The following is a 230,686-nucleotide window of genomic DNA, read 5'->3' on the forward strand; positions in this document are numbered from 1 at the left end:
ACCGAAGTCTACCATACGAACAACTTTACCAGTAACTACTGCTTCTGGTTCAAGTTTTTCCCAAACCTCATCTAATTTTTCTTCTTGAAGTACACGACTAGATAATACTAATCTTTTCTTCTTTTCATCTAAAGACATAATCTTTGCATCAAGAGTTTGTCCTTCAAATTGTTTAAAGTTTTTTACGAAATAAGTTGTGATTTGTGATGCTGGTATAAAACCGTTAATACCCATAACTTTTACTAAAAGTCCACCGGTGTTTGATCCGTAAACAGATGCTTCAACGATTTCTTCGTTTTCAAATTTTTCAACTAGTTTCTTCCAGTTTTTTAATCCAGCAACTCTTGAAGTTGATAAGGCTACATTACCTTCACCATCATCTAGTTTAATAACATAAACATCGATTTCTTGTCCAACTTCGAATGCATCTAAAGGATTTGCAGCTTCTTCTTCTGACATTTCATCCTTTTTGATAATTCCATCAGCACGGTAGTGAATATCTACATATACTTCATCTTCTTTTACTGCAAGTACTTCACCCTTAACTATATCTTTTGGGTAAATCTTTACCATGCTTTCTTCTACTTGTTCCATAAATTCTTGGTTTGTTAAATTGTCCATTAATTGACTTCCTCCTACTTCTAAAATATGATTAAATCATACTTTTTTATATTGTATAATAAAAACTTGCAAATTGCAACATTTTTCAAGCTTTTATATATATATTTTCATAAACTTGGTCTACTATATTTTCATAGCGTTCTTTTCTTGATTGACCTTCAACTTTATTTATATCAACTATGTCAGTATAGATTACTTGCATTTTTTTGAATGGCTTGTAATTTCCTTTTATCCTAATTGGTAATATATTGGCATTACCTCTTACTGCCAACATAGCAATACCATTGTTGAAATTTTCTCTAGATATATCTTCTTTCTTTTTGATTCTTGTGCCTTCTGGAAATATTCCTAAAACTTCTTCATTTTCTAAAACTTCTTCAGCTTTTTTCAAAGCTTCCCTATCAAGTCCGTGCCTGTCAATTGGAAAGGCTCCTATAGACTTATAGAACATAGCCATAAATTTATTTTGGAATAATTCTTTTTTGGCCATAAAATATATTCTCTTATCAAAAGAAGCTATTAGCAATATAGGATCTAACCAGCTCATATGGTTAGCACAAACAATCAATCTTTGATTTCCAATGTCTTTTGGCTTATTTACTTCTTCATATCTGAAAAAGATTTTTAATAGCAATTTTACTATGGGTTTTAATATCTTATATAACATGATTTTGCTCCAGGTATTGCTTCATCAGGTCAATTACCCCATCTTCAGATAAGTCTGTGCTATCTATAAGTATGGCATCATCTGCTTGTTTAAGAGGAGTTATTTCCCTTGTTGAATCAAAGTCATCCCTTCTTTTTATATCTGCCAATACAGCTTCAAAGTCTTGGTTGGTTTCTTTACTATCTTGAAGTCTTCTTCTAGCTCTTTCTTCAGCACTTGCTGTTAAAAAAAATTTGATGCTTGCATCTTTCAAAACATGTGATCCTATGTCCCTACCATCAAGGATAATATTCGATTGTTTTGCAATTTTTCTTTGCATTTCAACTAACTTTTCTCGAACCCTTCTATAAGATGAAACTAAAGAAACATTTTTAGTAACTTGCTCGCTACGTATTTCCTTGCTGATGTCTTTCCCATCTAGATAAAACTTATTATCTTCAATAGAAAGATTGATATCATCTAATTTAGAATTAATCAATTCTTCATCATTTATATCAATATTGTTAGCTAAAAAATAATATGTATAACTTCTATACATAGCTCCTGTGTCTAAGTAATTAAATCCTATCTTCTCAGACAATCTTTTTGCAATTGTTGATTTACCAGCTCCGGCCGGGCCATCTATGGCTATTGATTTATACATAGCTACTCCTATAAATTTTTCAAATAATTAATCTCTTTATCGGTCATATTTCTGTATTTACCTAAGTCTATACCGTCTAGGGAAATATCACCTATCTTAATCCTATTTAAGTCGACTACCTTATAGTTTAGAGAAGCAAACATACGACGTATTTGTCTGTTTTTACCCTCTTTTATTTTTATTTCAATAGTTTTATCTCCAAGTCTGTTTATGATACATGGCTGGGTTATATAGCCCCCTATATCTACACCTTTTTCCAGAACTTCTTTGTGTCTTGGTAAAAATCTTTTATCTATTCTAACTAAATATGTTTTAAATAATTCTGATCTTGGATGAATCACCTTGTTATAGATATTTCCATCATTAGTAATCATGATCAATCCCCTAGAATCCTTATCTAGTCTTCCTATGGAAAAAAGCTTAATGTCTATATCTATTAGGTCAAAAATAATCTTATCATCAAATTTTTTACTATTGGTGCAAGCATATCCCACAGGCTTATTTAATAGGAAATAGTATTTATCGTCTAGAGGTTTTATAATCTGGCCCTTATACTTTACTACATCCTTGTCTAAGTCAACTTTAGCCCCTGGAGTATCAATTATTTCATCATTTATAGTTATAAAACCCTGCTGGACTAGTTCATCAGCCTTTCTCCTAGATGCTACACCAGACTTAGAAATAAACTTATTAATTCTCATCATAGTCATCTTCTAAATCCAAATCTAACTTGTCTAGGTTATCAATGCTTGGTAATTCTGCAAGACTTGACAAGTCAAAGGCCCTTAAAAATTCATTAGTTGTGGCATAAAGGATTGGCTTACCAATGGTATCGGCCTTGCCCACTTCTTTTATGAGGTTTTTAGCCTTTAAGGTATCAATAGAGGAATATGACTTCACCCCTCTTATATTGTCAATCTCAACCCTTGTTACTGGTTGTTTATAGGCTATGATAGCCAAAACTTCCATGGATGAATTGCTAATTTTTTTATTACTTTGCTTGATCAATTTTGCCAAGTATTCCTGGTGTTCTTTCCTTGTCGACATTTGAAAATGATCATCTCTTTCATTGATTACAATACCACGTCTGTAGTGGTCAAACTCATCTTGAAGTTCTTTCAAAATGCTGCGGGTAGTTCTCTTGTCTTGGTCAATGATTTTCATTAGCTCATCAATATGTAAGGGCTCTGACCAAGCAAATAAAATGGCCTCAACTATTGATTTAAGTTCTCTATTTGTCATTGGTCACCTCCTCATCTTTTGGTAAGAATGTTTGTAAGTCATTTAACTCTACAGTAATTTCAAAATTTTCTTTGTCTTGCAATATGTTTAAGTTTCTAATCTTTGATAATTCTAAAATTGATAAAAATATAGTAATGGCTTCCGCCTTTTTCTCAACCTTTTTTAGCATGTGAGTAATATTTATAAATTTCTTGGCTATTAAGTCAAGTTTTATCCTGTTTGAATATTCGTCAACTGAAAATTCTTCCCTATCTAGTATCTTATCAATCTTAAATTCATCTTCAGCTAAAAAGTTATTTACTAGTTCATTAATAGTATTTTCAAGTACTTTTATATCATAAGTGATTTCATTATTTTCAGACTTATAAGCTGATAGGTCTTCTTGAAGTTTATAAAACTTAGTCTTCCCATCCTCCTCTTGTTGTCTGAAAAATCCTATAGTTGATTTAATATTCTTATAGATGATAAGTCTTCTTAAAAATTCTTCTTCAGAAATGATACTATCATCATCTAGCTCTTCTTCAACTTCAACCTTATCCTTGATTAAGGACCTAGTTTTGATATAAAGAAGTTGACTGGCTATCAAGATAAAATCAGCTGTTTCTTCTACAGGTATATCTATATCTTTAATTGATTGAATATAATCATTGGTAATTTCAGATAAATTCACTTCATAAATGTCGTATTTTGAACTTTTAATTAAATCTAATAAAAGATCAAAAGGACCATAAAATTCACCTGTAGATACATTTATCATACTTTCTCCTAAACTAAAATATTAGTAAAAAACTTATAAACAAATAAAATCATTGGACTAAATATTTTATCTATTAAGCCACTAGCAATTAATATAACTAATATGAAAAATGAATATTTCTCATACTTGTAAATAAAGTATTGGAATTTATCTGGTAAGAATGATGCCAATATCTTTGATCCATCTAAAGGTGGTATAGGTATCAGGTTAAATACTGCAAAAACTATACCATAAAAGCTTATGTGGTCTAATAAGACAAAAACTATTTCATTTAATTCTACATTAACCATTATAAACATGCAGATAAAGGCTGTAAGTAAGTTCATAACAATACCTGCTATGGCAACTGTAAATAATCCAAGTCTTTTCTTTTTAAAATTAAATTGATTTATTGGTACGGGTTTTGCCCAACCAAATCTAAAAACTATCATAGATATGGTGCCCAATAAATCAAGATGTTTCAGAGGATTTAAGGTCAATCTACCATTATCCTTTGCGGTAGTATCCCCATTTAAATAGGCCACATATCCATGGGCCCATTCATGGGTTACCAATACAAATATTATAGATACGGCCGTAATTATATATGATAAAATTTGTGTCTTATCCATTATAGGCCATACTTTCTTGCTGCATATAAGATACCAATTATAGTCTTGGCATCCATTATCTCAAAGTTTTCCACCATTTCTAGGGCATCATTTAAAGGCACTAAAACTGGTTCTACATATTCATCGTCATCTTGGTCTAACTTACTTTCTTCTAAGTCAGTAGCTAAAAATACAGAAAAAATTTCATCAGTAAAACCTGGTGAAGAATATGATTCAACAAGTAATTCCAACTTGTTTGGCTTCATACCTATTTCTTCTTGAGCTTCTCTTCTAGCAGCTTCTTGCAAGCTTTCATTTCCATCAACTAGGCCTGCAGGTATTTCATATATTACCTTATCTACTGCTTTTCTATATTGCTTAACCAGATAAATTTCTTGGTTTTCTGTAACAGCAACAAGACTTACACCCCTTTGGTGTTCAACAATTTCTCTTTTGCTATAGGACATGTTAGCTAGCTCAACTGTATCAACCCTAACTTTTATAATCCTACCATCATAGATAGTTTCTGATTTAATTGTTTCTTCATGGTGTATTTTATTTTCACTCATCTTAAACCTCCAGCAATTCTCTAGCATTTGATAAACTTTTTTCTGTTATATCATGACCTGAAATCAATCGTGCTATTTCTTTTATTTTACCATCTTCATCTAAAACATTTACATTGGATACAGTTTTCTCACCAACTACATCCTTACTTATTAGATAGTGGCTATCAGATTTAGCAGCGATTTGTGCTAGGTGTGAAATCACTATTAATTGTATAGATTTAGATATTTTTTTCAACTTATCCCCAACTATGTCGGCTGTTTTCCCGCTGATACCAGTATCAATTTCGTCAAAAATTATAGTTTGTATAGAGTCTGATTCAGACAATACAGCCTTCATAGCTAGCATAAATCTCGAAATTTCACCACCAGATGAAACTTGGCTTAGACTCTTCAAGTCTTGGCCCTTATTTGTAGAAATCATAAAATCTATATCATCTATACCATCTTTATTTATATTGTCTTTTTTATTAAAGGCTATCTTAAACTTGATATGGTCCATATTCATTTCTTGAAGCTCATCAACTATACGTCTTTCTAAATTTGCAGCTATTTCTTTTCTTAGCTTGCTTAGCTGGTCTGCAATTTTTTGATTATCTTTATCAAGAGCATACAATTTTGAGTTTATATCATTTAGGACCTTGTCTATATTACTAATAGTTTGATATCTATCTTTGATATCATCTAAAAACTTGAGTATCTCTTCTTTGTCTCTTCCATATTTCATTTTCAATACTTGGAAGCTTGAGAATAGGTCTTCAATTATTTGTATCCTCTCTTCGTCTATATCTAAAGTATAGGAATAGTCTTCAAGATTTTTTGAAAAATCATTAATCTCTTCCCTTATATTCAAAGCCCAAGAGCTAAGGTCTTTCAAGTCATCATCCATAGCCGCTAGGTCATTCATGGCGCTATAGACATTGAAGGCAAAGTCTTTAAATGATAGAGACCTATTATTGTCATTCAATATAGACAATAAAGAGTTGGTACCTTCAATCAATTCCTTTTGGTTAGATAGCTTTTTATATTCTTTATTTAATTTATCTTCGTCATACTTGTCAAAGTCAAAGGCTTCTATTTCTTCAATTTGATATTTTAATAAGTCTTTTTCTCTTTCAAGTTCTTCTGGACTTATTTTTAAGTCTTCTAATTTTTCTTTTAATTGCTTTTCTTCTTTTAGGTTTGCTTTAATTTTATTTTTTAGACCGATAGTTTCATTGTTAAAATTATCAATCATATTTATGTAGTTAGCCTTATTCAATACGATAAGGCTAGAATGTTGACCATGGATATCAAATATGAGATCCGTTAAGTCAGACATTACTTTTAGACTGCATGCCCTGTTATTAATTTTGTTAATTGTAGAATTATCTGTAAATTCTCTAGTAAGAATGATGTTTTCTTCAGGTTCGAAACCATTTTCTGTTAAAAAGCTTTTGATAGTATCATTGGTCTTAAATACTGCCTCAACAATAGTTTTGTCAGAAAATGAGCCTAGATAGTCCCTAGTAAACCTATCCCCCTTTAACAGAGATAGGGTCTTCAAAAGTAAAGACTTTCCAGACCCTGTTTCACCTGATATTATATTTAATCCTTCAGAAAAATTTAAATTGATTTCTTCAATTATAGCAAAATTTTTCACATACAAATTTAGTAACATTCAGCCACCTTAACTATTCATCATATCCTTTAGTCTTTGTAAGACTAGTTTTGAGTCATAATCTTCCTCAATATCTAAAAGTATAGTATCGTGTCCAGCTATGATACCAGCAATCCCTGGGATTTGTTGGGTAACTATAGCTTGAGCTACAACAGTTGCAGCATAAGAAATTGTATTTACATAAATCTTGTTTCTGTTTACTTTGAAAGCTAAAACAGATGATTTGAATACCTTGATCAATCTTTCATTTAAGGTATCTCTCATTGTATCAATAACTGTATACTTGTATGCGCCTGATGAAGTTTGAACCTTAGTTATCCTTAGTTCTTTTATATCTCTTGAAATAGTAGCTTGTGTAGCTATTATTCCTCTTTCTTTCAATAACTCTGTTAATTCTTCTTGAGTATCGATATCTTGATTTTCAATTAAAGATAAAATTAATCTTTGTCTATCATATTTACGCATTTGTAACCTCTCTTCTTCTAATATTATTCATTAATATTTGAATTAATATTTTCGATTTCTAATTTTGCTTTTTCTATATAATTGTTTAGCTTTTTGTAAATATCAGCGCTTGTTTTGTACAAGCGTATTGATTCATCAAGACTTACATCTTCCTCATTTATTTTTTCGGAGATAGCCTTGTATTCACCTAAAAGCTGTTCGAAATTCTCACTCATCAACTTCTCCTTCAATATATATTTTCAACTTACGCTTAGAATTAGATAAATAATAAGTTTTATTTACCTTTAATTTATCTAGTTCTAGGTAAATTCCCTCATCATCTTGTAGGTAGATTTGATTTTTAGCTATTATGTCGTTGTACGCATCCCCTAAGGCTTTATAGTAATCATTTATAAGATTACTTGAGTTATTTAACTTATCATTGATAGTTAAACTTATTTCTCCCTCTATATTGTTTACCCGATTTTCTAACTTTTCCAACAAAAAATTGGGGTTTTTTAATTCAATTTTATGATGGATATTATCTACAAGATTTCTACTAGTTAAATACTTATTAAAAAGCTGATTTTGAATGTTAGATTTCAAATATTTGATGGTTTCTCTAGCCTGAACCATATTCTTAACTATATATTCTCCGGCCTTGGTAGGAGTTTGAAGGTGGATATCAGCAACCATATCTGCTATAGACAAGTCTATTTCGTGGCCTATTGCAGTCATGATTGGAGTATCTAAAGAAAAAATCTTATCAGCTAGTTCTTCAGCATCAAAGGCTGACAAGTCATTTTTAGAACCTCCACCCCTGGTAACTACTATTAAATCCAAGTCCATATTATCTAATAAGTCTAAAGCCTGAACAATATTTTCAGGTGCCAACTTTCCCTGGACCAAAGCTGGAAGATAGAAAATTTTACCATGGTAATTGTTAGTAGTCAATACCTTGATAAAATCATAATATGCAGCTGATTCTAACCCTGAAACCAAGCCTATTTTCTCTGGGTATAAGGGAATGTTTTTCTTTTTATCCAGATCAAAGTATCCCTTATTTTGAAGTTTTATCTTCAATTTATCTAGTTGTATGGAATCTTTCCCCTTGCCAAGTAGACTACATGACTCAACTCTCAATTGATACTTAGAATCTCTTAAATATAAATTAATAGATCCTTCTGCAACTACCTGGTCACCTTCTTTGAAATTGAAGTCATTGCCAAAGTAGACACAAGATAAGTTTTCATCATCTTCATTTAATTGAAAGTAAGTATAATACTTACTTGATAGATCCTTTATTTCACCAACAATTTTTACTCGTCTCAAAATAGGATCAGTTTTAATCTCTTGACTTAAATATTTACCTAACTGCTTAACAGTAATAAAATTTTTCATTAAATATCCTTGGCTATTGATGATAAAATTCCATTAATCAACTTGTATGAATCTTGGTTTCCATATTTTTTAGCATTTTCCACAGCTTCATTTATAGCTACACTAGTTGGCACAGTCTTAGAAATCACAAACTCATTTACCGCTACTCTAAGAATGGCAGATTCTATAGCTAGCAAAGTATTCATATTTGAATTTGACATATGATCTTCTATTATTTGGTCAATTTCATCAACATTATCAAAAATCGCCAGTAAAGAAGACCTGATAAATTCTGTATTTACCTTGTGATAATCAAGTATATTATCCAAATAATCTTTTTCAATTTTATTTAATTGGCTTTGATAGGCTAACTTAATAACCCATTCTCTTTCCTGTGTACGGTTCATTTTACACTCTTGACATGTATTCGCCAGTTCTTGTATCTATTTTTAATACATCTCCTATTTCAACAAATAATGGAACATTTAGAGTATAACCTGTTTCTACAGTAGCTGGTTTTGTAGCACCTTGGGCTGTGTCACCTTTGAAACCTGGTTCTGTGTCAGTAACTTCCAATTCAACAAAGTTTGGTGCAGCAACTGAGAATGGTTCACCGTCTATATATTCGATTGATGCTATTTCATTTTCTTTAACAAATTTTGATGCTTCTTCAAACATTGATGGGTCCATTGGTAATTGTTCGTAAGTTTCAGGATCCATAAATACGAAGAATTGTCCGTCATTGTATAAATATTGCATTTCTCTTGATTCAACCATTACTTGTCTAAACTTTTCATTTGGGTTTATAGTAACTTCTTTTGAACCACCTGATTTTACATTTTTGATTTTTGTTCTTATGAATGCAGGACCCTTACCTGGCTTAACGTGTTGGAAATCAATCACCTGCCAAATTTGTCCATCATCTTCAAAAGTAACACCTTTTTTTAATTCATTTGCTCCTAACATAGAGACCTCCTTTTATTATCATAAATTTAACTCATAAGTATAGTATACTATAATTTATTTGTAAAATGAATATTTAAATGAAATTTTACATAAGACTTTTTGTTAAAATTTAAGCTATTTTTAGGAATTTAAAATTTAAAAAATTTTGTTTTACAAGAATTGAAGTAAAATTCTTGTATATTTTTTCACTAAAAAAAGACAGGTCTCCCCTGTCTTCTTTATCTAATCAGCAAAACGAGTATGCTTTGTTGTCCATTGTAGCATCTTGATATGTAACCAAAAACCATAAATACCAAGTGTAATCAAAGTTAAAAGCCACCATTTAATATAATTTCCAAATAATCCTGTAGCAGTACCATCAAAACATAGACGTCTACCGTCAATATAGGTATTGTTGACTTCCCATCTTTTGATAATAACTACTGCCCAAGGATACATGATACCAAATGTCAAAACTGTAAGAATAAATCCTACAATAATTCTACCAATGTAGTCAATTATCCCGCCTCTAAATTCTGATCTGCCCATTGGCATGTTGTTTGTTGTATTGTAATGCATAGTGTCTCCTTTGTCACTGATATTGTATTGTATTCGTGACAAAAATTCAATTATGTTTAATTTTATATCCTTTTAAAAAAATCAGTTAAATTAATATTTTATCAGCTAATAATATTCAATATCTTTAATAAATTTTGCTGGAACACCATCTTCAACGGTATTTTTTCTATATTTTTATTAATAAACGCAATAGATGAAATCACATTTCCATCGCCAATCAATAATATATTGAATGGTACAATGAGGATAGGATTAAAACAAAATAAAGCGATAAGCGGTCAATATTATAATTGATCACTTATCGCTATTTAATAATATAGAAATCTTTTTTTATAATTTATAACTATCTAGCTATGCTTAAATCGATAGTCCTATTTTTCGTCTAGTTTTAAGGTCATAGCATTGATGGCAACTATAACTGTTGATAAGGACATCAAAACAGCTCCAACTGCAGGGCTTAATGTAAATCCAATTGGAGAAAGGATACCTGCTGCTAATGGAATTGCAATGAAGTTATAGCCGGCTCCCCAAACTAAGTTTTGTTTCATTTTCTTAGTTGTATTATTTGCCAATTCAATAAATGACTCTATATCACCAGGATCTGACTTCATTAAAACAACGTCTGCTGAATCAAGTGCAACTTGTGTTCCGGCTCCAACAGCGATTCCAACATCTGCTAATGCAAGAGATGGCGCATCGTTTACTCCATCACCAACCATAATAACTGTTTTACCTTGTTTCTTATATTCTTCTACTAGATCATATTTATCTTGTGGAGATTGATTAGATCTATATTCAATTCCTAGATCTTCAGCAGCACCTTGAGCTGCTTTCTCATTATCCCCAGTTGCCATTAAAGGTTTTATTCCATGATCTTTTAATACTTGAATAAGTTCTTTGCTTGTAGGTTTTAATTCATCTCCTAAAGCAACAGTACCAATAGCTTTTTCATTTTCTACCAATATACTTAGTGTTGCTCCTTTTGGAACATCAATGTCTAAGGTTTTACCAAAAGCTTTTTGACTAATTAATTCATACTTATGACCATTAGCTTCACCTTCAACACCAGCACCTGAAATAACATCAATAGAATCAAACTTTACAGGTGATATATCTTGATTTTCTGCATGTCTAATAATTGATTGAGCAATTGGATGACTAGATCCACCTTCAATTCCAGCCATAAGTGCAATAACTTCCTCTTTAGTATAATTGTCACTTAATAATTCAACATTTAATACCTTAAATTCACCAGTCGTTAATGTACCAGTTTTATCTAAAATCATTACATCTGCATTTGTAGCTAATTCTAATGCTTCTCTATCTTTAACTAGTAAACCACGACTAGCTCCTAAACTCGTACTACGAGCAACAACTAAAGGAATCGCTAAACCTAAAGCATGAGGACAAGCAATTACTAATGTAGTAACCATAAACCTTATAGCAGTTTGTAAATCAGCTTTAACTATCCAATATATAAATGCAATGATTGAAACAGTTACAGCTATATAAAATAACCAACTAGCTACTTTGTTAGCAGTGTTTTCAGCTTTAGAAGGTTGATTTTGTGCTTCTCCAATTAATGCTTGAACCTGAGAAATAAATGATTTATCTCCTGTTTCTTTAACTTCTATATATAAGACACCATCACCATTAGTAGAGCCACCAATAACTTCATCACCAACATTTTTTTCAACAGGTTTTGATTCTCCAGTTAATAAAGCTTCATTAACACGAGATTCACCTCTTTTTATAACACTATCTGCTGGTACATTTTCTCCTGCCTGTACACGAACAATATCCCCTACTTTCAATTCAGAAATAGGTCTTGTATCAATCGAGTCATCTTCTAGTACTACATGTGCTTCTTTAGGTAATAATTCAGCAAGGGATTGTTGAGCATCTCCTGCTTCCCCTATTGCTTTCATCTCAATCCAGTGGCCAAGTAGCATAATCAAAATTAATGATGCAAATTCAAAGAAAAAGTCCATTATATGTTCACCTGTCACATATTTAGAAACTACAGCATAAATACTATACAAATATGAAACAGATATACCTAAAGAAACTAGCGCCATCATTCCAGGTGATTTTTGTTTAAATTCATCTACCAGACCTTGATAAAATGGTCTTCCACCATAAATTAATAATATAGTAGACAATATAGCAACGATTATATCTGAATATTGAAAAGTAAATTGAAAGGGTAACTTAAATCCCATCATAGGTGACAAGATCATAATAATTAATCCCAATGGTAATGATTTTAAGAAAAACTCCTTAAAATTTCCATGATGATGGTGGCCATGTCCACCCCCACCTTGATTATCATGCATATCATGTTCACTATGATCATAATTCATGTGTTTACTATGGTCATGATTATTATGATCATGATGATTATGTTTATTTTCCATACTAATCCTCCTTAGATTTTAATAGTATTTATAAGTAGACTTATATTACAGAGTCTGTTCTAAGATTTTAAACTGGATTTTCAACCGTTAACTAGCATGAGCACAGTCATAGTTTCCAGGTCAAATTTTCCTTTACTCATATATTCCTCTATATATTACATTTTCATTATACCCCCTAGGGGTATATATGTCAAAAAAATTTTATCTTTTTATATATTTTGTCTATCCGCTTATCTAAAGTTCTAATTATTTAATTTCAAATATTTTTATTCTTTTATTAGCTCAATTGTTTAAGTAATTACTTAGGCTAAATTTATCCTAAATTATGCTATAATTAATTAAAGAAAGTAAGGTTTATCATGAAGATTGAAGTAAATAATTTAGTATCAATTAGTGAAGCTAATCAAAACTTTTCTAAAGTTGCTAGAAAAGTGGATGAAAATGGATCTGTAATTATTCTAAAAAATAATCGTCCAAAATATCTTTTAGTTGAATTTGATGAAGCAACAGATTACCAAGTAGCTCCTGATGAAGATGTAATAGATATATCTGAAAGAATTATAAAAGAAAATAAAGCTTCCCTTGAGGCTTTTTCTAAATGATTAGATTAAAAAAGCGAAAGACTATGAGATAAACTCATTTATCTTTCGCTTTAATTTTCTAAAAATACTAATGATACTAAATACCAATAAATATTTCTACAATCTTTCTGATTTTTTCTAATACACTTTGTTTTTTAGCCTGCCTCCCACCACCTATACGAGAAACTGGTGGTAGTAAATCGTCTAATTCTTTTCCTACATTTTCTACTTGACCTTTTTGAATAGCATTCTCTATAAACCTATGAGCTCCATCTTTTAGATTTTCTGCTTCTGCTAATGAATTGATTTCTTTTTTCTTCTCTCCTCTAGCAAATTTATAGAATGAATCAACTATTTCATCGTTGTTTTTAAGGTCATTTAAGTTTGTTGTATCTATATATTTTATTACTAAATCTTCCTTATATCTATTTTCTAAACTTGATTTAAGAGCTCTACGAACATCAACTTTAATTGTTTCTTTGTCCTCGTTATCTTTACTCTTTTCTAAGATTAGTTGTAATATATAGTCTAGATTTATTTCGTCAGTTTTTAATAAATCTATCTCAAATTCAATATCTGAAAAGTCTATCTGTATACCATCACAGTTATCTTTCTGATTAATCGACTGTTCTCTTATATCTACATATACACTCTTCATATCTTGCATTTGTCTAGCGGAAATTATATGTTCAAATTCTTGATATTGATCATAGTTTCTTAATATATTATCGTATCTCAAAACTTGACCAAACATTTTTGCAAATTCTTTTTTATCAGCTTCTAAATAAATTTCAGTTGGTTCTGGAAATTTTTCAATAATCTCTTCACAAATTTCAATAAATCCCTTATGATACTTATCTGTTTCTTCATCTATATATCCATCGATATAATCTTCGTAAGCTCTCTCTAGGATTATATTAACATTATTCTCATCACCAAAAGTTCTAATCGCATCTTTTGTCGCTTCTTCTAAATCTCTAAAGCATACTATATTACCAAAAGTTTTAACCTTATTAAGTATACGATTAGTTCTTGAGAATGCTTGTATAAGACCGTGATATCTTAGATTTTTATCTACAAATAAAGTATTTAATGTAGGTGCATCAAATCCAGTTAAGAACATGCCTACAACGATTAATAAATCCACCTCTCTATCTCTAACTCGTCTAGATAAATCTTTATAGTAATTTTGGAATTCATTTCCTTCTATTGAATAATTAGTTTTGAAATAATTATTATAATCTTCAATTGCTTTTTCTAAAAACTCTTTGGCTGTTAAATTTAATGCTGATGGTTCAAAATTTTCGTCCTGAATTTCACCAACAATGTTCTTTTCTTCATTTGCTGCAAAACTATAGATTGTCGCAATCTTTAGTCTCTTTTCTTCAGGTAAAGAACTTTGTTGCCTTTGAAACTCTTCATAATATAATTTAGCTGATTCTATATTTTGAACTGCAAACATTGCATTAAACCCATTCAATCTTCTATCTTTCAAGTCATAATACTCATTACGACGAGTCTTAGCATTAAATACTTTAAGTACATGTCTGGTAATTTCAGTAATTCTTTCTGGATGAATTAAAAGTTTTTTGTCTAATCTTGCTAATTCTTCTTCATCACTTTCTTGCTCAGCATTTTTATATTTAGGAACTATATTATTATAGTCAACTTTAAATTTTAAGACTTTACCATCTCTAATAGCATCAGTAATTACATAGCTATGTAATTCTTGCCCAAATATACCTGCTGTAGTATCGCCTTTGATAGAATTTTCTGCAAATATTGGAGTACCAGTAAATCCAAATTGATAATACTTCTTAAATGATTTTCTTATATTATTTTGTGCTTCCCCAAATTGAGACCTGTGACATTCGTCATATATGAGCACACAATGTTTATCATATATTGGATGTTTTGGATTTCTTTTTACAAATTCATTTAGCTTCTGAATAGTAGTGACTACTATCCTACCATCTTCCTTCTCTATAGCTTTTTTTAGTTCTTTGGTGTCCTTGCTACCATTTACACTATCTTCTTGAAACCTCTTATATTCATTCATTGTTTGATAGTCTAAGTCTTTCCTATCAACTACGAAAAATACTTTGTCTATAAATTGTAATTCTGTTGCAAGTCTTGCAGCTTTAAATGATGTAAGTGTCTTTCCTGTACCTGTAGTATGCCAGATATATCCACCTGCATGAGCTGTCCCCGCTCTTTTAGCTTGGAAACTTGATTTTATCTTCCACAGAATCCTTTCTGTTGCTGCTATTTGATATGGTCGTAAAATAAGTAGTGTATCATTTGTATCAAATACACAATACTTAGTTAGGACTTCTAAAAGAGTGCGCTTTTCGAAAAATGTCTTTGTAAAATCTTCTAAATCTACTATAGTCTTATTGCGAGCATCAGCCCATTCAGAAGTAAATTCATAATGGTTTTTATTTGCTGCAGTTGTATTAGCAAAGTATCTAGTATAAGTACCATTTGAAATTACAAATATTTGAACATACTTATATAATGAATTGTCACTATTAAAACTCTCCCTGCTATATCTATGAATTTGATTAAATGCTTCTTGTAGTTTTACTCCCCTTCTTTTCAACTCAATATGAACTAAAGGAAGTCCATTTACAAGAATGGTAACATCATAACGGTTTTTTCTTTCTCCAACAACTTGGCTTGTAACTTGAAGAGAGTTATTATGCAAATCTTTCTTATCTATAATTTTAATATTCTTTAAGTGTCCATCGTCAAAGGTAAAATCATAAATATGATTTTCTTGAATTTTTCTAGTTTTTTCAATCATTCCATCATTTAGAGCATCAAGATATTCTAATTTAAATCTTTCCCACTCTTTATCTGTGAATGATACCTTGTTTAATACTTCAATCTTCTCTCTAAGATTTTCATACATTTGTTCATTTGACTTAAAAAATATTGTCTTATAGCCTTGAGACACTAAATTCTCAATCAATTGTCTTTCAAGTTCAGCTTCTGATTGATAAGCTGTCTCTCTGACTAATGGATCTTTTTCAAATCTTGATAATATGATACCATCAGTCATTTCTGCAATTGTACTATAAGTAGAGGTTCGTTCTGGCATAAGCTCTCCTTTTATTAATTAAAATCTAAAAGTTTATCACGATAATATTCATATTGCTTTTGTCTAAGTTCTATCTCTTTTGGTAAGCCCTTTTCAATATCGTGAACTAAATCATTAAAATGATCTAGTTTTTCTACTATTTTAGATTGAACTTCTAGGGGTAGGATTGGGATTTTGAAGTTTTCAATCATAGGTTTTCTTATAGATTTAACTGTAGCAGATACTGCATTTCTTTCTATATAATTTTTAAAATTTCTAACCATATAATAATAAAGAAACTTAGTGTTAATTATATTGTCAATTACATGAATTCTATATGCTCTCTGATGCAAAGCGTATTTACCAACTACATAGTGGAAAACTTCTCCTATTCCACCTTCACCAGGAATTATAATAGCTGTTTCATCAAACTGATAAGTATTATTTCTTTTAACAAATTTAGATCTAACATAAAATGGATATTTTCCATCTTTTTCTTGCTCATTTGTATTAGATCTTCCAGTACCAACTTCTGCAATCTCTCCTATTTTCTTCCATTCAAGTTCATATAATTTAACACCAACTATATTTGCTGCTTCTCTTAAAATTATATAGTAAGCATCATCTATTGTCTGTCTGTCTGTCTGTCTGTCTGTCTGTCTGTCTAGTGATTGTGTCGCTATCTAAATCAAATGTCAAAAGTTTTTCGCGATAATATTCATATTGTTTTTGTCTTTGTTCTATTTCTTCTGGTAGAAGACCTTGTGTTTGAGATACTAGATTTTGGAATTTATCTAGTATCTGCACAATTTTATTTTGTACGCTTATTGATGGTAAAGTTAATTTTATTTTATTTAAAATCGATTGTGTAAGACTTGGTCTTGTACTATCTGTACTAAGACTACTAACATCATAATTTTCTATAAAGTAAAATAAATATTTTGGTAATATTTTTTCATCATTTATTTCTGTATAAAATATAGTATCTACATTCCAGAATGGTTCTTCAAGATAAAATATATTCTGTATTGAACCTTTTCTCGGTATTAACACTGTAGGTTTATTATATGAATATTTATCTACATATTCGCCCATTTTCCCGCCACTACCATATACAGGTATAGAACCTTTACCTAAAGTTTTCCAATCTTTTCCATTTCTTATTTTTGCAACTTCTTCAAGTTCAACTATTTTTAGTATCTTATCTTCACCCTCAAAAGTTCCAAGCTTCTCAGACATCATCCTCAAATTTTCTTCACTCAATAACTCGTCCCTGTAGTACTCGTATTGCTTACCTCTTGCCTGTAATTCTGAAACATAATTTGTGAATTTGTCAAGTGTATTTACAATTTTTTCTTGAGTTTTTAGTGATGGGATTGGGATTTTAATATTTTTTATAATTGTTAAATTTAAACTTGTTAAAGCTCCTTGTCCCATACTCTTCAACTCTTCATATTTACTTGCTAAATAATAAAATAAGAATTTATAATTAATTATTGATTCATCTGTTTCTATAGCCGCAACAGATTGATTTGATGATGTTTCAAATTCCACAACAGCACTTCTAGCTACTGTAGCTCCTGTCATAGCCAATACAACACTATTTGGTCTTATTAGTTTAGCTGACGAATTATTTAAACCTTCAAAAGTAATATTTCTTTCTGCGGATGTAATAACATTGAATTTTATTTCACCAGATCTTATCCAAGGCACATCTCCATCATAGTAGGAATCTTCAGACGTTTTCGGAGTTCCACCTGCAAAACAATTCGCAATTTCTACAATTTTCTTCCACTCAACTTTTTCACCATATAATAGCTCATCTACTTTACTCATCGTCTTCCTCCATAAATGAACCTTTCAAAATTCCCTTATCAAAATCAGAAACTATTTTTTGTATTTTATTAAATTTATCATATTCTAATTTTGCTTTTTCATCAGCTGTTTTTTTGCTAATTTTTCCTTTATCTTTTAAGATTTTATATCTCCTAAAATTTAGGAATGCATTAATACTTTCAGCAAAATCTTCCATTGTAAAGGTGTTTTCATCTTCTATTAAATCTTCTACATAATCAAAAAATCCACTTACCGCTCTTTCTAATCTTCTTATTTCTTTTTCATTCAAGTAATTTTTTGCTACTGTTACATCTGATTTTAAGATTCTACCATCTGGGGAATTTTTCCAAGTTGTTAAACCCATATTTGTTTTTTTATGGTCAGCTGAACTTTCTACTATTTCGGCTGCTGTCTTTCCAGTTATTGCATAATGAAATTTATTTTGAACCATAGCATAAAAATCTTTTGTAATTTGAGAGTTTTTGTTATAGTCGATGCTACATTCTGCAAATATATCCGTTATTTGTTGCCAAATCCTTCTTTCGCTAGCTCTTATTGAGCGTACTCTTTCAAGAAGTTCCTTAAAATAATCTTTTCCAAATACATCTTGACCTTGTTTCAATCTTTCATCATCTAAAACAAAGCCCTTTTTTATATACTCTTTTAGAACAGATGTCGCCCACATTCTAAATTTTGTAGCCTTATAAGAATTAACTCTATAACCTACTGAAATTATAGCATCTAAATTATAATATTTAGTATTTGAAATTTGAGTTTTCCCTTTAATTGCACCATGTTCAGTGGTGTGTGCAAAATTTGCACATACCACTTTCTCATCTAATTCACCTTCTAAAAATATATTTTTTAAGTGCTTAGTTATTCCAGATCTATCTATACCAAAAAGCTCAGCCATTCCTTTTTGATTAATCCATATATTCTCATTTTTAACTAAAATATCTACGCTTACTTCTTCGTCTGGTAATCTATAAATTAAGAAGTTTATATTTTGATTATTCATCTTCTAGCTCTTTCACAATTTCATTTATAGAAGCTCTTAGCTCATCTATCTTATTAACTGTTTCTTCTATTTCTTGATTTAATACCTTGATGTCAATTATTTCTCTAGTATCTTCTTTTTCTACATAAGTTGATACTGATAGATTATAATCATTTTCTGCAATTTCATCTTTATCTACATATCTTGAAAAATGTTCTAGTTCTTTTCTATTTCTAAATTCTTCAACAATTTTATTTATATTCTTTTCTTCAAGTATATTATTATTTGTTTCTTTCTTAAATTCTTTACTTGCATCTATAAACAATATTTTGTTTTCCGTCTTATTCTTTGCAAGTACTAATATACATGTTGCTATAGATGTACCAAAGAAAAGATTTTCTGGTAATTGGATTACACAGTCTATAAAGTTGTTATCTACAAGGTATTCTCTTATAGCTTTTTCTGCACCCCTTCTATAAAATATTCCTGGGAAGCATACTATTGCTGCCCTTCCCTTACTTGATAAATAATGTAATGAGTGCATTATAAATGCATAGTCAGCATAAGACTTAGGAGCTAATCTTCCAGCTGGTGCAAATCTTTCATCATTTATTAAAGTTGGATCTCCATCACCAATCCATTTTATTGAATATGGTGGATTGGATACTATTGCATCAAATGGTTTTTCATCTAGAAGTCCTGGATCTAATAAAGTATCCCCCCTAATTATTGAGAACTTATCATAGTTGACATTGTGTAAAAACATGTTCATACGAGCAAGGTTAAAGTTTGTCATATTTATTTCTTGACCAAAAAATCCTTCTTCGATTATGTGTTCATCAAAATGCTTCTTCATCTGAAGCAATAGACTTCCACTTCCGCAAGTAGGGTCATATACCTTGTTTACAGTCTTTTGGCCATCCATAACTATTCTAGCAAGTAGTTTAGAAACAGTTTGAGGGGTGAAAAATTCCCCGCCTGATTTTCCGGCATTACTTGCATAATTTGAAATTAAATATTCATATGCATCACCAAAGGCATCTATATCATTATCTTCAAAATTTGAGAAATTAATACTTGCTATTCCTTTTAAGATATCTGCTAATCTTTTATTTTTTTCTTTAACAGTTCCACCAAGTCTATTACTTGTTGTATCAATATCATCAAATAATCCTTTTATATCATTTTCAGATTGATGACCTATCGCACTTCCTTCAATTTCCTTAAATATGTTTGCTAAATCTGTATTTAAATTTTCGTTTTCATAAGCAGTTTTAACTACATTTTGAAATAGTTGACTTGGAAGTATAAAGAAACCCTTGTCATCTACAGTATTTACTCTAAAATCTTTTTCTGCTAGTTCGTCTGTTATATCGGCATAATTAAAGTCTTCATTACCAACTTCATGCTCTGCCTTATTAAAGAAATCTGTAATGTTTTCTGATATAAATCTATAAAAGAGTATACCTAGTATGTACTGTTTGAAATCCCAGCCATCCACTGCACCTCTTACATCATCTGCAATCGCCCATATCTTTCTGTGAAGTTCAGACCTTTGAGCTCTTTCATTGTTTTTATTTGGTGAATTTGACATTTTAATACCTCATTTTTTTATTTTTAGTCTATATGATATATGTTATCATATTTAACACTTTACAGTTAACAAAAAATATTATCTATTAAATAATTCTTGTAATTAGGCACCAAAAAAGAGAGCCCAAGCTCTCTTTTAATTCTAATTTATTTAATTTTACTATTTGTTCTTAACATCCTTAGCATATCTTTTTGCTACTAAGCTTGTTAAAAATGGTGTCAATAGTGATGTCACAATTACAGAAGCTGTTATTTGTGATGTTGCTATACCAACTAGTGAAGCAAACTTAGCATCTGTAGCTGCTAGGGCTGCAGGTGTAGCAACGGCACTTGCTGCTGTTGAACTTATGGCTGCACCTGCTGTACCAGAACCACCAGTCATTCTTACTAGAGGAACTGTTATTATAGTACCTACTACTGCGGTGATTACACCAAGTAGGATACCTGGGAATCCACCTTCTAAGATTTGTCCTAGACTCATATTTGCACCTAGGGCAAAACCAACTAGCATTGTGATTGCAGCTCCACCACTTGATAATTTTTGTTTAAGTGATGGGAAGAAATTACCAATTATTATACCAACAACTAGTGGTAAAATACTACCTATAATTTCTGCAACTCCTATATTTGCAATTCCTGCAGAGGTTAAAGCTAACATAGTAACTGTTGGTCCTACACTCATTGTTGTAATACCTACAGCTCCTCTATCAACTTCATCACCGTATTCAGTCATTATACCTGCATACATGGCATTGTTGGCCACACTTATAGCACCGATGATTGCTAAAGAACTCAAGCCTAAGAAATCATCATTAAGTTTAAATGCTACCAATAGACCAAATGCTACTGCAAATAATATTTTTACAATAATCATTACCCCACCACGTAGTATTGCTTTTGGTGTGGATTTTAGAGAAATACCAGCACCAGTTACAACTAAGAAGGCACCAACTAGTGGTCCTGTACCTTTAACTAGTGCTGTAGTAAATCCACCAATTTCTATTACTTGTGGTATGAATGTGTTGATTAGTAAACCTATAAACATAGGAATTATAATCACACTTCCGGGGATATTAAATTTTTTCTTTCCTTTACTCATTAAAAAACTCCTAATAAAAAATAGATATGTAATTGTATATGTAAGATTAAATGATATTAACCATCTAAAGTAATACCACCATCGACATCACCAATTTCACCTGTAACGAAACTAGCTGCATCTGAAGCAAAGAATAGAATCATTTGGGCAATTTCTTTTGGTTGAGCAGCTCTTCCTAAAGGAATCATATTTACTACTCTTTGGTGTTTGTCGCTATTTGTTTGTAAGTCATTTGTCATCTTAGTTAGTGTATATGATGGGCATACAGCATTACATGCTATACCATATTTACCACCTTCTTTAGCAACAGCCTTGGTTAAACCATTAACTCCAGCTTTTGATGTTGCATAAGCAGAGGTACCTAAAAGTCCACCACCCACTTTACCTGCTACTGATGATACATTAACTATTCTTCCGCCACCATTTTCTTTGAAATATTTAAATATTTCACTGTTGGCATAGAAAGTACCATTTAAGTTTATCTTAATTGTTCTTTCAAACTCTTCGTCTGAAACTTCTTCGAATGGTAAAGTACTTACAATACCGGCACAGTTTACTAAACCATCGATCTTTCCGCTTGCTTTAATTGCATTTTGAATAGCTTCACGAACTTCTTTACTTGAAGACATATCAGCTTTAAAGAAGAAATTGCCTTCTCCAAGTCCTTCTACTACTTCTCTTGCGGCTTCTTCGTTTATATCTAAGATAGCAACTTTACCGCCACCTTCAATAATTCCATGAACCACTTCTAGTCCAATACCGTTGGCACCGCCAGTTACAATTATTGTTTTGTTTGTAAAATCAAACGCCATAATTATCCTCCTTTTTGTTTACTCTTAAAGTCTACTCCTGTGTCAATTAATTGTCAAATATTAATATGAAAAATGCGAGAAATAAATTTCGCTTAAATTTATAGTGTTTTTTACACTATACTTAACATAAAAATCTTTTCTTTGTATTATAATTTCTCTACATAGGCACAAAAAATAGACTGCCCCTAAGGACAGCCTATAATTTATTCAACTAAGTAATTAGTCTTCTTTTCTTTTTTTGGTAAATACGTAAGCTGCTGATGATAATAAAGTAACTGCTGATGTTAACATTACACCTGCATCACCTGTTTTTGGTGCTGTTTTTCCATCTTTTCCTGGTTTTTCTGTTTCTTTTTCATCAACTTTTTGATCAGATTTTTTGCTTACTACAATCTCAATTGTATTTGAAACTGTTTTACCTTTTTCTGTTTGAGTTACTTTGATTCTGTCATTTGTTTTTAGTGTCTTATCATCTGGAATTTCTACTGTCCAGTTTCCGTCTTTATCAACTTTACCTTCTAGTCTTGTTCCGTCTGGTAATTCTACTACTATGTCAGAATCTGGTTCACCCTTACCTGTTATCTTCTTGTCACCTTCTGTTACTTTGTTTACTTCTGGTGTCTTTGATTTTTCTGGTGTTGGGTTTGTACCTGTATTATCGTCATCACCTGTACCTGGTGCTGGTGTTTGATCGTCATCACCTGTTCCTGGTGCTGGTGTTTGATCATCATCACCTGTTCCTGGTGCTGGTGTTTCTATTTTTTCCCATTGAGCTACAAATGTATGGTCGGCTTCAGCTGTATACTTATCACCTGGTTGATATTCTGAACCCTTCCAGTATAGGAATTTGTAACCTTCTCTTGTTGGAGCTTCTAAAATTGTGATTTCATCACCTTTTTTAGCTTCTACATATTTGTTAGATGTAGAATCATCTGACCATGTACCACCGTTTGGATCAAATGTTAATTTAATTAATTTTGGTTCTGGTGTTTCTGGTTCTTCATCTGTTGATGTTTCTTCTACTAATTTGAAAGCTCCCCAAACTCTATTACTTGAAGCTGTAATTAGATTTTCTTTTGAAACTTCTAATGTAAATTCATTTTTATTTTCAGTTTCTTTTGCTTTATTGTATGTGTTTTCGTTTATTACTGCTTTAGTATTTTCTGGTAAATTAGATAATTTAATTGTATATGTTCCAAGATCTAAATCTTCTGTTAGATATTGTAGATTTTCATTGAAATTACCTTCTACTAATTTACCATCTTTATCTAATACTTCTACTGTAACATCTTTAGTTTTCATGTTTTCTAAGTCTCTTACTTCTAGACCTATTTGATACATTTCAACTTCTGGTTCTTCATCTGCTGGTAATTCTTTTACTGTTAGTGTAGGTCCATGATTTTTACTTGGATCTTCATATATTTCAGTCCTTGTTGCACTAAGATCTAATTTTTTACCTTCAGAGAATTTATCTGGTACAGAAACTATAGATAGTTTATATGTTCCTAAAGGTAATTGTAGATGAGGTATATTACCTTCCGCATCCATTGTGAAGATATATTCTTCACCTGTTTCTGTGTTTACAGCCTTTGATACTGCATTAGGTATTCTAGAGTAATTTCCACTTAAATCCCTATATTGAGTGTTTAATGAAACATCAATTGTTGGAATTTCTTCCTCTATAGCTTTAACTTGTACATATACTGTTCTGTTACCTAAGTTATCTCCATTTGCTTTTACAGGATATGTTAATGTATTTTCTGTTAATTCATTTCCATTTTCATCAACTATCTTAACTATTTCATAACCTGGTGTTGATAGTTCAAATGAATGTGTTCCTTTTGATAACATTGATACTAGTAATTCTTTGCCTGATAGTACTGATGTCATTTCACCTTTGTTTTCATCTTTTACTACTGTACTGAACTCTTTAATTACATCTGTATTTAATGCTCTTGTTGAGAATTTTCCACTAAACTCTTCTTCATGGAATACAAATTTTGCTCTTGCATTTTCTGATGTAATTATAGCTACTATTGTAGTATCTTTATTTATTTCTATTTCATCACCAGATTGATTTGTTACAGTATATTTTCCGCCATTTACATTGTACCCTAATAATACTTTACCTTCTGGTAATTCTAATTCTGGTAATGTTATTTTTGTTCCTTTTACTACTTCTTGTGTTTCTGGTAGTTTAACATCATCATGAGTATTTGCATTTATAGCAAAATCTACTTTTACTTTAGGATTTGTTAATACTGCTTTTATTTTTACAAATCTTGATGATGGAGTTGTATTTCCATCAAAGTCAAACACTAGTTTGTATTCTTCATCAGCATTACCGGTTAATTTAACATCTGCTTTATTTAAGTTTAATATTCTTGAACTTAATGATAATGCATCATTGGAAACTTCTAAAGTTTGACCAGTGATTGTATCTTCTAATTTTAATTTATATGTTCCACTTGGAAGAGCTTCATTAGCTGTTTTCCATTCTGTGTATCCATCTTTACCAGCTTTAGAAGCAAAGCCTGAGTATTCAAAGTTATATTCTGTACCATCTTCTCCTACTAATACTGGTCTAGGTGTTTTTTCTGTATAGTTGTCTTTGTAAATTTTGATAATTGCCTTACCATTTGGTTCGGTAAAGTCTGCATTTACTTTTACAAATCTACTTGATGGGAAGGTGTTTTTATCAAAATTAAATGTTAAGTTTAGTTCTTCATCAACTTTAGCACTTAATTTAGTTTCTTTATCAGGCAACTCATCTATTTTAGAGCTTAGTGAAGGAGCAATATTTGTTACTTCTACAGATTGTCCTTTTTCAGTTTCTCTAAATGCTAATTTATATTTTCCGCTTGGAATAGCTTCTTTATCAGTTTCCCATGTTCTTCTAAATTCACTAGTTCCTGTTGGAGAAATACTCTTGGATTTGAATTCGTATTCTGTTCCATCTTCTCCTACTAATACTGGTACAGGTCTTTTATCTGAAAAACTAAGTTGTTTAATTCCTAAGATTACTTGACCTTTTGTCTTTTCTACTTCAACTGTTTTTGTGAAGTAAAGAGACATGTTTTGATATAATCCTGTTGAATTTACATCAACTAATATCTTACCATCTTCTGTCTTTGTTAAAGCTTTATTATATTCAAATGTTCTATCATTTATTGAATATCCCTTTGGTAGGTTTAATTCTAATTCATATACTCCATGTTCAACATTCATAAAAGATATATTTGTTGAATTTTTTGTATTGTGATTATATTTAACTTCACCATTTTGCTTTAATACATATGCTGATTCACTATTATCATGAGCTTTCATTTCTTTAATAGCGCTATCTTTGTAAAGTTCTGTAATTTCTTTGAATTTACCATCTATTGCTGCATATGGTTCAAATACTAAATTAGTTTTGATTTTTTCTTCAACAACTTCTTCTTTTGTTTCTTTAACTGTTTCTTCTTTAGTTTCTATAGGGATATCGTTGTCTACAGTTACTATAGATGAAGGATTTTTTAATCCAGGTTTAGTAAAATATTTTTCTAAAGAACCAGTAATTTTTATTTTACTTCCTAGTAAATGTGGATTATCAATCAAATTATATGAACTTCTTAATTCAGTATTTTTCAATTGTACTACCATCATTTTGCTAGTATCTGTTTCATCTTTACTATCTGCTATAACTATATTAGACTTTTCATTGCCATTTAATGCAAATCCACCGGTTGCATTTTTGGCAATACCAACTATATAGCCTACTACATTTTTTGTACCGCTATTATTGTTTATAGCTTCTTGTACAGTATAAGGGTCATCTCCAGTTCCTGTACCTGCAAAGCTTGTAGTAATTCCACCTAATAATGGAAAGACTAATGCTAAGGCAAGTATTAGTGACAAAATTCTTCTAGATATATTTTTACTAATCATAAATCCTCCTAAAACATATATCCTTATTAACATTTCCGACCTATTTATATTGTATAATATATCTTCATTAAAAATGTTAAGACCATGTAAAACTTTTATATAAAAAAACTAGGAAGAATTGTTTTAAGATTCATCCTAGTATGTTTGGATACTATTATGTTATTTACTTACCAATATCCATCTTTTGTACTACCTACATATTTGATTATTTTTTTATCTGTGAGAATTTGTTATTAACAAAATTCTGCTAATCTTCCAACTCTGTTCCAGTACTTAAAATATCAACATATTCTTGATAGATAAAAACTCTATTTCTTTCTTGATTATTCGCTAATTTTAGAATTCCTATTCGTTCTAATCTTTGTACAGCTTTAGAAATTGTATTATATGACATAGATAAGTTTTCTGCAGTCTTTGAAATGTCAATAATTGGATGAGAATCTAAATATTGAAATACTTTTTCTACAGTTTCTTGGGTACTTTTTGTGAATTTTTCATTTTCAATAAGTTGAATATTATTTTCTTTTAAACTAATTATTTTATCAGCAGTGTCAATAGCTGATTTTCCACTTTTATAAATGGCCTCAAGGAAAAACTTTATCCATTGTTCATAATTCCCCGTATCTCTTACAGCCGTCATTCTATCATAATATTCAATTCTATTTTGTTTTAAAAAGTATGAAATATATAATGCGGGAGTCTTAATAACTTTCTTTTCCAGCAAATAAAGTATAATTAATAGTCTTCCTATACGTCCATTCCCATCTAAAAAAGGATGTATTGATTCAAATTGATAGTGGATTAATGCAATTCGAATTAAATGGTCTAGACCATTTTCGTCATTTATATATTTCTCCAAATCAGATAAGGCTACTTTCATATCATCAACAGCAGGAGGAATATATCTTGCATTTTTAAGTGTAGATCCATGACCTCCTATCCAATTTTGACTTCGTCTAAATTCTCCAGGATTTTTATCTTTACCACGCACGCCTGATAACAAAATCTCATGTGTTTCTAATAAAAGTTTGCTACAAATAGGTAATGTATTCAATCTTTCAATTGCATAATTCGTTGCTTTTACATAATTCACAACTTCTTCGACATCAGCATTTATATTAGAAGATATTTCCGGATTTAAAATATCGTCTAATGTCGCCTGTGTCCCCTCAATTTGAGAAGACAAAAGTGCTTCCTTTTGAACATATACAGAAATAAATAAATTCATATTTGAAATATTTTTCGCTCTATCATCAAGTATAGCTAATACATTATGAGCCTTTACTAAAATTTCAATAATATCATCGCTAATTTCGATTGGTGGATTAGGCGGCAATTTTGTCGGCATAAATGAAAAATATGATATTTCGCCGGATAATTGTTTTTTTAAATTACCAGCTCTTTCTTTTTGCATATTACTTCCTCCAATATTTTGAAATACTAATAAAATTATATCAGTCTTATTTCATAAAATCAATATTTTCTGAAATAAGATAAGCTTATTTATTTTTTTATTTCATCTAAAACTATCATAAAACAGTCAAAAAAATAGGATTGTTGCAAAATGTTCACAACAATCCCATAGTTATCGCTATTTACTATTTAACATTTATAGTCTTAGTTTCTAAGTATTCTTCTAGACCTTCTATTCCACCTTCTCTACCATAGCCACTCATCTTGTAGCCACCAAATGGTGTGCCTGTTTCACCAGCTCCATCATTTACTGTGATTGTACCAGTACGGATTAGCTTAGCAACTTCAAGTGCTTCTTCTTTCTTTCCAAATACGGCTCCGGATAGACCATAGTCTGTATCATTGGCTACTTCTATAGCTTCTTCTTTGTCTTTTACATAGATTACAGAAAGTACAGGTCCAAATATTTCATCTCTGGCAATGATGGAATCATTCTTCACATTGGTAAATACTATTGGATTTACATAGTAACCTTTTTCTGGAAAGTCGTAATCACCTTCTATTAAAACATCGGCTATATTTCTGCCTTCTTCAATATACTTTGTTACCTTGTCGTATTGTTTTTTAGATGCCAAAGGTCCGGATATACTATTTAAATCGTTTGGATCTCCAACTGTAAAGTCTGGGAATTGTTTTTTAACTTCAGCTTCAAACTCTTCTCTTAAAGATTCTAAAACTATGGCACGTGACCAAGCAGCGCAAGTTTGTCCAGCATTTCTAATCACTATACCAAGCATTTGTTTTACACCAATTTCTAGATATTCTTTATCTAAGAATATAGCTGGAGACTTACCACCTAATTCTAAGGTAGTTCTTTTAACTGTTTCTTGGGCAAGTTTAGCAACCTCACTACCGCCCTTGGTAGAGCCTGTAAAAGAAATTACATCGATATACTTACTTGTAGCTATGGCATTACCAACTTCTCCACCAGCTCCTGTAACAAGGTTTAATACTCCCTTAGGAAGTCCAGCCTTTTCAAAGCCATCTACTACATAATATGCTACTAGAGGTGTTTGTTGACTTGGCTTCAATACAATTGTATTTCCTGCGAGGATAGCAAATACAACTTTTTGAATGATTTGTCCAAGAGGATAGTTCCAAGGTGTTAAGCATCCGATAACTCCTGCAGGCTCCTTAACGATAAGAGCTTCCCCATCTCTTCTTGAAAATTCATAATCTTTAACTATTTCAATATACTTTTCTACACGGTCTATTTGTGATTGTACATGGGTCTTTTTAGAAAATTCAATTGGTGATCCTAGTTCCTTAGTAATCAATTCAGCAATCTCATCTAGATTTTCCTTCAAATAGTCTGCAAATTTTTCCATTATTGCTATTCTTTCATCCAGACTAGTTTTACTAAAGGTCTTGAAGGATTCTCTTGCCGCTAAGGCAGCTTTTTCAACATCTTCTTCATTTCCCCTAGGAACTCTACCTATAATTTCATTTGTTGCTGGATTTTCAACTTCTATAAATTTACCTGAATTAGAATCTACATATTCACCATTTATATATAGCTTTTCAAAGTTCATGTTGGCTCCTTTTTATTTTATGCTCGCTTTCAACTTATAAGTATAGATACCCTGGAAAGCTTAGATCTAAACTTGGGATATGAATTTCTAGATATAAATTTTGACTTAGATATGGATTTCATGTCAGGATAAGAAAGTCGCTAAATAGACATGAATAATTAATTATGGTTTTCATGATAGGATAAGAAAGTATCTAAATAGACATGAATAATTAATTATGGTTTTCATGATAGGATAAGAAAGTATCTAAATAGACATGAAAATTTAGCTCTAGATTTCATGACAGATAAAAATATGGCTAAATAGACATGAAAATTTAGCTCTGGATTTCATGACAGTAGAAGAAAATCGCTAAATAGACATGAATGTTTGACTCTAGATTCATGACAGGAGAAGAAAAGCTCAAAATAGGCATGAAAATTTTGAAGCTTTCCTCCAAAAAATTGATATTAATTCCTGATGTTAATGAATCTTAGTATTGATTCCTCTTATATACTATTTAATGCAAAAAACCAAAGACAAATATTGTAAATGTCTCTAGTTTTATGTTCAACTTTACGGTCAAATTGTTTTGAGTTTATTTATTTACTTATAAATCACCTGCAACTTCAACAAATAGTCTTCTTCAATATCAGAAAAAGCCTTGTCTAATTCATTTACATTATGATGTTTTAAAATAATTTCATGAGCATCACTTGTAAATTTAAATGCTTGTATATATGGAGATGGTCCTTCCAATTCTTCTTTTATATCTACTTTACTTCTTTTATAGTTGTCTAATAAAATATCTTTTTGATTGATAGACCATTGAGCTATACCTGATCCTACTGGAAGTACTAGTTCAATTTCATTATTATCTTCTTCAATTTCTATAGTTACTGCTTCAACTATTTTCTCTCCAGCATATAAGTCTTTTATCTTATACTCTCTTCCATTTATTAGTATTGTATCTGTTTTAGGATATCCTTGACTGTTCAATGGGAATTGCTTATCTGGATTTTTACATGTACAAGCTGTTAGTAGTAAAACTGTTGTAAGTAAAATAATTGAGCTTAAATACTTTTTGTAGTTAATCATAATATACACCTCTCAATAATGATATCTATGTAAACATCTTCAACTTAAATATATTATTATGATATGTTTTTGTCAATATTTAAGCTATTTATTATCAAAACCTCTGATAAGCCATAGCCTCATAAACATGATGAATTTCAACATTTTCAACATTCTCAATATCTGCAATAGTCCTTGCAACTTTTATAATATTATCTATAGATCTTCTCGAATATTCATTAGTCCTTAATTTACTTTCTAAATATTCTTTTATCTTGTCATTTAGATGAATATATTCATTTATATCTTTTGAATTTATATTCCCATTATACTTTTCGTTTGATCCATATCTATTTGTTTGCTTGTCCATACACTTATTTATATTTTCTTTTACTTCTTCTATATCATACTTTTCTTTTTTAGGACTTAGGTATTTAGGTAAGTTTACACTCAATTTGATTTGAAACCTATCAAGGATGGACTGGTCTATCTTGTTATTATGTCTAGTGATTTCCCCTGGACTGCAGGTGCACTTGGTATTTGTACCTAGGTTTCCACATGGACAGGGATTCATAAGTCCTATGATATTGAAGGCTACTGGAGAGTCTATATAGGTCAACCCCTTGGAATTGTTGTCCATTAGAAGCTTGATAGTAGTCAATATATTTTTTGGATATTGGTTTATTTCATCTAAGAGAAGTGAAGAATAATTCATGAGACTTACAAGACCATACTTGTTTTTATTTCCTACAAGTTTGCTAAGGGTCAAATCACTTTTCACCTCGACTAGGCTATGGTAAAGAATGGGAATTTGATCATTAAAATATGAAGAATAAAGATTACTTGCTATCAACTTACCCTTGTAGTCTAAGGACGGCATTAGATTTTTTATAGCCTGCAGGGTCATAGTTTTTCCAGAACCTATTGCTCCTTTTATCAAAATATGGTGTTTACCAGCTATAGCTATTAATAAGGCTCTTACCAGGGCTGCCTGGTCTATTACATCATTGATATCAATCTGACTATCCCTAAATGGATTCCTATCTTCTTCTTTTATATCTACGTCTTCCTGACCCACATTGTCCTTTAATTTATGGATCAACTCCCTTAAGTCTTTTATATAAATGATTTCAATATCTTTATGATATAAATTTACGCCATAGTTGCCATATGGGATATATAGCCTTTTTATCTTATTTTCTAAGGTAAATTTTACTATCCTATATGGATTTTCTAATTCTAAAAATTCTCCATTAAAATTTATCTCACCTAGAAAAACTCCATCATATGTTTTATCAATATAGCCTTGATTTTCAAGAATGCTAAGGGCTATAGCCATATCATATATTTTAGTCTTGTCATTAAATTCATTTATGGAGCTTTGAATTTTAATATTGCCATATGGAAATTTTAAATTAAAAAAATTAAAGGCAGAATTAATCCTATCCCTAGCTTCCTCAGAATATTTTCTGGAAGTTGAAGATATGTTGAAATAATTCATGCCTTTATTTATCTTGCATTTTATCGTGATCAGCTGATCATTTTGGTATTTACTTGTATCTAAAAGTATGGTTTTTATATTGCTTAACATTAATCCTATTCCCCTTTAAAAATGATATTATAATATTTTTCAAATTCGGGGTCTGGATCTATTTCAAATTTAAGATTTTCACCAGTAATAGGATGGTTAAATTCTAAGTGGTATGCCTGCAAGAGCTGGCCACTAATATTAAACTTGGACTTTATTTTATTGTAGTCCTTATCACCAAGTATAGGTCTATTTATACTTGCCAGGTGGACTCTTATCTGATGGGTCCTTCCAGTAAGGAGGTCAATGTCCAGTAAAGAATATTCTTCATTGGATTCTATCACTTTATAGGATGTTAAAGCATATTTCCCATCTTCAGTCACTTCCATGATCTTCCTATTGCTTTTCGACCTGCCAATAGGACTTTCAATAGTTCCTTTATCATGGTCAAAGCTTCCATTTACTATGGCCCTATATTTTTTGATAATTTCCCTAGACTTAAATAGGTCTTTTAACTTTTGCATGGCTTCTTCATTTAAGGCAACTGCTAATAGCCCACTGGTATCCATATCTAGCCTGTGGACAATACCCGGCCTATCTGTACCATTTAAAGCCGGTAAGTTATCAAACTTGTAAAGTAAAAAGTTTACCAGTGTATGAGACCTTATCTTATTTGTTGGATGAGTAATGATACCCTTTGGCTTATTGATAATAGCAATATCAGCATCCTGGTAGATAATTTCAAGTTTTAAGTCTTCTGGCAAAATTTCTTCAAGCTTAAAGGCATCCATATCTATGGTGATGAGATCATCTTCTTTTACTAAGTATGAAGGCTTTACACTTGAGTCATTCACGTTTATAGTCTTCTTTTTTATTTGCTCGCTAATTTTAGATCTAGAAATATCTTCAAAGTAGTCAGCTAAATATGAATCTAATCTTTCATTATCATCGGATGAAACTAAAATTTTATTTATGTTCGCCAATCTATTTTGTCCTTTCCTAGTTTTTCTAATTCCTCATTTGCCTTTGAAAAAATACCTGACTGGTTGAATCCCCTATAGGCTCCTAAAGGCGATGGATGTGAGGTCTCTAAAATTATATTGTTTGCTTCAATAAGTTTTTTCTTATCTTGGGCTTGTCTGCCAAAAAGTAAGAAAACTACATTAGCTTTTTGAGAAATTCTGTTTATGACTATATCTGTAAATTTTCCCCAATAGGTGTTTTTATAGTAATTAGCCTGACCTTGTCTAGAAGTAAGAATAGTATTTAATAAAAACACTCCTTGCTTGGCCCAAGAGCTTAAGTCACCATTTGTATTTGAAATATTTAAATCTCTTTCAATTTCTTTGAATATATTTCTTAATGATGGCGGAAGTTTAACTCCCTCATTCACTGAAAAAGCCAGTCCATTTGCCTGGCCTTCTTGGTAGTAGGGATCTTGCCCCAAAATAACTAGCTTTACATCCTTATAATCAGTTAAGTTAAAGGCTTCAAAAAGCTGGTCCTTGGGAGGATATACTGTGTGATTATCATAGTCCTTGTAAATTTCATTTAAAAATGATTTAAATTCATTTGATTCTAAAATATCAGCTAAAATATCATTCCAACCATTATTAAACATGCTTGTCCTCAAAAAATAGAGTGTAAATAATAATTACAATGGCTGATAAGGTGATATAAATATCTGCAAAATTAAAAACAGGAAAATCATATATCCCACCTAGTGGCGAGAATATAAAGTCTACTACATAGTTAAATCTTATCCTATCAATTAGATTACCTATGGCCCCTGCCATAATTATAACAAGAATGGTTTTATAAAAACTGTCAACTTTGTTACCATTTTTTAACAAGTAGTAAAGCATTCCAAACACAACAATAAACGTAATTATAGTAAAGAATATAGTTGCGTTTTGCATGATACCAAAGGCCGCTCCGGAATTTTCTACATAGGTCAAATGCAGCCAATCTTTTATTATAATAATATCTTCTTTGCCCTTTAAATTTAAAATAGCAAAGTGTTTACTTATTTGGTCTATAGCTAGTAAAACTATAAATAGTATTACATACATATTTTCTCCTATTAAAAAAGGGCTTAAAGCCCTTTAATTAGATTTGATATAAACTTTTGTCTGTTACTGTTTTTGCTAGCTTGTCGTTGATTTCTACTCCTTCAGGAACTAATACATAAATGTCTTTAGTTACGTTTGAAATAGAACCATTTACTGAATATAATCCGCCGCTAACAAAGTAAAATATTTGTGTTTTCTTATCTACTTCAAGCATTTCAAGGTTTAATACAACTGTTTTGCCTTCTAAAATATCATCTAATACAGCTTTACTATCTTCGTATGTTAAAGGTTCTCTTATACTTACTTGCATATCACTCTTTGAACCATAAGATCTTTTCACAGGATTTGATTTTTTGCTTGCTTGTGAACTTGCAGCTGGTGTATAGCTACTTTCATATGATCTTTTTGGTTTTTCCTCCTCTTTTACTTCATTAAAATAAGATTCACTTGTGTCTTCTTCAGATTTTACATCTTCATCATAATCATCATAGTCTTCATAGTATTCATCTTCTTCATAGTATTCGTCTTCGATACCTACAAAGTCTTTTACTTTATCCCAAAAACTCATGTTCCCCTCCTAAGTATTTTTATTATATTATATATTATTTAATTAATAATTACTAATTTTTTAATAATAGTCGCCTTCTTTGTAATCCTGAGGATTTAATATAACCTTTGAAAAAGATTCTAACTTGTTAAATTGTAAGTCTTCATTATTTAATTTTCTAGGAAATATGACATTAAAATTTGAACTTACATATAGGAATTCGTCATCTTCGTCAAAAACTTTTACCGGTGCAAAGTATACCTTCCTATTACTTACATAATATAAGCCAGTATAGTCACCCATATGCACTAAAGCTTTTTTAGGAATTTTATATAATTCCTTGTTGGATGTTTCCATTTGCACATTTACAAATCTTTTATCATATAATTTTTCAATTTCATCTATCAATTTAAATTTAATGATAAAACCATCATCAATATTTGTGATACTTTCAAAACTTCCTTGTACTTCTAGGTCATCAATTTTTAATTTACTATCCTTTAGCTTTGATTTATCAAGTAAATTGATATCCTCCAAATAGGAATATATATAATAATTTTCATTATTTATATATTTTAGTCCCTTTATCTTTTCACTATTATTTACTTCAGAATCTTTTAAAAAGTCCCAATTTATATCATTAATATCCGTAGATAATAGTGACTCATATCCATCGTAGTAGTTTAATAAATATCCTGAACCTACAGTTTTTATCGCCTTATTGTTTAAATAACTTTCTAAATACGCCTTACCCTTATCATATAATTCTTTATCCATATTTGGATTGGAAAAATATGATAATTTTAGCTTATTGTAGTTGTTTTCAAATATATCTTTCTTTAATAAGTTAAAACTAGTCTTATCTAGATTACTTGATGTAAATTCAGTCTTGTCAGCTATTTCTTTAAGCTTTTCAGCTTCAGCATAGGCTTCGGAAAAAGTTGATCCTTGGATGACACTTTGTGACCTATATAGCTTGTTTGCATCTAAAGAAATATCTACATCAGAAAAATTTTCTAAGACATATTCATCAAAGACTAAAACAGAAGCAAGGTCAATATGTCTGGATTTATCTTCTGGATTTCCTATGTTGTATAGGTTATCTTCTTTAATTTTATTATCTAATACATTAATGGCAAGAATAATTATTACTATAAGTGCTATTATCCCTCCAATTAAAAAGTATTTATTATTATTATTTCTTCGCTTTTTCATATTAAAGTTCAAATTCCGATTTTGTCTCTTTAGTCATCAATTCTTTTATCGCCTTGTTGAAGTCCATATTTTCATATAGGATCTTGTAAATAACATTGGTGATTGGCATGTAAATATGTTTTTCTCTCGAAATATTATATAGGGCCTTAGCTGTTGGTATACCTTCAACAACCATTCCTATATCATTTTCTAAAGAGTCTATAGTGTGGCCTTGGCCAATAAGCTCTCCAGCCTTTCTATTTCTAGAATGTTTAGAATTTGCTGTAACCATCAAGTCTCCAAGTCCTGCAAGCCCATAAAGGGTATTTCTTTGCCCGCCCATGGCTACGCAAAATCTTGTCATTTCATGGATACCTCTGGTTAAAATAGCGGCCTTTGAATTGTCTCCGAATTCAACACCATCTAAGATACCTGCTCCGATAGCTAAAACATTTTTAACAGCTCCACCATATTCAGTACCTATTAAATCATCATTGGTATAGATCCTTAGGGTTTCACTATTTAGCAAGTCTTGGATTTCACATGATAAGTTATGGTCTAAACTTGCGCATACTAAGGATGTAGGTACAGATTTTATAACTTCTTCAGCATGGGATGGACCTGACAAACTTACAAATTTTACCTTAGGTAAAAACTCTGCAAATATTTCAGAGATTCTCTTATTTGTAGAAACTTCAATCCCCTTTGATAGGTTTATAATTACTGAATCATCATTAAAGTAGTCATGTTTTTTTTCAAGCATTTTTCTAATAGCTTGAGTTGGAATAGCATTTATAATATATTTATTTTTAAGTAAACTTTCTATGTCAGAACTAGCCTTTATATTTGGATTTAAGACATATTCTGACAAGTACCTGTCATTTCTATGGTCATTGTTGATTGACTCAATAGTCTTTTCATTTCTTACATATAGGTCTATATCATATTTTTTTGAAAGCTCTTGGGATATAGCTGTTCCCCAGCTACCTCCACCTAATACAGTTATTCTCATATTATTCTTCCAATCTGCTTATAGTATTTTCTTCATTATTTATAAGTCTTATTATATTACTTCTGTGGCTATATATAATGATAATTGAATTTATCAAGGTCATTATAAACCAAGCTGTGTTTCCTTGGAAGCCAACATATACTAGTACAGTTAAAGTTATAATAATTGATGTCAGTGACATTATTTTGAATAGTAGATTTATAGCAACTAACTCAGCAATTTGTATCAAGAAAACAATTGGGGAGAAATACAGGTTTACTCCAAAGGATGTTGCCATGCCCTTACCACCTTTAAAACCATGATATATAGGCCATACATGGCCAATTATTACGGCCACACCAGCTATGTATTTGGCGTAGTCTCGTATTGAAACAAAGTAGTTTGTGGCTAGGTAGTTTGCAATAAAGACCGCTAAGTATCCCTTAGCAAAGTCTATAACTAATGAAATTAATGAATATTTTAATCCATAGGCCCTAAAGGTATTTGTTGTACCAGCATTGCCACTTCCCTTTTCCCTAATATCTTCTTTGAAAAAAGTTTTACTTACAAACATGGATCCTGAAATAGATCCTATCAAATATGCTAGTAGAAATATAAGTATACTGTTCAAATTAAACATCGAATCTCCTACTTCTTACTTCAAAGGTCAATGGAACACCCCTGAATGAATAATTTTCTCTTAATTTATTTTCAATAAATCTTAAGTATGAAAAATGCATTAATTCTTCATCATTTACATAGATTATAAACTTAGGTGGTCTTGTTGTAACTTGTGTCATATAGTAAATTTTCAAGACCTTACCTTTTTTACTCTTTGGTGGATTTAACAACATGGCATCTCTTAAAATGGTATTTAAGCTACCTGTTTTTATCCTAAAGCTATAATTTTCATCTACTTGGTCAATTAATTCAAACAACTTATCAATCCTTGCTTCATCCTTTACTGATATAAAGGCTATTGGTGCATAAGATGCGAAAGTTATTTTATTTCTTATTTCATGTTCAAAGTCTCTCATAGTGTTGGTAGACTTTTCAATAAGGTCCCACTTATTTACAACAATAATGGAAGCTTTTCTATTATCATGGGCATAACCGATAATTTTTGTATCTTGTTCAGTTACACCTTCTTCTGCATCTATGAAGAATAAAACCATATCTGCAGAATCTATAGCGTTATATGTCCTGATAGCTGAAAATCTTTCTACCCTTGAATCAACAGACCTTTGTCTTCTAAGTCCAGCTGTATCTATAAAGGTATATTTATTTCTATTTCTTTCAAAATCACTGTCTATAGGATCTCTTGTTGTACCAGGTATATTAGAAACTATAGATCTTTCTTCACCTATTAACATATTTACAAAGGATGATTTACCGACATTTGGCTTACCTATAACAGCAATCTTAAGTCTATCATCATCATCTTTATCCATATCTCTATTTGGGAATTTTTCAACTATAGCGTCTAATAGATCTCCTAGGCCATAGCCTTGTTCAGCAGAAATTATATGCAGTTCTTCAAATCCAAGAGTGTAGAAGTCATAAACTGAAAGAGGTGTTTCTCTTTGTTCAATCTTGTTTACAACTACCATTATTTCTCTTCCAGACTTTCTTAACTTTTCAGCTATAAGCTCATCTAAACTTGTAATTCCTGCTCTACCATCAACTAAAAGGATGATAAGGTCTGAGGAATCGATAGCTAAGTTAGCTTGGTTTTCAATATCTTTATTGAAATCACCACTATCATCTAACTCTAATCCACCTGTATCAACTAGGGTAAAGTGATTATTTTGCCATTCTACTTCGCTATATAGCCTATCCCTTGTTATACCAGGGGTATCTTCTGTAATGGATAATCTCTTACCAACTAATTTATTAAATAAAGTCGACTTCCCAACATTGGGTCTTCCTATTATACTTACTATTGGTTTAGCCATTTTTACTCCTTATATAAAGGGAATCTAGATGTCAATTCCTTTACTTTTTTACTAATATTTTCTTTACTATCTTTATCAAGTAACAAGTCTGCAATTAATTGGGCTACATAAGACATGTCATCTTCTTTTAAGCCCCTACTTGTCATTGCAGGTGTACCTATTCTAATACCTGATGTTACAACAGGTCCTTTTTTATCGTTTGGAATGGTATTTTTATTTACTGTTATATGCACTTCATCTAACATAGCTTCAGCTTCCTTACCTGTGTAGGCTGTGCTAGTTAAGTCAAGCAATAATAAATGGTTGTCTGTACCACCAGATACTAATCTTATACCATTTTTGGTGAATGTCTTTTCCATAGCCTTGGCATTTTTTATAACTTGATTTTGGTAATCTTTGAACTCATCAGACATAGCTTCTTTAAAGGCAACAGCCTTTGCTGCTATGATGTGTTCTAAAGGTCCACCCTGGCTACCTGGAAAGATTGATTTATCAATAGCCTTGGCATACTTTTCTGTAGATAAGATAAAGGCCCCCCTTGGTCCTCTCAAAGTCTTGTGACTAGTAGATGTAACTACATCAGCATATGGTACTGGACTTTGGTGAAGTCCTGCAGCTACCAAACCTGCAATATGAGCCATATCAACCATAAATATAGCTCCAACCTCATCACAGATTTCTCTAAATTTGCTAAAGTCTATTTTCCTTGGATAAGCAGAAGCTCCTGCTAATATCATTTTTGGTTTCTCTTTAATAGCTAATTCTCTTAGCTTATCATAGTCAATAAGCTCTGTTTCTGGATCTAAACTATAGTGGATAAAGTTATATAATTTACCAGAAAATGAAACTGGTGACCCGTGAGTTAGGTGTCCACCTTCACTGAGGGACATACTTAAAACTTTGTCACCCGGTTCTAGTAAGGCCATGTAAGCTGCAAGGTTTGCAGATGAACCACTATGGGCTTGGACATTTGCATGTTCACTACCATAAAGTTTTTTAGCTCTTTCTATGGCTAGACTTTCTATTTCGTCAATATACTCACAACCACCATAGTATCTCCTATTTGGATATCCTTCTGCATACTTGTTGGTTAAGATAGAACCAGCAGCTTCAAGAATTGCAGGAGAAACAAAGTTTTCTGAAGCAATCAGCTCTATATTATTTTCTTGCCTATTTTTTTCTTTTTCAATCATTTGGTATAAATCATTATCAAATTGCTTCAGATATTTCATATTTGCTCCTTATTTTTTAATCTCTAAATTCTAATCCTAATTCTTCTAGTTGAGCTTCTTCCACCTTGGTTGGAGCTTGAGACATCAAGTCTGTAGCTGATTGTGTTTTAGGGAAGGCTATAACATCTTTAATATTTGTCTTATTTAATAGGGTCATTACAAACCTATCAAGACCAAAGGCTAAACCACCATGTGGAGGTGTACCATATTTTAGAGCTTCTACAAAGAATCCAAATTTTCTTTCTATGTCTTCTTCACTTAATTTCAAAGCCTTAAATAGTCTTTGTTGAAGGTCTGAATTGTTGATCCTTATTGATCCTCCACCCATCTCATCACCATTGATAACTATATCGTAAGCTTTTGCCCTTACTTTTTCAGGCTCACTTTCCAATAGCTCAATATCTTCATCTACAGGATGTGTGAATGGATGGTGTTTTGCAACATACCTATCTTCTTCTTCGTTGTATTCAAACATTGGGAATTCATTTATCCACGTGATAGCATATTCGTCATCTTTGAATTCAACATGGTCATTTGCTACCATTACTCTTAAGCTACCCATATAGTCAAGAGCCTTGTCTTCTTTATCGATTATTACTAAGGCAAGGTCATTTTCTTCCAATTTCAATCTTTCAATTAATTTTTCATTGAAATCTGGATTTAAGAATTTATTAATTGAAGATTTTATTTCACCATCTTCATACCTAAACCATAATAGTCCTGAAGCTCCGATTCCCTTAACTTCCTTAGTTAATTTATCAATTTGTTTTCTTGAATATTCACTACTTAAACCATTGAAGTTGATAGCTTTAATCTTTTTACCTTCAGCAACAGCATCATTGAATAGATTAAATTCAATTGCTGCTTCTAAGTCTGAAATATCTTGGATTTCAAATCCATATCTTAAATCAGGTTTGTCAGAACCAAATCTTTCCATAGCTTCCTTGTAGGTTAATCTTGGGAATGGTAATTGAAGGTCAATGTTTTTTACTTTTTTGAATATATATTGGATAAGTTTTTCATTGATTTCTATTACATCTTCTTCGTCTACAAAGGACATTTCTAAGTCAACTTGGGTAAATTCTGGTTGTCTATTTGCTCTTAAATCTTCATCTCTAAAGCATTTAGCAACTTGGTAATACCTATCAAGACCACCAATCATTAACAATTGCTTGTATAATTGTGGTGACTGAGGTAAGGCGTAAAATGATCCAGGGTGTACTCTTGAAGGTACTACGTAGTCCCTAGCTCCTTCAGGTGTTGGCTTCATTAAAAATGGAGTTTCAACTTCAACAAAGTCATTTTCATATAAGAAATCTCTAAAGGCCTTAACAATTTCAGCCCTCATTTTTAAGGTTTCTTGCATAGAATGTTTTCTTAAGTCTAAATACCTATATTTTAATCTTAAATCTTCTGATGCATTGTCCCCATCTTTTATATAAATTGGTGGAGTTTGAGCCTTATCGTAAACTTTTAATTCACTTACTATAACTTCTATGTCACCTGTTGGGATATCTGGATTTTTAGATTCTCTTTCTGAAACTTTACCAGTGATTCCTATAACATATTCTGATTTTAATTCTTTAGACCTTAAATATAAGTCTTCATTGTCATCTTTTTTAAAAACTAATTGGCTAATTCCTGTTTTATCTCTTAAGTCTACAAATAAAAGTGGTCCTAAGTCTCTAGTTTTTTGCACCCAACCTTTTAAGGTTACTTCTTCATTTAAATTGTCCAAATTTAATTGTCCACAATAGTTTGTTCTTTTCATTTTTACTCCTCTAATGGTACATATGGATTGTTTATTTTTTCTTCTTTTACCTGGGAATTGTTACCATGTCCTGGTAAAATAATAGCTTGGTCATCACAATTTTTATAAAATATATTTCTAATAGAATTTATCAAATCTTTAGGATTTGAACCTGGTAAATCAGTCCTACCAACTGAATGTTGAAAAACTAAATCACCAGAAAATACGAGTTCATTTCCAAGTTTATAAATTAGATGGTCATAAGAATGGCCAGGTGTATGGTAGTATTCAAATATTTCAAACTTACCATGATCACCTTTCAGATAAATGTCAGCATCTAAATTTAATTCATCTATATCAGAGTAAAGACCGCTTAAATTAAGCATGGGATTTGTTAAGTAATCTTTACACTTTTCATGAGCCACTATCTTAGCCTTATAATTTTTTCTCCAAAAGTCGGCTGAAATTATATGGTCCCAGTGTCCATGTGTAAGTAATAAGTAATTTACCTTAAGACCTAATTTTTCAATTGTATCAATAAATAATTTACTTTCGCTAGATGCATCTATTATCCAAGCATTTTTACTTTCTTCATCATAGATTAGATATGAATTTGTATTCATTGGATTGTTGCCATCTTTTAACAACTTCAATTTCATTTTAACTCCTAGTATTCTTTCTTTGAGTCTAATTGTATGGTTACAGGCCCATCATTAATCAATGATATTTGCATGTCAGCAGCAAACTTACCAGTTTGTACTTTTGGAAATTCATTTTTTAATCTTTCCACAAATTCTAAGTATAAGTCATTGGCCTTTTCTCCATTTGCTGATTGGGTAAAGGATGGCCTAAAGCCTTTTCTTACATCACCGTATAAGGTAAATTGTGAAACAAGCATTATTTCACCATCTATATCTTTGACAGATAAATTCATCTTATCGTCTTCATCTGAAAAAATACGTAAACCTGTAATTTTTCTGATTAGATAATCAATATCACTTGTGTCATCTTCGTTGGATACACCTAAAAATACAAGTAAGCCTTGGTTAATTTTTGAATATAATTCTCCATCTACAGATAAGTCAACTTTTTTTACTCTTTGTACTAATGCTCTCAAAACTACTCCCTAAATACGTTTAATGTACCGTCTATCTTCTTAACACTTCTAAAAATTGTTTCACTTTCATTGTTAGATTTAACCTTGATACTTAATTGGATAAGTATGGTTCCATCAGCATTGATTTTAGAACGAATGGATGTGATGTTGTATCCATTTTTTGATAGTTCTTTGGTCAAATCAGCTAGGTAACCTGGCCTATCTAAACTGATAATATTTATAACTATTGGGAATTCTGATTCTGTATTTATATTCCACTGAACCTTTATAAATCTATCTTTGTTGGTTAAGTTTCTTACATTTACACAATTTTTCCTATGAACTGTAATTCCTCTACCTGTTGTAATATAACCAATTACCGGATCACCTGGTACAGGTGAACAACATTTAGCAAATTTAATATCAAGATTGGTTAAATCGTCAATTATAATACCTTCACTTAAGTTTGAAGAAGTATTGCTATCAGTCTTATTTATAAGATTTGACTGGTCTTCTTTTTCTCCATATTTTTCATCATATTTTTTCTCTAAGATTCTTGCTATGGTTTCAACATTTGTAGAACCACTACCAATAGCTGCATAGATATTGTCCATTGATGAATTATTGTACTTGTCAAGTAGGTAGTCTAAAAATTCATTTGATAGGATAACCTTTAAGTCATACTCTTTTGCTTTAAGATTATTTTCTAATAATTCTTTACCATTTTCAATATTATTTTCTCTAGATTGCTTCTTAAAATATGCCTTTATCTTGTTTTTAGCATTTGAAGATACTACAAATTCTAACCAGTCTAGGTTTGGTCCGGATGAATTTTTTGAAGTAAGTATATTTACAATATCTCCTGTTTTTAACTTATAGTCTAAAGAAACTATCTTACCATTTACCTTGGCTCCAACAGTTGTATTCCCAACTTCTGAGTGAACCCTGTAGGCAAAGTCTATAGGTGTTGCACCTTTAGCTAGGTCAACCACATCTCCATTTGGTGTAAATACATAAACCTCATCATTAAATAGGTCTCCCTTAAAGGAATCCATAAATTCATAAGCTGAAGTGTCCTTACCCCATTCTATAAGTTGTCTAATCCAATTTAATCTATTGTCAAAGTTTGAAGCTTTCTTTTTACCTTCCTTATATTGCCAGTGGTTGGCAATACCAAACTCAGCGTTTTTGTGCATTTCTTCAGTTCTTATTTGAACTTCAAAAACCTGTCCCTTTTCACCTATAACTGTGGTATGAAGTGATTGGTAAAAGTTTGGCTTTGGCATGGCTATATAGTCCTTAAATCTGCCTGGTATTGGCTTCCAAAGATTGTGAACAATACCTAATACAGCATAACATTCAGATATTTCTTTTACTATAACCCTAACTGCAATCAAGTCAAATATATTATCTATACTTGTATCTTGTTTTTTCATCTTATTCCAAATACTATATATACCTTTTGGTCTACCAGTAATGGTAAAGTCTATATGTATCTTTTTCAATTCGTCAGATAAGATCTGAATAATTTTTTCAATTTGGTGTTCTCTTTCAGATCTCTTTGTATCTATCTGTTGGGCAACACTGTAGTAAGAAACGGGATCTATATATCTTAGACAAAGATCTTCTAATTCCCACTTAACTGAGTTAATACCTAGTCTATGAGCTATAGGTACATATATTTCAAGAGTTTCTTTGGCTGTAGAAATTTGCTTCTCCCTATTTTTGTACTCTAAGGTCCTCATATTGTGTAGGCGGTCAGCAAGTTTGATAATAATAACTCTTATATCATTTGCCATAGCTAAGACCATCTTACGGATACTTTCTATTTGAGCTTCTTCTTTTGACTTATATTGAAGATTTTTAAGCTTGGTAACTCCATCAACTAATTCTGTGATTTCCCTACCAAACTCATTTACCATTTCTTCTTTGCTATAATCAGTATCTTCTAAGACATCGTGCATTAATCCTGCACAAATTGTCTCATCATCCATTTCTAACTGGGCTAAAATCATAGCTACTGCAAGAGGATGGACTATATAAGCTTCACCAGAATTACGCACTTGTCCCTTGTGCTTTTCTTCCGCAAGTTTATAAGCCTTTGTTATTAAAGCCACATCAGCATTTTTATTATATTTTTTTACCGCTTCAATTAATTTGTCTAACATATTACCTCATTGTAACTATATTTAGCTGAATATTGGATTGTCCCATAAATTCATTTATAGTTATTTTATAGACTATGTCTACATTTTTGTTTTTTAATAATAGTAAGTCTTCTTTACTTGTAAAATTATATTTATCTTCGAATTTTTCATATAAGCTTTCTAAATTAAAGGCTATAGCTTCTAAACTATTATTTTTGTCTCTTAGAATTAATTTCAAAACATTTCTATTTTGTCCCAATATTTTAGCATCCATTACTTCTACATTTCTACTTGCAAATATTGGTTCAGCAAAGCCTAGACCAAAAGGTCTTAGCTGGTCTATTTCCTTTATCATATTTCTATTGATCATATTAAAAGTCAATAGATCATCAATATTTACTTCTTTTATGAAGTCTTCTTTCTTTAACTTAGACTTTTCATTTAATAATCTAGAAAACTTATCTAATTTTAACGGATCTATACTTAAACCACATGCCATAGCATGGCCACCAAAGGCTTCAAATATGTCCCTAATTTCATTTAACTCTTCAAACATATTATAGGATGGTATAGACCTTCCTGATCCTTTGATTATATCATCTTTGCTTGATGATGTTAATATTATTGTAGGTCTATTGTATCTATCTTTAATCCTACCTGCTACTAGGCCACAAATGCTCTCATGTATAGATTTTTCATATAATACAATTATATCATTATTATATAATTTTTCATCTTCAATTCTCTTGTTAGCAATATCTATAGCTTCATTTGTTAACTGTTTTCTTTCGTTGTTTAATTCAACTAAAGTTTTAGCATATTCTTTAACATTATTTATATCACTATCTATGAATAATTCTACACCGAGTCTTGCAGTGTAAAGTCTTCCAGAGGAATTTACACTTGGGCCTATCAAAAATCCAACTGTATATACACTTACGTCCTTGTCCCATTGTAATTCTTCTAATAAAGTTTTTACACCTAAATTTTCTCTTTTAGATAGAAGTTCTAGGCCATGTCTTACAAGTATCCTATTTTCGTCTACCAAGGGCATCATATCGCTGATAGTACCTAGGGCAGCAAATTGCGAAAGCTTGTAAATACAATTTCTATCTATGCCCAAACTATGACCATACATTTCAGTAAGTCCTAAAACAAACTTGAAGGCTACACTTGCACCACATATTTCTTTAAATCTAGATTCGTCATCTTGTAAGTGTGGATTTATAATTGCATCAGCTTCCACCAATAAGTCTTTTCCATCTTTTTTTGCAGGCTCATGGTGGTCAGTTACTATAACTGTCATACCAAGCTCTTTGGCAAACTTAACTGCTTCAAAGGCTGCTATACCATTGTCACAAGTAATAATCAATTCATATCCATCTTCTTTAGCTTTTTCAACTATAGAATTATTTAATCCATATCCATCCTCTATCCTGTCAGGAATAGCATAGTCAACATCTTGATAAAAAAGCTTTATAGCCTTGTAAAGAATAACTGTAGCGGCAACTCCGTCCTGGTCATAGTCACCAACAATCAGAATTTTTTTTCTTTGCCTTATGGACTCCATAAATATTTCTATGGCTTTTTTCATATTTTTTAGGTCAAAAGGACTATATAAGTCTTCAAGTGAATTTGAGAATATTGCTTTCTTTTCAGATTCACTTGTTAATTCTCTATTAGCTAAAATCCTCTTTTGTAGGTCCGTAAAATTATTGTCTGTAGCTATTTTTTTGTAAGTTTCATAATTATTTAATATAAACCATTTTTCCATTTATCTTCCTTATAAAAAAAATGAAAAGTAAAAACTTTTCATTTTTTATCCTATCTTATCTAGGGTCTATTAGGATTTCTCTCTTAGCAGTCAATAAGTCTTTACTAATAATACCTAGATCTTCTAATTGACCCATTATTTTTTCAGTTCTATCTTCAGGTAGTCTGAATTTTGAACTGATTGAATCAAAATCTGCTGCGTCTTCGACAACAACATATTCAAATATGTCAACTAATAAAATATCATAGTCTTCTGTAGTAGTATTTTTTGTTTTTAATTCATCTAATTTATTTATAAATCTTTCATCATTACCATAATCCAGATTTCCTACTGGAGTTTTTGCTAAATGTGGATTAGATGATGGATCAGATTCAATATAAGATAAGGCTTGTTTTAATAATTCTATTCTTGAAGAATCAGCTGATTCTATAACAAATGAATCATTTGCCAATTCTACAACTTCACCTTTAATTCCACCTCTTGTAACTACATGGTCACCTAATTTTAGATTTTCTAAAGTTTTTTGGAATTCTTGGCTTTGTTTCTTTTGTGGTCTGATTAACATAAAATAGAAAAATCCACCTACTAATGCAAACATTAATAATGGTGATAACAATTGTGCTGGTGATCCAGCTGCATTGGCTAGTAACATAATTAGTCCTCCTTACTATAACCGTATTTTACATAAAATTCGTGTTTAAATTCTAGGAACCTATCTTCCATGATTGATTCTCTAATTTTTTCCATCAAATGAGTTAAGAAGTATAGGTTGTGATAACTTAACAATCTCATACCTAAGACTTCATTAACATTTATTAAGTGCCTTACATAGGCCCTTGTATAGTTTTTACATGTGTAGCAGTCACATTCGTGGTCAACTGGTGTAAAATCTTCTTTATATTTAGCATTTCTTATATTTAGTTGACCTTCTGATGTCATAGCTGCACCATTTCTAGCTATTCTAGTAGGTAGTACACAGTCAGCCATGTCAATACCGGCTTCTACTGATTCAAATAAGTAGTCAGGTGTACCAACACCCATGTTGTATCTAGGTTTATGCTCTGGTAACTGTGGTGTTGTATGTCTTAACAATTCAATCATTTCTTCTCTTGTTTCACCAACACTTAAACCACCTATGGCATAACCATCAATATCCTTGTCCCTCTTAAGGGTTTCTTGAACTGATTTTGTCCTTAGATCTTTAAATAGTCCTCCTTGGATAATAGCAAATAAGGCTTGGTTTTCATTTGTATGAGCCTTTATACACCTATCCAACCATCTTAAAGTCATTTCTAAAGATTCAGCCACATATTCTTTAGTAGCTTCAGGATAGACACATTCGTCAAAAGCCATCATTATATCAGCACCTAGATTTTGTTGAATTTTCATTGAAATCTCTGGTGATATAAATTGATAAGAACCGTCATAATGTGATTTGAAGGTCACCCCTTCTTCTTCGATTTTATTTATATGTCCTAAAGAAAAGACTTGGAATCCACCACTGTCAGTAAGTATTGGTCTATCCCAATTCATGAACTTGTGTAGGCCACCTGCCTTTGCAACTAGTTCGTCACCAGGTCTTAAAAATAAGTGGTAGGTGTTTCCTAAAATAATTTCAGCACCTAATTCTTTAAGTTCTTCTACTGTCATTGTTTTTACAGTAGCCCTTGTACCAACAGGCATAAATATAGGTGTATTGATTTCACCATGTGGAGTTGTAATTTTACCAACTCTTGCATTGGACTTATTATCTTTTTTTATTAATTCAAATTCTAAAGCTCCCATATTACTCCTAATTTATAAACATCGCATCACCAAAACTAAAGAACCTATAATGGTTTTCTTTGGCAACTTCATATGCATTTAGTATTTTTTCTCTATCATATAAGGCACTTATTAGCATGATCAAGGTTGATTTTGGTAGGTGGAAATTGGTTATTAAAGAATCAACTACTTCAAACTTAAAACCTGGATATATGAATATTTCAGTAAAACCAGAATCTGCTTCTAGGTGTCCTAGTTTTTTAGCTATACTTTCTAAGGTTCTTATAGAAGTTGTACCTACTGCTATAACCTTATGACCTGATCTTTTAGCTTGATTTATAATATCTGCGTTTTCTTTATTTAAGATATAGTATTCACTATGCATTTTGTGGTCTTCAATCTTATCATCGCTAACCGGTTTGAAAGTACCTAAGCCAACATGCAAGGTAACATGGGCTACTTTCACACCTTTTTCTTTGATCTTTTCTAACAACTCTTCAGTAAAATGTAGACCTGCTGTTGGAGCAGCTACTGAACCATCATATTTAGCATAAACTGTTTGATATTTGGAACTATCTTCTAGCCTTTCTGTAATATATGGAGGAAGAGGCATTTTCCCTACTTCTTCTAAGATTTCATTGAAGATTCCCTCATACTCCATGTCAAATATCCTATGGCCTTCTTCAGTTATATCAACAACTGTACCAGATAATTTATCTGAAAAGATAACTTTTGTACCAAGTTTCATTTTCCTACCTGGTTTAACAAGGCATTCCCACTTTTTACCTTCAGTATTATTTAATAAAAATACTTCTAGTTCTTCTTCCCTATCTGGTCTATGGCCAAATAAACGAGCTGGTATAACCTTGGAGTCGTTAACTACTAAAACATCTCCTGGATTTAAATAGTCTATTATATTGTAAAATTTCTTGTGTTCTATGGTATTATCTTTTCTATTTAATACCATTAGCTTGGATTCGGATCTTTTATCTTCAGGATGCTGAGCGATAAAAGATTCATCTAATTCAAAATCAAAATCTTTTGTATTCATTAATTATCCTTTTTATAGTCTAGACCATAATGGTCATAGGCTTTTTTGCTTAAAACTCTTCCTCTCGGAGTCCTATTTAAAAATCCTATTTGTAATAAATAAGGCTCATAAACTTCTTCTATGGTAATTGATTCATTACCAGTGGCGGCTGCTATTGTATCTAATCCTACTGGACCACCGGAAAAGTTTTCTGCAATTATTTGTACTATTTTCTTATCTAATTGGTCTAAACCTTTGTCATCTACATCTAAAAATTCTAAAGCATCTTTAGCTAAGTTTATATCTATATTTCCATCACCTTTGATTTGAGCATAATCCCTTACTCTTTTTAATAGTCTATTTGCTATACGAGGTGTTCCCCTAGACCTTCTTCCTATTTCAAGTGCTGCTTCTGGATCAATTGCTACCTCTAAAATATCTGCTGATCTGGTAACAATGTGGGATAAATCTTCTTCCCCATATAGGTCTAATTCTAACAAGACTCCAAACCTATCCCTTAAAGGTGAAGATAGCATACCTGCTTTTGTAGTTGCACCTATCAGAGTGAAGCGTTCTAAATCAATCCTCAAACTTTGTGCTGCAGGTCCCTTTCCTACAATAATATCTAGAGCAAAGTCTTCCATTGCAGAATATAAAACTTCTTCAACAGACTTATTCAACCTGTGAATTTCATCTATGAATAAAACATCATTAGCCTCTAAATTTGTCAAAATAGATGCTAGGTCTCCAGCTCTAGTAATGGCAGGACCCGATGTAATTTTTATATTTACACCTAATTCATTTGCAATGATATGGGATAAGGTAGTTTTACCTAGGCCCGGAGGTCCCTGTAAAAGCACGTGGTCTAAGGAATCGTTCCTTTGCTTGGCTGCTTTTGTAAAAATTTTCAGTTTTTCTTTTACTTTTTCTTGTCCAATATATTCATTTAACCACCTAGGTCTTAGGCTGTATTCATTTTTTTCTTCTTCAGAAATTATATTGGAACCAACTATCCTATTTTCTGACATTATGATAACCTCTTAAGTGCAGTTTTAACTATAGTTGACAAGTCCATACCTTCTAAATCTATGCCTTTAAGGGCCTGTTCAGCATCTTGTTTGCTATAACCAAGTCCGATAAGTCCCTCAATAGCGACATCATAATCTTCGTTTTTGCCAAATGTACTTTCCCTAGTATCTGCTTCTGGATTCATGGCAAGTACTTTTTCTGCATCAATCTTATCAGTTAATTCTAATATCAGACGAGAAGCAGTTTTTTTACCTACTCCAGGAGCCTTAGTAATGGTATTTATATCATTTGATATAATTGCAACTTGTAATTCATGGACTGACATGGATGACAAGATAGCAAGGGCAGCTTTAGGTCCTATACCTGAAACTGTATTTAAACTTAAAAACATTTCTAAATCATCAATGGATATGAAACCATACAAAGTAACAGAATCTTCTCTCACAATAAATTCTGTATATATTGTATGCATCTCATTTTTGATCAATGTAGAAATGTCTTTTGCTGGCATATAAATCTTATAGCCTATATTATTATTCTCTAAAACTATGTAGTCTTCTTTTAAGTCTTTTACTTGTCCAATAATATATGAAAACATCTTTACTCCATCTTATATAAATCTCTAAACTTACCTGAAAAGCTATGGCAAATAGCTATAGCCAATGCATCAGCTGCGTCATCAGGTTTAGGAATTGTAGTAAGATTTAATAATCTCTTTACGCCTTCTTGAACTTGGTTTTTTGAGGCTCTACCATATCCTGTAATGGCAGTTTTGACTTGTAAAGGTGTATATTCAAAAATATCTAAATTGTTAACTTGAGCCGCTAGGACTTCAACTCCCCTAGCTTGACTAACGTCTATAACTGTCTTGGAGTTTTTCTGATGGAATAGTTTCTCATAGGCTACTTCATCTGGTTTAAACTCTTTAATTATGCCGTTAAGCTCATTAAATATAATTTCAAGTCTTAATGGAGTACTGGTATTTGCATCTGTTTGTATACTTCCATATTCTAATAGATTAATCTTACTTCCTATCTTTTCTATTATACCATATCCTACAATAGCAATTCCAGGGTCTATACCTAAAATTATCATTTATACCTGCTTAGAACTGTATCGTTTAAGGCATACCAGAATTGGTTGAAGTAAGCAATCTTTAATTGTCTATTTATGTAAAATTTCGACTTAGAATATAAGTGTTTTATTTCATTTATAGTTAGGTTATCACCTTCTAATGTTAAAATATCAGTATTTGGATAACCTAGAACAACTTGTTTATCCATATGGAAGTTGACTCTAAAGAATTTATGTTTAATATTTTTATCTAAGAAGTAGTTGCAATGATATTCATTTTCCAACTCAATCTTGTTTTTTCTTAACTCTTCTTCAATTTTTGTTTTGAAAGCTAAGACCTCAGAGTTGTCAGTATCATGGAATAAACATTTCATTTTAGTTAATTTGCTTGGAGTGTATCTTCTCAAAGCTATTCTTTCCAATTGATCTACTAATTGGGTTGAATAATACGCATTTCTATAAGCTTTTATAGTAAATGCCAACTCCATTCTACTTAAATCATCAGCTACTAATTTATTGATAGCATCAACAATAGTCTTCTTATCTTTCCTACCTCTTATAGATCTTCTCAATCCAGTAAGTAAAGCTTTTGTCACAGTGTATTTAGGAACTAAGCTGTCACCCAAATTGTTATTTTCAAGCCAAGATAGTAGCAAGAAAATAGAGTCAGGATCGTCATTATATAAGAATTGATATTCTAAACTTTTTTCAAAGTCGATATTTTTTTCTAATCCTTGCATACCATCTCCTTTCTGAATTTACTTTACAAAGTATACTACAAAATAGTTACAATATCTATACAAAACAAATGTTCTTTATGAGTATATTTTTTCATATTTTTTTTAAAAGCTTATAAATAACACTGTTAAAGTTGATATTTTATTTTCACAAAAAATTAAATTTTTTATTTTGAAAAATCCTATAATTAAAAATTTTTAATAAATAAAAAACTCTACTTTTTTTTCAGTAGAGTTTTCTATTTTTACTATTTTAATGATTTTTTAGTTATCTCTTTTATTGTTTTTACAGATTCATCCATTCTTTCTTGTTCAGTATCTGTTAAAGGTATTTCTAATACTTTTCTTATACCATTTGAGTTGATAATTGCAGGAACTCCGATGTAAATATCGTCATGTCCAAATTCCCCTCTTAGGTAAGCTGAAACTGAATATATAGAGTTTTCATCATTTAGAATAGCTTGAGTTATTTTAGCCATAGCTGCTGCTATTCCGTAGAATGTTGCTCCCTTTCTATCAATTATTTTATAAGCAGCATCTCTTACATTTTCAAAAGTATTTAGTAAGTCATGTTCATTGATATAGTTTAATCTTACATATTCATCTATAGGAACGCCACCAATGTTAGCATGTGACCATAGTGGGAATTCACTATCACCATGTTCACCTAAGATATAAGCTTGAACTGATCTTGGGTCTACATTTGCAACTTCAGCAATTTCTTTTCTGAATCTTGAAGAGTCTAGAGCAGTACCAGTACCGATTACTCTATTTGCATTAAATCCTGAAAACTTCCATGTAGCATAGGTCATAATATCAACTGGATTTGAAGCTATTAAAAATATTCCGTTAAATCCTGTGCTTACAACTCTTTCAACTATATCTTTAATAATTTTTACATTTTTATCTACTAGTTGTAATCTAGTTTCACCTTCTTTTTGAGGTAAACCTGCTGTGATTGCAACAATTGTAGCATCTTTACAATCTTCATAGTTTGCTGCATATATTGACTTTGGTGCAGTAAATGATAAAGCGTCTGATAGGTCCATCGCGTCACCTTCAGCCTTATTAAAGTTTACATCTATGATACCTAATTCTCTACCTATTCCCATTAAGGTTAAGGCAAAAGCATATGATGATCCTACTGCACCATCACCTATTAAAATAATTTTATCTTTCATTGGAGCCCCCTTTTTGTTAATGATTTAACTCAATTATAAATCTTACTAGATACTTTTACTGTGATTAACGTCACTTACCATCATTATTTATTTTTCTATTGGCCCGAATATTGTATTAGCCCAAGAATTTTTTAGAGATTCCATATCAGATGGTTGGAATAGTCCTGCTAAGACATCCCTATATAGTCTTGATAATTCTTTGTTGTTGCTGTATGAAGATCCACCTGAAGCCCTTACCATTTCTTCAACAACCTTATAGGATGTTTCTGTTGCATAGTTTTTTATAGCTGATAGGCTTGGCAACAACCATTTTCCATAATCTACATCATTTGTAAAGTCATCTGCTATCCTATCGATTTGTGGTTGGATAGTATTTAACATTAAGGCAGCCTTAGCAACTCTTTCTCTTATAAGAGGGTCATTGCTATAGGTCGTATTATTGGCAATTGATTTTCTCTTCTTTACAGTTTCAATTCCTACTTCTAGGGCTCTCTTACCAATACCATGGTATGTAGCAGCAAGTAATATTTCAAAATTAGCAAAAATACCTAATAATACTGGGTCACTTACTTCCATAGGATTAATGATTGTTAAGATTTCATCATTACTTGCTTTTAAATCTTTTAATTCTAAATTGTAAGATTGGGTTGCTCTCATACCTAGTGTATCCCAATTTCTATCGATAATAACTGTGTCTTCATTATTATCTACATAGGCAAAAACTGATTTTGGATTTTCTTCATCTGCTGAATCATTTCCATATATGACAAATTTATCGGCTTCGCCTGACATTGATATAAATACTTTAGGACCGTTAAATATATATGAACCATCTTCTTGTTTAGCAGCGTCAGTTATAGATCCAAACAAGACTCTGTCATTTGCTGGTTCTGAAATACCGAATGATAATAGTTTGCCTGCAGCTGCATCTTTTAAGATTTGAACACCCTTATCATTTCCTTTTCTAACCATATAGTTAGCAAGTCCAACTATTATTTGGTGCATGTTGATACCTAAGGCGGTACCTGGTGCATACATAGCCAATCTGGTTTGTTCATGGGCTATTTCTTTAAGTGAAAGTCCTGCTCCACCATATTCTTTTGGAACTTGGGCTGATAAATAACCCGCTTTTTTCAAATCTTCATAATCTTCATATGAAAAAGTATTTTCTTTGTCATATTTTGGTGCACGTTCTCTAAATTTTAATAGTAATTCTTCTTTTAAAAACATTCCTGCCTCCTTTTTTATAATTATAACATTTAAGTTTGAATACTAAAAAATACTTATAAAGATTTTATTTAAATATGATTTGACATTTTATTTTTAAAGTGCTAATATAAGAATGTTGCTAATTACGGCGGTATAGCTCAGCTGGCTAGAGCACACGGTTCATACCCGTGGTGTCGGCAGTTCAAGTCTGTCTACCGCTACCAATATGCGGATGTGGCTCAGTGGTAGAGCATCGCCTTGCCAAGGCGAGGGTCGGGAGTTCGAATCTCCTCATCCGCTCCACAAAGAAGCATCAATGCAGATTGATGCTTTTATTTTATTTATTGGTGTCATTATCTCAGCTGGATTGCTAACTAATTTAATATTACATGTGTCATTAGCTCAGCTGGATTGCAGTAGTTTGTGCCCAAATCATAGATTTGGACAAACCTTGCATTTGACCTACTATAGTTCACTTCGTTCACTAAGTTAGGTCATAAAGAGCGTCACAAAAATGTATTTGTATTTTTAATTAATTTAATATTATATGTGTCATTAGCTCAGCTGGATAGAGCGTCTGGCTACGGACCAGAAGGTCGAGGGTTCGAATCCTTTATGCCACACCATGAAAGATGACTTTGAGTCATCTTTTTTTTATTTTAGATAATCTATGCTTATTTATCCTTTTTACGGGTATTTCTATAACATAATGAATTAAAATTTTTAAGGAGTTTCTTGTGTACATATTATATATTATTTTATTAATTTTGCTTATTCCACAGATTTATTATTGTATTAAGGAAAGACAATACAAGTCATTAAACATGGCTAGTAAGTTTTACAAGCATTCAACAGTTTATAGTGAAAAAAATTATGAAGAAATATATTTAACCAATACAGATGGTTTTGATCTTTTTGTAAGGATATTTACTTGTGATAATCCTAAAGGGGTTGTACAGATAGTGCATGGTGTAGCAGAACATTCGGGAAATTATATGGACTTTGCTAAATTCCTAAACGATAATGGTTATATTGTTATAATGGATGATCACAGAGGTCATGGTAGGTCTCTATCTAACTCCTACCCCAACGGATACATGGCTCGTGGCCAAGAACTGATTGATGATGAAGTGATGGTAGCTAAGTACATGAAAGAAAAATATCCAGACTTAAAATATTACATGATAGGTCACTCCATGGGTTCTATGATAGCAAGATTATTTTTAAGAGAAAATGATAGACTACTGGATAAATTGATTATAATGGGCACTGTACCTGTTAATAAAGCTGCTTGGATAGGTGTATTTTTAGAAAATATTGCTTGCTTTTATTTAGGCGATAAAACTAAGAGTAGGTTAATTAATAAAATTATAGGAGCTGAAGATGATGATTTTATAAGTTACAGCTCAGAAAATATTAATAAGAAAACTAAGGATCCACTTAGAATTTCTAAGTTTAAAATTGCTTATTCAAGATCTTTGATTGAATTAAATAAAATGCTTGGTAAAAAATCTGACTATAAGACTAAAAATCCAGATCTTGTAATATATAACATGGTTGGAGAAGATGATATAATCACCAAGGGTAAAAAAGGTGTAAAATCCAGTTTAGACTTTTTAAGTGATCTTGGATACAAGAATGTATACTCAAAAACTTATCCGAACATGAAGCATGAAATCTTAAATGAAAAGGATAAGGATGTGGTTTATAGAGATATATTGGAGTTTTTTGGATAGACATATTAAAGCTTATTCTATTAATTTTTAATTATTAATATTTATAGCATATACAAGATATTTACTAATGTTTTATAATAAAATTAAAACGTCCTTTAAAGTTATTTCTAACTTTTAAGGACGTTTTTTATTAAATATTACTTAAAAAAGTATTGAATTATTTATTTTATAAAACTATTCTATTACTTTTTTATTTATATAATAAAGCACTATAAATCCTACTACTAATGATCCAAGGTATAAGCTTAAAACCATGTCATCACCAGTTTTTGGCGCCTTTGGTTTTTCTTTATCTTTAGGTAAATAGGTATTTATTAAATTAAAACCATCAACTTTTGTTTCATAACCATCTACTTTATTTTCAGAAATAGTATACTCAATTTCTTTACCTTCAGCATATTTTGCGAAACTAGTAAATTTCCATGACCAGTTTTCTTTTGCTGTTACTTCTTTTGTTTCAACAATTTCACCATTTGCTAGAAGATTTATTGTAATTGAGTTTGGTCTAATTCCATCTTGGTTGTCTTTATCATCCCAAGTTTTAGATCCCTCAATTTCAATAGTTTCTGGTCTATGAGTATTGGTGATGTTGAATCCATCAATTGTTGTTTCATATCCTTCAACTGGTTCTTCTGTAACTGTATACCTGATTTCTTTACCTTGGGCATATTTTGCTAAATTAGTAAATTTCCAAGACCACTTATCTAATTCAGTGACCTTCTTAGTTTCAACAATTTCATCATTTGCTAGAAGATTAATATTGATACTCTTAGGTCTAACTCCATCCTGGTTATCTTTGTCTTCCCAAGTCTTAGAACCGAATACTTCAACAGTTTCTACCTCATGTGTATTTGTGACGTTGAAGCCTTCAACTTTTGTTTCATAGCCTTCTACTGGATCTTCGGTTATTGTATATTCAATTTCTTGACTATTAGCATACTTAGCTAATTCCGTGAACTTCCATGTCCAGTTGTCTTTAGCAGTTACTTCTTTAGTCTCAACTACTTCTCCGTTAGCTAGAAGATTAATCTTGATACTCTCAGGTCTAATACCATCCTGGTTATTGTTGTCATCCCAAGTCTTGGATCCCTCAATTTCAATTGTTTCTGGTATATGAGTATTTGTTATATTAAATCCATCAATTGTTGTTTCATAGCCTTTTACTGGTTCTTCTGAAATTGTGTACTTGATTTCTTCTCCTTTAGCGTATTTTGCTAATCCTGTAAACTTCCATGTCCAGTTATCTTTAACTGATACTTCTTTAGTCTCTACAAGTTCCCCATTTGCTAGAAGATTTATTGTAATTGATTCTGGTCTAATTCCATCCTGGTTATTGTTGTCATTCCAAGTCTTAGAACCTTTAATTTCAATTGTTTCTGGTACGTGTATATTTTTTATATTGAAGCCGTCAATTTCTGTTTCATACTTGTCAACTGGGTCCTCAGTTATTGTATACTTTACTTCTTTTCCTTCTGCATACTTAGGTAATTTGGTGAACTTCCATGCCCATCTGTCTTTAGATGTCACCTCTTTACTTTCAACAAATTCGTCATTTGCATAGAGATTTATCTTAATAGAATTTGGCCTTGTTCCATCTTGATTATTATTATCTTCCCATATCTTGGAACCTTCGATTTCAATCGTTTCTGGCATATGTGTATTTATAATCACAAATCCTTCTGATAGATTCCCAGTTATTTTTATAATGTCATATCCACTTACTTTTTCTTCTTCAATTGTATACAATATTTCTTTTCCATCTTTGTATACATCAAGTTCAGTAAATGAATCTTTCCAATTATTATTCTGTGATAATTCTAAAGTTTTACCTGTATCTTTACCATCAGCAAGCAATTTTATTATTAAAGATTTTGGTCTAATACCGTCTTGATTATTATTATCATCCCAATTTTTTAATACTGTTATTGAAGTCTTTTCTGGAGTGTATTCATTTACTATATCAAAATCTTTATATAATGTTGAATATCCTTTAACCGAATTTTCAGTAATCGTATACTTGATTTCTTCTCCATCAGCATACTTAGCTAATTCAGTAAACTTCCATGTCCAATTGTCCTTAGCTGAAACTTCTTTTGTTTCAATAATTTCTCCATTTGCTAAAAGTTTTATTGTAATTGATTCTGGTCTAATTCCATCTTGGTTATCTTTGTCATCCCAAGTCTTAGATCCCTCAATTTCAATTATTTCTGGTTTATGAGTATTGGTTACATTAAATCCATCAACTGTTGTTTCATAGCCTTCAACCGGTTCTTCTGTAATTGTGTACTTGATTTCTTCACCTTCAGCATATTTAGCTAATCCTGTAAACTTCCATGTCCAGTTATCCTTAGCTGTTACTTCTTTAGTCTCTACAAGTTCCCCATTTATTAGAAGATTTATTGTAATTGATTTTGGTCTAATTCCATCTTGGTTGTCTTTATCATTCCAAGTCTTAGATCCCTCAATTTCAATCGTTTCTGGTTTATGAGTGTTTGTTACATTAAATTTATCAATTTTTGACTCGTATCCATCTACTTTGTTTTCAGCGATTGTATACTCTATTTCTTTACCTTCAGCATATTTAGGTAAATCAACAAACTTCCATGACCAATTATCTTTAATTGATATTTCTCTTTCAACTACTTTCTTACCATTTCCTAATAAAGTGATTGTAATCGATTCTGGTCTAATTCTATCTTGGTCATTATTATCATCCCAAGTTTTAGATCCTTCAATTTCAATCGTTTCTGGTTTGTGTGTATTAGTTAAATTAAATCCATCAACTGTTGTTTCATAACCTTCTACTGGATCTTCTGTAATTGTATATTCAATTACCTGACCACTAGCATACTTAGGTAAAGCAGTAAACTTCCATGTCCACTTATCTTTAGCTGAAATTTCTTTTGTTTCAACTACCTCTCCATTAGCTAGAAGATTAATCTTGATACTCTCTGGTCTCTTTCCATCCTGGTTATCTTTGTCTTCCCAAGTCTTAGATCCCTCAATTTCAATAGTTTCTGTCTTATGAGTATTGGTTACATTAAATCCATCAACTGTTGTTTCATAGCCTTTTACTGGTTCTTCTGAAATTGTGTACTTAATTTCTTCGCCTTTAGCGTATTTAGCTAATCCAGTGAACTTCCATGTCCAGTTATCTTCAGCTGTTACTTCTTTTGTTTCAACAATTTCACCATTGGCTAAAAGATTTACCTTAATTGAATTTGGTCTAATTCCATCTTGGTTGTTTTTATCATCCCAAGTCTTAGAGCCTTCTATTTCAATCAGATCTTCTCTTGTATTAGTAATTGTAATGGTTCCTTCTGAAATTTCAGAATAGGAGTTTACGAAATTATAATTTCCAAACTTAATCCATGTTCCAGCTTCAACTTCTCTATCTTCATAAATTTCCTTCACACTATATTTATACTCTTCAAAAGTCTCTGGATTATGTGATTCTAGATTTTCAAACTTATACGTCCAGTTGTTAGAAGACTCTAAACTTATAGGCTCACCAATCTTTTCATCATTTCTATAAAGTTGTACAGAAATTTTATCTACTGGTGCTTCTAAAATTTCCCCTTTACTATCTTTCCAATCCTTTTTAACTTCCAAATTCATCAATTTTTTGTTAATAACAGTTATTTGATTTTCATCTTTATAATCATTATTTAACAAATCATCAATATCAACTTTGCCTTCAAAAGCTAGATATCCATCAGGTGCAGAAACTTCTTTAATGTAGTACTTACCAGACACTGGTAGTCCCTCAAATTTTATATGACCATTCTCGTCACTTATAGCTGTAGCGACTAGCGTGTCTTTTGTATAGATATCATCAGCTTTTCTATACAACTCGAATTTTGCACCTTTAAGTGCTTTTCCAGTACTATCTTTTTTAAGGATTAAAAGTTCCTTAGTTGTAGTTTCATTATAGAAACTCACTGTTATTGATGTAGTTTGTTCATTTATTTCTATTTTCCTAATTTCATCAGAAACTTTATATTCTAATGGTGAATCAATTTCTTTTAGATAGTATGTTCCATAAGCAATGTCTTTAAGAATTGTGTATCCGTTAGAATTTGTCTTATCAGTTGTATAAAGAGCATTTTTATTGGTTTTAGCATCTTCTTCAGATCCAAATAATGCGAATGTAACTCCTTCTAAAGTAACTCCCTTTTCTTCAGAATACTTATAAATTTTTAATTCTCCAGATTGTTTCTTATTTTCAAGCAGGATTTCTTTTTCTGAATTTTTATTAAATTCAGAACCTTTAATAGTTATTTCTCTAGCTTGATTATAACCTTCTGGAGCTTTGATTTCTTTTAGTGTATAGGTCTTATCAACATCTAACTTATTGTAACCATACACAGTGTATCCATTCTCATCAGTCGATAGTGGTTTTATTACATTATCTCCATCCCAAAGTTCAAACATGGCACCTGTAAGTGACCTATAAACTGTATTGTTTTTAATAAATACACCTTTATCATCGTTTAATTGTTTCTTATAGTCTAAAGCTTCCTCTTCAGTTGAGAAGGCACCTGCAAGTTTTTCAACCTTAATGATTCTTAGTTTTGTTTCTTTATTTACATAATCAAAACTAAGTGTTTTTGCTTCTTTTCCATCTAATACAAATGTTTTTACTGTATTTAAACTAGAATAACCGACTGGTGCTTTAGATTCTACAAGTCTGTAACCACCATATGGCAAGTTTTCAAATCTAGCTACACCATTTTCTCCCGAACTTGATTTAGCAAATTCTGTATATTTTCCTTTATCTTCTTTGTATAAAGTAAATTCTGCACCTTGAAGTTTTTCTCCAAGTTCATCTTGTTTAATAACTTCTACAGAACTTAACTTTCTCGCAGGATAGTTAGATACTACAAGTCCATTTTCTTTGTATGGAACTTCTTTATAACCTTTATCACCGTCAGAAATAAGTCTATAAACTTTACCCTTCTCACCTATCTTAAACAGTATTAAATCTTCATTTTTTACATAGGAATTTGGAGTACTTATCTCTTCTAGTGCATAAATTACATTTCCTGATAATCCAGTAAATTGAATTAATCCTTTTTCATCTGTTATCTTCTTAGATATTAATTTTTTATCTCCACTATTGTATTCATATAGATTGAACTGTACTCCTGACAATGGCTTACCTGATGAAGTATATAAATCTGTATCTTCCTCAATTTTATCGTAATGATACATACCAATCTTATAGAGATTAACTTTATACTTATCATTGACTAAATCAAATGTAAATGTCTTATCCTTGTTTTCATCATCTTCTTCATTTATCTCAAAGAAAATATCTTCAATTGCTTGTAAATTATTTACAGTTCTAATCTCAGAAAGTTTATATGAGCCTTTGTATAAACCAGTAAATTCAATCCTTCCATTTTTGTCAGTGTCTTTGATATAGGTTTTTCCATCAACAAAAGATTTTAATTCAAATCTAACATTGGCTAGAGCTTTTCCATCATGGTCTTTCTTGTTGATTACAACTTTATATTCAGGTTTTCCTGGGTCTGGTTGTCTTTCATTTTTAAATGTGTGTAGTACACTTTCATCTTCTACATAGCTTCCATCTTTGAAGTATTTTTCAAGATTTAACTTATATCCACTAGTAGGATTTACTTCATGTACGGTGAATTCCTTAAAAGGAATATCTCTAAATATTATATTTCCTTCGTGGTCAGAATAGGCGAACTTATCTTTGTGATCTTTCATTTTCAATACAAATTTAGAATTTGCTAATGGTTTCCCATTCTCATCAACTTTTTTGAAATAAATATCTCTGGATGGGGCTACTAATGTATTTATTACAGGATTTGTTTCAATATAACGATCTATTGAATCATCTTTACGTGCAAATGAATTTAAAGCAGCCCTATTTTCCCATTCATCATATTTATCAAGTGGAAATACATCTCTACCTGGTACTTCCATATTTATAATGACTTTAAGATTATATGGGCCTTTTAGTTCAACACCTTCCTTAGTTTTTAACACTATACCAGCTGGGTTTCCTCTCTGAATATTTCCAGCCTTACTTTCTGCCCATTCATCAATTCTTCCATTTGCTATAGTAACTGGGTGACCATTTAGATCATTTATATATGAAACTTCGAATTTATCAGTATAATCCCATACCTTTCCAGTAGAATCTATATATTGGATGCTTTCTATTCCTTTATATACATTGGAAAACTGAGATTTACGAGGATCTCTTAATCCTGCTTGGTTTTCTACAATTGTTATATCATCTTTATATGGGAATATGTCAACTAAAGATACATCTTTCCTAGTTGTATTATTTATCTCATTTATAGATAAGAGATATTGAATCTTGTCGCCTGGTTGAATAAATAGTGATTTAGTCCAATTTTCGCCTAATTTTCTAACATATTTATAAGCATCTGATTTTTGTGGTCTCAACAACTCAAATGAAACTTCTTTATAAGATAGTTCTTTATCATTCTCTAAAGATATTTTCCTTGTATCTCTTCTCTCTAATTCTTTATTAGAAAAGTCATTATATGTTCCATTTATAATCCTAGTATTATTAGGTGCTTCTGGTAAGACTTCAACTTGAATATTTGCTATATCTACATTTCTATCAACAGGCATATTTATATAATTTGTAGTAAATGTAATCTTAGTTCTTCCATCTTCTAGAGCTTCAATCTTATAATGACCTGAAAAATCTTTGAACTCATCAGACATTTCTATACTTAGAATATTTAAATATGCTGGTAAAATATCTACCTGTTTAAAATCTTTAACAGGATATCTAGAAATCAGTTTATTATAATTATTGTTATACAATCTTGAACCAATCTTATAATCAATAACTTGATTGTTTGATGAATTGTATCCAGATTTCTTTTGTTCCTTATACACATTTGAACTGAGTTTCTGAGTCTCAAATCTTACTTTAGCAGAATCTTTTAAGCTAAGTGAATTCTGTTTAGTACCTTTACTTGGGTCATTCTTTTCGTATCTAACAGTATCATAAAACATTTCTGCATAGTTAAAGTCATCATGATAACTACTCATTTTCTCATCGTAATCTTTAGTAGTAGTTCTAATTTGTGTATTGATTGATTCTCCATATGCCAAAGATACATCTTTATAGTTAACTTGAATCAATTTAACTTTGTCAGCCATATCTTTAGGAATTAAGAACTCTTCTCCAGCATTTACTTCTTTTTTAAGGAGTATATCTTTCTCACTATATTCCTTTTTAGATGTAGAAGTATCCTTTATCAAGGAAATAGATGCATCTCTTCCTGGTATGACTGAATAATATTGTTCATACATATTAGGATAAGAATAAAAGTAAATATAGTCATTTATTACGATATTCTCAGCTTTAATTTCGTAATTTTCATCCATAGATCCGTCTGATGATTTAATAAAACTTTTATTCTTATAATCTATATCCCATACTATTATTTCTTTTTCTTTACCAGGATATAGAGGGATAAGTTCTTTGTTAACTCTCTTTTTGAACTCACTCGGATTCTCTATCGGGTCATATTTCAATTTTGTAGAAACATGGGCATGCTTATCGAAATCCTTATCATCAAATTCAGGTTTTAAAATATTTCCTTTAAAATCAGAAGAGTTTGTTATAGACTGATCTGCTTTTGCATTTGGGAAGTCTAAAAGAAGTTCAGGAAACTTCATTGCGCTTCCATGTTTTGTATAATTAAATTGCTTATAATCTATAAAATCTAGATTATCAAGTGTATATTTAATTTTAGTAGGAATTCCTTCATTTTCTTCAATCACTACCCAACCAGGGTTTTTATCCGGATCAAATTTAGCAATTCTAGTTACTTCTTTACCATCTTCTACAGCAGTATATGTCGGCAATTTATCATAGATAGTGTATTGCTCTAATTTTCTATAAACTTTTTCTATATCAAACTTATATTTTATTTCCAAATCTTCTGCAATAGAAGTGCTTAAGCTGATATGGTCCAGGGCTTTTTTATAAAATATTGGTTCTTCATATTTTGCCTTATAATTTGTAGTTTCCGATGTAAGTACTTTTCTATCATCCTTATAAGCAAAACTTATTTTCGCTTTGACATTCCCTTCGAAATCTTGAGGTGTTTCATAAGGAAGGAATTTAAAAATACCAGGAATTTTTATTGAGCTTGCCCTATCTAACTTATCAATTTTTAATTTTATGGTCCCTTCTACAGGGTCAATATTTAAAATTTCAAGACCTTTTACGTTATTTATATTTGGTATATCTATTAAATCCGGATCAAAATGATCAGGAAGTTGAATATCTACAATAATGTCTCTTAAGTCCGAATCCTCATTTTGTCCTGAATTATTTATAGTTATCTGATACTTAGCTTCATTTGAGCTGTAATATCTCAGATTGAAAATTTCATCTTCCTTGTTTAATTTTTCAATTTTAAAATCTACATTTACAGTATCAGTAGCTAAAATTCTTTCATATTCTACTTCAATTACTTTATTTTCATTGAAAGTTAAATTTGTATACTCAGGGTCTATTTTATCAATTTTATTTTTAAATCCACTTATTATAGGTGGCTCTATTTCTCTATTTGAAGTTAGTATATATTCTCTTTCTTTGAAATAGTGTTTATCGCCATCTTCCCCAATATAATACGGCTTTATTGTTATAGTTTGTGGATTAATTAAAAGTCCATCTTTAGAAGTTATATCTGCAATACCATCACCATCTACATCATTATTTTTAATATAAAAAACAACAGGATCATTGACTGGAAAGTTTTTATTAAAATTCGGATCATCATAATTAACCTGTAAATTCTTGCTACTATCAAGAATAATTGAATTGATTAATGATGCCGATATAAATTTATGAGCTAAGGGTTGTAATTTAATATTTTTTTGATCAGAAAAATCTTTTTCCGAACTAATTAAATTAAAAGCCTTATTGTGAATTGCAATAGCTTTATCAGTTTCTGGGAATATGATATTTTTTAATTTACTATCATAAGGATAATCTTTTACAAATGCATTTTGGCCAATTTCTTCTAATGAAGTAAATTTAGATAAATCTATTTCTTCTCTTCTTATACTTTCAAAAGCATATTTCCCAATTTTTCTCAATTTAGGTGCCCTGATATCAAATTTTTCTGTAAACTTGGATTCTATTGAATTATAACTTTCAAATGCTTTTTCACCAATTTCTTCTAATGACTCCAAATCAATTTCTAATGATTCTATAGTATTACCCTTAAATCCACCTAAATACCTAACTTTTGGTAAATCTTTGATGACTAATTTTTCTAACTTATTATGATCAAAACCTTGTAAAGTCTCTAATTCAGGAATATTTTTGATTGTTAAATCTTTTATATTTAATCCATTAAAGGCACTATCTCCAATTGTCATCAATTTAGGTAAATCAGCTAGATTTAAAGAAACTATATCTTTCTTATATCTATCTAAAACTACCCCTGAATCAAAAGCTCTATAATCTATTTTTTCTAGATTTTTTAATCCAGAGATATTTATATTTGTATAAGGAACTTTTATCTCATATGCGCCTTTACTAAAAGATAAAGGTCCTATATATTTTAAATTAGGAAATTTTGTTAAATCTAAATCACTAATTAAATTGTTTCTAAATGCAGATTTCTTTATTGTATGAAGTTTGGATGCATTTATTATAAACATCTCATTTTGATAATTATTTTGAAAAGCTTCTTCACCAATAACTTCTAAGTTTGGTAGATTACTAATAGAAATATTTCTTTCACCTGAATATTTATCATGATAATCAAAAGCACAGTTACCAATTTCTGCTAAACTTTCTAAATTATCAATTTTAATGTTTTTTATATCTGCATAAACGCTATCAAAAGTTTTATGTCTATTAATAACTTTAACAAGAGGTAGATTTTCTAATTCAAGATTATCTAATCTACTATATACGTATATTTCTCCTTCTAATTTAGGTAGATCTCTAAGAATAAATGATTTTAATGGATTAGAAGAGAAAGTTTTACCATCAATTTTCTCTAAATTTGCATAATCACCATTTTCTCCATTAAATATAATTTCTTTAATTTTATTGTCTGAAAAAGCTTCAGATAATATCTCTCTAATAGTTACTTTATTTAATTTGAAATTCTCAATTAGATTATTAGCAAAGGCTGCATTTTTAATTGATTCTATTTTTGTATTTGATAAATCAATAGATAATAATTCATTATTTTCAAAAGCACGTGCTTCGATTATTTTTAAAGATGTAGCTTTAGCAAAGTTTACCGATTTAATATTATTTCCACTAAAACTATTAGCGCTTATTACTTCTAAATCTGTTAATCTAGAAAAATCAACGTAATTTATATCTTTTTTAGTAAAGGCAGAACTTCTTATAGATTTTATATTTTGTCCATTCAAAGGATTTATACCTGGTAAAACAAGGTCTCTATTACCATTATTAATTTTAGCTAAACCTATCTCGCTAAATCCTAACAAAGCATCTCGATCATATTTGAAATCTTCATATCTCCAGCCATTGCCAATCTCTTGTTTCATAATATCAGTTTGTGATCTGGAGAAAGTAAACTCATTAAGCACAGTTTTTCCATTTTCTGTATATGTAAATTTAACAAGCTGTGTGCTAACATTTTTATCTAATGTATTAGGTTCAAAACTTAAACCCTTAAGTACATTACCGTTTTCATCAATTGCCGGAACTACTTCACCATTGATTTTTTTAATATAAACATCACTTAAAATATCGTTGGTTGAAATTTCAGCACCAGCAAAATACAAGGATTGTTTTTTGCTAGAAAATCTAATTTCAGGATCGTAATTTTCTTCAAATAGCAAGTCAATTTGACTTTTAATAAATAAAATTTCGCCATCTTCAAGTGTATAATCTTCTGATGGGAGTAACTTATAGCCTTCTAATATTGGTTCTGCAATTTCGTAAGGACTTGCATCCCTTTCTACTAACTCTGTTCTTGACCCGATATTTGATTTATCTTCATTTTTAATATAATTAATTGTAATCTCAATAGGATTTACTAAATATGAAGACTTATCTTTACTTGTTTGTTTGGTGTTATCAAACTTAACACTTACCTGTTTACTAAGACCTAAGAATAAATCTTCTGAAATATCAAAATCGGGTGTATTTAAGGTAAGTTCTGTTAAAGGATTAGACTGAAATACAGCTTTACCTAGTAAAGGTGCTTGTTCACTAGTAATATTAACTTTTGTTATTTGATTTTCTTCAAAAGCAAAATTATCTATATTCTCTACATTTAAATCTAAATTAGAAATTTTATTTTGTCTAAAAGCATACTCGCCAATACTTTCTAATTTAGAATTTTTGATAGATATAATTTCATTATCTGAAAATGAATATTTTCCTATACTTAAAACACCACTTAAATTTATTTCATCTTTTAAACTTGCATTTTGAAAAGCGTGATCACTAATATATAAATCATTTGTCTTAGAAAAATCAACTGATTTAATCACTTTACTGTTGTAAAATGCACGTTTTTCAATCTTTTTAACTTCAGATGGTATAACTAAATTTATGGCTTCACTAGGTTCTTTCCCTTTTACAAATCCATATAAAATACCATCTACAATATTTAATTCATATTCATTATTAACTATGTTTTCATCAGTTTGAACATTAGAAGCTTCTGATACATTTTTATCCAAAGCTTGTCCATATACAGGATTTAAATGACTAACTATTAAAAGCATAGCTAATATGAAAGAATAAATTTTTTTGCGTCTCCCTAACATGTTTTCCTCCATAAACATATAATAATTCATTTTAATTTAATTATAATAATATCATTAAAGCTTGTAATATACAATAATATAAAAGATTAAAAATAAGACGATAGAAAAAATCTATCGTCTTTTGTTATCTAATTATAAACAGCAATCTTCCCATATGGGCTATCAATTACATTTATCTCTGTTTCAAATATAGCGGATAAGGTCTTAGAATCCATAACTTCGTCTACACTTCCTTCAAGTATTAGCTTACCATTTTTCATAGCAAAAATTCTATCTGAAAATGCAGCAGCAAAGTTTATATCGTGTATGACTAATACTATTGTCCTTCCAAGCTCGTCACAGGCCTTTCTTAAATACTTCATCATGGTAACTGATCTTGCTATATCTAAGTTATTTAGAGGCTCATCTAGGAGTACATATTTAGTATTTTGAGCTAGGACCATAGCAACATAGGCTCTTTGCCTTTCCCCTCCTGACAGTTCATCTAAGTATCTATTTTCAAAGGCTTTCAATTCTAGGAACTTTATATATTTATCAATTATTTCCATATCTCTTTCTGTAAGTCTACCTTTTGAATATGGATACCTACCGAATGAAACTAATTGCTTTACGGTTAACCTAGAAGTAAAATTATTTTCTTGTCTTAGGATGGATAGCATTTTTGCTAACTCTTCACTTGGACATGAATTTAAATCCATTCCTCCTACAGTAATTTTCCCAGTATCCATATCTAAAAGCCTTCCAATCATTAAAAGTGTTGTGGATTTTCCGGCACCATTGGGACCTATTATTGAATTGAAGCCACCTTCCTTTATTTCAAAGTTTAGTGGACCTATAACTGTTTCATCGCTATAGTACTTTGTAACATTTTCTAATTTAATCATCTTTTTCCCTTTCTAAATACTATATAGATGAAATATAGACCGCCAACTAATTCGATTAAAATTGATACGACGCCGTTGGCATTAAATATATGGTTCATTATAAAGTAAGAAGTAGTTAATATGAAAAATGCTAGGAATAAGGCCATCATAAATAAATATTTGTGGTCGTAGGTGTTAGCAAATTCATAAGTTAGACTTACTATTAAAAAACCAAAAAAGTTCATTGGGCCAATTAAAGCTGTAGATACACTCATTAGTATACTTATTCCTATAAGAGAGTATATAACTGTTTTTTTATAATCAATACCTAGATTTGTTGAGGCACTTGATCCTAAACCTATTACATTTAACTTAGAACGTCTTGAAAAAATTATTCCGACTACAAGCACTACAAGTATTGCTGAAATCAAAAAGTATGATGAGTCAGAATTATTTACAGAGGCAAACAACTTAGCTTGTAAAACATCAAATTCTGATGGAGATAGCAATCTTCTCATGAATGCTGATATAGACCTTAGTCCCTGACCCATTATTATACCAACCAATAATAGAAAATCTACTCCCCTATCTTTTTTTAATAGGGTAGAAAATAAAAGTAAGCTTATTAAAATCATGATTCCTATTTGACTAAGATAAAAGGTCATCCCTGACAAGGCTATAAAGCTATTTATTCCTAAAAAATACATAGTAGCAGTATTTATTGTTGAGTATACAGCTTCAAAACCTAATAAAGATGGCGTTATGATCCTATTATTTGTAACAGTTTGGAAAAGTAATGTAGCAAAAGCATGGCAAGTTGCCGCTATTAGCATGGCTATAATGGCATTCTGCCTTCTTTTAATAACTGGTAAAAATGATGGTGAATCTATAGCTACAGGATTATTATAAGTTAGTAGTCCATATATGCTTACTAAAGTAAGGAAAATCAAGATTGATAAGATCATAAAATATTTTTGTTTTTCTTTACTTGTCCTAAATGAAATATCTCTCATTTTTTCCCTCCTTTAGTAAAAATTATAATTAAAAATACTATAGCACCGATAGATCCAAGTATTAGTGAAACTGGAACTTCAAAAGGAGCTATAATAGTTCTCCCTATGAGGTCAGCTATAATTATTACTAACATAGCACTCAAACAAGCATAAGGAAGATTATCTTTTAGATTATCTCCCCTATACATAGAAACAAGATTTGGTACTATAATCCCAAGGAAGGGAACATTTCCTACAACAGAAGCAACTACTCCTGTAGTAATTGATACCATAGCAATAGAAATAAGCAATATCTTTTTATAGTTTAAACCGAGATTCGTTGATACATCTTCTCCAAGACCTATAATGGTTAATCTGTTCGCAAAATAATATATAACAATTGTAACCAATATTATTATATAAAGATATTCGTATCTACCTCTTTGAATTTGAGTAAATGAACCAGCAAACCATATTTCAAGCGACTGGCTCATATTGAATTCAAGAGCTATAAAAGTTGTAAATGCAGATACAACTGCACCCATCATTATACCTAAAATTGGTACAAAGTATGATGATTTCAATTTAATATTTCTTAATAATACGAAAAATATCATTGAACCAAGAAAGGAAAATACTATGGCAGATGTAGTTCTTATAAACAAACTTGCAGAAGGTACAATAATATATGCTAAAATCAAACCTAAACCTGCCCATTGAATTGTTCCTGTGGTTGTAGGTTCAACAAGCTTATTTTGAGTAATAAGTTGTATCACTATACCTGACATGGCCATAGCAACACCTGTCAGCATAAGACTTAAGGTCCTTGGTATCCTAGTTATAAATATCATTCTCCATCCTTCATCATGGTCGCTTATATTGTAGACCCCTGTGAAAATGGATATTGTAGCCGTGAAGATTACTAGGACTATAAGAAATATCAAAGATTTATCGATTTTTTTAGTATATTTAGTATTTTTCATTACTTAGAAAATAAGTCTGCTAGGCCTTCAAAAATTTTAATGAAGGTTTGTGGTGATTCATTAGTAAAGGTATCGGCTGGTGCGTAATAAATATTTGAATCTTTAATAGCTTCAACATTTTTCAAAGCTTGTGAACCTTCTATAACGTCACTTGCCGGAATTGATTCTTCACCAGTGTTTGTAGTAGCAGCATCCCTATCTAAAACAAGTAAATACTTTGGATTTGCTTGAGCTATTGCTTCTACAGATATTTCATCACCCTTGTGGTCACTCGAAGTATTGTCTATTTCTATAGCAGGGGTTAAATCAAGAACTTGGAATAATGGGCCCCATACCCTACCAAAACCAGGAGCTGAATATCCAATTTCTCCACCAGATACTACTACGGAAACAACGCTTCCGCCTTTATATGCTTCTTTTGCCTTTGTAATTGAATTATCAAGGTTTTTCTTTAATTCATCTGCTTCAGCTTTTTTGTCGAAAATAGCCCCAAGACTATCTATTGAATCTTTGAATCCATTTATTAAATTCTCACCTGGTTTTTCTGCGTCTTTACTTACGTCCCAGTTAAGATTAATAATATCTGCCTTAGGCAAAAGTTTTTTAATCTCATCATAATGAGACCCAAATCTTTGACCAACAATTACAAGGTCTGGATTTGCAGCTGCTAGGGCTTCTAAATTTGGCTCCCTATGGTTTCCAATATCAGCGATTGCTTCATCTGTTATGTAACCACTTGTTGAAGGCATAACTGCTTTTGGAGCTGCAACTAATTTGATTCCCCAGTTTTCAAGAGTTTCAAAAGTCCTATTATCAAGCGCTGCGACTTTTTTAGGATTTTTCCTAACTTCTAGCTCACCTGTTAAATCTTTTATTTTTACTGTGTCAGTTGAAGATTCAGCATTTGTTTCATCTTTAGTATTTACTTCTTGACCTTGTTTATTAGAACAAGCTGTAAGCATAAGCGATAGTAATAAAGCTATCACAAGCAATTTTTTTTTCATAAAATTCTCCCTTATAAATCATTTATAATGTTTATATATTAACATATTCGCAATGAATCTTCAATTTGATATCGACTTGGAAAATGGAATAAAAAAGACGACAGAATCAATTTCTATCGTCTACAAATTTTTTTCAATTTTACCATATTATTCTAATATAACTTAGCTCCTGCTGGAATATTACTATCCAACATTAATAAGTTTAATTTTTCTTCACCATCATACTTACATACAGCTGATATAATCATACCTTCTGATTCAATTCCCATCATTTTTCTTGGTGGTAGGTTTGTGATAGCTACTAGAGTCTTACCGATTAATTCTTCAGCAGAATAATAGTCTTTTATCCCTGAAAGAATTGTTCTTTCTTTTTCAGAACCATCATCTAAAGTAAATTTCAATAATTTCTTAGATTTTGGTACTTCTTCACAATTTATAACTTTTACCACTCTTAAATCAGATTTTGAGAATGTTTCAAAGTCAATCATATCTTCAAATAATGGTTCTATTTTAACTTTTGATAAGTCTAGCTTTTCTACTTGTGAACATTCACATTCTTGGCTAGTTTTCTTTAGTGGATCTGCATTTGCAGGTTTATCCTTAGCCATCGGCTTCATTGTTGGGAATAGTAAAACATCCCTAATTGTAGTTTGATTGGTTAAGAACATAACAAGTCTGTCTACACCAATACCTAAACCACCTGTTGGTGGAAGACCAACTTCAATAGAATTTAGGAAGTCTTCGTCTAGTAAGGTTGCTTCCTCATCACCTGAGGCTCTTAATTCTAATTGGTGTTCAAATCTTGATCTTTGGTCTTCAGCATCGTTAAGCTCTGAATAAGCATTAGCTATTTCTTTACCCATTACGAAGGCTTCATACCTATTTGTAAAATCTGGATTTTCTGGATTTCTCTTTGCTAGTGGTGATACTTCAACCGGATGTTGGGTAACAAAGGTTGGTTGTATTATCTTATCTTCACAGAATTCATCAAAGAATGCAAAAATTATATTTCCTAATTTATCACTTTCTTTAACTTCTAATTTATAATCTAAAGCTAATTTTTTAGCTTCTTCAAAATCTGTTACTTCGTTGAAGTCTATACCAACATGTTCCTTAATAGCATCCACCATGGTTATACGTCTCCAAGGTGTTGTAAAATCTATAGTTGTACCTTGATATTCAACAGTGTTTCCACCGTTAACCTTTTGGTTGATTTCTAATACCATGTTTTCTAAAATTTCCATCATATCATTATAGTCAGAGTATGCTTCATATAATTCAATCATGGTGTATTCTGGATTATGAACTGGTGACATACCTTCATTTCTGAACATCCTTCCCATTTCATAAACCTTATCAAAACCACCTACTATAAGTCTTTTTAGGTATAGCTCATTAGCTATTCTTAGATACATATCAATATCTAAGGTATTGTGGTGGGTTGTAAATGGTCTAGCACTTGCTCCACCAGCAATGGTATTTAATATTGGTGTTTCAACTTCTAAGAAGTTTCTATTATCTAAAAATTCTCTGATGGCAGATATAATCTTTGTTCTCTTTTTAAATACTTCTTTTACCTCTGGATTTACGATTAAGTCTAAATATCTTTGTCTATATCTCAAGTCTGTATCTTTTAATCCATGAAATTTTTCTGGTAAAATTTGTAGTGACTTTGTTAGAAGTTGGAATTCTTGTGTAAGAATAGAAACTTCTCCTGTTTGAGTCTTTATAAGCTTACCAGTGAATGAAACTATATCACCTGCATCCAATTGCTTGCTGGCTTCATATACTTCATCACCTAATTCATCTTGTCTATTAAAAATTTGTATTTGACCACTTGAATCTTGTAAAACCATGAAACTAATTTTACCGAAGGTTCTAACATTTAAAATCCTACCTGCTAAAGTAAAAGTTTGACCTTCACTATCTTCAAAGTTATCAACTAAATCTTTAGCTATGGCAGTTATATTTACTTTTTCAATTTCATGTGGATTTTTACCATCAGCCTTCAATTTAGCTAATTTGTCTCTTTTAATTTGAAGCATTTCATTAACATTATTATCTGCCATTGTTACCTTCCTTATCTAATTATTTCGTCTAATTTATATTGTACTACACCAGCTTTAGTTTTTACATCAATTATTTGACCAACCTTAGTATTTAATAATGCTTTTCCTAAAGGAGATTCATTAGATATTTTATTTTTGCTTACGTCAGCTTCTAATGTACCAACAATCATAAATTCTAATTCTTTGCCTCTTTTTAATTCGGTTATTTTTACTTTATCACCAATTTGTACTGTCTTCACAGACTTATTATTTGTAGATTTAATAATTTCTACATTTTTTAATTGCTCTTCAATTTCAGCAATTCTTAGTTCAATTTTAGCTTGCTCATCTTTTGCCTCATCATATTCAGCATTTTCAGATAAGTCACCAAAACCACGCGCAATTTTTATCTTTTCTGAAGCTTCAGCTCTTTTTTCGTGAATTAATGTATCCAATTCTCTTTCAAGCTCTTCTTTTCCTTCTTGAGTTAATAAAACTTTATTCTTTATCATAATTCTCCTCTTTAGATAGTAAAACGGGCATAAAATCAATAGCATCACCAGATACACAATAGTATCTTATACCATTAATCATACCATTAGGCATTTTTAAGGCTTGGTCACCATGGATATGTCCGTATACAACTTTTTTTATATTATATTTTTTAAATATTTCTTCAAATTCATTGGCTTCCATTTTTTTATTAAATGGTGGATAATGCATCATGGCTATTATTTCATTATAGTCAGAATGCTTTGCTAGAGCATCGGTAATAGATAGTTCTAACCTATTTAACTCTCTTAAAAAAATCTTTTCATCAGATTCATCAAATCCTATAGTATCTCGACTTTCCCATCCTCTAGTACCTACAATTAAAGTTTCATTATACCTGAATGAATTATTTTGTAAAAAGTCTATAGTTTTATAGTCTAGAGATTGTAGCTTGCTTAAGCTTTGCCACCAATAGTCATGGTTGCCTTTCAAGATAATTTTTCTTCCATTTAATTGTTCAATTCTATCCAAATCTAATTTTACATCATCAATTTTCATTGCCCAGGATATATCACCAGCAATCAATACAAGATCATCTTCTCTTATAGTAGCTTGCCAATTTTTAAATATTTTTTCTTCATAGTTTTCCCAATTTCCACCAAAGACTGACATATCTTTTTCTTTAGTAATATCAAGGTGTAAATCAGCAATTGCATATATCATGTACTTACCTCAATTGATGAATTATACTAGAAAGACCTAATCAATTTCTCGACTAGGTCCTATTTTTATTTATCAAATTCGTCTTCTAGTATGTTTTTTAATATTTCTGCTTCTTCTTCTGTAAAAGTCACACCCTTACTCATACGAGTGTAATCTTCATTCCATTCTCTTAAATCATATTTAGCATCTCTTTCATTCCAAGATACTAGGTTGAGTTCTTTTCTCCACCCGTTTGACTTAGTAGAAAGAACGCCTAATTTTTCAACTATTTCAAATTTTAATTCTGCCATTATTCCTCCCTTAGTCGTCTTTACTTGCAATAGTATATATTCTTTTGTCTAAATTGTCAAATAAATCGGCATTTAAGCCATTTGTAAAAGAATATCTTTGACTTTAATTTCTAATATATATATCATAAATGTGAGGTAGATATGATTATAAAAAATATAAAATACAACGAAAAGACATCTATGTTTGATGTAACAATAGATGAAGATATATATATAATTTCCTATGAAGTATATGAAGAATTATCCTTAAAAAAAGATATGGAATTAACTATAGACCAGTTTAATAGCTTGATTGGTGAGAATGAATATCAGATTGCTAAGAAGAAAGCTGACAGATATATATCTTATAAGTTGCGTTCTAAAAAAGAGGTATTTGATAGGTTATACAAGGATATAAAAAATACCAAGGCCATAGATAAGGTCATAAATCATTACGAAAAAATCGGACTACTAAATGATGATTATTACGCTAAAGCCTATTTGGATCATTGCTTAAATATTAAAAATTATTCTCTGAAGTTTACTGAATTTAAGATGAAAGAAAAAGGAATTAGTCCTGATTTATATGAAAAATATCTGGATGAATATGATCATGATATTGATTATATAAATGCAAATATCTTGTTTAATAAAAAGTTTAAAAATAAAAATTTAGAAGATTATAAGGACCAACAAAAGATGTATAGGTACTTGGCATCTAAAGCATTTTCTTATGATCTTATAAAGAGGTTGATAAATGAAAGAGAATAAGGCTTATGTATATATAGTTAAGTGTTCTGATGATAGCTACTACACTGGTTACACGGTAGATTTAGATGAAAGATTGAAAATCCATAATCTTGGTAAGGGTGCTAAGTATACAAGAGCAAGGCTTCCAGTTTCTTTTGTCTTCACCCATGAATGCGAAAGCAAAAGCTTAGCTATGTCTTATGAATATAAGATAAAGCGCTTAAATAGAAAAGAAAAAGAAGACTTGATAAAAGGAATAATCTCCTTAGATCAAATCTTCTAATTTTATTTATTAAAAATTTCGTAGAACTTGTCTACATTGTTGCTTATACCATCTGGATTAAAAACCCCAGATCCTGACACATATAAATCTGCACCAGCTTCAATTACTTGATCAACATTATCAATCTTAATACCACCATCAACTTCTAAAATGATATCTCTTCCAGATTCATCTATCATTTTTCTTACTCTTTTAATTTTTTCAAGCTTGGAAGGCATAAATTGTTGGCCACCAAAACCAGGTACAACTGTCATTATTAAAATCAAATCAATATCTTGGATTAAATACTCTAATACACTTTCATGGGTGTGAGTATTTAGAACAATTCCTGCTTTCATACCATTTTTTTTGATTTCACTAACTACCCTATTTGGATGGTCAGTAGTTTCCGGATGGAAGCTAACTATATCTGCACCTGCATCTTTTAAGTTTAAAATTTGATTTTCAGGTTTATTTACCATCAGGTGAATATCAAATATTAAATCTGTATTTTTTCTAATTTGTTTAATTATGTCAGTACCAAATGAGATATTAGGTACATAAGACCCGTCCATAATATCTATATGAAGATATTTAACATGGCTCTTATTTAGTAATTCAATATCGCCTTTTAGATTATAAAAGTTTGCTGCTAAAAGTGATGGTGCTAATTCTCTCATTAGTATCTCCTCTTGTCTTGTATTTCTTTACTTATATAAATATAGTTTTCATATCTATTTCTACTTATTAAATTATCTTCTACAGCTTTTTTTACTGCACATGAAGGTTCATTTATATGGCTGCAATCAGAAAATTTACATGAATTTTTAAATTCATCAAAATCCCTAAAGTATTCTTTTACTTCTTTATAATCTTCAATAAAGGATAAGTCTATAGCTGTAAATCCAGGTGTATCAAATATAAAAGAATTTGAATCTAACTGGAATAATTCTACATGTCTGGTAGTATGCTTACCCCTTAAAGTTTTCTTGCTTATATTGCCGGTTTCAGCATTAAAATCTTCTGAAAACAAGTTTAATAAACTAGATTTACCTACTCCTGACGGTCCAGCAAAGGCTGATATTTTATTTTTTAATAATTCTTCAACCTCTTTTATTCCTTGTCCATCTGAAGCAGATGTGAAGTAAAAGTCATATGGAGTTTTTTCATATATATCTTTGAATTTGTCTATCTTTTCTTGACTTGCTAGTTCAATCTTATTGATTATTATTTTTACGTCTATTGAAAAGTGCTCTAACATAAGTAGATATTTATCAAGAATTGTATAATTTAACTTTGGACTAGCTAAACTAGACACTAGTAATATCTGATCGATATTCGCTATAGAGGGTCTAATTAAAAAGTTTTTTCTATCAAAAACTTCTTCAATATAGGCATTATCATCATCTAAGACTTGTATCTTAACCTTATCTCCAACTAGGGGTTTAATATTTTTATCTCTAAATACTCCCCTAGCCTTACACTTATATTCCTTATCTTCTGCGACTACGAAATATAATTCTTTTTGAGATTTTGTAATTATTCCGATTTTATTCATATGAAATATCTGCCTCTTTATCATTAAATAATACTTTATAGGTTGAATTTTCAACGTCTACAACAGAAACTTTTACATATCCTTTATCATCCGCATCAGATTTCTTCAAGTTTTTATTGTATACAGTTTCTCCAGTAATTTGATTTACAATTTTTACATTGATTGGATCATCGGCATCTTTAGGTAATAAAAGATTAAAAACATATTTCTTTTCTTTGTTTTCTGATTCTTCTTCAGAATTATCTGGTTCTGGTCCCTTGCTTATTTCTAGTACAATCTCAGTACCTTCTGCTACCTTATCTCCTGCTTTAATTGATTGGCTAATGACAACATTTTCTGCTTTGTCACTAAAAACTTTCTTTGAAGGACCAACCTTTAACCCAGCTTTAAATAATTTAGAGTTAGCTTCATGTTCATAATTATCTAATACATCTGGAACTGTTATTAGGTCAGGTTCTTTCGGACCGGATGAAATCACTAAATCTATTTTTGCAGCTAATTCTACTTCATCACCAGCTTTAGGACTTTGTTTTATAACTGTTCCTTTTGGTTCATTGGATTCTTCTTCTAATATATTTGATATTTCAAATCCATTTTTAATAAGTAATGCTTCTGCATTTTCCTTACTTAAACCAATCAATTCAGGCATGGTGATTAATTCTTTACCCTTACTAATAATTAAATCTATTGTACTTCCCCTATCAACCTTCCTTTGAGCTTGGAATGATTGAGAAATAACATTTCCATCGGCTATATTTTTATCGAATATTCTTTCTTTGATATTAACTTCTAAACCTAGCTCTTCTAGTCTAGATATTGCTTCCTGTTCAGGTAAATCTATTACACTTGGCACTGTAACCATTTCATTATCTTGACTACTTGTAATATAGTTGTCTATCAAAGCTTTTATCCCAAATATTGCTGCTATAGATAATAATATAGCTAAAGCAACTATAATAAAGGTTTTCTTAGGATTAAAATTATTTTCTTCAACTACTTCCCTTTTTGATTGATATCTTGCTTGAGGAATATTTTTGTCGAGTTTAAAATCTTGTTTCTTAGTTTTTCTTAATTCTGTTTTATCAGAACTTGAAATCATGCTTTCAGGACTCTTACCATCCTTAATTTGATTTAAATCTATCAATAAATTGCTTGCAGTTTTATATCTTTCATCTGGATTCTTTTCCATTAATTTGTTAATTACAGCAATTAAGTCAGGATTAAAATCAGGATTTATATTTTCTATTGGTTCTGCTTCTTCCTGTATGTGCTTTACAGCAATACTTACTGGACTCTCTCCATCAAAAGGAACCTTTCCTGTTGCTAATTCATATAAGACTACACCTAAAGAATATAGGTCTGATCTAGCATCTATATTTTGACCCTTGGCTTGCTCTGGAGATATATAGTGAACTGTACCTAATATTGAAGATGTATATGTTATTGTAGCTTCATTTGAAACATGGGCTATGCCGAAGTCAGCAACTTTGACCTTATCATCCTTTGTCAACAAAATATTAGCTGGTTTTATATCCCTATGAACTACCCCTTCAATATGGGCTGTCTGTAAAGCCTTTGTAATTTGTAAACCATATTTTAGTACCCTATCGGAATCAAGCGGTGCTTCATTTTTTATAACATCTTTTAAGTTGTTTCCATCTATTTTTTCCATAACTATGTATTCAATTGGCTTACCATCAAGTTCAGTAGTTCCAGCATCATATATGGAAACTATATTGTCATCAGCTAAGGATGCTGATGCTGAAGCTTCTAATCTTAGACTATTAATAAAGTTTTTGTCATCATCTTCTAAATGTGAATATTTTAAGATTTTAATAGCTACATTTCTTGATAAGACAGTATCATATCCATCATAAACTATGGCCATTCCACCTTTACCAATTATTTTATTTATTTTATATCTATTATTTAATATTTTACCAATCATGATTATCCTCAATTAACTTCGCTATTGTTATAGTTATATTATCTTTACCACCAGTTGAATTAGCCATATATTTTAATATATCGCAAGATTCTCTTACATTGTATCCATTTGACAACACATCTTCTATATCTTCATCATCTATCATATCTGTAAGACCATCACTGGCCATTAAAATAAGGTCACCATATTTCAACTTTTGCTTCTTAATATCAATCTTATAGTTTTCTACTGCTCCTAGAGCACTTGTTATCTGATTTCTTGGATAGAAGGCTGCTTCTTCCTCTGTAATAGCTCCAGAATCCAATAGTTCTTGAACAAAAGAATGGTCTCTTGTGATTTGCTCAAGACCATTTTCATTATAGATATATAATCTACTATCACCCACATTTGCATAATATAGGGTATCATCTACAATTAGGCTCAATATCATTGTGGTACCCATACTTGAACGGCTCTTATCTTCTAAAGATTCTTTTATAATTTTATTATGGGCTAATCTTACTGATTCAGCTATTAAATCAAATAAGTCATCAGGATCTGTCTTATGAATATTTTCTACAATATTTTTTGATATAAGATCACAAGCCAGCATAGAAGCAACTTCCCCTGCATTGTGTCCTCCCATACCATCACATATTATGAACAAAGAAAACTTACTCGTCGATTGACTGTAGTAGTTATCTTCATTATTTTTTCTAACTCTTCCCCTATCGGTAATTGTAAAATATTCCATAAAAACTCTCGCATAATTTTTTATATAAAATATTATAGCATAATTATAGTATTTTAGTCATTTTGCATATGTAAAAACCATCACTACTCTTATTAGGTAAAATTTCTTTATAGTCATTTCCATCAATAGGAACAATTTTAATATCTGGATGTTTATTTATAAAATCTTTTATAATATCTTGATTTTCTAATTTTCCAATTGTACAAGTAGAATATATTAAATCTCCACCTTTTTTTACATATGAATAAGCTCTATCCAATATTTCATTTTGAATACTTGCTATGCTCTTTATATCTTCATAGGTCCTGTATAGTTTGATTTCAGGTTTTCTCTTAATAACTCCTAGACCAGAGCAAGGTGCATCTACAAGTACATAATCAAATTTATTTTCAAAATCTTCTACATTCTTACTTGCATCATAATTTTTTAAGTTATAATTTGTTAATTGAAGTCTTTGGAAATTTTCTATAATTTTATCATTCTTACTTGTGGATATATCGTTAGCTAAAACTTCGCCAGTATTTTTCATGATTTGAGCCATATGAGTTGACTTTGAGCCTGGTGCTGCACATAAGTCCAATACTTTTGAATTTTCCTTTGGATTTACTACATTACCCACTAAAATACTTGCTTGATCTTGGATAGTAAAATATCCCTTAGCAAATTCTTCTGTATCAACTATTCCATTTGGATTTTCTACTAGCAAAGCATCTGGACTTAAGCTTGATTCTTTAATCTCAAAATCTAGTTTTTCAAGCCTTGCTTTTAAGTCCTCATTACTTATCAAATAAGTATTTACCCTGATAGTAAAGTCTGCTTGGTCAGAGAACGACGCAACTATATCTTTGTAGTTTGTATAGTTGTCTTTTAAATACTTTATTATGTCCATATTGGTAGAATATTTTATAGACAAGTATTTATCACCTTTTTCATCTATTTCCATAATTTTTTCTTTGTTTCTGTCTAGGTTTCTCAAAACTCCATTTATAAAACCCTTTGATTTAAAACTAAATTTTTTACATAAATTAACTGCTTCATTTATAACTGCATATGACCTACTTTCTAAAAATGTTAATTCGTAGACAGCAATTCTTAAAATATTTAATACATTTTTATCTAATTTATTTAGCTTTATCTTTGAAAGTTTACCTATCATATAATCAATATAGTAAAGATTTTCTACTACACCATAAACAAGTTTTCTAAATAAAGCCCTATCAATTTCAACTACCTTTTCAACTAAGTCATTTATTATTTCTGTTGAATATTGGTCTTGGTTTAATATCTTATCCAAGGCATAAACAGCCTGTCTTCTCGCTTTAATAACAACCTCCAAAATAAAAAAGACAATATCCGCTAAGATATTGTCCATTATTAATTTCTATTATTTCTCATAGACATAAATCTAAGTAGCTGTATTACGGAAACTAAAGTAGAAGCTACATATGTCATTGCTGCTGCACCTAATACTTTTTTAGTTCCTGTTTTTTCTTCACTACTTATTATACTATAATTTTCCAAATGTTTCATGGCCCTATTACTTGCATCAAATTCAACAGGTAGGGTCACAACGTGGAACAGTACTGAAGCTGAGAATAATATAATACCTAGGTCTACAAGTCCTACTATATTTAAGAATAAACCTAACATAATTAAAATAAAGGTAAATCTTGATGTAAAGTTAACTACCGGTACTAAAGCAGATCTAAATCTTAAAAATGCATAAGCTTCATTATCCTGTATAGCATGTCCTACCTCATGGGCAGCTATTGAAACAGCAGATACCGAATCTGATCCATATACATTTTCTGAAAGTCTTATGGTTTTATCTCTTGGATCATAATGGTCTGTTAATTGACCATTTATTGGCTGTATGTCTACATCATAAATACCATTTTGTTCTAAGATTTTTCTTGCTGCTTGCTCTCCAGTTAGTCCAGAGCTTGATCTAACTCGAGAATATTTAGCATAGTTACTAGATACTTTTGCGGATGCTAGCATAGAAACACCCATCATAATCATTAGTAATAAATAATACATATATCCTCCTATTGTAAATGTACACCTATATCTATACTATTGCCCCTTAAGTAGTCTTCAATAGACATCCTTCTTTTACCAGGAAATTGTATTTCTTTTATAGCAATACATTTATCTAAACAATTAACATATATTGCTTGGTCATCACAAGCAAATATTTTTCCTATCTCATCATCAGTATATTTATCAATTATGTTAATCTTATGTATTTTTACTTTTTCATCATTATAAACTACATAAGTTGATGGCCAGGAAGAAAATGCCATTATTTTCGCTTGAATGTCTTCAGCCTTTTCATCAAATTTTATATGTCCCATTTCTTTAGTAATTTTTTTTGAATAAGTTGCTTGACTATGGTCTTGCTTAGTCCTATGAGCATATAAGTCATCATAATTGTTTATAGTATCAACTATTAATTGTCTAGATAAGAAAGATAAGTGATCATGGACTTCATTTATAGAAGTTTCTGGTGTAAGGTCCATATATGCAATATCTAAGACATCTCCTGTGTCCATAGATTTTTCGATAAGCATGGTGGATACACCTGTTTTACTATCTTTATTTAAAATTGCCCACTGCATAGGGGCAGCTCCCCTATATTTAGGTAAAATTGAAGAATGAATGTTTATAATCCTATCTTTGTAAGTTTCTAAAAGCTGGTCACCAATCATTTGGCCATAGGCTACTACAACAATGAAATCTGGATTTATAGAATTAATTAATTCTATAGTATCTTTTGAATTTACATTATCAGGTTCATAGGATTTTATCCCCAATTCTAAGGCTTTTTCTTTTACCTTAGTTGGTAAAAGTTTGTTTCTACCTCTTATCTTATCTTTACCTGTGATTACTAATTCCACTGATATATTTGGGTCTTCATGTAAGGCTTCTAAAGAATTAACAGCAAATTCTGGTGTACCCATAAAAACTATTTTTTTAGTCATCTTGCCTCCTATTCTTCAGCTATTTCGTCGCCTTTGTCTTTAGCTAATCTTTCTCTAATCTCTTCTATATTATCATCTGTCACTTCTTCAATATATTTAGATGTGATTAAAATACCATCTAGATGGTCGTATTCATGTTGGAAGCATTTAGCTAAAAGTCCATCAGCTTCTATAATTTGTTCTTGTCCATTTTCGTCTGTATATTTAGCCTTAATCCATTCTGCTCTCTCAACAGTTCCTTGGAAATTAGGTATAGATAGGCATCCTTCTATGTCAATATCACTACCTTTTCTTTCTAAAATTTCTGGATTGATCACTTTATAGACATGGTCTTCACCAAGGTCTATAACAAATAATCTTCTTAAAACTCCAACTTGAGGACCTGCCAAACCAATACCATTATTCTCACGCATGGTATTTACCATGTCATTTAATAGTTGTTTGATTCTTTCATCAATTTTTTTTACAGGTCTTGCTTTCTTATTTAATATTTCATCTGGAACAAGTCTAACTACTCTTAAACTCATCAATCCTCCTCCAATTTAAAATTAACATATACTTTTTGGTCTCTGAAATTTCTAAGTACATTTGCAAGCTTTATTAAATCATTTTTATTGTAAGATTTTATAATAATATCAAACCTATACCTATTGTTGATTTTTTCAATCAAACTAGGTGTTGGTCCGGTTATTTCAATAATATCTGCAGATTTTTTACGTATAAATTCATTAGTTTTTTGGGCTATCTTCCTACCAAAATTAATGGCATAAAACCTATCTTTTGACGATATATTTATATTTAAAATCTTTACATATGGTGGATAGTGAAATGTTTTTCTTGAGCCAATCTCCTCTTTATAATATTTTTTATAATCATGGTCTGCTGCATTTTTAATAGCATAATGATCTACATTATATGTTTGTATTAAAACATTTCCACCAACATTCCCCCTGCCTGATCTTCCTGCTACTTGGGTAATCAAATTAAAAGTCTTTTCACCAGACCTAAAGTCAGGAATATTTAAACTAACATCAGCAGATATGATACCAACTACAGATACATTTGGGAAATCTAAACCCTTGGCCAACATCTGAGTACCTATGAGTATATCAATTTCATGGTCATTCATTTTCCTGTAAATTTCTTCATAGTCATCCTTCTTTGATGTGGTATCTGCGTCCATTCTTCTGACCCTAGTATGAGGAAACATCTTTTTCGTTTCCATTTCAAGCATTTCTGTTCCTGCTCCAAATTCCTTTATCCAAGTAGAGCCGCAATTAATACATCTTTTTTGCTTTTGTGCAGTCCTACCACAATAGTGGCAAATAAGTCTTTCTTTTGACATATGGTAAGTCATAGCTACATCACAAGCTTCACACTTGTGGACATATCCGCATTTTCTACAAAATACAAAGGAAGAATATCCTCTCTTATTTAAGAACAAAATTATTTGTTCTTTATTTGCTAAAGCTTTTTCAATCTTTTCTTGTAGGTCAAGTGAAAACATACTAAAATTATTCTTCTTTAATTCTTCTCTCATGTCTACAATTTCAATGTTAGGCATAGGAAGATTGTTTACCCTGTTATTGAGTTCCAATAATCTTATTTTTCCTTTTTGCACTTCATAATAAGATTTGATTGAAGGTGTAGCACTAGCTAATAAAAGCTTAGCCTTATGATATTTGACACGCAATTTCGCAATTTCTATAGCAGAGTATTTTGGATTTTTATCTGATTTATATGAATCTTCATGTTCTTCATCAATCACTATTAATCCGATATTTTCAAAGGGAGCAAAAATTGCTGACCTAGCACCGATTACAATTTTTACCTCTTTATTTTTTATCATCCTCCATTGGTCAGCTCTTTCTGAAAGTGTGAGCTTTGAATGAAGGACTGCTATTTGATTTCCAAACCTACCCTGAAACCTTGCAATTGTCTGTGGTGTAAGAGATATCTCAGGAACTAGGATAATAGCTTCTTTGCCATCGTTAATACATTTTTCAACAAGTTGTAAGTATATCTCTGTTTTACCAGACCCGGTAACCCCATGTAAAAGAAAAGTATTATCTTCACTATTTAATATCTCTGTATACACCCTCTCTTGGTCAGGGTTTAATTTTATTTTTTTAAAATCTTCTACCTTATCAAGCACCTTCCTATAAACTTTTTCTTTTTTTATAGTAATAAGGTCTTTTTCTAGTAAGGAATTTAAGCTTGCTGTACTAGTTTTAGTTTTTTCTAATAAAACTTTTTTATCTGATGGTCCTTGGTCTTGCAAATAATCTAATAAAGCTTTTTGTTTATGTGAATTTTTTCTTATTTTGTCCTTATAGTTATTGTCTAGCAAATATACAGTTTCTTTATATTTGATACTTGATTTACCCATTAAGGAAATATATGACTCTAAATAATCTTTTTTACTTAAATCACTTATTTCTGATTTCTTATATTTCCCTGGAAATTCTTTTTCGATATCTTCAAAGCTTTTATAGTCTATTAAAAAATTGTACAAGCCTTCATCTATAGATTTTAATGATTCTCTAGATTTAAAAAACTCTTTAACCTTGTCAGCAGAACCTGGTGGTAATACTGTATTTATAGCTGAAGAGTAATCAGACAAATTATTTTTAATCATATATAAGGCTATATCTAATAACTCTTTAGATATAAGAGGTTTAGAATCCAAAACTTCTGTAATTTTTTTAGCTGGAAAATCTGGTTTTCCCTTAATCTCTTCGACAACTATGCCTATTCTTTTTACATCTGCATTACCAAAAGGTACTATAACCCTAGTACCTAATTCTAACTTTTCATCAGATGCATAGGTAAATAACCTATCTAAAAATGAAGTTTTTGATTTTACTATAAGCTTATAAAACATTTTTCACCATTTCATCTAAAATCTTATTAGCCAATTCATCCTTGGTCATGATATCCAAGCTAGTGTTTTCTTTTGAAGTAATTAAAGTGACAATATTTGTATCATAATTAAATCCAGCACCTTCCTTACTTACATCATTAGCAACTATAAGGTCTAGATTTTTATTTTTTAATTTTCCTTGTGCATTTTCAATTAAATCATCAGTTTCTGCAGCAAAACCAATCAAGTATTGTTTATCTTTCTTTTGACCAAAGTATTTTAATATATCTATACTTTTAGTCAATTCAAAGTTTACATTTTGGTCACTTTTTTTGATTTTACTATTTGAAGTATTAACAAATTCATAATCAACAGGAGCTGCGGCCATTATTAAAGCATCTAAATTATCAAATTCTTTATCAATACTATCTAACATATCTTGGTTAGTTTCTACATGGATATTATTAACCATATAAAGCTCAGGTGTTTTAACTGCTCCTTGTACCAAGCTAACATTTGCTCCTCTATTTCTTGCTGCCTTGGCTAAGGCATAGCCCATTTTACCTGAGGAATTATTGGTCAAAAATCTTACAGGATCTAGTTTAGTTTTTGTAGGTCCTGAAGTAACCAATATATTTTTACCCAGCAAGTCTTTTTCAGTCAATTTATATTCTATATATTCTATAATTTCATTTGGCTCAGCCATTCTTCCCTTACCAACAGTGTTGCAAGCTAGCTGGCCTTCATTGGAATCAATAAAGTCATAGCCAAGACCTTGTAGGAATTCTATGTTTCTTTGAGTAATAGGATTTAACAACATATTAGTATTAGTTGATATAGCAAAAGCCACAGGAGCTTTAGAAGCTAATATAGCTGTTGTTAATAGGTTGTCTGCAATCCCAGCCGCAACCTTAGCAACTGTATTTGCAGTAGCAGGTGCAACTAAAAATAGGTCCACATCATTTGTTATATCAATATGTAAAACCTTGTCTGGATGAACCCACATATCTGTATATACTATATTATCAGACATGGTTTCAAAAGTAATAGGGTTTATAAACTTAGTTGCTGATTCAGTCATTATTACTTCAACATCTGCTCCTAATTTTCTAAGGCTTGAAATAAGTGATAGCACCTTATATATGGCTATACCACTTGAAACACCTATTAATATTTTTTTACCCTTTAACATATTAATCCTCTTTTACTGGTGCACTTTTTGTAGACTTTACTACTTTTCCTTCCATAATTTCGTCTAAAGCCTTAGTTACAGGACTTTTACTTTTTGTTGATACTAAAGTTTTTTCACCATCTATAAGTTGTTTTGCTCTCTTAGCTGTCAACATGGCTATTTCGTATCTTGATGGGCTTATTTTTTCTAATTCTCTAAATGATGGGTTTATCATAATTTACTCCTTCTTTCTCTTTCTTCTTCTATGATTTCTTCTAATCTATCAGTTGCTTTGTCTACATAATCATTGATTAAATAATAATCGTAATATTTGATTTGTTCCAATTCTTTCTCAGCGGTTTCTAATCTGGTTTTGATATTTTCTTCAGATTCTGTTCCCCTATGTCTCAATCTTTTTTCTATGTCAACCTTTTTAGGAGGTAAGACAAAGATTGATAAGGCATCGTCTTCAAAGTTTTCTCTAACTTGAGAACCACCTTGGACATCTATTTCTAATAATACAATCTTACCCTCTTTTATTTTTTCTTCTACAAATTGTTTAGGTGTCCCATAATAATTTCCATGAACATTGGCATATTCAAGTAATTTGTTATTTTTTATCAAGTCTTGGAATTCTTCTTTAGTCTTAAAAAAATAATCTACTGAGTCTTGTTCATTTTCTCTTTTATATCTGGTGGTTACTGAAATAGATAAAACAATATCATCTCTTCTTTTTAAGAGTTCCTTTACTAGCGTTCCCTTGCCTGCAGCTGTAGGTCCAGATAAAACTAATAAAAAGCCATCCATATTTCCTCCTATTCTATATTTTGTACTTGCTCTTTTATCTTTTCTATTATAGTTTTCATTTCAATTGTTGTATTTATAAGCTCAATCTTTTGTGATTTAGAAGCTATAGTATTTGTTTCTCTAAGCATTTCTTGACTAATAAAATCAAGTTTTTTACCAATAGGTCCATCCGCTTCAAGATATTTATTGAATTGGTCTATATGAGAATAAAGCCTTGTAATTTCTTCATTTATATCTTGCTTGTCAGCATAGTAAACAATTTCAGCTGCTACCCTATCCTCATCTACTAACTTTGAATCGATATTTTCACTAATAGACTTATGTAGCTTATCTTTAATTTCTTGCTTTATATCTTTTGCCAAGTCTTTAACCTTATCAAGATTATCTCTAAGGTCATTAAGATTTGAGGTCAAATCCTTATGAAGGTTTTTACCTTCTTCCATTCTCATCTCAACTAGCTCTTCTAATACTTCTCCTAATTGACCTAAAACTATATTTTCTAGAAAATCATCATCTAATTCTTCTGGTTCAAAAACTAGGACATCTTCGTTTCTCAATATATCACTTAGGTTAATCCGCTCTTTAGATATACCTGCCTGGTCAGCTATTACTTTAAGTTTCTCTCCCATATCTTTAGCTAAATCAAGGTTAACTTTTATAGCAGTATTGCCTATAGACTTATTTTTAGACCTGATAAAGATATCTACACGTCCCCTGTTGATATATCTCTTAATTAACTTATTAATCTTATCCTCTAAAAAGTTTAGTTGATAAGGCATCCTAACATTAATATCTAAAAATCTTGAATTGACAGTTTTAACTTCAATATCAAAATTTAATTCTTCATTCAAAAAATGGGTTTTTCCAAACCCTGTCATTGATTTAATCATATTCACCTCTTATTATTATTTTATCACTATATATATTTAATTCAATCAAATGTTACAAAAAAGTAATATATCCTGTGTTATAATATAATAAAGGAGTTAATATGGCTTTAGATGGTATAACAATGAGAGCTCTAACTAAGGAGCTAAATGAAAAATTAATCGGTGGAAGGATTCAAAAAATCTATCAAATCAATCCCCACCTAATATTATTTAATATTTATAACAAAGAAAACTATAAATTGCTGGTATCGACAAATCCTCAAAATGCAAGGATACATTTGACCAAGTCTCAATATGAAACACCAAAACAGGCTACTCAATTTACTATGATTATGAGAAAGCACCTACAAAATGCAAGTATCTTGTCTATAGAGCAAAACGGTTTAGATAGATCAATTATAATCAAAATGAGTGGTAAGAATGAACTTGGTATATTGGAAGAGAAAAAAGTATTTGTAGATATTATGGGAAAACATTCAAACCTTGTTTTAACAGATGAAAATGATAAGGTGCTGGAATCTATTAAAAGAATCTCCCATGAGATGTCTAGCCTTAGAGCAGTTTACCCTGGTACAAAATTTAATTTACTAGAAGATAGTAAATATAATATTTTAGATGGTTTAGTGAATCTAGAAGATTTAGATATAGATAAAAATTTTAATATAAAAAAAATATTCTACATGACCTTTACTGGATTTGGTCCACAGATCGGTCAAGAAATAGCCTTTAGGGCAAATATTGATCCTTCAAGATCATATGCTAGTCTGAGTGATAAGGAAAAAGAAGATTTAAACAATAATTTCTTAAGCATTAGCAAGCAAATAATTGACCAAGATTTTACTTATTACTTGTATGATTATGATAGTAAAGATATTGACTATTACCCTATAAAGTTAGAACACAAGGCTGATAACTATAAAGTACTTGATTCAATCAGTGAAGCAATAGACATTTATAGTTCAATTAAGGTAGATGACAATAGCTTAAACCAGGCCAAGGCAAATCTAATAAATATATTAAACAATCAAGTATCCAAAGATGTGAAAAAATTACACATTTTAGAAGAAGAATATAAGGATTCCCTATCCCATGATGATTATAGGATCAAGGGTGATCTTTTATCAATGGTTGCCCACACTATAAAAAAGGGTCAGGAAAGTATAGTAGCTACAAACTATGAAAATAATGAAGAAGTTGAGATTGACCTAGATATAAGTAAGAGTCCATGGGAAAATATTGAGCATTACTATAAAATTTCTAAAAAACTTTCTAAGAGAAAAAAGATTTTAGAATCCACTATCCCTAACTTAAAAGAAGATATATCATATCTAAAATCCTTGGCTACTCAAGTAAGTCATTCTGACGATGCTGGGGATATAGATGATATAAAGGATGAAATGTCTAGCCAAGGTCTAATAAAATCCAAAAATAAGAAAAAGAAGAAAAAATCATCTTCTAATAAACATCCTTATTTAAGATTTAAAACTGACAACAACAATCTAATATATGTTGGTAAGAATAATAAACAAAACGAAGAAATCACCCTAAGAATCGCAAATCCGGATGATATTTTCTTCCACATAAAAGACTTGCCAGGATCCCATGTAATCTTAAGAAAAGGCCAAGAATTTGAAGACTATGAATTTGAAATAGCAGCTTATTTGGCAGCCTACTATTCTAAAAATTCAAATGATAAATATATAGATGTAGATTATACAGAAAAGAAAAATGTAAACAAGGCCAAGGGAGCTAAACCTGGTATGGTTTACTATACTAATTTCACTACTTTAAGAGTTGATTTAGATAATAAGCCTGAAGGCTACCATAAAATAAATGAAGATTAAAAATCCCGAATCTTGATAGATTCAGGATTTTTTTATATTTTTTTTGATTTAAGACTTGAATATAAAATTGTAATTAGCAATCCAAAGACCGATATCATTATAATACTTCCACCAGGTTTCAATTGTAAGTAATAAGCCATAGTCAATCCTAAAAAGAAATAAATCATTCCAAAGGCAACTGATAAAATAGCAGTTCCTTTATAATTTTTACCTAAAAGCATTGCTGTAGCTACTGGTAAGACCATTAGTGATGATATGATAAGTATACCTACTATCCTTGATGATAAGGCTATAGTCAAAGCTAGTAACAAAGTAAAGAGATAATCATTTTTCTTTATATTAACCGATGCCAATCTAGCAGAACTTTTATCAATTGATATAAACATTAGCCCATAATAAGTGTAAATATAAGCTGCAATCACTAATAGAGATAAAGCAATAATCATAATGATATCTGTTTTAGAAATAGCCACTAATGAACCAAATAAATATGATTCAAAATTTTGTGCACCAAGTATAAAGTCTGATAAAATCGATGCTAGACCTATACCAAAACTCATGATAATTGCTGTTGCCATATCCCCATTTTTAGGAAATTTTGACCTTATAAATTCTATTGAAAAAGCTGATAATATACTTACAATTATAGCTCCTATAATTGGGTTTATTCCTAAGATAACCCCTAAAAATATACCACTAAGACTGGTATGACTTAAGGCATCACCAACTGTAGATGTCCTTCTATTTACAACTACAGTCCCCATCAAGGGTATAACTATTGAAATAAAAAAGCCTACCAAAAAGGCTCTTCTCATAAAATTGTAACTAAACATTTTTTAATAACTCTTTCTCTTTTAACATATACTTCTTATAATTAAACTTGTCTAAATTATCACTTTCATGGGTTACCAAAATAATAGTAAGGTCATGGTGGGTATGTAAGTGACTTATTAAATCGTAAAAATCTTCTTTACTTTCCCTATCTACACCTACTGTAGGCTCATCAAAAATCAAGACTTCTGGATTGTGGACCATAGCTTTTGCTATCATAACTCTTTGTTTTTGTCCACCAGATAAAGTATTGAAGTCTCTATCCGCCAAATCTTCTAATTTAAAAGACTTTATAATATCCATAACTTGTCTCTTATGCCTTGGCTTAGGTAGGTTAAAGAAATTAAATTCTTGGTAAAGATTAAGTAGGATCAATTCCTTTACAGATATTGGAAAGTTGGTTGAATTATCTCTTGATATTTGTGGTACATAACCTATCTTTTTCCAATCTGAAAAATCTTTTATATTTTGTCCAAAAAGTTTAATTTCGCCCTTAAAATTAGTAAGCTCACCTATTAATAATTTTAATAGTGTAGATTTCCCACTACCATTATTTCCCAGCAAAATTACAAAATCATTTTTATTTATAGTTAAATTTATATTGCTAAGAACTAAATCATTCTCATAAGAGAATGATAAGTCCTCGAATTTAATTATTTCCATTATTAATCCTATTCAAATGAAGTCACTAGATTTTCTAGATTCATTTCTAATAACTTTATATAGTCCATACCATTATCAACATCTTTTTGAGTAATTACTTCTAAAGTTGATATTGGTAGTACCTTTCCATTAACTTCTTCAGCTATAGTTTGTGCTATTTTATCACTTTGACCATATTCATAAAATACAATATTGATATTTTTACTTTTCATAATATCAACTATTTCTTTCATACGGGCTGCATTTGGCTCATTTACTGAATTTATACCTTCTATCCCAACTTGTTCTAAATCATACTCTTGTAATAAGTAATTAAAGGCTGCGTGAGGTGCTATAAAGGCCCTACCCTTGTATTTGCTCAATTCTTCATCGTATTTCTTTTCAACTGTTTTAAATTCTTCTAAGGCTTTTTCATAGTTTTCATTATAATAAGCCTCATTTTTCTTATCTATTTCTATTAATTTGTCTTTAATTTTTTCTAACATAAGCTGTGGATTTTTTACTGATAGCCATGTGTGAGGATCTGTATGACCATCGACTTCGATTAAATCAATACCTTCAGACAAATCTAATATTTTTAGGTCTGGTTGACTACTTTTAATTTGGTCAATCCAACCTTCAAAGCCTGCACCATTGATTGCTAGCAAGTCAGACTTAGAAATATTTTCCATATCTTTTATACCAGGTTCAAAAGAATGGGCATCGCCAGTTTGAGTTAAGTTGTTAACTTCTACCTTGTCTCCACCAACTCTTTTTATTAAGTCATAAACTGGGAAAAATGATGCTACAACATTTATTTTTTCATTATCTTTATTATTACTACTTGTACATCCAGTAATTACTAGCACTAAGGCTAATAAAATCATATAAACTTTCTTTTTCATCATATTCCTTTCTGTTTAATGAGAATCATTACCAATTAATTATACAAGATATATGACTTTTGTCAATGGAATATTGAAATCTAAGTCTTATGTAGTATAATGTTAATGAGGTGAAAAGTATGAATATATTAAAAAAACATGGTCTAAAAGAAACTAAAACTAGAATAGAGATATTAGAACTTTTAGAAAAAGAGACTTTATTAAATGCAGAACAAATATTTGAAAGACTACAAGACAGCAAGGTAAAAATTTCTTCAATCTATAGGAATCTTGCAACCTTTACAGATGAAAATATTCTTATTAGAACTGTAGGTTTAGATAATATATCTTACTATCAATTAAACACCGATGACCATGTCCACCAAATTGTATGCGAAGAATGCGGCAAGGTTGATATAGTCGACCATGGGCCTTTAATGGAAATTGAAAGAGATATTGAAGAAAAAACAGGTTTTACTATTACTTCTCATAGTTTTGAATTCTCAGGTTTATGTGAGGAATGCGCAAAACATAATCATAAATAATATTAATATAATAAAGCTCCTATCCATTTGGATAAGAGCTTTTATTTTTATTCTAACCATTTTGGTTTTATTAATGTAAAATCGTCGTAAGAGTCAAATATAAATTCTATTATAGATTCATATACATCTCTATCTTCTTTGTTCTTTAACTCAGACATGTCATCAATTAAATCAATAGTATATTTAGCTGTATAATAAGTAAATAGCTTATAGAACTTTATATTGAACTTATTATCATTTATCTTATTTATAAGAAGTTTAGCTAAATCTTTATTTACATAGGCTATTATATTTAGATCAAGATAATCAATTATCTTATCTGAAAATTTATCTGATTTTTCAAAACTAATATTAAAATTGTCATCAAAATCAGTTGCTATTATAGATGAATCTTTTATAGACCTTGAAGCAATCCTATCTTTTAATAAATGAATATTTTCATTTATATAATCTATGAGTATATAATCTTTAAGTCCTTGTTTCCTTATAAGCCCATGTCTGTAAAGACTATAGTTTTTGTCAATGATATATTCATCCATCCAATTTATATCTGAGTCTTTCTCAATATGGATATCTGATAGACTCTGACAAATATTGTCAGATAATCTTTCAATTTCTTTTCCATTTAAGTTTTTAATTCTTTTGAGAAAATTATTCTGTAACAAAATTGTCATTGTGGTCCTTTAAGGTTTTTCTAATTTGACTTACATCATCCATTGCTAATATTTCTTCTGCAAATTTTTCTGCTTCTGCAAGATTAGAATTATTGATAATAGCCTTTACTTGACCAACCTTTGATCCTACAACTGAAAATTCATCTAAGCCTAGGCCTAGTAAAATATATGTTGCCATTGTATCAGATGACATTGAACCACACATACCTGTCCATTTATCATGTCTATGTGAAGCGTCAATAACTTGTTTTATAGCTCTTAATACTGCAGGATTGAAGTAATCATATAAGTGTGAGATCTTATCGTTTCCTCTATCTACTGCTAGTATATATTGGGTTAAGTCATTTGTACCAATACTGAAGAAATCAGCATATTTAATTAATTCATCTGCAACAAATACTGAAGCTGGTGTTTCAACCATGATACCTACTTCGATATCTTCGTCAAATTCTATACCTTCTTTTCTTAATTCTTCTTTATATTCTTCTAAATGAGCTAATACAGTTTTAATTTCATTAACTGATATGATCATTGGTAAAAGAATTTTAACATTTCCAAAGGCTGAAGCTCTAAGTATAGCTCTTAGTTGTGTTCTTAAAATATCTGTTCTATCAAATTGAACTCTTAAAGCTCTCCATCCTAAGAATGGATTTTCTTCTTTTGGAAACTCGAAGTAGTCTAAGCCCTTATCACCACCTATATCTAATGTTCTAATAATTAATGGTTTTTCACCCAATAATTCAGCAGCTTCTTTGTATACTGCAAATTGTTTTTCTTCTGATGGGAAGTCATTTGAATCCATATATAGGAATTCTGTTCTAAATAGACCTACACCTTCTGCTCCTTCTTCAATAGCATCTTTTAGGTCACTGATACCACCGATATTTGAAACAACTTCTAAAGCTTTTCCATCTTTTGTTTTTGCTTCTTGGAATTTATATTTTTCAGCTAATTCTTTGTCAGCCTTGATAGTTTCAAATTTTTCTTGGTATTCTTTAACTGTATCTTCGTCTGGATCAGTAATGATTACACCTTCTAAAGCATCTAAGATAATAAAGTCTCCACTTTTAACCTTACTTGTTATATCATTCATACCAACTACTGCAGGTATACCTAAAGTTTGGGCTATGATTGATGAATGTGATGTTTTACCACCTAAATTCATAGCCAATCCTAATACATGATCCTTATCCATTGTTGATGTATCTGTCGGTGTAAGTTCTTCAGCAACTATGATGTAATCATCATCTAATGTAGAAAGAGTTTTTGGTTGTACATTTTTTAACTTGTACATAATATTTTCACCGATATCTCTGTAGTCTGCAGCTCTTTCACTTAGGTATTCATCGTCCATCATTTCAAAAACAATAGCCATTTCATTGATAGCACTATCTAAGGCTAATTCAGCATTGTTTAAGTCATTAGAAATCTTTCCTGTAACCATTTCTAATAAGGCAGGGTCTGTAACTAGCTCAATATGAGCATCTCTAACGCCAGCTTCAGCATCACTTGTAACTACCCTATTTTCTAAGTCTAACTTATAAGCTTCTATGGCTTCAGTTACTGATTTGATTTCAGCATCTACTTGATTTGCTTGTATACTTTCTTGGTTAATAATAAGCTCGGTTTTCTCAAATAAATAAACCTTGCCCATTGCAACTCCATCTGAAGCAGCAATTCCTTTAAATCTCATAATACTCTCCTTTAAAAAAAGGGATACATAAGTATCCCTCTTTTGTTTTATTAGTCAGTTAAGTTTTGAATGAATTCAACTACTTTTTCTACATGTTCTTCTTCATTTTCACCAGTAACTTTAACTGTTACTTCTGTGTCTTTTGATATTCCAAGACTCATTACTGAGAAAATACTCTTTGCATTCGCTACTTTACCATCTTTGATTAATTCAACTTCACCAGGTATACCCTTTACGAATTGAACTAATGCTGCTGCTGGTCTTGCATGTAGACCTGTTTCGTTTAATACTGTAACTTTCTTTTCTGCCATATTATCCTCCAATTATTTATTTTTTATTTTTTTTACTGTATCCCTATCAACTATTTGATAGCCTAGGTTTACAGATTTATCAACATTTTCATCGCCGCCAATGATTTTTATTAGAAGTCTTACAGCGATAGCTCCTATATCATAATAAGGTAATCTTACTGTACTTAAGGCTGGCCTATATAAATGAGCTATTTCTGAATCTCCAAATCCTGTTATTGAGAATTTGTCAGGTACAGAAATATTGTTATCATAACAATATTGTAAAGCACCTATTGCTAACCTATCAGTTTCAAACATTATTGCTGAAACTCCATTGCTTTCAAGCTTATTTATATTTTTTTCCATAAATTTATAAGTTTGTTCAACTTCATTTTCATCAACAGTATAAACCCAATTATTGATTGACTTATCATCAACTCTTTCTAAGAATCCTGATTCCTTTTCTTGACTAGCATGGAAGGCTCCTTTAACTTTTACATATGCTAAATTTTTATGATTATTAGTAATTAAATAATCTGTCAATTCATACATAGCCTTTATATAGTCAACAGTAACTGTTTGGAAATCATTGTCACTATAGTAAGAGTCAAGTAAAATATATGGTATATTGTGGTCTCTTATCAGATATAATACTTCATTATTTATTTTTTCTGATATAACTACTATACCTTCAACTTGCTTAGAAGATAAAAATTCAACCGCATTTTTTTGAGTTTCAAAGTTACCGAAAGTTGAATAAAGTAAGATGTCATACTTATATAACTTACTTATTTCATCTATCCCCCTAAGATATTGGGCCATATAGTTATACCCCATATCATCCAAAATAATACCTAAGGTATTAGATTTTTTCATAACTAAGGATCTAGCCAATTCATTAGGTTTATATCCTAATTTTTCGATAGCTCTATTTACCGCTTCTGTTTTTTCAGGTGAAACTTTTCTGGTTCCATTTATAACTCTTGAAACTGTTGAAATAGATACTCCAGCAAGATTTTTTACGTCCTCCATAGTTGGTTTTCTAGACATAAAAACCTCCTTATTAACCTTTTAATTAATTTTAACATAAATAACCTTTTCATACAATAGACTTAATATTCAAATTGTATTACTTGTTAGTTTCGCATTCTGGATTATTACATAAAACAGCATCAGTATTTCTATTTTTTCTGTGCACCATTAGGTCCCCGCATTTTTCGCATATCTCGCCAGTTGGTTTATCCCATGAAGCCCAATCACATTTTGGATAATTTGAACACCCGTAAAATACCTTACCTCTTTTGGATACCTTTTCTATAATATCTCCCCCATCTTTTGGACATTTAATTCCTAATGACTTAACAATGCTTCGAGTATATTTACATTCAGGGAAGTTTGAACATCCAATAAATTTACCATTTCTTCCCGATTTTTCTAATAATTGATTACCACATAAAGGACATTTTTCATTAATAGCTTTATCTTTGATAGCGAATTCATCTTTATTAGCTTTTAAAGCATTATCTAAGTTAGGTTTGAACTTATCATAAAATTGGCTAATTAAAACCTTCCATTCAATCTCATCTTCTTCAATACTGTCAAGCTTATTTTCTAAATCAGCTGTAAACTTTTTATTAATAACTTCTTCAAAATATTCTTGTAAAAGATCATTAACTTTAAAACCAACCTCTGTTGGTAATAAGGATTTTTGTTCAAAGTTTACATAATTTCTAGATAGCAAGGACCTAATAATTGATGAATAGGTAGATGGTCTTCCTATACCATTTTTTTCTAACTCTTTTACTAAAGAAGCTTCTGTATATCTTGCTTTAGGCTTTGTAAAGTGTTGGTTCTTTTCTATCTTTTCATGGCTAAATTTATCACCTATTTCCATATCTGGTAGTTCTATTGTCTGATCATTGATAGACCATACTTTTGTAAATCCATCAAAAACTATTATAGAACCATTAGCCCTAAATATATGGTCGGCATTTTTTATATCATATCTTGTAGATAGGTATTCTGAAGCTTTCATTTGTGATTGAAGGGTTCTTTCCCAAATTAACCTATATAATTTGAATTGATCTTTGGTCAAATATTTTTCTATGCTTTGAGGAGTCCTATTTATAGAAGATACTCTTACAGCTTCGTGAGCATCTTGGCTATTTGATTTTTTCTTACTATAAGACCTTCCTGGTGAAGCATATTTAGCACCAAAGTTTTCCTTTATATAGGCAAGTGATTCACCTATTATTGAGCTTGATAAACGTGTTGAGTCTGTTCTCATATAGGTTATTAAACCTACAGATCCTCCACCAACATTTATACCTTCATATAATTGTTGGGCTACAGACATGGTTTTTGAAGTTGTAAAATATAATCTCTTAGCTGCTTCTTGTTGTAAGGTTGATGTTGTGAAAGGCTGATAAGGATTTCTCTTTCTTTTACTTACATTTTTGTCTATAACTTCATATTCTTTTTCTAATGATTTTATAATTGTATCAGCTTCTTTTTCATTGGATATTTTAACTTCTACTAGTTTATCTTTTGCATATTTTCCATAATAAGCAGCGGAAAAATCTTGTTTATCGACTTTAGCTTCCATGATTATAGACCAGTATTCTTCTGGAATGAAAGCTTTGATCTCATTTTCCCTATCTATAATTAACTTCAAAGCAACTGACTGTACCCTACCAGCAGAAAGACCACTTTTAACTTTTTTCCACAGAATAGGAGATAATTCATATCCTACTATCCTATCTAAAACTCTTCTCGCCTGTTGGGCATCTACTAAATTTAAATCAATTTTTCTAGGATGTTTCATGGCATCTAGGACTGCTTCTTTAGTAATTTCATTGAATACAACCCTATTTTTATCTTCTAAACTTAAATCTAAAAGATATGCCAAATGCCAAGCTATTGCTTCCCCTTCCCTATCCGGGTCAGATGCTAAGAAAACATTATCTGCCTTGCTGGCTTCTTTTTTTATTTCATTTATTATTTTTGCCTTACCTCTTACATTTATATATTGAGGTTCAAAATTGTCTTCTATATCAACACCAAACTTACTCTTAGGCAAATCTCTTAAATGCCCAATTGAAGCCATAACCTTGTAATTTCTACCTAGAAATTTACTTAAGGTTTTAGCCTTAGTTGGTGATTCAACTATTACTAAATTCTTTGCCATAATTACCCCTTTTCATCCATAACTTAAAATTCATAATATCATAAATCTGTTTATTTACAAATATTTAAAAGCTAGATACTAACTTTTATTATCTGGAATAATAATTAGCATCTAGCTTATTTATTAGCTTTTTATTTTCTAAATTAAATAATGATTGGTAAATTTCAGATATATTATAAGGTGTTAAATTTGATATATCATTTACACTCAAGATCTTGTATTCAAGTAAAGCATAAATTTCTTGGTCAATCTTTTTATCTAATTTAATTTGTTTCATTTCTTTTATCTTCCTTATTTCATTAATATAAGGAATTTCATTTACTATGTCTTCAGCATTTTGTATTAACTTCGCCCCATTTTTTATTAATTGGTTGGTTCCTTGTGAATTTAAGGCATTAATATTACCTGGTATGGCATAAACCATTCTATCTTGTTCTATGGCATACTTGGCTGTTATTAGGGACCCAGATTTTTCCTGGGCTTCTACAACTAAGGTTCCAAAGGCTAAAGCTGATATAATTCTATTTCTAAAAACAAAGTTTCTTTTAATAGGATTTGTATCCAAGGGGAATTCTGATATTAAGAGTTCATCATTCATTAGGTCATATAGGTCGTTATTTGACTTAGGATACCTTATTTCTAATGATGAAGCCAAAACCCCTATGGTAGGTATTTTATTGTCTATGGCAGCTAAATGAGCAAACCTATCAATACCCAAGGCCATACCAGAAACTATTTGCACATCATAATCAGAAAGTTCCTTAACTATTTTGTCAACTGCCCATTTACCATATTCTGAAGACTTTCTATTACCAACTATAGCCAAAATATTATCTAATCTTTTAGGAAACTTACCCTTATAATATATGATTGCTGGAGCATCATATATATTTAATAGATTTTGAGGATAGTTTTTATCTACTATAGTTAGGTAATTTATTGATAGACTATAAAGCCTGTCATTTATATAGTCCGCATTGAAAGATTCAAGCATATCCTCTAAGATTTTTCTTTCTCTATCATTAAAGAACAGCAAGGCTTTTATCATATGCTTTTTTATATTTATCAGCTTATAAATATTTCCATCTGATACTAGGTTAATAATCTTCAAATTAGTGATTCTACATATATTTAAAAATAGTATTGCTTCTCTTAAGTTTCTTATCATTTAGACCTCGAAAGCATTTTCTATATGTATAATTTGCCTAGTATCCCAATAACATTCGATTATATCAAACCTTATATTGTAATTATAAAGACGATATTCCGATACTATTTCCTTGGTTAATTTAATTATCTTGTTTTGCTTTTGTAGATTAACTGCTTCTCTTGCTGGTATATCAGGATCAAATCTTCTTGTTTTTACTTCAACAACAACTATTATATTATCAATAGCTGCGACAATATCTATTTCTGCATATGATTTATGATAATTACGTAGTAAAATCTCATATCCCAATGACATAAGATACCTACAAGCTATTTCTTCTCCTAATTTACCCCTTATTAAGTTCTGATTTTTTTTCATAATACTTTTTCATAAAGCTTCTCCTATGGATTTCTGAAATGCCATATTCATCTATGGCTAAATAGTGTTTTTTAGTTCCATAACCTTTATGATTTTCAAAGCCGTATCCAGGATAATCTTTGCTATATTGGATCATAATATCATCCCTATATATTTTAGCTAAAATAGATGCACAAGCTATAGAATAGACCTGGTCATCTCCTGAAATAATAGATATTTGATCAATATCTGTATCTATTGTCTCAGCGTCTATCATGGCTAGGTCAGCTTTTATAGGTCTTCCTTCTTTATCAGATAAATTTTCTAAAGCCTTTTTCATAGCTAAATGAGTTGCTTCTTTAATATTTATTTCATCAATAATAGTGTGATCTACAATACCAAATCCGATTGCTAAAGAGTTTTCCTGAATTAACTTTGCTAACTCCCTCCTTTTTTTATCGGTTAATTTTTTGGAATCTTTGATTCCTTCTATTTTCTCATCACCCATTATTACTGCACAAGCTACAACTGGACCTGCTATAGGCCCCCTACCAACTTCATCTATGCCGCAAACTCTCTCATATTCGCTAGCATATTTTTCTAAAATATCTACTTGGTCTCTTTTAAGTTTTAATATCATAGCAACTCCATTATATACTAATTACAAATTTAAAAACTGTCAGAATTATGACTATTTCTTAATACTTTTATCTATCATCATTTCAATATCGTCAGCACTTTCTAACGTAATCCTACCCAGCCTTAACTTTCTAAAGTCATCGAGGATTATATTAGAAACTTTGAAATAGTCAATTTCTTGTCCTCTAAGCACAGAACCTGTTTTTATAGCTATTTGATCCATTATCTCTAAAGTTTCTTGACTAACATCTACCTTATACCTATTTTCTAAAGCAGCTGGATCAAGATCTTTTAATTTCTTTATAAATTCAAAAGTCAAATCTTCTATTTCTAAAACTTCATCCTTAATAGAACCAGTAAAGGCTAAGTTTCTAGCATTGTCATACAAGTCTAACTTGGGCCATAAAACACCTGGTGTATCCAACAATAGAAGATCACTATCAGTCTTTATCCACTGGTTGCTTTTTGTAACACCTGGTCTATTTCCAACCTTGGCTCCTTTTCTATTGGATAAATTATTTATAAATGTTGATTTACCTACATTAGGAATACCTACAACCATCATTTTAATAGTCTTATTATCAATGTTTTTTTCAGACCTTCTATCAAACAGATCTTTCAATATATTTTTAGCTTCATTATATATTTTTTTTGTAGACCTGTCCTTTGTCGAGTTATATTCAACAACTTTAATACCTTTATCATTAAAATATTGAACCCATTTTTTAGTTTCTAGAGGATTTGCCATGTCGACTTTATTTAGTATAATCAGCCTGGCCTTATTATTTATTACATTATCTATCAAAGGATTTCTCGATGAAAAAGGAATCCTAGCATCGACTATTTCTGCTACAATATCAACTAATTTTAATGACTCTTTAATTTTATCAATAGATTTTTTCATATGGCCAGGATACCAATTTATACGCATATCTACCTCCTATTGAACAAAAAAAGGTCAGACTAAAGTCTGGCCTTTAATTTTAGTAATCTGTTTTTTCTCTTAATTTAGCAGCCTTACCTACTCTACCTCTTAAGTAGAATAATCTAGCTCTTCTTGCTTTACCCCTTCTTATTACTTTAACATCTTCAACTCTTGGAGAATGTAATAAGAATGTTCTTTCAACACCTACACCGTATGATAATCTTCTAACTGTGAATGTTTGTCTTACACCTTCACCTTGGATTTTAATAATTGTACCTTCAAATACTTGGATTCTTTCTCTTGAACCTTCTTTTATTCTGTAATCAACTTTTACTTGATCACCAACTGAAATTGCTGGTAATGAATCTTTCTTTTGTTCATTTTCAATTTGTCTTATGATTTCCATAATTATTCCTTTCTTATACTCTGAATATATTTTTCATATAAATCAGGTCTTTTCTTTTTAGTGTTTTCAATACTACTATTTATTTGCCATTCTTCTATTAATTTGTGGTTGCCAGAAAACAAAACTTCTGGTACCTTATAGCCTAAATATTCTCTAGGTCTTGTAAAATGGTCATGTTGTAAAAGTATGTTATAGTGTGAATCTGTCTTATAGGAATCTTCATTTCCCAAAACATCGTCAACCAATCTAGTCACGGTATCTACTAAAACCATAGCTGGAATTTCTCCTCCAGTAAGCACATAGTCACCGATAGATATTTCTAAGTCTACAAAGTGATTTACTACTCTAGAGTCTATTCCCTCATAGTGGCCACATAGCAAGATCAAATGTTTATTATTAGATAAATCTATAGCCACTTCTTGGTTTAATTGTTTCCCTTGTGGGCTTAAAAATATAACTAATGATTCATCAGTTTTACAGTGGTTTATTGCATCTACAAGAGGTTGCATGGTCATAAGCATGCCTGCAGATCCACCATAAACTTCATCATCAACTCTTTTATGTTTATCCTTTGAAAATTCTCTTATGTCTATAATATTTAATTCTAAAATATTTTTCTCTATAGCTTTTCCTATTACTCCATAAGAATATAAGAAGTCAAAAGACTTTGGAAAAAGAGTTAATATGTCTATTTTCATTACATACCTTCAATAAGTTTAACTTTTATAAACTTGTATTCTAAATTAACTTCTAAAATAAACTCATCAACAGCTGGTATTAGCATTTTGCTTCCATCATTTGCTCTAACTAAGTATACATCATTAGCTAGGTACTCATATATATCTTCTAAGACACCTATTTTTTCGTCTGAAGAATAAATATCTAGACCGATAAGATCTTTAATGTAATATTCATCTTCTTCCAAGTCAGCCAAATCATCTTCTTCTATATAGATATCCATGCCTTTAAATTTAAGAACATCATTTATATTGTTATAATCTTTGAATTTAACTATTGAGTAGCCCTTATGAGATCTTACATTTTCTACTTCAAATTTTTCATCAGATTTTCCGATGTAATAGGTAACTCCTCTATCAAAAGTTTCTTTAGAAAGTGTATCAATCTTAAGTTCACCTTTTATAGCATGGGTATTTATAATTTTACCAACCTTAATTTTGTTCATCTTTAGATTCAATAACTAAGTTTACTTTCTTTTCTTCTTTGATTGCAGCTGCTTTTAATATGGATCTGATTGAATTTGCTATTTTACCTTTTTTACCGATAATTTTACCCATATCATCAGGATGTACAAGTAATTTTAAATCAACTACTCCACCCTCGTTTTCCATCAAAACTTCAAGGTCTTGTGGATGATCCACTAAAGCTTTAGCAATATATTCAACGATTTGATTCATTATATTATTCCGCGTCTTCTGTAACTTCTTCTTCAGCTTCTACTACTTCTTCAGTTTCTTCTGCTTGTTCAGCTTCTGCTGCTGCCTTTGCTTCAGCTTCTGCTTTTGCAGCTTCTTCCTTAGCTTTTGCTTCTGCTTCTTCTCTAGCTTTTCTTCTTTCTTCAGCTTCTTTAGCTTTCTTTTCAGCTTCAGCTTGTTTCTTAGCTTCAACTTGTTTTGCTAAGTCTTCAAAGTCTGTCTTTAATAATCTAGCAACTGTTGTTGATGGTTGTGCACCAACTGATAACCAGTAGTCTACTCTTTCAGAATCAATCTTAAAAACTTTTGGTTCTGAAATTGGGTTGTAGTATCCGATTTCTTCTATAAATTTACCATCTCTTGGTGATCTTTCGTCTGCTACTACTATTCTGTAAAATGGTCTCTTTTTAGCACCAATTCTTTTCATTCTAATTTTAACTGCCATATTTTTCTCCTTTAAAATCCTGGGAATTTAAACATTCCTCTTTTTTTCTTCATATTTTTGTTTAAGCCACCCATTTTTTTCATCATCTTTTTCGTTTCATTAAATTGTTTCAACAATTTATTTACTTCACCTACTCCAGTACCAGATCCATTTGCAATTCTCTTTTTTCTAGAATTGTTTATAATGCCTGGTTTGGCTCTTTCTTCCATGGTCATGGATTTAATAATAGCTTCAATTCGATCAAATGTCTTAGGGTCGAAATTTAATCCGCCTAGCATCTTATTATTAACTCCAGGAATCATTTTTAATAAATCTTCCAAGGGTCCCATGTTTTTCATTTGTTCTAATTGTAATAAAAAATCATTGAAATCAAAGGTTTGCTTTCTTAATTTTTCTTCTAAATTTTTCGCTTGTTCAGCATCAAAAGCTTGCTCTGCTTTTTCGATTAATGATAAGACATCGCCCATACCTAGTATCCTTGATACCAATCTATCTGGATGGAACTCTTCAAGGTCGGTCATCTTTTCACCAACACCTATAAATTTAATAGGCTTGTCAGTAACTGCTTTAATAGATAAGGCAGCACCACCACGGGTATCACCATCTAGCTTAGTCATTAAAATACCAGTGATATCTAATTTTTCATTAAAAGTTTCTGCAACATTAACAGCATCTTGACCAGTCATAGCATCGACTACTAATAATACTTCATCTATAGGTAAAGCTTTTTTAATAGAGTTTAATTCTTCCATTAATTCTTCATCTATGTGAAGTCTACCAGCGGTGTCTATGATAAGGACATCATTGAAATTCCTTTCTGCTTCCTTATAGGCTTTTTTAGCAATTTCAACAGGATCAACCTTGCCCAATGAAAATACAGGTACATCTACTTGTTCACCAACTACCTTTAATTGGTCTATAGCTGCTGGCCTGTAAATATCCGCTGCTGCAAGCAAAGGTTTTTTACCTTTTTTCTTTAGATGTAGGGCTAATTTACCAGTTTGTGTTGTTTTACCAGCACCTTGAAGACCTACCATCATGATAACTGTTGGTGGCTTAGATGATGTCTTTAAGGATTGGTTATCATCACTCATCAGGTTAATAAGCTCTTCATTTACAATTTTTACAACCATTTGTCCAGGAGTAAGGCTGCTCATGACCTCTTGGCCAAGGGCTCTTTCCTTTACCTTTTTAACAAAGCTTTTTACAACCTTAAAGTTAACATCAGCTTCTAGCAAGGCTAGTCTGATTTCTCTCATGGCTTGGTCAATATCTTTTTCAGATAATTTCCCTTTACCTCTAAGGTTTGACATTAGGCTTTGTAATCTGTCCGATAAATTCTCAAACATAATGCACTCCTTATTTTAATTCTTGCTTGATTTGGAATATCAATTCCATATAGTCGCTATATTGGTCACTTCCCAAATCATTTATTAATTTTTCTTCTAACTTATATATATAGTCTTGAAGGCTATTTAGCTTAGCTACTAGGGCTAATTTGTTTTCGTAATCCAATAAAATCTTTTCAGATCTTTTAATTGTTTCAGAAACACTTTGCTTGCTAACACCTTGAAGGTCTGCAATTTCAGTCAAAGACAAGTCTTCGTTATAATATAAGTCGATTGCTTCTGCTTGTTTATCCGTCAGTAATTTTCCATAGTAACTATATAAGATACTAATAATTACATTTTTTTCCATTTCTTCTCCTGTCAAGGTTTTTCATTGACAAGTTATATAATAGCAAATTCACAGTTTTGAGTCAAATTTAAATTTAATCTATTTTCTTTTTTCAAATTCTAAATAGTGAGGACTTCTATGGGATAAAACTTCAGCCCCATCTTTAGTTACTAACACCATATCTTCTATGTTAAATCCACCAAATCCACTGATGTATAAGGGAACTTCAACACATAAAATCATATTTTCTTTTATAGTGTCATGGTTATCCTTATTTATAACTGGATATTCTGCAGTTTGTGGTCCCAAGCTTATACTGTGACCTAAGTGTCCTCTAGTATAATTTGGTATGGACTCTCTTACTTGGTTAAAGCCAAGATTAAATAAATCACTAAATTTCATACCTACTTTAATGCTTTTTATCATATTTTGTTGGGCTTGATATAAGATATCTTTGATTTCCACCAATAATGGGTCTGCATCAGACATTAACCATGATCTCGAAAAGTCAGTAGTGTAAAAGTCAAAATCAGCATTTACTCCACCATCAAATCTGATAGAATCTTTATTTTCTAATATTCTATCTGTAGGTCTACTTAGTCTTGAACTATTTTCTCCAAAACCAATCATGGTCCATCCACTAGGTAAAAATCTTCCATCTTCAAATATGCTTGATTTATAAACATCTAGTAGGTCTTTTTCTTTTACACCTGATTTTACATGCTTACTCATTTCTAACAAGGCCTTATCTTGTACTTCAACCATATTTCTAAACCTTTTTATTTCTTCATCTGTTTTTACTGACCTTGCCTTAATAAATAGATTACTAATATTTATCAAGTTAGCATGAGGAAATCTTTTCTTAATTTCTTCTAAGTAAGTTGCTGTTATAAAATCAAGTTCTATTCCTAAATTATATTTTCCCTTTTCCTCATATTCACTTAAGTGCTCTTGGATAATATCTAAACTAGATTTAAAATCATAAGATGGATCTAGTTTATTTTCTATTTCTTCTTTATTTTTAAGACCAACCCATGTTGTGTAAGAATCTAAGACTATCTCATCATTAAGATTTTCAAATGTAGCATTTTCATAATCCATTGTAGTCAAAATCATTTTATCGCTATGGTCTTTTATAATAAGGCCTGCAAAATTTGGATTTCTAGAAACGGTTAGTTGGTTTGGTGTTAATCCGCTTAAATAGTATATATTTTCAGGCGAATTAACTAAGGCTACATCAATATTATTTTCTTTTAATAATTTTCTTATTTTTACCACTTGTTGTCTCATAAAATTCCTCCTATTATCTTGGTTATGCTAGCTACATATTCTATTTGTGCTCCTGGTCCTAGTGGTAAATTAAAGATATACCACACTATTAATAATACAGTCCAAGATGCTAAAAATGCTAAAGAGTAAGGAAGCATAATAGATATAACTGAGCCTAACTTAACTTTCTTATCATATTTCTGCATAAAGGCAACTACCAGCACGAAGAAAGGCATCAATGGTGCAATAATATTTGTAGATGAATCACCTATCCTGTAGGCTAATTGAGTCATTTCTGGTGAAATACCAAGATTCATAAACATCGGTACAAATATAGGTGCCATCATAGCCCATTTTGCTGAGTCAACTGCTATAAATATATTAATTAAGGCAGTTAAAAGTATATAAGATATAAGTAATGGTAGTCCCACTAAACCAATATTTCTTAATAATTCAGACCCTTTAACTGACATAATTGTGCCTAGGTTTGATGCAGCAAATAAGTAAGTAAATTGAGCTGCAAAAAATATCAATACCATAAAGCTAGATAGACCTGCTATTGATTTATTCATAAGTTCTATCACATCATTATCATTCTTTATTTTACCTGCACCTATACCATAAGCTACACCTGGTATTAAAAATAGTAAGGACATAAATACTATTATAGAATTCATAAAGGTGGATTGTGAGAAGCTTTCACCTGCTTGAGGTCCAAATAAAGAATTTGCTGGAATAATACTTATTAAAATTAACGCTAAATAAATTAGACTAGCGATACCAGCAAATTTCAAGCCTCTTTTATCTTCCTTGCTGATATTTTTTATATCATTTTCATCTTTATCAAAGTTCTTATATTCACCTAGTCTAGGCTCTATAATTTTATCTGTAATATACCAACCTACTATAACAATTAAAAATGTACTTGCTATCATAAAATACCAGTTTGATGTTGCTTGTACTAGATAGTTTGGATTTAATTGTTGGGCAGCTTGAGTTGACATGCCTGCAAACATTGGATCGTTACTTCCTATTAGAAGATTGGCTGACCAACCTCCTGACACACCAGCAAAGGCTGCAGCTAGACCTGCTATTGGATGTCTACCAAAACCCATAAATAATATAGCTCCTAATGGTACAAGTACTACATATCCTGTTGATGAAGCTACATTAGACATTACTCCTAAAAATACAATAATTGGTGTGATCCATTTTTTCGAAGTATTCATTGCGATTTTTTTAATTAAAGTTTCTAATAGGCCAGTACCTTCTGCAACCCCTACACCTAAAATAATTACAAATACAGTTCTTAAAGCAAAAAAGTTTGTAAAGTTAGTAAGTATACTGGACATAAACTCTCTTAAACTATCCTTTGATAGTAAGTTTACAGCAATTACTGTTGTTTCAGTAATTTCATTTGTTTTTGAATCAATAGACTTGTAGGTGGCTGATACACCATATTTTGCTAATACAAAAGATATAATCATCACCCCTATTGATAAATATATAAATAAAGTAGCTGGATTAGGTAATTTATTTCCTATCCTTTCAACAAAGCCTAAAAATCCTTTGTTTTTATCATTATTATTTTTCATAATTCCCTCATTTCTATATATGCTTAATAATATTTGTATACCCAGATAGTTAAATAATAACAATAAAATGACCTGAGATTCAGGTCATTTTATTATTGTGTAATATATTTCTCAATGTATTGGTCATAAGTGATGCTTTCATCTCTATATGAACCATCATCAAATATTTCTATTATTCTATTAGCTAAGGAATTTACAAATTGGTGGTCTTGGGATGTAAATAGCATATTACCTTTGTAAGCAATTAAACCATTATTAACAGCCTCTATAGACTCTAAGTCTAAGTGGTTGGTAGGTTGGTCTAAGATAATGAAGTTTAATGGTTCAACCATCATTTTAGAAAACATCATTCTTACCTTTTCTCCACCAGATAAAACTGAAGAATTTTTATATACTTCATCTCCAGAGAATAACATTTTACCTAAAAATCCTCTTATAAAAGATTCGGATTTTTCTTTAGAATATTGTCTCAACCAGTCTATTAGGTTAAGGTCAACTCCTTCAAAATATTCTGAGTTATCTTTTGGGAAATATTGGTAAGTAATAGTTTGACCCCATGTGAATGATTCATCATTTATATTATTTTCATCAGTAATATAATCAAATAATTTTGATATAGCAATCTCATTACCTATGAAGGCAATCTTGTCACCTTTATTTACTCTTAAATCTAAGTTTTTAATTAGACACTTGTCTTCATCATATAAATTAAAGTTATTGAAGTTTAAAATTTCATTTCCAGCTTCTCTAGATAAGCTAAAGCCAACAAATGGATATCTTCTTGATGAAGGTTTGATATCATCAAGAGTAATCTTATCAAGCAATTTTTTTCTTGAGGTTGCTTGTTTAGATTTTGATTTATTTGCAGAGAATCTTTGAATAAATTCTTTTAATTCTTTAACCTTATCTTCTTTCTTTTTATTTTCATCCTTAGCCATCTTTAAAGCTAATTGGGATGATTCATACCAAAAATCATAGTTACCTGTAAACATTTGAATTTTTCCAAAATCTATATCCACCATCATTGTACATACTTCATTTAAGAAATATCTGTCGTGAGATACAACTATAACTATTCCTTCAAAGTTGATTAAAAATTCTTGTAACCAATATATAGCTTTTAGGTCAATACCATTTGTAGGTTCGTCTAATAGTAAAATATCAGGTTTACCAAATAAGGCTTGGGCTAACAAAACTTTAATCTTATCAGATTCTGTTAAGTCACTCATCAACATATATAATTTACTATTATCAATACCTAAACCTTGTAAGATAGTAGAGGCTTCAGATTCTGCTTCATATCCACCCATTTCAGCAAATTCAATTTCTAATTCTGCTGCCTTTATACCATCCTCATCTGTAAAGTCTTCTTTGGCATAAATAGCATCTTTTTCTTTCATGATTGAATATAGTTTTTCATCTCCAGATAAGACTGTATCTAAAACTGTGTATTCTTCGTAAGCATAGTGATCTTGGCTTAGCTTAGAAAGTCTAGCATTTTTAGTAAATGATACATTACCTTTATTAGCTTCTCTTTCGCCAGATAAAACTTTTAAGAATGTTGACTTTCCAGCACCATTGGCTCCAATTATTCCATAACAATTTCCTTCTGTAAAAATTAAATTTACATCTTCAAATAATTTTTTATCAGGAAATGATATTTCTAAATCTGTAACAGTTATCATATTAACTCCTATTTATTAACCGAATAAGGCATCCACAAACTTATCGGCATCGAATTTTTCTAAATTATCTTTTTGTTCACCTATTCCAATAAATTTAACTGGAACCTTGTGTTCGATTTGTAATGGGAATACTACCCCACCCTTTGCAGTACCATCTAATTTTGTTAAGATGATACCTGTAATATTAGTTACCTTACTAAATTCTTTAGCTTGGTGGACAGCATTTTGTCCTGTAGTAGCATCTAGTACTAGTAAAGCTTCTTTATTTGCATCTGGATATTCTCTGTCGATTATCCTATTAATTTTTTCTAGTTCAGCCATTAAGTTCTTTTTGTTGTGAAGTCTTCCTGCTGTATCGATCAATAATACTTTAGTATTTTTTGCTTTTTGAGCATGGATAGCATCATAAACTATAGATGCTGGATCGGAACCTTCAGCTCCCTTTATTATCTCTGTGTCTGTCCTATCTGCCCATTCTGATAATTGCTCAATAGCCGCAGCCCTAAAAGTATCAGCAGCAGCCATCATAACACTATGGCCTTCTTTTTTAATATTGTGAGCTAATTTACCTATAGTTGTTGTTTTACCAACTCCATTTACACCTATTACTAATACAACAGTTGGCTTATCTTTTTCAATAATTAAATCATTATCTTTATTTTGTACACTTAACTTATCTTTTAATAAGTCTTTCAATTCTTCTTTTATATATTTAGGATCTCTAATGTGTTTTTCTTCAATTATATCTCTTAATTGGTCAATGGTTGATATTGTAGTTTCAACACCTATATCAGCTGAAATAAGTAACTCTTCTAACTCTTCATATAGGTCATCATCAATCTTGGCCTTACCATTAATTAAATTATCAAAAGCAGAGTTAAAAGCATCTCTTGACTTGCTTAGACCTTTTTTTAACCTATCCATAAAAGAAAGTTTTTCTTTTTTTACTTCTTTTTCTTCTTTTATTTCATTAATTTCTTCTTTGACTTCTTCAATCTCGTCTTTAACTTCTTTTTTTATTTCTTTATTTACGTCAGTTATTTCTTCTTTGACTTCATTGAATTTTTCTTTTGCTTGGTCCATCTTTTCATTAAAGATTTCTTTATCTTCTTTCAAGGACTCTTTGCTTTCATTTACTTCATCTTTTGCTTTGTCTAAAAGTTCTTTTCCGTCTTCAACAACTTCATCTTTTATAGCTTTACTTTCTTCTATAACTTCTTCTTTAATATCATTAAATTCACTTTTTTTAGATTCTATTTTTTCTTCAACTTTTTTTTCTTTATCTTTTTTTCTAAACCAATTTTTAAACATTTTCTCTCCTTATAAGTAATTTAAATAATTATATCACAAGTCAGTGTACATGACTTGTGATATTGAATTGAAAGCATCATGAATAATCATCTAAGGCTAAAGTTATTACCTTAGAAATACCTTGTTCTTCCATTGTAACCCCATATAAAATTTCAGCCATTTCCATGGTTGTTTTTCTATGAGTAATAATTATAAATTGTGTCCTGTCAGTTAATGACTTTAGATAGTCAATATAACGTCTGATATTAGCCTCATCTAAGGCTGCATCTATTTCGTCTAACACACAAAATGGAGCAGGATTTATTTCAAAAATTGCAAATAATAAAGCAACAGCTGTCATTGATCTTTCCCCACCAGATAAAAGATCTATTGATTTAAGACTTTTTCCTTCGGGTCTAGCAATTATTTCAACCCCTGCAGTTAAGACATCTTCAGAGTCTAATTTCAAGTCAGCTTCACCACCATCAAATAAAATTTGGAAAATCTCATTGAACTTTTCTCTAATTAGTTTGAATGATTTTTTAAATTCTTCAACCATTTCTTTTTCTATACTTTTGATTAAAGAGCTTATGTCTTCTTTTGAAACTAGTAGGTCATCATATTGCTTAGTCATAAAATCTAAATCTTCAGAAATTAATTCAAATTGGCTAATACTTTCGTAATTGAAATATCCAATTCTTGAAAGTTGCATCTTAATATCGTTAACTTCTTTCTTACTTGTATTTACCTCTAAAAGATTTGCTAGCTTTTCATCCAGGTCATTGTCATCAATACCATAAGTTGATAAATAATCACCCCTTAAACTTTGAATCTTTTCCTTGTTGTTAGTAATCTTAAGTTCAATTTTATATTTTTCTTTTTCAGCTTCTGCTATATCATTTTTGATTTGATCTATCTTAATCCTATCTTCTTCAAAGTTAGACTTTAACAATTCTATGTCTTTCACTAAAGTATTTATAAGTTCATTATTATTTCCTTTAGCATTTAGACTTTCAAGCTTAGTTAAATTATTTTCCTTTTTATTTTCTAAGGATTTAATTTGTTCTTTAGTATAGGCTAGATTTTTTTCATCGGTAATATTTGATGATATGTCATTTTCCATATCAATTTCTAAGTTTTCTAATTCTATAGAATTATGGTTGATATCTCTTTCTATAACATCTAAATCAGCCTTTAGTCTAATCAGGTCTTTATCAAATGATGTAGCGTTGGTATTTAATTCACTTATCTTTTCAGCTAATAAATCTAATTCAGAGTCTTGGTTTTTAATTTCAGCTTCTAAGTCATCTAAACTACTATAGTCAACAGCCTTTAATTGCTCTTTAACTTCTTCTAGAGATAGCAATAGTTCATTTTTTCTTTCACTATTAAATTTTACTTCTATATTTGTTTCATTGATCATAGATTTGACTTCTTGAATCTTATCAAGCAAATCATTTCTCTTATCATTATTTGTAGATAAGTTATCCTTAGCACTTTTTATTTCTTGGTTTAGTTCGTGGTAAGAATCATTTAATTTTTCAAGTTCCTTACCAGTATTTTTAAGTTTTGCACTTAATTTATCTATTTCTTTCTTTCTATTTACTAATGTATTGTTAGATTTTTTAAAGTTTTTCCCACCTACCATTGAACCCCAAGAATTAATAACATCTCCTTCTAGGGTAATGATTCTAAATCCTTTTAAATCCTTGGAAACTTTAACAGCATCATTCATATCTTTAACAAGGATAGTGTTAGCCAAATAATAATCTATAATCTGCTCTATTTTTGAATCATGCTTTACTAAATTATTTAGGTTATCAATAACCAAGTCATGGTTAGCCGGTTTTTTATAGCCTCTAATTTTTGAAATAGGTAAAAAAGTTATCCTTCCTATTCCTTTTCTTTTTAGGAAGTCAATTAAATATTTACCATCATCTTCATTATCAATTACAATATTTTGAAGAGCAGATCCTAGGGCTACATCTAAAGCTTCCTTATATTTATCGTCAATAGATATTAAATCAGCTAAAACTCCGATAATCTTATTACTTATATCTTCATTTTTATCAGCTATTTTTAATAGGTCTTGGACTGATCTATAATACCCATCATAAGATTTATATTGCCTATCTAGAATATTTCTTTCTGATTCAATTTTTAAATATTCTTGTCTTTTGTCTAAGATTAGATTTTCTAAGTTATTTAATTTTACTAACTTATCATTAATACTTGCATCTAAACTTGTATTTAGCTCATCAATATTTTTAACTTGTTTTTCTAAATCATCCCTATCAAATTCTTTTTTAGATAAGGCATTAATTTTATCTTCAATAAGTAAATCTAATTTTGAAATTTCTGATTTATAGTTTTCTAATAATTTACTATTGGAATCATCAAGTTTGACCTTAGTATTTTTATCTACTAGCATCTTAGATAACTGGTCTTTTTTGTCTTTTAATATAGTTGAAGATAAATTAAAGTCTTTATTTTTTTCCTCTAATTCTAAATTAGTAAGCTTTATCTTATCTTCTAAATCACTGATTTCAGCTTGCTTTTTAGTACGATTTTCTAAAAATTCATTAGTATTTTTATTTAGATTTTCTTTTCGTTTTTTATTATTTTCTATTCTTTCTTTTCTTGTTTTTATATCATTTTCAAACCTTGCAAGGTCATTATTGAAAAAACTTATCTTTTCATCAAATAGGGTCAATTCAGAATTATACTTTTGTATATCCTTGTCTCTATTTATTGCTTCTTCTTTTAATAGGTTTAACTTTTCTTCCTGGTCTTTAATCTTTTCTTGAACAGGATCTAATAAGATACTAATTTTATTATATTCTTCTTGGTTTTCTAAAAGATTTGAATCTATATATTCTAGTTTTGATTTATCATTTTCAAGGTCAGTGTCAGATTTAGTGATAGCCTGCTTTAACAAACTCAACTCTAAAGTTTCAAGTTTATTAGTAAGTCTCATCCCTTCTTTAGCATTGGTTGCTTGTTTTTCTAAGATATCAAATTCTTGCTTTTTAATCTTAATTTCAGAATTTAATTTTTTAAGATTTTCTTCATTTCTTTCTAATCTTCTTTCAGCCTGAGATTTCTTATATTTGTTTTTAGCTATACCTGAAGCTTCTTCAAATACTTCTCTTCTTTTTTCAGGTCTGCCACTCAAGATTTCATCTATACGACCTTGTCCGATTAAAGAATATCCATCCTTACCTACACCAGTATCTAGGAATAATTCTCTAATATCCTTTAATTTTACTGGGGACTTGTTTAGTAGGTATTCTGATTCTCCAGTTCTAAAAACCCTTCTAGTAACATTAACTTCATCATAAGCAATAGGTAAACTCTTGTCGGAATTATCTAAAACTAAGGATACGTGAGCCATATTCATAGGTTTTTTAGACTGGCTACCAGCAAAAATAACATCTTGCATACTTGATCCTCTAAGAGATTTAGCTGATTGTTCACCTAAAACCCATTTGATAGCATCTGCAATATTCGATTTTCCTGAACCATTAGGACCTACAACTGCTGATATATCTTTGTCAAAAGTAAGTCTAGTCTTATCAGCAAAACTTTTAAATCCATATAATTCTACGTGTTTAAGCTTCATATTTCACATCCAATTATTATCTTAGATAATACCTAGCTTTCCAAGGGCATCTTTAGCAGCCATTTGTTCAGCTTCTTTTTTATTTTTTCCCATACCCGAACCAATTTTCTTGTTTTCTTGGTAGACTTCCATATAAAACATTTTATCGTGGGCAGGGCCTTCTTCCTTAATTAACTTATAGCTAGAGTTTATATTTTTATATTTGTGTAAATGTTCTTGTAGCATAGACTTATAATCATTTACAAGCTTGGTATAGTTTTTATCACTATTAAGCCTATCTTTTATCAATCCATATATAAAATTATAAACTTTAGAATAACCAGCATCTAAATAAAAAGCTCCACAAAAAGCTTCAAATAAGTCTGCCTTTAATGAATTCTTTTCCCTTCCTCCAGTTTTTTCTTCTCCCTTTCCTAGTAATAGAAACTTAGGCAAGGATAATTTATCTGCCAAGGAAGCGAAAGCTTCTTCACAAACCATATTTGACCTTAATTTGGTTAAATAACCTTCGTCTTTGTGTGGAAATCTCTTAAATAATATTTCACTATATATTATTTCTAAAACAGCATCTCCTAAAAATTCAAGTCTTTCATTACTTTTACCTTTATAAGCTGAATGTTCATTTGTATAGGAAGTATGAATAAAGGCTGAGTCCATAAGTTTTCTGTCTGAAAACTTATGGTTGATATCAGCCTCCAATACTTCCATTTTTTTATATCTATCTTCTATTATATTCATCTTACTTTACTTTTGATTCAACTAAATCTATTACGTCTTTTGTTGATCTTAATTCTTGTAATTCTTCATCTGCAATTTCAATGTTAAACTCATCTTCTAAGGACATAACAAATTCAATCAATCCAATAGAATCAATTTGGTAGTCATTAGTTAAGTCTGCATTGATATCAATTTCGTCTGTCAATAACTCTTCTTTTACCATTTCTATAATTTTATCTTTAATCATTTAATTTCTCCTTAATCTCTTCGATTATATTACTATTAATAAAGTTTTCCGCACTGTATATTGCATGTTCAATTGCCACTCTATCAGAATTCCCATGGGCTTTAAATAAAGCTTTATTAACTCCTAATAGACATGCTGAACCAGCCTTATTATAATCATATTTTTCAGCTAAGCTTTTTAATTGTCCCTTTAGCATAAGACCAGCTATCTTAGATTTTCCAGAAGACATAAGGGCATCTTTAATTTCAGAAAATAGCATTTTAGCTGTTCCTTCTGCAGTTTTTAGCATAACATTTCCTGCAAAACCGTCTGTTACAATTACATCTGCTTTACCAGATAAAAAGTCTCTAGCCTCTATATTTCCTTGGAAGTTAATATTTTTATTGTTTTTTAATAAATCATAAGCTTCTTTTGACCTAGTATCACCCTTAGCTGCTTCTACACCTATATTTAGCAAGTATACCTTAGGATTTTTTATTCCAAAAGTTTTTTCTACTGCTACTGAACCCATAGTTGCAAATTCATCTAACATACTAGCCTTTGTATCAATAACAGCCCCTGAATCAACCAAGGCAGTAAAACCTGACTTTTGATTTGGAATATAAGTCAATAAAGGTGCTCTTTGAACTTTGCCTATCCTTTTTGTTATAAATAATCCTCCAGCGACTAAGGCACCTGTAGAACCTGATGTTAAAAATCCATCACCATTATTGTTTAACTCATTTAAAGCCAAAACAATTGATGAATTTTTCTTTCTCCTAATTGATCCTGCCGGATCATCTTCATTGCTGATATATTCACTTGTATCAATAAACTCAAACCTTGACTTGTCTGCATTTCTTTCTTCTATAACTTTTTCGGCTATATCTTTCGGACCTACTATAACAAAGTTTGATCTACTATTTTCCATTGAATCAATAAGCCCATGAACAACTTCTTGAGGGCCATTGTCATTTCCTAAAATATCAATTATTAGCTTCATAATTTCTCCATTCTTACATATATAACATAATACCATAAATTGAACAATATCTAAATATTTTATGGCTAATTATCAAGCTTAGGTATAAAAAAAGTAGGATAAGCTCATGGCCTACCCTACATATATTTTTTTATTCTTCGTCTTCAACTTCAACTACTTGTCTACCGTTGTAGTAGCCTGATGGGCTAACTCTATGAGGCATTCTTGCTTCGCCTGTTTCTTTATCAACGACAAAATTTGCTTTATTTAATCTGTATGCTGAAGCTCTTCTTGAATTTTTCTTAGCTTTAGATGTTTTTCTCTTTGGTACTGCCATCCTAACACCTCCTAACTCTTAATCTTAATCATTTTTAAATAACAATCGTTATTATATATCTATTTTCGGTCTTTGTCAATTATTTTATAAGTTTTCTACTATATATTGGGTTTCTCTTGCTATCATTAGCTCTTCATTTGTTGGAGTAATAAATACTCTTACCTTACTATCTTTAGCAGAAATTTCTTTTTCTTCCCTAGCGCCATCGTTTAATGCAGGATCTATGCTTATACCTAAGTTTTCGAGTCCTTTTAATATTTCAGCTCTAGCAAAGTCTGAGTTTTCACCGATACCACCAGCAAAGGATATAGCGTCAACTCTTCCTAATAGGGCTGAGTAAGCACCTATATACTTTTTAACCCTATTTATAAACATGTCTAAGGCTATTTGAGCTCTTTCATTTCCTGCTTCTGCAGCTTCTGTAACATCTCTAAAGTCTGAAGAGATTCCTGAAACTCCTAATAATCCTGATTCCTTATTTAATAAGGTATCCATTTGGTCGTAGGATAAGTCGTGTTGTTTACCTATTGTAAACACAACAGCTGGATCTAAATCACCAGATCTTGTACCCATTACTAAACCTTCTAATGGTGTAAGTCCCATTGATGTATCATAGCAATGTCCATTTTTTACAGCACTTATAGATGCTCCATTACCTAAGTGAACAGTTATTACATTTAATTCTTCAGGGTCTTTTTCCATTAATTCTGCTGTTTTTAATGTTACGTACTTGTGGCTTATACCGTGAGCACCATATCTCTTAATCTTATCTTCTGTGTAATATTTGTATGGTATTGCATATAAGGCATTTTCTTGTGGAATATCAGAATGGAAACCTGTATCAACAACAATTACATTAGGTTTTCCTGGTGTCAAAGCTTCAACCCCTTGGATTCCTGCAATAGCTCCTGGATTGTGTAATGGTGCAAATCTCTTTGCGAACTCTAAAGTTTCTAAAACTTCATCATTTACTAATGTTGGTTCAGTAATTGAAGCTCCATGAACTACCCTATGTCCTATAGCTTGGATATCATCTAGGTTGTTAATTATCCCATGTTCCTTATCTAATAAAACTTCAAATAATAATTTTACCGCTTCTGTATGACTTGGTAGGTATCTTTCAATTACATATGGTTCTGAACCAGGTTTTTTATGCTCAATATTTGAACCTTCAATACCTATTCTCTCGATTAATCCCTTACCATAAACTTTTCCTGATACAGAATTAATATATTGATACTTCAATGATGAACTACCACTATTTAACACTAATATATCCATTCTTACTCCTATCTTCATAAATTATTTTTTTTATATTATAATATTATAATCAATATACTAGTTGATTATATCAAAAATGATAGATTTATTAAAGGCTTAGGAGTATAAATGAAAAATATAGGTATTATTGCTGAATACAACCCAATGCATTTGGGGCATATTCACCAAATCAAGGTTATTAAAGAAAAATATCCACAATCGAATATTATAGTATTGATGAGTGGTTCTTTTGTGCAAAGAGGTGAGCCTTCGATTTTGAACAAATTTGATAAGGCTGAAATTGCAATAAAAAACGGTGTAGACTTGGTTTTAGAAATGCCTAATATAGTTTCTTTACAAAGCGCTGACTACTTTGCCTATTATTCAACAATGATTCTTAATAAATTAAATATATTAGATTACTTATCTTTTGGGGTTGAAAGTAAAGATTTTACTAATTTAATAGCAAATTTTGAAGCTATATATTTAAATACTCATATGATAGAAGATAAATTAAAAACTTATCTTGACCAAGGTTTATCCTATAAGCAGTCTTATATAAGGTCTTTGGATGAACTAGCTATTGATAGTTCTTTTATGAAGGAGCCAAACAATACCCTGGCCTTTAATTACTATAAGTCTTTAAGGGAATTAAAAAGCAATATAAATGTACTCCCTATTTTTAGAAATGATAATGGATATAATAATGATGAAATATCAGCTAAAAACTTTCAATCTGCAACTACCATTAGAAAACTTGTGCACGAAAATAAATATATTTCAGCATATGTTCCCTTAGAAAGTAAAATAAAATTAGAAAAGTCCCCTAAGTATCATTTGGATGACTATAGTGATCTATTTTATTATAAGTCCTTCATAATTCAAAAAGACCCAAGTCCTATAGCTGGATACGAACCAGGAATATTAAATTTATTAAATAAAAATTTTGATAAAACTTTAAGTGAGGCTGTAGACCTAAGTCACAATAAGAGGCATTCAAAGGCTAGACTTAGAAGATTTATTTTTAATTACCTACTTGATATTACTAATGAAGATATAAACTCTCTAGATAAAATAAGCTACATTCGTCCTATTGCCTTTAATGACAAGGGGAGACAAGTATTAAAAGAAATAAAAGACAAGTCTGATATTGCAATGCTAAATAATTTTACTGATATTAAAGATAATTGTAATAAAAATTTAGTAGATATTGACATGAAATCATATAAACTACATAATATAAGGTCCAAGCAATTAAACAGCTTAGATTATACCCACATAGCTTATATTAAATAGTTTAAAATTGGAGTAAAGAATGAAATTTAAGAATTTTTTTGATAAGTATAAAAGTGTTATAAGGGCTATCTTTATAATCTTTATAATTTCTATAACAATTTATGTGACAAATAAAGAGATTAAAAATATTAATATGCATGACCTCAAAGTTTTGATGCGTGAAATGAGTCTACAAAGTAAAATATTTTTTGTAGTCTTTGGACTCATTTGTTTTTCTTTTGCAACCATATATGATTTTCTTTTAGTTAAATATTATAAGATGGACATACCTAGCAAAGAAGTCTTTAAGATAGGTTGGATTTCCCAATCTTTCAGTAACTTTATAGGTTTTGCTGGAATGGCTGGTCTTACCCTTAGGGAATTAATGTATGATAAATATAAAATAGACAAGAAGCTAACTAATAGAATATTATTTATAGTATTGTTTTCTGATATGGTAGGGCTCTTTTCTTTAGGCTTGCCTTCAAGTATATCTTTAATAATACAAAAATACTATAGTCTTGTTCCTATACTATTTATAATGTTTCTACTTGTAATAGTATTTATCTTTATAGATATACTACCAATTTCACATTTCATAAAAGATGATGGATCAGTTTTCAAAAGAGAGCAAAGACCTCTTAGATTATACATAACTTTACAATCTACATTTGAATGGTTTTTAGCAGCTTTATTTTTTGCTGTAACTATTAAATATTTCGAACCTAACATATATATTTTACAGGCAGTTACTGTTTATGTTTTAGCTACTATAATAGGATTACTATCAATGATACCTGGTGGTTTAGGAGCCTTTGAGGCATCTGCAATATTCCTATTTTCACTTATAGGATATTCAACCCCAAATATAGTTTTATCCCTATTGATATGCAGGGTCTGCTACACAATTATCCCTTGGATTGTAGGTTTGCTCTTATTAGTTACAAATACTAAAGGCCAAAATAGTGAAGATTCTATTAAAAAAGCTAATTCAATAAGTAAAATCTTGGCCTATGTTTTGCTAGTAGTTGGAGCTTTGATTGTTGCATCTATCCTACTTCCAAGAATATTCTTGAAATATAAGTTTATAAGAAGGTTGTTTCCAACATATTTAATGGTAATCAACAAACAAATTACCCTAATAGCTGGTTTCTCTCTAATGGCTATATCGAATGGTATTAAGAATAGAGTAAAATTGACTCACGCCTTATCAATACTTTTATTAACTACTTTAATAATCCTATATGCATTAAATGGTCAAAGCTACATGGAAATTGCAATATGTGCAATTTTAATCTATGCCCTATTTGTCAATAGACAATATTTTGATGGTTTGGCGGATAGGATCTCTATAAAGAAAATATTAATAGCTAGTGTTTTCTTTATTATATTTTACGCCATTTTAGCTGGAATATATAATTATAAACATAAGATTAATTTCTTAGATGGTGTTGAAAAATATAGCTTACACTACATGACTAGAAGGCCACTAAAGACTATGATGCCGGTACTTATAAGCATATCTATTTATTCCATATTTTTAGGTTTAGATAGACGCTATATGCCATTTAAAAGCATCACAGAGGAAGATATAGAAAAATTTGAAGATTTTCATGAAAAATACCCATATGCACTTACTAGTCATTCCTTCTATATGGGAGATAAAAATGTATTTTACAATAGTAAAAATACAGTATCTATGATATACAGGCCATATAAGGATAAAATCTTTGTTTTCGGTAATCCTACAGGTCAGATAGAAGATTTTGAAGAGGCAATGGATGAAGTGATTGAATTAGCAGCTGCCCATAAAATGGATGTAGCCTTTTACCAAATATCTGGTAAATATTTAGAATACTTTGTAAATGAAGGATTTAACTTACTTAAACTAGGTGAAACTGCTCTAGTTAATCTAAACACTTTCTCTATGGAAGGTAAGAAGTTTAAGATTATGAGAAGAACTTTAAATAGTATGGATGGACTAGGACTTAAATTCAAAGTAAATAACCCTCCATTTTCTGATGAATTTCTAAATAAGTTAAATGATATATCTATAGAATGGCTAGGTAAAAGAAAAGAAATGCAGTTTTCAGTAGGATCCTTTGATAGAAATTACCTACAAGAAGCACCAATATTTACTATAGAAGATGATTATAAAATCTATGCATTTGCAAATATGTTCCCTGTTAAAGGCACCAAAACTTTCTCAATCGACCTTATGCGACATGTAAATGACATGCCTTCTGGTCTTATGGATATGATGTTTTTATCAATTATTAATTGGGGAAAAGCAGAAGGATACGATACTTTCGACCTAGGTGTAGCTCCCCTATCTAATATTGGAAATAAAATGTATTCTTCCACAAAAGAAAAGGCTATTAATTTAGCTTACAAGTATGGAAACAAAATCTACGGTTTCAAGGGTTTAAGGAAATTTAAAAACAAATACAATCCTGAATGGAAATCAGTATTCCTTGCCTATAAGGATGAGTTTAATTTAATAGATACACTTATAAAGCAGATGAATCTAATCAACGGCTATGGCGACAAGCAAGCTAATATATATGATGGCATGGAAGACATGATTGAAGAAAGAATAAGAAACAGAAGTAAAAATTAATATTTAAAATATAAAACCGACCTTATGGTCGGTTTTTACATACTTAATATTTTAATTGTGATCTATTTTCATCAATAACCTTTAATGTGTTCTTTAGGTCATCTGAAGTTTTTGTAAGTAATTGGTCAACATAGGCTAAAGAATTTGTAGCTATTTGTTGAGCTGTAGCTTTTGCTTCTGATACAATTTTTTCTGCTTCAGCATTTGCTTCAACTGTAATGTTATGCTCACTCACTAATTGTTTAATCTTTCTATTAGCTTCATCATAACCCTTTTTGATGTCTTCTTTTGCTTTTTCTTTCATAGCATCTGCTTGTGAATTTGCTTCAGTTAAAATTCTTTCTCTCTCAGAGTTTACCCATTGGGCATCTTTGATTTCTTGTGGAATAGCTTCTTTCATATCACTAATTATGCCATAAACATCTTCAGGATTTACTGAAACTTTTTTTGAAAATGGAACTGAGTTAGCATCATCCATTAACTCTTCTAATTCTTCTAATAATGAAATAATATCCATATTTCCCCCTAATTAAATTTACTTTTAATTTTTTTTGCTACATTCTCTGGTACTAGCTTCGATACATCTCTATTAAATGAAGCTATTTCTTTTACTATACTTGATGATAAATAAGAATATTGTGGCTCTGCAACCATAAATAAGGTTTCTATATTCTTTTTAGAATAAAACTTATTCATTTGAGCTAACTGTAATTCTGTTTCATAATCAGAAACAGCCCTGATACCTCTAATAATCGCATCTACATTATTTTCTTCAACAAAATCAATAAGTAGCCCAGAATATTTAGCTATTTTAATGTTATCATAATCATACAATAACTCTTCTAACATTTCAATTCTTTCATCCATATCAAATAAATAATTTTTCCTTGGATTTATTAGTAAACAAACTATAACTTCTTCATAGATATTAGCAGCTCTTTTGATAATATCTAAGTGACCATTTGTTACTGGGTCAAAACTCCCCGGATATACTACCTTCATACTTCCATCCTATAAAATTTTAAACATTTTTTTCCGTATTTTTTCTCATATACTAAATTTAATTCTTTAATATCTTTTGAGTAATCATAGTCATTATTTGACTCTAATATAAATAAAGCATCTTTAAAATATTTTCTATCAAGCATCAGCTTAAGAGACTCTATGTAATAGTCTGATTCATAAGGTGGATCTATATATACATAATCAATATTTTCTTTGATAGTCAAAATATTTTTCTTATAATCAAAGTCTAATATTTCAGCCTTATCTGCTAATTTAGTATGGTCTAGATTCCATTTTAAGTCTTTTACATTGGAACTGTCCTTCTCTGAGAAGTATACTTTCTTAGCCCCTCTACTTAAAAATTCTATACCTATATTACCAGTAGCCGCAAATAAGTCTAAGCATACAGCATCTTCCTCTATAGGCTGGATAATATTAAATAAGGATTCTTTTATCCTATCTTCTGTAGGCCTAGCCCTAGAATCAATTGGTCCTCTTAATTTATGCCCTTTTCTTAATCCACTAATAACTCTTAAAGCCATATTACCTCAATTCATAATAATATCTTTATATTTATATAGTTCCTCATTTATAATTTTCTCTAAACTACTATTAATTTTCAAGTCTCTATTTATCAGTTTATTTACATCTGACAATAATTGTTCATTATATAAAAATGAATTATCTAGGTCTATAAATCCTGATTGGTTTTTACCATATAGATCACCCCTACCACGCATTTCTAAGTCTTTGTTAGCAATCTTAAATCCATCGTTGTTCTTAGATATAAAATCTAGCTTTTCATCGATTTTAATCTTCTCTGAACTAACAAAGAAACAATAAGATTGTATATCAGACCTACCAACCCTTCCTCTTAGCTGGTGGAGTTGTGATAGACCAAATTGGTTTGCATTGTAAATAATCATTGTATTTGCATTTGGTACATCTATACCTACTTCAACAATGGATGTTGCTATAAGCATATCTATTTTCCCATTAGCAAATCTATTTTGTATGTCTATTTTCTTTTCAGAATCTAGTTCACCATACAAGCATTCTATATTTATTTTTTTATTAAAATATTTGTCTAATTTCTTTTTCATTAGATGAACGGATTCTAAATCATCAGTATCTTCTACCCTTGATACAACAAGGTAAACTTGTCTACCTTCAAGAATTTGCTTATAGGCAAAATCAATAAACTTCTTTTCCTGGTATATAGTCATATAAGCTGATTTTATTTCTAGTCTATTTGATGGCATAGTATCCATATAACTTAAGGATAAGTCATCATATAAGGCTAATGCCAGGGTCCTTGGAATAGGTGTAGCAGAAAGCAAAAGTATTTCTGGACTTTCACCCTTATCTATAATAGCTTTTCTTTGGTTAACACCAAATCTTTGTTGCTCATCAACCACTACTAAGCCAAGATTTTTATAGATAATTTTATCTTGATAAAGCGCATGGGTGCCAAAGATTATATCAATTTCTCCATTTATTAATTTATCATAGATTATTATTTTTTCTTTAGAGCTTGTAGACCCAGTTAAAATAGCTGATTTAATACCTATTTTATTAAATAAGTCTTTATGTTTATCATAGTGCTGTTGAGCTAGTATTTCAGTTGGAGCCATAAATGCTACCTGGTAAGCATTTAAGATAGCTTGGTAGGCAGCAAATATAGCCACAAGGGTTTTACCAGAGCCTACATCACCAATTACTAGCCTATTCATCCTATTTTTACTTTCCATATCATCAAATATATCTTTTATGGCAAACTCTTGTGACTTGGTTAAATCGAAATCTAAGTAATTTTTTAATTTATTTACATTATAAATTTTATAGCTTAGAGACTTTTTATTGAGTTCGTCTCTATACATTTTAGATACTAATTTTTCAACCAATATATTTCTAAAATAATAACTATATATTGAATCATATAAGGATAAATTATCCTTTGGATCATGTAGATTTTTATACATAATATTTATTTCTTGTATCCTATATTTACTTAAAATATCATTATCTAAATATTCTTCTATATTAAAATCACTTGCAAATAAATTATCCTTAAATTTACTTAACTCTTTATTAGATATACCTTTTATAGTTTTATAGATAGGAACTATTGAACCTATATTATCATCATTAAGATCATCTACTAAGGGATTTATTAACGCATTTTTTTCTTGGTCATACTTACCAAAGAATTTGTAAGTTTTATTAACTACAATTTTTCTTAGTGTAAATCTATCATTGTACCAGATTAAATTAATAACTCCTGTCTCATCCTTAGCTTTTGCTCTACTAACAGACTTATTTTTCCCGTAAAAATAAGTTTTACTAATTTCAATTATATTTAATTCAAAGTATTGTTTAATTTCAGGGACAGCATTTATTACATCTACCTTTTTAGACCTATCTTCATAGTTCTTAGGTAAATATTTGTATAAGTCTAACAAAGAAAAAATCCCCATTTTATTGAGGATTTCTTCTTTCTTTTTTCCTATCCCTTTGATATTCAAAAGATTCATATTATTCAATAGATGCTATATAGTAATACAGTGGTTGTCCACCAAAGTTTAATTCTATATCTAAATCAGAGAATTTTTCTTCTAATTTTTCATATAGGTTTTCAGCATCTTCTTCATCTACATCTTCCCCATAATAAAGAGTTATAATTTCAGAATCTTCGTCTATAGACTTATCAATTAAATCTATTAGTGTTTCTTCTAATTTTTCACCTTTAACTATGATATCTCCATCTTTAAGACCTATATAGTCATCTTTCTTGATCTCTAGGTCTCCATTTTTTGTATCTCTTACTGCAAATGTTAATTGCAATGAAGTAAGATCTTCGATAGCATCATTCATAGTTTCAATATTATCTTCTAGTGAACTTTCATTGTTAAAGTTAATCAAGGCAGCAAAAGACTCAGGTATTGATTTTGTTTCTACTACAATTAAATTAGTATCAACTAGGTCAACTGCCTGTTTGGCTGCTAAAATAATATTTTTATTATTTGGGAAAATAAATACATTGTCTGCATTTACTTTATCTACAGCTTCAACTATATCTTCTGTAGAAGGATTCATTGTTTGTCCACCAACTATTATATTATCTACATTTAAACTATTAAAAATTTCATTAAATCCTTCACCAATGGATACTGCGACAAAGCCGTATTCTTTTCTTTCCAAACTTGCATGTTCTTCTTTTTCTTGAGCTTCTTTAAGCTTATTAACTTCAGCATTTTGGAATCTCATATTTTCAATCTTGATATCTGATAATTCTCCACGTTTTCTAGCTAGTGAAAGTATCAAACCTGGATCATCAGTATGGATATGTGTTTTAATTAACTCGTCATCACCCACAGATACGATAGAATCACCATATTTCATAATTTCATTTTTGAAATCTTCATATGATTGACTACCATCATGGTGAATTAGGAACTCTGTACAATAGCCATAAATAATATCTTCTGGTTTAACATCAGAATGGTGGCTTATTGTTTTTGCCAAGTTAATGTTTTCAATATCTTCAGTACTAATATCTGAAACTATTTCTTCACCAATTAAAGCCTTATAAGCACCTTCAAGTAATAATACCAATCCTTGACCACCAGCATCTACTACTCCCGCTTCTTTTAATACAGGCAGCATTTCTGGTGTTTGATCTAAGGCTCTTTGTCCAGCTCTTATAGAATCTGATAAGAATAGAATAATATCATCATATTTGATATATTCTGCCCTAGCAAATTCAGCTATTTTTCTAGACACTGTTAAAATTGTACCTTCTGTAGGCTTTAATACCGCCTTATAAGCTGTTTCTTTTGCAGATTCAAATGCTTCTACTAAATTTATTATCTCTATCTTGTCAACTTGTTGAAAAACTGTAGCCATACCACGACATAATTGAGATAAAATAACTCCTGAATTACCTCTGGCTCCCATCAAAGAACCATTTGATAGAGCCTTAGCAACTGACTCCATAGTATTTTCAGATTCTGCTAATTTATTTATTACTGATTTCATAGTCAAGGACATGTTTGTTCCAGTATCTCCATCTGGAACCGGAAAAACGTTTAAGCCATTAACATATTCCTTGTTTGATTCAAGATTTGTTTGAGCACCACGAATGGCTAATCTTAAATCTTCATAGTTTAAACTATTCATCATACCTCCATTAAATCCTAATTCTTTGAACAATAATGTTCACAGAATTCACCTTTAGCTTTGTATTTTTTTCAACAGTATATTTTACTTTTTCTATAATATTATCTGCTACTACAGATATTCTAACTCCAAATTCTAGCATAACACTAAGGTCAATATCTACTACATTGTTATTTATAGTAACATTTACCCCCTTAGTTTTATTTCCAACTTTTAATAATTCAAATAAACCATCTTTTGTATTTTGAGCTACTAAGCCTACTATACCATAAGATTCCTGTGCAGATTCAGCTGCTAAAGTTGCAATAACTTTTTCATCTAAAACAATTTCACCATATTTATTATTAATTATAGCTGACATCTTCTCCTCCTATTATTCGATTAATAACTAAATTATATCAGTGATAACAATAACTTGCAATAATTTATATAACTATGGTATAATAACTCGAGTAATAGTAAAATCAGTCGAACAGGAGGAAACAATGGCAAAAGAATGCTTTTACCTAGGTAAAAAGAAAAAATCAGGTAACTATGTGTCTTTCTCAAATAAGAAAAATAAAAGAGCTTTTAAGCCAAACTTAAAGAGAGTTAGAGCTGTTGTAGATGGTAAGGTTAAAAAAATCTGGGTATCTACTGAAGCTATCAAGTCAGGCTTAGTTGAAAGACCTATAACAGACACACAAGTTGATGGTGAATAATTTTAATTTGGATGACTATGTCATCCATTTTTATTTTAAATAGATTATAAAGTTAAGGCCCCAGAAATCAAAGTTCTGGGGCTTATTATTTACTAGTAATACTATCATTCAAATACTATATGATTATTTAATTGTGGAAGTTTAGAAAACTCATTATATAGATCATCTATATTTTTATCTTCTATCCATTCTTCCATGACTATTTCATAATTTTCAGTGTTATGAATAGTAAAGAGTGGATTACTACTAATATAATTATAGTAAATTGGGTATAGTTCCAAAGTATCTCTAGATTGTATTAATACAAAATCATTTTCTGGAGATATTGTTGCATCTATGGCGTTTGGTCTTCTTTCCAAAATATCTCTCCATGTAAGTTTTGTAGCTTGGGTCTTAGCAATATCGATGATAGGCTTTATATTTAAATCAAACTTTCTATATATTCTACTTCCACCATTACTACTTATTTCTTGGTCTATACCTGAAATAAATTTCCAACCATTTCTAATTCTTTGAAGGCCAACTCTTGATAAATCAGCTTTTAAATCTATAGCATTTAAATCTTGACTATTAAAAATAAGGTTGGCATTTTCTTTGAATGTTGTTTGATATATTTCAACTCCATTAGGACCAGCAATTTCACTTATTTCTAATGGTGTTTTTTTGGATAGGTCTTGGAAATCAAATATGTTATAACTTTCCGATATATTGCCTTTACTATGGTCAAAATTTGTTACGGCTATATAATCTTTATTAACGTAGTCTATCCTCCTATAAAAATTATCTTGAATAGAATTTGTTTTTTTCATTTCTTCAGTAAATGTTGGTTTAGCAGTTAATTTTTGATGATTAAAAGAACCATCTCTATTATCTAAAATTTCTTGCTCCACAGTCCATAGCTCAGTTGTTTTTGGTAAAACAATATCCCTCACTTTTAAAACACTTGGATATTTATCATCTTTAGTTTTTTTCATATAGTAAGTGTAATAATTATGCTTAGAAAAATTGCTCACTTCAGAATCTCTTTCCCTAAAGGATATAGCCAAAGCAAATTTCCTATCATTTACCCCTTGACCACCTGTTATCATCCCTTTAACATGTTCGTATTTTTCTTGGGCTACACTTTTACTTACTTCACTTTTTTTATCATAAATACTAATATTACCTAAATATATTGTAAGTAATCTAGAATCTGGTAAAAGTATAAATTCTTGAGATATGGCTACATTATTAGAAAACTCATATACCTTTATCATAACATCACTTTGGCCAATCTCTTTTGGTGGATTAGTGATTTTATTTTTCATATATAAGTCATAATTGACTAGTCTTGAATTAATTTTTGGATCTAGTATATATGAGTCCTTAAAATTAACTACCTCTTTAGAAATAAATAATTCTTCTGAATTAATATTTTCTATTGTTTTTTCATCAGCAATATTATATTCGTATACTTTTTCCCATACACCTTGTATGCCTAGGTCAACTTCTGGTCTATTAATAATGTTTAATTTATCATTATTTCTATCATTTTTATTTGAACATGAAACCAATAATAGTAATGAAAATAATAGCATCAATATTTTACTCTTCTTCAACATCTTCATCCTCCGCTAATGGTAGCTCAAAAGAAACTGTTGTTCCCTTGTCTAAAACACTTGATATTTCTAACTTCCCATTATGTTTCACTATTATTTCTTCACAAATAGATAATCCTAAACCTGTCCTAGATTGAGCTGATGATCCTTTATAAAATTTAGTTGTAACTTTTTTAATTTCTTCTTCACTGATACCAATTCCTGAGTCAATAACACTGCAATTAACAATATGTTTTTCCTTGTCAAGTTCAATTGATACTACAATACTTCCACCTGCATCAGTAAATTTTATCGCGTTGTCTATGATGTTAATAAAGACTTGCTTTAATCTGTTTTCATCAGCAATTAAAACGACTTCATTATCAGTGTAATCTAAAATTAAATCTACATCTTTTTGATTACTTCTCGGTCTCATTTGTTTTACTATATTTTTTACAATAGGAATTAAGTCTAATTTCGATTTACTTAAGGTGAATGATGGTGATGTAAACCTAGAAAAGTCTAATAAATCTTCTACCATATCAGATAATCTGTCTGATTCAGATTCTATAATTTTTAGCCCTTCATTTCTAGTTTCATCATCCAAGCTTGAATCTTGTAAAGTCAATGCCCAGCCTTTAATGGAAGTCAAAGGTGTCCTAAGCTCGTGAGAAACCGAGGATATAAAATCATTCTTCATTTCTTCTTTAAGTAAAATATTTTCACTCAATTGGTCCATTACTTCTGCCAATTCACCAATTTCCCCAGCATATGGCATATTTGACTTCTCTTCGTATTGCCCATCTGATAATTTTCTCGCTAAACCAGTTAACATATTTACAGGTTTTAGTAATTTACCACTGAAGTAATATAATAAAGCAAAACCGGACATTAGTGATATGAATCCAAATAATATAAATAGAAGCATCCTTTTTCCGATTTCAAAATTTACTTGATCTAGAGAAGTAATAGTCCTCAATATACCTATCTGACTATTATTTGTTGTAATAGGATAGTTTAGTGACATCTTATTATGAATATTATCTATCACAAATTTGTATGATTCATTATTTGTTAGTAAACTATTTGGATCAATAGCTTTTTCTCCTACCATAGATGAACCTAAGCTATCATAATAAACTAGTCCATTGTTATCTAATAATTGAACTTGACCATCTATGTTATTTAAAAACTCAAATCTTTCATTCAATACTACATCACTTAAAGTGTATGAAGAAATATATGAATCATATAACTCTGTTGAATAAATAGATTGAGAAAGCATATTATTTTTTAAAGTATTGTAGTAATAGTCTCTAACTGAAAAAAAAGAAAATACCACGAATACAGATACAAAAATAAAGAATATTAACATATAATAAAAAACTAAACTAAACTTTAAACTATCTTTTTTCTTATTTATGTAATCTACTAATTTCCCCATCTATAACCTACGCCCCATACTGTATGTAAATATTTTGGTTTGGCAGAATCATCCTCTATTTTAGCTCTAATCCTTCTAATGTTTACGTCAATAATCTTAGTATCGGCCCTACTATCATTTCCCCAGGCTTTTTCAAGTAAATCTTCTCTTGTGAAGGCCTTGCCTTCATTTTCCATAAATATTTTTATCAATAACAATTCTGTAGGTGTTAAGTCTATTACCTTACCATTTTTAGTAAATTGTTTAGAATATGAATCTAATTTGAAAGGTCCGTATTCTAAACTTGAATGATGAGTACTTTCAAAATTATGTGAAAAATCTAATCTTCTAACCAAAGAATTTATTCTTAAAATTAACTCTTGTGGATTAAAAGGTTTATTCATATAATCATCAGCACCTTTTTCTAATCCTAAAATCCTATCTACATCCTGAGATTTTGCTGTTAACATAATTATTCCAATTCCTGGCATCTCATTCCTTAAAATTTCGCATACTTCAAAACCATCTATACCTGGTAGCATGACATCTAAAATAGCTACTTCTGGTTTTTCCTTAAAAGCGATTTCCACTCCTTCTTCACCAGTACCAGCTTCTAAAACTTCATATCCAGCTTTTTCAATATTTATTTTTGTAAATTTTCTTATCGCTAATTCGTCCTCTACCAACAAAATTTTTTTAGCCATTTACTTCTCCTACTAAATTTTCATATAAATTATAAATATATTTTTCATATTTGCTTTTAATTACTTTACCTCTAAGACTAGATACAGATATATTCTTGCTAAATTGAAGCTTATAAGCGATCAATTGTTGGTCCTTATACCTTTTATCCCTATCTTCAATACCATATCTTCTATCGCCCAAGATTGGATGTCCAATATCTGATAAGCTAACTCTAATTTGATGAGTCCTCCCAGTAAGTAATTCAACTTCTACTAAAGAATATTCATCATTATATTTTAATGGTCTTATTATAGTCTTTGATTTCTTACCAGATTTTACAACATGAACTTGGTTGTTATCATCCTTTTCTAATTCATTTTGAATTTCTATCTTTCTATCAATCTTCCCATGTACTATAGCAAGATAAAATTTAGAAATTTTATCTTGTTCTTGATTTAAATTAAGCAGGGTTTCCCTATTTTTCGCTCCAATAACTAGACCTCTAGTGTTTCTATCTAATCTATTGACAATAGCTGGTCTAAAACTAGTTTCAAGTCTTGGAATGTATTCTTCATTTGAGATCATTAAATCTATCATAAAATCTACTAAATTTTTACCATAGTCTGATTTATCTGCAGCATGGACTAGGGTATTTTGATCTTTATCCATAATCATCACATCAGAATTTTCGAAGGCTATGTCTACATCTATTAGAGACTTAAACGGCTTATTATCCACTATCCACTTCTCCAATTCTTCATCATAAATATATAGGTAAAGGATATCCCCTTCTTTTAATTTATAATTAGACTCAACTCTTTTTTTATTTACTTTTATTTTTTTCTTTCTTATCCATTTATATAAAAGCGAATTTGGCGCCTTGTTTAAATATTTGTTAAGAAATTTTATTAATGTTTGTTGTGAATCATTTGATTCTATCGTAATTTTTCTCATTTCTTTTTAATCCTTTTTATGTTATTATTGTAGCATACTTAGGAAATATTGAGTAGATGAAAGGAGATAAGATGAAATATATAAAAGATTTTTTCTATAATTTTAGTGATATACTCTTATCTATTTTGGTCGCTATAGGAGCTGTATATCTAATATACTTTAGCATGAATCAATTAATAAACATTGAGCATAGCAATGAAGTTATAGCTAGCGAAGTTAGTACTAATCAAACTGAAACTATAGCTGAAAGTAAAATTAATGTAAGTATACCTGCTGGTGTCAACCTAGACCAAGCTAGTGAAATATTACTTTCTTATGGTGTTATAAAAGACAAAGAAAAATTTATAGAATCTTTTACTGATAAAGAAGCTGTATTTAATTCTGGAAATTTTGAACTTGAAAAAAATATGGATTTTGAAAAGATTAAAGAAATACTTGTAATACATTAATTTATCTATTATAAAATAATCAATAAAGGAGCATTACGAATTACTATTTCGTACTGCTCCTTTAATTATTTACATATGAAGCTATCAAGGAGTCTCTACATTTTTCGTCAAAGCATCCCATATCTTCTAAAGTGTTTTTTATTTTTGTATTTTTAGTATGTAAAATTACTCTATCTTTATTAGTAAAATAAATTTCGAAAATTTGATCGGATAAATTTTTTGAATGCATATTAATGTAATAAGCATCTATATATTGAGGATCTTCTAACAATATCATCGCCATAACAGAATCATCTTTTAGACAATAGTTGTTAGAACAGTTATTTAATGCTATCCTAGCCTTCCTATTATTTTTACTATTCCTATGTCTATTATAATTTTCCATATCAAGTTTAGCCTTAGAATTATAATAATTATAATTATATAAGGCTTTTTCAAAAGAATCTAAGACCACGAAGGGTCTTAGATTTATTAGTTGAAAAATTTCATTGTTTTTGTGGTTAAATTCTTGTTTATTTATAGATTTGTTTTCTAATAAATCTATATATAAATTTCTAAGTTCTATAAATCGATCTAATTTACCTTTTTCAGATTTGCACACTATAATACCTTAATTTCTACTTCTAGTCCTTCAGGTAATTCTTCTTCGTGTTTATCTAATCCCATTAAGATTTCTATATCGTTATCCTTTGTTAACACATTTAGTTTCTCTGCTAAAGTTCTTAAATCTTCATCTGTAAAATCAATAATTTCGTATATACCATCTAAGTATATTTTTTCAATATCATAGTCTCTTGAAACTATACCTGAAATAAAGCCATATAAAGCGTCTACATTGTCAATGTGGAAGTTTTTAGCATTTATAAGTCTCACAGCATAGTCTAATGTGAATATATGTGAATCATCAGTATCTATAAATACTATATTTCCGTTACCTCTTGCTTTTTCATTGTTAGCATTTTCAATAAGGTGTTTTGTTTTTCCACTTCCTGATTTTCCTAAAATTAAAGTAATCATATAACACATCCTTTTCTATTATATTTATTCATGATCATGGTCGTGATCGTGATCACAATCATCTCCACATTCATGATGGTGGTCATGAGAATCTACAACTTCGTAGTAGGCATCTACAGCGAGTTTAAATTCATCTTCATCTTCGATTAACTCTACTTCAAAAGGATTACTATCCTCAGTATAATTTGCTCTATACAATAATATTTCATCATCGTCATTTTCGACCGGTAGTAAGGCTACATAGTCTTGACCGTCTATTTCATACTCAGCAAGTATTACACATTCAAGCTCACGATCATCTTCCAAAGTCAAAATGATTGTTTGAAAATCTTCATAATCTTCTAAATCTTCAAATTCATCATAATCATCATCTTCGATATCGAATTCATCCATAACATCGTATATCTCTAATCCATCATATGGGTTAGAATAATCGTCATCATAATTTAAATCTTTATCCATAAAACCTCCTACATTCCTTTATTTAAATATACACTTTTTAGGAGACTTTTACAAATTTTTTAATAACGTTTTCAAATATTCAAAGATAAATTCTGTAGAAGATATTGACCATTGTTCATTAGGTGTGTGAGCGCCTGTTATTGTAGGTCCCATAGCTATCATATGAACATCAGGATATTTTTGACTTAATATGCCTGTTTCTAATCCTGCATGTATTACTAAAACTTCCATATCTTCATTTCTTATTGATTTATATGTGCTTACTGCCTTATCTAGTAATTCAGTTTCGAATTCAGGTTTCCACATTGGATATCCTTCAGAAAATCTTATCTTGTATCCATATAATTCTGCTTGTTTTTTAACAGCATCTTTCAAATCTTCTAAATCTTGATCATGTGAACTTCTTATTGAAGTTTCTATATAAAAACTACCTTCTGTTGTTCTTACTTTTGCTAAGTTATTTGAAGATCTAACGATATTTAATTCTTTGTCATAACTATTTACCCCATGTGGGAAAGTTGATAAAGATCTTAATATTAATTTAGCTTGTTCGTCATCAATGTATAAATCATCTTCTTTTTCTACTTCTTCTAAAGTAAACTCTAAATCTAATTCTCTTTTTAGATATAAATCTTTTAATTCTAGGCTAATAGCTTCAAAATGTTCTTTTAAACTCTCTACATCTTCAGCTTCTACCCCAATTATGGCATTGGCCATTGAAGGAATAGCATTATGTTTTGAACCACCTTCAATTTTACTTAACTTTAATGGAAGCTCATTTTGTAGCTTAATTAATAATGAATCTAATAGTTTTATAGCATTTAACCTAGCTTCACCAATTGTAGAACCAGAGTGACCACCTCTTAGGCCAGAAACTTTAATTTGGAAATTATTTAGATTTCTTGTTTCAACAAAGTTTAAATCTAAATCTAGGTATGCATTTATACCACCTGCACAACCTACTATGACAATCCAATCTTCTTCATTATCTAAGTTAATTAAGTTTTTACCTGTTAACCATTGGTCTGATAAAGCTAAAGCACCATCCATACCTGTCTCTTCTGTAGTTGTAAAAATACATTCTAACTTTGGATGTTCTAATTTATTATCTTCTAGTATAGCCATCATCAAGGCTACTCCAGCTCCATCATCGGCACCAAGTGTTGTATCTTTTGCTTTTATAAAATCACCATCTATAACTATATCGATAGGATCGCAAGTGAAATTGTGAAGTGAGTCTTCAGTTTTTTCACAAACCATATCCAAGTGTGCTTGTAAAATAACTGGATCATGACCTTCAAAGGAAGGACTTGCAGGTTTTACTATAAGTACGTTACCTGTATCATCTCTTTTTGTATCTAATCCTAATCTCTTTCCAAAATCATAAATAAACTCAGATATTTTTTCTTCATCATTTGAACATCTTGGTATTTGTGATATTTTTTCAAAATTTTTAAATACTGCATATGCAGTTGATTGCTTTAATTGTTCCATTAGTCAACTCTTTCTACTTTATATTTATCTTTTAATTCATTAGTTTTATTGAAATATTCTTCTTGTTGTTTTGACATTTGTAGGTTTCTTTGGATGTCATCCTTATAGTTTTCATAAGTATTTTCTCTTTCTAGAGATTTGTCTTCCAATTTTATAATATGATAACCAAATTGACTCTTAACAGGATTTGAAATTTCATCGATTGATAATTCTAATAAAGCATTTTCAAATTCTGGCACCATTTGTCCACTGTAGAATTCTCCTAAGGATCCACCTAAACTTCCTGATCCATCCTTTGAAAACTCTTTAGCAAGGTCTTCAAAACTTTCACCATTATCTAATTTTTCTTTAATTTCTTTAGCCTTATCTTCATCATCAACTAGTATATGTGATGCCTTGAACTTATAAACATCCTTTAATGAATCTTTGTTGCTTTCATACATTTCTTTAACTTCATCTTCAGATACAGAAACATTATCCAAAAATTTTCTGATTGCATATTGTTTTAAGAATTGATCTTTTAGTAAGTCTAACTCTTTTATAAAATCTGCATCTTTCTCTAATTCATTTTCTTTGGCATCTAAGTAAAAAAGTTCTTGGTTTAGTAATTCTTCTGCTACTTGTTTAAACCCTTCTTCGTTATGGAAAGTTTGACCTTGTGGTCCCATGCTGTGCACAAAATCATGTACCATATCTTGTGTTATTTCTTTCCCATTCACTCTGTAATAAACTTTATTTGACATATATCCTCCTATTTAAGTAATTTTATACCGTCTTTAGTAATATTAATCTTTCTTTGTTTGTACAATCTTCCTATAGATCTCTTAAATTGAGACTTCGACATATTGAAGACTGATTTTATGAGCTTCGGATCACTCTTATCATTAACCTTTAAGTATCCACCGTTATCTGCTAAAGTCTTATAAATCAAATTAGCATCTTTATTTAGCTCCACATGGGCCCTATTATTGTAAGTAAGGTCAAGTTTACCATCTTCTTTGACTTTTTTAACCCTTAACCTTATACTATCTCCAACTTTAGGTACACCTGCTATTTCATCTTGGTGGAGCATCCCGTTATACTTACCTTCAACTAATATAAAGGCACCATAGGCTGAATCATAGGCATAAATAATGCCGTCTACCCAATCATCTTCTTTTATTTTTCCATCGTTAGCAAAATAATCATCTACCTTCATAGTAGCAGTTAATCTTTCAGATTTATCTATATATACACCAACAAGATGATAATCATATTTTTTTATCTGACCTACTTGTTCTTCAAAAGGTAATAAAAGATCTTTGTCTAATCCCCAATCAAGAAAAGCACCTATTTTCGTTGTATCTACCACTTGTAAAATTGCTAAGTCTCCTACTTCAGCCTTAGGTTTTTTACTAGTAGCTATAGGTCTATTTTGATTGTCTTTATATATAAATACTTCTAGGCTATCGCCCACTTCTTTATTTTTTCTTAAGTACTTTTTAGGTATTAAAACATCATCTTTATCGTCTGAGTCAATGGTTTCTCCTAAAAAAGCACCGATACTAGTAATTCTTTTAATTATTAGCGTTTGCGTTTTCCCTAATTTGTACATTATTTGCCGCCTCTCTTGAGAAACCATATCCGATAACTTCATTTATATTTGTTATATATACGAATGCGTCGTCATCTATACTATTAATATAATTTCTTATTTTAATATACTGTTTTGTATCAACTATAGATACTAGTACATTTTGTTCTTTTTTAGTATATCCACCTCTAGCATCGTAAAAAGTTGTTCCTCTATTAATTTCCTTGTGGATAAAATTATTAATATTTTCAATTTCCTTAGATACAATAACCATTTGAATTTTTGAGTTAAATCCAGCAATGGTATTATCTAGGACCCATGTTGTTATATATAGGGACATAAATGCATAAATACCAGACTGTAAACCAAAAGTAAAACCAGCTAAGGCTATTACAAATGCATCTACTATCAACATCCCTTTGCTAACTGATATTCCCATTTTAGATTCTAATATTTTAGCTAAAACGTCAGTTCCACCTGTTGATGCATTTTGTCTAAATACTATGGCTAGCCCCAGTCCTATTAGAACGGCACCCAAGATTAGATTTGCTAAATTATCACCTAAGATAGGTTCTTTAATTTCAATTAAGGCATCAAATATGGTCATAAAACCTGAATATGACCCCGCCCCTATAATAGTATATAATCCAAATTCTTTACCTATAACCATATATCCGACCAAGAGCAAAATAACATTCAATACACCCATTACCAAACCAATATTTAAATTAGGTATGTAATAATTAATTACTTGGGCAAAACCAGTAACTCCGCCAGCTGCAATTTTTAATGGTATATTAAAAAATATTGTACCTGTCGTCATTATAAATGTACCTACTAAAATATAGAATATGGATTCTATTCTTTTTCTATTTATTATAGATTCTTTCATCTATACCTCCTTATATTTCAGAGATCATTATTAATATTATAGGGTCTCTATTTAATTCCTTTCTTGTATATGATTTTAACCTATCAATTACTTGGCGTTTCATTTCTGCTACATCAGTAATCTTTTTATTGTTAATTTCATTTTTAAGTTTACCTAAAATTTTATAAGCTCCATCCATTAAATCTTGCGAATCTTTAACATAGACAAATCCTCTTGATAAAATTTGTGGATTGCCAACTATTTTTTTAGCTTTACTATCCCAAACCATTGAAGCTGTGATAATACCATCATCTGATAATTTCTGTCTATCCTTAAGAACAATATTACCTACGTCACCTATTCCTAAACCATCAACTAAAACTTTTCCTGCTGGTACCTTACCAACAATCTTTGCAGAATTATTAGTTAATTCTAAGACATCACCTAATTCTAATATAAAACAATCTTTTTCTTTAGCACCCATAGATACACAGAGTTCTTTGTGCATAATTTGGTGTCTAAGTTCACCATGTACCGGTATAAAGTATTTAGGTCTAACTAGAGCAAGCATTAGCTTTAACTCTTCCCTAGATGCGTGTCCTGAAACGTGAACATCTGCTAGGGCTGAGTAAACTGTTTTAACACCTAATTTTGCTAGATTGTTTATAACAGTTGAAACTGACTCTTCATTACCAGGGATTGGAGATGCAGAAATAATTACCGTATCACCTTTTTCTAATTTTAATTGTCTATGGTCTCCCCTAGCCATTCTAGTAAGAGCAGCCATTTGTTCACCCTGACTACCAGTAGTCAACATAACAATTTCATTATCCTTGAACTTATTAATCTTGCTAATATCTTGAATAGTGTCTTTTTTAACTCTTAAATATCCTAGTTCAACAGCTATCCCAATATTTCTTACCATTGACCTACCTGATATAAATATCTTTTTCTTATGATATTCAGCAGCGTCAAATACCTGTTGTACACGGTGCAAGTTTGATGCAAAAGTAGCTACACAAATTCGTCCTTCAGCTTCTGAAAAAACTTTCTTAAAAGTTTCTCTAATCGAGACTTCACTCATTGTATAACCAGATCTCTCAACATTAGTTGAATCACTTAACATAGCTAGTACACCTTGTCTACCAAGTTCACCAAGTCTTTGTAAGTCCATATGAACACCATCTATAGGTGTATAGTCAACCTTAAAGTCACCTGTGAAAAGTATAGTTCCAACTTCTGTATGAAGGGCTATAGCACAAGCTGCAGGAATAGAGTGGTTTACAGAAATAAATTCAACATCAACATCACCTAGCCTAATTGTTTGACCAGGAGATACGTTTTTTAACATGTTTGTTGGTAAACCATGTTCCTCTAATTTTCCTTGGATTAATCCATTTGTAAGTCTTGTACTATAAACTCTAGTATTTATCTTTTTTAATAAGTATGGAACAGCACCTATATGGTCCTCGTGTCCATGAGTTATCAATAATGCTTTTATTCTATCTTTATTTTCCTCTAAATAGGTGAAGTCTTGTATTACTATATCTACACCAGGCATTGAATCATCAGGGAAAGTTGTACCTGCATCTATAATGAATATTTGATTGTTGTATTCAACTGCGGTCATATTTTTCCCAATTTCACCAACACCACCTAAAGGAATAATTTTTATTGTTTGATTTTTTTTCTTTTTATAATATCTTGCCATATTTAACCTTTCAATCTAATTTAATCTTCTAAAAGTTCAGCATATACAGCAAGGATTTCATCTAGCTCTTTATCATCTTCTATAGGATAAAATACAGCTTCATCTCCTTCAGTTTCAATCTCAAAAATATATAATTCTTCTACTTCTTCATCTAGTAAAGCTGCATAATCTTTGTCATCTACTCCAAATGTGTCTAAAAGGAGTAGATTCAATGTTGTATCTCCATCAGTAATTTCAATATATTGATCTAAATTATCCATAATCACCTTGCGTCTAAATAAGATTGTAGTATAAAACAAGCTGCAATCTTATCTATATGCTCCTTTCTATTTTCTCTTCTAACTTTTTGTTTAATTAACACTTCTTCCGCTTCAAGAGTTGTAAGCCTTTCATCTTCATATATTATTTCATTGTCAATCTCTTTTTTCAATAAATCTACAAAACTCATAACTCTTTGAGCCTGTGGACCTTTACTACCATCCATATTGTATGGCATACCCACAATTATCTTATCTATGTTCTCTTCTTCTATTATCTTTTTTAACTTATCTATATCTTCTCTTACACTCGTTCTTTTTATAGTCACTAAACCATTAGCAAAAATCTTCATTGGATCAGAAATTGCTACTCCAATAGTTTTTTTTCCTAAATCTAAACCTAAAAACCTATCCATATTACCCCATAAAAGGGTAGAAAGATTTCTACCCTTGTTTTGTATTATTTAATATTATTTTTAACAAAATAAAACTCTAAGATATCCTCAAGTATATCATTTCTATCAATTTGTTTAATTTTCTTTCTAGCATCCTTATGACTTGTGATATAAGTAGGATCACCTGAAATAATATATCCAATAATTTGGCTTGCAGGATCATAGCCCTTTTCTTCTAGGGCAGTATAAACATCTTGCATTATGTTTATAAGTTTTGCTTCTTCTAAATTTTCCATACTAAACTTCATTGTTTCATCAAAATCTTTTTGCATAATGGTCTCCTATTTTATGAATTTATCTTTTCTTGAATAAAGTCTTCCAATTTTAACAAGGCTTCATCAAGTTTATCAACTTCTTTACCACCTGCTTGGGCAAAGTCTGGTCTTCCACCACCATTTCCACCTGTATATTGAGCAACAAATTTAACTAAATCACCAGCTTTAATATTTTTCTTTACCAAGGCTTTAGATACTGAACATACATATATAATTTTATCATCTACTACAGATGCAAATAAAGAAATATAATCACCGTCCTTAGCTTGAATTTTATCAGCCATATTTTTTAGGGATTGTCCATCAAGATCATTTAACTTAGCAATTATTGTCTTTACACCATCAATATCTTTTGCTTTTTCCACTAATGAATCTATTAATCCATTTTCAACAGATGATTTAAATGATTCAATTGTTTTCTTCAAGTCTTTTTCTTCTTGTAATATAGATGAAATCTTATCTTCTAATGAATCCTTTGGTGTTTTCAACAAGTGACTTATTTTATCTTCTTTTTCAATCATATGATTCATATAATCATAAACTTTAAAAGCTGTTATAGCTTCAATTCTACGAACACCAGCGGCTATACCAGATTCAGATAAAATTTTGAACATCATAATCTCACTAGTGTTATTTACATGAGTACCACCACATAATTCTGTAGAGTATCCTCCCATATCAACAACTCTTACTATGTCTTTATATTTGTCTTCAAATAGTCCAACTGCTCCAATTTCTTGTGACTCTTTTAAGGACATTTCATTAATATTTACCGGTAAATTATCATAAATAGATTTATTTACTAGTCTTTCAATTTCAATTAATTGGTCTTTTGTGATAGCTTCGTAATGGGTAAAGTCAAATCTAAGTCTTTCATCTGTAACTAGGGAACCTGCTTGGTTAATATGATTTCCAAGAACTGTTTTTAGAGCCTTATTTAATAAGTGAGTAGCAGAGTGATTTCTCTTGATATCTTCTCTTCTATCAACATCTATTTTAGCTTCTACTATATCACCCTTATTAAATTCACCATTTTCCACTTCTACAAAATGATAGAAAATATCATCAGCAGTCTTTTTAGTATTATAAACTCTTATAAGTCCATTATCAGATTTTAGATAACCAGTATCACCAATTTGACCACCAGATTCTGCATAAAATGGCGTTTTATCTAAAATTATTACAGCCTTGTCTGATTCAGATAAACTGTTACCGTCAAAGGATTCAATACCTATAATATCTGCCTTTATATCATTTTGATCATAACCTAAGAACTCTGTTTTTGGATAGCCTGATATTTCAAGTTTATCATCTTCCCATCCACCCTTAAATGAGGTGTGTTGTCTAGAACTTTCTTTTTGCTTGTTCATTGCTTCTTCAAAGTCTTTTTTATTTACAGTTAATGATTTTTCTTCCAAAATCTCTAAGGTTAAATCAAGTGGGAATCCATAAGTATCATATAGTTTGAAAGCATCCTCACCGTTTAATTCTTTAACATCTTCATCAAGATCAGAAATCATCTTATTTAAAATATCTAAACCTTGGTCTAATGTTTCTTGGAATTTCTTTTCTTCCCTATTTATTATCTTGAAAATTCTATCTTTGTCGTCTAATAATTCTGGATATTCTGTCTTATAAATTTCCATAACTATTTTAGATAGTTTTTCTAAGAATTGACCTTCAATATTTAATAATTTACCATGTCTGATAGCTCTTCTCATTAGTCTTCTTAGGACATATCCCCTTCCCTCATTTGAAGGTATAACACCATCATATATTAAGAAGGTCATAGCCTTTGTATGGTCCATAACTACTCTGAATGATTCATCATATTTCTCATCTGTTCCATATTTATGGCCTGATAAATCTTCAATAGCTGTCAACAAAGGTCTAAATGAGTCTAGTTCAAAAATATTTGCAGCATCTTCTACAATTAAAGCCAATCTTTCTAAGCCCATACCGGTATCAATATTTTTATGTTCTAATGGTTCATATTCACCATTAGCCTTTTTATTAAATTGTGTAAATACCAAGTTCCAGATTTCCAAGTATCTGTCTTCAGGGTCTGTGTATTCTTCACCTCTATCATACATAATTTCAGAACATGGTCCACATGGACCTTCTTCTAATTCCCAGAAGTTTTCATCTTTACCTAATCTTGAAATTTTAGAAGGATCTAGTCCTATTTCCTTGGCCCAAATGTTGTAGGCTTCATCATCATTTTCATATACTGTAACAGAAAGTTTATCCTTATCTAATTCAATAATTTCTGTTAAAAATCTCCAGGCCCATGTTATAGCTTCTTTTTTAAAATAATCTCCGAATGAAAAATTACCTAGCATTTCAAAGAAGGTAGCATGTCTATGGGTTTTTCCTACATTTTCTATATCAGCTGTACGTATACACTTTTGTGATGATGTTGCCCTATTCTTAGGAAACTTTTTAACTCCTGTAAAATAATCCTTAAGTGGAGCCATACCCGCGTTTATTAATAAAAGACTCTTATCATTATTTGGAATTAATGAATATGATTTAAGTCTTATATGGTCATTTTCATTTTCATAAAAGTCAAGAAAAGCTGTTCTTAACTCATTAAAATTCATTTTTTTCATTTACACCTCAATAATTTATGGTCAAGGTTTTTCTACCTATGTAATATTATATGTTTTAAAATCTAAACAGATCTGTAAACTCCTATTTAGCACAATAACCTATAATTAAATATATCAAATATTGAGCAATATTTAAAGTAAGCTTGATATTTAGAATGAATTAAAGGAGCTACTATTTACTAGCAACTCCTTTAGTCTATTTTACAACTATATTTAGTATTTTGCCTGGTACATATATTAATTTTACAATTTCTTTTCCTTCAATGAAACTATTTACATTTTCATCTTGTTTTGCCAGGTCTATAATTTTATCCTTATCTTCATTTACAGATACTTTCAATTTACCCCTCATTTTTCCATTAACTTGTACAGGTAAATCTATTTCATCAGCAACTAGTTTATTTTCATCATATGAAGGCCATATATTTTGATTTGCTAATTGTTCTGTATTTCCAATCTTTTCCCACATTTCTTCTGTAATGTGAGGTGCAAACGGATTTAATAAGATCAAATAAGTTTCTAGTTCTTTTCTAGTAACTTGATTTTTCTTAACAAAAGCATTTTGTAAAATCATTAATTGTGAAATAGCTGTATTGAATTTCATATTTTCAATATCATCGCTTACTTTTTTAATTGTTTGATTTATTAGAACTTCTAAGTCTTCAGAATAATGGCCACCATCAACTAAAATATCTAAAAGTCTCCATACCCTATCTAAATATTTTCTTATACCATTTACCCCTTCATCTGACCAAGCCACAGACTTGTCAAATTCAGAGATAAACATTTCATAAGTTCTTAAGGTATCAGCACCATAATTTGCAACTATATCATCTGGGTTTACAACATTCCCCCTTGATTTAGACATTTTTTCGTTATTTTCACCCAAAATCATACCATGTGAAGTACGTTTCATATATGGTTCTTTTGTTGATACAACTCCTATATCATACAAGAATTTATGCCAAAATCTTGAATATAGTAAGTGCAAGGTTGTATGTTCATTACCACCATTGTACCAGTCTACTGGTCCAAAGAAGGCTTCTTCTTCCTTGCCTACTAATGCTTCATCATTTTTAGGATCCATGTATCTTAAGTAGTACCATGATGATCCACCCCATTGTGGCATGGTGTCTGTTTCTCTCTCTGCTGGTTTACCACATATTGGACAAGTTGTCTTAACAAATTCTTCTATGTCAGCTAGAGGACTTGACCCATCACCACTTGGTTCATAATTTTCAACTTCTGGTAATTTAACTGGTAGGTCTTTTTCATCAACTGGTGTCCAACCATGGTCTTCACAATAAACCATAGGTATTGGTTCACCCCAATATCTTTGTCTAGAAAACACCCAGTCTCTTAGCTTATAATTTGTTTTTTTAGAAGCTAATCCTTCTTTTTCTAAGATTTGAATAATCTTTTCTTTAGCTTCATCAACCTTTAAACCATTTATTAATTTAGAATTAATAATTTCACCATTTTCAGTGTCAGTATAAGCCTCTTTGCTTACATCTCCACCTTTTACAACTTCTCTAATAGCTAAGTTAAACTTTTTAGCAAATTCATAGTCCCTAGTATCATGAGCTGGAACAGCCATTATAGCACCTGTACCATAGGTTATCATTACGTAATCTGATACCCATATAGGCATTTCTTCTTTAGATACAGGGTTTATAGCCTTAAGCCCTTTCAACTCAATACCAGTTTTATCCTTATTCATTTCAGTTCTCTCGAATTCGGACTTTTTATTTGCTGCATCTTTGTATGCTTTAACTTCTTCTAAGTTTTCAATCGAGTCTGCCAATTCATTTATAATTTCATGTTCTGGAGCTATTACCATATATGTAGCACCATAGATAGTATCTGGTCTAGTTGTATAAACTTTTAATTTGTTTTCTTTATCTTTGATTTGAAAATCTATTTCTGCACCGTGTGATCTTCCAATCCAATTTATTTGCTGTTGCTTTATATGGTCTAAGTAGTTTACAGTATCTAAATCATCAATAAGTCTATCTGCATATTCTGTAATCTTTAGCATCCATTGATTTCTTATCTTATGCTCTACTTCACTACCACATCTTTCACACTTACCACCAACAACTTCTTCATTGGCTAGACCAACCTTACATGATGGGCACCAGTTAATTGGAAATTCTTTTTTGTAAGCTAGCCCTTTTTTGAACATTTGTACAAATATCCATTGGGTCCACTTGTAATAATCTGGATCAGTAGTGTCAATCATCCTGTCCCAGTCAAAAGAAAATCCAATAGATTTTAATTGTCTAGTAAAATTAGCTATATTTTCTTCTGTAACAATCTTTGGATGAATCTTATTTTTAATAGCATAATTTTCAGCTGGCAGACCGAAGGCGTCAAAACCCATTGGATATAAAACAACCTGGTCTTGCATTCTTCTTTTTCTTGAAATTACATCTAAGGCTGTATATGACCTTGGGTGACCCACGTGCAAGCCTGCTCCTGAAGGATATGGGAATTCTACTAAGCCGTAAAATTTATCCTTACTCTTATCCATAACAGTTTTAAATGTTTTTTCCTTATCCCATATTTTTTGCCATTTTTTTTCAATCGCATTAGGATTATATCTTTCTACCATTTCAGTCTCCATTCTTAATTATTATAATAAACATAATACCATAAAATCATCTTTCTTGACGAATATATTATATAAATTAAAGAAACTGCCAGCAGGTAAAACCTATTAGCAGTTTCTTTTATACTTGTAAATTAATTTTCGTCTTGATTTATACTATCTATTAAATCTTCTAAGACTTTGTCTATGTTAATATTGTTTTCATCATAAATATTTTCTATAGAAGTTTTTTCATTTACCTTGTCTTCTATATCGGACTTAGCTTCTTTTGCCTTTTCTTTGGTTGTATTAAATGTTTCTTTACCTTTAGATAGGTAATCATGTACAGTCTTATTTTCTTTCTTCATTTTCCTTCTAGCTAAGAATATCAATACAATAAGTGCCAATAAAAGAATAAATAAAATAATAATAGATGATATCTTATACACTTCAATATTCAAATGAGCATTTATCCAATTATTATTTGTCGTAAATATATTTTCAACTTGTCTTGTCTCTGTAGCAAGTATAGGATATTTATATGAATATTCTATAGTGTTAAAATTAATATTTATCAAGCTAGAATCTTCCGAATAATTTATTAGGTCTTTGAAAAAGCCTAAGCTCTGAGACTCAACATTTGGATTTGTAGTAAATAATTTACTATTTATCTCTAAAAATTCATCTCCAGAATATTCTATTGTCAAATATGATTCATTATTTTTATATTTTATTCCTTTCTCATCTAAAAATGATATTAAAAAATCGTTTACTAATTCTTTATTGTAGTCGTTATCTTTACTTACAGTTAAACTCCTAGAAAGAGAATTCTTACTAATTTTGGTAACAATACTTAACTTATCAAATACTATAGGAAATTCTTCTTCTAACTTTACATATTCCAAATTATCTGAAGAAAGATATTTCTCTTCAATATTTGACTTATTCATATCTTTAATGTGTTTTTCAACACTCAAAGGATCTGCATAGTAGATAAATTCATAATTGGATTTTGAATTATTGTCTCCGGCTATAGTTTGTTCTATTTTAAAAACTTTAACTAATCTTCTTTTATCTAATGTACTATCTATTGATAGACTTACCTTATTTCCGAAAAGTTTTTCTAATACTTTTTCAATTTCTGATAAGTCTTTATTTTCTACATCAAACACTTCTATAGTTATATCATCATTTTTTATAGGTTCAATATTAGTAACTAGATTTTTATCAAATAATTTTTCCTTCCAATCAGACTTTAATTGTTCTAAATTTTTATTTTTAAAGGCAAGTCTGATTCTCATATTGTAATTATCAGACAAATTACTTTTAGAGATAGAAATCATATGTTGATATGGTCCAGTATATTCAATATTATTATAAGCAGCTCTTGTGTATGAATCTTTAACAATTTCCTCATCATTCACTGTTACATTTTTTTCTACACTCTTCCAAATATTAGAAATATCAGCTTCTTTAATAAGTCCTTCATCAACCAATTTTTGTTCTAAATATCCTAGCATGACTTTAATATCACTAGAATCTTCAAATTCTATACCCTTAGAAAATATTGCTTGACCATCAGAATATAAAAAATTTATTTCATCTTCAAAACTTTTACCACTTTTCTCATATAAGTTTTTAACAATAGTTTTATATTCACCTATATCATTAAATTCAAAAGATAAGTCAAAATTTAAAAGGTTTTCTTCTTCTTTTTTTATCTCATAGGTAAAAGGACTTTCAATATAATCGTTTAAAAACTTCTTTATAGAATCATTTCCACCATTTACTCTGTCTAAAGTTTCTTTGTCTAAGCTTATATTAATTATACGTTTACCTTTGAAGTTCCCATCAATATTCAAGTCATCTTTAGCTTGGATTCCACATGCTGTGAGCATAAAGCACGCCATCAAAATAAATAATAACTTAATTTTTTTATTTTTTAACATATTAGCGTCCTAAAATTAAAATCCATTGAATAAATTGTTTCTAAAACTATTATTGTAACTATTAATTTGGCTTGTAACTATAGCTCTAGATATACTTGCCATCAATAATATAAATACGAAAAGCATAATCGTAATAGCAACAGGATAAATCCAAAATGGTGATTTTTCTGATTTTCCAAGATGAACTACTAGTCCCATATATAGCGAGATTATGTAAACAAAAAATTGCAATATATAAAAAATTGGCATTAATTGAGGTATAATAATTCCTAATAATAATCCAGCTATAGCTAATATTGTTACTGGTAATAATGATATAGACACTAAAGATAATGAATCTTTGTATGAGTTGTTAGGTGTTTTTATTAATTTTGAAATAATCATTATTGTTAAAGTTAGTAAACCATAATAAATAAGGTGTATTGAAAATATTGGTAAAATCATTCTTAATGATAATTCTGATCTATCAAATAAATTCAATCCATCCATAAGAGATGTCAAACTATTAAATGATAAGAAAAATATCAACATTGAAACTAGAAGATGACTAGCAAATAAAGTAAGGCTAGTCTTAGCATCCAATCTTTTAGAAAAAGCACTTAATGGTTGTTTAGAGAACCATTTTTTAGTAATCACTAGGATATCAGCAAAAATATTAGAAAATTCTTTCTTATCTTCCTTCCCATTTGATTCATTATTATGTCCATTATCCGCTTCGATATTTAGTTGTTTTCTTTCTTCCCTAATATCTTCTTCTACAGACTTATTATTATCTTCATAATTATTTAATTTATCGCCCATACTTCCTCCATTTTTTTATTTGTTTTATATTAAATACCATATAAAGATTGGCTGTTACTTTCTTACAAAAATATAATATCATAAATAAGTATACAAAACTATTAATTTAGTTAAATAATTATTTCTTTACCTAATATTAGAAATTATTATAGTTAAAACTATTAATATTATCATGTGTACGGGATAAAAAATATAAAAGAAACTCTTTAATCCTCTACCCTTTTTCCCATTATAAAATAATAAAGATACTCCTGCTAAAACTACAAAAATTACATTTGTAATACTGTAAGAATACATAAAGTATCCCCATAAAGCAATAATTCCACTTTGTACATATTGGTTATTTCTAAAAGCAAATAGTAACATTATTAATAAAAGAACTGAAAACCCATAATTTCCAACCCTGTCTATATAATAGCTTAGACCAATTATAACTATGACAGCAAAAATACTCCTTATAGGATTAACTTCATTTTTCTTATTAATCTCGTCTAACATGTATATAACTATTAATGATAATCCAAATTCATAAAAGATATTTAAATCTGTAGGATTAAATATATAAGTTCCCTTATATATTATATTTAAAGATGCAAGTATCCATGCAAAGCTTACTATAAATAAGTCTTTAGTAAATTTTCTTTTTGTTATAAACAGAAAATAACTTACAATAATTAATCCTGTAAATATTAGATTTTCATAGTGGTAGCTAAATATGTTTATAGGTTGATACTCATAAAAGCTTTGATTAAATAGTAAAGAAAATGGAATCTGGGAAATAATAGCTCCCAGATGTATTCTAGAAATATATTTGCTTATATTCCTTGTTTTACCATATGATACCACTAGAAAATATGCAAATATAGGCAAAGAAACTCTCCCCATAGAGCGCATTAAAGACAGGATTTCATTAGAGAGTATTCCATTATTACTAATTTGGAAGCTAGCTGCTAAATGGTCTATAAACATAAAAATAGTAGCTATTAATTTATATGTAAAAGTTGACATAATTCTCCTATATAAAAATAGTTGGGTCTCCCCAACTATTTAACTATAATTTATTATTTGTGATTTTTCATTGATCCTACAGTTCTTGGATAAGGTATAACATCCCTGATATTTTTCATACCAGTCATATACATAACCATTCTTTCAAAACCTAGTCCATAACCACCGTGGGCTACACCACCAAATCTTCTTAGGTTTGTATACCATTGATAATCTTCTTTGTTAATTCCTTTTTCTTCCATTAACATTTCTAAAGTTTCAGGATCATTCTCTCTTTCAGACCCACCAATTAATTCTCCAACTCCTGGAACTAATAAGTCCATAGCTGCAACGGTCTTTTTATCATCATTAAGCTTCATATAGAATGATTTTATATCTTTAGGATAATCAGTAACAAAAACAGGTCCCTTGAATACTTCTTCTGATAAGTATCTTTCATGTTCTGTTTGTAAGTCTACTCCCCATTCTACAGGATATTCAAACTTTTTATCTGACTTTTCTAAAATGTCGATAGCTTCAGTATAAGTAATTCTCTTAAATTCTGATTTTACTAAATTAGTTAATTTATCAATAATACCTTTTTCTACAAATTGGTTAAATAATTTCATTTCTTCTGGTAAAGTTTCTAGAACGTGATTAATTATATATTTAACCATATCTTCAGCTAAATCCATAACTTGTGGTAATTCTGCAAAAGCTATTTCAGGCTCAATCATCCAGAATTCAGCAGCATGTCTCGGAGTATTGGAGTTTTCAGCCCTAAAGGTTGGACCAAAGGTATAAACCTTTGAGTATGTCATAACGAAACTTTCAACTTCAAGTTGACCAGATACTGTCAAGTTAGATTCCGCCCCAAAGAAATCTTTAGTTAGATCTACTTTTCCTTGGTCATCTTTTGGTAAATCATTTAAATCTAAATTAGTTATTCTAAACATTTCACCTGCGCCTTCAGCATCTGAAGCAGTGATTATAGGAGTATGGATGTATACAAAACCTCTTTCATTGAAAAACTTATGTATGGCAAATGCTAACTCACTTCTTACTCTGAACACCGCATTAAATGCGTTTGTCCTTGATCTTAAAGAAGGCATAGTTCTTAAAAATTCAAATGTTTGCCTCTTATTTTGAAGAGGGTAATCACTTGCTGACTCATTTAAAATCTTTACTTCTTTTGCTTGAACTTCAAAATCTTGTTTAGCATTTTCAGGCTCTACTAAAATCCCACTTACCTCAATGGCAGAGTATAAACCTAAGTGAAATATTTCATTAAAATTTTCAATACTAGAATCAACAACTACTTGAACATTATTAAAGAATGTTCCATCATTTATTTCTAAAAATCCAATATTTTTAGATTGTCTAGACTTTTTAATCCATCCATGTATTATTATTTCTTGACCTACAAAATCCTTGTAGCTCTTAAATAAGTCTTTAATTTCCATCTCTTCTCCTTTTTTTTATATCATTTAATCTTGAATTTAACTCTTTTTCAACTCCTGTATCTTTTTTATTATACAAGATTAAGTCTTTTATGTCATCAGGTAAATAAGTTTGGTCAACATATGAATCTTCATAATTGTGAGGATATAGATAACCTATACCATTATCTAATTTATCTGCATCCTTATAATGACTATCCCTTAAATGATTTGGAATAGCATAATTTTTATTTTCGTTGACAAATGACATGGCTTTATTTATAGCCATGTAAGCTGAGTTAGATTTTGGAGCTAGAGCCATATATAAAACAGCATTAGCAAGTATAATCCTAGCTTCGGGCATACCGACTACATTAATTGATTGGAAAGCAGAATTAGCAATATTCATAGCATTTGGATCTGCTAGCCCAATATCTTCAGATGCAAATATTATTATTCTTCTAGCTATAAACTTAATATCCTCACCGGCTGTTAACATTTTTGCTAAATAGTAAATTGAAGCATCAGGATCAGAACCTCTCATAGATTTAATAAAGGCAGATATAGTATCATAGTGCAAGTCACCTGACTTATCATAGATAGCGGCTTTTTTAATAATACTATTTTTAATGTCATCTAAGTCAATGCTTATATTATCATTATCATCACTTGATAATACTGCTATCTCTAAACTATTTAGTAAATTTCTGCCATCTCCATTACTAGTTCTAATTAAATACTCTATTGCATCTTCACTTATACTTACATTTAAATTACCAAAGCCATTTTCTGTATTTTTTAGAGTTTTTTCTATCAAGCTTCTCAATTCCTTATCTGTAAAACTTTTTAATGTTAAAACTTGAGATCTTGAAATTAAAGCCTTATTGACTTCAAAATATGGGTTTTCAGTAGTAGCCCCTATCAAAATAATTAATCCACTTTCTACATGGGGCAATAAAGTATCCTGTTGTGCTTTATTGAACCTATGTATTTCATCTATAAATAATAAGGTTCTAATAGAATACATAGACAGGTTTTCTTCAGCCTTACTTATGACCTCTTTTATATCTTTAACTCCAGAAGAAGTGGCAGATAACTCTACAAAATTCATCTTGCTAGCTTTGGCTATTATATAAGCTAGGGTAGTCTTTCCAGTCCCAGGTGGTCCATAAAAAATCATAGAAGATATTCTATCAGCTTTTATCATCCTATATAAAGGTTTATCTTTCCCAACTAAGTGTTCTTGCCCAATATAATCATCTAAAGAATCAGGTCTAAGTCTAGCCGCTAGAGGTTTGAAGTGATTTAATTGTTTTTCCTTGTTCATTGAGAAAAAATCTAAATTATCCATATTTATCCTTTATAAAAAATAAATGCCTTCGAGAAGGCATTTATCTAGTCTTTTAAGTTTTCTACTTCATCTGCAAATGATTGTACATCTTCGAATTCACGATATACAGAAGCAAATCTAATATAGGCAACTTTGTCTATGCCTTTTAATCTATCCATAACTAATTCACCTATATAAGCTGATGTTACTTCCTTTTGATTTAAATGATTTATTTCTTTTTCAATTTCATCTACAGCATTTTCTAAAGTTTCTAATTTTACTGGTCTTTTTTCAGCTGCTCTTATCAAACTATTTAAGACTTTACTACGTTGAAAAGCTTCTCTAGTATCATCTTTTTTAATAACAACTAAAGTTTGTCCTTCAACCCTTTCATAAGTTGTAAAGCGCTTACCACAAGATAAGCAAGACCTTCTTCGTCTAATTGATTCATTGTTATCAGTTGGTCTAGTGTCTATGACTTTTGAGTCATGAAAATTACAGTAAGGACACTTCATTTTAATAATCCTATCTTAAAAAATCAGGTATTACAAACTCTTGATTGTCGTCTGATTTTGAAGAATTATTTTGAACTTGTTTATTGTTGTTTGATGAAGATACAATACGTCTGTTGTCAAAACCTGTACCAATAACTGTAACTTTAATCTCGTCTTTTAGGCTATCATCTGTACCAGCACCAAATATAATATTAGCATCTTGGTCAATTTGATTTCTAATTAATTCTGAAGCTTCATTTACTTCAAATAATCCTAAGTCTGTACCTGTGATATTAATCAATACAGCCTTAGCACCATCAATTGAAGTTTCTAATAATGGTGATTTAATTGCAGCCTTAGCAGCTTCAACAGCTCTATTTTCACCTGAAGCATATCCTATACCCATGTGAGCAACACCTTGGTCTTTCATAACTGATTCAACGTCAGCAAAGTCAAGGTTAATCATGTTTGGTACAGCAATCAAGTCTGAAATACCTTTAACACCATCTAAAATAACCTTGTCAGCCATTTTAAATGCATCAATCATGGTTGTTCTCTTTTCTGATATTTGTAATAGTCTATCATTAGGAACAACAATTAATGTATCAACGTTATTTTTTAACTTTTCGATACCGATTTCTGCTTGTTTTTGTCTAGTACGTCCTTCAAATAAGAATGGTTTTGTTACAACTGCAACTGTAAGTATTCCTAATTCTTTAGCTACTTGAGCTATGATAGGTGCAGCACCAGTACCTGTACCGCCTCCCATACCTGCTGTAACGAATACCATATCAGCACCTTCAAGCATATTTGATATTTCTGTTTTACTTTCTTCAGCGGCTTTTTCACCGACTTCTGGATTACCACCAGAACCTAATCCTCTTGTGATTTTAGTTCCAATTTGTAAAACTTCATCTGAGTTTATAGCATCTAAAATTTGTTTGTCTGTATTTACAGCTATAAATTCAACACCTGTTAACCCTTCTTCCTTCATTCTGCTGATGGCGTTGTTTCCACCACCACCAACTCCAATTACTTTGATTTTTGCAAGACCCATGTTGTCTACTTCCATATCAAAATTGCTCATATATCCCTCCGATTGTAAATTTAAAATATATCCTTAACTATTTTGTAACACTTTAATATATTATATCAAAGACTTATAATTTTTAAAACTTTTATGTAGTTTTTATTAATGGCGAGCATTAGAGGAATCGAACCCCTGTCTTAGCATTCGGACTGCCCTATTTTTCCATTAAACTAAATGCTCTATATTATTTCTTAACTTTTGTTCTTCTCTTATTTTCATTATTATATCTTGAAACATTTAAAACCACACCAAACATAAAACAAAAAGCTACTAAAGAAGTACCTCCATTTGATACCATAGGTAAGTTAATACCTGTGTTTGGTATAAGTGATAAAGAGACACCTATGTTAATAAAAGATTGGAACATATATATCATTCCAATACCAAATACTAAAAACTTAGCAAATAGATCTTTACTCTTAAGTGCTGTCTTTATTATTAAATAGGTTAGTGTACATACTAAGATAATAAATAATAATGATCCAATAAAACCAAATTCTTCTCCTATAACAGAAAAAATCATATCATTACTTACTTCATCAGATAAATAACCGTATTTGTATATTGATTTTCCATATCCTTGTCCTATTAGGCCTCCTCTACTTACTGCAAATAAGCCATTTAAGACTTGCCAAGTTTGATTTTTATAATCAGCCTCAGGATTTAAAAAACCAGTTATTCTTGCGATTTGATAATCCTTCAAGCCAAAAACCATTAAAATTAATAGAAGCAGTCCTCCTGCTATTAAAATTGGCATAAATTTAGAATCAAATCCTCCAATTAAATATAATAATGATAAGCTTGCAAAAACAACGATTGACGTTGATAAGTCAGTTTGTAAGGCAATAAGTAGGAAAGGTATCATTATTATCAAGACTGGATAGAAAAAGCCTTCCATAAAATTATGCATTTTCTTTCTATTATCAATTAAATACTTAGCTAAAAAAATTACAGATGTAAATTTTGCTAAATCAGAAGGCATAAATGTAATCCCTAAATTTATACTTCTTCTTGCACCTTTTTCAAAATTTCCTATCCCAGGCAAATATACCATCACCAATAGAATGATTCCTAAGATATATAGAATCTTCGCATGATCTTTGTAAAACCTGTAAGATAAATTAGAACTCACAAGCATTATTAGAAAACCTAAAATTAAAAATATAGCTTGTTTTCTTACATAATAAAATGTAGATGTATTATATTTAATAGTTAAATATGAAGATGCACTAAATAACACCAATAAACCTACAAATGATAAGGTTATAATAGATATAAATAGATATATATTAAATTGATTGTTTTTTTCCGGATATTTAAAATACTTATCGATATAAGTTCTAGATATACCTTTTTTTCTTTTATTTCTATTCATAACTTTTTACTAGATTTCTAAAATCGTCTCCCCTTATTTCATAACTCTTGTACATATCCCAAGATGCACATGCAGGCGATAATAGCACAATATCATCTTTTACAGCATTTTTATAGGCTAATTCTACAGCTTCAGTCATATCTTTAACTATATTTATATTTTCAATTCCATATTTAATTGCTGTATCTTGGATTTGCTTTGCTGTTTGACCCATTAAAATAAGTTCTTTTATTTTATCTGGATTATTAAATAAGTCATCAAAACTTACGCCCTTATCATAACCTCCTGCAATAAGAATAATATTCTTATCAAAGGAATCTAGGGCAACCTTAGTAGAATCTACATTTGTTCCTTTAGAGTCATTATAATACTTAACTCCATTTATATCAGATATAAATTCTAACCTGTGTTTGATTGGTTTAAATGTATCCAAAGCATTTCTTATATCTTCTTGACTTATAGCTAATTCTTCTGCTACTAATATAGCAGCCAAAACATTAGATATATTGTGTCTTCCTACAAGCTGCATATTATTTTTATTATATCTTAAAGTTGGACTCACAAGATATTCATTTTCTAAATAAGCATCAGCTTTCCCTTTTACAGAAAAATAATCAATTCGTTTTACTTTCAAGTCTTTTAAGTAATCATCATCCTTATTTACTATGAGAAGGTCTGTGTCTTTCATATTTTTCATAATATTTAACTTACTATTTAAATATTCAGTAAAGTTACCATGCCAATCTAAGTGGTCAGGACTTATATTGGTTATAACAGAAATTTTAGACCTAAAATCTCTAGTGCTAGCTAATTGAAAACTAGACAATTCTAAAACATATATGGTATCGGCATCAGACTTTTCCATCTCTGATAAAAGTCCTACACCTATATTTCCCACTATTTTCACTTTCTTCCCTGCACTTTTTAGTATGTGACCAATCAGTGATGTAACAGTAGTTTTACCGTTTGTTCCTGTAATAGATATGAAATTATCTCCTCCATATATACGGTAAGCGAGTTCTATTTCAGATATTACTTCTATATTATTCTCCAAAGCCAACTCTATAAATTGGTTGTCTAATCTTATACCTGGAGATTTTATAAGTAAGCTTATTTCATCCCAATTTATATCTACATCCTCATGTATTATTTCAAAATTATAATCAGATATTGAAAAAACATCGTTTTTTAGTTCTTCATATGGCCTATCATCATAAATATATACCTTAGCCCCTAAATTTGATAAGGCTTTTATTACAGATTTACCTGTAATTCCTAGGCCAAAAACTATAATTTTTTTATCTTTTACTTGCATAAAAACCTTACCCTATCTAATAATTAAAATTGTAAATAGTGTTAAAATCACACTTGCAGTTGTGAAGGCTGCTACAATTTTTGTTTCCTTGTAACCTCTTAATTCAAAATGGTGATGAATTGGAGCCATTAAGAATACTCTCTTTTGATATTTTTTATAGTATATAGTCTGTATAAGAACTGACACAGCTTCCAATAAATATATGCCTCCTATAAATATCAAATATATAGGTTTATTTATTGAAATTAACATAGCCACAATTGCACCTCCTATAGCCATAGAACCTGTATCGCCCATAAATATTGAAGCAGGATTTGAATTAAATACTAAAAATCCAATTAAAGCTCCAGCGAATATTATGGCACTTGTAGCTACGTCCGCCTTTGTATCTTTTGCTAAATAAGCTATACCTAAAAAAACAGGTATTGAAACTGATGATAATAAACCATCTAAACCATCTGTAAGATTGGTAGCATTTGTGGTTCCAACAACTATAAACATTAAAATAGGTATTATAAATATACCTACATTTAGATCTATATTTAATAAAGGTATATTCACCATTGATATATCAATATCTAATAAGAAATATTGTAAAATTAAAAGTATAAAAGCAACTCCAAATTGTAATACTAGTTTTTGTTTTTCGTTTAAACCTAGATTCTCTCCTTTAGCTATCTTTGCGTAATCGTCTATAAATCCTATTAATCCATATGCTAATGTATAGAGTACTATAAATAGAATATTTACATTAAACTTTATAAATAAAATACATGATAATAAGAAAACTAAGGTAAATGCTGCCCCACCCATTGTTGGTGTTCCCGATTTTTTATAATGGTCTTTGTTTCCTTCTTCCCTGATTGGTTGACCATATTTTTTCTTCTTTAAAAATGGAATTAAAGCTGCTGTTGCTAATATCGTCAATGTTATTGCTAAAATAAAAATTAGAACATTATTCATTTTTTCTCCTTTGCTGTAATTACTAGCTTACTTCCTTTATTAAGTACTTCACCTGAATTAACAGATTGACTTTCAATATACTTGTTTTTATTTTTAAGTTCATATTCTATATTATTATTCTCTAATAAATTTAGAGCTTCATCAATATCCATATTTATTAAATTAGGAACTTGTATATCTCCTTCTGACTTAAGTTCAATAACAGAGTCTTTTTCAATCATATTTCCTTTTGTAGGATATTGATCTGAAACAATATGATAATCACCAACATTGCTATCTGTAAATAAGTCTAATCCCATTTTATCCAATTCTTCTTTAACTTCCGCTATAGTTTTACCAATTAAATCTGGAATTTTTACTATGTCAGATTTGCTGATATCTTTGCTAGAATTAGATTTTATTGCTATGATTTTATCCATGATTTCTTTAGCCATATCTATAGTTAAACTATGGGTATCATTTGTTAAAGGTTCATCTACAATTAATAATAAACTTATTTCAGGATTTTCCGCTGGATAAGTGACATATAAAGAACCTATATTATTATAAAATTGATCGCTTTTATCAAATATAGACTCTTCTTGATATTTTACAGTAGTTCCTGTTTTTGCACCAAATTGTTTTGTATCAGTATTCATTCCAAAGCTATCTGCTGTATATTTTAAATATTCATTCATCTCTTTAGAAGTATTTTCAGAAATAGTTCTATTTTTGTACTCATCTTTATTTTCGTATAAAACTTTTCCTTCTTTATCCAATACAGCTTGCCCAATATGTGGTTGATAGTATTTACCACCATTTACTACTGAATTCAAAGCTGAAATTAATTGTATAGGATTTGTATTAACATAATGTCCATAAGATAAAGTACCAAAATCGACATCACTAATTTCGGCGTTTTTAGGAAAGTTACCTTCTACCTCATTTGGCAAATCTATTCCAGACTTTTCTCCAAATCTAAAACCTTTTGAATATTTTACAAAGTTTTCTTTACCTATATCTTTAGCAACTTGTACAAATACAGGATTTGAAGAGTTTTTAAATGCTTCTCTTAAGTTTTGTGGACCATGAGGATCCCAATATCTCCATGATCTTATCACAACCCCTGGCGCTAATTGATAAAATCCATTATCTTCATAAACCTTGTTAGCTATATCTGAATTAGTTTCTAATGCCAAAGCTGCTGTTATAGTTTTAAAAGTTGACCCTGGCTCATATTGATTTGATACAGCCCTATTGTTCCATTTACTTAATAGATAATCACCTTCACTAACCTTAATGTTTTTTAAAAACATGTTATCTATTTCAGAATCTAATTTTCTAGGATTATTTGCATCAAAACTTGGTAATGATTCTATAGCTAATATTTCTCCATTATTCGGATTAGAAAGTATTGCCGTAATATACATAGGCTTAAATTTGTACATAACTTTAGTAAGTTGGTCATGCACTATTTTTTGATATTCAATATCTATGCTTGTTCTTAAATCATTTGATTCTTCCGCTTCTACATCTTTATCCTTTGTATAAGGGATTTCTGTTCCCCTTAGGGCTTTAAAGAACTCTCTATACCCTTCTTTACCAGATAGTATTTCATCATAATATTTTTCTAAACCGTAATTAGCTTTTCCATCTTGGTCAATAAAACCAAGAGTGTTTGAGAGAACTTCATGATTAGGATAATATCTATCATCTTGTTTAAGATAAATTAAATATGGAAGATCTAATAATTGTAATTGTTCTTTTTGGAATTTATTAAGAGATTTATATATAAAATCTTCCTTATTGTTTTTTATAAAATCATAAATATAAGCCTCATCAACTTCAAGAATACTTGCTATTTTTGAAATTTCTTCATCTTTATAAACTGCTAATGAAGCAGTATTCAAAAGTTTATCCTTTTCTTCTTGACTCAACTTATCAAAGTAGGCCTTATTATTTATAGCATTAGTTGCTTTTTGACTTTCTTCTTCAGAAACCACATTAAGCATATATAAGCTTTCAACCTTTTGACTAAGTGCTAAGGGCTTACCATTTCTGTCAAATATATTTCCTCTATCAGGTTTAATTGCTCTACCTACTAAAGATACATTATTACCTTTTTCTTTATAATTATTTTTATCTAATATTTGTAAAGAAAATAATCTTATTGTATATGTTATAAGTAAAAAAGCTAAAAACAAAAGAACAAGAAATATCTTTTCATTTGTTTTTAGCTTTTTATTTTTTTGTTTATTTTTCATTATTCACCACTACCAAAAATCTTGCCAAGTGTTGACATTACAGATTTATTTTTATTGTTTTCTGCTGTCTTGATTTCATTATTCTTTTCTTTTGCTAATTTAATCTTATCCGAATTTTCTAAGGCTACATAGCTATCTTTATTTGGGTAGTCCATTCCTAATCTGGATTTAGCAACTTTTTCTATCCTTGATGGAGAGTTAGTTGTCATAGCTATACTTTCTACATTATTCAATTCAGTTTTCAAGCCTTCTATTTCTTCTTTCAATATTAAGTTATTTGAAGACATTTTAACCATATTTGAGTATGAGGACGCCAATAAAATAATAGCAAATATTGCACCTAAAATATTTATTTTAATTAAATTAGTTTTTAACTTGTAAGAATTAACTTTTATCTTATTTTTGCTTTTAGATTTTACTCTTCTTTTAGCAGTGGAAGATAAAGCACCTGTAAAGTTATTATTTAATTCAATTTGTCTTATATCTTCCATTTTAACCTCTTAATAAATTATATTTTAAACTCTTTCTGCTACTCTTAATTTTGCAGACCTTGACCTATTGTTCTTTTCTAATTCTTCTTTAGATGCAACAATTGGTTTTCTTGTAATCACTTTTATTTTCTCTGTTTTTTCATGTGCTTGTATAGGAATTTCTGGTGGATATTCGAACGTCTGAGCTAATTCTTTGAAATTAGTTTTAACTATTCGATCTTCTAGTGAATGGAAAGTAATAATTACCAGTCTTCCACCTACTTTTAACCTATCAACTGCTGAATGTATTCCTGTTTCTAATACATCCAACTCCTTATTTACTTCAATTCTAATAGCTTGGAAAGTTTTCTTAGCTGGATGCTTGCTATTCATCCTTACTTTTTTAGGAATAGCAGCCTTAATAATGTCAACAAGTTCAAAGGTTGTTTCAATTTCCTTTTCCTCTCTTGCCTTAACTATAAATTCAGCTATTCTCATTCCCCATTTTTCTTCACCATAGTTCCAAAGAATAGTTTCTAATTCTTCTTGACTATAGGTATTAACAACATCCTTAGCTGTTAATTCTTGGTCACTATCCATTCTCATATCTAGCGGAGCATCTTGATGGTATGAAAATCCTCTATTCCCCTCATCTAATTGGTGAGAAGAAACCCCTATATCCATTAAAACTCCATCTACTTTATCAATATTTAATTCATCTAATATCTTTCCTAAATAGGCATAGTTACATTTAATGAAATATACTTGATCTTTATAATCTTTAAGTCTTTCAGTAGCAGCCATTAATGCATTAGCATCTTGGTCTATAGCAACTAAACGACCATCTTTGCCCACTCTTTTTAAAATTTCTATTGAATGGCCTGCTCCACCTACGGTGCAATCAACATATATTCCATTTTCTTTAATATTTAACGCCTCAATTGTTTCTGCTAACAATACAGGTTCATGTTGAAATTTCATATCAGCCATCTACTTTCTATATTCCTAAATCTTCAAAATCTTCAAATATGTTGTCATAATCCATATCTTCAGACTTCATATATTCTTCATATCTATCTGTATCCCATATTTCAATTCTTGAAGAAACACCAATTATGGTAGCTTCCTTTGAAATATCTGCATATTCTCTTAAATTTTGTGGTATAACAAATCTTCCTTGTTTATCAAATTCCATTTCTCTTGCAGGTGCGTAGAAGATTCTTTCAAATTGTCTTGCTTTTTTAGAAGTCAGTCTTAATTGTTTAGTTTTTTCTTCTAAGCGGTGCCATTCATTTTCATCATAGACAAAAACGCAACCTTCCATTCCCTTGGTCACGTAAAACTTTTCACCAAGCTCTTCTCTAAATTTAGAAGGCATGATTACTCTTCCCTTATTGTCTATTGAATGATTGTATTCACCTATAAACATAATTCCACCACTTTCTTCCACTAACACACCACTGTGTTACCACTTGCTTTTATTCTATACTAATATTTTGAAATTTACAAGCTCAAACTTGAGAATTCTCAATATCTAAACAAAATTTTTATAGGATTTTAAAAACAAAAAAAAGTATTTACATTTTTTATGTAAATACTTTCATAATTTTTAGCTTATTTAGTGCTTTACGCAATATAAGCTGCTATATTTTGTATTATTAATTTTTTGTAATATTCCTCTAAGCTTTTTTCTTTTTTGAATTCATATAAACCAACAAAACTATTCCCAAAAGTATAAATACTATTGATATTAATTGAGCAACTCTTATAGGTCCCCAATATAGTGAATCCGTTCTCAGTCCCTCTACAAAGAATCTTATTATTCCATAGAATATTAGATATAAGGATGTTGTTGTCCCATCTTTAAGCTTTTTATTTCTATATAAATACCATAAGACCATTGATAATATAAAATTAGATAAGGATTCGTAAAAGAATGTTGGATGGTATGACTTACCATCTATGATTACAGCCCACGGTAAGTTTGTTTCATAACCATAAGCCTCATTATTTATAAAGTTTCCCCACCTACCTATCGCTTGAGCTAGTGGTAAAAATATAAAAATAAGATCTGCTAATTTAATAAAATTTAATTTCTTTCTTTTAGAAAATATGTATCCACTGATTACACCTGCTATAATACCACCTTGTATAGCAAGACCACCATCTCTCACATTTATCATTTCTAAAATAGAATCATACCTATCAAATTCAAATATTACATACCATAACCTAGCACCAATTATCGCTGCTGGTATCACCCATAGGGACAGGTCATAAATTAAATCAGGATCTTGTTCTTGTTTTTTTAATTCATTAGCTATCAAAGCAATTGCTAGCACCATACCTGATACTATAAGTAAACCATACCAATATACATCGATACCAAATAAAGAAAATGCAATTCTACTTCCGTTATATTCAAACATTTCGTCTCCTTTTAGCTAAATATGATAAGCCCATTAATATAATTATTATTATAGCAAGTTTTGAAATAAAGGAAAAAGCGATTCTACTTGCCATCTTCATAAAGTAATCTTCTGGTAACATTCTTATCATAATATCTGTTTCGGGATTTAATACCCATAAATCATTATCAAAAAACAATTCGTGAAATTTTATAAAATATTTACTAAAGTCACTAGCTATAAAAATTGCTAAAATTAGCATTGCTCCAATAAGAACAAGAATATAATTTTTGACTAATTTTGTTTTTTCACTAAATATATTTAAGTCTTTTTCAGTTAATGTCTTTGACTTTTCTTTATACAATATTATAATAAAATTCATTAAAATAAAAAGATAAAATACTAGCATACTTGCTTTATTTATTTGTTTATTTAAGTTAAACAATTGATGAACATCTTTCATATGTAAAACTTCTCTATTATTAAAATTATCTTTTATTAAAGTTTCATCACCAGTATCTATATAATCAATCAAAGAATCATAGAGATTAAATATTTGCTTATCATCTAGATTTACTTGCTTGCCTAATTCATTTTTTACTACATAATCTTTATAATATTTTTTATCATTAGAAATTTGTTGTATAGCAGATGTTAAGCAATAAAGAATCACTATAATAGACAAAGCTATACAAATAATATTCAGTTTTTTATTAGTCTTCATCATTTTCCCAATTGTGATATACATTTTGTACATCATCGTTGTCTTCTAAAGTTTCAATTAAATTATCTAAAAGTCTTTTCTTTTCTGGATCATTTACAAGATTTGTCATCTTAGGCAAGTACATGATTTGAGAGTTTTCTATTTCGTAACCTTTACTTTTAATAACTTGCTTGGCTTGATGGAAATCTTCTACACTAGTAAATATTTCAGAAATACCATCCTCTTCCACTACATCATTAGCATTGGCCTCTAAAGCTAACTCCATAAGTTCTTCTTGATTGTGGTTTTCTCCTCCTAGTTGGATTACACCCAGCCTATCAAACATAAAAACAACGGACCCATCGGTACCTAAATTTCCTTCATGCTTGTCAAAAGCATGTCTTATTTCTGGAGCAGTTCTATTTCTATTATCAGTCAATCCTTCAACTATAATAGCTATCCCTTCAGGGCCATAACCTTCATATAAAACATGTTCAAAATTAGCAGAATCAAGATTTTGACTAGCAGCCTTAATTGCTCTCTCTATATTTTTATTTGGCATATTTATCGCTTTTGCATCTTCTATTGCTGATTGTAAGGCAGCATTGTATTCTGGATTCTCCCCACCTTCTTTTACTGCTACAGTAATCTGTCTACCTACTTTAGTAAACATTTTTCCTTTCTTTACATCAGCAACACCTTTTTTATTTTTTATTTTACTCCATTTATTATGTCCAGCCATTACTCTATTATCTCTCCTTTTCTTACTTGTAATAAAATTGTATCTTCAATATCTATTTCCATATTCGCACTAGTCATATCTAGTAAATCGTTCTTAAATTTTTCATATTCCCTTACACTAATATACATAGTATTTTCTACTTTTTCTAGGTAGTCCCTATTTTTAAGGTAAAAATTATTTTCAGATATATAATTATCTATTTTTCCTAAAAAAGTATAGTCAAATATAAATTTTACTTTATAATAATTTTTTAGATCAACTATCTCAGCTAATTGTAATACTTCGGAAACAGCTCCACCATAAGCTCTAATAAGACCTGAAGCACCAAGTTTTTTCCCACCGAAATATCTAGTCACTACTACTGCTATATCAGTGAGGCCTTCTTTTTTTAAGACCTCTAGCATGGGTATACCTGCTGTACCTTGAGGTTCGCCATCATCATTGTATCTTTGAATCATTTGTCTTGGGCCATTTATATAGGCAGTGCAATTATGAGTAGCTTCCCTGTGCATCTTATTTATTTCTTCGATAAAAGCTAGAGATTCCTCTTCATTATTACATCTTTTAATATTAGCTATAAATCTAGATTTTTTAATTTCAATTTCATGAATACTATGACCTAAAATAGTAGTATACTCATCTTTAAGTTTTTCTTTCATCATTTATCCTTAATTATTTCTTTATATAGGCTTAAGTCCCTCTTATTAATATAGATATATGTTTCTATACCATCTTCAAGGTAGATTTGTTTCTCTCTAATTTTATCAGGTATTAGACTTATTAAATCATCATATCTGCTATAGGGAATCAATACTTTATAATAATCATAGTCAGCATATAAAATATTCTTTATTTTATCCAATAAAGATTCAATATCTTTTTCATCTAAGGCCGACATATAGATTTCATTTTCATAGTTATTATAATCAACAAAATCTTTTACTAGGTCCATCTTGTTAAAAACATAAAGTATATTTTTATCTTCTATTTTCATTTCTTTCAAAACATCTTTAGTTGCTTGGATTTGATTTTCATATTGGTCATTAGATGAATCAATAACTAAAATTAGTAAGTCTGAATCCTTTATTTCTTCTAAAGTAGACTTAAAAGATTCTACCAATTTTGTCGGCAAATCACTAATAAATCCAACAGTATCACTTACAATCATCTCTTTATCATTATCTAGTTTTATGGTCCTAGATGCTATATCTAGAGTAGCAAATAGTAAGTCATCAGAATAAACATTTTTTTCATTTTTTTCATTTTTAGCTAATAATTTATTAAGTATAGTAGACTTCCCTGAATTAGAATACCCTATCAAAGATACACTTGCTAGATTTGCATTAGACCTCTTTTTTCTTTTCGTATCTCTTTTTAACTTTTCATTTTTAAGTTTATGTTTGATAGAAGTTATTTCTGCTTGTATAGACCTTCTATCGATTTCAAGTTTTTGCTCTCCAGGTCCCCTAGTTCCTATACCAGCACCTTCTCTAGAAAGATAATTTCTAAATCCTACAAGCTTTGGTAACCTGTATTCTAATTGGGCTAATTTTACTTGCAACTTACCTTCTTTTGTTTTAGCTCTTCTAGCAAATATATCTAGGATTAAACCAGTCCTATCAACTATTTTTCTATCTATAGTATCTTCAAGATTTTTCATTTGACTACCTGATAAATCATGGTTGAAAATCACCGTATCAATATCATGGTTTTCACAAATTGTTTTAATCTCTTCAGCTTTTCCTTTACCAATGAAATATTTTGGATTTATATTATTCGCATTCTGAACTACTGTAAATTCAACTTGAGCATTTGAAGCCTTAATCAGTTCTTTAAGTTCATCTGTTTTATATTCGATTTGTGATTCGCTATATTTATTATCTACATTTAATAATACAATCAAAACTTTTTCTTTAATCATTTTTACCTCTATATTCATTATAACAAATGTCAACTTGCCTGTATAATCCTAAATCCCTAATATTTAATTTGCTATTTATCTATGGTATAATAGCATATATTATAAATATTATAATTGTAAATAAGGAGAAAAAATGACAAAACAATCAGATAATAGGATTTTTGGGTTATTCAAGTTAGTCTTGCAAATAATCTTAATATTCCTACTAGTAGCAAGTATTGTAGCCGTAGTAGTTGGCGCTATGCTTGGGATATCAATGATTAAAGTTGCTGAAAATGCTCCAAAAATAGAACCAAAAAAAATTATGTTGACCTTGGATGAGAATTCCAAAATTTATGATAAAGATGGTAACATGATTGAGTCTATTGCTTATGGTGCAGATGGGCAATATAGAGAACTTATTAAATATGAAGATATACCTCAACATTTAATCGATGCCTTTATATCTATTGAGGATGAAAGATTTTTAGAACACAATGGTATAGATATAAATAGTATAGGTAGATCACTTGTACAAAATATAAGTTCTGGAGGAATTGTTCAAGGTGGTTCAACCATCACCCAACAATTAGTTAAAAATGTTTATTTAACAAATGATGTTAAATGGGAAAGAAAAATAACTGAAATGTATCTAGCTCTTAAAGTAGAATCAGAGCTTACAAAAGAAGAAATCTTAGAAGCTTATATAAACAAAGTATTTTTAGGGCAACATTCATATGGTGTTGAAGCCGCTGCTGAAACTTACTTTTCTAAATCTGTAAAAGATTTAAATCTTGCCCAACAAGCTACTTTAGCTTCGCTTGTACAAGCTCCTGCTAAGTTTGCTTTGTTTTTAGCCTATCCACCTGCAACTGTTCCTGAAAATGCCAATGTTATTGGAGATTACAAGGTTTCAGGATACACATATAAGGCAGTGTCTAATGATAAGGTGCTTGCAAGAAAAGATACTACCCTAGCAAAGATGCTAGAATTAGGTAAAATCAGTCAAGAAGAATATGATGAAGCTAAAGCTTTTGATTTAATTGCAAGTATACAACCAGCAAGTAAACTTACAAAAGACTATTCTTCTCATATAGCAGGCTTGATAAAAAAACAAGCCATTCGCCAAATTATGAAGACACAAGATATGTCATATGAAGATGCAAATAATCTCTTCTATACTGGTGGTCTAAAAATTACTACAACTATAGATTGGAAAGTACAAGAACAACTTGAAGAAACATACAAAAACTTTGCCAATATATTCAAAAATAAAACATCTGGAGGTAGACCCCTACTTAGCAGACTTTCTTATGATTCAAGTGGTGACATAGTTGCTAATGGTCAAAAGATTTTAGTTAAAAAATCAAATATTTTAAATGAAGAAAACCAGGTTATCCTTCCAAAATCAGCATATAGTATAGCTGATAATGGAGACCTAACAATTAATTCACCAAGGGTTCAATTAAGAGGTAGATATATAAGCTTTATACCTTTCTTTGGCGTTAATGACCAAAGAGAATTAGTTAGCTACAGAATTGGGTCTATAGAAATGCCAGAAGATAATGTTGTAAAAAATAACAATGGTGGATTTACAATAAAGAAAGAATATTTCAACCAAGCAGATAATAAGTTCTACGAAGAATATGACAGCGGAATCATTTTAAATCCTGACTTATATACCGTAGAAACAGTGGGTACTGTTCAACCTCAATCATCTACAGTTATATTAGATTCAAAAACAGCTGAAGTTGTTGCTATGGTATCAAGAAGAGGTGATAGTCCTGATGACACTATCGATAGAGCAACTAATTATAATAGAAACCCAGCTTCTTCAATTAAGCCTATAGCTGTTTATGCACCTGCTTTAGAAGAAGGACGTACATTAGCAGATCCTGTCGACGATACCCCTCATTCTATGCTAGGTGGCAGACCATGGCCAAGAAACGTATACAACCATTACAAGGGTATTCAAACTACTAGAAAAGCTCTACTTGAATCTCAAAACGCAAGTACTGTAAAGATATTTGAACAAATGAACATGGATACAGTTAAATCTTATTTAACTAAGTTTGGTATTATTGACCCAGACAATCCAGAAAATGATAACTTCGTAACCAAAGAAGAAAACCCAAATTCAAATGATGAAAACTTAGCAACAGCCTTAGGTGGTTTGACAAAAGGATTGACCACAATGGATATGGCTTCAGCATTCCAAACATTTGCTAATAAAGGAGAAAGAATAGAATCTTCCATTATTTCTAAAATTAGTTCTGATTCTTTAGGTGATATTTATGTAAATGAGCATAAACCAATAAGAGTAATATCTGAAGAAAACAACTTTTTAATTAGTGATGTAATGCACCAAATAGCCAACCAAAATTGGGTTCTAAATGAAATGAATAAAAAAGGTATGTGGACAGCTGGTAAAACTGGTACAAGTGATGATCAAGCAGACTTATGGTTTGTAGGATATAATAACTACTATACAGCTGCAAGTTGGATGGGATTTGACAATCAAAATCTAACACTTAATTCAGATTCATCCGCTGCTGCAAGACTATACTATTCTTACATGGATAAAATAGTAAACGACTTGGAAAATGTTCCATACAAAAAACCTGATACTATAGAAGAAGCTAAGGTATCAGCAGTTGATGGGTTATTACCTAGTGATTTAACAAGTAAAGACCCAAGAGGAAGTCAAGTTATCACAGAATACTTTGCTCCCGGTACTGTTCCTACAGAAAAATCTAAGGCCCATATACTTGTTTCTGTAGACATAAGGAATAATCTATTGGCTCCTGAAGGATTACCAAGTAACTTAGTAGCTCAAAGGGTATTCGTAAAAAGACCTATACCTTATAATCCAGCCAAATTTAATGGTGTTGTTCCTACAGATTGGAAGTATCAAGCTCCAACTAAGGTTTCCGATTTACGTGCAACTTCAACATCTGAAACTGAAACACAAGAAGATGGTACTATAATTAAAACTACAACTAGACCTGATGGTACAGTTATAGAAGAAATAATTAGCCCAGATGGTACAATTACAAGAACTATAACTGATCCTGATGGAAACACAAGTACAAGTATTGAAAGGCCAAATCCAGAAACACCAGAGGATGATGACCAAAGAGAAGATAATCCTGAAATAGATGACGATTCTGATGAGGATGATGATGAACAAAACGCTGCCTAAGGCAGTAGAATATTACAAGAAAAGCCCTTGAAAAAGGGCTTTTCTTATAGGAGGAAATATGAGTAAGCACATTTTAATCGTTGAAGATGAACATGGCATAGCTAATATGGAAAAAATCTACCTAGAAAAAGCTGGATTTAAAACAAGTCTTGCTAATGATGGAAATGAAGCCATAAATTTATTTTATAATAATAATTTCGACCTAGTAGTCCTTGACTTAATGATACCAAAATTATCAGGAGAACAAGTACTTTCTATAATTAGAGAAAACTCAAATATTCCCATAATTATTGTTACCGCTAAGGTAAATGAAAATGACATAATCGAAGGATTTAAATCAGGAGCTGATGACTATCTAAAAAAACCATTCTCGGGAAATGAATTAGTAGAAAGAGTAAAAGCTATATTAAGAAGAGTAAATCCAAATGAAGATTTTATTAAATCCAGAGATGGCAGACTAATTGTAGACCTTTCCAATAGTAGAGTATTAAAAGATGATAAAGAAATATCTTTGACTAAGAATGAACTCTCTATAATTGAAACCTTATATGCTAACCCCCATAAAACATTTACTAGAAATGAGATAATAGAAATATCTTTTGGATTTGATTATGAAGCCTTTGACAGAGCAGTTGATACTCATATTAAAAACATAAGACAAAAGATTGAGGATAATCCAAAAACTCCTAAGTATATAAGAACTACCTATGGTCTTGGATATAAAGCAGGTGAAATAGATGAAACTCAGTTCTAAACTAAATAGAGGTATAATTGTTTTATTAGTACTTCTAATACTTGCATCTCTATTCACTTCCCTATATGTATTAAAAAATTCATTTGGAACTTTTATAAAGATTGAACGTGACAAATCATTTGAGCAAATAAGTTCTGATTTGAAACGTATGGCGCAAAGTGAACCAGGATTAAATCCATTAATTTTAGAAAATTATGCTCAAAACGAAAAATTACTAATTGAATTATATACCAATAACAACCAACTAGTAAGTAGATATGATGGTATAGGAAATTTAGAAAAATATAGTAAAAAAGATTTACTTGAAATTAAAATAGATTTATTAGACCAATTTGGTTCAGCTATTGGATATCTAAAAATTAATTATATAGCTGATATATTCTCTTACGATGAAAGTATATCGAACTTCCAAAAAGAAATTGTAAGAAATCATACCCTGATATTTATTATTTCCTTATTATTAGGATCTATATTTGTTTTATTGTATAGCAAAACAATTACAGATCCAATTACTGATATTAAAAGAAAAACAAGAGAATTAAGAAAGGGAAACTTTAATTTAAAAGAAACAAATTATAATGTATTTGAACTAGATGAACTATCTGCAGATATTAATTTTTTAGCTAAAACATTAAATCAGCAAGAAAAGAGAAGGATAGATTATGCTCATGATATAGCTCATGAATTAAGGACTCCTATCACAAATTTACTTTTACATCTAGAAGGAATAAAAGACCAGGTTATAGAGGCAGATGAACAAACTATCAATACCCTACTTACAGAAACTCAAAGATTAAGTATGATGATTGACAAATTAGAAGACTCTTTCAATCAAAACAATGACTCAGAAGAAATTAAGCTAGAGAATATCGAGTTAGAATCACTTATTGAAGATATAACTAATAGCTTTATACCACTTCTGAAAGAAAAAAATATTAATTTCACTCAAGTACTAACTTCTAAATCTTATATAGAAACTGACCCTACAAAATTAAAGCAAATATTAAGTAATTTAATCTCTAATGCAATTAAGGCAGTTGAATATGGTGGTGATATAACCATCAGTCACGATAAACTTATAAATAGAGATATTATAATGATAAGAGACAATGGTGTAGGAATGGACCAAGAATCACTTAGTCATATATTTGATAGGTTTTATAGGGTTGATAGTGCTAGAAATAGAGAGGTTGGAGGCCATGGCCTTGGACTTGCAATAACAAAATCCTACGCAGATTTATTAGGATATAATATAGGAGTAAATTCTGAACCAGCTAAGGGTAGTGAATTTATTCTAACTATTCCCAATAAAAAGTAAAATCAATTAATACTATTTTAGGAGGGTAATTATGAGCTTATTAATACACATTAGATATATAGGTGAGAAAGATAATGCAAGTAATTTTGCTAAAGAAATGTTAGATAATAATATAGTCAATAAAATTAGAAATCAAAAAGGAAATATACAATATGATTATTATATTCCTTTTGAAGATGATGGATCTATATTATTAATTGATAGGTGGGAAAATCAAGAAGCTTTGGATATCCATCATAAATCATCAATGATGGAAGAAATAATTGGGCTTCGCGAAAAATATGATTTACGAATGGTCGTTGAGAGATTTGAAAGCACAGAGGATAACCCTGATGATATTAAATATATAAGAGAATAAAATAAGATAAAGGTCATATAAACAATTTTACTTTGCTTATATGACCTTTTTTTAATGTCTAATTTCTTTATATGTTTTGCTTAAATAGATTCCCGAGAAAAGACCTTTGAGTATAGATGATATGGTCATAGCCATCCATATCCCCTGGTAAGCAAATATAGGCATCAAAGCTAAGGCCATTGGAATTCTTAAAACATTAAATATCATTGAGATAAAGGCTGGTATCTTTGTTTGTCCCAAGCCATTAAAAACACCACCAGCACCAATTTCTATGGCTGAAAATAATTGTGACATACCTAATATATATAAGTATTTTGCACCATATTCTAATGTTTCCGGATCATCAGGTATAAACACTTTGAATAAAGGATACCTAAAAATTATAAGAACTAAACTACCAAAAGCTCCTATGGCTAAAATAGCTGCCATTGACTTTCTTATAATTTCCTTCAATCTATCATAAAGTTTTGCTCCATAGTTTTGGCCTACAAATGATGTAATTCCACCTTGGAAACCTTCAGCTGTCATCCATGTGATAGATTCCAGCATAGACCCTACTGTAAAAGCAGCAACAGGTCCCGTACCATATGTTGTCATATATCTTGTAAGTTGTAGAGAAATTGCTGCATGTGTAGCACTCATAAGTCCAGCAGGCAAGCCTTTTTTGAATTTTTTAACCATATCTGAAAGACTTGCTATTCCTTTAATAAAGGCATAATACATTTCATTTTTTGCTCTAATTATTGAAAATATAAATAATAATAAAACTATAAATTGCGATAATATTGAAGCCCAGGCTGCTCCTGCAGCACCCATAGCTGGAATAGGTCCAAAGCCAAATATCATTATCGGATCCAATACTATATTAAAAACTAGACCTGTAACATTAGCAAAAAGTGGATATACACTATTTCCCAAAGCATAATAAATATTTGATATCAATGTATTCAATCCGCTTATTATAAATCCATATGAAAATATCTTAAGATATATTACAGCTAATTCCTTAACATGATTTTCTAGTGAATATAAGTTCATAAAGTTTTCAGCAAAAACATTAACGAAACATGTGTATAAACCTAATATTAGCGCCATTAATATAGCTCCATTTTTAATAGAATTATTCATTCTATTAACTTTTTTGGATCCATATTCTTGGGCTACATATACACTTGTTCCTACTCTAGCGATATTCATAAGAGCTGCGGAAAACCAAATAAAAAAATGAGCAGCCCCAGTAGCTGCGACTGCATCAGTACCTAGTCTTCCCAACCAAGCTGTATCCGTCATATTATATGCCATATTTATGAAAGAAGTAAGCATCAGTGGAGCGCTAAGTAAGAGTAAATTTTTTAAGATATTTCCTTCTAGTAAATTTAAACCTGTTAATCTTTTTTTCATTTTTTATTACTTTCTATTGTTCTTTTATATATTAAATTCATACCTTGTAAAGTTATGTCTTCATCAGTACTTGTAATGTATTTAGACTCATCTGCAATTATCTTTGAATAACCACCAGTTGATATAATCGTTGTTTCATTCGCCTTATAATCCAATTCCTTTAGGATACTATCTATTATATTATCTACAAGACCAACATAACCTGTAAACATTCCGGATTTTATTGCATCTACTGTATTTTTACCAACTACATTTTTAGGTTTTTCAAATTCAACTTTTGGTAATTTTGAAGCTTTTTCAAACAATGAATTTGATGCTATTACAACACCTGGTGCTATTACACCACCTAGGTATTCACCTTTTTCACTTACAACATCAAAGGTGATAGCTGTACCCATGTCTATCAAAATTGCTGGTAATTTATATCCATGAGCCATAGCAACGGAATTTGCTATCCTATCAGCTCCTACTTCCTTAGGATTTTCATACTTAATAGGCATACCTGTCTTAGTATTTTCCCCTATTACAATAGCTTCCTTGTTGAAATACTTTTTACACATGTTCTTAAATGTGTTTTCTAAATTTGGTACAACAGAACCTATTACTATATCCTCTATTTGTTCCATATCAATATTTTCATGATCCAGTAGAGATTTTAACTGCAAGCCATACTCATCTAAGGTTTTTGTTTGTCTAGTTTCTAATCTCCATGAATTTATTTTTTTATCATTTTCATAAATACCAAGAACTACATTTGTATTTCCTATGTCTATTAATAAAATCATTTTATCCTCTTTTATCTAATTTAATTAATGCCTTTGAAATAGGACTAGCGATTACAATTGACACTAACATTTCAACAAGCCCATTTGTTAACGCAGTATATCCTATCACTAGAGCTGCTGATTGACCAAGTTTTCCTATAGCTTCTAAATATGCTTGACCATATAATATATATATTAAAGATAATACTCCTATAGTGTTAGTCAAGGATCCTACAGCTGCAGGAATAGCCATTTTTATATAATCATTCATATTTTTTCTTCTTAAATATAAGGCTAAATATCCTGTAACCACACCTATTAAAATCCTAGGTAGGACAGATATTATTGGATTTATAAAAATAAAGCTAGTTATAGTAGGTCTTAAAATTTTATCCAATATCGATGCTACTCCAAATATAGCTCCTAGTATTCCTCCCAATTTAGGCCCTTTTACTATAGCCAATATTATTACAGGTATGTGAACTATGGTTGCCTTTATCAATCCTATAGGTATAAATCCTAATCCCGGAACTACTAGCATTATAATTATTACAGCAGTCATTATTCCTAACAAAGTGATATCTTTAGTATTTTTCATTTATTCCTCCGATCTAGTCCTCTTTGAGGTACCAGTCATATTATTTTTATTTGTTTAATTTATATTTTCTAAATAATCCTTGTACTTCTTCTTTTTGACTAGGATCCAATTTTAGGTATCCTGTCTTTTCTTCAAAACCAGACTTGTAATTTACAACGAGTTCACCGCTTTCTTCAAAAGTCCATTTTTTAACATTTTTCCAATTGATCCATTCTGAATTTGCAACGAAACCATTTTCCGCAAATACATATGGACTTGTACTTTCAATAAATACAGCTGCTAATAAGGATAGCATAACTATACCATTTATTATCAGCCCTTGAGACATAGATACTACAGCAAAACCAAAAACTAAACCTATTAAAATCTTCATAGGCATAGACATAGTTTTTCTCAATTTAATAGCATTTCCTTCAGCATTTTTTGCTGCTTTCTTACTTTTAAAAGTCTTATATAAAAAGTAAAACACCAAGCCTGCATACATAATTATAACCATTATATTTGTGCCGTTATTAGTGGTTTGAGTTTTATTTAAATACATATTAGATCTCCTCTATTTCTGAACTTATATTTTCCTTTACTGAATATTTCTTTGCGATTTCATCATACTCAGCTTTTCTAATAGTTTCTTGCTTTAATAGTAATTGAGCCAACTCTTCTAAGAAATCTTTGTGATTGCTTAAAATTTCCTTAGCCCTATCATATGAATCTTTGATAATTGAAGTTACTTCACTATCTATAAGAACTGCAGTTTGTTCTGAGTAATGATCGCCACTTGAGTACTCATTACCTCCTAAAAACATATTTCCAGATCCATCGTTATATAATATTGGTCCTAATTTATCTGAAAAACCATATGTTTTTACCATAGATCTAGCTATTTGAGTAGCTCTTTCTATATCATTTGATGCACCAGTAGATATATCATCCAAAATAAGCTCTTCTGCAGCCCTACCACCTAATAAAGAAACTATTCTATTTTTCATTTCATTTCTAGTTCTAAAGCTCTTATCTTCTTCAGGTATATAAGCTGTAAAACCACCAGCATTACCTCTAGGTACTATAGTTATAATATGAACTGGATCTAGTTCTGGTAAAAACTCCGCAGTTACAGCATGACCCGCTTCATGGTAGGCTGTTAACTTTCTTTCTCTTTCTATCACTGCTGCAGATTTCTTTTCAGGACCAGCCATTACCTTTATAGCAGCTTCTTCAATTAAATCTGAAGTAATATTTTCTTTTCTATATCTAGCTGCTAATAAAGCAGCTTCATTAGTTAAGTTTTCTAATTCAGCAGGTGAAAATCCAGATGTAGCCTTAGCTATATTAGCTAAATTAACATCACTTGCTAGCTTTTTATTCCTTGTATGAACTTGTAATATTTCTTCTCTTTCTCTAACATCAGGCATACCTATTTGTATAGTTCTATCAAATCTACCCGGCCTCAATAAGGCAGGGTCTAAAATATCAGGTCTATTTGTAGCCGCTATGATGATTATCCCCTCATTTTTTGAAAATCCATCCATTTCAACTAAAAGTTGGTTTAAGGTTTGTTCCCTTTCATCATGTCCACCACCTAGACCAGATCCTCTTTTTCTACCTACAGCATCTATTTCGTCTATAAAAATTATACAAGGTGCATTTTTCTTTGCTTCTGTAAACATATCCCTTACCCTTGAAGCACCTACACCAACATACATTTCTACAAAATCAGATCCTGAAATACTGTAAAATGGAACTTCTGCTTCACCAGCAACAGCCTTTGATAGATAAGTTTTACCTGTACCTGGTTGACCCATTAACAAGACACCTTTAGGAATTCTTGCTCCTTGATCAATATATTTTTTAGGATTTCTGAGGAAATCTACTAACTCGTACATTTCTTCTTTTTCTTCTTTTAAACCTGCTACATCCTTAAATTTAACATGGTTATTTTTATCTAAGTTCAATTTAGCTCTATTTTTAGCAAATTGTGAAGCTTGGTTACCAGCATTAGCAGATTTGGAAATTAGTATATAAAATAAAAATCCAACACCCACTAAAGTGATTAAAGATGGAATTATAGTACTTAAAGCCATACCATTTGATTCGGTTAAACCTGTATATTTTATTTGGCCCTTTTCAACCCTATCTTTTAGATAATTATCATAGAATGTGTCTTGAAACTCTCTTGGAAGATTAGACTTCACAAGGGTATCATTAGATAATTTCAATTTAACTTCTCTTCCCTTACTTGTAATCTCTTTTACTTCACCTTTTTCAATTTTACTTACAAGCTGGTCAACACTTATTTCTGTATAAGGAGAAAAATAATCTCCAAAAAATGAAAAAAGCATAAGCACTATTAATATGGGAAATAGGTATGATCCCATTCTAGGTGTGTTTTTATTCATTGTCTCTCCTTACATTTATATTTATATGATTGTTTTTTCTTTTGTAGATATCTCCTACTTGAACTATTTTATTATTTAATTCAATAACAGGTATAAAATCTCTTTCAAAAGCATCTACTTTTTTATCTATTAAAAAATCTTTTAATTTTCTTTCTTTAGCATTAATATAAAGTTTATCCCCATTTTTTCTTTTTCGTATTTTAACATTGATAAATTCATGATCATTTGATATTTTTTCTATATCAATTAAGTACGAATTAACGAGCAATTGATAATGGTCAAGTAATTCAATATTTATTTCATTAGCTAATTCATTAGCTTTGTCTATTCTTATGACTAGATTCTTAAAGCTTTTATAAAAAACTAGCCCATTAATAACTTTTATAGAGCTTGAATTGGAATCTATAATTTTTAAGATTTCATTATAATGATTTTTAGTAAAATTATAATTGCTTGATAAATCACTAATTTCACTTCTTATAATCTCTATTTTTTCATAATCGCTTATATTTTTTAATTCATTTATACTTAATTCAACCTTTAGCTCATCTTTAGAAACTAGGATTTTATTCTTTAATAAATCTAAGTATCTAGTTAAACTCTGATTTTGACTTTTGGCAAGGTCTGATAAGGATAAAATACTATCATAGATATTGTGATTGTATTCTTCTTTTATTAAAGGTATCAATTGATTACGTATTTTATTTCTTAGATAGATGTTTTCAAAATTAGTTAAATCTTGAACATAGTCAACACTATTTTTCTTAGCATATGATATGATTTCATCCTTACTCGTATTCAACAAAGGTCTAAATAAATTAGATTCAAAAATATCCATAGCTTCTAAACCATCAATACCAGTTCCCCTTATAATGCGCATTAGTATGGTTTCAACTTGGTCATCCAAATTATGGGCCAAGGCTAAGTAAAATTGCTCATCTTTACTATTCAATATTTCATTAAAAAAATTATGCCTTAAGATTCTACCAGCTTCTTCACTAGAAATTTTATTCTCCTTGGCATATCTATCCATATCACCTTCACTATAATGACATAAAATTCCTAATTCTTTAGCCTTATTTATAACAAATATGCTATCTTTGTCAGATTGTCCATTACGAGTTTTATGGTTAAAATGTGCTATCTCTATATTGATTTTATATTCTTGAGAAAGTTTATAAAAACAATCTAACATAACCATGGAATCAACTCCACCTGATACAGCTAATAATACATTTTTTATATTAAATTTTTCTAATAGATTTTTTATTTTTTGTATCATATCTAAATTTAAACTTAATTTTGATTATTTTCTTCTTGATTATTGTCTTCTTCGTGATTGTTGTTTGAATTTTCCGGATTTACATAGATTTTTTCATCTTTTTTTATCATTCCAAGTTCTTCTCTAGCTCTTTCTTCTATATACTCAAGTGAATTAGATTTTTTTATCTCTTCTTTTAATTGTTCAGTTTCAGCTTTAATCTTATTTTGTTCATCAATTAAAACAGCTTGCTCTTTCCTTAAACTACTTATAGTAAATCTTTGTTTAAGCAAAGAAAATACTAAAAACAAGAAGATAACTGTTGTCACAGTTAAAATCATATTTAATCTTTTTTGAGCCCTTTTTTTTCTTCTTATATTGTTTTTGGACCTCTGTACATTTCTTGTATTTCTATTGTTTCTATATTCTGGCATCTTATTCCTCTATAAGTTTAAACATGTTTTCTGCATTAGCCTTGTTTGTATTTTCTATTAACTCTAGTACTTTAACTTTTATTACTTTATCGCCAAAGCTAACTTCTACAATATCTCCAATATTAACTTCAGTCCCAGCTTTTGCTATTTGAGAGTTCACCTTAACCCTTCCTGATTCACAAGCAATTTTAGCGACTGTTCTTCTTTTTATAATCCTTGAATTTTTCAAATATTTATCTATTCTCATCCTTCCTCCATCTAAACATTATACCATAAGATTTTATTTTAAATTTATGAATCTTATTTTGTTTTACCTTGAAATATGTTAGAATAATACTAGAATATAGTTAAAAAATGGAGGCTTTATGAGTTTATTTAGTAAAAAAATAAAAATAGTTTCACCAATGACAGGAGAAGTTAAGGATATTACAGAATTAGAAGATATGACTTTTTCTCAAAAATTATTGGGAGATGGTGTAGGAATAGAACCTACTGATGGTTTAGTTGTTGCCCCTGCAGATGCAAGAGTTGAACAAATTTTCGAAACAAAACATGCTATCACACTTGATATTAAAGGATTAAAATTAATGATTCATATAGGTATGGATACAGTTAACCTAAAAGGTGAAGGTTTTGAATTATTTGCAAGAGAAGGTGACCATCTAAAACAAGGTGATAAAATTGTGAAGGCAGATTTAGACCTTATCAAAGAAAAAGGATATCCAACAGAAACAGCTATTGTTATCTTAGATTCTGATAATCTAAAAGATATAGCTAAAGATTTAGGACAAAAAGAAGCTGGAAAAGATTTAATATTAGAAATCAAAAAATAATAAGATAAAAACAAGTGTTAGAATTTTCTAACACTTGTTTCATTTTAAATTAGTTATTTACAAGTTCAAAAGTATTACCATGTTCCAAATCTCCATACTTATAGCCTCTCATAAACCATTCACTTCTTTGTTTAGACGTCCCATGTTGGAAAGTATCTGGATTGGCTCTCCTGCCTGACATTTCTTGTATCCTATCGTCACCTACTCCTGATGCTGCTGCTAAACCTTCTTCAACATCACCCGGATCTAAGTAACCTTTTGATCCTACATAATGGGCAAATACTCCTGCATAATAGTCAGCCTGTAATTCTAGATTTACCATTTGTCTATTAAACTCTTTGTCGCTCACCCTACCTCTTAAACTATGGACTTTATTTAAAGCTCCAGTTTGCAATTGGACATGGTGGCCAACTTCATGAGCTAAAACATAGGCAAAAGGAAAATCACCTTTAGCACCGAAGGTAGTTCTTAATTGTTTAGCAAATTCAACATCTATATAAATCGATTGGTCTGCACTACAGTAAAAAGGTCCCATTCTATTGGAAGCAAGTCCACATCCTGAATTAACTTGGTTTTGGTATAAAACTAAAGTAGGTTCTACATATTTAGAGCCATGTTCAGCAAAAATTTCACCCCATACATCCTCAGTATCTGCTAAAACTACAGATAAAAACTTTTCTATTTCAGCCTCTTCTTCTGACCTTGGCACATATTCTTCCACATTTTGTGAGCTTCTACCCTGGTCAACTCCAATTCCACTTCCTATAAGTTGGAATGGATTAATATTAAATAATAAAGAAACAGCTAATAAAATTACAATACCTGTCCCTCCTAAACCACCTACAAGACCACCAAGTCCTCCCGGTACTCCTTGGCCACCTGATGATTTTCTTACATTATCGGATTCTCTCCTACCCTTCCATTTCATAAATTTTTCTCCTCATATTTTTTACTTATACTTTTATAATACCCTAAAATTTGTTTTAAGGATTCTTTTTTTTCAATTCCTGCTAACCTATGTTTTAAAGATAGGTCTAACAAGTCATTGAAAATTTCACCTTCTTCAATACCCAAGTCTATTAAATCCTTACCTTTCACATAGTCCTTTTCCATATATGTTTTAAAGATTTCATATCTTTCATAAAGAAATTTTGATGGATCTTCTTTTTCATAAATAGAAAAACTTGCTTTGTTATCAGCTATTGCTAATAGTATCAAATCATTTGGACTTATGGATTCATAAAACATTTTATTTGTACTTTTTATTTTTGATTTATCCTTAGCCATTATGTTAGGTTTCATATGTAATTCTGTCATATTGAGTACATATTTCAAAATCTTTTTATTTGTTGTAAGTCTTTTTATAAAAATTTCCGCAAGCGGCAAACCTGTGATTTCATGCTTATAGGCATGTACTTTTCCTTCTATTATTTCAGTTGAAACTATCTTTCCAAAATCATGACAAAGACTAGCCAATAAAAAAGATAATCCCAGCTCACTCTTTTCTAACATATTTGCAGCTTCATCTAAAACCATCATGGTATGCCTATAAACATCTCCTTCTAAATGATGTTCTCTGCTTTGCTGTACACCTTTAAGTTTTTCAATCTCAGGAAACCAATAATTTAACTGTTCCATCTCTTCTAATCCTTCAAAAAAGATTGATGGTCTTTCTGACATAAGTAACGCTTTTTTTAACTCACTAAAAACTCTCTCTTTGGATAAATTTGATAGGTCTATTTTCTTTGACAAATCAATAGTTTCAATATCTATACCAAAAGAAAACCTAGCAGCAAACATTGCAGCCCTCAAAACCCTTAATGGATCCTCGTCATATTTATTATCATTGACATGTCTTATTATTTTATTTTCAATATCAGAAATTCCATTAAAAGGATCTATAAATTCTCCAGTTAAAATATCTTGCATTATAGCATTTATAGTGAAATCTCTTCTTTCACATGCCTCATATATCCCCATATTAGGATCTATATTTACAGAAAAATCTTGGTGCTTATCTCCAATTTTTTTCTCACTTCTAGGTAGGGCTATATCTATATTGTATCCTAATAATTTATATACCGGAAAAAACCTACCTATCTTGCTATATGGTCCTATTTCTTCCAATATATTTATGAGATCTCTTTCTGTAATATTATGAACTTCAATATCTATATCAAGTTCTTTATCATTTTCATTTTTATACAAAAACTTATCTCTTACAAATCCACCCACAAAGTAAGCTCTTCCAGATTTATTATTAACTTTTTTTGCTAATAGACTCGCCATCTCTAAATCATTCTTTTTCATAAACTTATTATATCAAATTAACAGATATAAGTGTTTTATATTATATAAATATGGTATAATTATTACAAATAAAGAGGTGGATTATGGTTTTATATCACGAATTATTAAATCTATTGAAAAAAGAAGTTACAAAAATGGATGTAGGGGCAAAATTGCCTTCTGAAAGGCAGCTATGTTTAGACCATGACGTTTCAAGAACTACAGTCAGGTCTGCTATAGCAGAGTTAGAAAGATCCGGATATGTTGAAAGATTGCAAGGTAAAGGAACTTTTGTTTCTAGACCTCCTAAGAGACAAAACTTGTCTAATTATTATTCTTTTACAGACCAGACTAGATCTTTAGGCAAAACTCCAAGAACTATCATCTTGGACTTTAATGTGACTAACAAACCAGCTTATATTAATAAGAATCTAGGAATAGCAGATGAGGATAATTTTATCTCCTTTACTAGATTAAGACTAGCTGACGATGAAAAGATGCTTTTAGAAACAACCTATGTACCTTATGAAGGTTTTGAAGAGCTTACAAGAGACCTACTAAACACTTATCCTTTATATAATATTTTTGAAAATTATTATAATCTTAAAGTTTATAAGGTAAGGGAAGATTTTTCTGTAGACAAGGTTAATAAAGACCAAGCTGAAAAGTTAGGTATTAAGCTTGATACCCCAGTTTTGAAAATTAAAAGAACTTCTTACGATAAAAAGTCTAGAATAATTGAATTTACTGTTAGTTATGCAAGAGCTGATATCTTCAATTATGAAACTATATATTATCCAAATTAAGGAAAAGACTCAAAGTAAAACTTTGAGTCTTTTTTATCTATAAAAATATAATTTTTAAGCTTTATAAACAGATTTACCATCTAAATAAGTTTCAACTAAGGATAAATCTTCATTTAATACTATAAAGTCTGCATCTCTTCCATCTTTCAAGATACCGCATCTATCATCTATTCCAACTGAAGCAGCAGCATTTTTACTTGCCATATCTATAGCTTGTTTTTTATCTGCTATATTCCAATCATAGACATTTTTTACACCATCAATTAAATCTAAAATAGAACCAGCTAAAGAGCCATTTTTTAATCTTGCTTGGCCATCTTTTACAATTACATCAAATTCTCCTAGTTTTGACTTGCCTTCACCCATACCTCCTGCCATCATGCAGTCTGTTATAAGTAAAATATTATCATGACCTTTGGTTTTCATAGCTATTCCAGCTGCAGCAGGATGAACATGGTGACCATCACAAATTAATTCAGCATAAGCATCTGAGTACAACGCAGCACCAACCATTCCAGGTTCTCTATGATGTAAACCTCTCATACCATTATATAGGTGTATGAATATATTTGCTCCTGCATTAACTGCATCCATAGCAGTATCAAAGCCTGCATCAGAATGAGCTAGGGCTACATAAACACCCATTTTTTTAGCTTCTTTAATAAATTCTACTGTTCCTTTTCTCTCTGGCGCTATGGCTATTTTTTTTATTAAACCACCTGATAGTTCTTGCCAATGTCTTAATTTTTCAATGCTTGGATCTGACATATAAGCAGGATTTTGAGCCCCTTTATGTTCTTCAGTAAAGAAAGGACCTTCCATAAATATTCCTTGAACCTTTGCCCCTTCAACTTGCTTGTACTCTTCACCTATTACCTTAACAGCATTATTTAGAGTTTCGTATGATGATGTAAGGGTAGTAGGTAAAAATGATGTAACACCCATTTGTAAAACACCCTTAGACATTATATTTAGAGTACCCGGTTCTCCATCAGTAATGTCTACATTGTGATAACCATGCACATGAGTATCTACCAATCCTGGTGCTATATACTTATCTGAATAATCTATATATTCACCATCATATTTTTTTTCTATAGATACAATCTTCCCATCTTCTACAATTAAAAAAGCATTGTTGAATACTTCATTTTCCGCAAATATTTTTTTTGCCTTATAAGCAGTTTTCATATTTAAGCCCCTTTCTTATTACTGTATATAATTATACACCTAATATTAGTAATGTTAAAAATTATTTTTCTAAAAACTTTTTATAGGTCTTATCTATTAATAAAGCACCAAGTGGAGCTGTATATAGAATTGATACAACCGCAACAGATAGGATTAAATCTCCTACATCTAAACCATAGGATAAAGCTACCCCACCTATGGCAGCTTGCACAGTAGCCTTAGGTAAATATGCTAGCATAGAAAAAGTTTTTTCTTTTTTATTTAAATCTGAAGATATCATAGATATTAGTACTCCAATCATTCTAAAAATTAGTCCTATAGTAATAATAACTATAGCCAAGAGCCACATATTCTTAGCATAAGTAATATTTATACTTGCTCCAACAAGTGTAAATAAAGAGATTTCAAATATAGACCAAAAATTATTATATTTTTCACTTATATCGTTTTTTAGACCTATATCCTTCATATTTATAGTCATCCCCATAGCCATAATAGCAATTAATGATGAATATTTGATAGGACTTAAAATTTGCATTTCTAAATAATAAAGAAGCATTGAAATAGCCAAAATAAAAATACTTTTTTCTAAATTCTTTAATTTTATTATCTTTAATATTTTTGATATTGCTATGCCTGTTAAATAACCTATAAAAATACCTAAAATAATTGATACGGGTATATTTACAAAGGATAAATAAGCATTATTAGAAGTGCCTGTAAACAAAGATAAGATTGAAGTAAAAATTACTATAACATATATATCATCAACAGATGAAGCAGCAAGTATCATTTGACCAATAGCTTTATTATTACCATATCCTTTTTCAATAATCTTTATCATCCTAGGTACCACAACTGCTGGTGATACTGCAGCCAAGACTGACCCAAGTAATGCAGCTTCTAATAGGCTTATTTTAAATATCAAATGGGCAAATATTGTTATCCCTAGTATTTCGATGCTAGCAGGTATAAAGGCCAATAAAATAGACCTGATACCAGCCTTCCTTAAGTCATCTAAGTTTAAGGTTAGGCCAGCTCTGGTTAAAACGATTATAAGGGCAATGGTCCTTAATTCTGCTGACATATTTAATACTTTTTCATCAATTAAATTCAAAACATATGGCCCTATTATAATACCTGATAAAATCATGCCTATTAAACTTGGTAACTTAATTTTCTTAAATATAAAATTAGATATTATACCCAAAATAAATATCAAGGCTAAAGATAAATACATAATTTCCTCCATAAAAAAAGCTGAAGATTCTACGGCAACGTAGAAGTCATCAGCACAAGTGCGGTTTAGTATAAACTAGGGAGACATTCATTCCCTTATATAAGTAAATATAACAAAATAATATATTAATATCAATCATTTGTTATATCATGGATTATCATATTTACAATTTCCTCTTTACTTAGTTCTTTTGTAATAATTTTTTCAGAAATAAAGCCTAAAAAATCTCTATCTTGCCACCATCTTTTCATCTCTTCTTTGCCGAATTCTTTGACCTTCCACCTAGTCTCGTGTCTTTTCAAGGTCTCTTCAAAAGGAAGATCAAAATAGTAAGCATATATTTCATCTCCATAAAGATCTCTGGCATATTTTAATAACTTCTCATATTGGTGTTTTTTAAATATTCCATCCATAATTGTAATTGGGTTGTTTTCATGGCCGTAGCTAAGTATATGCATAGCTAAGGCTTGGGTATATTCATCCCCACCTTCTAAAGCGTAAACCATATCTCTTGATACATTATCTTGTGATATCATCAGAGTATTTATTCCAAAATGTCTTTGTAAGGCCCTGGCAACTGTAGACTTGCCAGATCCAGAATTCCCTCTTAATATAATTAATTTATTCATATTACCACCTTACTATACAAAAAAAACCTTAATCTTAAGAATTAAAGTTTTTATTGTTTATACATACTTGTACATAAATACCTACTTATAGCTTTTCTAAAAGATTTACTAAAGCATCTACTGCTTCTTCTGCATCTTCTCCTTCAGCCTTTATAGTTATAAGATCATCTTTTCTACCACTCATAGATAAAATTGACATAATAGATTTACCATTATATTGTTTATCATCTTTCCATACCTCTATATGGGAAGAATACTTAATTGCTTCTTGGATAAAAAGAGAAGCTGGTCTAGCATGCAAACCTATTTCGTTATTTATTCTAACTTGTTTTTCTACCATTGCTCCCTCCTACTAGATACCATATATGTATATGATTATAGCACATTTTTTTTGTATTTACTATAAAATGATAAAGTTTTCATTATTTACTAAATACAAAAAAATACCAGGGACTTATTTTAAAAGTCCTTGGTATTCTTCATGTTTTTCAAAATATTTTACAGTGTAAGGGCACACTGGAACTATTTTAAGATTTTCTTTTTCAGCATAGGCTATAACTTCTTTTGTAAGTTTACCTGCTATCCCCTGTCCTCTTAAGCTACCATCAACAAAAGTAGACACAACTCTTAAGTCACCATCTTCATCTCTTTCGATTTTTATATAAGCTGTTGGATTATCTACATCTCCCATGTAAAATAAATCATCTTTTAACTTAATATCTTCCATTCTTACCTCCTAATTTAAAATTAGTAATAAAACTATACCAGGAACTCCTAGTAAACCTGCAACGATAGCATTTAAAGCATTTATTTCTATATTTAATCCCAAGATTGAACCTAAGGCATTAAAAATAACTAAAAGTACTAAACCAATTGCGCCATTCCATAATAATTTTATTATAACTGACATTGACACTCTTAGTATTTTTAATACTATATATAAAAATAATATGGCTATTATACCTAATACTATTGACATATATCCTCCATTTCATAATTTATGAATAATACCTCTATTAATATAATTTTACCATGATATAATAAAATTGTTAATATTGATAAAAATATTAACAGAAAGGAATTTATATGTGGAATTTTAACTTCGATTGGAATAATGATGAAAACAATGAAGGAAAAGAGGATAATACTTTTAATATAAAAGATATTTTTAATAAGACTGATAAAAATATGAAAAGTAAGTTTAGGCAAAAACAAAGAAAAACAGCCTTAACCATAGCTTTTCTATATGCACTTATAAGCTATTATATTCTATTACCTTCACTTAATATACATTCAAGGGACGCTTGGATTTATGTAGGAACTATACTAGCAATTCTAGTTTTTGTAGGAGGAAAGTCTTTAAGACCTTATAAAGCTATCAGGTATACTTTTGCTTTTATGCTTGTAGCCTTTGGTATCTTAAACTTATTTGGTTCAAAGATAATACAATCTAAAAACTATGCTAAACTTATAAATCCTATTTCTTCTAATTTTAAGGAAGACATAGAAGAACTTCCTATAGATAAAATACCAACCCTAGATAGAGACTCCTCTATTAAGTTAGGAGCTAGAAAAATGGGTGAGCTTTTAGATTTAGTATCTCAATTTGATATAGATGACACAACCTATACTCAAATTAACTATAAGGATGCTCCTTACAGGGTTACTCCTTTGAAATATAATAGTTTTATTAAATACATTACAAATATGAGAGAGGGTCTACCAGGCTACCTAAAAATAGACATAGTTGATGGTGATGCTGATCTTGTTAAATTAGAAAATAAAATAAAATATTCAAAAGAAGACTACTTCTTTAGGGATATCTATAGGTATACTAGATTGAGATATCCATTTGAAATACTTGGACAAGCTTCATTTGAAATTGATGAAGAAGGAACACCATATTGGATAATATCTACTTATAAAACTAAAGTAGGATTTTTCGATGGTTTAGATGTAAATGGAGCAATTTTAGTTAATGCAGTAAATGGTGACCACCAAAAATATAGTTTAGAAGAAATCCCTACTTGGGTTGATAGGGTTCATTCGGCAGAAAATATTATAGACCAATTAGATTGGAACGGTAAATACCAAGGCGGATATTTAAACTCCATCTTCACTCAAAAAAATGTGCTAAGAACAACTGAAGGTTATAACTATTTAGCCTTAGACGATGATGTTTACCTATACACAGGCTACACATCTGTTGCAGCAGACGAATCAAACGTTGGATTTGTTTTAGTAAATATGAGAACTAAGGATGCCAAATTCTATCCTGTATCCTCCGCAAAAGAATATTCTGCAATGGAATCAGCAGAAGGTGCAGTTCAAGAGAAAGAATATAAAGCAACCTTCCCACTATTATTAAATATAGATGGAAAACCAACATATTTCTTATCACTTAAGGATAATGCTGGACTTATTAAACAATATGCCTTTATAGATGCTCAAAACTATCAAAATGTTTCAACTGGCGCATCTGTTACCCAGGCACTTACAAACCATAGACAAGCAAATCCTATGCGTACAGGTGATAATCCAACAGAAAATATTGAATATTTAGACGGTGAAGGCACAATCATAGATATTAGAGAAGCTGTTGTAGACGGCAATACTTATTATTACATTTTAATGGATAATACAAATAAAGTATTAAATGAAGAAAATCCAAATGAGATTTATGTAGCGTCTATTAAAGTTTCAAATAAGCTACCATTCTTGAAAAACGAAAAGATTAAATTTAAATATTATAAGAATGGAAATATAAATGAAATTGTAAGTCTTGAAGATAATGAATAAAACTAATGGTGCAGACAATTGTCTGCACCATTTTTATACTTATTTTTTTGGAACATATACTTTAATTTTATCTGATACAACCTCTACTTCAATTGGTAAATCTGGTCCTTGGTCACCATCAATATCAATATGAACTTGGTCATCATTTAGATTTTTAATAGTCAGTTTTTTTCCTCTCATAAATTCAACTATATCAGAATTTTTAACATCTCCAAAAAAGGCTTCAATTCCAACCCTAGCCTTAGTCCATAAGGACTTATCTTTTAATATAAAAAGATTCATCATGCCATCATCACATGAGGCATCCAAGTTAGAAACTTTTATCGGTCCTAGTTTTTCTGACATAGTTACAACTAAATGATCAACATTACCTTCATATTTTTTCCCGTCTAATTCAACGCTAAGATTATATTGCTTATCATTTCCTATATTTTTAAATATATTACTTACATAGGCAAAAAAGCCAAATTTTTCTTTATCTTCATTACTTACTTCATGTACTGATTCAGAAATATTTCCTATACTTAATAAAAAGGAAAAAGCTTTTCCATTTACCAGACCAATGTCTATCTTTTTAGGATTTTCATAATCTAATTGGTCAATTACCTTATTTTGATTTTGGCTATATCCTAGAGCTTGAGATAAGATATTTCCTGTTCCAGCAGGATATATCAATAAAGCTGGCGGGTTATCAAATTCAATTAAGCCTTGTAATATCTCAGCAATAGTGCCATCACCTCCCACTGAGCAAATAGAAGTAAATCCTTCTTCTACCGCATATTTAACCAAGTCAGTGGCATGCCCTTTTCTTTCAGTATATTTTACATCTACATATTTAAAATATTCAGATAATTTAGTCCTTAAATAATCTTCCTTTTCCTTACTTTCAGATCTACCTGATTCAGGATTAGCAATCACTAAAATACTATCTAATTTATCCATACATACTCCTAGTAATTTTTAAATAAGCCCTTTGTCCTGAATTTTGGAGACTGGGTAAAACTTATTCCTAAATTTCTTAATATTTCTTTATCATTTGCTTCCTGCATAACTGTGGAATGCCCTTCTAATCCCTTTAATTTATCTAGTTGAGTTAAGGCTTGGTGGGATAAAGGATTTGTTGTAGCTGACATAGCAAGAGCTATCATCACCTCATCCAAGTGTAAGATAGACTTATCTTCAGATTGTAGGCTATCTTTCAACTCAAGTATAGGTTCCAAAATATTTGGTGATATAAGTGGTATATCATCATTAATATTGGCATAGATTTTTAGGGCATTTAGTATACATGCAGATGGAGCATTAAGAAGTTTTGTCTGTCTACCTGTAACTATTTGTCCATCTTCTAGTTGCAAAGCAAAGGCTGGTGATTGACTATCTTTAGCCTTTTTTCTTGACCTGCTTACTACCTTACGAATAGAGCTAGAAATTTTTAATTGCTTCATTAAAAGCTCTATTTTATCTAACTCACTCCTACTTGCTTTTCCAGTTTTTATATCGCATAAGCTATCAAAATACCTTCTAATGATTTCTTGTTTTGAAGCCTCTTCTACAGCCTTATTATCTTCAATACAAAATCCTACCATATTTACACCCATGTCTGTAGGTGATTTATATGGTGAATAGCCCATGATTTCTGTTAAAATAGTTTCTAAAATTGGATAAGCTTCAACATCACGATTATAATTTGTTGCCATTTGTCCATAGGCCTCTAAATGATATGGATCAATCATATTTACATCATTTAGATTTGCTGTCGCTGCCTCATAAGCTAGGTTTACCGGGTGTCTAAGATTTAAATTCCAAACTGGGAAGGTTTCAAATTTAGCATAACCTGCCTTTATTCCCCTTTTATTTTCATGGTACATTTGAGATAAGCAAACTAAAAGCTTACCTGATCCTGGTCCAGGACCTGTAACTACAACTAAGGGTTTTTTTGTTTTTACATACTCATTTTTTCCAAAGCCTTCGTCACTAACTATTTTCTCAACATTGTGAGGGTAACCAAAGATTGTATAAGATAAGTAGGTCTTGATTCCCATAGAATTTAGATAATCTTTAAATTTTATGGCATCAGGCTGGTTTTCAAATTGATTTATCATAACTCCAGCTATATCGAATCCTACATGCATAAACGAATCTATAAGTCTAAGAGTCTCCCCATCATAGCCTATACCTAAATCCCCTCTTATTTGATTATTTTCAATATCGTGGGCATTTACAACAATGATGACCTCTGCCTTATCTTTAAGCTTTAGAAGCATCTTTAATTTTGCATCTTCTTCAAAACCAGGCAATACTCTTGCAGCATGACCATCATCAAATAATTTACCACCAAATTCTAGGTACAGTTTATTATCAAACTTATTTATTCTTTCTAAAATATGTTCTGATTGTAATTTTATGTATTTATCATTGTTAAAAGCTTTTGTTTTCATATATTCCCTCTTTTTATATATACCAAATTATACCATATTTACCTGTATTATACAGTCAAAATAATATATAATAATATAAAAGAATAGGAGGAAATATGCACACACCATATGTAAAAGTATTAGTTCCTAAAAAGAAAAGAATAGCGCTTGTAGCTCATGATGACACCAAGACTGAATTATTTGCTTGGATGTATGATAAAATTGATATCTTAAAAAAACATAGCTTATGTGGAACAGGTACTACTTCTACTATTATTAGAGAAAATTTTGACTTGGAAATTAAATCTTATTTCAGTGGTCCCTTAGGCGGAGACCAACAAATTGGAGCTGCTATAGCCAATGGAGAAATTGACATTTTAATATTCTTTTGGGATCCCATGTCGGCCCAACCACATGATCCTGATGTTAAAGCTTTGTTAAGGACAGCAGTCCTTTACGATGTACCAACAGCCCAATCTCCAACCGGTGCTGATTTCATCTTCAACTCTGAACTTTTTGACCAAGAATATTATAAGTATATTCCAAACACAGCAGTAAATGTAGAAGAAAGAGTAGACCAATTATCTTAAAATAGAAGAAAAGATCTTTGCTAATAGATTAATATTAACAAAGATCTTTTTTATTAAAATTCTATTTTTACTATAAATAAGTCACCAATTATATCTATAGTAAATCTACCATTTTGTAGGTCTGTTAGTGATGATGCTATAGATAAACCTAAGCCTGATCCTTCAGTGTTTCTTGACTCGTCTCCTCTTTTAAATCTTTCCATTAGTTCAGATGGAGATATATTTAAGGCATATTTTGATATATTTTTAATAGTTATTGTCTTATCCTTCATATCCATATAAACTCTGGTACCTTCTAAAGCATATTTATATATATTTGAAAAGACATTTTCAAATATTCTATAAGTTTGCTGACCATCTAGAGATACTATTTCTTCTTCATCTGGAATATTCACTATTAATTCTAATTCCTTATCTTCAAATTTATCTATCCACTCTCCCAAGGCTTGATTAAAGATTTCTCTCAAATCTATGTCTGTAAAATGTAAATCTACATTGTTAGAATTTAACTTTGATACTTCAAAAAGCGACTCTATCAAAGCCTTAAGCCTCAATGATTTTTGATGAATAGTTTCAGCATATTTTTTTACATCTTCAATATCTGTATTTTCATCATTTATCAATTGTGAATAGTTAATGATAGATGTCAAAGGAGTCTTTAAATCGTGGCTGACATTTGTTACCAATTCAGTCTTCATTCTTTGTGACTCTATTTGTTTTTCTACAGCTGTTTCTAGAGATTCTCCCGCCTTATTTATATTAGCTGATAATTTTTTTAGAGAATTTTCTTCTGAAACTCTTGATTCATAATTTCCTACTGAATATTCCTCACTTATGCTTTGTATTTCTCTAATATCACCATATATCTTTTTAGCTATCTTGAAAAAAATTAGTAGGGGTATAAGCCCTATTACAAAAACTCTTGGCGAATTAAATAACAAGACGGAAAATATAAACCAAAATCCAAGTATTAAAGCAAAGATTCCAACAAATACTTTTCTATCACTTATATCTACTAGTCTTAAAAAGGACAGTACCATAGTCTTTATCTTTCTAACAATCCAAGATCCTATTTTGTATATAATAGAATTTTGTATTAAAAATGTTTTGTAACCTTTGTAATATATAGATTTAAGTCCTAGTGAGAAATAAGTAATAAGCATTGTCAAAACTGTAAAAGCTACAGTTAAAGTTAAAGTGAAAACTAACTTATTTTCAAATATCCTATATATTATATCCGTGATTTGACTACTATCTACAATATTTTTTAATAGACTAATAGCTACTACTAAAATAATTGGTAATGAAATTATAACTACTTCAATAGGAATTCTTTTCAAACCTTCAAAAACATCATTTTCCTTAAGTTTATGATAGTTCAAGGCCATAATATATATGAAAATAATTAAAGTAAAAGCTAAGGTCCCCCCTAAAATCTTAATTAATATATTCCCAGTATTTATATATTGCTCTTGAGACCTAAATAAAAAACTATTTTCATTAAGATCATAAAAACTTATAAGTTCTAAATTTTTACTTTCATCATTGTCCTTAAAAATATAATTAAAGTCTTTAATTATATTTTCTGCGTATGATTTTATCTTATCATCTTTAAAATCATCTTTGTTAGTTAAAACTGTAGGCTCTTCATCTCCCGATTTTTTTAGTCCTATTATTAAAATCGATTTCTCAGCATAAGCACTAGAGATATCTTCTATACTAGAAAAATCACTTGTTGAATCATATTTTTTTATTGTATTTCTTTCTACATTTACTAATTCTTCATCTTCAGCTTTGTCATAAGTTACCAATTTATTTACACTAGCATTTCTGAATGCTAAATATTCTTTATATTCATCTTCACTCTCAAAACCTAAAATTTCATCCATATTTGTTTTCACAACCAATTCAAAGTTGTGTTTGTCCATATAATCTTTGGTAAATGGTCTATTAGAAATTATTTCATTTTTCCCTTGATACTCAATATCATTCAGTCCAAAAATATCATTTCCATTACGTTCTAATTGGCTTCTCAAATTAGCTAATTGGTTCATAACTTCTGGAGAAGCTCCTATATCAGCTTTGGTATACTGACTTATGTCTACATTCACAATTCCTAGAGAAAATATTAAGATTATTAGCCCTAGGATTGAAAATATAATAGGTCTGCTATAGGCCTTATTTTTATTATTCATCTTACCTCCTACTTGGATCTACAAATTTGTAGCCAATCCCCCATACAACTTGTAAATATTCTGGTTTATTAGGGTCTATTTCAATTTTTTCTCTGATTCTTCTTATATGAACAGTGACAGTCTTAGTATCTAAGGCATACTCTCCCCATACATGTTCATAGATTTCATCACTTGTAAATACCCTATTAGGAGAAGACATCAAAAGTTCCAAAATACCATATTCAATTTGAGTTAAGGCAACAATATCTCCATTTACTTCTATATTCTTTTCATATTCATTTAAAATCAGATTTCCAATTTGAATATTTGAACCATTGCTTACTTGTTTACTTTTATCCTTGTATGAATAAAATCTTCTTAGGTTCGACTTAACTCTAGCAACTAATTCTAAGGGGTTAAATGGCTTGGTTATATAATCATCAGCCCCAATATCAAGTCCCAAAACCTTATCATAATCTTCTCCCTTAGCTGATAAGATTATGATTGGAACATAAGAGATTTCTCTTAGTTTTACTATAGCCTCTTCACCAGTCATATTAGGCATCATTAAGTCCATAATTATCAAGTCAATTTCTTCTTTTTTAAATTTTTCTACAGCCTGCAAGCCATCTTCCGCATACAATACTTGATAATTTGCATTTTTAAGATATATTCCTATTGAATCTCTTATAGCCTTATCATCCTCTGCAACTAGTATTTTATATTCTGACATATCAACCTCCACTATCATATTAACAAGTAACTTTTACTTTTTAACTAACAATTTATTACAAAATTATAAATATTATTATTTCTTATTTAATTATAGGATATATTAATCATTGGTGCTTTAAAATTCAAACAAAAAAACTCTTTCAATCCATAATAGATTAAAAGAGTTTTATACACAATATTTAATTTATTAATTAACGGCTTCCGCCACCAAATCCACCACCGAAGGATCCGCCTCCTCCACCAGTGAAAGTACCTCCTCCACTACCTGAGAAGGATGCCTGTCTGGCAGATGAATATGATCTGTTGGCTGCTCGTGAAAATGCGTTTACCATTCTAAATGTATAGTAAATATCCCAGTTATTGTGGACATATTCAGGATTTACTACTTCAAATTCCTTGTAAACTTTTTCGGCGATTCCTAAATAAGAAGCCCATACTAAATAATCATTCCACAGACGAACTTCCGAAGTTGATCTTTCACTTACTAGTGAGTACTCTTCTAAGTACTTCTTAAATCCATAGATATTATCAGTAAGTCTTTTACCTTCTTCATTTAGTTCATATTTTTCTTTTTTCATCCAAAGAACTTTTTCAGTCTTTAAATCATAATAGTTATTATCAATCAAAAAGTCTTGTGATTTTTGTTCTACCTTATTTAACCACGAAGTAACCTTACTACTATTATTTTTAACATAGTTTGAAAATTCTTTTTCTGTTAGTAAATGATCCTTGCCTGATGCACTTAAAATCATGAAAAATAGTTCATTTTCTATTTCATTTGCAATAGGGCTTAAATCTACAATTTGAAGATTTACTTTTTCTTTTTTGAAAATAAATCCACTTTCATCTTTTTGCTCTTGAATCCTTCCTTCAAAGATCCACTTTAATACAAAGGCAGATAAAAGATCTTGTAATCTACTTTCAGTTAAAAGATAAGTATCTTCAAATGGTTTGTGTGGTATTTCCCTATAATAATTTACATCTTTGCTAGGTTTATATGCTAATTTCTTTATGCCATTACTATTCAATAAAGGACGTAGCATAGCAAAAAAAGTTGCAAATCCTATAAAAGGAATCAAGAAAAAGAAATCTCTTGATGAATCATTTCTTCGATAATAATTGTTATCTTCTATAGTTGAAGATCCATCACCTGATTCTTCATTATATGAAGCCCCATCTAAAGCCTTATCTATAAGTTCTCTACTAGTTATATCTTGCTTGTTTGAAATTTCATACAAGGGACTATCAAAAATTGATAAGACCACCATATAGTTACTGCTGAACATTGACTCAGTAGTCCAACTTTTTAATTCTTGACCTTCAATTTTGGTTTGACCTACATAGCCAAACCCCCATATTTTAACTTGGGGATACTCAAATGTAGTATTCATTTCATCATGGATTGTTAAAGTAGCTTGGTCAATTGGATCCATTCCTTTATTTAGAAATGACCAGTAAAAAGCTTGCTTGCCATCTTCTAAATTAAAAATAAAGTTGGACAAGGTGTATTCTATAGTAAAAGTATGTTGGCCATATTCACCAAAGCCAAAACAAATTTCAAAACCATCACTAGTATAATTTACACCATATTTTCCTGCTTTTTCTTCTCTAGAGGCATCTATATCCCATTCTCCAATATCTTCTAGTTTATTACCAGACTCATCATATACAACATATGAAAGCAGCTCTGATTCACCAAGATTTGCAAAATTAAGATAATGTTCTGTCCCTTCATCTACAGAGAAGGTTCTTGTATCTTTTATAGTTACAGATCCATCCTTATGAATAGTTGCGTCTAAATCAATAGACTGAATAGTCCCAGCCTTTGTAGTATCAACTCCCATCAAAGAAAAGATTAGCACAAAGGCTAGGAATATTTGAGTGAGTCTTTTTTTCATATTATGACCAACTTGGCATATTTGCTTTTTCACTTGATGATTTGAAATATTCTTCCTTAGTAAATCCAAACATGGATGCTATTATATTTGTTGGGAACATTTGTATTTTACTATTTAACTTTGTAACTGTGTCATTGTATACCATTCTTGACATACGTACATTTTCTTCATACTTGTTTACTGAATTCATAGTATTTGTGTAAACTTCAGATGCCTTTAAGTCAGGATAAGCTTCAGCAACTACATTGATTTGTCTCATTACACTATCAAATTTTGCATCATCTTGCTCTACTTCCCTTGCACTTGAGTCTTTATTAATTCCACTTCTACTTGCTGTAATATCTCTTAAGACTTCAGCTTCATGGCTAGAATATTGCTTTGTAGCTTCAATCAGGTTAGATACTGCATCCCATCTTGATTCAATTTGGGCTGATATTTGCCCCATCGCATTTCTTACCATTTCTCTTAATCTTACTAGTCCATTGTAGTTTGATACTACAAATATTGCTAACAATACTACTATTCCTAAAACAATTGCTAAACCCATTATTCCTCCTAAATATTTTTTACCATTGACGCCATTAAAATAGAGCCTGAAACTCCTGCATTTAATGATTCTATCTGTCCTTGCATTGGAATCTTTATTGTTTTATCGGCAAGGTTTTCTATTTCTTTAGAGATCCCCCTACCTTCATTACCTATTACCAGACATAATTTATCAGGATAGGACTCTTTTCTAAAGTCTTTACCATCCATGTCTGCTATATATATTTGGTATTGGTCTAATCCTTTTAAAAAATCATAAGATTTTTCATGTAAATTTAACCTAAATATTGATCCCATACTTGATCTTAAAACTTTTTCATTGTAAAAGTCTACGGAGGAAATAGAAATTATCTTGTTGAAGGCAAAAGCTTCTGCGGACCTGATCAGAGTCCCCATATTACCTGGATCTTGTATCTTATCTAAGACTAGGATTCTATCTGAAATTAAAGTAGTTTCTTTCATCTTCACTATAGCCATGTATCCATCAGGAGTAACCAAAGAAGATATTTTATTGAACAAGTCTTCTTCAATAAAAGTATAGTTAGTAGGATAATTTAAGAAGTCTTTGTCGGACCTTATTAAAACTTCCTCTACTTCTAAGCCAGATAAAAATGCTTCCTCGATAAGTTTTTTACTTTCAATAACAAATGAAGAGTATTCTTTTCTGTACTTTTTTCTTCTAAGTTTATTCACCTTTTTAATTAAATCGTTTGATGGACTTGTTACTATATTTTTCATATTACCTCACAATGAAATTATACCCTATTTAAATACTTTGTAACAAGATTAAATTTCATCAAAAATATATTTTTCTTATAAATTTTCAAGCAGTTTTTTCTTTAATTCAGCTAAAGCTTTTATTTTTTCTAAATCTACACCATAGTAATCAAAATCACCTAAAGAATAATCCACATTTATTGCAGATGACATATCCAAGGATTTTACTCTTGCTGAAGCATGATAGTAAACAACTTCAGTTGAATCTAATAAGTCTATTATATTATCTGGACCTACGCCTGCCCCAACAACTATTTCTATTTTGTCTCCATATAAGGCTTGCATTCTAGCAAGCATATCTTTTGCTTCTATAGCCTTTTCTTTTTGACCAGATGTTAAAATCCTATCTACATGCAGGTCAATCAATTGTTTTATAGTTTCTTCATAATCAAGGCAATTATCTATAGCCCTGTGAAATATTGCTTTTTTACCAGCTTCATGTATTAGGTCTACAAATTCTTTGGTCCTTTCCATGTCTATAGTTAAATCTTCATTTAAAAAACCAAAAACTATCCCATCAATATCTAAATCATTCATTTCCTTAAGATCACTTAGCATAAGCTTGTATTCATCTTCAGAATATATAAAACCACCAGACCTAGGTCTTATCATTACATTTTTCTCTATGTCTTTTAATTTACTTAACTCTTTTATAAGGCCCATAGAAGGTGTCAGACCTCCAAGATGTAAGGCAGAATTAATCTCTATTGAATCAAACTTGTTCTTTTGAGCCTCTACTGCTCCTTGTATATTTTCTACACATAATTCTAATTTCATATCTTCTCCTTATATTATTTAAATTCTTCCTTAATTAGTTTTTGATCTTTATACGTCAATACCACTTCAAAATATTTACCTTTATAGATATCTAAGATATATTCCATACTATCACTTTTTCCCGCCATTGTTTCAAAATTTTTATAGTCTTCAAAAAATAGTTTCCCTTCCCTATTATTTTCTACAAGGTCTCCAGAAAATTTGTTAGCGGTGTAAAGCAGCCCCAGGTCCCTACTATCATTATCCAAATCAATCCAATGGATTATACCATTAAATTCTAAATCACTTACGTCTAAATTAGTTTCTTCTTTAGCTTCTCTTATACAAGAATCATAGACGGATTCACCAGGCTCCACCTTACCACCTGGAAAAGTCAGGCCCTCCCAGCCATATTTCTTTTTCTTGTCTAACACTAAGACTTCATTTTCTTTAATTATTCTTACCATATTCATCAAAATAGTTTTCATTCTTCACACCTTCTATACAATTATATTCTAATATTATTATAGCACTAAAATATATTAATTATTTTCGAGGAGGATTTAATGGAATTAGAAATTTTAGATTACAAATATTATGATGGAAGTATAAGACCCTTGTATATTTTGAGACCAAGTAATTTTGATCCGAATATTAAATATAAAACTATATATTTCTTTGATGGACAGTCGACCTTTGATAAAAGTGAATATACTCTAGAAAATTGGGGTGTTGAAGAAAGTTTTGATAAATTAAATATAGATGACTATATAGCGGTAGGTATATCCCATGCGGGAGAAAATAGGATTTCTGAATACCTGCCTTATGATGCGACTCACAAGGATAAAGTTATAAAATCTAGGCACATAGAATTTGATGATTTTTTTATTAACAATATAATCCCATATATTGAAGATAATTATCCTGTTAAAAAAGATAAATCAGCAAGGTCCCTGATAGGTTCATCTATGGGAGGATTTATGACTGCTTCGTATGCAGCTAAATATAAAGATATTTTTTCTAATTACGGCATATTTTCATTAGCTTCATTTATGGCAAATCCTATAGACTTTATTGAATTCATTGACCAATATGAACTAAATAGAAATTCAAAGTATTTTATTTATGTAGGGGACAAAGAAGGTTACAATGATAAGACTAAAGAGGAAGATAAGGACTTAAGCCAAGCCTACATAAATGAAACAAATAAATTTATGAGCTATTTATTAGCTAAGGGAATAAGTAATTATAAATTAGTTGTCGGAAAAGATGAAAATCATAGTGAAAAAGCATGGAAGAAATATCTAGAAAATTGTTTAGAATTTTTTATAGAAGGATAGCATAAAAACTAGCAGATAGATTAGTCTATCTGCTAGCTTTCTTTTAATTTATATTTCAAATTGGAATTTCATTCCATCATTTGTACTTGTAAACTTATAGTCTTTATTATATTTTTCAAGTATATTTTTAACTATAAATAAACCTAGTCCATTTCCCTTATCATTATCATTTGAATAGAATAAATTAAAGGAATCTTTTATCTCTTCCTTAGTCATTGTTGGGCCAGTATTTTCAACCACTAAATAGTCTCTGTCCCCAATATTTTCACTATAGATTTTAATTAGTCCCTTTTCGAAAGTATATTTAATAGCATTACCATATAAATTAGTTAATACTTTTTTCAATGAGAATGGAGACATGGTGCTTATTTGATCATTTATATTTACTTGTAAATTTATAGCTTTATCTTTCTGTAGAATTTCATATTCTGAAATCACTTCTTCTACACTCGTTTTTATAGGACAATGACTGTCTATTTCTTCAAGCTCATGTAGGCTTGATAAAGAAATAATTTCAATAATCATTTTTGATAGATTGTCCACTATTTGTAAGGACTCATCTAAATATTTATCCCTATCCTTATATTTACCAATATTGTAACGCATATTTTCTAGGATTACATTCAGACTAGACAAAGGTGTTTTTAATTCATGAGATGTAGCCCTTAAAAAATCAACCTTTTTCTTTTCTAAATCTAGCATGGCCTTATTTTTCTCATCTAAGTCATCTATGACACCAAGTAGCCTTTGGTAGAGAACATTTATTTGATTTTTTAAATCTCCAATTTCATCATTGGAATTCACTTTTAATTTAGCTTCCCTATCTATTTTCATCATCCTATTGGTAACATCTTTTATATCTAAGATTGGTGATACAATCATTTTACTATAAATATAAGCAGTAACTATAGAAAAGAAAAAGGAGAAAAATATTGAATATGGTAAAAATTGTAAACTTAAATCTCTAGCATCTTTTTTAATATCTGTTGCGGAAATAAATTGTATATCATATTCTTTCCCATCTTTAGCTACAATTGATCTTTTTTCTATAACTACAGAATGACTATTACTTTCAGGATCTACAACAATATCACCAGGAACAGAAAAATCAAAGGTTTCGACATCTTGTATATAAGCCTTGACCTTGCTATTTTGAGAATATATTTCTAAAGTATCCTTGATTAAATCAATATCTTTATTATTTAAGCTCTTAGATAAATCATCAGCCTTAATAGCTACATTATCCTTTATATCCTTTATATATATTTTAGGAAATACAGTATAAACTATTACGTGTATAAACAAGGTCAGTATACTTAATATTGAAAATGTAAGTATGAATATCTTAGGAAATAATTTTATTTTTTTCATTTCAGCTCCAATTTGTAACCTACATTCCTTATAGTGACTATACAATCTAACTTAAGCTTTTTTCTCAATTCTTTTATATAGACATCTATTACCCTATCATATGGAATATCATCCGAATCTTTCCATACATTATCTAAAATTTGGTCTCTGGTTAAAACTCTATCCTTGTTTTCAAGTAGGAAATGAAGGATTTCAAATTCTTTTGCATTCATATCTACTTCTTTTCCATCTAAAAAGGCCTTGTAACTTTCAAAGTCAACTTCGACGTTTTTATATTGGAATAAGTCTTTATTTTTATAATGTTTCTTTATAAGGGCTTCTATTCTAACCTTAACTAGCCTCAACGAAAAAGGCTTTTCTATATAACCATCTACTAAAGCAGAAAATGCTTGAAGCTTATAATCTTCATCATTATAAGCTGTTAGAAAGAGGACAGGTATGTCACTAGTTTTTCTAATTTCTTTCAACAATTCTATACCTGTCATATGAGGCATTTTAATATCTAGTAAGGCTAAGTCTATTTTTTCTTTTTTAAATATTTCTAGACCTTGCTGTCCATCCTCTGCCTGGTAAATCTGATAACCACAATCGATTAAAAATTCTGCCAGTCCTTCTCTTATATTTTTTTCATCTTCTGCTATTAGTATTCTCATTTATCTCTCCATTATCTTTATAAAACAATTATATAGCTTTATATAGAAGATTAAAACTATTTTATCTCAGTAAGTAATTCTTTTGGACTCTTTTTCATTGTTTTTATTGATGCAAGTATCAAAGATATTGATAAAATAACTAATCCTATTGCAAATACATAAAGCAAGTGTTTACTTAAAACTTCAACATCCAAACTAGTTAGTGTCCTATTGAAACCATCTGCTTCAGCACCACTAGCTAAATTAGTTCCACCACTTTGTCTAGCTATCTCTTTACTTACACTATTTGTAACTTGTGCCAATAGTTTTGCCCCAATATTTTTTGATATATATCCTGCTACAAAATATGATGATATAAAGGCTGGAATAGATATAAACAATAACTCATAGACAAATTGACTAAAGACTTCCATCTTTGTTTTGCCAAGTGATAAGTATATAGCGATTTCTTTCTTTCTAGCATTTATCCATAATAATAGTATTAGGCCTATAATCAATCCAGAAAATACCATTGTTGCTATAAACATCTTGTTGGTTAAACCATATACTCCAGAAATTGTCTTTTGAAGTACAGGATAATTTGATGAAGATTTCACTAGCATATATGAATTCCAATCAATATCAAGTTTTTGTATTTGCTTCATGACTTCATCTATATCCTTATCCCCTTTTATGTAAAAGGTAGAATCAAGATATGTAGCAGTATCTTCTGTATTTCCATATAAGTTAGCCGCAGTTTTTATATCTGAAATTATATTATTTTGATATAATTCTTGACTAACAGTTACCGGTCCAGCATTTTGACCTTCAAATAGGCCCTTTATCTCTACTTCAACAGTTTCATTTGCTTGTTTAACATTGTCAGCATCATAAATATTAGATTTTAATTTAATCTTATCTCCAATTTTTAGGCCGTTTTTTTGCGCTAGATCCTTATGCATTAATATTTTATTTGTATCAGAATCTTTTATATGGTCACCCTCTACTAATTTATATGATTCTGAAACAAAGGTATTTTCTTTACTAGAATCATTTATACCTGTTACCATAACAGCTCTTCCGAAGTTTTTCTTTCTTTCAGGATTCTGATTTCGTGCTGTTTCGGCAGATTCTACCAGGTCATATCCTTGCAAGTCGGCAACACTGCTTATTCTTTTTACATAGCCATCTATAAGGCCAGTTTCTGATATTTTCTTAAGGTCTTCACCCTTTACATTACCAGCTCCTCTTGGAGTACCAGGGTTTGTTCTTCTATTAATTTCCATAATAAAGCTATTTGAAATATTTTTAAATGTTTCATTTTTAGCCTTGTCAGTTGAAGACTTGATAGCTAAACTTACAATACTTAAAGTTGACATTGCAAGTATTATTGTGAATAAAATCAAAGTCTTTAGGGGTTTTCTTACCACATAAGCTAAGGAATTTTTTATCATAATATACCTTTCTATTTATTTACTATACTTTTATTTTTGATTTCTATTACTTGGTCTGCTTGGTCTGCTAAAGTTTTACTGTGGGTAACAACTATTACGCATTTATTTTTTTCTCTAGCAGCTTCTTTAAGTATATGAATAATATCTAAACCAGTATTTTCATCAAGGTTACCTGTTGGCTCATCAGCTAATATAATAGGCGCATCAGAAGCCAAGGCTCGAGCTATGGCTACCCTTTGTTGCTGTCCACCAGATAATTTCATTACATTTCTATTTATTTGTTCTTTAGCTAAACCAACTCTCATTAGGATATCTTCACCAGCATTTTTATCTACTAGTCTGACATTTTCAATTGGTGTTAAATAATCAATTAAATTATAATTTTGAAAGACTAGAGATATATTATGCTTTCTATGGTTACTATAACCTGTATTTTTTATGTTTTGATTTTTAAATAATATTTCTCCCTTTGTCGGACTATCTAGTCCAGCTAGTAGGGATAGTAAGGTTGTTTTACCTGCTCCTGACTGACCAGTTATAGCATAAAATTTCCCCTCTTCAAAAGCATAATTCACTCTATTTAGTACTTTTTCCTTGCTATCAACATAACTATATGATAGATTGTTCATTTTTAATATTTCCATTTTATCTCCTAATCTATTTGTATTAATATTTCTCTCGGTTTTCTTCTCATTAATTTGAATAAGGCTAAAAATACCGCTAAATCTATTACTAGTATCAATATTAGATAAGCGTATATTAGGTTTTCAATATTATAAAAACTGCTTGATTTTGTAAGTAAGCTTGATATATCACCTATATCTTCATTTATATGACTTATCCCTTTTACAAAAGAATTTACCATCAGATTTCCCGATATCCATGAAACAAGTAAACTCGGTAGAGAAATCATAAATCCTTCTAAGGTTACTTGTCCAAGTATTTCTTTTTTACTAATACCAAGAGAAAGATATATTCCTATTTCATTTATTCTTTCTCTTACATAAAACATATATAATAATAGTAAAACTGCTAAGCCTGCAACAACTAAAATTATCATCATAAATTTAATTATCTGACTTGTTGATTCAATAGAATCAGATAGACTTGCAAAGTTTTTATCATCTTGTTCTATGACAAATTCATCTTTTCCTATTAATTTTTCAACTTCTGCCATAGTATCCTTTATTTTCTCTGGATTTTTTACAAAATAATATGCCTTACTTAACATATAGTTATTTTCATTTGAACTTTCCTGACTAGATTTGTAATCAGTATATACTGTATTTTCACTAAAATCAGAAGATAAGCCAGTATTTTCTTCTTGTTTTATACCTTCAAAAATTCCAACAATTGTATATTTTTTACTTATTTTTTGATTGTTAGATTCATTATTGCTTAAATAATCTACATCAATTTGGTCATTAACTTTTAACTTGTTAAGATCGGCTAATTCCTTATGAATTAGAATTTTGCTCTCATCTTTTTCGTTTAAGTGTCGACCATCTACCAACTTAAAATTTTCACTTTCAAATAAAGGATCCTTGCTTGAATCACTTGCAGAGTTTACTGCAATTAAGTTTTTGAATTCTTCAGGTATTTCATCTCTTTGGATAGCCTGTTCTTTTTCAATAACTTTTAGATTTTTTAATTGTCCATTTAGTTGATTGTAAAAACTAAAATCTTTGACATTTTCAATTTCTTTTATCTTATCTAATTGATTTGCCTTAAATTGACTTCTATCTTTTTTACTAATTACAAAATAAGAATTTGAAGACTTGTAAATCTCTTCCTTTATATTCTCATTTGATTTAAATATGCTTATACAGGCATAAAAACTTGATAGTATTAAAGTCATAGCTATAAACAATATAAGAGTTTTATAACTATTCCTACTTATATACCTGTATGATCTTTTTATAATATTCATCATACCTCCCATGCATTTATCAATATATAATATGAATATGAAATGTATATGAAGCAAAATTCACAAAAAAAAATGACCTCCTATAAGTCGAGTTTGAACTTTAGAGGTCGTTTTTTATTTGATTAATATTATTGTTACATTAAAGGAGCTAAAATTCTAAGCATCTTTCCTGCCAGCCTATAAAATATAGATAGGTCTTTATATGATGATAAGGTGATTTCTTGGCATAGTCTCTGTGTATCTATGAAGTCATTTTTAAGCGTCCAAGCAAAGTCTTCATCATATACCAAGATTCCATTTTCATAGTGAAGGTGTAGAGACCTAAAATCTAAATTAACAGTTCCTACAACAGAAGTCTTGTCATCAGAAACAAAAGACTTAGAATGTAAAAATCCTGGGGTGTACTCATATATCTTTACTCCTGACTCTATAAGCCCCTGGTAGTAAGATCTTGACATACAAAATGGAATTTTTTTATCTGGTCTACCAGGCATCATAAGTCTAACATCAACACCTCTTTTACCTGCAAATTTTATTGCATTTATTACCCTATCTGATGGTATCAAATATGGAGTCATTATATAACAATAGTCTTTGGCTTGATTTAATATATCAACATATACATTCTCACCTACTGTTTCGGAATCATTTGGAGAATCATCATAAGGTTGAACGAATGCATTTGAAATAGTATCATGGTTTTCATTTAGATATCTTTCTAAAGTATATTCTTTACCATTGGAAAGCTCCCATAAGTTTAAAAACATTACAGTAAAACTTCTAACAGCATCTCCTTCCACTCTTAAACCATTATCTTTCCAATGTCCAAACCTATCTATTTCATTTATATATTCATCAGCTAAGTTTAAGCCACCTGTATAGGCAATTTTATTGTCTATAGAAATAATCTTCCTATGATCTCTGTTATTATGATATGTTGACAATATTGGAAGCACTGGAGCAAACACCACTACTTCTAGTCCTCTTGATTCTAAATAAGCCTTATAGTCAGAGGGAATATGATAATCATTTGTACCATCATACATAAACCTAACATCTACACCTTCCAAGACTTTTTCTTCTAATAAATCCAAAATTGAATCAAGCATTTTCCCTGGCTTGATAATGAAAAATTCTATGAAGATAAAGTCTTTAGCTTGCTTAATATCTTCCATAAGTGACTTGTAATAGTCCTCACCTTGAGTAAAATAATCTAATTTAGAATTTTTATAAATTGGGTATCCAGCTATATTATTTAAATATCTATCAAGACCATAATCAATATTTTTATGGCTTATTATTTCTTCATGAATCTCTGGGTCTTGCTCTAAATGTTGCATATTTACTGATTTGATTCTTTTTAGTCTTCTGCTTAATTGCTTAGGCCCAGGAATAATTTCAAGTAATAGGTATAGGGCTATACCAAAGAATGGTAGAGCAGCTATAGGTATTATCCAAGCCATCCTATAGTCCATAGGCTTATCTAAATTTAATATATAAATTATCAAGATAAACCTAATTATAGTCCAAAAAGAGTTAACAATATTTATTCTTGCAGTAAATTTATTGTAAACCCAGACAAATAAAAACACTTGTAGAATTATTAATATAGTTACCACAAATATGGGCTTTATCCAATGTTTTTTTCTTTTAAATTTTTCCTTATCTTCAGCAAACTTAGTTTTTAACTTTTCTTTATCCATGATTTACTCCAATATATAAGTTTACTTATTTAGTACTAATAATTATTGTTCTTTAAGAAATTGAGAATTATATAAGTCGTAGTAGTAACCCTTCTTTTCTAATAATTCTTGGTGGTTGCCCTGTTCTACAATTTCTCCCGCTTCTAAAACTAAGATAGTATCAGCATTTTTTATTGTTGAAAGTCTATGAGCTATTACAAATGAGGTTTTTCCTTGCATTAACTTATTCATAGCATCTTGAGTTTGTATTTCAGTCCTAGAGTCAACATTTGATGTAGCCTCATCTAAAATAAGCATTGGCTTATTTAGTAACATGGCTCTAGCAATAGTTATCAACTGTTTTTGACCCTGGGATAGGTTTTCTGCATCTTCTTCTAAAAGTGTATCATAACCATCTTCTTGTAAGTCAATAAAGCTTGAAATATTTGCCATTTCTGCAGCTTTTCTTATTTCTTCATCGCTAGCATCTGGTTTTCCATAGGCAATATTTTCCCTTATGGTACCTGCAAACAGCCAGGTTTCTTGTAGGACCATGGCAAAGGCAGATCTTTGACTTTTTCTTGTTATATCTTTATATGAATGACCATCGATTTTGATGTCACCTTCTTGTGGATCATAAAATCTCATTAGAAGATTTATAAGGGTTGTCTTCCCTGCACCAGTATGTCCTACTATAGCAGTCAATGATCCTGGCTTAGCATGGTAGTTAAAGTCTTTAATTATCATTTTGTCATCATCATAACCAAATGATACATTTTCAAATTTAACATCACCTTCTACATTGCTAAGGTCTACAGCATGGTCAGCATCTTTCTTTTCGTTGTCTTGGTCAAGTAAAACAAATATCCTATTAGCAGCTGAAAATGATGATTGCAATTCAGCAAAGGTCCCAGCTATATTGTTAATTGGGAATGAAAATTGTCTTGCATACAAGATAAAGGATGATAGAAAGGCTAGTGTAAATAAACCATTTAAATATAGCATGGAAGCTATTATTGAAACTATGGCAACTGATGCATTTGTAATAAAAATCATAGTTGGAAAGTTAATGGAAGCTTCATAGTCAGCCTTGTAATAAGCATCTATAGATCCAGAATTTTTCTTGTAAAATTCTTGTGAAAAATAGTCTTCCTTTTCATATGCTTGAATAGTTTTTTGTCCAGATAAAATTTCTTCAACAAAACCATTCATTTCCCCTAATTTTCTAGATCTTGTAGAAAATAGTGGCCTAGTCTTTTTAATCCTATAATTTGTAAATAAAATTGTTATAGGTAATACAAAAATAAATATCAAGGATAAATATGGTGATATGGTCATCATCATTATGAAAGAACCTACTACAGAAATTATAGATGTAATTATAGTGATTACACTATTGGCCAAAGTATTTGAAACCAGGTCCATATCATAGGAAATCCTAGAAACTAAGTCACCTGCCTGGTGGGTGTCTATATAGGCTATTGGCACGTCTACAATCTTGTCAAAAGTTTGCTGGGTCATATTCAATACTACCCTCTCAGAAACTCTTACCATAACTCTTGCTGAAATATAATTAAAAAGAGAAGATAGTAAGTAAGCAGCCAACATTAATATTGCATATTTAGAAGTTACGTGTAAGTCTATAGCTTGTAAATCACTAGATTCTAAACTAGCAATAGCTGCACCAGAAAGTTTAGGTCCAAATAAAACTAAAACACTTGATAAAATAACTAAAGTTAATCCTACAATAAATAATTTCCATTCAGTAAATAGGTATTTAAGTAACCTTAAAGCAATTTTTTTATAGTCTCTTTTATCAACTTTTTGTTTTTCATCTGTTTTATCATGCATAGACTTCCTCCTCTCTTTCACCGATTTGCATATCAGCAATTTCCTTGTAAGGTTCACAATGTTCCATCATGTATTTATGGTCACCCATTTCGAGTATTTTACCATTTTCTAAAAACATGATTTGTTTTGCATCAAGAACTGAGGATATTCTTTGTGCAATGATAATTGATGTTGAATGATCAAATTTTTCATCTATAGCACTTCTTAATCTTGATTCAGTCTTAAAGTCTAGAGCTGAGGATGAATCATCTAATATTAATATTTCTGGATCTCCAGCAAAGGCTCTTGATAAGAGTACTCTTTGTTTTTGTCCACCAGATAGGTTTACACCCTTTGAAGCCAATTCATGTAAAATCTTATCATCTTTATCTTGGATAAATTCATGAGCTTGTGCAGCCAAAGTTGCATTGTATAGGTCTACATCAGGTATTTGTCTACCAAATTCAATATTTTCTTTGATAGTTCCCTTGAAAAGAAAGTCTTTTTGGAATACTGATCCAAATAAAGAGTTTAATTCATCATGCTTTAGATTTTTAATATTGACTCCTCTGATTAAAATTTCTCCTTGATCAACATCATATTGCCTCATTAAAAGTCTAATAACTGTGGATTTACCTGCTCCTGTTGCTCCCATTATCGCAAAAGTTTGACCTGGATATATTTTAAAGGAAACATCTTTTAAGGAATACTCTTCTTGGTCATATGAGAAGCTAACATTCTTAAATTCTATTTCAGGAACATTTATATCTTTGTCTGGTAAAGCAATCGGATTTTCAATTATTTGATTTTCATCAAGTGGCATAAATATGATTTCTTCTATTCTTTTTACCGAAATCATTGACCTTGAATAGATATTAAACATCCAGTTCATCATAAATAGCGAGTCTACAATCTGCATTAAATATGATATGAAGGCAATTATTATACCCACCTTTATTTCTCCAGATTTTACCATGGAGCCACCATAGATAATTACTCCAGCCAAACCAGAATATAGAAACACATTAACTATTGGTGAAGTTAAGGCACTAGTATCAACGGCTTTGATTGTTTGGTCCCTAACTGCCTTGTTTGTTCTAAAAAACTTAGCTTTTTCATCATCAACTTTATTCAGGGCTTTAGATACCTTAATCCCCTTTATTGATTCCCTTATAACCTGAACCATTTCATCATGACGCTTATGTAGTTTTCTCCACATAGGCATGGTTTTATTAAATATAAATCTAATTGTTAAAAATATTGGGAAAATTAAAAATACAATGATTAATGATAGTTTAAGATTTAATAAGACACATAAGATAACACCACCAATAAAAAGCATAATTGATCTAGATCCCATTCTCATGGCTGTTCCCAAGAAATTATGTACTGTATAAGTATCTGATGTAAGTCTTGATTCAATTGATGATATTCCCAATTTATCAATTTGCCTTGATGATAATGATATAGACCTTGAAAATAAGTCTTGTCTTATATCTTGTATAATTTCAGATGATGTCTTTGCAGCCATCCTATTCGCCTTAATAGAATATCGCCATTCTAAGAAAGATACAAATATCATAAGTAGACCTAAGCCTATTATCATGTTTTTTTGGCCAGATGGTACAGCATCATCTATAATATATTTCAATATTGTAGGTATTAAAATTCCCATCAAAGTGGAAAATGCCTTTACAAATAAAGTAAGACCTACTTCTTTCTTTTTGGGGTATACATACTTTTCAAACATGTAAACTCCTTTCTTCTTATAATTAGTTTTCCTTTTTATTATAGCTTTTATGATTATTAAGTATATTTATCAACTTATCATAAGTTTCTTTTTCAACTTTATAGTATTCAAGTTTTATTTTTGTATTCTTATCAGATAAAGAATATTCCATCAATCCATTTGCAAAAGAAATATCTGCAAAATACATCTTATCCTTATCTTTTACTACTCCTTCTAAATAGTATGAATACTTGTCAATAAAACTTCTATCCCTAGTATTTTTATACTTACCCTCTTTTAAGACTTTAACTAGCTCATCTGATTGAGCCTGGGTAAAGAGTTTATTAAATTTATCAGAACTATCTTCCATATTTAAAATTGTAAGCACATTCACGGTATCTAAGTCTTCAAATATTTTTTGACCACTTACAGGTTTTAATAAATAAAAAGTCATAGCCCCTAATAAGGCGATTACAAGCAGTCCAATTATTATCTTCTTTTTCATATTTTCTCCACCTATTTATTTTAATAAAGGAAGCTAAATCTAGCTTCCTATATACCAATTAATAAAATTTTATCATCTTCTTGGATATCAACTCCATGCAATTTTCCAAAAACTTCTTCAAATCCTTCTTTTTCTAATAAAAAATAGTCCTTAACCTCTACAAAAGCTAAAGCATCATCTAAATCATCCTGGTAAACTTCTTCAAATTTCGGAGCATTGCTATGGATATCATTAGTAATGAGTAGGGATTTACTGTATTTGCTTTTATTAGTTGTTAAAATTTCTACTACAGTCATTATTTCTCCAAAATAGATTCTTTTAATATCATTAATTGGTTAAACATTTCATCTGATAAATCATCATATTCCAATATAAAGTCAATATCTTCTATTGCTTTATCATCTTGTCCCATACTTGATAAGATGATAGCTCTATTATATCTTAACTTAATTTCAGAAGGATAGTTTTCTAAAGCTTCATTTGCTATATTTAAGGCTTCAAATTCCTTCTTTAGCATATATTTTACATATACTAAGTCTGTATATAGTGAAGCAAAATCTGCTCCTTTATCTATTGCCTCTTCAAAAAACTTTTCTGCCATATCCATTTGGTTTTGGTTCATATAGGCAATGGCGATATAGTATGGAATATCATACCTAGATGAGTTTTTTCTAGCAGTCATTAATTCAGATAAAGCTCTAGGATAATTCATCTTATTTATATAATAAATTGAATTTTCTACAGCCACATCAGGTGCTATTTTTTGCATCAAGTCTCTTGCTTCATTTTTCAATTCTTCATTATCAGTAAAATTCAAAACTCTTTTTAAGTAAGAATCAGCCTTGATATAGTCACCAGTTGATCTAAATATGTTCGCTAATTCAAAATTAGCTAAAGGATTTTCTTCATTGTAAGCAAGAATTCTCTCTAAAATCCTTACAGCTTCTTCGACAAATACATGTCTTTCTTCATCTTTAATATCTTGTAAGGTCCATAAAACCCTAGCATAGTTATAAGCTGCAAGTTCATTTTTTTCATCTAGTAAAAAAGCCGCCCTTGAAAAAATATTAGCCTTCTCATTTTCTCTTTCACCAATCTTTATAGCCTTTGATAAGGCATATTCTGATGGATTAGCAAATAAATTATTTAGTATAGTCTTATAATCACCAATATATAAAAATTTTGGGTCAACCCCAATATTATATAGTATTCCATTTACTATATATATAAGGTCTATTTCATTATTAAAGCTTTCATTATTTATCCCATCTACCATTTCATCAAGTATTATTGGTAGAGGTATACCTGTTATACCAAGATCTTGGTATTCAGGCTTTTCATTTTTAAGGTCTATATATGAAAGCTTATCTACTTTTCGTCTAAAATATTTATTGATTACATCCATTAATCAAACATCCCTTCAAATTCTCTTTTTCTTCTAGAAGAACTGTACAAAATATTAAACAAATGTCCCTTATACAAATATATAAAGGCGAGCATTAACCCTTGGACCAAGGCTCTTATAACTATATCTATAGATGATAAGGATAATATGCTAAATACTTCAAATGTTCTATTTATAAGTACAAAGACTAGCATTGGTAAAATCCAATATAAAATATTATTTATAATAAATTTTAAAGAATCTACAATAGCATTTATTCCTGATTGTCTTGCTATATAGGTTTGCTCATATATTGTCGATTGAATCACCAGGTTAGCATAAGCAAAAATCACAATTATAATCGGCATCTTAAGTGTAAATGCTAGGTTTGATACTATTATATTTGCAATTGCTAGATAAAAATAAGTATTCATTAGAGGACTTAGGTATTTACTAAATCCTTCCTTTAGATTGTCTGTGGAAAACCTATTATAAAATACTATGTCTTCTAAAATTGTAACCATCAATGATGCAAAGGCTACGCTAACTATATATCTTATAAAGCCTAAGATAAAATCAGATGCTTGATTAGTTGAACTTAACAAGGACATGATAAAGGTCATGGCTATATTAGATAAAAACAATACTAAAGCTAATATTGGGACAAATTTAATATTTTCTAAAGTTTTATTAAAAGCTCTTTTATTTACATTTATAAAATCTTCTAACATAGTTCCTCCTACATCTTATCTGGAGCATGTATACCTAATAGATCTAATAGGTTTTTGATATTTGTCTTAACTGCGTATACTAACAAGGCCCTAGCTTTTTTAACATCTTCTTGTGAATTTAATATGTGTATATTGTTGTAGAAGGAGTTAAAAGCTTGAGCTAGGTCTGTAACATGTCTTGTAATTACTGAAGGTTCCAACTTATCTTTAGCAGATAAAATAACTTCTGGTGTATTATATATTAACTTGATTAAGTCTATCTCTTGCTTTTCTTTTAATAGAGAAAAATCAACCTGGTCATCTATTTCAAGTCCTAGTCTTTCTAATATTTGATTTGCTCTAGCATGAGCATATTGTACATATGGCCCTGTTTCACCTTCAAAGTTTAATACTTGGTCCCAGTCAAATACATAGTCTTTTATTCTAGTATTAAATAACTCTTGGAACTTAACAGCACCAATACCTATTTGCTTAGCTATTTGATCTTTATTTTCAAGGTCAGGATTTCTTTCTTCAATTATATCCTTGGTCTTATCTATAGCCTTATTTAATACATCTTCTAAGAATACAACCTTACCCTTTCTTGTTGACATGGTACCATCTTTAAGTGAAACCATACCAAACTGAACATGGTCTATATCTTTTTCCCATTTATAACCCATTTTTCCTAAGATTTCTTTTAAGGTTCTAAAGTGTAGGTTTTGTTGGGTGGCTACCACATATATATTTTTATAAAAATCGTAATGTTTTTTTCTATATAGGGCTGTAGCGATATCTCTAGTAATATAGGTTGAAGATCCGTCTTTCTTCAAAATAATTGCTGGTGGTTCTTCTTCACCCATTTCAATTACTGTTGCACCTTCTGATTCTACTAGAAGTTTTTTTTCTTCTAATTCTTTAACCACTTCATCCACAAATTGTGAATGGTAGTATTCTCCATAATATGAATCAAAGTCAATTTCTAATAAATCATACACCCTATTAAATTCTTTTAAGCTTATTTCCTTAAACCAGGACCATACTTTTAGTGCCTCTTCATCCTTGTCTTCTAACTTCTTAAACCAAGCTCTAGCTTCGTCCATTAGTTCAGGATTTTTTTCAGCCTCTTCAGTATATTTTACATATAGTTTAAGCAGTTCTTTAATAGGATCTGCATTTATTTCTTCTTCATTTCCCCATTTTTTGTAGGCTGATAAAAGAACTCCAAATTGGGTACCATAGTCTCCTAAATAGTTTATTGCTACAACATCATAAGATAAAAATCTTAATATTCTTTTAAGGGAATCACCAATTACAGTAGACCTTATATGGCCTATATGAAATGGTTTTGCTATATTGGTTGAAGAATAGTCGATTGTAATAGTCTTTCCTTGTCCAAAATCAGAAGACCCATACTTATCTTTTTCTTTAAATACTTCTGTCAAAACTACTTCATTAAATTTATCTTGGTCCAAATAGAAATTAATATAAGGTCCAACTGCCTTTATTTCAGTAAATAAGTCAGATTTTATCTGAATCGCTAAGTCTTGGGCAATCATATTTGGTGCTTTTCTTAATGTTTTAGCTAACTTAAAAGTAGGAAATGCGAAGTCCCCCATTTCTTTATTTGGTGGAGTTTCAATTGTGTTATAAATGTCTTCACTTTCCAAGCCGATATTTAAGTCTACTAGTATATCTTTAATCACATTTTTATAATTCATACTATTTCAGGCTTACTATTGTAACACCTGCTCCTCCTTCATCTGCTTTACCTATTCTAAATTGGTCAACATATCTTGATTTTCTTAAATAATTTGTAAGTCCTTCCCTAAGAGCACCCGTTCCCTTACCATGTATAAGGGCTACATTTTTAAGACCCATCAAGATTGCATCATCAAAATACGATTCAACTTCTATTATGGCTTCATCTACATTTAATCCTCTAAGATCAAGCTCTTGTTTCACCTCTTTAGATGAAGCATTTTTCATAACCTGTCTATAGGATGACTGAGACTTCTCTTTTTGTAAGTCTTGGTTTGTCTTTCTTAGGTCTTTTATATTCACGTTAAATTTTAATATACCCATTTGTACAATTAAATCACCTTTATTGTCTGGTAGGGTCATTACTGTTGCATCATCTCCCATGGAAATCACCCTGACTATTTGTCCAAGTTTAAGGTCTGTGGCTTCTGTTAAATCAGATTCTTCTCGTCTAATTTCCTTTTTTTGTTCATATTTTCTAGATGCAGACTTATACCTATCAGTGATTTCTGCATGGGCCCTATCTAATTCTTTACTTTGCCCTGAAGACACTTGTTTTTTTGCAAGTCTTATCATTTCTTTAGACTCATCCTTAGCATCTTCTAATATTTTATTAGCCTTCTCTTGAGCATCTTCAATTTCTTTTAGTGCTGCTTGTTTCTTAGTTTCATATTCTCTATTGAAGTCATCTTGTAATTTTTCAAACTTAAGTTTTTCACTTCTTGCTTCTCTTAGAGCTAAATCTAGTTCTAATTTATCATCTTCTATTTCAGAAATTATATCTTCAAAGTTCCTATTTTCTTCACTTACGTAAGAGCTTGCATTTGATAAGATTTCATTAGATAATCCTAGTCTTTTGGATATTTCAAAGGCATTTGACTTACCTGGTAAACCTATAATTAACCTATAGGTTGGAGATAGACTTTCTAAATCAAATTCTACATTGGCATTTTGAACACCTTCTGTTGACATGGCATATAATTTTAATTCTGAATAATGTGTAGTAGATACTAACAAGGTATTTCTTTTAACAAGATTATCGATTATTGACATGGCTAAGGCTGCCCCTTCTATAGGGTCAGTACCATTTCCAAGCTCATCAAATAAGACTAAGGAATTTTCATCAGCCTTAGATAAAATATTTACTATATTAGTCATTGATGCTGAAAAAGTAGATAAGTTTTGCTCGATGGATTGGTTATCACCAATATCTGTAAATACCTGATCAAAGACTGGAACTTTTGTAAATGAATCACATGCAACAAATAAACCTGCTTGTGCCATTAAAATAGTTAAACCTAAGGTCTTCAAAGATACTGTTTTACCACCAGTATTTGGTCCAGTAATTACAAGGGCTTTGAAATCCTCACCTAATTTTATATCAATAGGTACTACTTTTCCTTTCAATAAAGGATGTTTTGCTTGCTTTATATCAATTATTTTTTCATCACTAATGATTGGTTGGTTATAAGATTTGTCTAATGCATATTTAGCCTTGGCAAAGGTGAAATCAATATCTACTAGAAGATATTGGTTATTGGCAATATCTTCCCTGTAGAGATTTATAATTTCTGATAATTCTTTTAGAATCCTTCTAATTTCTTCTTGTTCTTCAATCTCTAAGTCTCTAATCTTATTATTGATTTCAACTACAACCATTGGTTCTATATACAAGGTTTGGCCTGATGCTGATGTATCATGGATGATACCGGGAACCTTAGCTTTAGCTCCGGCCTTGACAGGTACCACATACCTACCATCCCTCATAGTCACAAAGCCATCTTGAATATTCATTGTGTCACTTTTAATCAATTGTTGCAGCTTGCTTTTAACTTCATCTTCTTTCTGACTTATAGATTTTCTAATGTTAAGCAATTGTTTAGAGGCGTCATCTGCAATAGTCTCTTCATCAATAATGATTCTTTCAATTTCCTTTTGAATCCTCTTATTAGAATAAAGTTTATCTATTTGATCAACTACTAAGTTGTCACCTTCAAATTCATGCTTATAATCTTTCAAGGATTGAGACACTCTTAAAGAATCAGCTACTTGTAATAATTCATAAATTTCCAAAATAGCCTGTCTTTTTAACCTATTTGCAATACTCTTTAAATCATGAATCCCATACAAGGGTGGAAATGAATATTTTCTAATAAGTTCTACAGCATCTGCGGTTTTTTCTTGCATAAATTTAACTTTATTTATATCGGTCAAAGGAACTATCTTAGTCGCCTTTTCTTTGGCTAAAGTAGATGCACAATATTCTATTAAATTTTCTTGAATTTTATCCCATTCTAAGGTTAAAAGAGTATTTTTTTCCATTAGTTTCCTGTTCTATTTTTTAATAATTCTTCTAGCTTTTTGTTAGCCATTAAAGTTTTCTTTTCTTCTTCTAATAATTTATTTCTTAAATCTGTTGTTTCTTCAATAGACTTGTCAGCTAAGTTTTTTTGCCTATCCAATTCTAATTTATAATTATCTCTTTCAAGGCTTATACGTTCTAAATCTTTTTCTAGATCGAATAATTTTTCTTTCAAGTCCATGATTAGAATATCAGCTTCCTTATGGTCTTCCTTATAGGCGTGGTATTCAGCCTTTAGAGGTTCATAATTTTCCATAGCTTCTGCTGTATCTTCTTTTAATTGTTCTAATTCTTTATCTAGGTCATATAAGTCATCAGCAATATTTAAACAGGCCAAGGCTGAATATACAGCCTTATTTTTATATTTTATAGTATTTTTAGCCTTATCAATCTGCTGGTCAACATAATCGACTATTTTTTTAGCCTCTTCCTTAGACCTAGCTGTTTTCAACACATATGAGTTACCATCTATTTTAAACTCATAGCTGTTTCTATCCATGTTTAGCTCCTCAAATCAATATCATAATAGTCTTTTAACTTCTCAACTATCCTATTGAATGCATCTTTTATTTCTTCATCTTTTAGAGTTTTTCTATTTGATTGGAAACCTATTTTAAATGCTAAAGAAACTTTTCCATCTTCAATTTGGCTTCCTGCATACCTATCAAATAGTTTTACGAATTTTATATTTTCTCCACCGTTTTTCTTAATAGTTTCAATAATATCTTGGGATTCGACCCTGTCATTTATGATAAAAGCAATATCCCTATCTACTAATGGATATTTAGAAATTTCTTTATATTGAATATTATCATTAGCATATTTAAATAAACTATCAACATTTGCTTCTAATAGGTAAACTCTCTTACTGATATCAAAATTATCTAATACCAAAGGGTGTACTTCACCAATTACAGCTAGCTTTTCATCATTCATTAAAACATTAGCTGTTCTTCCAGGGTGGAAGCTTGGATTATTTTCTTCAGTTTGGAATTTATAATCTTCTATACCCAACTTAGCCAATAGTTTTTCAAAGCTATCTTTTAGGTAATAGTAATCGTATTCATCACCTACCAAGGCCATTACTAGTAACTTTTCTTCCTTGCTTTGTGAAGGATTATCTCCTACTTTTACAAAACTATTTCCTAATTCTGATAATCTTAAATCAAACTGCTTGTTATTTAGGTTTCTCCTAATGATATCTAGCATATTTCCAATCAAGGTTGTTCTCATAACTGAGAAGTCTTCCCCTAATGGATTTAATATTTTTAAGCTGTCTCTTAATTTACTATCTTGACTTAGATTCAACTTGTCATATTGCTTTGGAGATATGAAAGAGTAAGACACAACTTCAGAAAATCCTAGTCCATAAACTTCATCTCTTATCTTGTCCATAAAGTTTCTTAAGTCTGATTTTTTACCTTGAGTTAGTGGACCTTCTAGCCCTTTTGGTTTAATATTGTGGAAACCATAAAGCCTACCCACCTCTTCAATAAGGTCTGCTTCTATAGAAATATCTGACCTAAAGTATGGCACCTTAGCTGTAATAACATCTCCATCAACTTGGCATTCAAACTCTAATTCTTCCAAGTATTTTTTACTTTCTTCTACACTTAGGTCTAAGCCTAATAAAGAATTTAACCTAGAATTTCTAACTTTAACAAATTGATCTTTAGCTTCATAAGATCCGTCATCATGGATGCCTTCTACTAGTGAACCTGAGTTTGTTTCTTCAATTAATTTCAAGAATCTTCTTATACCATATTCAGCTAATTTAGAAGAAATTCCTTTTTCATATCTTGATGAAGCTTCTGAACGAAGACCCAGTCTTTTTGACGTTTTTCTTATTGCTTCTGAATCAAAGTTTGCTGACTCAATCAATATATTTTTAGTATTTTCTGTAACCTCAGTTTCAAAACCACCCATAACACCTGCTAGCCCTATAGCCTTGGAATTTCCATCGGCTATAACTATATCTTCAGCTTTTATGGTTCTTTCTTTTTCGTCCAAGGTCTTCAAACTTTCACCTTCATTCCCTTGCCTTACTATTAATTTCTTACCTTCAATAAGGTCAAGGTCATAGGCATGAAGTGGTTGTCCATATTCAAGCATGATAAAGTTTGTAAAGTCTACTATGTTATTTATTGGTCTCATGCCAGCATTTCTTAAGTAGTTTTGGATATATAAAGGTGATTCTTTAATGACTACATCCTTAACTACAGCTGTCATAAATCTCATAGACTTGTCTGTTTTTACTTCAACACCTTCAAAGTATTCTTCATAAGATCCTGTAAGATTTTCTAATTCAAGTTTTGGTTCTTGAGTTTTTGTATCAAATACAGCTGCTACTTCTCTGGCCATACCGATTATAGACAAGCAATCTGGTCTATTTGGTGTAATTTCAAATTCTATAATTTGATCATCAAGGCCTAAGGCTTTTATAGCATCATCTCCTGCCTTCACACTGTTTGGAAGGATGATAATGCCTTCTTCAGATTTCTTTGGAACTGTGTTTTCAGCTACGCCCAATTCCTCATAAGAGCATAGCATCCCCCTAGATACGAAACCTTGGAACTCTGCTTCTTTAATTTCCATTCCACCTGGTAATTTTGCTCCCAATTGTGCTAGGACTACAAAATCACTAACTTTCATATTTTTGGCACCGGTAATCACTGTTTCTTTTCCTTGCCCATTGTCTAAGTCAACTAATTGTAAATTTTTAGAATCTTCGTGTTTTCTAATATCTAATATTTTTGCTACAACTAAGCCTGACATTTGTTCATAGCTTGTAATTGATTCCACATGGGAACCAGAATCTGTAACTTTTTCGGCTATTTCTCTTGTATCATTATCAATATTTACATAGTCTTTTAGCCATTTAACTGGTACTAACATGCTTCCTCCTAAAATTGTTGTAAGAATCTCTTGTCATTATCATAAATTAGTCTTATGTCATCTAGACCATATTTAACCATGGTGATACGGTCTACACCCATACCAAAGGCAAATCCAGTATATTTTTCTGAATCGATGCCACAATTTTCTAAAACTTGAGGATGAACCATGCCACCACCTAGAAGTTCCATAGACCAACCTGTATGGTTGCAAATATCACATCCCTTACCCTTACATGCAAAACATGAAACGTCAACTTCTATTGAAGGTTCTGTAAATGGGAAATAATGAGGTCTATACCTTGTTGAAAATTCTTCACCAAATAGGTTTTTGATAAAGGCATTGATAGTATCAATTAAATTTGCCATAGAAACATTTTCTCCAATTACTAGTCCCTCTATTTGATGGAACATTGGAGAATGAGTTGCATCTACCTCATCAAATCTAAAAGTACGACCAGCTGACACCATCCTTATTGGTGGTTTTTGGTTTTCCATCACCCTTACTTGGACTGGTGAAGTGTGAGTTCTTAAAAGTGTACTTTCATCAAAATAAAAAGTATCGGACATATCTCTTGATGGGTGGTTTTTAGGTGAATTTAACTTATCAAAATTATTTAAAACAGTTTCAATTTCTGGTCCATCAACTATTGAAAAGCCCATGTGTCTAAATAAATCTTCCAATTCATTCATAGTTTGATTTAATGGGTGCCTATGTCCAATATGAACTAAGTCTTTAGAAGCTGTAACATCTAATCTTTCTTCTATTAGTCTATTTTTCAATTCTTCCCATTTGAAATCTTCTTTCTTCTTATCAATGGAAGTTTGAATAATCTCTCTAATTTCATTGGCAATCATACCTACTACAGGTCTCTCCTCTTTTGAAAGGTCTTTCATGCCCTTCAGAATAGCAGTTAGTTCTCCTTTTTTACCTAAAATCTTAACCCTTAATTCTTCTAAATATTTATCATTGTCTGCTTCTTGAATAGCTTCAAGAGCTTTTACTTTTATTTCTTCAAGTCTTTCTTTCATAGTCTCCTCCATATCTATAAATTATATCATAAATGGCTTGATATAACAGTTATCTTTTGTGATTTTTTGATATTGTTGATGATTTTAAATTTATAGTTTATATAAATAAAAAACTCCAAAATAGCTTTCACTAGTTTGGAATTTTATTTATTAATTATATATTTTTCTAAAATCTATAACTTTTGATAGTCTCTCATTTAATATTGTGAGCAAAACTGCATATATAGGAATCGAGACTATTTGTTTAATAAAGGCCTTGCCCATCAAAAATGGCAGTGTATTTGCCCCATAAAGCCAAAACGAAAATATTGGAACCAATATCACTGAAGTAAGCATTTGCCCAATAAATACACCGATTAACACCTTAATGAGTGAGAAGTCTGGATATTTTTCCCCCAATGCCTTAGTTACAATTATTGGTATGGCACCTGTCAAAGCTGATGTCAAGGTAAATAGCGGGTTAAATGGGAAGGAAGAAGGTCTTATTAAAAATCCTAACAAGTCTGCTACTCCACCAACTATAAATCCTGGTAATGGTCCTAGAAGGTATCCAGATAATATTATTGGAAATCCTCCAAAGGATACTGATCCTATCCTCAAAGTATTTATCATCACAGATAAGGCCACAAATATTGACATGTGAGCTATTGACACAGTTGTGAATATTTTCTTATCATCTTTTTTGATATATTTTGCCAAAAGTCCGGCTAAAAATCCTATTACAATTCCTACTAAAATAAATATATATATTCTATCCATTAGAAATTGCGTAAAGGTTTCTAATTCTTCTAAAAAGGCATGCAATTGCGCTTTTTTTAATTTAGGAATAACAGGAATATACTTCTTAGCCATGAGGCCTGCAAAGCTTATAAGCCCACCTGCTATTGCACCTATTGTCTTATTTGAAATAAGCCCTATTAGGATTATTCCTAAATAAGCAATTACTAGGCCTATATAAAAACCCGGAAAAACTTTTGGATTTCCACTTAGCCTTACAGCATTTATAGATATAAGGGCTATTACTAAAATTAATAGCCAACGTCTTAAAGATATTTTTTTCATGTTTCCTCCATCTCGCAGGGAAACGCCTGCGAACGCGGTTATTAATTGCAGATAAAAATCTTTTCGTATAGCCCCGACGTTCCATGGACTATCCCTATAAGCTTTCGCTAACACTAATAACCTACTCAGTTTATATTTTTATATTATACCCATATGGATAAATTAATCAATCTTCAAATTTAAAATCGCAAGATAAGAGGTGGTCATTTAAAACACCTATGGCCTGTAAGAATGAATATATGGTGGTTGATCCAATAAATTTAAAACCTAAGTCTTTCATGTCTTCACATATTTTGTTTGATAAATAATTTTTAGATGGGATTTCTTCCATATGAGACCAAGGACTTAAAACTGGTGTATCTATAACATAGGCCCAGATAAAGTCACTAAAAGGCTGATCCATAGATAAAATAACCCTAGCATTGTTTATAACAGCCTCAATCTTCTTTTGATTCCTAACTATTCCCTCATTTTCCATTAATGAATTTACTTTTTCTTCATCAAAATTAGCTACCTTTTCAATGTCAAACTTATCAAAGGCCTTGTCAAATTCTTCCTCTTTATTTAAAATGGTTGACCAAGATAATCCTGATTGAAATATTTCTAAAGAAAGGGCTCTAAACATTTTTTGATTGTCTTTTTCTACCTTTCCCCAAACATGGTCGTGGTAGGCTTGCATTTTTTCTGAAGAGTCCGCCCAAGGACACCTATTTACTTGACTCATCATATCTCCTTAACTATTATATTCTCTTATAGTATATATAAAGTCTTCTAGGAAATCAAAAAGGTTGACTTCCTAGCCAACCTTTAATTTAATCAATATCGAGTGTCACCACTTGTTTTTTTTCTAATGTTTTTTTAACATCAATGACTCTTTGATTAGATGATCCCCTAAATTTAAGTTTTAAATTTAATAAGTCCTGAATAAAGGGTCCATCTATCAAAACATCACATTCTTTAAGCATATCTAGTCTATCAGGGTCTTTTATCAATTCTTCATATACATAGCCAGAATAAGCCCAAATTTCTTTGTCTGTTTCTTTTTTTACTGCTCTAATAACCTCTGCTAACCAGGTGTTTTGGAAGGGTTCCCCACCTAAAATAGTAAGGCCTTTTACCACAGGATCTTTCATATAGTCAATTACTAATTGAGTTTCTTTTTCAGTCCACTTTTCTCCATAGTTAAAGTCTTGGTATAATTCATTGAAGCAACCCGGACACTTATGGGTACATCCTGTACAAAAGATACTTACCCTAATCCCAAAACCATTGGCTACGTCATACTTCCTTATTTGAGCATAATTACCATAGTCTGTCATATGTGTAAAACTCTTGAAGCTATTTCTTTTGTTCGACCCTCATTCCAAAAGTTTTCACCTAAATAGCCACAAGTTCTCCTAATAACTGTTAACTTAGCCTTGTTTTTATTTCCACAATTTGGGCATTCCCACTCATTATCCTCATTGACTATAATTTCACCGTCAAAGCCACATTCATGGCAATAATCTGACTTGGTATTAAATTCCCCATACATGATGTGGTCATAAATATATCTAATTAATGTTTCTACAGCTTCAATGTTATTGGTCATATTTGGGATTTCAGCGTATGAAATCATTCCGCCTGTAGATAATTCTTGGAATTGTGATTCAAAGTCAAACTTATCAAATACGCTTATATCTTCCCTTACATCTACATGGTAAGAATTTGTATAATATCCCTTATCAGTTACATCTTTAATATCTCCAAATCTTGCCCTATCAATAGAAGCAAAGCGGTGGGTTAAGGATTCTGCAGGTGTACCATATAAGGCGAAACCTAGACCTGTTTCTTTTTTCCAATCATCACAGGCTTGTCTCAATCTTTTTATTAGTTTCAAAGCAAAATCTTTTCCACCTTGAGTATGAGATTGACCAGTTATTAAAACGGATGCTTCATAAAGACCAATATAGCCTAAAGATATGGTTGCATATCCATTTTCTAAGTATGGTCTTATTTTTATTCCTTTATCCAACCTAGTTATGGCCCCATGCTGCCAATGGATAGGTGAAACATCTGAACTGGCATCTTTGAGTAAATCATACCTTAAAAGCAAGGCTTTTTTAGATAAGTCTAGTCTTTTTTCTAGAATCTTGAAAAATTCTTCTTCATCATGATTAGCTAATATGGCAATTTGAGGTAGATTTATACTTACTACTCCCATATTGAATCTTCCATCAAATTTATAGTTACCAAACTTATCCTTCCATGGAGATAAAAATGACCTGCAACCCATTGGTCCAAAGACATTTCCTTCATATAATTCTCTCATTTTTTTAGCTGAAACATAGTCAGGATACATCCTTTTAGCAGTACATTCTGCAGCTAATTTTGTAATGTAATAATATTTAGAATCCGGATGAACATTGTGGTCATCTAAAACATATACTAGCTTTGGAAAGGCCGGTGTTACATATACATCAGCTTCATTTTTTATCCCTTGAATCCTCTGCCTCAATATTTCCTCTTGTATAAGAGCTGCTTCTTTGGCATATTCATATTCTGGTTTGAAATACATAAATAAAGTTACAAAGGGTGCTTGTCCATTTGTAGTCATCAATGTATTTATTTGGTATTGAATGGTTTGTATACCATCTTTGATTTCTTTTCTAGTTCTCTTCCAGGCTACTTGTTCAGCCTTTGCTTGGTCAGGCTCCATTACATATATTTCTACTTGTTCCCTTAGGGCTTGGTCAAGATATTTCTTATAGGACCTCCTTACAAATGGAGCAAGTATCCTATCCACGCCATTTATAGTTTGACCACCATACTGGCCTGATGCCACTTGAGCTATTATCTGGGTAGTTACAGTACAAGCAACTTGAAATGATTTAGGTGAATCTATTTTTTTGCCATTTACAATAGTTCCATTGGTTAACATATCTTCGAGATCAATGAGGCAGCAATTAAACATTGGCTGCATTATGTAGTCCATATCATGGAAATGTATAGCTCCTGTATCGTGAGCTAAGAGTATGTCTGCTGGTATAAGTTTTCTTCTGGCAATATCTTTAGAAACTTCCCCAGCTATAAGATCTCTTTGGGTTGAAACTATTTTGGCATCCTTGTTAGAATTTTCATCCATTACATCTACATTTGTCTTATTAAGTATGCCAAGTATGTCATCGTCTATAGTATTCATTTTTCTTTTGAACTCTTGTACTGACCTATAGGATTCATAAGCCTTAGCTGTTGCTAAATTTCCTTCTTCAATCAAAGAATAATATACATCTTCTTCAATTTGGTGAATAGTTATATCTTTATCAAGTGCTTTGGCCTTATCTTCAATTTTATTGGCTATCCTTAAAGCCTGTCCTTCTTCATAAATACCCGTATAGGAATTCATTGCTTTTTCTATGGCAATTATTATTTTTTCTTTATCAAATGGAAGCTTTCTCCCATCTCTTTTTATAACTAACACTTTATCCTCCTTTCATGGAGATATTATACTATATATTGTGTTTATTTTAAAGCAAAATACTATTAACAGTGTGTACTCATAATTTCTTTTACTTGTTGAAAATACCCTTATTACAAGATAATTCATTTAAACAAAAAAGCTAGCTTCAAAATGAAACTAGCAATTAAATAGATATTTAATTTATTTACTTTTTTGAACTTTTTCTATTATTCGTCCTAAAACAAAAGCTCCTGCAGATATTAATAGTATAGGTAGAATGCTTAGGCTAAATAATTTTTGTTTTAAAAATATGTGAGCTAAAATTATTATAGACATGATACCTGCAACACTCATAAACTTATTAAATCCACTTGCTAAAACTGCATCCTTATAATTAACCAAAATCTTATCAGACATAAACACTACGGTTACAAGGCCGATAATAGCAAAGGTTATAAATAAGGCTGGAGTAAATACCATCCTATAATCTTTGATATGCCCTCCAAACAATAGTAAGTCTAAAAGTAAAAATTCTATAAAGACCAAACCAAAAGAATAAAGGAATACTGATATAGAGTTTAATTCACTTTCCAACTCTTTTGGATCTTTTTTTTCTAGTTTAACGTTTTCTTTTCTCATAAAAACTCCTATAAATAAAAAAAGGTGGATGACCACCTCTTTTCATTCTTATACTAAACCAGCAAAACCATAAAAGGCTAAAGCAATTAAGCCTAAGGCCATCACATGTATTGCTCTTCCTTTGAAGTGGTCTGGCATATTTACAAATCTATACTTATACTTTATAGCTTCCATCATTATTGATAATAAAATCACTCCCAATGAGGTTCCTATAGAATATATAATTGTATCTATTAAGCTTAAGTTATTTTGACTAACTAATAAAGCCACCCCTAAAAATAAGGTATTTACCAGTGTTAATTTACTATAAGCTGGTGAATCGCCATATGTTGAATTAAATAAAACACTGAAAACCTTAACTACTAAGCCAATGATTACTATATAGGCTAGTAATTCAAAATATTGTAAATTAAATTTTTCTAAAAGTGTTTGGCTTAATAATCTTGTTAAAAATGTTGATATTGTAAGCATTAAGCAAGATATAAGTCCTATTTTAAGCATTTTTCCCTTATTATCTGATAAGGCTAAAACATCATCCATTCCAATATATCCAGAAAGAACAACATTAGATACAAATACACCTGCTACTATAATTTGTAATATATTCATTATTGGTCCTCCTTCTTAGCATTGGCAAAATATGATCCTAAGGCTATTAATAAACCTAGCAAAATAAATCCAAATACTGGAGATGAAAAAGTTGGTATTGTGTACTTTTCAGGAATTATTCTAAATCCATAAACTGTACCAATAGCAAATAATTCTCTAATTGTCCCCATCAAAATAGCTACTAAACCATAAGCAAGTCCTGCAAGGATGCTAGTTTTTATACTTTGTCCTAAGGATGCATGTAAGGCAGTATCTTTTAATTTATAAAATATAACTGAATTTACAATTATCAAAGAAGCTGCTAGTTTCATAGTAGATTCTGATATAGGATAGTAAAATTTAATCAACATAGTTGCTGCACTTGCAAAGGCACCTATAATAATTAAAAGGGTTAAATCTTCTAGTTTTCTAGGTATAAAGTTTTTCAAAATGGATGTTAATAGACTTGATAAAATCAAGACAACTAAAACTGCTGCAGACATTATCAAAGCTGATTTTAATGTAGTTGTTGCTGCTAGTATTGAAACAAATCCAAGACCACCTACTAAGACTGGATTGTTTTTGATAATATTGTTATTTTTATTATTCATATTGACCTCCTCTTAGTATTATTGAGCCTTAAACGCTTCTTTTACAGCAGTTAATCCTGCGTGCATTCCATTTGTTGTTATGGTTGATCCTGCTATAGCATCTACTTCATTAGCAACATCTCCAATTTCATTCAAGTTTTTGCCAACAATTTGATTCTTGTATGAATCTTCTTCAATAGCTGCACCAAAACCTGATGTTTCACTATGTTTGTATATTACAAAATCTTTTATCACTCCATCATTGTCTACTAGGATACCGAATTCTATCATTCCACCAAAACCTTCAGAATTTACATCGTAAACTTTACCTAGGTCTCCAGCATCAGAAATTGCAAGTACCTTGTCATTTACATTTTCAGCAATAACTTCTGTAGATTCTACACCTTCAAATAAACTATGGTCATATTGTTTTTTATCAGATTCTAGATCATCAAAGTTTATTGGCTTAAACATATCTTCATTGTTTTTAAGCTTATTAAATCTTGTTAAATCTTCTATAACGTTGTCTAAAGAATCCTTCATAGCTTTTGAAGTAACTGTTGCTCCAGAAATTAGAAGAATATCTTTTTCATGTTTTGGTTCTTTTCTTAATTTTGTAGCCTTTGTGATAAAGTTTTTATCTAAGTTTAATCCTTTGATTAAGTCCTTATAAACTGGATCTTCAATCTTACCACCCTTATCAGGAGCTTCACTATGTTTACCAATTTCTATACCAAAAACTCTATAGTTTTCATCAAGTCTTAGAATATAATCAATATCACCTGCTATACCTGAAGCGGTAGCTTGTACTAAGTAAGAAATTTCATTAGTCTTTTTATTTTTAGCTTCAATGATTCTTCTTATACCATTTTCCCTATAAAAGTCTTTATCTTCAAATTCTTTA

General features: G+C 30.2%; 211 protein-coding genes, 4 tRNA genes, 2 pseudogenes and 1 riboswitch (2 of these 218 cut by a window edge). Of the genes and pseudogenes, 22 read left to right on the plus strand and 195 right to left on the minus strand.

Annotated features, from left to right (window positions below):
- From rpsA to C4Q29_RS00615, 16 genes and pseudogenes are all read right to left on the minus strand, one after another.
- Positions 1–621 (minus strand): annotated as a pseudogene (gene rpsA, locus C4Q29_RS00540) (30S ribosomal protein S1) (its annotated part extends 600 nt beyond the left edge of the window); the annotation flags it as partial.
- Between the two features lie 85 nt (positions 622–706).
- On the minus strand, positions 707–1,288 hold the full coding sequence (locus C4Q29_RS00545; protein ID WP_103980877.1) for a lysophospholipid acyltransferase family protein: 582 nt from the start codon (positions 1,286–1,288) through the stop codon (positions 707–709).
- Complete coding sequence (gene cmk, locus C4Q29_RS00550; RefSeq protein ID WP_103980878.1) at positions 1,278–1,931, minus strand: (d)CMP kinase; 654 nt, start codon at positions 1,929–1,931, stop codon at positions 1,278–1,280. The genes C4Q29_RS00545 and cmk overlap by 11 nt, the downstream gene beginning before the upstream one ends.
- A gap of 8 nt (positions 1,932–1,939) precedes the next feature.
- Entirely contained in the window at positions 1,940–2,635 is a 696-nt protein-coding gene (locus tag C4Q29_RS00555) for a pseudouridine synthase (RefSeq protein ID WP_159459173.1), read from the minus strand.
- Positions 2,622–3,173, minus strand: a complete 552-nt coding sequence (gene scpB / locus C4Q29_RS00560; protein WP_103980880.1) for an SMC-Scp complex subunit ScpB — start codon at positions 3,171–3,173, stop codon at positions 2,622–2,624. The genes C4Q29_RS00555 and scpB overlap by 14 nt, the downstream gene beginning before the upstream one ends.
- Complete coding sequence (locus C4Q29_RS00565; RefSeq protein WP_103980881.1) at positions 3,163–3,930, minus strand: segregation and condensation protein A; 768 nt, start codon at positions 3,928–3,930, stop codon at positions 3,163–3,165. Before C4Q29_RS00565 ends, scpB begins: the two co-directional genes overlap by 11 nt.
- 8 nt (positions 3,931–3,938) lie before the next feature.
- Positions 3,939–4,541: a site-2 protease family protein gene (locus C4Q29_RS00570; RefSeq protein ID WP_103980882.1), complete on the minus strand. Its 603-nt coding sequence runs from the start codon at positions 4,539–4,541 to the stop codon at positions 3,939–3,941.
- Positions 4,541–5,089 carry an NUDIX hydrolase gene (locus C4Q29_RS00575; protein ID WP_103980883.1) on the minus strand — a complete coding sequence of 183 codons (549 nt, stop codon included), beginning with the start codon at positions 5,087–5,089 and terminating at the stop codon, positions 4,541–4,543. Before C4Q29_RS00575 ends, C4Q29_RS00570 begins: the two co-directional genes overlap by 1 nt.
- A 1-nt stretch (position 5,090) precedes the next feature.
- Positions 5,091–6,746, minus strand: coding sequence for a DNA repair protein RecN (gene recN / locus C4Q29_RS00580; protein ID WP_103980884.1), 1,656 nt, complete (start codon positions 6,744–6,746; stop codon positions 5,091–5,093).
- Between the two features lie 9 nt (positions 6,747–6,755).
- Positions 6,756–7,211 carry an arginine repressor gene (locus tag C4Q29_RS00585; RefSeq protein WP_103980885.1) on the minus strand — a complete coding sequence of 152 codons (456 nt, stop codon included), beginning with the start codon at positions 7,209–7,211 and terminating at the stop codon, positions 6,756–6,758.
- A gap of 23 nt (positions 7,212–7,234) precedes the next feature.
- A complete protein-coding gene (gene xseB, locus C4Q29_RS00590) occupies positions 7,235–7,426 on the minus strand; it encodes an exodeoxyribonuclease VII small subunit (RefSeq protein WP_103980886.1) in 192 nt (63 codons plus the stop codon).
- Positions 7,419–8,591, minus strand: coding sequence for an exodeoxyribonuclease VII large subunit (xseA, locus tag C4Q29_RS00595; protein ID WP_103980887.1), 1,173 nt, complete (start codon positions 8,589–8,591; stop codon positions 7,419–7,421). Before xseA ends, xseB begins: the two co-directional genes overlap by 8 nt.
- Entirely contained in the window at positions 8,591–8,977 is a 387-nt protein-coding gene (nusB, locus tag C4Q29_RS00600) for a transcription antitermination factor NusB (RefSeq protein WP_103980888.1), read from the minus strand. Before nusB ends, xseA begins: the two co-directional genes overlap by 1 nt.
- 1 nt (position 8,978) lies before the next feature.
- The gene (efp, locus tag C4Q29_RS00605) at positions 8,979–9,536 is read right to left on the minus strand and encodes an elongation factor P (RefSeq protein ID WP_103980889.1); all 558 of its coding nucleotides are present in this window, start codon (positions 9,534–9,536) and stop codon (positions 8,979–8,981) included.
- Positions 9,537–9,758: 222 nt separating this feature from the next.
- A complete protein-coding gene (locus C4Q29_RS00610) occupies positions 9,759–10,094 on the minus strand; it encodes a DUF6693 family protein (protein WP_200813092.1) in 336 nt (111 codons plus the stop codon).
- 371 nt (positions 10,095–10,465) lie between these two features.
- The gene (locus C4Q29_RS00615) at positions 10,466–12,517 is read right to left on the minus strand and encodes a heavy metal translocating P-type ATPase (protein WP_103980890.1); all 2,052 of its coding nucleotides are present in this window, start codon (positions 12,515–12,517) and stop codon (positions 10,466–10,468) included.
- 353 nt (positions 12,518–12,870) lie between these two features.
- Between C4Q29_RS00615 and C4Q29_RS00620 the strand changes: the two genes are divergently transcribed.
- Complete coding sequence (locus tag C4Q29_RS00620) at positions 12,871–13,113, plus strand: type II toxin-antitoxin system Phd/YefM family antitoxin (RefSeq protein WP_103980891.1); 243 nt, start codon at positions 12,871–12,873, stop codon at positions 13,111–13,113.
- Between the two features lie 76 nt (positions 13,114–13,189).
- On the opposite strand, the gene C4Q29_RS00625 is transcribed toward C4Q29_RS00620, so the two are convergent.
- The 35 genes from C4Q29_RS00625 to C4Q29_RS00795 all read right to left on the minus strand — a co-directional run bounded on the left by C4Q29_RS00625 (position 13,190) and on the right by C4Q29_RS00795 (position 54,833).
- Positions 13,190–16,195, minus strand: coding sequence for a type I restriction endonuclease subunit R (locus tag C4Q29_RS00625; RefSeq protein ID WP_103980892.1), 3,006 nt, complete (start codon positions 16,193–16,195; stop codon positions 13,190–13,192).
- A 14-nt stretch (positions 16,196–16,209) separates the two neighbouring features.
- Positions 16,210–16,857, minus strand: coding sequence for a restriction endonuclease subunit S (locus C4Q29_RS00630; RefSeq protein WP_200813098.1), 648 nt, complete (start codon positions 16,855–16,857; stop codon positions 16,210–16,212).
- The gene (locus C4Q29_RS00635) at positions 16,796–18,010 is read right to left on the minus strand and encodes a restriction endonuclease subunit S (protein WP_103980894.1); all 1,215 of its coding nucleotides are present in this window, start codon (positions 18,008–18,010) and stop codon (positions 16,796–16,798) included. Before C4Q29_RS00635 ends, C4Q29_RS00630 begins: the two co-directional genes overlap by 62 nt.
- Positions 18,003–19,028 (minus strand): virulence RhuM family protein, encoded by a 1,026-nt coding sequence (locus C4Q29_RS00640; protein ID WP_103980895.1) that lies wholly within the window; start codon positions 19,026–19,028, stop codon positions 18,003–18,005. The genes C4Q29_RS00635 and C4Q29_RS00640 overlap by 8 nt, the downstream gene beginning before the upstream one ends.
- Positions 19,021–20,601, minus strand: coding sequence for a type I restriction-modification system subunit M (locus tag C4Q29_RS00645; protein ID WP_103980896.1), 1,581 nt, complete (start codon positions 20,599–20,601; stop codon positions 19,021–19,023). The genes C4Q29_RS00640 and C4Q29_RS00645 overlap by 8 nt, the downstream gene beginning before the upstream one ends.
- A gap of 159 nt (positions 20,602–20,760) precedes the next feature.
- Positions 20,761–21,699, minus strand: coding sequence for a 2-keto-3-deoxygluconate permease (locus C4Q29_RS00650; protein WP_103980897.1), 939 nt, complete (start codon positions 21,697–21,699; stop codon positions 20,761–20,763).
- A gap of 56 nt (positions 21,700–21,755) precedes the next feature.
- Positions 21,756–22,511, minus strand: coding sequence for an SDR family NAD(P)-dependent oxidoreductase (locus C4Q29_RS00655; protein ID WP_103980898.1), 756 nt, complete (start codon positions 22,509–22,511; stop codon positions 21,756–21,758).
- A 219-nt stretch (positions 22,512–22,730) separates the two neighbouring features.
- Positions 22,731–26,441, minus strand: coding sequence for a DUF6359 domain-containing protein (locus C4Q29_RS00660; protein ID WP_159459174.1), 3,711 nt, complete (start codon positions 26,439–26,441; stop codon positions 22,731–22,733).
- Positions 26,442–26,688: 247 nt separating this feature from the next.
- Positions 26,689–27,855 carry a Fic family protein gene (locus C4Q29_RS00665; RefSeq protein WP_103980900.1) on the minus strand — a complete coding sequence of 389 codons (1,167 nt, stop codon included), beginning with the start codon at positions 27,853–27,855 and terminating at the stop codon, positions 26,689–26,691.
- 184 nt (positions 27,856–28,039) lie between these two features.
- Complete coding sequence (locus C4Q29_RS00670; RefSeq protein ID WP_103980901.1) at positions 28,040–29,446, minus strand: aldehyde dehydrogenase family protein; 1,407 nt, start codon at positions 29,444–29,446, stop codon at positions 28,040–28,042.
- Between the two features lie 585 nt (positions 29,447–30,031).
- Positions 30,032–30,523: a hypothetical protein gene (locus tag C4Q29_RS00675; RefSeq protein WP_103980902.1), complete on the minus strand. Its 492-nt coding sequence runs from the start codon at positions 30,521–30,523 to the stop codon at positions 30,032–30,034.
- A gap of 94 nt (positions 30,524–30,617) precedes the next feature.
- Positions 30,618–32,093 carry an ATP-binding protein gene (locus C4Q29_RS00680; protein ID WP_103980903.1) on the minus strand — a complete coding sequence of 492 codons (1,476 nt, stop codon included), beginning with the start codon at positions 32,091–32,093 and terminating at the stop codon, positions 30,618–30,620.
- Between the two features lie 5 nt (positions 32,094–32,098).
- Complete coding sequence (locus C4Q29_RS00685) at positions 32,099–33,013, minus strand: RluA family pseudouridine synthase (RefSeq protein ID WP_159459175.1); 915 nt, start codon at positions 33,011–33,013, stop codon at positions 32,099–32,101.
- Positions 33,001–33,651: a uracil-DNA glycosylase gene (locus tag C4Q29_RS00690; protein WP_103980905.1), complete on the minus strand. Its 651-nt coding sequence runs from the start codon at positions 33,649–33,651 to the stop codon at positions 33,001–33,003. Before C4Q29_RS00690 ends, C4Q29_RS00685 begins: the two co-directional genes overlap by 13 nt.
- Positions 33,644–34,102, minus strand: a complete 459-nt coding sequence (lspA, locus tag C4Q29_RS00695; RefSeq protein ID WP_103980906.1) for a signal peptidase II — start codon at positions 34,100–34,102, stop codon at positions 33,644–33,646. The genes C4Q29_RS00690 and lspA overlap by 8 nt, the downstream gene beginning before the upstream one ends.
- A 37-nt stretch (positions 34,103–34,139) precedes the next feature.
- Entirely contained in the window at positions 34,140–34,670 is a 531-nt protein-coding gene (locus tag C4Q29_RS06410; protein WP_234993999.1) for a cell division protein SepF, read from the minus strand.
- Positions 34,671–34,730: 60 nt separating this feature from the next.
- On the minus strand, positions 34,731–35,864 hold the full coding sequence (locus C4Q29_RS00705) for a biotin/lipoyl attachment domain-containing protein (protein ID WP_103980907.1): 1,134 nt from the start codon (positions 35,862–35,864) through the stop codon (positions 34,731–34,733).
- A 1-nt stretch (position 35,865) separates the two neighbouring features.
- Entirely contained in the window at positions 35,866–36,855 is a 990-nt protein-coding gene (locus C4Q29_RS00710; protein WP_103980908.1) for an NAD(P)H-dependent glycerol-3-phosphate dehydrogenase, read from the minus strand.
- 1 nt (position 36,856) lies between these two features.
- On the minus strand, positions 36,857–37,474 hold the full coding sequence (gene plsY, locus C4Q29_RS00715; protein ID WP_103980909.1) for a glycerol-3-phosphate 1-O-acyltransferase PlsY: 618 nt from the start codon (positions 37,472–37,474) through the stop codon (positions 36,857–36,859).
- Entirely contained in the window at positions 37,467–38,789 is a 1,323-nt protein-coding gene (gene der, locus C4Q29_RS00720) for a ribosome biogenesis GTPase Der (protein WP_103980910.1), read from the minus strand. Before der ends, plsY begins: the two co-directional genes overlap by 8 nt.
- Positions 38,790–38,791: 2 nt before the next feature.
- Positions 38,792–40,021: a serine hydroxymethyltransferase gene (glyA, locus tag C4Q29_RS00725; RefSeq protein WP_103980911.1), complete on the minus strand. Its 1,230-nt coding sequence runs from the start codon at positions 40,019–40,021 to the stop codon at positions 38,792–38,794.
- Between the two features lie 16 nt (positions 40,022–40,037).
- Positions 40,038–41,792, minus strand: coding sequence for an aspartate--tRNA ligase (gene aspS / locus C4Q29_RS00730; protein ID WP_103980912.1), 1,755 nt, complete (start codon positions 41,790–41,792; stop codon positions 40,038–40,040).
- 2 nt (positions 41,793–41,794) lie between these two features.
- Positions 41,795–42,430, minus strand: coding sequence for an MBL fold metallo-hydrolase (locus tag C4Q29_RS00735; RefSeq protein WP_103980913.1), 636 nt, complete (start codon positions 42,428–42,430; stop codon positions 41,795–41,797).
- 8 nt (positions 42,431–42,438) lie between these two features.
- A complete protein-coding gene (dtd, locus tag C4Q29_RS00740; RefSeq protein ID WP_103980914.1) occupies positions 42,439–42,888 on the minus strand; it encodes a D-aminoacyl-tRNA deacylase in 450 nt (149 codons plus the stop codon).
- Positions 42,889–42,890: 2 nt separating this feature from the next.
- Complete coding sequence (locus C4Q29_RS00745; protein ID WP_103980915.1) at positions 42,891–45,035, minus strand: RelA/SpoT family protein; 2,145 nt, start codon at positions 45,033–45,035, stop codon at positions 42,891–42,893.
- A 1-nt stretch (position 45,036) separates the two neighbouring features.
- Positions 45,037–46,788: a single-stranded-DNA-specific exonuclease RecJ gene (gene recJ, locus C4Q29_RS00750; protein ID WP_103980916.1), complete on the minus strand. Its 1,752-nt coding sequence runs from the start codon at positions 46,786–46,788 to the stop codon at positions 45,037–45,039.
- 55 nt (positions 46,789–46,843) lie between these two features.
- On the minus strand, positions 46,844–47,440 hold the full coding sequence (gene yajC / locus C4Q29_RS00755; protein ID WP_103980917.1) for a preprotein translocase subunit YajC: 597 nt from the start codon (positions 47,438–47,440) through the stop codon (positions 46,844–46,846).
- Between the two features lie 2 nt (positions 47,441–47,442).
- Complete coding sequence (tgt, locus tag C4Q29_RS00760; RefSeq protein ID WP_103980918.1) at positions 47,443–48,573, minus strand: tRNA guanosine(34) transglycosylase Tgt; 1,131 nt, start codon at positions 48,571–48,573, stop codon at positions 47,443–47,445.
- Between the two features lie 7 nt (positions 48,574–48,580).
- Positions 48,581–49,603 carry a tRNA preQ1(34) S-adenosylmethionine ribosyltransferase-isomerase QueA gene (gene queA, locus C4Q29_RS00765; RefSeq protein WP_103980919.1) on the minus strand — a complete coding sequence of 341 codons (1,023 nt, stop codon included), beginning with the start codon at positions 49,601–49,603 and terminating at the stop codon, positions 48,581–48,583.
- Positions 49,603–50,610: a Holliday junction branch migration DNA helicase RuvB gene (gene ruvB, locus C4Q29_RS00770; RefSeq protein ID WP_200813094.1), complete on the minus strand. Its 1,008-nt coding sequence runs from the start codon at positions 50,608–50,610 to the stop codon at positions 49,603–49,605. Before ruvB ends, queA begins: the two co-directional genes overlap by 1 nt.
- On the minus strand, positions 50,610–51,209 hold the full coding sequence (gene ruvA, locus C4Q29_RS00775; RefSeq protein ID WP_103980921.1) for a Holliday junction branch migration protein RuvA: 600 nt from the start codon (positions 51,207–51,209) through the stop codon (positions 50,610–50,612). The genes ruvB and ruvA overlap by 1 nt, the downstream gene beginning before the upstream one ends.
- A gap of 2 nt (positions 51,210–51,211) precedes the next feature.
- Positions 51,212–51,706: a crossover junction endodeoxyribonuclease RuvC gene (ruvC, locus tag C4Q29_RS00780; RefSeq protein WP_103980922.1), complete on the minus strand. Its 495-nt coding sequence runs from the start codon at positions 51,704–51,706 to the stop codon at positions 51,212–51,214.
- The gene (locus C4Q29_RS00785; protein ID WP_103980923.1) at positions 51,703–52,425 is read right to left on the minus strand and encodes a hypothetical protein; all 723 of its coding nucleotides are present in this window, start codon (positions 52,423–52,425) and stop codon (positions 51,703–51,705) included. The genes ruvC and C4Q29_RS00785 overlap by 4 nt, the downstream gene beginning before the upstream one ends.
- 245 nt (positions 52,426–52,670) lie before the next feature.
- On the minus strand, positions 52,671–53,603 hold the full coding sequence (locus C4Q29_RS00790; RefSeq protein WP_103980924.1) for an L-lactate dehydrogenase: 933 nt from the start codon (positions 53,601–53,603) through the stop codon (positions 52,671–52,673).
- Between the two features lie 87 nt (positions 53,604–53,690).
- Complete coding sequence (locus tag C4Q29_RS00795) at positions 53,691–54,833, minus strand: acyl-CoA dehydrogenase family protein (protein WP_103980925.1); 1,143 nt, start codon at positions 54,831–54,833, stop codon at positions 53,691–53,693.
- Between the two features lie 126 nt (positions 54,834–54,959).
- Here C4Q29_RS00795 and C4Q29_RS00800 point away from each other — a divergent pair.
- The 4 genes from C4Q29_RS00800 (at position 54,960) to C4Q29_RS00815 (ending at position 56,548) form a co-directional block, all read left to right on the plus strand.
- Positions 54,960–55,036, plus strand: a tRNA-Met gene (locus C4Q29_RS00800).
- Positions 55,037–55,040: 4 nt separating this feature from the next.
- Positions 55,041–55,115, plus strand: a tRNA-Gly gene (locus C4Q29_RS00805).
- A gap of 246 nt (positions 55,116–55,361) precedes the next feature.
- Positions 55,362–55,438: transfer RNA gene (locus C4Q29_RS00810), tRNA-Arg, on the plus strand.
- Between the two features lie 111 nt (positions 55,439–55,549).
- A complete protein-coding gene (locus tag C4Q29_RS00815; protein ID WP_234994000.1) occupies positions 55,550–56,548 on the plus strand; it encodes an alpha/beta fold hydrolase in 999 nt (332 codons plus the stop codon).
- A 174-nt stretch (positions 56,549–56,722) separates the two neighbouring features.
- On the opposite strand, the gene C4Q29_RS00820 is transcribed toward C4Q29_RS00815, so the two are convergent.
- From C4Q29_RS00820 to C4Q29_RS00860, 9 genes are all read right to left on the minus strand, one after another.
- Positions 56,723–68,347 (minus strand): Cna B-type domain-containing protein, encoded by an 11,625-nt coding sequence (locus C4Q29_RS00820; RefSeq protein ID WP_159459176.1) that lies wholly within the window; start codon positions 68,345–68,347, stop codon positions 56,723–56,725.
- Positions 68,348–68,475: 128 nt separating this feature from the next.
- Positions 68,476–69,231, minus strand: a complete 756-nt coding sequence (locus C4Q29_RS00825) for an iron ABC transporter ATP-binding protein (RefSeq protein WP_103980927.1) — start codon at positions 69,229–69,231, stop codon at positions 68,476–68,478.
- Complete coding sequence (locus C4Q29_RS00830; RefSeq protein ID WP_103980928.1) at positions 69,228–70,223, minus strand: iron chelate uptake ABC transporter family permease subunit; 996 nt, start codon at positions 70,221–70,223, stop codon at positions 69,228–69,230. The genes C4Q29_RS00825 and C4Q29_RS00830 overlap by 4 nt, the downstream gene beginning before the upstream one ends.
- Entirely contained in the window at positions 70,220–71,185 is a 966-nt protein-coding gene (locus C4Q29_RS00835; RefSeq protein ID WP_103980929.1) for an ABC transporter permease, read from the minus strand. The genes C4Q29_RS00830 and C4Q29_RS00835 overlap by 4 nt, the downstream gene beginning before the upstream one ends.
- Complete coding sequence (locus C4Q29_RS00840; RefSeq protein ID WP_103980930.1) at positions 71,185–72,189, minus strand: siderophore ABC transporter substrate-binding protein; 1,005 nt, start codon at positions 72,187–72,189, stop codon at positions 71,185–71,187. Before C4Q29_RS00840 ends, C4Q29_RS00835 begins: the two co-directional genes overlap by 1 nt.
- Positions 72,190–72,341: 152 nt before the next feature.
- Positions 72,342–74,258 carry a lysine--tRNA ligase gene (gene lysS / locus C4Q29_RS00845; protein WP_103980931.1) on the minus strand — a complete coding sequence of 639 codons (1,917 nt, stop codon included), beginning with the start codon at positions 74,256–74,258 and terminating at the stop codon, positions 72,342–72,344.
- Positions 74,259–74,269: 11 nt separating this feature from the next.
- Positions 74,270–74,749: a transcription elongation factor GreA gene (gene greA / locus C4Q29_RS00850; protein WP_103980932.1), complete on the minus strand. Its 480-nt coding sequence runs from the start codon at positions 74,747–74,749 to the stop codon at positions 74,270–74,272.
- Positions 74,736–75,452, minus strand: a complete 717-nt coding sequence (locus C4Q29_RS00855) for a metallophosphoesterase (RefSeq protein WP_103980933.1) — start codon at positions 75,450–75,452, stop codon at positions 74,736–74,738. Before C4Q29_RS00855 ends, greA begins: the two co-directional genes overlap by 14 nt.
- A gap of 65 nt (positions 75,453–75,517) precedes the next feature.
- A complete protein-coding gene (locus C4Q29_RS00860; protein WP_103980934.1) occupies positions 75,518–75,742 on the minus strand; it encodes a YdbC family protein in 225 nt (74 codons plus the stop codon).
- 141 nt (positions 75,743–75,883) lie between these two features.
- Between C4Q29_RS00860 and C4Q29_RS00865 the strand changes: the two genes are divergently transcribed.
- Both C4Q29_RS00865 and C4Q29_RS00870 read left to right on the plus strand, forming a co-directional pair.
- Complete coding sequence (locus tag C4Q29_RS00865) at positions 75,884–76,492, plus strand: regulatory protein RecX (protein WP_103980935.1); 609 nt, start codon at positions 75,884–75,886, stop codon at positions 76,490–76,492.
- Complete coding sequence (locus C4Q29_RS00870; RefSeq protein WP_103980936.1) at positions 76,479–76,754, plus strand: GIY-YIG nuclease family protein; 276 nt, start codon at positions 76,479–76,481, stop codon at positions 76,752–76,754. Before C4Q29_RS00865 ends, C4Q29_RS00870 begins: the two co-directional genes overlap by 14 nt.
- A 2-nt stretch (positions 76,755–76,756) precedes the next feature.
- On the opposite strand, the gene rpe is transcribed toward C4Q29_RS00870, so the two are convergent.
- From rpe to C4Q29_RS00935, 13 genes are read right to left on the minus strand one after another with little or no spacing between them, the layout of a single operon-like run.
- A complete protein-coding gene (gene rpe, locus C4Q29_RS00875) occupies positions 76,757–77,413 on the minus strand; it encodes a ribulose-phosphate 3-epimerase (RefSeq protein WP_103980937.1) in 657 nt (218 codons plus the stop codon).
- Positions 77,413–78,291 carry a ribosome small subunit-dependent GTPase A gene (gene rsgA, locus C4Q29_RS00880; protein ID WP_103980938.1) on the minus strand — a complete coding sequence of 293 codons (879 nt, stop codon included), beginning with the start codon at positions 78,289–78,291 and terminating at the stop codon, positions 77,413–77,415. The genes rpe and rsgA overlap by 1 nt, the downstream gene beginning before the upstream one ends.
- Positions 78,284–80,239, minus strand: coding sequence for a Stk1 family PASTA domain-containing Ser/Thr kinase (pknB, locus tag C4Q29_RS00885; protein WP_103980939.1), 1,956 nt, complete (start codon positions 80,237–80,239; stop codon positions 78,284–78,286). The genes rsgA and pknB overlap by 8 nt, the downstream gene beginning before the upstream one ends.
- Entirely contained in the window at positions 80,229–80,972 is a 744-nt protein-coding gene (locus tag C4Q29_RS00890) for a Stp1/IreP family PP2C-type Ser/Thr phosphatase (RefSeq protein ID WP_103980940.1), read from the minus strand. Before C4Q29_RS00890 ends, pknB begins: the two co-directional genes overlap by 11 nt.
- Positions 80,973–81,015: 43 nt before the next feature.
- Positions 81,016–82,308, minus strand: coding sequence for a 16S rRNA (cytosine(967)-C(5))-methyltransferase RsmB (gene rsmB, locus C4Q29_RS00895; RefSeq protein ID WP_159459177.1), 1,293 nt, complete (start codon positions 82,306–82,308; stop codon positions 81,016–81,018).
- Positions 82,309–82,346: 38 nt separating this feature from the next.
- A complete protein-coding gene (locus C4Q29_RS00900; RefSeq protein WP_103980942.1) occupies positions 82,347–83,012 on the minus strand; it encodes a zinc metallopeptidase in 666 nt (221 codons plus the stop codon).
- A gap of 8 nt (positions 83,013–83,020) precedes the next feature.
- Entirely contained in the window at positions 83,021–83,956 is a 936-nt protein-coding gene (fmt, locus tag C4Q29_RS00905) for a methionyl-tRNA formyltransferase (protein WP_103980943.1), read from the minus strand.
- An 8-nt stretch (positions 83,957–83,964) separates the two neighbouring features.
- Positions 83,965–84,483 carry a peptide deformylase gene (def, locus tag C4Q29_RS00910; protein ID WP_103980944.1) on the minus strand — a complete coding sequence of 173 codons (519 nt, stop codon included), beginning with the start codon at positions 84,481–84,483 and terminating at the stop codon, positions 83,965–83,967.
- Entirely contained in the window at positions 84,483–86,840 is a 2,358-nt protein-coding gene (gene priA / locus C4Q29_RS00915) for a primosomal protein N' (protein ID WP_103980945.1), read from the minus strand. Before priA ends, def begins: the two co-directional genes overlap by 1 nt.
- Positions 86,830–88,011 (minus strand): bifunctional phosphopantothenoylcysteine decarboxylase/phosphopantothenate--cysteine ligase CoaBC, encoded by a 1,182-nt coding sequence (gene coaBC, locus C4Q29_RS00920; protein ID WP_103980946.1) that lies wholly within the window; start codon positions 88,009–88,011, stop codon positions 86,830–86,832. The genes priA and coaBC overlap by 11 nt, the downstream gene beginning before the upstream one ends.
- Position 88,012: 1 nt before the next feature.
- A complete protein-coding gene (gene rpoZ, locus C4Q29_RS00925) occupies positions 88,013–88,225 on the minus strand; it encodes a DNA-directed RNA polymerase subunit omega (protein WP_103980947.1) in 213 nt (70 codons plus the stop codon).
- Positions 88,222–88,797, minus strand: a complete 576-nt coding sequence (gene gmk / locus C4Q29_RS00930) for a guanylate kinase (protein ID WP_103980948.1) — start codon at positions 88,795–88,797, stop codon at positions 88,222–88,224. The genes rpoZ and gmk overlap by 4 nt, the downstream gene beginning before the upstream one ends.
- 8 nt (positions 88,798–88,805) lie before the next feature.
- Entirely contained in the window at positions 88,806–89,687 is an 882-nt protein-coding gene (locus tag C4Q29_RS00935; RefSeq protein WP_103980949.1) for a YicC/YloC family endoribonuclease, read from the minus strand.
- A gap of 101 nt (positions 89,688–89,788) precedes the next feature.
- Here C4Q29_RS00935 and C4Q29_RS00940 point away from each other — a divergent pair, with 101 nt between their 5' ends.
- Positions 89,789–91,531: an Rqc2 family fibronectin-binding protein gene (locus tag C4Q29_RS00940; RefSeq protein ID WP_103980950.1), complete on the plus strand. Its 1,743-nt coding sequence runs from the start codon at positions 89,789–89,791 to the stop codon at positions 91,529–91,531.
- Positions 91,532–91,563: 32 nt separating this feature from the next.
- Here the strand turns inward: C4Q29_RS00940 and C4Q29_RS00945 are convergent, their stop codons facing one another.
- From C4Q29_RS00945 to C4Q29_RS00955, 3 genes are read right to left on the minus strand one after another with little or no spacing between them, the layout of a single operon-like run.
- Entirely contained in the window at positions 91,564–92,346 is a 783-nt protein-coding gene (locus C4Q29_RS00945) for a metal ABC transporter permease (RefSeq protein ID WP_306457075.1), read from the minus strand.
- 10 nt (positions 92,347–92,356) lie between these two features.
- A complete protein-coding gene (locus C4Q29_RS00950; protein WP_103980952.1) occupies positions 92,357–93,025 on the minus strand; it encodes a metal ABC transporter ATP-binding protein in 669 nt (222 codons plus the stop codon).
- Positions 93,026–93,033: 8 nt separating this feature from the next.
- Positions 93,034–93,909, minus strand: coding sequence for a metal ABC transporter substrate-binding protein (locus C4Q29_RS00955; protein ID WP_159459178.1), 876 nt, complete (start codon positions 93,907–93,909; stop codon positions 93,034–93,036).
- A 119-nt stretch (positions 93,910–94,028) separates the two neighbouring features.
- Between C4Q29_RS00955 and C4Q29_RS00960 the strand changes: the two genes are divergently transcribed.
- Entirely contained in the window at positions 94,029–94,433 is a 405-nt protein-coding gene (locus C4Q29_RS00960) for a Fur family transcriptional regulator (protein WP_103980954.1), read from the plus strand.
- A 47-nt stretch (positions 94,434–94,480) separates the two neighbouring features.
- Here the strand turns inward: C4Q29_RS00960 and C4Q29_RS00965 are convergent, their stop codons facing one another.
- The 26 genes and pseudogenes from C4Q29_RS00965 to C4Q29_RS01090 form a co-directional block, all read right to left on the minus strand.
- Positions 94,481–95,107, minus strand: coding sequence for a hypothetical protein (locus C4Q29_RS00965; protein ID WP_103980955.1), 627 nt, complete (start codon positions 95,105–95,107; stop codon positions 94,481–94,483).
- Complete coding sequence (ptsP, locus tag C4Q29_RS00970) at positions 95,085–96,800, minus strand: phosphoenolpyruvate--protein phosphotransferase (RefSeq protein WP_103980956.1); 1,716 nt, start codon at positions 96,798–96,800, stop codon at positions 95,085–95,087. Before ptsP ends, C4Q29_RS00965 begins: the two co-directional genes overlap by 23 nt.
- A 50-nt stretch (positions 96,801–96,850) precedes the next feature.
- Positions 96,851–97,111, minus strand: coding sequence for an HPr family phosphocarrier protein (locus C4Q29_RS00975; protein WP_103980957.1), 261 nt, complete (start codon positions 97,109–97,111; stop codon positions 96,851–96,853).
- A gap of 12 nt (positions 97,112–97,123) precedes the next feature.
- On the minus strand, positions 97,124–98,140 hold the full coding sequence (locus tag C4Q29_RS00980) for a LacI family DNA-binding transcriptional regulator (RefSeq protein ID WP_103980958.1): 1,017 nt from the start codon (positions 98,138–98,140) through the stop codon (positions 97,124–97,126).
- 79 nt (positions 98,141–98,219) lie between these two features.
- Entirely contained in the window at positions 98,220–100,277 is a 2,058-nt protein-coding gene (gene topA / locus C4Q29_RS00985) for a type I DNA topoisomerase (RefSeq protein WP_103980959.1), read from the minus strand.
- 88 nt (positions 100,278–100,365) lie between these two features.
- Complete coding sequence (gene dprA / locus C4Q29_RS00990) at positions 100,366–101,445, minus strand: DNA-processing protein DprA (protein WP_103980960.1); 1,080 nt, start codon at positions 101,443–101,445, stop codon at positions 100,366–100,368.
- Complete coding sequence (locus C4Q29_RS00995) at positions 101,446–101,805, minus strand: YraN family protein (protein ID WP_103980961.1); 360 nt, start codon at positions 101,803–101,805, stop codon at positions 101,446–101,448.
- Positions 101,774–102,424: a ribonuclease HII gene (gene rnhB, locus C4Q29_RS01000; protein WP_103980962.1), complete on the minus strand. Its 651-nt coding sequence runs from the start codon at positions 102,422–102,424 to the stop codon at positions 101,774–101,776. Before rnhB ends, C4Q29_RS00995 begins: the two co-directional genes overlap by 32 nt.
- 51 nt (positions 102,425–102,475) lie before the next feature.
- Positions 102,476–103,354 carry a ribosome biogenesis GTPase YlqF gene (gene ylqF, locus C4Q29_RS01005; RefSeq protein ID WP_103980963.1) on the minus strand — a complete coding sequence of 293 codons (879 nt, stop codon included), beginning with the start codon at positions 103,352–103,354 and terminating at the stop codon, positions 102,476–102,478.
- A 52-nt stretch (positions 103,355–103,406) separates the two neighbouring features.
- Complete coding sequence (gene rplS / locus C4Q29_RS01010) at positions 103,407–103,754, minus strand: 50S ribosomal protein L19 (protein ID WP_103980964.1); 348 nt, start codon at positions 103,752–103,754, stop codon at positions 103,407–103,409.
- A 2-nt stretch (positions 103,755–103,756) separates the two neighbouring features.
- A complete protein-coding gene (trmD, locus tag C4Q29_RS01015; protein ID WP_103980965.1) occupies positions 103,757–104,452 on the minus strand; it encodes a tRNA (guanosine(37)-N1)-methyltransferase TrmD in 696 nt (231 codons plus the stop codon).
- Positions 104,452–104,937, minus strand: a complete 486-nt coding sequence (gene rimM, locus C4Q29_RS01020; protein ID WP_103980966.1) for a ribosome maturation factor RimM — start codon at positions 104,935–104,937, stop codon at positions 104,452–104,454. Before rimM ends, trmD begins: the two co-directional genes overlap by 1 nt.
- Positions 104,924–105,169, minus strand: coding sequence for a KH domain-containing protein (locus C4Q29_RS01025; RefSeq protein WP_103980967.1), 246 nt, complete (start codon positions 105,167–105,169; stop codon positions 104,924–104,926). Before C4Q29_RS01025 ends, rimM begins: the two co-directional genes overlap by 14 nt.
- Positions 105,170–105,401: 232 nt before the next feature.
- A pseudogene (gene rpsP / locus C4Q29_RS06415) lies at positions 105,402–105,632 on the minus strand (30S ribosomal protein S16); the annotation flags it as partial.
- Between the two features lie 11 nt (positions 105,633–105,643).
- Positions 105,644–106,984, minus strand: a complete 1,341-nt coding sequence (gene ffh, locus C4Q29_RS01035; RefSeq protein ID WP_103980969.1) for a signal recognition particle protein — start codon at positions 106,982–106,984, stop codon at positions 105,644–105,646.
- A gap of 7 nt (positions 106,985–106,991) precedes the next feature.
- Positions 106,992–107,330, minus strand: a complete 339-nt coding sequence (gene ylxM / locus C4Q29_RS01040) for a YlxM family DNA-binding protein (protein ID WP_103980970.1) — start codon at positions 107,328–107,330, stop codon at positions 106,992–106,994.
- A 78-nt stretch (positions 107,331–107,408) separates the two neighbouring features.
- Positions 107,409–108,599, minus strand: coding sequence for a M24 family metallopeptidase (locus C4Q29_RS01045; RefSeq protein ID WP_103980971.1), 1,191 nt, complete (start codon positions 108,597–108,599; stop codon positions 107,409–107,411).
- On the minus strand, positions 108,596–110,173 hold the full coding sequence (locus C4Q29_RS01050) for an AbgT family transporter (protein WP_103980972.1): 1,578 nt from the start codon (positions 110,171–110,173) through the stop codon (positions 108,596–108,598). The genes C4Q29_RS01045 and C4Q29_RS01050 overlap by 4 nt, the downstream gene beginning before the upstream one ends.
- 92 nt (positions 110,174–110,265) lie before the next feature.
- Positions 110,266–111,858, minus strand: coding sequence for an ABC-F family ATP-binding cassette domain-containing protein (locus tag C4Q29_RS01055; protein WP_103980973.1), 1,593 nt, complete (start codon positions 111,856–111,858; stop codon positions 110,266–110,268).
- Positions 111,859–111,873: 15 nt separating this feature from the next.
- The gene (gene ftsY / locus C4Q29_RS01060; protein ID WP_103980974.1) at positions 111,874–113,169 is read right to left on the minus strand and encodes a signal recognition particle-docking protein FtsY; all 1,296 of its coding nucleotides are present in this window, start codon (positions 113,167–113,169) and stop codon (positions 111,874–111,876) included.
- A gap of 76 nt (positions 113,170–113,245) precedes the next feature.
- A complete protein-coding gene (smc, locus tag C4Q29_RS01065; protein ID WP_103980975.1) occupies positions 113,246–116,770 on the minus strand; it encodes a chromosome segregation protein SMC in 3,525 nt (1,174 codons plus the stop codon).
- Positions 116,771–116,791: 21 nt separating this feature from the next.
- Positions 116,792–117,508 (minus strand): ribonuclease III, encoded by a 717-nt coding sequence (rnc, locus tag C4Q29_RS01070; protein ID WP_103980976.1) that lies wholly within the window; start codon positions 117,506–117,508, stop codon positions 116,792–116,794.
- A gap of 1 nt (position 117,509) precedes the next feature.
- On the minus strand, positions 117,510–117,734 hold the full coding sequence (locus tag C4Q29_RS01075; protein WP_103980977.1) for an acyl carrier protein: 225 nt from the start codon (positions 117,732–117,734) through the stop codon (positions 117,510–117,512).
- Entirely contained in the window at positions 117,727–118,716 is a 990-nt protein-coding gene (plsX, locus tag C4Q29_RS01080) for a phosphate acyltransferase PlsX (protein WP_159459179.1), read from the minus strand. The genes C4Q29_RS01075 and plsX overlap by 8 nt, the downstream gene beginning before the upstream one ends.
- Before the next feature lie 130 nt (positions 118,717–118,846).
- The gene (gene rpmF, locus C4Q29_RS01085; RefSeq protein WP_103980979.1) at positions 118,847–119,032 is read right to left on the minus strand and encodes a 50S ribosomal protein L32; all 186 of its coding nucleotides are present in this window, start codon (positions 119,030–119,032) and stop codon (positions 118,847–118,849) included.
- 84 nt (positions 119,033–119,116) lie between these two features.
- Positions 119,117–120,313 carry an acetate kinase gene (locus C4Q29_RS01090; RefSeq protein ID WP_103980980.1) on the minus strand — a complete coding sequence of 399 codons (1,197 nt, stop codon included), beginning with the start codon at positions 120,311–120,313 and terminating at the stop codon, positions 119,117–119,119.
- A 108-nt stretch (positions 120,314–120,421) separates the two neighbouring features.
- Between C4Q29_RS01090 and C4Q29_RS01095 the strand changes: the two genes are divergently transcribed.
- Both C4Q29_RS01095 and mprF read left to right on the plus strand, forming a co-directional pair.
- The gene (locus C4Q29_RS01095) at positions 120,422–121,588 is read left to right on the plus strand and encodes a nucleotidyltransferase family protein (protein WP_103980981.1); all 1,167 of its coding nucleotides are present in this window, start codon (positions 120,422–120,424) and stop codon (positions 121,586–121,588) included.
- A 19-nt stretch (positions 121,589–121,607) separates the two neighbouring features.
- Positions 121,608–124,187, plus strand: a complete 2,580-nt coding sequence (mprF, locus tag C4Q29_RS01100) for a bifunctional lysylphosphatidylglycerol flippase/synthetase MprF (RefSeq protein WP_103980982.1) — start codon at positions 121,608–121,610, stop codon at positions 124,185–124,187.
- Between the two features lie 43 nt (positions 124,188–124,230).
- Here the strand turns inward: mprF and C4Q29_RS01105 are convergent, their stop codons facing one another.
- From C4Q29_RS01105 to C4Q29_RS01130, 6 genes are read right to left on the minus strand one after another with little or no spacing between them, the layout of a single operon-like run.
- Positions 124,231–124,704, minus strand: a complete 474-nt coding sequence (locus C4Q29_RS01105) for an ATP synthase subunit B family protein (RefSeq protein WP_103980983.1) — start codon at positions 124,702–124,704, stop codon at positions 124,231–124,233.
- A gap of 8 nt (positions 124,705–124,712) precedes the next feature.
- Positions 124,713–125,189, minus strand: a complete 477-nt coding sequence (gene coaD, locus C4Q29_RS01110; protein ID WP_103980984.1) for a pantetheine-phosphate adenylyltransferase — start codon at positions 125,187–125,189, stop codon at positions 124,713–124,715.
- Positions 125,186–125,734: a 16S rRNA (guanine(966)-N(2))-methyltransferase RsmD gene (gene rsmD / locus C4Q29_RS01115; RefSeq protein ID WP_103980985.1), complete on the minus strand. Its 549-nt coding sequence runs from the start codon at positions 125,732–125,734 to the stop codon at positions 125,186–125,188. Before rsmD ends, coaD begins: the two co-directional genes overlap by 4 nt.
- Positions 125,735–125,740: 6 nt before the next feature.
- Positions 125,741–127,726, minus strand: a complete 1,986-nt coding sequence (locus C4Q29_RS01120; RefSeq protein ID WP_159459180.1) for a DEAD/DEAH box helicase — start codon at positions 127,724–127,726, stop codon at positions 125,741–125,743.
- Position 127,727: 1 nt separating this feature from the next.
- Complete coding sequence (locus tag C4Q29_RS01125; protein WP_103980987.1) at positions 127,728–129,371, minus strand: DAK2 domain-containing protein; 1,644 nt, start codon at positions 129,369–129,371, stop codon at positions 127,728–127,730.
- 10 nt (positions 129,372–129,381) lie between these two features.
- The gene (locus C4Q29_RS01130) at positions 129,382–129,732 is read right to left on the minus strand and encodes an Asp23/Gls24 family envelope stress response protein (RefSeq protein WP_103980988.1); all 351 of its coding nucleotides are present in this window, start codon (positions 129,730–129,732) and stop codon (positions 129,382–129,384) included.
- A gap of 124 nt (positions 129,733–129,856) precedes the next feature.
- Between C4Q29_RS01130 and rpmB the strand changes: the two genes are divergently transcribed.
- On the plus strand, positions 129,857–130,072 hold the full coding sequence (rpmB, locus tag C4Q29_RS01135) for a 50S ribosomal protein L28 (RefSeq protein ID WP_103980989.1): 216 nt from the start codon (positions 129,857–129,859) through the stop codon (positions 130,070–130,072).
- Positions 130,073–130,176: 104 nt separating this feature from the next.
- Here the strand turns inward: rpmB and C4Q29_RS01140 are convergent, their stop codons facing one another.
- Genes C4Q29_RS01140 through C4Q29_RS01155 form a run of 4 tightly spaced genes read right to left on the minus strand, consistent with a single transcriptional unit; the run spans position 130,177 to position 134,710 of the window.
- The gene (locus tag C4Q29_RS01140) at positions 130,177–131,673 is read right to left on the minus strand and encodes a hypothetical protein (protein WP_103980990.1); all 1,497 of its coding nucleotides are present in this window, start codon (positions 131,671–131,673) and stop codon (positions 130,177–130,179) included.
- A complete protein-coding gene (locus C4Q29_RS01145) occupies positions 131,657–133,093 on the minus strand; it encodes a sensor histidine kinase (RefSeq protein ID WP_103980991.1) in 1,437 nt (478 codons plus the stop codon). The genes C4Q29_RS01140 and C4Q29_RS01145 overlap by 17 nt, the downstream gene beginning before the upstream one ends.
- The gene (locus C4Q29_RS01150; protein ID WP_103980992.1) at positions 133,081–133,776 is read right to left on the minus strand and encodes a response regulator transcription factor; all 696 of its coding nucleotides are present in this window, start codon (positions 133,774–133,776) and stop codon (positions 133,081–133,083) included. The genes C4Q29_RS01145 and C4Q29_RS01150 overlap by 13 nt, the downstream gene beginning before the upstream one ends.
- Positions 133,769–134,710, minus strand: a complete 942-nt coding sequence (locus C4Q29_RS01155; RefSeq protein ID WP_103980993.1) for an RluA family pseudouridine synthase — start codon at positions 134,708–134,710, stop codon at positions 133,769–133,771. The genes C4Q29_RS01150 and C4Q29_RS01155 overlap by 8 nt, the downstream gene beginning before the upstream one ends.
- A 71-nt stretch (positions 134,711–134,781) precedes the next feature.
- On the opposite strand from C4Q29_RS01155, the gene C4Q29_RS01160 reads away from it, so the two are divergent.
- Entirely contained in the window at positions 134,782–135,159 is a 378-nt protein-coding gene (locus tag C4Q29_RS01160) for a hypothetical protein (RefSeq protein WP_103980994.1), read from the plus strand.
- Between the two features lie 61 nt (positions 135,160–135,220).
- Here the strand turns inward: C4Q29_RS01160 and C4Q29_RS01165 are convergent, their stop codons facing one another.
- From C4Q29_RS01165 to hflX, 33 genes are all read right to left on the minus strand, one after another.
- Positions 135,221–135,760: a DUF6648 family protein gene (locus C4Q29_RS01165; RefSeq protein WP_103980995.1), complete on the minus strand. Its 540-nt coding sequence runs from the start codon at positions 135,758–135,760 to the stop codon at positions 135,221–135,223.
- Positions 135,760–136,176 carry a P-loop NTPase family protein gene (locus C4Q29_RS01170; protein WP_103980996.1) on the minus strand — a complete coding sequence of 139 codons (417 nt, stop codon included), beginning with the start codon at positions 136,174–136,176 and terminating at the stop codon, positions 135,760–135,762. Before C4Q29_RS01170 ends, C4Q29_RS01165 begins: the two co-directional genes overlap by 1 nt.
- A 24-nt stretch (positions 136,177–136,200) precedes the next feature.
- Positions 136,201–136,638, minus strand: coding sequence for a DUF1292 domain-containing protein (locus tag C4Q29_RS01175; RefSeq protein WP_103980997.1), 438 nt, complete (start codon positions 136,636–136,638; stop codon positions 136,201–136,203).
- Positions 136,639–136,686: 48 nt separating this feature from the next.
- Positions 136,687–138,132, minus strand: coding sequence for an aminoacyl-histidine dipeptidase (locus C4Q29_RS01180; RefSeq protein WP_103980998.1), 1,446 nt, complete (start codon positions 138,130–138,132; stop codon positions 136,687–136,689).
- Positions 138,132–138,875: a peptidylprolyl isomerase gene (locus C4Q29_RS01185; protein WP_103980999.1), complete on the minus strand. Its 744-nt coding sequence runs from the start codon at positions 138,873–138,875 to the stop codon at positions 138,132–138,134. Before C4Q29_RS01185 ends, C4Q29_RS01180 begins: the two co-directional genes overlap by 1 nt.
- Before the next feature lie 8 nt (positions 138,876–138,883).
- Positions 138,884–139,726 (minus strand): CvfB family protein, encoded by an 843-nt coding sequence (locus C4Q29_RS01190; protein ID WP_103981000.1) that lies wholly within the window; start codon positions 139,724–139,726, stop codon positions 138,884–138,886.
- Positions 139,689–140,597 (minus strand): YitT family protein, encoded by a 909-nt coding sequence (locus C4Q29_RS01195; RefSeq protein ID WP_103981001.1) that lies wholly within the window; start codon positions 140,595–140,597, stop codon positions 139,689–139,691. The genes C4Q29_RS01190 and C4Q29_RS01195 overlap by 38 nt, the downstream gene beginning before the upstream one ends.
- A gap of 10 nt (positions 140,598–140,607) precedes the next feature.
- Positions 140,608–142,287, minus strand: coding sequence for a ribonuclease J (locus tag C4Q29_RS01200; protein WP_103981002.1), 1,680 nt, complete (start codon positions 142,285–142,287; stop codon positions 140,608–140,610).
- 20 nt (positions 142,288–142,307) lie between these two features.
- Positions 142,308–142,547: a DUF1292 domain-containing protein gene (locus C4Q29_RS01205; protein WP_103981003.1), complete on the minus strand. Its 240-nt coding sequence runs from the start codon at positions 142,545–142,547 to the stop codon at positions 142,308–142,310.
- Positions 142,548–142,549: 2 nt separating this feature from the next.
- Positions 142,550–142,960 (minus strand): Holliday junction resolvase RuvX, encoded by a 411-nt coding sequence (gene ruvX / locus C4Q29_RS01210; protein ID WP_103981004.1) that lies wholly within the window; start codon positions 142,958–142,960, stop codon positions 142,550–142,552.
- A gap of 44 nt (positions 142,961–143,004) precedes the next feature.
- Positions 143,005–143,274 carry an IreB family regulatory phosphoprotein gene (locus C4Q29_RS01215; protein ID WP_103981005.1) on the minus strand — a complete coding sequence of 90 codons (270 nt, stop codon included), beginning with the start codon at positions 143,272–143,274 and terminating at the stop codon, positions 143,005–143,007.
- An 11-nt stretch (positions 143,275–143,285) separates the two neighbouring features.
- A complete protein-coding gene (gene alaS, locus C4Q29_RS01220) occupies positions 143,286–145,886 on the minus strand; it encodes an alanine--tRNA ligase (RefSeq protein WP_103981006.1) in 2,601 nt (866 codons plus the stop codon).
- A gap of 196 nt (positions 145,887–146,082) precedes the next feature.
- Entirely contained in the window at positions 146,083–148,500 is a 2,418-nt protein-coding gene (gene leuS / locus C4Q29_RS01225) for a leucine--tRNA ligase (protein WP_103981007.1), read from the minus strand.
- 131 nt (positions 148,501–148,631) lie between these two features.
- Positions 148,632–150,425, minus strand: a complete 1,794-nt coding sequence (locus C4Q29_RS01230; protein WP_103981008.1) for a hypothetical protein — start codon at positions 150,423–150,425, stop codon at positions 148,632–148,634.
- Positions 150,426–150,440: 15 nt separating this feature from the next.
- Positions 150,441–151,226: a hypothetical protein gene (locus C4Q29_RS01235; RefSeq protein ID WP_103981009.1), complete on the minus strand. Its 786-nt coding sequence runs from the start codon at positions 151,224–151,226 to the stop codon at positions 150,441–150,443.
- Between the two features lie 126 nt (positions 151,227–151,352).
- Positions 151,353–152,234, minus strand: a complete 882-nt coding sequence (locus C4Q29_RS01240) for a TraX family protein (protein ID WP_103981010.1) — start codon at positions 152,232–152,234, stop codon at positions 151,353–151,355.
- Positions 152,235–152,287: 53 nt separating this feature from the next.
- The gene (asnS, locus tag C4Q29_RS01245; protein ID WP_103981011.1) at positions 152,288–153,676 is read right to left on the minus strand and encodes an asparagine--tRNA ligase; all 1,389 of its coding nucleotides are present in this window, start codon (positions 153,674–153,676) and stop codon (positions 152,288–152,290) included.
- Positions 153,666–155,003 carry a replication-associated recombination protein A gene (locus C4Q29_RS01250; RefSeq protein ID WP_103981012.1) on the minus strand — a complete coding sequence of 446 codons (1,338 nt, stop codon included), beginning with the start codon at positions 155,001–155,003 and terminating at the stop codon, positions 153,666–153,668. Before C4Q29_RS01250 ends, asnS begins: the two co-directional genes overlap by 11 nt.
- Positions 155,004–155,047: 44 nt before the next feature.
- Entirely contained in the window at positions 155,048–155,497 is a 450-nt protein-coding gene (gene nrdR / locus C4Q29_RS01255; protein ID WP_103981013.1) for a transcriptional regulator NrdR, read from the minus strand.
- Positions 155,498–155,507: 10 nt separating this feature from the next.
- Complete coding sequence (gene ftsZ / locus C4Q29_RS01260) at positions 155,508–156,563, minus strand: cell division protein FtsZ (protein WP_103981014.1); 1,056 nt, start codon at positions 156,561–156,563, stop codon at positions 155,508–155,510.
- 109 nt (positions 156,564–156,672) lie between these two features.
- A tRNA-Arg gene (locus tag C4Q29_RS01265) sits at positions 156,673–156,746 on the minus strand.
- 4 nt (positions 156,747–156,750) lie between these two features.
- Positions 156,751–157,941: an FtsW/RodA/SpoVE family cell cycle protein gene (locus tag C4Q29_RS01270; RefSeq protein WP_103981015.1), complete on the minus strand. Its 1,191-nt coding sequence runs from the start codon at positions 157,939–157,941 to the stop codon at positions 156,751–156,753.
- Positions 157,934–159,256, minus strand: coding sequence for a UDP-N-acetylmuramoyl-L-alanine--D-glutamate ligase (gene murD / locus C4Q29_RS01275; protein ID WP_103981016.1), 1,323 nt, complete (start codon positions 159,254–159,256; stop codon positions 157,934–157,936). Before murD ends, C4Q29_RS01270 begins: the two co-directional genes overlap by 8 nt.
- Positions 159,257–159,268: 12 nt before the next feature.
- Positions 159,269–160,219: a phospho-N-acetylmuramoyl-pentapeptide-transferase gene (gene mraY / locus C4Q29_RS01280; protein ID WP_103981017.1), complete on the minus strand. Its 951-nt coding sequence runs from the start codon at positions 160,217–160,219 to the stop codon at positions 159,269–159,271.
- The gene (locus C4Q29_RS01285) at positions 160,216–162,462 is read right to left on the minus strand and encodes a peptidoglycan D,D-transpeptidase FtsI family protein (RefSeq protein WP_103981018.1); all 2,247 of its coding nucleotides are present in this window, start codon (positions 162,460–162,462) and stop codon (positions 160,216–160,218) included. The genes mraY and C4Q29_RS01285 overlap by 4 nt, the downstream gene beginning before the upstream one ends.
- Positions 162,462–162,953, minus strand: coding sequence for an FtsB/FtsL family cell division protein (locus C4Q29_RS01290; protein ID WP_103981019.1), 492 nt, complete (start codon positions 162,951–162,953; stop codon positions 162,462–162,464). Before C4Q29_RS01290 ends, C4Q29_RS01285 begins: the two co-directional genes overlap by 1 nt.
- 24 nt (positions 162,954–162,977) lie before the next feature.
- On the minus strand, positions 162,978–163,913 hold the full coding sequence (gene rsmH, locus C4Q29_RS01295; protein ID WP_103981101.1) for a 16S rRNA (cytosine(1402)-N(4))-methyltransferase RsmH: 936 nt from the start codon (positions 163,911–163,913) through the stop codon (positions 162,978–162,980).
- 16 nt (positions 163,914–163,929) lie between these two features.
- Complete coding sequence (mraZ, locus tag C4Q29_RS01300; RefSeq protein ID WP_103981102.1) at positions 163,930–164,361, minus strand: division/cell wall cluster transcriptional repressor MraZ; 432 nt, start codon at positions 164,359–164,361, stop codon at positions 163,930–163,932.
- 250 nt (positions 164,362–164,611) lie between these two features.
- Positions 164,612–165,361 (minus strand): prolipoprotein diacylglyceryl transferase, encoded by a 750-nt coding sequence (gene lgt / locus C4Q29_RS01305; RefSeq protein ID WP_103981020.1) that lies wholly within the window; start codon positions 165,359–165,361, stop codon positions 164,612–164,614.
- The gene (locus tag C4Q29_RS01310) at positions 165,354–166,067 is read right to left on the minus strand and encodes a TIGR01906 family membrane protein (RefSeq protein WP_159459181.1); all 714 of its coding nucleotides are present in this window, start codon (positions 166,065–166,067) and stop codon (positions 165,354–165,356) included. The genes lgt and C4Q29_RS01310 overlap by 8 nt, the downstream gene beginning before the upstream one ends.
- On the minus strand, positions 166,054–166,785 hold the full coding sequence (locus C4Q29_RS01315) for a YebC/PmpR family DNA-binding transcriptional regulator (protein ID WP_103981022.1): 732 nt from the start codon (positions 166,783–166,785) through the stop codon (positions 166,054–166,056). Before C4Q29_RS01315 ends, C4Q29_RS01310 begins: the two co-directional genes overlap by 14 nt.
- The gene (locus tag C4Q29_RS01320; protein WP_234994002.1) at positions 166,785–167,447 is read right to left on the minus strand and encodes a YigZ family protein; all 663 of its coding nucleotides are present in this window, start codon (positions 167,445–167,447) and stop codon (positions 166,785–166,787) included. Before C4Q29_RS01320 ends, C4Q29_RS01315 begins: the two co-directional genes overlap by 1 nt.
- Entirely contained in the window at positions 167,444–168,706 is a 1,263-nt protein-coding gene (gene hflX, locus C4Q29_RS01325) for a GTPase HflX (RefSeq protein WP_159459182.1), read from the minus strand. Before hflX ends, C4Q29_RS01320 begins: the two co-directional genes overlap by 4 nt.
- Positions 168,707–168,839: 133 nt before the next feature.
- Here hflX and C4Q29_RS01330 point away from each other — a divergent pair, with 133 nt between their 5' ends.
- From C4Q29_RS01330 to C4Q29_RS01345, 4 genes are read left to right on the plus strand one after another with little or no spacing between them, the layout of a single operon-like run.
- On the plus strand, positions 168,840–171,887 hold the full coding sequence (locus tag C4Q29_RS01330) for a transglycosylase domain-containing protein (RefSeq protein ID WP_103981025.1): 3,048 nt from the start codon (positions 168,840–168,842) through the stop codon (positions 171,885–171,887).
- A 58-nt stretch (positions 171,888–171,945) separates the two neighbouring features.
- Complete coding sequence (locus C4Q29_RS01335) at positions 171,946–172,641, plus strand: response regulator transcription factor (protein ID WP_103981026.1); 696 nt, start codon at positions 171,946–171,948, stop codon at positions 172,639–172,641.
- On the plus strand, positions 172,625–173,959 hold the full coding sequence (locus tag C4Q29_RS01340; protein ID WP_103981027.1) for a sensor histidine kinase: 1,335 nt from the start codon (positions 172,625–172,627) through the stop codon (positions 173,957–173,959). The genes C4Q29_RS01335 and C4Q29_RS01340 overlap by 17 nt, the downstream gene beginning before the upstream one ends.
- Before the next feature lie 31 nt (positions 173,960–173,990).
- A complete protein-coding gene (locus C4Q29_RS01345) occupies positions 173,991–174,317 on the plus strand; it encodes a putative quinol monooxygenase (protein ID WP_103981028.1) in 327 nt (108 codons plus the stop codon).
- Positions 174,318–174,368: 51 nt separating this feature from the next.
- On the opposite strand, the gene C4Q29_RS01350 is transcribed toward C4Q29_RS01345, so the two are convergent.
- Genes C4Q29_RS01350 through C4Q29_RS01385 form a run of 8 tightly spaced genes read right to left on the minus strand, consistent with a single transcriptional unit; the run spans position 174,369 to position 181,415 of the window.
- Positions 174,369–175,718, minus strand: coding sequence for an MATE family efflux transporter (locus C4Q29_RS01350; protein ID WP_103981029.1), 1,350 nt, complete (start codon positions 175,716–175,718; stop codon positions 174,369–174,371).
- A complete protein-coding gene (locus tag C4Q29_RS01355; protein ID WP_103981030.1) occupies positions 175,715–176,503 on the minus strand; it encodes a type III pantothenate kinase in 789 nt (262 codons plus the stop codon). The genes C4Q29_RS01350 and C4Q29_RS01355 overlap by 4 nt, the downstream gene beginning before the upstream one ends.
- Position 176,504: 1 nt before the next feature.
- A complete protein-coding gene (locus tag C4Q29_RS01360) occupies positions 176,505–177,080 on the minus strand; it encodes an ECF transporter S component (protein ID WP_103981031.1) in 576 nt (191 codons plus the stop codon).
- Between the two features lie 46 nt (positions 177,081–177,126).
- Positions 177,127–177,621 (minus strand): DUF986 family protein, encoded by a 495-nt coding sequence (locus C4Q29_RS01365; protein WP_103981032.1) that lies wholly within the window; start codon positions 177,619–177,621, stop codon positions 177,127–177,129.
- Position 177,622: 1 nt separating this feature from the next.
- Positions 177,623–179,473, minus strand: coding sequence for an ATP-dependent zinc metalloprotease FtsH (ftsH, locus tag C4Q29_RS01370; protein WP_103981033.1), 1,851 nt, complete (start codon positions 179,471–179,473; stop codon positions 177,623–177,625).
- The gene (gene tilS / locus C4Q29_RS01375; RefSeq protein WP_103981034.1) at positions 179,466–180,755 is read right to left on the minus strand and encodes a tRNA lysidine(34) synthetase TilS; all 1,290 of its coding nucleotides are present in this window, start codon (positions 180,753–180,755) and stop codon (positions 179,466–179,468) included. The genes ftsH and tilS overlap by 8 nt, the downstream gene beginning before the upstream one ends.
- A 14-nt stretch (positions 180,756–180,769) precedes the next feature.
- Positions 180,770–181,168, minus strand: coding sequence for an FtsB family cell division protein (locus C4Q29_RS01380; protein WP_103981035.1), 399 nt, complete (start codon positions 181,166–181,168; stop codon positions 180,770–180,772).
- Position 181,169: 1 nt separating this feature from the next.
- On the minus strand, positions 181,170–181,415 hold the full coding sequence (locus C4Q29_RS01385; protein WP_103981036.1) for an RNA-binding S4 domain-containing protein: 246 nt from the start codon (positions 181,413–181,415) through the stop codon (positions 181,170–181,172).
- A gap of 118 nt (positions 181,416–181,533) precedes the next feature.
- Here C4Q29_RS01385 and C4Q29_RS01390 point away from each other — a divergent pair, with 118 nt between their 5' ends.
- Positions 181,534–182,001 carry a PTS sugar transporter subunit IIA gene (locus C4Q29_RS01390; RefSeq protein WP_103981037.1) on the plus strand — a complete coding sequence of 156 codons (468 nt, stop codon included), beginning with the start codon at positions 181,534–181,536 and terminating at the stop codon, positions 181,999–182,001.
- A 49-nt stretch (positions 182,002–182,050) separates the two neighbouring features.
- On the opposite strand, the gene ypfJ is transcribed toward C4Q29_RS01390, so the two are convergent.
- A complete protein-coding gene (gene ypfJ / locus C4Q29_RS01395) occupies positions 182,051–182,929 on the minus strand; it encodes a KPN_02809 family neutral zinc metallopeptidase (RefSeq protein WP_103981038.1) in 879 nt (292 codons plus the stop codon).
- The gene (locus tag C4Q29_RS01400; protein ID WP_103981039.1) at positions 182,926–184,311 is read right to left on the minus strand and encodes a CCA tRNA nucleotidyltransferase; all 1,386 of its coding nucleotides are present in this window, start codon (positions 184,309–184,311) and stop codon (positions 182,926–182,928) included. The genes ypfJ and C4Q29_RS01400 overlap by 4 nt, the downstream gene beginning before the upstream one ends.
- Positions 184,312–184,394: 83 nt before the next feature.
- Between C4Q29_RS01400 and C4Q29_RS01405 the strand changes: the two genes are divergently transcribed.
- Positions 184,395–185,096, plus strand: coding sequence for a GntR family transcriptional regulator (locus C4Q29_RS01405; protein ID WP_234994007.1), 702 nt, complete (start codon positions 184,395–184,397; stop codon positions 185,094–185,096).
- Positions 185,097–185,150: 54 nt separating this feature from the next.
- On the opposite strand, the gene nagA is transcribed toward C4Q29_RS01405, so the two are convergent.
- The 6 genes from nagA to C4Q29_RS01435 form a co-directional block, all read right to left on the minus strand.
- Positions 185,151–186,287: an N-acetylglucosamine-6-phosphate deacetylase gene (nagA, locus tag C4Q29_RS01410; RefSeq protein ID WP_103981041.1), complete on the minus strand. Its 1,137-nt coding sequence runs from the start codon at positions 186,285–186,287 to the stop codon at positions 185,151–185,153.
- Between the two features lie 61 nt (positions 186,288–186,348).
- On the minus strand, positions 186,349–187,527 hold the full coding sequence (locus C4Q29_RS01415) for a cation:proton antiporter (protein WP_103981042.1): 1,179 nt from the start codon (positions 187,525–187,527) through the stop codon (positions 186,349–186,351).
- A 33-nt stretch (positions 187,528–187,560) separates the two neighbouring features.
- Positions 187,561–187,631: riboswitch (Fluoride riboswitch) on the minus strand.
- 27 nt (positions 187,632–187,658) lie between these two features.
- Positions 187,659–188,156, minus strand: a complete 498-nt coding sequence (locus tag C4Q29_RS01420; protein ID WP_103981043.1) for an AAA family ATPase — start codon at positions 188,154–188,156, stop codon at positions 187,659–187,661.
- 85 nt (positions 188,157–188,241) lie between these two features.
- Positions 188,242–188,496, minus strand: a complete 255-nt coding sequence (locus C4Q29_RS01425; protein WP_103981044.1) for an HPr family phosphocarrier protein — start codon at positions 188,494–188,496, stop codon at positions 188,242–188,244.
- Positions 188,497–188,610: 114 nt separating this feature from the next.
- Positions 188,611–188,883, minus strand: a complete 273-nt coding sequence (locus tag C4Q29_RS01430; protein WP_103981045.1) for a GNAT family N-acetyltransferase — start codon at positions 188,881–188,883, stop codon at positions 188,611–188,613.
- Positions 188,884–188,892: 9 nt separating this feature from the next.
- Positions 188,893–189,135: a pro-sigmaK processing inhibitor BofA family protein gene (locus C4Q29_RS01435; protein WP_103981046.1), complete on the minus strand. Its 243-nt coding sequence runs from the start codon at positions 189,133–189,135 to the stop codon at positions 188,893–188,895.
- Positions 189,136–189,242: 107 nt separating this feature from the next.
- Between C4Q29_RS01435 and C4Q29_RS01440 the strand changes: the two genes are divergently transcribed.
- Positions 189,243–190,955, plus strand: a complete 1,713-nt coding sequence (locus C4Q29_RS01440; RefSeq protein WP_200813095.1) for a hypothetical protein — start codon at positions 189,243–189,245, stop codon at positions 190,953–190,955.
- 39 nt (positions 190,956–190,994) lie between these two features.
- On the opposite strand, the gene C4Q29_RS01445 is transcribed toward C4Q29_RS01440, so the two are convergent.
- Together C4Q29_RS01445 and C4Q29_RS01450 are read right to left on the minus strand one after the other, a co-directional pair.
- On the minus strand, positions 190,995–191,897 hold the full coding sequence (locus C4Q29_RS01445) for a diacylglycerol/lipid kinase family protein (protein WP_103981047.1): 903 nt from the start codon (positions 191,895–191,897) through the stop codon (positions 190,995–190,997).
- Positions 191,898–191,905: 8 nt separating this feature from the next.
- Positions 191,906–193,393 carry a DUF1846 domain-containing protein gene (locus C4Q29_RS01450; protein WP_103981048.1) on the minus strand — a complete coding sequence of 496 codons (1,488 nt, stop codon included), beginning with the start codon at positions 193,391–193,393 and terminating at the stop codon, positions 191,906–191,908.
- Between the two features lie 95 nt (positions 193,394–193,488).
- Here C4Q29_RS01450 and C4Q29_RS01455 point away from each other — a divergent pair, with 95 nt between their 5' ends.
- Positions 193,489–193,962, plus strand: coding sequence for a methylglyoxal synthase (locus C4Q29_RS01455; protein WP_103981049.1), 474 nt, complete (start codon positions 193,489–193,491; stop codon positions 193,960–193,962).
- 53 nt (positions 193,963–194,015) lie between these two features.
- Here the strand turns inward: C4Q29_RS01455 and C4Q29_RS01460 are convergent, their stop codons facing one another.
- From C4Q29_RS01460 to C4Q29_RS01490, 7 genes are all read right to left on the minus strand, one after another.
- Positions 194,016–196,157 carry a sensor histidine kinase gene (locus C4Q29_RS01460; RefSeq protein ID WP_103981050.1) on the minus strand — a complete coding sequence of 714 codons (2,142 nt, stop codon included), beginning with the start codon at positions 196,155–196,157 and terminating at the stop codon, positions 194,016–194,018.
- A gap of 1 nt (position 196,158) precedes the next feature.
- A complete protein-coding gene (locus tag C4Q29_RS01465) occupies positions 196,159–196,869 on the minus strand; it encodes a response regulator transcription factor (RefSeq protein ID WP_103981051.1) in 711 nt (236 codons plus the stop codon).
- Between the two features lie 193 nt (positions 196,870–197,062).
- On the minus strand, positions 197,063–198,769 hold the full coding sequence (locus C4Q29_RS01470) for a DUF2207 family protein (RefSeq protein WP_103981052.1): 1,707 nt from the start codon (positions 198,767–198,769) through the stop codon (positions 197,063–197,065).
- A 1-nt stretch (position 198,770) separates the two neighbouring features.
- Positions 198,771–199,316 carry a LemA family protein gene (locus tag C4Q29_RS01475; protein ID WP_200813096.1) on the minus strand — a complete coding sequence of 182 codons (546 nt, stop codon included), beginning with the start codon at positions 199,314–199,316 and terminating at the stop codon, positions 198,771–198,773.
- A gap of 8 nt (positions 199,317–199,324) precedes the next feature.
- A complete protein-coding gene (locus tag C4Q29_RS01480; protein WP_103981054.1) occupies positions 199,325–200,053 on the minus strand; it encodes a TrmH family RNA methyltransferase in 729 nt (242 codons plus the stop codon).
- Between the two features lie 75 nt (positions 200,054–200,128).
- On the minus strand, positions 200,129–200,869 hold the full coding sequence (locus C4Q29_RS01485) for a copper homeostasis protein CutC (RefSeq protein ID WP_103981055.1): 741 nt from the start codon (positions 200,867–200,869) through the stop codon (positions 200,129–200,131).
- Between the two features lie 14 nt (positions 200,870–200,883).
- Positions 200,884–201,336, minus strand: coding sequence for an 8-oxo-dGTP diphosphatase (locus C4Q29_RS01490; protein WP_103981056.1), 453 nt, complete (start codon positions 201,334–201,336; stop codon positions 200,884–200,886).
- Between the two features lie 78 nt (positions 201,337–201,414).
- Between C4Q29_RS01490 and C4Q29_RS01495 the strand changes: the two genes are divergently transcribed.
- Entirely contained in the window at positions 201,415–202,188 is a 774-nt protein-coding gene (locus C4Q29_RS01495; RefSeq protein ID WP_103981057.1) for an alpha/beta hydrolase, read from the plus strand.
- A gap of 48 nt (positions 202,189–202,236) precedes the next feature.
- On the opposite strand, the gene C4Q29_RS01500 is transcribed toward C4Q29_RS01495, so the two are convergent.
- The 25 genes from C4Q29_RS01500 to C4Q29_RS01620 form a co-directional block, all read right to left on the minus strand.
- Positions 202,237–203,559 carry a HAMP domain-containing sensor histidine kinase gene (locus tag C4Q29_RS01500; RefSeq protein ID WP_103981058.1) on the minus strand — a complete coding sequence of 441 codons (1,323 nt, stop codon included), beginning with the start codon at positions 203,557–203,559 and terminating at the stop codon, positions 202,237–202,239.
- Positions 203,556–204,212: a response regulator transcription factor gene (locus C4Q29_RS01505; protein ID WP_103981059.1), complete on the minus strand. Its 657-nt coding sequence runs from the start codon at positions 204,210–204,212 to the stop codon at positions 203,556–203,558. The genes C4Q29_RS01500 and C4Q29_RS01505 overlap by 4 nt, the downstream gene beginning before the upstream one ends.
- A gap of 56 nt (positions 204,213–204,268) precedes the next feature.
- Positions 204,269–205,645 (minus strand): ABC transporter permease, encoded by a 1,377-nt coding sequence (locus C4Q29_RS01510; protein WP_103981060.1) that lies wholly within the window; start codon positions 205,643–205,645, stop codon positions 204,269–204,271.
- 11 nt (positions 205,646–205,656) lie between these two features.
- Positions 205,657–206,289, minus strand: a complete 633-nt coding sequence (locus C4Q29_RS01515) for an ABC transporter ATP-binding protein (RefSeq protein ID WP_103981061.1) — start codon at positions 206,287–206,289, stop codon at positions 205,657–205,659.
- 8 nt (positions 206,290–206,297) lie between these two features.
- A complete protein-coding gene (locus C4Q29_RS01520) occupies positions 206,298–207,575 on the minus strand; it encodes an ABC transporter permease (protein WP_159459184.1) in 1,278 nt (425 codons plus the stop codon).
- Between the two features lie 134 nt (positions 207,576–207,709).
- Positions 207,710–209,278 (minus strand): cardiolipin synthase, encoded by a 1,569-nt coding sequence (cls, locus tag C4Q29_RS01525; protein ID WP_103981063.1) that lies wholly within the window; start codon positions 209,276–209,278, stop codon positions 207,710–207,712.
- A gap of 42 nt (positions 209,279–209,320) precedes the next feature.
- Positions 209,321–211,108, minus strand: coding sequence for an ABC transporter ATP-binding protein (locus tag C4Q29_RS01530; RefSeq protein ID WP_103981064.1), 1,788 nt, complete (start codon positions 211,106–211,108; stop codon positions 209,321–209,323).
- Complete coding sequence (locus C4Q29_RS01535; protein ID WP_103981065.1) at positions 211,101–212,837, minus strand: ABC transporter ATP-binding protein; 1,737 nt, start codon at positions 212,835–212,837, stop codon at positions 211,101–211,103. Before C4Q29_RS01535 ends, C4Q29_RS01530 begins: the two co-directional genes overlap by 8 nt.
- Before the next feature lie 22 nt (positions 212,838–212,859).
- Positions 212,860–213,321: a hypothetical protein gene (locus C4Q29_RS01540; RefSeq protein ID WP_103981066.1), complete on the minus strand. Its 462-nt coding sequence runs from the start codon at positions 213,319–213,321 to the stop codon at positions 212,860–212,862.
- 47 nt (positions 213,322–213,368) lie between these two features.
- On the minus strand, positions 213,369–213,617 hold the full coding sequence (locus C4Q29_RS01545; protein WP_103981067.1) for a hypothetical protein: 249 nt from the start codon (positions 213,615–213,617) through the stop codon (positions 213,369–213,371).
- Positions 213,617–214,726, minus strand: coding sequence for a tetratricopeptide repeat protein (locus C4Q29_RS01550; RefSeq protein ID WP_103981068.1), 1,110 nt, complete (start codon positions 214,724–214,726; stop codon positions 213,617–213,619). Before C4Q29_RS01550 ends, C4Q29_RS01545 begins: the two co-directional genes overlap by 1 nt.
- Positions 214,726–215,436: a hypothetical protein gene (locus tag C4Q29_RS01555; RefSeq protein ID WP_103981069.1), complete on the minus strand. Its 711-nt coding sequence runs from the start codon at positions 215,434–215,436 to the stop codon at positions 214,726–214,728. Before C4Q29_RS01555 ends, C4Q29_RS01550 begins: the two co-directional genes overlap by 1 nt.
- 8 nt (positions 215,437–215,444) lie before the next feature.
- The gene (argS, locus tag C4Q29_RS01560) at positions 215,445–217,136 is read right to left on the minus strand and encodes an arginine--tRNA ligase (protein WP_103981070.1); all 1,692 of its coding nucleotides are present in this window, start codon (positions 217,134–217,136) and stop codon (positions 215,445–215,447) included.
- Position 217,137: 1 nt separating this feature from the next.
- The gene (locus tag C4Q29_RS01565; RefSeq protein WP_103981071.1) at positions 217,138–219,498 is read right to left on the minus strand and encodes an endonuclease MutS2; all 2,361 of its coding nucleotides are present in this window, start codon (positions 219,496–219,498) and stop codon (positions 217,138–217,140) included.
- A complete protein-coding gene (locus tag C4Q29_RS01570; RefSeq protein WP_103981072.1) occupies positions 219,498–220,037 on the minus strand; it encodes a cell division protein ZapA in 540 nt (179 codons plus the stop codon). Before C4Q29_RS01570 ends, C4Q29_RS01565 begins: the two co-directional genes overlap by 1 nt.
- Before the next feature lie 2 nt (positions 220,038–220,039).
- Positions 220,040–222,433 (minus strand): phenylalanine--tRNA ligase subunit beta, encoded by a 2,394-nt coding sequence (gene pheT / locus C4Q29_RS01575; RefSeq protein WP_103981073.1) that lies wholly within the window; start codon positions 222,431–222,433, stop codon positions 220,040–220,042.
- A gap of 8 nt (positions 222,434–222,441) precedes the next feature.
- Positions 222,442–223,464 (minus strand): phenylalanine--tRNA ligase subunit alpha, encoded by a 1,023-nt coding sequence (gene pheS, locus C4Q29_RS01580; RefSeq protein ID WP_103981074.1) that lies wholly within the window; start codon positions 223,462–223,464, stop codon positions 222,442–222,444.
- Between the two features lie 150 nt (positions 223,465–223,614).
- Positions 223,615–224,526, minus strand: a complete 912-nt coding sequence (locus tag C4Q29_RS01585; RefSeq protein WP_103981075.1) for a folate family ECF transporter S component — start codon at positions 224,524–224,526, stop codon at positions 223,615–223,617.
- Between the two features lie 166 nt (positions 224,527–224,692).
- Positions 224,693–225,250, minus strand: coding sequence for a DNA-3-methyladenine glycosylase I (locus C4Q29_RS01590; protein WP_103981076.1), 558 nt, complete (start codon positions 225,248–225,250; stop codon positions 224,693–224,695).
- 88 nt (positions 225,251–225,338) lie between these two features.
- The gene (nrdG, locus tag C4Q29_RS01595; protein WP_103981077.1) at positions 225,339–225,845 is read right to left on the minus strand and encodes an anaerobic ribonucleoside-triphosphate reductase activating protein; all 507 of its coding nucleotides are present in this window, start codon (positions 225,843–225,845) and stop codon (positions 225,339–225,341) included.
- A complete protein-coding gene (nrdD, locus tag C4Q29_RS01600) occupies positions 225,842–227,986 on the minus strand; it encodes an anaerobic ribonucleoside-triphosphate reductase (RefSeq protein WP_103981078.1) in 2,145 nt (714 codons plus the stop codon). The genes nrdG and nrdD overlap by 4 nt, the downstream gene beginning before the upstream one ends.
- A 180-nt stretch (positions 227,987–228,166) precedes the next feature.
- Complete coding sequence (locus C4Q29_RS01605; RefSeq protein WP_103981079.1) at positions 228,167–228,604, minus strand: hypothetical protein; 438 nt, start codon at positions 228,602–228,604, stop codon at positions 228,167–228,169.
- A 48-nt stretch (positions 228,605–228,652) separates the two neighbouring features.
- Positions 228,653–229,213 (minus strand): Rnf-Nqr domain containing protein, encoded by a 561-nt coding sequence (locus tag C4Q29_RS01610; protein ID WP_103981080.1) that lies wholly within the window; start codon positions 229,211–229,213, stop codon positions 228,653–228,655.
- Positions 229,213–229,803, minus strand: coding sequence for an Rnf-Nqr domain containing protein (locus C4Q29_RS01615; RefSeq protein WP_103981081.1), 591 nt, complete (start codon positions 229,801–229,803; stop codon positions 229,213–229,215). The genes C4Q29_RS01610 and C4Q29_RS01615 overlap by 1 nt, the downstream gene beginning before the upstream one ends.
- A gap of 18 nt (positions 229,804–229,821) precedes the next feature.
- A protein-coding gene (locus C4Q29_RS01620) for an FMN-binding protein (protein ID WP_103981082.1) crosses the window boundary here: on the minus strand, positions 229,822–230,686 show its 3' portion. Its footprint extends 632 nt past the window's final position; only the last 865 of its 1,497 coding nucleotides appear in the window; its start codon lies off the right edge, out of view — the gene reads right to left on this strand; its stop codon occupies positions 229,822–229,824.

The sequence above is a fragment of the Helcococcus massiliensis genome (genome assembly GCF_900258485.1).
Classification (GTDB): Bacteria; Bacillota; Clostridia; order Tissierellales; family Peptoniphilaceae; genus Helcococcus; species Helcococcus massiliensis.

Coding starts and splice junctions, on each gene's coding strand:
- C4Q29_RS00545 (WP_103980877.1), bottom strand. CDS start 1,288: ATGTTATATAAGATATTAAAACCCATAGTAAAATTGCTATTAAAAATC.
- cmk (WP_103980878.1), bottom strand. CDS start 1,931: ATGTATAAATCAATAGCCATAGATGGCCCGGCCGGAGCTGGTAAATCA.
- C4Q29_RS00555 (WP_159459173.1), bottom strand. CDS start 2,635: ATGATGAGAATTAATAAGTTTATTTCTAAGTCTGGTGTAGCATCTAGG.
- scpB (WP_103980880.1), bottom strand. CDS start 3,173: ATGACAAATAGAGAACTTAAATCAATAGTTGAGGCCATTTTATTTGCT.
- C4Q29_RS00565 (WP_103980881.1), bottom strand. CDS start 3,930: ATGATAAATGTATCTACAGGTGAATTTTATGGTCCTTTTGATCTTTTA.
- C4Q29_RS00570 (WP_103980882.1), bottom strand. CDS start 4,541: ATGGATAAGACACAAATTTTATCATATATAATTACGGCCGTATCTATA.
- C4Q29_RS00575 (WP_103980883.1), bottom strand. CDS start 5,089: ATGAGTGAAAATAAAATACACCATGAAGAAACAATTAAATCAGAAACT.
- recN (WP_103980884.1), bottom strand. CDS start 6,746: ATGTTACTAAATTTGTATGTGAAAAATTTTGCTATAATTGAAGAAATC.
- C4Q29_RS00585 (WP_103980885.1), bottom strand. CDS start 7,211: ATGCGTAAATATGATAGACAAAGATTAATTTTATCTTTAATTGAAAAT.
- xseB (WP_103980886.1), bottom strand. CDS start 7,426: ATGAGTGAGAATTTCGAACAGCTTTTAGGTGAATACAAGGCTATCTCC.
- xseA (WP_103980887.1), bottom strand. CDS start 8,591: ATGAAAAATTTTATTACTGTTAAGCAGTTAGGTAAATATTTAAGTCAA.
- nusB (WP_103980888.1), bottom strand. CDS start 8,977: ATGAACCGTACACAGGAAAGAGAATGGGTTATTAAGTTAGCCTATCAA.
- efp (WP_103980889.1), bottom strand. CDS start 9,536: ATGTTAGGAGCAAATGAATTAAAAAAAGGTGTTACTTTTGAAGATGAT.
- C4Q29_RS00610 (WP_200813092.1), bottom strand. CDS start 10,094: ATGCATTACAATACAACAAACAACATGCCAATGGGCAGATCAGAATTT.
- C4Q29_RS00620 (WP_103980891.1), top strand. CDS start 12,871: ATGAAGATTGAAGTAAATAATTTAGTATCAATTAGTGAAGCTAATCAA.
- C4Q29_RS00625 (WP_103980892.1), bottom strand. CDS start 16,195: ATGCCAGAACGAACCTCTACTTATAGTACAATTGCAGAAATGACTGAT.
- C4Q29_RS00635 (WP_103980894.1), bottom strand. CDS start 18,010: ATGAGTAAAGTAGATGAGCTATTATATGGTGAAAAAGTTGAGTGGAAG.
- C4Q29_RS00640 (WP_103980895.1), bottom strand. CDS start 19,028: ATGAATAATCAAAATATAAACTTCTTAATTTATAGATTACCAGACGAA.
- C4Q29_RS00645 (WP_103980896.1), bottom strand. CDS start 20,601: ATGTCAAATTCACCAAATAAAAACAATGAAAGAGCTCAAAGGTCTGAA.
- C4Q29_RS00650 (WP_103980897.1), bottom strand. CDS start 21,699: ATGAGTAAAGGAAAGAAAAAATTTAATATCCCCGGAAGTGTGATTATA.
- C4Q29_RS00655 (WP_103980898.1), bottom strand. CDS start 22,511: ATGGCGTTTGATTTTACAAACAAAACAATAATTGTAACTGGCGGTGCC.
- C4Q29_RS00660 (WP_159459174.1), bottom strand. CDS start 26,441: ATGATTAGTAAAAATATATCTAGAAGAATTTTGTCACTAATACTTGCC.
- C4Q29_RS00665 (WP_103980900.1), bottom strand. CDS start 27,855: ATGCAAAAAGAAAGAGCTGGTAATTTAAAAAAACAATTATCCGGCGAA.
- C4Q29_RS00670 (WP_103980901.1), bottom strand. CDS start 29,446: ATGAACTTTGAAAAGCTATATATAAATGGTGAATATGTAGATTCTAAT.
- C4Q29_RS00675 (WP_103980902.1), bottom strand. CDS start 30,523: ATGATTAACTACAAAAAGTATTTAAGCTCAATTATTTTACTTACAACA.
- C4Q29_RS00680 (WP_103980903.1), bottom strand. CDS start 32,093: ATGTTAAGCAATATAAAAACCATACTTTTAGATACAAGTAAATACCAA.
- C4Q29_RS00690 (WP_103980905.1), bottom strand. CDS start 33,651: ATGTTTAATAATGGTTGGAATGATATTTTAGCTGATATTTTAGAATCA.
- lspA (WP_103980906.1), bottom strand. CDS start 34,102: ATGTATGTAATACTATTTATAGTTTTACTAGCTATAGACCAAATAAGT.
- C4Q29_RS06410 (WP_234993999.1), bottom strand. CDS start 34,670: ATGAGTTTTTGGGATAAAGTAAAAGACTTTGTAGGTATCGAAGACGAA.
- C4Q29_RS00705 (WP_103980907.1), bottom strand. CDS start 35,864: ATGAAAAAGCGAAGAAATAATAATAATAAATACTTTTTAATTGGAGGG.
- C4Q29_RS00710 (WP_103980908.1), bottom strand. CDS start 36,855: ATGAGAATAACTGTATTAGGTGGAGGTAGCTGGGGAACAGCTATATCC.
- plsY (WP_103980909.1), bottom strand. CDS start 37,474: ATGTTTAATTTGAACAGTATACTTATATTTCTACTAGCATATTTGATA.
- der (WP_103980910.1), bottom strand. CDS start 38,789: ATGGCTAAACCAATAGTAAGTATAATAGGAAGACCCAATGTTGGGAAG.
- glyA (WP_103980911.1), bottom strand. CDS start 40,021: ATGAAATATCTGAAGCAATTTGATAATGATTTATACCAAATGATTGAA.
- aspS (WP_103980912.1), bottom strand. CDS start 41,792: ATGAAAAGAACAAACTATTGTGGACAATTAAATTTGGACAATTTAAAT.
- C4Q29_RS00735 (WP_103980913.1), bottom strand. CDS start 42,430: ATGAAATTGAAGTTGTTAAAAGATGGCAACAATCCAATGAATACAAAT.
- C4Q29_RS00745 (WP_103980915.1), bottom strand. CDS start 45,035: ATGTTAGACAAATTAATTGAAGCGGTAAAAAAATATAATAAAAATGCT.
- recJ (WP_103980916.1), bottom strand. CDS start 46,788: ATGGAAAAATGGTTTATATTAAATAATTATGAAACTTACAAAAAAATA.
- yajC (WP_103980917.1), bottom strand. CDS start 47,440: ATGTTACTAGCCAATGCAGCTGGATCACCAGCACAATTGTTATCACCA.
- tgt (WP_103980918.1), bottom strand. CDS start 48,573: ATGGGAGCTTTAGAATTTGAATTAATAAAAAAAGATAATAAGTCCAAT.
- queA (WP_103980919.1), bottom strand. CDS start 49,603: ATGAATACAAAAGATTTTGATTTTGAATTAGATGAATCTTTTATCGCT.
- ruvB (WP_200813094.1), bottom strand. CDS start 50,610: ATGTCAGAAAATAGGATAGTTGGTTCCAATATAATTTCTGAAGAAGAA.
- ruvA (WP_103980921.1), bottom strand. CDS start 51,209: ATGTTTTCATATATTATTGGACAAGTAAAAGACTTAAAAGAAGACTAC.
- ruvC (WP_103980922.1), bottom strand. CDS start 51,706: ATGATAATTTTAGGTATAGACCCTGGAATTGCTATTGTAGGATATGGT.
- C4Q29_RS00785 (WP_103980923.1), bottom strand. CDS start 52,425: ATGCAAGGATTAGAAAAAAATATCGACTTTGAAAAAAGTTTAGAATAT.
- C4Q29_RS00790 (WP_103980924.1), bottom strand. CDS start 53,603: ATGAAAGATAAAATTATTTTAATAGGTGATGGTGCAGTAGGATCATCA.
- C4Q29_RS00795 (WP_103980925.1), bottom strand. CDS start 54,833: ATGTTTTTAAAAGAAGAATTACTATTAAAATTTAGAGAACGTGCACCA.
- C4Q29_RS00820 (WP_159459176.1), bottom strand. CDS start 68,347: ATGTTAGGGAGACGCAAAAAAATTTATTCTTTCATATTAGCTATGCTT.
- C4Q29_RS00825 (WP_103980927.1), bottom strand. CDS start 69,231: ATGATTAAATTAGAAAATGTTACAAAGTACTATAGCGATGAAACAGTT.
- C4Q29_RS00830 (WP_103980928.1), bottom strand. CDS start 70,223: ATGAGAGATATTTCATTTAGGACAAGTAAAGAAAAACAAAAATATTTT.
- C4Q29_RS00835 (WP_103980929.1), bottom strand. CDS start 71,185: ATGAAAAATACTAAATATACTAAAAAAATCGATAAATCTTTGATATTT.
- C4Q29_RS00840 (WP_103980930.1), bottom strand. CDS start 72,189: ATGAAAAAAAAATTGCTTGTGATAGCTTTATTACTATCGCTTATGCTT.
- lysS (WP_103980931.1), bottom strand. CDS start 74,258: ATGGCAGATAATAATGTTAATGAAATGCTTCAAATTAAAAGAGACAAA.
- greA (WP_103980932.1), bottom strand. CDS start 74,749: ATGATAAAGAATAAAGTTTTATTAACTCAAGAAGGAAAAGAAGAGCTT.
- C4Q29_RS00855 (WP_103980933.1), bottom strand. CDS start 75,452: ATGATATATGCAATTGCTGATTTACACCTTGATATTACTAAAGAAAAA.
- C4Q29_RS00860 (WP_103980934.1), bottom strand. CDS start 75,742: ATGGCAGAATTAAAATTTGAAATAGTTGAAAAATTAGGCGTTCTTTCT.
- C4Q29_RS00865 (WP_103980935.1), top strand. CDS start 75,884: ATGATTATAAAAAATATAAAATACAACGAAAAGACATCTATGTTTGAT.
- C4Q29_RS00870 (WP_103980936.1), top strand. CDS start 76,479: ATGAAAGAGAATAAGGCTTATGTATATATAGTTAAGTGTTCTGATGAT.
- rpe (WP_103980937.1), bottom strand. CDS start 77,413: ATGAGAGAATTAGCACCATCACTTTTAGCAGCAAACTTTTATAATCTA.
- rsgA (WP_103980938.1), bottom strand. CDS start 78,291: ATGAATAAAATCGGAATAATTACAAAATCTCAAAAAGAATTATATTTC.
- pknB (WP_103980939.1), bottom strand. CDS start 80,239: ATGATTGGTAAAATATTAAATAATAGATATAAAATAAATAAAATAATT.
- C4Q29_RS00890 (WP_103980940.1), bottom strand. CDS start 80,972: ATGGAATATTTTACAATTACCGATAGGGGAAGAGTTAGAAAAAATAAT.
- C4Q29_RS00900 (WP_103980942.1), bottom strand. CDS start 83,012: ATGTATTATTTATTACTAATGATTATGATGGGTGTTTCTATGCTAGCA.
- fmt (WP_103980943.1), bottom strand. CDS start 83,956: ATGACTAAAAAAATAGTTTTTATGGGTACACCAGAATTTGCTGTTAAT.
- def (WP_103980944.1), bottom strand. CDS start 84,483: ATGAGTTTAAGAGTAGTTAGACTTGTTCCAGATGAAATATTAAATAAG.
- priA (WP_103980945.1), bottom strand. CDS start 86,840: ATGTTTTATAAGCTTATAGTAAAATCAAAAACTTCATTTTTAGATAGG.
- coaBC (WP_103980946.1), bottom strand. CDS start 88,011: ATGTTAAAGGGTAAAAAAATATTAATAGGTGTTTCAAGTGGTATAGCC.
- rpoZ (WP_103980947.1), bottom strand. CDS start 88,225: ATGATAAACCCATCATTTAGAGAATTAGAAAAAATAAGCCCATCAAGA.
- gmk (WP_103980948.1), bottom strand. CDS start 88,797: ATGGATGGCTTTTTATTAGTTTTATCTGGACCTACAGCTGCAGGCAAG.
- C4Q29_RS00935 (WP_103980949.1), bottom strand. CDS start 89,687: ATGATTAAATCAATGACAGGGTTTGGAAAAACCCATTTTTTGAATGAA.
- C4Q29_RS00940 (WP_103980950.1), top strand. CDS start 89,789: ATGGCTTTAGATGGTATAACAATGAGAGCTCTAACTAAGGAGCTAAAT.
- C4Q29_RS00945 (WP_306457075.1), bottom strand. CDS start 92,346: ATGAGAAGAGCCTTTTTGGTAGGCTTTTTTATTTCAATAGTTATACCC.
- C4Q29_RS00950 (WP_103980952.1), bottom strand. CDS start 93,025: ATGGAAATAATTAAATTCGAGGACTTATCATTCTCTTATGAGAATGAT.
- C4Q29_RS00955 (WP_159459178.1), bottom strand. CDS start 93,909: ATGAAAAAGAAAGTTTATATGATTTTATTAGCCTTAGTGCTAGTAATT.
- C4Q29_RS00960 (WP_103980954.1), top strand. CDS start 94,029: ATGAATATATTAAAAAAACATGGTCTAAAAGAAACTAAAACTAGAATA.
- C4Q29_RS00965 (WP_103980955.1), bottom strand. CDS start 95,107: ATGACAATTTTGTTACAGAATAATTTTCTCAAAAGAATTAAAAACTTA.
- ptsP (WP_103980956.1), bottom strand. CDS start 96,800: ATGAGATTTAAAGGAATTGCTGCTTCAGATGGAGTTGCAATGGGCAAG.
- C4Q29_RS00975 (WP_103980957.1), bottom strand. CDS start 97,111: ATGGCAGAAAAGAAAGTTACAGTATTAAACGAAACAGGTCTACATGCA.
- C4Q29_RS00980 (WP_103980958.1), bottom strand. CDS start 98,140: ATGTCTAGAAAACCAACTATGGAGGACGTAAAAAATCTTGCTGGAGTA.
- topA (WP_103980959.1), bottom strand. CDS start 100,277: ATGGCAAAGAATTTAGTAATAGTTGAATCACCAACTAAGGCTAAAACC.
- dprA (WP_103980960.1), bottom strand. CDS start 101,445: ATGATAAGAAACTTAAGAGAAGCAATACTATTTTTAAATATATGTAGA.
- C4Q29_RS00995 (WP_103980961.1), bottom strand. CDS start 101,805: ATGAAAAAAAATCAGAACTTAATAAGGGGTAAATTAGGAGAAGAAATA.
- rnhB (WP_103980962.1), bottom strand. CDS start 102,424: ATGATATTAAAACTTAAAAGAGACCAAGTAGATATTTTAGAAAAATAT.
- ylqF (WP_103980963.1), bottom strand. CDS start 103,354: ATGCGTATAAATTGGTATCCTGGCCATATGAAAAAATCTATTGATAAA.
- rplS (WP_103980964.1), bottom strand. CDS start 103,754: ATGGAAATCATAAGACAAATTGAAAATGAACAAAAGAAAGATTCATTA.
- trmD (WP_103980965.1), bottom strand. CDS start 104,452: ATGAAAATAGACATATTAACTCTTTTTCCAAAGTCTTTTGACTTCTTA.
- rimM (WP_103980966.1), bottom strand. CDS start 104,937: ATGAACAAAATTAAGGTTGGTAAAATTATAAATACCCATGCTATAAAA.
- C4Q29_RS01025 (WP_103980967.1), bottom strand. CDS start 105,169: ATGAATCAAATCGTTGAATATATTGCTAAAGCTTTAGTGGATCATCCA.
- ylxM (WP_103980970.1), bottom strand. CDS start 107,330: ATGGAAAAAAATGTAATTATTAGTATCTTATATAGTTACTATGGAAAA.
- C4Q29_RS01045 (WP_103980971.1), bottom strand. CDS start 108,599: ATGAGACAACAAGTGGTAAAAATAAGAAAATTATTAAAAGAAAATAAT.
- C4Q29_RS01050 (WP_103980972.1), bottom strand. CDS start 110,173: ATGAAAAATAATAATGATAAAAACAAAGGATTTTTAGGCTTTGTTGAA.
- C4Q29_RS01055 (WP_103980973.1), bottom strand. CDS start 111,858: ATGATAACTGTTACAGATTTAGAAATATCATTTCCTGATAAAAAATTA.
- ftsY (WP_103980974.1), bottom strand. CDS start 113,169: ATGTTTAAAAATTGGTTTAGAAAAAAAGATAAAGAAAAAAAAGTTGAA.
- smc (WP_103980975.1), bottom strand. CDS start 116,770: ATGAAGCTTAAACACGTAGAATTATATGGATTTAAAAGTTTTGCTGAT.
- rnc (WP_103980976.1), bottom strand. CDS start 117,508: ATGAATATAATAGAAGATAGATATAAAAAAATGGAAGTATTGGAGGCT.
- C4Q29_RS01075 (WP_103980977.1), bottom strand. CDS start 117,734: ATGATTAAAGATAAAATTATAGAAATGGTAAAAGAAGAGTTATTGACA.
- plsX (WP_159459179.1), bottom strand. CDS start 118,716: ATGAAGCTAATAATTGATATTTTAGGAAATGACAATGGCCCTCAAGAA.
- rpmF (WP_103980979.1), bottom strand. CDS start 119,032: ATGGCAGTACCAAAGAGAAAAACATCTAAAGCTAAGAAAAATTCAAGA.
- C4Q29_RS01090 (WP_103980980.1), bottom strand. CDS start 120,313: ATGGATATATTAGTGTTAAATAGTGGTAGTTCATCATTGAAGTATCAA.
- C4Q29_RS01095 (WP_103980981.1), top strand. CDS start 120,422: ATGAAAAATATAGGTATTATTGCTGAATACAACCCAATGCATTTGGGG.
- mprF (WP_103980982.1), top strand. CDS start 121,608: ATGAAATTTAAGAATTTTTTTGATAAGTATAAAAGTGTTATAAGGGCT.
- C4Q29_RS01105 (WP_103980983.1), bottom strand. CDS start 124,704: ATGGATATTATTTCATTATTAGAAGAATTAGAAGAGTTAATGGATGAT.
- coaD (WP_103980984.1), bottom strand. CDS start 125,189: ATGAAGGTAGTATATCCGGGGAGTTTTGACCCAGTAACAAATGGTCAC.
- rsmD (WP_103980985.1), bottom strand. CDS start 125,734: ATGGCTTTAAGAGTTATTAGTGGATTAAGAAAAGGGCATAAATTAAGA.
- C4Q29_RS01120 (WP_159459180.1), bottom strand. CDS start 127,726: ATGAATCTTTTGAATATCAAAGGGATAGGAAAAAAGAAAGAAGAAATC.
- C4Q29_RS01125 (WP_103980987.1), bottom strand. CDS start 129,371: ATGAATAGTTTAAACTATGAAGATTTAAGATTAGCCATTCGTGGTGCT.
- C4Q29_RS01130 (WP_103980988.1), bottom strand. CDS start 129,732: ATGTCAGCTATAATTAATAATAAATATGGTGAAATTGTTTTAGATGAA.
- rpmB (WP_103980989.1), top strand. CDS start 129,857: ATGGCAAAAGAATGCTTTTACCTAGGTAAAAAGAAAAAATCAGGTAAC.
- C4Q29_RS01140 (WP_103980990.1), bottom strand. CDS start 131,673: ATGTTGAAGAAGAGTAAAATATTGATGCTATTATTTTCATTACTATTA.
- C4Q29_RS01145 (WP_103980991.1), bottom strand. CDS start 133,093: ATGGGGAAATTAGTAGATTACATAAATAAGAAAAAAGATAGTTTAAAG.
- C4Q29_RS01150 (WP_103980992.1), bottom strand. CDS start 133,776: ATGGCTAAAAAAATTTTGTTGGTAGAGGACGAATTAGCGATAAGAAAA.
- C4Q29_RS01155 (WP_103980993.1), bottom strand. CDS start 134,710: ATGAGAAAAATTACGATAGAATCAAATGATTCACAACAAACATTAATA.
- C4Q29_RS01160 (WP_103980994.1), top strand. CDS start 134,782: ATGAAATATATAAAAGATTTTTTCTATAATTTTAGTGATATACTCTTA.
- C4Q29_RS01170 (WP_103980996.1), bottom strand. CDS start 136,176: ATGATTACTTTAATTTTAGGAAAATCAGGAAGTGGAAAAACAAAACAC.
- C4Q29_RS01175 (WP_103980997.1), bottom strand. CDS start 136,638: ATGGATAAAGATTTAAATTATGATGACGATTATTCTAACCCATATGAT.
- C4Q29_RS01180 (WP_103980998.1), bottom strand. CDS start 138,132: ATGGAACAATTAAAGCAATCAACTGCATATGCAGTATTTAAAAATTTT.
- C4Q29_RS01185 (WP_103980999.1), bottom strand. CDS start 138,875: ATGTCAAATAAAGTTTATTACAGAGTGAATGGGAAAGAAATAACACAA.
- C4Q29_RS01190 (WP_103981000.1), bottom strand. CDS start 139,726: ATGTACAAATTAGGGAAAACGCAAACGCTAATAATTAAAAGAATTACT.
- C4Q29_RS01195 (WP_103981001.1), bottom strand. CDS start 140,597: ATGAAAGAATCTATAATAAATAGAAAAAGAATAGAATCCATATTCTAT.
- C4Q29_RS01200 (WP_103981002.1), bottom strand. CDS start 142,287: ATGGCAAGATATTATAAAAAGAAAAAAAATCAAACAATAAAAATTATT.
- C4Q29_RS01205 (WP_103981003.1), bottom strand. CDS start 142,547: ATGGATAATTTAGATCAATATATTGAAATTACTGATGGAGATACAACA.
- ruvX (WP_103981004.1), bottom strand. CDS start 142,960: ATGGATAGGTTTTTAGGTTTAGATTTAGGAAAAAAAACTATTGGAGTA.
- alaS (WP_103981006.1), bottom strand. CDS start 145,886: ATGAAAAAAATGAATTTTAATGAGTTAAGAACAGCTTTTCTTGACTTT.
- leuS (WP_103981007.1), bottom strand. CDS start 148,500: ATGGTAGAAAGATATAATCCTAATGCGATTGAAAAAAAATGGCAAAAA.
- C4Q29_RS01230 (WP_103981008.1), bottom strand. CDS start 150,425: ATGTTAAAAAATAAAAAAATTAAGTTATTATTTATTTTGATGGCGTGC.
- C4Q29_RS01235 (WP_103981009.1), bottom strand. CDS start 151,226: ATGGGCGATAAATTAAATAATTATGAAGATAATAATAAGTCTGTAGAA.
- C4Q29_RS01240 (WP_103981010.1), bottom strand. CDS start 152,234: ATGTCAACTTTTACATATAAATTAATAGCTACTATTTTTATGTTTATA.
- asnS (WP_103981011.1), bottom strand. CDS start 153,676: ATGGAAATTAAAGACTTATTTAAGAGCTACAAGGATTTTGTAGGTCAA.
- C4Q29_RS01250 (WP_103981012.1), bottom strand. CDS start 155,003: ATGGATAATTTAGATTTTTTCTCAATGAACAAGGAAAAACAATTAAAT.
- nrdR (WP_103981013.1), bottom strand. CDS start 155,497: ATGAAGTGTCCTTACTGTAATTTTCATGACTCAAAAGTCATAGACACT.
- ftsZ (WP_103981014.1), bottom strand. CDS start 156,563: ATGAGCAATTTTGATATGGAAGTAGACAACATGGGTCTTGCAAAAATC.
- C4Q29_RS01270 (WP_103981015.1), bottom strand. CDS start 157,941: ATGAATAGAAATAAAAGAAAAAAAGGTATATCTAGAACTTATATCGAT.
- murD (WP_103981016.1), bottom strand. CDS start 159,256: ATGCAAGTAAAAGATAAAAAAATTATAGTTTTTGGCCTAGGAATTACA.
- mraY (WP_103981017.1), bottom strand. CDS start 160,219: ATGAATAATGTTCTAATTTTTATTTTAGCAATAACATTGACGATATTA.
- C4Q29_RS01285 (WP_103981018.1), bottom strand. CDS start 162,462: ATGAAAAATAAACAAAAAAATAAAAAGCTAAAAACAAATGAAAAGATA.
- C4Q29_RS01290 (WP_103981019.1), bottom strand. CDS start 162,953: ATGGAAGATATAAGACAAATTGAATTAAATAATAACTTTACAGGTGCT.
- rsmH (WP_103981101.1), bottom strand. CDS start 163,913: ATGAAATTTCAACATGAACCTGTATTGTTAGCAGAAACAATTGAGGCG.
- mraZ (WP_103981102.1), bottom strand. CDS start 164,361: ATGTTTATAGGTGAATACAATCATTCAATAGACAATAAGGGAAGAGTA.
- lgt (WP_103981020.1), bottom strand. CDS start 165,361: ATGTTTGAATATAACGGAAGTAGAATTGCATTTTCTTTATTTGGTATC.
- C4Q29_RS01310 (WP_159459181.1), bottom strand. CDS start 166,067: ATGATGAAGACTAATAAAAAACTGAATATTATTTGTATAGCTTTGTCT.
- C4Q29_RS01315 (WP_103981022.1), bottom strand. CDS start 166,785: ATGGCTGGACATAATAAATGGAGTAAAATAAAAAATAAAAAAGGTGTT.
- C4Q29_RS01320 (WP_234994002.1), bottom strand. CDS start 167,447: ATGATGAAAGAAAAACTTAAAGATGAGTATACTACTATTTTAGGTCAT.
- hflX (WP_159459182.1), bottom strand. CDS start 168,706: ATGATTAAAGAAAAAGTTTTGATTGTATTATTAAATGTAGATAATAAA.
- C4Q29_RS01330 (WP_103981025.1), top strand. CDS start 168,840: ATGACAAAACAATCAGATAATAGGATTTTTGGGTTATTCAAGTTAGTC.
- C4Q29_RS01335 (WP_103981026.1), top strand. CDS start 171,946: ATGAGTAAGCACATTTTAATCGTTGAAGATGAACATGGCATAGCTAAT.
- C4Q29_RS01340 (WP_103981027.1), top strand. CDS start 172,625: ATGAAACTCAGTTCTAAACTAAATAGAGGTATAATTGTTTTATTAGTA.
- C4Q29_RS01345 (WP_103981028.1), top strand. CDS start 173,991: ATGAGCTTATTAATACACATTAGATATATAGGTGAGAAAGATAATGCA.
- C4Q29_RS01350 (WP_103981029.1), bottom strand. CDS start 175,718: ATGAAAAAAAGATTAACAGGTTTAAATTTACTAGAAGGAAATATCTTA.
- C4Q29_RS01355 (WP_103981030.1), bottom strand. CDS start 176,503: ATGATTTTATTAATAGACATAGGAAATACAAATGTAGTTCTTGGTATT.
- C4Q29_RS01360 (WP_103981031.1), bottom strand. CDS start 177,080: ATGAAAAATACTAAAGATATCACTTTGTTAGGAATAATGACTGCTGTA.
- C4Q29_RS01365 (WP_103981032.1), bottom strand. CDS start 177,621: ATGTATTTAAATAAAACTCAAACCACTAATAACGGCACAAATATAATG.
- ftsH (WP_103981033.1), bottom strand. CDS start 179,473: ATGAATAAAAACACACCTAGAATGGGATCATACCTATTTCCCATATTA.
- tilS (WP_103981034.1), bottom strand. CDS start 180,755: ATGATACAAAAAATAAAAAATCTATTAGAAAAATTTAATATAAAAAAT.
- C4Q29_RS01380 (WP_103981035.1), bottom strand. CDS start 181,168: ATGCCAGAATATAGAAACAATAGAAATACAAGAAATGTACAGAGGTCC.
- C4Q29_RS01385 (WP_103981036.1), bottom strand. CDS start 181,415: ATGAGAATAGATAAATATTTGAAAAATTCAAGGATTATAAAAAGAAGA.
- C4Q29_RS01390 (WP_103981037.1), top strand. CDS start 181,534: ATGAGTTTATTTAGTAAAAAAATAAAAATAGTTTCACCAATGACAGGA.
- ypfJ (WP_103981038.1), bottom strand. CDS start 182,929: ATGAAATGGAAGGGTAGGAGAGAATCCGATAATGTAAGAAAATCATCA.
- C4Q29_RS01400 (WP_103981039.1), bottom strand. CDS start 184,311: ATGAAAAAGAATGATTTAGAGATGGCGAGTCTATTAGCAAAAAAAGTT.
- C4Q29_RS01405 (WP_234994007.1), top strand. CDS start 184,395: ATGGTTTTATATCACGAATTATTAAATCTATTGAAAAAAGAAGTTACA.
- nagA (WP_103981041.1), bottom strand. CDS start 186,287: ATGAAAACTGCTTATAAGGCAAAAAAAATATTTGCGGAAAATGAAGTA.
- C4Q29_RS01415 (WP_103981042.1), bottom strand. CDS start 187,527: ATGTATTTATCTTTAGCCTTGATATTTATTTTGGGTATAATATCTAAT.
- C4Q29_RS01420 (WP_103981043.1), bottom strand. CDS start 188,156: ATGAATAAATTAATTATATTAAGAGGGAATTCTGGATCTGGCAAGTCT.
- C4Q29_RS01425 (WP_103981044.1), bottom strand. CDS start 188,496: ATGGTAGAAAAACAAGTTAGAATAAATAACGAAATAGGTTTGCATGCT.
- C4Q29_RS01430 (WP_103981045.1), bottom strand. CDS start 188,883: ATGGAAGATATTAAGTTAAAAGATGATTTATTTTACATGGGAGATGTA.
- C4Q29_RS01435 (WP_103981046.1), bottom strand. CDS start 189,135: ATGTCAATAGTATTAGGTATAATAGCCATATTATTTTTATATATAGTA.
- C4Q29_RS01440 (WP_200813095.1), top strand. CDS start 189,243: ATGTGGAATTTTAACTTCGATTGGAATAATGATGAAAACAATGAAGGA.
- C4Q29_RS01445 (WP_103981047.1), bottom strand. CDS start 191,897: ATGGATAAATTAGATAGTATTTTAGTGATTGCTAATCCTGAATCAGGT.
- C4Q29_RS01450 (WP_103981048.1), bottom strand. CDS start 193,393: ATGAAAACAAAAGCTTTTAACAATGATAAATACATAAAATTACAATCA.
- C4Q29_RS01455 (WP_103981049.1), top strand. CDS start 193,489: ATGCACACACCATATGTAAAAGTATTAGTTCCTAAAAAGAAAAGAATA.
- C4Q29_RS01460 (WP_103981050.1), bottom strand. CDS start 196,157: ATGAATAATAAAAATAAGGCCTATAGCAGACCTATTATATTTTCAATC.
- C4Q29_RS01465 (WP_103981051.1), bottom strand. CDS start 196,869: ATGTCAGAATATAAAATACTAGTTGCAGAGGATGATAAGGCTATAAGA.
- C4Q29_RS01470 (WP_103981052.1), bottom strand. CDS start 198,769: ATGAAAAAAAGACTCACTCAAATATTCCTAGCCTTTGTGCTAATCTTT.
- C4Q29_RS01475 (WP_200813096.1), bottom strand. CDS start 199,316: ATGGGTTTAGCAATTGTTTTAGGAATAGTAGTATTGTTAGCAATATTT.
- C4Q29_RS01480 (WP_103981054.1), bottom strand. CDS start 200,053: ATGAAAAATATAGTAACAAGTCCATCAAACGATTTAATTAAAAAGGTG.
- C4Q29_RS01485 (WP_103981055.1), bottom strand. CDS start 200,869: ATGAAATTAGAATTATGTGTAGAAAATATACAAGGAGCAGTAGAGGCT.
- C4Q29_RS01490 (WP_103981056.1), bottom strand. CDS start 201,336: ATGAAAACTATTTTGATGAATATGGTAAGAATAATTAAAGAAAATGAA.
- C4Q29_RS01495 (WP_103981057.1), top strand. CDS start 201,415: ATGGAATTAGAAATTTTAGATTACAAATATTATGATGGAAGTATAAGA.
- C4Q29_RS01500 (WP_103981058.1), bottom strand. CDS start 203,559: ATGAAAAAAATAAAATTATTTCCTAAGATATTCATACTTACATTTTCA.
- C4Q29_RS01505 (WP_103981059.1), bottom strand. CDS start 204,212: ATGAGAATACTAATAGCAGAAGATGAAAAAAATATAAGAGAAGGACTG.
- C4Q29_RS01510 (WP_103981060.1), bottom strand. CDS start 205,645: ATGATAAAAAATTCCTTAGCTTATGTGGTAAGAAAACCCCTAAAGACT.
- C4Q29_RS01515 (WP_103981061.1), bottom strand. CDS start 206,289: ATGGAAATATTAAAAATGAACAATCTATCATATAGTTATGTTGATAGC.
- C4Q29_RS01520 (WP_159459184.1), bottom strand. CDS start 207,575: ATGAATATTATAAAAAGATCATACAGGTATATAAGTAGGAATAGTTAT.
- cls (WP_103981063.1), bottom strand. CDS start 209,278: ATGGATAAAGAAAAGTTAAAAACTAAGTTTGCTGAAGATAAGGAAAAA.
- C4Q29_RS01530 (WP_103981064.1), bottom strand. CDS start 211,108: ATGCATGATAAAACAGATGAAAAACAAAAAGTTGATAAAAGAGACTAT.
- C4Q29_RS01535 (WP_103981065.1), bottom strand. CDS start 212,837: ATGTTTGAAAAGTATGTATACCCCAAAAAGAAAGAAGTAGGTCTTACT.
- C4Q29_RS01540 (WP_103981066.1), bottom strand. CDS start 213,321: ATGAAAAAGAAGATAATAATTGGACTGCTTGTAATCGCCTTATTAGGG.
- C4Q29_RS01545 (WP_103981067.1), bottom strand. CDS start 213,617: ATGACTGTAGTAGAAATTTTAACAACTAATAAAAGCAAATACAGTAAA.
- C4Q29_RS01550 (WP_103981068.1), bottom strand. CDS start 214,726: ATGGATGTAATCAATAAATATTTTAGACGAAAAGTAGATAAGCTTTCA.
- C4Q29_RS01555 (WP_103981069.1), bottom strand. CDS start 215,436: ATGTTAGAAGATTTTATAAATGTAAATAAAAGAGCTTTTAATAAAACT.
- argS (WP_103981070.1), bottom strand. CDS start 217,136: ATGAATTATAAAAATGTGATTAAAGATATACTAGTAGACTTAAATATC.
- C4Q29_RS01565 (WP_103981071.1), bottom strand. CDS start 219,498: ATGGAAAAAAATACTCTTTTAACCTTAGAATGGGATAAAATTCAAGAA.
- C4Q29_RS01570 (WP_103981072.1), bottom strand. CDS start 220,037: ATGGATAGAAACAGCTATGAGTTTAAAATAGATGGTAACTCATATGTG.
- pheT (WP_103981073.1), bottom strand. CDS start 222,433: ATGTTAGTACCAGTTAAATGGCTAAAAGACTATGTAAATATTGATAAT.
- pheS (WP_103981074.1), bottom strand. CDS start 223,464: ATGAAAGAAAGACTTGAAGAAATAAAAGTAAAAGCTCTTGAAGCTATT.
- C4Q29_RS01585 (WP_103981075.1), bottom strand. CDS start 224,526: ATGAAAAAAATATCTTTAAGACGTTGGCTATTAATTTTAGTAATAGCC.
- C4Q29_RS01590 (WP_103981076.1), bottom strand. CDS start 225,250: ATGAGTCAAGTAAATAGGTGTCCTTGGGCGGACTCTTCAGAAAAAATG.
- nrdG (WP_103981077.1), bottom strand. CDS start 225,845: ATGACAGACTATGGTAATTATGCTCAAATAAGGAAGTATGACGTAGCC.
- C4Q29_RS01605 (WP_103981079.1), bottom strand. CDS start 228,604: ATGAGAAAAGAAAACGTTAAACTAGAAAAAAAAGATCCAAAAGAGTTG.
- C4Q29_RS01610 (WP_103981080.1), bottom strand. CDS start 229,213: ATGAATATATTACAAATTATAGTAGCAGGTGTATTTGTATCTAATGTT.
- C4Q29_RS01615 (WP_103981081.1), bottom strand. CDS start 229,803: ATGAATAATAAAAATAACAATATTATCAAAAACAATCCAGTCTTAGTA.